207 protein-coding genes, 1 tRNA gene, 2 pseudogenes and 1 riboswitch (2 of these 211 running past the window's edge) are annotated in these 229,137 nt (G+C 63.6%); of the genes and pseudogenes, 143 read left to right on the forward strand and 67 right to left on the reverse strand.

Translation table 11 applies throughout. From position 1 onward, the window contains the following. Positions 1–90 carry the end of a hypothetical protein gene (locus V6M87_RS00235; RefSeq protein WP_332847708.1) on the forward strand. Its footprint begins 162 nt before the window's first position, so only the last 90 of its 252 coding nucleotides appear in the window; its start codon lies beyond the left edge, outside the window; it ends in the stop codon at positions 88–90. Here V6M87_RS00235 and V6M87_RS00240 read toward each other — a convergent pair. Further along, positions 73–708, reverse strand: a complete 636-nt coding sequence (locus tag V6M87_RS00240) for an SDR family NAD(P)-dependent oxidoreductase (RefSeq protein WP_332847709.1) — start codon at positions 706–708, stop codon at positions 73–75. The genes V6M87_RS00235 and V6M87_RS00240 overlap by 18 nt on opposite strands. Between V6M87_RS00240 and V6M87_RS00245 the strand changes: the two genes are divergently transcribed. Together V6M87_RS00245 and V6M87_RS00250 are read left to right on the forward strand one after the other, a co-directional pair. Next, positions 605–1,396: a LysR family transcriptional regulator gene (locus tag V6M87_RS00245; RefSeq protein ID WP_332847710.1), complete on the forward strand. Its 792-nt coding sequence runs from the start codon at positions 605–607 to the stop codon at positions 1,394–1,396. The genes V6M87_RS00240 and V6M87_RS00245 overlap by 104 nt on opposite strands. 25 nt (positions 1,397–1,421) lie before the next feature. Further along, positions 1,422–1,544: a hypothetical protein gene (locus V6M87_RS00250; protein WP_332847711.1), complete on the forward strand. Its 123-nt coding sequence runs from the start codon at positions 1,422–1,424 to the stop codon at positions 1,542–1,544. A 28-nt stretch (positions 1,545–1,572) separates the two neighbouring features. Here the strand turns inward: V6M87_RS00250 and V6M87_RS00255 are convergent, their stop codons facing one another. The 10 genes from V6M87_RS00255 to V6M87_RS00300 all read right to left on the reverse strand — a co-directional run bounded on the left by V6M87_RS00255 (position 1,573) and on the right by V6M87_RS00300 (position 11,000). Beyond that, positions 1,573–1,995, reverse strand: coding sequence for a RidA family protein (locus tag V6M87_RS00255; protein ID WP_442920537.1), 423 nt, complete (start codon positions 1,993–1,995; stop codon positions 1,573–1,575). Next, positions 1,955–3,103, reverse strand: coding sequence for a DSD1 family PLP-dependent enzyme (locus V6M87_RS00260; protein WP_332847712.1), 1,149 nt, complete (start codon positions 3,101–3,103; stop codon positions 1,955–1,957). The genes V6M87_RS00255 and V6M87_RS00260 overlap by 41 nt, the downstream gene beginning before the upstream one ends. Before the next feature lie 147 nt (positions 3,104–3,250). Beyond that, a complete protein-coding gene (locus tag V6M87_RS00265; protein WP_332847713.1) occupies positions 3,251–4,156 on the reverse strand; it encodes a LysR family transcriptional regulator in 906 nt (301 codons plus the stop codon). A 304-nt stretch (positions 4,157–4,460) separates the two neighbouring features. Further along, a complete protein-coding gene (locus V6M87_RS00270) occupies positions 4,461–4,802 on the reverse strand; it encodes a DUF2004 domain-containing protein (protein ID WP_332847714.1) in 342 nt (113 codons plus the stop codon). Positions 4,803–5,281: 479 nt separating this feature from the next. Beyond that, positions 5,282–5,461, reverse strand: a complete 180-nt coding sequence (locus V6M87_RS00275) for a hypothetical protein (RefSeq protein WP_332847715.1) — start codon at positions 5,459–5,461, stop codon at positions 5,282–5,284. Positions 5,462–5,489: 28 nt separating this feature from the next. Continuing rightward, entirely contained in the window at positions 5,490–6,338 is an 849-nt protein-coding gene (locus V6M87_RS00280; protein WP_332847716.1) for a DMT family transporter, read from the reverse strand. A 4-nt stretch (positions 6,339–6,342) separates the two neighbouring features. Beyond that, complete coding sequence (locus V6M87_RS00285; protein WP_332847717.1) at positions 6,343–7,299, reverse strand: hypothetical protein; 957 nt, start codon at positions 7,297–7,299, stop codon at positions 6,343–6,345. Between the two features lie 115 nt (positions 7,300–7,414). After that, positions 7,415–8,686, reverse strand: a complete 1,272-nt coding sequence (locus tag V6M87_RS00290) for an acetamidase/formamidase family protein (RefSeq protein WP_332847718.1) — start codon at positions 8,684–8,686, stop codon at positions 7,415–7,417. A gap of 56 nt (positions 8,687–8,742) precedes the next feature. Next, positions 8,743–9,093: a hypothetical protein gene (locus tag V6M87_RS00295; RefSeq protein ID WP_332847719.1), complete on the reverse strand. Its 351-nt coding sequence runs from the start codon at positions 9,091–9,093 to the stop codon at positions 8,743–8,745. 14 nt (positions 9,094–9,107) lie between these two features. Further along, positions 9,108–11,000: a M61 family metallopeptidase gene (locus tag V6M87_RS00300; RefSeq protein ID WP_332847720.1), complete on the reverse strand. Its 1,893-nt coding sequence runs from the start codon at positions 10,998–11,000 to the stop codon at positions 9,108–9,110. 232 nt (positions 11,001–11,232) lie between these two features. Between V6M87_RS00300 and V6M87_RS00305 the strand changes: the two genes are divergently transcribed. The 4 genes from V6M87_RS00305 to V6M87_RS00320 all read left to right on the forward strand — a co-directional run bounded on the left by V6M87_RS00305 (position 11,233) and on the right by V6M87_RS00320 (position 15,397). Next, positions 11,233–11,688, forward strand: a complete 456-nt coding sequence (locus tag V6M87_RS00305; protein ID WP_332847721.1) for an Hsp20 family protein — start codon at positions 11,233–11,235, stop codon at positions 11,686–11,688. Positions 11,689–11,860: 172 nt separating this feature from the next. Further along, a complete protein-coding gene (locus tag V6M87_RS00310) occupies positions 11,861–13,387 on the forward strand; it encodes a Do family serine endopeptidase (protein WP_332847722.1) in 1,527 nt (508 codons plus the stop codon). 13 nt (positions 13,388–13,400) lie between these two features. Next, entirely contained in the window at positions 13,401–14,060 is a 660-nt protein-coding gene (locus V6M87_RS00315; RefSeq protein ID WP_332847723.1) for a response regulator transcription factor, read from the forward strand. Further along, positions 14,057–15,397, forward strand: a complete 1,341-nt coding sequence (locus V6M87_RS00320) for an ATP-binding protein (RefSeq protein ID WP_332847724.1) — start codon at positions 14,057–14,059, stop codon at positions 15,395–15,397. The genes V6M87_RS00315 and V6M87_RS00320 overlap by 4 nt, the downstream gene beginning before the upstream one ends. 106 nt (positions 15,398–15,503) lie before the next feature. Here V6M87_RS00320 and V6M87_RS00325 read toward each other — a convergent pair whose 3' ends face one another. Then, the gene (locus V6M87_RS00325) at positions 15,504–17,807 is read right to left on the reverse strand and encodes a TonB-dependent receptor plug domain-containing protein (protein ID WP_332847982.1); all 2,304 of its coding nucleotides are present in this window, start codon (positions 17,805–17,807) and stop codon (positions 15,504–15,506) included. Positions 17,808–18,241: 434 nt separating this feature from the next. Here V6M87_RS00325 and V6M87_RS00330 point away from each other — a divergent pair, with 434 nt between their 5' ends. Next, complete coding sequence (locus V6M87_RS00330) at positions 18,242–19,843, forward strand: right-handed parallel beta-helix repeat-containing protein (protein ID WP_332847725.1); 1,602 nt, start codon at positions 18,242–18,244, stop codon at positions 19,841–19,843. A gap of 136 nt (positions 19,844–19,979) precedes the next feature. After that, positions 19,980–23,162 (forward strand): error-prone DNA polymerase, encoded by a 3,183-nt coding sequence (locus tag V6M87_RS00335; protein ID WP_332847726.1) that lies wholly within the window; start codon positions 19,980–19,982, stop codon positions 23,160–23,162. A gap of 36 nt (positions 23,163–23,198) precedes the next feature. On the opposite strand, the gene V6M87_RS27215 is transcribed toward V6M87_RS00335, so the two are convergent. From V6M87_RS27215 to V6M87_RS00355, 5 genes are all read right to left on the reverse strand, one after another. Continuing rightward, complete coding sequence (locus tag V6M87_RS27215) at positions 23,199–23,282, reverse strand: hypothetical protein (RefSeq protein ID WP_442920540.1); 84 nt, start codon at positions 23,280–23,282, stop codon at positions 23,199–23,201. 63 nt (positions 23,283–23,345) lie between these two features. Continuing rightward, positions 23,346–25,157, reverse strand: coding sequence for a methyl-accepting chemotaxis protein (locus V6M87_RS00340; protein ID WP_332847727.1), 1,812 nt, complete (start codon positions 25,155–25,157; stop codon positions 23,346–23,348). Between the two features lie 171 nt (positions 25,158–25,328). Then, the gene (locus V6M87_RS00345; protein ID WP_332847728.1) at positions 25,329–25,730 is read right to left on the reverse strand and encodes a PRC-barrel domain-containing protein; all 402 of its coding nucleotides are present in this window, start codon (positions 25,728–25,730) and stop codon (positions 25,329–25,331) included. 85 nt (positions 25,731–25,815) lie between these two features. Then, positions 25,816–26,868, reverse strand: coding sequence for a M48 family metallopeptidase (locus tag V6M87_RS00350; protein WP_332847729.1), 1,053 nt, complete (start codon positions 26,866–26,868; stop codon positions 25,816–25,818). Next, entirely contained in the window at positions 26,869–27,984 is a 1,116-nt protein-coding gene (locus V6M87_RS00355; protein WP_332847730.1) for a YjgN family protein, read from the reverse strand. Between the two features lie 278 nt (positions 27,985–28,262). Here V6M87_RS00355 and V6M87_RS00360 point away from each other — a divergent pair, with 278 nt between their 5' ends. The 3 genes from V6M87_RS00360 (at position 28,263) to ftsB (V6M87_RS00370) (ending at position 31,767) form a co-directional block, all read left to right on the forward strand. After that, positions 28,263–29,942 carry a CTP synthase gene (locus V6M87_RS00360; protein WP_332847731.1) on the forward strand — a complete coding sequence of 560 codons (1,680 nt, stop codon included), beginning with the start codon at positions 28,263–28,265 and terminating at the stop codon, positions 29,940–29,942. A 136-nt stretch (positions 29,943–30,078) separates the two neighbouring features. Continuing rightward, positions 30,079–31,362: a phosphopyruvate hydratase gene (gene eno, locus V6M87_RS00365; protein ID WP_332847732.1), complete on the forward strand. Its 1,284-nt coding sequence runs from the start codon at positions 30,079–30,081 to the stop codon at positions 31,360–31,362. Positions 31,363–31,419: 57 nt separating this feature from the next. Next, a complete protein-coding gene (gene ftsB / locus V6M87_RS00370; RefSeq protein ID WP_332847733.1) occupies positions 31,420–31,767 on the forward strand; it encodes a cell division protein FtsB in 348 nt (115 codons plus the stop codon). A 127-nt stretch (positions 31,768–31,894) separates the two neighbouring features. Here ftsB (V6M87_RS00370) and V6M87_RS00375 read toward each other — a convergent pair whose 3' ends face one another. Further along, on the reverse strand, positions 31,895–33,430 hold the full coding sequence (locus tag V6M87_RS00375) for a methyl-accepting chemotaxis protein (protein WP_332847734.1): 1,536 nt from the start codon (positions 33,428–33,430) through the stop codon (positions 31,895–31,897). Positions 33,431–33,704: 274 nt separating this feature from the next. Between V6M87_RS00375 and ftsB (V6M87_RS00380) the strand changes: the two are divergent. The 3 genes and pseudogenes from ftsB (V6M87_RS00380) to V6M87_RS00390 all read left to right on the forward strand — a co-directional run bounded on the left by ftsB (V6M87_RS00380) (position 33,705) and on the right by V6M87_RS00390 (position 35,346). Continuing rightward, a pseudogene (ftsB, locus tag V6M87_RS00380) lies at positions 33,705–34,050 on the forward strand (cell division protein FtsB). Between the two features lie 96 nt (positions 34,051–34,146). Further along, complete coding sequence (locus V6M87_RS00385) at positions 34,147–34,851, forward strand: hypothetical protein (RefSeq protein ID WP_332847735.1); 705 nt, start codon at positions 34,147–34,149, stop codon at positions 34,849–34,851. Between the two features lie 12 nt (positions 34,852–34,863). Then, positions 34,864–35,346: a hypothetical protein gene (locus V6M87_RS00390; RefSeq protein WP_332847736.1), complete on the forward strand. Its 483-nt coding sequence runs from the start codon at positions 34,864–34,866 to the stop codon at positions 35,344–35,346. A gap of 77 nt (positions 35,347–35,423) precedes the next feature. Here the strand turns inward: V6M87_RS00390 and hslO are convergent, their stop codons facing one another. Together hslO and V6M87_RS00400 are read right to left on the reverse strand one after the other, a co-directional pair. Beyond that, the gene (gene hslO / locus V6M87_RS00395; protein WP_332847737.1) at positions 35,424–36,407 is read right to left on the reverse strand and encodes an Hsp33 family molecular chaperone HslO; all 984 of its coding nucleotides are present in this window, start codon (positions 36,405–36,407) and stop codon (positions 35,424–35,426) included. Positions 36,408–36,411: 4 nt separating this feature from the next. Continuing rightward, entirely contained in the window at positions 36,412–36,936 is a 525-nt protein-coding gene (locus V6M87_RS00400) for a gamma carbonic anhydrase family protein (protein WP_332847738.1), read from the reverse strand. Positions 36,937–37,066: 130 nt separating this feature from the next. Here V6M87_RS00400 and V6M87_RS00405 point away from each other — a divergent pair, with 130 nt between their 5' ends. From V6M87_RS00405 to bamC, 9 genes are all read left to right on the forward strand, one after another. Continuing rightward, on the forward strand, positions 37,067–37,951 hold the full coding sequence (locus V6M87_RS00405) for an alpha/beta fold hydrolase (protein WP_332847739.1): 885 nt from the start codon (positions 37,067–37,069) through the stop codon (positions 37,949–37,951). Between the two features lie 72 nt (positions 37,952–38,023). Continuing rightward, entirely contained in the window at positions 38,024–38,857 is an 834-nt protein-coding gene (locus tag V6M87_RS00410) for a 3',5'-nucleoside bisphosphate phosphatase (protein ID WP_332847983.1), read from the forward strand. A 213-nt stretch (positions 38,858–39,070) separates the two neighbouring features. Continuing rightward, positions 39,071–39,958, forward strand: a complete 888-nt coding sequence (htpX, locus tag V6M87_RS00415) for a protease HtpX (RefSeq protein ID WP_332847740.1) — start codon at positions 39,071–39,073, stop codon at positions 39,956–39,958. Continuing rightward, complete coding sequence (locus tag V6M87_RS00420; RefSeq protein WP_332847741.1) at positions 39,955–40,578, forward strand: L-threonylcarbamoyladenylate synthase; 624 nt, start codon at positions 39,955–39,957, stop codon at positions 40,576–40,578. Before htpX ends, V6M87_RS00420 begins: the two co-directional genes overlap by 4 nt. A 21-nt stretch (positions 40,579–40,599) precedes the next feature. Further along, on the forward strand, positions 40,600–41,253 hold the full coding sequence (locus V6M87_RS00425) for a site-2 protease family protein (protein WP_332847742.1): 654 nt from the start codon (positions 40,600–40,602) through the stop codon (positions 41,251–41,253). Positions 41,254–41,257: 4 nt separating this feature from the next. Continuing rightward, a complete protein-coding gene (locus V6M87_RS00430; RefSeq protein WP_332847743.1) occupies positions 41,258–42,460 on the forward strand; it encodes a tryptophan--tRNA ligase in 1,203 nt (400 codons plus the stop codon). Beyond that, positions 42,457–43,014 (forward strand): class I SAM-dependent methyltransferase, encoded by a 558-nt coding sequence (locus V6M87_RS00435; protein WP_332847744.1) that lies wholly within the window; start codon positions 42,457–42,459, stop codon positions 43,012–43,014. The genes V6M87_RS00430 and V6M87_RS00435 overlap by 4 nt, the downstream gene beginning before the upstream one ends. Positions 43,015–43,101: 87 nt before the next feature. Then, complete coding sequence (gene dapA / locus V6M87_RS00440) at positions 43,102–43,986, forward strand: 4-hydroxy-tetrahydrodipicolinate synthase (protein ID WP_332847745.1); 885 nt, start codon at positions 43,102–43,104, stop codon at positions 43,984–43,986. Positions 43,987–44,008: 22 nt separating this feature from the next. Continuing rightward, positions 44,009–45,163, forward strand: a complete 1,155-nt coding sequence (gene bamC, locus V6M87_RS00445; protein ID WP_332847746.1) for an outer membrane protein assembly factor BamC — start codon at positions 44,009–44,011, stop codon at positions 45,161–45,163. A gap of 249 nt (positions 45,164–45,412) precedes the next feature. On the opposite strand, the gene V6M87_RS00450 is transcribed toward bamC, so the two are convergent. The 3 genes from V6M87_RS00450 to V6M87_RS00460 all read right to left on the reverse strand — a co-directional run bounded on the left by V6M87_RS00450 (position 45,413) and on the right by V6M87_RS00460 (position 47,575). Further along, complete coding sequence (locus tag V6M87_RS00450) at positions 45,413–45,673, reverse strand: hypothetical protein (protein ID WP_332847747.1); 261 nt, start codon at positions 45,671–45,673, stop codon at positions 45,413–45,415. Between the two features lie 288 nt (positions 45,674–45,961). Then, positions 45,962–46,441 carry a DUF7931 domain-containing protein gene (locus tag V6M87_RS00455; protein ID WP_332847748.1) on the reverse strand — a complete coding sequence of 160 codons (480 nt, stop codon included), beginning with the start codon at positions 46,439–46,441 and terminating at the stop codon, positions 45,962–45,964. A gap of 12 nt (positions 46,442–46,453) precedes the next feature. Continuing rightward, entirely contained in the window at positions 46,454–47,575 is a 1,122-nt protein-coding gene (locus V6M87_RS00460) for a cupin domain-containing protein (RefSeq protein ID WP_332847749.1), read from the reverse strand. Between the two features lie 79 nt (positions 47,576–47,654). Between V6M87_RS00460 and V6M87_RS00465 the strand changes: the two genes are divergently transcribed. Continuing rightward, positions 47,655–48,215 (forward strand): FKBP-type peptidyl-prolyl cis-trans isomerase, encoded by a 561-nt coding sequence (locus tag V6M87_RS00465; protein WP_332847750.1) that lies wholly within the window; start codon positions 47,655–47,657, stop codon positions 48,213–48,215. Positions 48,216–48,261: 46 nt separating this feature from the next. On the opposite strand, the gene V6M87_RS00470 is transcribed toward V6M87_RS00465, so the two are convergent. From V6M87_RS00470 to V6M87_RS00480, 3 genes are read right to left on the reverse strand one after another with little or no spacing between them, the layout of a single operon-like run. Then, positions 48,262–49,179, reverse strand: a complete 918-nt coding sequence (locus V6M87_RS00470) for a hypothetical protein (RefSeq protein ID WP_332847751.1) — start codon at positions 49,177–49,179, stop codon at positions 48,262–48,264. Between the two features lie 11 nt (positions 49,180–49,190). Beyond that, complete coding sequence (mutS, locus tag V6M87_RS00475; protein ID WP_332847752.1) at positions 49,191–51,848, reverse strand: DNA mismatch repair protein MutS; 2,658 nt, start codon at positions 51,846–51,848, stop codon at positions 49,191–49,193. 51 nt (positions 51,849–51,899) lie between these two features. Then, on the reverse strand, positions 51,900–52,529 hold the full coding sequence (locus V6M87_RS00480) for a hypothetical protein (RefSeq protein WP_332847753.1): 630 nt from the start codon (positions 52,527–52,529) through the stop codon (positions 51,900–51,902). Positions 52,530–52,633: 104 nt separating this feature from the next. Here V6M87_RS00480 and V6M87_RS00485 point away from each other — a divergent pair, with 104 nt between their 5' ends. From V6M87_RS00485 to V6M87_RS00495, 3 genes are all read left to right on the forward strand, one after another. Next, the gene (locus tag V6M87_RS00485; RefSeq protein WP_332847754.1) at positions 52,634–53,188 is read left to right on the forward strand and encodes a DUF2939 domain-containing protein; all 555 of its coding nucleotides are present in this window, start codon (positions 52,634–52,636) and stop codon (positions 53,186–53,188) included. Positions 53,189–53,322: 134 nt separating this feature from the next. After that, a complete protein-coding gene (locus tag V6M87_RS00490) occupies positions 53,323–54,426 on the forward strand; it encodes an epoxide hydrolase family protein (protein WP_332847755.1) in 1,104 nt (367 codons plus the stop codon). 347 nt (positions 54,427–54,773) lie between these two features. After that, positions 54,774–55,403 (forward strand): PEP-CTERM sorting domain-containing protein, encoded by a 630-nt coding sequence (locus V6M87_RS00495; RefSeq protein WP_332847756.1) that lies wholly within the window; start codon positions 54,774–54,776, stop codon positions 55,401–55,403. Positions 55,404–55,481: 78 nt separating this feature from the next. Here the strand turns inward: V6M87_RS00495 and V6M87_RS00500 are convergent, their stop codons facing one another. After that, positions 55,482–55,883, reverse strand: a complete 402-nt coding sequence (locus V6M87_RS00500) for a RidA family protein (protein WP_332847757.1) — start codon at positions 55,881–55,883, stop codon at positions 55,482–55,484. A gap of 117 nt (positions 55,884–56,000) precedes the next feature. Between V6M87_RS00500 and V6M87_RS00505 the strand changes: the two genes are divergently transcribed. The 7 genes and pseudogenes from V6M87_RS00505 (at position 56,001) to V6M87_RS00535 (ending at position 67,291) form a co-directional block, all read left to right on the forward strand. Then, positions 56,001–56,912, forward strand: a complete 912-nt coding sequence (locus tag V6M87_RS00505) for a LysR family transcriptional regulator (RefSeq protein WP_332847758.1) — start codon at positions 56,001–56,003, stop codon at positions 56,910–56,912. 111 nt (positions 56,913–57,023) lie between these two features. Continuing rightward, positions 57,024–58,391 (forward strand): cystathionine beta-synthase, encoded by a 1,368-nt coding sequence (locus V6M87_RS00510; RefSeq protein WP_332847759.1) that lies wholly within the window; start codon positions 57,024–57,026, stop codon positions 58,389–58,391. Beyond that, on the forward strand, positions 58,388–59,572 hold the full coding sequence (locus tag V6M87_RS00515; protein WP_332847760.1) for a trans-sulfuration enzyme family protein: 1,185 nt from the start codon (positions 58,388–58,390) through the stop codon (positions 59,570–59,572). The genes V6M87_RS00510 and V6M87_RS00515 overlap by 4 nt, the downstream gene beginning before the upstream one ends. 264 nt (positions 59,573–59,836) lie before the next feature. Next, the gene (mqo, locus tag V6M87_RS00520; protein ID WP_332847761.1) at positions 59,837–61,471 is read left to right on the forward strand and encodes a malate dehydrogenase (quinone); all 1,635 of its coding nucleotides are present in this window, start codon (positions 59,837–59,839) and stop codon (positions 61,469–61,471) included. A gap of 299 nt (positions 61,472–61,770) precedes the next feature. Beyond that, positions 61,771–62,694, forward strand: a complete 924-nt coding sequence (gene epsC, locus V6M87_RS00525) for a serine O-acetyltransferase EpsC (RefSeq protein ID WP_332847762.1) — start codon at positions 61,771–61,773, stop codon at positions 62,692–62,694. Between the two features lie 7 nt (positions 62,695–62,701). Beyond that, positions 62,702–64,015: pseudogene (locus V6M87_RS00530) on the forward strand (family 2A encapsulin nanocompartment cargo protein cysteine desulfurase); the annotation flags it as partial. A gap of 219 nt (positions 64,016–64,234) precedes the next feature. After that, positions 64,235–67,291, forward strand: a complete 3,057-nt coding sequence (locus tag V6M87_RS00535; RefSeq protein WP_332847764.1) for a diguanylate cyclase domain-containing protein — start codon at positions 64,235–64,237, stop codon at positions 67,289–67,291. Here V6M87_RS00535 and V6M87_RS00540 read toward each other — a convergent pair. The 5 genes from V6M87_RS00540 to V6M87_RS00560 all read right to left on the reverse strand — a co-directional run bounded on the left by V6M87_RS00540 (position 67,288) and on the right by V6M87_RS00560 (position 73,323). Beyond that, positions 67,288–68,604 carry a DUF2325 domain-containing protein gene (locus V6M87_RS00540; protein ID WP_332847765.1) on the reverse strand — a complete coding sequence of 439 codons (1,317 nt, stop codon included), beginning with the start codon at positions 68,602–68,604 and terminating at the stop codon, positions 67,288–67,290. The genes V6M87_RS00535 and V6M87_RS00540 overlap by 4 nt on opposite strands. Positions 68,605–68,706: 102 nt before the next feature. After that, positions 68,707–69,807 carry an NAD(P)-dependent alcohol dehydrogenase gene (locus V6M87_RS00545; protein ID WP_332847766.1) on the reverse strand — a complete coding sequence of 367 codons (1,101 nt, stop codon included), beginning with the start codon at positions 69,805–69,807 and terminating at the stop codon, positions 68,707–68,709. Between the two features lie 74 nt (positions 69,808–69,881). Next, positions 69,882–70,214: a hypothetical protein gene (locus tag V6M87_RS00550; protein WP_332847767.1), complete on the reverse strand. Its 333-nt coding sequence runs from the start codon at positions 70,212–70,214 to the stop codon at positions 69,882–69,884. 113 nt (positions 70,215–70,327) lie between these two features. Then, the gene (locus tag V6M87_RS00555) at positions 70,328–73,078 is read right to left on the reverse strand and encodes a beta-glucosidase (RefSeq protein WP_332847768.1); all 2,751 of its coding nucleotides are present in this window, start codon (positions 73,076–73,078) and stop codon (positions 70,328–70,330) included. Next, positions 73,078–73,323: a hypothetical protein gene (locus tag V6M87_RS00560; RefSeq protein WP_332847769.1), complete on the reverse strand. Its 246-nt coding sequence runs from the start codon at positions 73,321–73,323 to the stop codon at positions 73,078–73,080. Before V6M87_RS00560 ends, V6M87_RS00555 begins: the two co-directional genes overlap by 1 nt. Before the next feature lie 154 nt (positions 73,324–73,477). On the opposite strand from V6M87_RS00560, the gene V6M87_RS00565 reads away from it, so the two are divergent. Beyond that, entirely contained in the window at positions 73,478–74,383 is a 906-nt protein-coding gene (locus V6M87_RS00565) for a LysR family transcriptional regulator (RefSeq protein WP_332847770.1), read from the forward strand. Here the strand turns inward: V6M87_RS00565 and arsH are convergent. The 5 genes from arsH to V6M87_RS00590 all read right to left on the reverse strand — a co-directional run bounded on the left by arsH (position 74,380) and on the right by V6M87_RS00590 (position 77,636). Then, a complete protein-coding gene (gene arsH, locus V6M87_RS00570; protein ID WP_332847771.1) occupies positions 74,380–75,087 on the reverse strand; it encodes an arsenical resistance protein ArsH in 708 nt (235 codons plus the stop codon). The two genes, V6M87_RS00565 and arsH, sit on opposite strands and share 4 nt — an antisense overlap. Continuing rightward, the gene (arsC, locus tag V6M87_RS00575) at positions 75,084–75,437 is read right to left on the reverse strand and encodes an arsenate reductase (glutaredoxin) (protein ID WP_332847772.1); all 354 of its coding nucleotides are present in this window, start codon (positions 75,435–75,437) and stop codon (positions 75,084–75,086) included. The genes arsH and arsC overlap by 4 nt, the downstream gene beginning before the upstream one ends. A 12-nt stretch (positions 75,438–75,449) precedes the next feature. Then, positions 75,450–76,730, reverse strand: a complete 1,281-nt coding sequence (locus tag V6M87_RS00580) for an arsenic transporter (protein WP_332847773.1) — start codon at positions 76,728–76,730, stop codon at positions 75,450–75,452. After that, positions 76,724–77,020: an ArsR/SmtB family transcription factor gene (locus V6M87_RS00585; RefSeq protein WP_332847774.1), complete on the reverse strand. Its 297-nt coding sequence runs from the start codon at positions 77,018–77,020 to the stop codon at positions 76,724–76,726. Before V6M87_RS00585 ends, V6M87_RS00580 begins: the two co-directional genes overlap by 7 nt. Before the next feature lie 124 nt (positions 77,021–77,144). Then, positions 77,145–77,636, reverse strand: a complete 492-nt coding sequence (locus V6M87_RS00590; RefSeq protein ID WP_332847775.1) for a MarR family winged helix-turn-helix transcriptional regulator — start codon at positions 77,634–77,636, stop codon at positions 77,145–77,147. A 2-nt stretch (positions 77,637–77,638) separates the two neighbouring features. Between V6M87_RS00590 and V6M87_RS00595 the strand changes: the two genes are divergently transcribed. Then, positions 77,639–78,976, forward strand: a complete 1,338-nt coding sequence (locus V6M87_RS00595; RefSeq protein WP_332847776.1) for a chloride channel protein — start codon at positions 77,639–77,641, stop codon at positions 78,974–78,976. Here V6M87_RS00595 and V6M87_RS00600 read toward each other — a convergent pair. Then, entirely contained in the window at positions 78,962–79,873 is a 912-nt protein-coding gene (locus tag V6M87_RS00600; RefSeq protein WP_332847777.1) for a LysR family transcriptional regulator, read from the reverse strand. The genes V6M87_RS00595 and V6M87_RS00600 overlap by 15 nt on opposite strands. Before the next feature lie 142 nt (positions 79,874–80,015). On the opposite strand from V6M87_RS00600, the gene V6M87_RS00605 reads away from it, so the two are divergent. The 8 genes from V6M87_RS00605 (at position 80,016) to cysM (ending at position 90,331) form a co-directional block, all read left to right on the forward strand. Beyond that, complete coding sequence (locus V6M87_RS00605; RefSeq protein ID WP_332847778.1) at positions 80,016–80,216, forward strand: hypothetical protein; 201 nt, start codon at positions 80,016–80,018, stop codon at positions 80,214–80,216. After that, on the forward strand, positions 80,209–81,084 hold the full coding sequence (locus V6M87_RS00610) for an alpha/beta hydrolase (protein WP_332847779.1): 876 nt from the start codon (positions 80,209–80,211) through the stop codon (positions 81,082–81,084). Before V6M87_RS00605 ends, V6M87_RS00610 begins: the two co-directional genes overlap by 8 nt. A 164-nt stretch (positions 81,085–81,248) precedes the next feature. Next, positions 81,249–82,454 (forward strand): efflux RND transporter periplasmic adaptor subunit, encoded by a 1,206-nt coding sequence (locus V6M87_RS00615; RefSeq protein WP_332847780.1) that lies wholly within the window; start codon positions 81,249–81,251, stop codon positions 82,452–82,454. A gap of 14 nt (positions 82,455–82,468) precedes the next feature. Further along, positions 82,469–85,675 carry an efflux RND transporter permease subunit gene (locus V6M87_RS00620; protein WP_332847781.1) on the forward strand — a complete coding sequence of 1,069 codons (3,207 nt, stop codon included), beginning with the start codon at positions 82,469–82,471 and terminating at the stop codon, positions 85,673–85,675. Further along, positions 85,675–87,147 (forward strand): efflux transporter outer membrane subunit, encoded by a 1,473-nt coding sequence (locus V6M87_RS00625; protein ID WP_332847782.1) that lies wholly within the window; start codon positions 85,675–85,677, stop codon positions 87,145–87,147. The genes V6M87_RS00620 and V6M87_RS00625 overlap by 1 nt, the downstream gene beginning before the upstream one ends. Before the next feature lie 244 nt (positions 87,148–87,391). Beyond that, the gene (locus V6M87_RS00630) at positions 87,392–87,784 is read left to right on the forward strand and encodes a ComEA family DNA-binding protein (protein WP_332847783.1); all 393 of its coding nucleotides are present in this window, start codon (positions 87,392–87,394) and stop codon (positions 87,782–87,784) included. Positions 87,785–87,937: 153 nt separating this feature from the next. Then, on the forward strand, positions 87,938–89,338 hold the full coding sequence (locus V6M87_RS00635; protein ID WP_332847784.1) for a M28 family metallopeptidase: 1,401 nt from the start codon (positions 87,938–87,940) through the stop codon (positions 89,336–89,338). A 90-nt stretch (positions 89,339–89,428) separates the two neighbouring features. After that, positions 89,429–90,331, forward strand: a complete 903-nt coding sequence (cysM, locus tag V6M87_RS00640) for a cysteine synthase CysM (RefSeq protein WP_332847785.1) — start codon at positions 89,429–89,431, stop codon at positions 90,329–90,331. A 147-nt stretch (positions 90,332–90,478) separates the two neighbouring features. Here cysM and V6M87_RS00645 read toward each other — a convergent pair whose 3' ends face one another. From V6M87_RS00645 to V6M87_RS00665, 5 genes are all read right to left on the reverse strand, one after another. Then, a complete protein-coding gene (locus V6M87_RS00645) occupies positions 90,479–90,805 on the reverse strand; it encodes a hypothetical protein (RefSeq protein ID WP_332847984.1) in 327 nt (108 codons plus the stop codon). 421 nt (positions 90,806–91,226) lie between these two features. Further along, complete coding sequence (gene mltB / locus V6M87_RS00650; RefSeq protein WP_332847786.1) at positions 91,227–92,375, reverse strand: lytic murein transglycosylase B; 1,149 nt, start codon at positions 92,373–92,375, stop codon at positions 91,227–91,229. Further along, complete coding sequence (locus tag V6M87_RS00655; protein ID WP_332847787.1) at positions 92,366–94,384, reverse strand: transglutaminase TgpA family protein; 2,019 nt, start codon at positions 94,382–94,384, stop codon at positions 92,366–92,368. Before V6M87_RS00655 ends, mltB begins: the two co-directional genes overlap by 10 nt. A 10-nt stretch (positions 94,385–94,394) precedes the next feature. Continuing rightward, complete coding sequence (locus V6M87_RS00660; RefSeq protein ID WP_332847788.1) at positions 94,395–95,408, reverse strand: DUF58 domain-containing protein; 1,014 nt, start codon at positions 95,406–95,408, stop codon at positions 94,395–94,397. Positions 95,409–95,416: 8 nt separating this feature from the next. Continuing rightward, complete coding sequence (locus V6M87_RS00665; protein ID WP_332847789.1) at positions 95,417–96,337, reverse strand: AAA family ATPase; 921 nt, start codon at positions 96,335–96,337, stop codon at positions 95,417–95,419. Positions 96,338–96,492: 155 nt separating this feature from the next. Between V6M87_RS00665 and V6M87_RS00670 the strand changes: the two genes are divergently transcribed. The 3 genes from V6M87_RS00670 (at position 96,493) to V6M87_RS00680 (ending at position 99,813) form a co-directional block, all read left to right on the forward strand. Further along, positions 96,493–97,425: a histone deacetylase family protein gene (locus V6M87_RS00670; RefSeq protein WP_332847790.1), complete on the forward strand. Its 933-nt coding sequence runs from the start codon at positions 96,493–96,495 to the stop codon at positions 97,423–97,425. Between the two features lie 164 nt (positions 97,426–97,589). Then, entirely contained in the window at positions 97,590–98,831 is a 1,242-nt protein-coding gene (locus V6M87_RS00675; protein ID WP_332847791.1) for a choice-of-anchor X domain-containing protein, read from the forward strand. Between the two features lie 100 nt (positions 98,832–98,931). Beyond that, complete coding sequence (locus V6M87_RS00680) at positions 98,932–99,813, forward strand: hypothetical protein (protein WP_332847792.1); 882 nt, start codon at positions 98,932–98,934, stop codon at positions 99,811–99,813. 50 nt (positions 99,814–99,863) lie between these two features. Here V6M87_RS00680 and V6M87_RS00685 read toward each other — a convergent pair whose 3' ends face one another. Beyond that, a complete protein-coding gene (locus V6M87_RS00685) occupies positions 99,864–100,097 on the reverse strand; it encodes a hypothetical protein (protein WP_332847793.1) in 234 nt (77 codons plus the stop codon). Positions 100,098–100,282: 185 nt separating this feature from the next. On the opposite strand from V6M87_RS00685, the gene ylqF reads away from it, so the two are divergent. Continuing rightward, the gene (ylqF, locus tag V6M87_RS00690; protein WP_332847794.1) at positions 100,283–101,230 is read left to right on the forward strand and encodes a ribosome biogenesis GTPase YlqF; all 948 of its coding nucleotides are present in this window, start codon (positions 100,283–100,285) and stop codon (positions 101,228–101,230) included. A gap of 9 nt (positions 101,231–101,239) precedes the next feature. Here ylqF and V6M87_RS00695 read toward each other — a convergent pair whose 3' ends face one another. From V6M87_RS00695 to V6M87_RS00705, 3 genes are all read right to left on the reverse strand, one after another. Further along, positions 101,240–102,055 carry a DODA-type extradiol aromatic ring-opening family dioxygenase gene (locus V6M87_RS00695; protein ID WP_332847795.1) on the reverse strand — a complete coding sequence of 272 codons (816 nt, stop codon included), beginning with the start codon at positions 102,053–102,055 and terminating at the stop codon, positions 101,240–101,242. 64 nt (positions 102,056–102,119) lie between these two features. Continuing rightward, complete coding sequence (locus V6M87_RS00700; protein WP_332847796.1) at positions 102,120–103,019, reverse strand: hypothetical protein; 900 nt, start codon at positions 103,017–103,019, stop codon at positions 102,120–102,122. Further along, positions 103,019–105,268, reverse strand: coding sequence for a M1 family metallopeptidase (locus V6M87_RS00705; RefSeq protein WP_332847797.1), 2,250 nt, complete (start codon positions 105,266–105,268; stop codon positions 103,019–103,021). The genes V6M87_RS00700 and V6M87_RS00705 overlap by 1 nt, the downstream gene beginning before the upstream one ends. A gap of 475 nt (positions 105,269–105,743) precedes the next feature. Continuing rightward, positions 105,744–105,924: riboswitch (cobalamin riboswitch) on the forward strand. A gap of 74 nt (positions 105,925–105,998) precedes the next feature. Between V6M87_RS00705 and V6M87_RS00710 the strand changes: the two genes are divergently transcribed. The 3 genes from V6M87_RS00710 to V6M87_RS00720 all read left to right on the forward strand — a co-directional run bounded on the left by V6M87_RS00710 (position 105,999) and on the right by V6M87_RS00720 (position 109,066). Then, complete coding sequence (locus V6M87_RS00710) at positions 105,999–107,978, forward strand: TonB-dependent receptor (protein ID WP_332847798.1); 1,980 nt, start codon at positions 105,999–106,001, stop codon at positions 107,976–107,978. A 99-nt stretch (positions 107,979–108,077) separates the two neighbouring features. Further along, complete coding sequence (locus V6M87_RS00715; protein WP_332847799.1) at positions 108,078–108,749, forward strand: thiol:disulfide interchange protein DsbA/DsbL; 672 nt, start codon at positions 108,078–108,080, stop codon at positions 108,747–108,749. Next, complete coding sequence (locus V6M87_RS00720) at positions 108,746–109,066, forward strand: hypothetical protein (RefSeq protein ID WP_332847800.1); 321 nt, start codon at positions 108,746–108,748, stop codon at positions 109,064–109,066. The genes V6M87_RS00715 and V6M87_RS00720 overlap by 4 nt, the downstream gene beginning before the upstream one ends. Here the strand turns inward: V6M87_RS00720 and V6M87_RS00725 are convergent. Then, positions 109,056–110,390, reverse strand: a complete 1,335-nt coding sequence (locus tag V6M87_RS00725) for an ATP-binding protein (protein WP_332847801.1) — start codon at positions 110,388–110,390, stop codon at positions 109,056–109,058. The two genes, V6M87_RS00720 and V6M87_RS00725, sit on opposite strands and share 11 nt — an antisense overlap. 212 nt (positions 110,391–110,602) lie before the next feature. Here V6M87_RS00725 and V6M87_RS00730 point away from each other — a divergent pair, with 212 nt between their 5' ends. Both V6M87_RS00730 and V6M87_RS00735 read left to right on the forward strand, forming a co-directional pair. Continuing rightward, positions 110,603–111,490, forward strand: a complete 888-nt coding sequence (locus V6M87_RS00730; protein WP_332847802.1) for a MipA/OmpV family protein — start codon at positions 110,603–110,605, stop codon at positions 111,488–111,490. Position 111,491: 1 nt separating this feature from the next. After that, positions 111,492–112,181 carry a hypothetical protein gene (locus tag V6M87_RS00735; RefSeq protein ID WP_332847803.1) on the forward strand — a complete coding sequence of 230 codons (690 nt, stop codon included), beginning with the start codon at positions 111,492–111,494 and terminating at the stop codon, positions 112,179–112,181. Here the strand turns inward: V6M87_RS00735 and V6M87_RS00740 are convergent. The 4 genes from V6M87_RS00740 to V6M87_RS00755 all read right to left on the reverse strand — a co-directional run bounded on the left by V6M87_RS00740 (position 112,178) and on the right by V6M87_RS00755 (position 115,422). Beyond that, positions 112,178–112,894 (reverse strand): response regulator, encoded by a 717-nt coding sequence (locus tag V6M87_RS00740; RefSeq protein ID WP_442920538.1) that lies wholly within the window; start codon positions 112,892–112,894, stop codon positions 112,178–112,180. The genes V6M87_RS00735 and V6M87_RS00740 overlap by 4 nt on opposite strands. Before the next feature lie 64 nt (positions 112,895–112,958). Continuing rightward, positions 112,959–113,534, reverse strand: coding sequence for a superoxide dismutase (locus V6M87_RS00745; protein ID WP_332847804.1), 576 nt, complete (start codon positions 113,532–113,534; stop codon positions 112,959–112,961). 81 nt (positions 113,535–113,615) lie between these two features. After that, positions 113,616–114,956: an exodeoxyribonuclease VII large subunit gene (xseA, locus tag V6M87_RS00750; protein ID WP_332847805.1), complete on the reverse strand. Its 1,341-nt coding sequence runs from the start codon at positions 114,954–114,956 to the stop codon at positions 113,616–113,618. A gap of 178 nt (positions 114,957–115,134) precedes the next feature. Further along, entirely contained in the window at positions 115,135–115,422 is a 288-nt protein-coding gene (locus tag V6M87_RS00755) for a hypothetical protein (protein ID WP_332847806.1), read from the reverse strand. A gap of 324 nt (positions 115,423–115,746) precedes the next feature. Between V6M87_RS00755 and V6M87_RS00760 the strand changes: the two genes are divergently transcribed. The 7 genes from V6M87_RS00760 to V6M87_RS00790 all read left to right on the forward strand — a co-directional run bounded on the left by V6M87_RS00760 (position 115,747) and on the right by V6M87_RS00790 (position 121,895). Next, positions 115,747–116,352, forward strand: a complete 606-nt coding sequence (locus V6M87_RS00760) for a MotA/TolQ/ExbB proton channel family protein (RefSeq protein ID WP_332847807.1) — start codon at positions 115,747–115,749, stop codon at positions 116,350–116,352. Beyond that, positions 116,352–116,789 (forward strand): ExbD/TolR family protein, encoded by a 438-nt coding sequence (locus tag V6M87_RS00765; protein WP_332847986.1) that lies wholly within the window; start codon positions 116,352–116,354, stop codon positions 116,787–116,789. The genes V6M87_RS00760 and V6M87_RS00765 overlap by 1 nt, the downstream gene beginning before the upstream one ends. A 40-nt stretch (positions 116,790–116,829) precedes the next feature. Continuing rightward, a complete protein-coding gene (lpxK, locus tag V6M87_RS00770; protein ID WP_332847808.1) occupies positions 116,830–117,858 on the forward strand; it encodes a tetraacyldisaccharide 4'-kinase in 1,029 nt (342 codons plus the stop codon). Then, the gene (locus V6M87_RS00775) at positions 117,839–118,009 is read left to right on the forward strand and encodes a Trm112 family protein (RefSeq protein WP_332847809.1); all 171 of its coding nucleotides are present in this window, start codon (positions 117,839–117,841) and stop codon (positions 118,007–118,009) included. The genes lpxK and V6M87_RS00775 overlap by 20 nt, the downstream gene beginning before the upstream one ends. Positions 118,010–118,019: 10 nt before the next feature. Then, on the forward strand, positions 118,020–118,775 hold the full coding sequence (gene kdsB / locus V6M87_RS00780; RefSeq protein WP_332847810.1) for a 3-deoxy-manno-octulosonate cytidylyltransferase: 756 nt from the start codon (positions 118,020–118,022) through the stop codon (positions 118,773–118,775). Positions 118,776–118,960: 185 nt separating this feature from the next. Continuing rightward, a complete protein-coding gene (adk, locus tag V6M87_RS00785; RefSeq protein ID WP_332847811.1) occupies positions 118,961–119,617 on the forward strand; it encodes an adenylate kinase in 657 nt (218 codons plus the stop codon). 163 nt (positions 119,618–119,780) lie between these two features. After that, positions 119,781–121,895 carry a sodium-translocating pyrophosphatase gene (locus V6M87_RS00790; protein WP_332847812.1) on the forward strand — a complete coding sequence of 705 codons (2,115 nt, stop codon included), beginning with the start codon at positions 119,781–119,783 and terminating at the stop codon, positions 121,893–121,895. Here V6M87_RS00790 and V6M87_RS00795 read toward each other — a convergent pair. After that, the gene (locus tag V6M87_RS00795; protein WP_332847813.1) at positions 121,873–122,391 is read right to left on the reverse strand and encodes a DsbA family protein; all 519 of its coding nucleotides are present in this window, start codon (positions 122,389–122,391) and stop codon (positions 121,873–121,875) included. The two genes, V6M87_RS00790 and V6M87_RS00795, sit on opposite strands and share 23 nt — an antisense overlap. A gap of 151 nt (positions 122,392–122,542) precedes the next feature. On the opposite strand from V6M87_RS00795, the gene V6M87_RS00800 reads away from it, so the two are divergent. Both V6M87_RS00800 and V6M87_RS00805 read left to right on the forward strand, forming a co-directional pair. Next, complete coding sequence (locus V6M87_RS00800) at positions 122,543–122,761, forward strand: FitA-like ribbon-helix-helix domain-containing protein (protein ID WP_332847814.1); 219 nt, start codon at positions 122,543–122,545, stop codon at positions 122,759–122,761. Positions 122,762–122,764: 3 nt separating this feature from the next. Then, positions 122,765–123,202 (forward strand): type II toxin-antitoxin system VapC family toxin, encoded by a 438-nt coding sequence (locus V6M87_RS00805; RefSeq protein ID WP_332847815.1) that lies wholly within the window; start codon positions 122,765–122,767, stop codon positions 123,200–123,202. 4 nt (positions 123,203–123,206) lie between these two features. On the opposite strand, the gene V6M87_RS00810 is transcribed toward V6M87_RS00805, so the two are convergent. Next, a complete protein-coding gene (locus V6M87_RS00810) occupies positions 123,207–124,511 on the reverse strand; it encodes an acetyl-CoA hydrolase/transferase family protein (protein ID WP_332847816.1) in 1,305 nt (434 codons plus the stop codon). A gap of 110 nt (positions 124,512–124,621) precedes the next feature. Between V6M87_RS00810 and V6M87_RS00815 the strand changes: the two genes are divergently transcribed. From V6M87_RS00815 to V6M87_RS00840, 6 genes are all read left to right on the forward strand, one after another. After that, a complete protein-coding gene (locus V6M87_RS00815) occupies positions 124,622–125,032 on the forward strand; it encodes a hypothetical protein (protein ID WP_332847817.1) in 411 nt (136 codons plus the stop codon). A gap of 89 nt (positions 125,033–125,121) precedes the next feature. Next, a complete protein-coding gene (locus V6M87_RS00820; protein ID WP_332847818.1) occupies positions 125,122–125,880 on the forward strand; it encodes a 3-hydroxyacyl-CoA dehydrogenase in 759 nt (252 codons plus the stop codon). An 81-nt stretch (positions 125,881–125,961) separates the two neighbouring features. After that, positions 125,962–130,386 (forward strand): hybrid sensor histidine kinase/response regulator, encoded by a 4,425-nt coding sequence (locus V6M87_RS00825; RefSeq protein ID WP_332847819.1) that lies wholly within the window; start codon positions 125,962–125,964, stop codon positions 130,384–130,386. Beyond that, positions 130,370–131,095, forward strand: a complete 726-nt coding sequence (locus V6M87_RS00830; RefSeq protein WP_332847820.1) for a response regulator — start codon at positions 130,370–130,372, stop codon at positions 131,093–131,095. The genes V6M87_RS00825 and V6M87_RS00830 overlap by 17 nt, the downstream gene beginning before the upstream one ends. Before the next feature lie 10 nt (positions 131,096–131,105). After that, positions 131,106–132,716, forward strand: coding sequence for an AMP-binding protein (locus V6M87_RS00835; protein ID WP_332847821.1), 1,611 nt, complete (start codon positions 131,106–131,108; stop codon positions 132,714–132,716). A 7-nt stretch (positions 132,717–132,723) separates the two neighbouring features. Then, entirely contained in the window at positions 132,724–133,236 is a 513-nt protein-coding gene (locus tag V6M87_RS00840; RefSeq protein ID WP_332847822.1) for a MarR family winged helix-turn-helix transcriptional regulator, read from the forward strand. A 24-nt stretch (positions 133,237–133,260) separates the two neighbouring features. Here the strand turns inward: V6M87_RS00840 and V6M87_RS00845 are convergent. Then, positions 133,261–133,335, reverse strand: a tRNA-Arg gene (locus V6M87_RS00845). A 179-nt stretch (positions 133,336–133,514) separates the two neighbouring features. Here V6M87_RS00845 and V6M87_RS00850 point away from each other — a divergent pair. The 28 genes from V6M87_RS00850 to epsA all read left to right on the forward strand — a co-directional run bounded on the left by V6M87_RS00850 (position 133,515) and on the right by epsA (position 169,494). Then, the gene (locus V6M87_RS00850) at positions 133,515–135,416 is read left to right on the forward strand and encodes an ATP-binding cassette domain-containing protein (RefSeq protein ID WP_332847823.1); all 1,902 of its coding nucleotides are present in this window, start codon (positions 133,515–133,517) and stop codon (positions 135,414–135,416) included. Positions 135,417–135,419: 3 nt separating this feature from the next. After that, a complete protein-coding gene (locus tag V6M87_RS00855; RefSeq protein ID WP_332847824.1) occupies positions 135,420–136,085 on the forward strand; it encodes a CAAX prenyl protease-related protein in 666 nt (221 codons plus the stop codon). 39 nt (positions 136,086–136,124) lie between these two features. Beyond that, a complete protein-coding gene (gene epsL / locus V6M87_RS00860; protein ID WP_332847825.1) occupies positions 136,125–137,327 on the forward strand; it encodes an XrtB/PEP-CTERM-associated polysaccharide biosynthesis outer membrane protein EpsL in 1,203 nt (400 codons plus the stop codon). 11 nt (positions 137,328–137,338) lie between these two features. Next, the gene (locus V6M87_RS00865) at positions 137,339–138,733 is read left to right on the forward strand and encodes an undecaprenyl-phosphate glucose phosphotransferase (RefSeq protein WP_332847826.1); all 1,395 of its coding nucleotides are present in this window, start codon (positions 137,339–137,341) and stop codon (positions 138,731–138,733) included. 147 nt (positions 138,734–138,880) lie between these two features. After that, entirely contained in the window at positions 138,881–139,861 is a 981-nt protein-coding gene (gene fcl / locus V6M87_RS00870; RefSeq protein WP_332847827.1) for a GDP-L-fucose synthase, read from the forward strand. Continuing rightward, a complete protein-coding gene (locus V6M87_RS00875) occupies positions 139,855–140,799 on the forward strand; it encodes an EpsD family peptidyl-prolyl cis-trans isomerase (RefSeq protein WP_332847828.1) in 945 nt (314 codons plus the stop codon). Before fcl ends, V6M87_RS00875 begins: the two co-directional genes overlap by 7 nt. A gap of 11 nt (positions 140,800–140,810) precedes the next feature. Then, complete coding sequence (gene epsE / locus V6M87_RS00880) at positions 140,811–141,599, forward strand: polysaccharide export protein EpsE (protein WP_332847829.1); 789 nt, start codon at positions 140,811–140,813, stop codon at positions 141,597–141,599. Between the two features lie 20 nt (positions 141,600–141,619). Further along, positions 141,620–143,023, forward strand: coding sequence for a chain length determinant protein EpsF (gene epsF / locus V6M87_RS00885; RefSeq protein ID WP_332847830.1), 1,404 nt, complete (start codon positions 141,620–141,622; stop codon positions 143,021–143,023). Positions 143,024–143,035: 12 nt separating this feature from the next. Further along, positions 143,036–143,968, forward strand: coding sequence for a chain length determinant protein tyrosine kinase EpsG (locus V6M87_RS00890; protein WP_332847831.1), 933 nt, complete (start codon positions 143,036–143,038; stop codon positions 143,966–143,968). Then, positions 143,965–144,873 carry an exosortase B gene (gene xrtB / locus V6M87_RS00895; RefSeq protein WP_332847832.1) on the forward strand — a complete coding sequence of 303 codons (909 nt, stop codon included), beginning with the start codon at positions 143,965–143,967 and terminating at the stop codon, positions 144,871–144,873. The genes V6M87_RS00890 and xrtB overlap by 4 nt, the downstream gene beginning before the upstream one ends. Next, positions 144,870–145,559: an exosortase-associated protein EpsI, B-type gene (gene epsI, locus V6M87_RS00900; protein ID WP_332847833.1), complete on the forward strand. Its 690-nt coding sequence runs from the start codon at positions 144,870–144,872 to the stop codon at positions 145,557–145,559. Before xrtB ends, epsI begins: the two co-directional genes overlap by 4 nt. Positions 145,560–145,564: 5 nt before the next feature. Beyond that, complete coding sequence (locus V6M87_RS00905) at positions 145,565–147,088, forward strand: O-antigen ligase family protein (protein ID WP_332847834.1); 1,524 nt, start codon at positions 145,565–145,567, stop codon at positions 147,086–147,088. Next, a complete protein-coding gene (locus V6M87_RS00910) occupies positions 147,085–148,626 on the forward strand; it encodes an oligosaccharide flippase family protein (protein WP_332847835.1) in 1,542 nt (513 codons plus the stop codon). The genes V6M87_RS00905 and V6M87_RS00910 overlap by 4 nt, the downstream gene beginning before the upstream one ends. Then, complete coding sequence (locus V6M87_RS00915; protein WP_332847836.1) at positions 148,623–149,822, forward strand: glycosyltransferase family 4 protein; 1,200 nt, start codon at positions 148,623–148,625, stop codon at positions 149,820–149,822. The genes V6M87_RS00910 and V6M87_RS00915 overlap by 4 nt, the downstream gene beginning before the upstream one ends. Then, positions 149,812–150,609, forward strand: coding sequence for a glycosyltransferase family 2 protein (locus V6M87_RS00920; RefSeq protein ID WP_332847837.1), 798 nt, complete (start codon positions 149,812–149,814; stop codon positions 150,607–150,609). The genes V6M87_RS00915 and V6M87_RS00920 overlap by 11 nt, the downstream gene beginning before the upstream one ends. Before the next feature lie 194 nt (positions 150,610–150,803). Then, the gene (locus V6M87_RS00925; protein WP_332847838.1) at positions 150,804–153,044 is read left to right on the forward strand and encodes a heparinase II/III domain-containing protein; all 2,241 of its coding nucleotides are present in this window, start codon (positions 150,804–150,806) and stop codon (positions 153,042–153,044) included. A 67-nt stretch (positions 153,045–153,111) separates the two neighbouring features. Then, entirely contained in the window at positions 153,112–154,302 is a 1,191-nt protein-coding gene (locus tag V6M87_RS00930) for a glycosyltransferase (protein WP_332847839.1), read from the forward strand. A 2-nt stretch (positions 154,303–154,304) separates the two neighbouring features. Beyond that, complete coding sequence (locus V6M87_RS00935) at positions 154,305–156,551, forward strand: glycosyltransferase (RefSeq protein ID WP_332847840.1); 2,247 nt, start codon at positions 154,305–154,307, stop codon at positions 156,549–156,551. After that, positions 156,548–158,302: a heparinase II/III family protein gene (locus V6M87_RS00940; RefSeq protein ID WP_332847841.1), complete on the forward strand. Its 1,755-nt coding sequence runs from the start codon at positions 156,548–156,550 to the stop codon at positions 158,300–158,302. The genes V6M87_RS00935 and V6M87_RS00940 overlap by 4 nt, the downstream gene beginning before the upstream one ends. 19 nt (positions 158,303–158,321) lie before the next feature. Beyond that, the gene (gene wecB, locus V6M87_RS00945; protein WP_332847842.1) at positions 158,322–159,422 is read left to right on the forward strand and encodes a non-hydrolyzing UDP-N-acetylglucosamine 2-epimerase; all 1,101 of its coding nucleotides are present in this window, start codon (positions 158,322–158,324) and stop codon (positions 159,420–159,422) included. Further along, positions 159,419–160,180: a WecB/TagA/CpsF family glycosyltransferase gene (locus V6M87_RS00950; protein ID WP_332847843.1), complete on the forward strand. Its 762-nt coding sequence runs from the start codon at positions 159,419–159,421 to the stop codon at positions 160,178–160,180. The genes wecB and V6M87_RS00950 overlap by 4 nt, the downstream gene beginning before the upstream one ends. 17 nt (positions 160,181–160,197) lie before the next feature. Then, positions 160,198–161,196 carry a UDP-glucose 4-epimerase GalE gene (gene galE, locus V6M87_RS00955; protein ID WP_332847844.1) on the forward strand — a complete coding sequence of 333 codons (999 nt, stop codon included), beginning with the start codon at positions 160,198–160,200 and terminating at the stop codon, positions 161,194–161,196. Positions 161,197–161,208: 12 nt separating this feature from the next. Continuing rightward, on the forward strand, positions 161,209–162,351 hold the full coding sequence (locus V6M87_RS00960; RefSeq protein WP_332847845.1) for an NDP-sugar synthase: 1,143 nt from the start codon (positions 161,209–161,211) through the stop codon (positions 162,349–162,351). 20 nt (positions 162,352–162,371) lie between these two features. Then, positions 162,372–163,790, forward strand: a complete 1,419-nt coding sequence (locus tag V6M87_RS00965) for a mannose-1-phosphate guanylyltransferase/mannose-6-phosphate isomerase (RefSeq protein WP_332847846.1) — start codon at positions 162,372–162,374, stop codon at positions 163,788–163,790. A 396-nt stretch (positions 163,791–164,186) separates the two neighbouring features. Then, complete coding sequence (locus tag V6M87_RS00970; RefSeq protein ID WP_332847847.1) at positions 164,187–167,147, forward strand: ExeM/NucH family extracellular endonuclease; 2,961 nt, start codon at positions 164,187–164,189, stop codon at positions 167,145–167,147. Between the two features lie 9 nt (positions 167,148–167,156). After that, positions 167,157–167,756, forward strand: a complete 600-nt coding sequence (locus tag V6M87_RS00975; RefSeq protein WP_332847848.1) for an NF038129 family PEP-CTERM protein — start codon at positions 167,157–167,159, stop codon at positions 167,754–167,756. A 262-nt stretch (positions 167,757–168,018) separates the two neighbouring features. Beyond that, positions 168,019–168,714 carry a winged helix-turn-helix domain-containing protein gene (locus V6M87_RS00980; RefSeq protein WP_332847849.1) on the forward strand — a complete coding sequence of 232 codons (696 nt, stop codon included), beginning with the start codon at positions 168,019–168,021 and terminating at the stop codon, positions 168,712–168,714. Positions 168,715–168,726: 12 nt separating this feature from the next. Continuing rightward, positions 168,727–169,494 carry an XrtB/PEP-CTERM-associated transcriptional regulator EpsA gene (gene epsA, locus V6M87_RS00985; RefSeq protein WP_332847850.1) on the forward strand — a complete coding sequence of 256 codons (768 nt, stop codon included), beginning with the start codon at positions 168,727–168,729 and terminating at the stop codon, positions 169,492–169,494. Here the strand turns inward: epsA and V6M87_RS00990 are convergent. Then, the gene (locus V6M87_RS00990; protein ID WP_332847851.1) at positions 169,491–169,724 is read right to left on the reverse strand and encodes a hypothetical protein; all 234 of its coding nucleotides are present in this window, start codon (positions 169,722–169,724) and stop codon (positions 169,491–169,493) included. The genes epsA and V6M87_RS00990 overlap by 4 nt on opposite strands. Before the next feature lie 197 nt (positions 169,725–169,921). Between V6M87_RS00990 and V6M87_RS00995 the strand changes: the two genes are divergently transcribed. Continuing rightward, positions 169,922–170,335, forward strand: coding sequence for a hypothetical protein (locus V6M87_RS00995; protein WP_332847852.1), 414 nt, complete (start codon positions 169,922–169,924; stop codon positions 170,333–170,335). Between the two features lie 103 nt (positions 170,336–170,438). Here the strand turns inward: V6M87_RS00995 and V6M87_RS01000 are convergent, their stop codons facing one another. Then, positions 170,439–173,591 (reverse strand): S8 family serine peptidase, encoded by a 3,153-nt coding sequence (locus V6M87_RS01000; RefSeq protein ID WP_332847853.1) that lies wholly within the window; start codon positions 173,589–173,591, stop codon positions 170,439–170,441. Between the two features lie 49 nt (positions 173,592–173,640). Beyond that, positions 173,641–174,372 (reverse strand): NF038120 family PEP-CTERM protein, encoded by a 732-nt coding sequence (locus tag V6M87_RS01005; RefSeq protein ID WP_332847854.1) that lies wholly within the window; start codon positions 174,370–174,372, stop codon positions 173,641–173,643. Positions 174,373–174,840: 468 nt separating this feature from the next. Between V6M87_RS01005 and gspG the strand changes: the two genes are divergently transcribed. From gspG to V6M87_RS01060, 11 genes are read left to right on the forward strand one after another with little or no spacing between them, the layout of a single operon-like run. Further along, complete coding sequence (gspG, locus tag V6M87_RS01010) at positions 174,841–175,296, forward strand: type II secretion system major pseudopilin GspG (RefSeq protein ID WP_332847855.1); 456 nt, start codon at positions 174,841–174,843, stop codon at positions 175,294–175,296. Positions 175,297–175,331: 35 nt separating this feature from the next. Continuing rightward, positions 175,332–176,516: a type II secretion system F family protein gene (locus tag V6M87_RS01015; RefSeq protein ID WP_332847856.1), complete on the forward strand. Its 1,185-nt coding sequence runs from the start codon at positions 175,332–175,334 to the stop codon at positions 176,514–176,516. Next, positions 176,513–178,195 carry a GspE/PulE family protein gene (locus V6M87_RS01020; protein ID WP_332847987.1) on the forward strand — a complete coding sequence of 561 codons (1,683 nt, stop codon included), beginning with the start codon at positions 176,513–176,515 and terminating at the stop codon, positions 178,193–178,195. Before V6M87_RS01015 ends, V6M87_RS01020 begins: the two co-directional genes overlap by 4 nt. After that, entirely contained in the window at positions 178,188–179,003 is an 816-nt protein-coding gene (locus V6M87_RS01025; protein WP_332847857.1) for a hypothetical protein, read from the forward strand. Before V6M87_RS01020 ends, V6M87_RS01025 begins: the two co-directional genes overlap by 8 nt. Beyond that, positions 179,000–179,551: a PilN domain-containing protein gene (locus V6M87_RS01030; RefSeq protein ID WP_332847858.1), complete on the forward strand. Its 552-nt coding sequence runs from the start codon at positions 179,000–179,002 to the stop codon at positions 179,549–179,551. The genes V6M87_RS01025 and V6M87_RS01030 overlap by 4 nt, the downstream gene beginning before the upstream one ends. After that, on the forward strand, positions 179,548–180,123 hold the full coding sequence (locus V6M87_RS01035) for a hypothetical protein (RefSeq protein WP_332847859.1): 576 nt from the start codon (positions 179,548–179,550) through the stop codon (positions 180,121–180,123). Before V6M87_RS01030 ends, V6M87_RS01035 begins: the two co-directional genes overlap by 4 nt. After that, a complete protein-coding gene (locus V6M87_RS01040; protein ID WP_332847860.1) occupies positions 180,120–180,647 on the forward strand; it encodes a hypothetical protein in 528 nt (175 codons plus the stop codon). Before V6M87_RS01035 ends, V6M87_RS01040 begins: the two co-directional genes overlap by 4 nt. Then, positions 180,647–182,683, forward strand: coding sequence for a secretin N-terminal domain-containing protein (locus V6M87_RS01045; RefSeq protein WP_332847861.1), 2,037 nt, complete (start codon positions 180,647–180,649; stop codon positions 182,681–182,683). The genes V6M87_RS01040 and V6M87_RS01045 overlap by 1 nt, the downstream gene beginning before the upstream one ends. Then, complete coding sequence (locus V6M87_RS01050; RefSeq protein ID WP_332847862.1) at positions 182,683–183,153, forward strand: type II secretion system protein; 471 nt, start codon at positions 182,683–182,685, stop codon at positions 183,151–183,153. Before V6M87_RS01045 ends, V6M87_RS01050 begins: the two co-directional genes overlap by 1 nt. Continuing rightward, a complete protein-coding gene (locus V6M87_RS01055; protein ID WP_332847863.1) occupies positions 183,147–183,524 on the forward strand; it encodes a type II secretion system protein in 378 nt (125 codons plus the stop codon). Before V6M87_RS01050 ends, V6M87_RS01055 begins: the two co-directional genes overlap by 7 nt. Positions 183,525–183,526: 2 nt before the next feature. Further along, positions 183,527–184,171 (forward strand): type II secretion system protein, encoded by a 645-nt coding sequence (locus V6M87_RS01060; protein ID WP_332847864.1) that lies wholly within the window; start codon positions 183,527–183,529, stop codon positions 184,169–184,171. Here the strand turns inward: V6M87_RS01060 and murJ are convergent, their stop codons facing one another. Next, complete coding sequence (gene murJ / locus V6M87_RS01065; protein ID WP_332847865.1) at positions 184,172–185,716, reverse strand: murein biosynthesis integral membrane protein MurJ; 1,545 nt, start codon at positions 185,714–185,716, stop codon at positions 184,172–184,174. 352 nt (positions 185,717–186,068) lie between these two features. On the opposite strand from murJ, the gene rpsT reads away from it, so the two are divergent. Together rpsT and V6M87_RS01075 are read left to right on the forward strand one after the other, a co-directional pair. Next, positions 186,069–186,335, forward strand: coding sequence for a 30S ribosomal protein S20 (gene rpsT, locus V6M87_RS01070; RefSeq protein ID WP_332847866.1), 267 nt, complete (start codon positions 186,069–186,071; stop codon positions 186,333–186,335). 194 nt (positions 186,336–186,529) lie between these two features. After that, positions 186,530–188,761: an NADP-dependent isocitrate dehydrogenase gene (locus V6M87_RS01075; protein WP_332847867.1), complete on the forward strand. Its 2,232-nt coding sequence runs from the start codon at positions 186,530–186,532 to the stop codon at positions 188,759–188,761. A 52-nt stretch (positions 188,762–188,813) separates the two neighbouring features. Here V6M87_RS01075 and V6M87_RS01080 read toward each other — a convergent pair whose 3' ends face one another. Then, complete coding sequence (locus tag V6M87_RS01080) at positions 188,814–189,371, reverse strand: pseudouridine synthase (RefSeq protein ID WP_332847868.1); 558 nt, start codon at positions 189,369–189,371, stop codon at positions 188,814–188,816. A gap of 83 nt (positions 189,372–189,454) precedes the next feature. Between V6M87_RS01080 and icd the strand changes: the two genes are divergently transcribed. After that, positions 189,455–190,708, forward strand: a complete 1,254-nt coding sequence (icd, locus tag V6M87_RS01085; protein ID WP_332847869.1) for an NADP-dependent isocitrate dehydrogenase — start codon at positions 189,455–189,457, stop codon at positions 190,706–190,708. Positions 190,709–190,771: 63 nt separating this feature from the next. On the opposite strand, the gene V6M87_RS01090 is transcribed toward icd, so the two are convergent. Then, the gene (locus V6M87_RS01090; RefSeq protein ID WP_332847988.1) at positions 190,772–190,975 is read right to left on the reverse strand and encodes a cold-shock protein; all 204 of its coding nucleotides are present in this window, start codon (positions 190,973–190,975) and stop codon (positions 190,772–190,774) included. A 322-nt stretch (positions 190,976–191,297) separates the two neighbouring features. Between V6M87_RS01090 and clpS the strand changes: the two genes are divergently transcribed. Continuing rightward, the gene (gene clpS, locus V6M87_RS01095) at positions 191,298–191,600 is read left to right on the forward strand and encodes an ATP-dependent Clp protease adapter ClpS (RefSeq protein WP_332847870.1); all 303 of its coding nucleotides are present in this window, start codon (positions 191,298–191,300) and stop codon (positions 191,598–191,600) included. Beyond that, positions 191,597–193,897 carry an ATP-dependent Clp protease ATP-binding subunit ClpA gene (gene clpA / locus V6M87_RS01100; RefSeq protein ID WP_332847871.1) on the forward strand — a complete coding sequence of 767 codons (2,301 nt, stop codon included), beginning with the start codon at positions 191,597–191,599 and terminating at the stop codon, positions 193,895–193,897. The genes clpS and clpA overlap by 4 nt, the downstream gene beginning before the upstream one ends. A 31-nt stretch (positions 193,898–193,928) precedes the next feature. Here clpA and V6M87_RS01105 read toward each other — a convergent pair whose 3' ends face one another. Further along, positions 193,929–194,831 (reverse strand): LysR family transcriptional regulator, encoded by a 903-nt coding sequence (locus tag V6M87_RS01105; protein ID WP_332847872.1) that lies wholly within the window; start codon positions 194,829–194,831, stop codon positions 193,929–193,931. A 108-nt stretch (positions 194,832–194,939) separates the two neighbouring features. Here V6M87_RS01105 and V6M87_RS01110 point away from each other — a divergent pair, with 108 nt between their 5' ends. After that, positions 194,940–196,145, forward strand: coding sequence for an SGNH/GDSL hydrolase family protein (locus V6M87_RS01110; RefSeq protein ID WP_332847873.1), 1,206 nt, complete (start codon positions 194,940–194,942; stop codon positions 196,143–196,145). 54 nt (positions 196,146–196,199) lie between these two features. Further along, positions 196,200–197,819, forward strand: a complete 1,620-nt coding sequence (locus tag V6M87_RS01115; RefSeq protein ID WP_332847874.1) for a methyl-accepting chemotaxis protein — start codon at positions 196,200–196,202, stop codon at positions 197,817–197,819. On the opposite strand, the gene V6M87_RS01120 is transcribed toward V6M87_RS01115, so the two are convergent. Next, positions 197,820–198,581, reverse strand: a complete 762-nt coding sequence (locus V6M87_RS01120) for a PP2C family protein-serine/threonine phosphatase (protein ID WP_332847875.1) — start codon at positions 198,579–198,581, stop codon at positions 197,820–197,822. 175 nt (positions 198,582–198,756) lie between these two features. On the opposite strand from V6M87_RS01120, the gene V6M87_RS01125 reads away from it, so the two are divergent. After that, positions 198,757–198,957, forward strand: coding sequence for a YdcH family protein (locus tag V6M87_RS01125; protein ID WP_332847876.1), 201 nt, complete (start codon positions 198,757–198,759; stop codon positions 198,955–198,957). Positions 198,958–198,986: 29 nt separating this feature from the next. Further along, positions 198,987–201,008, forward strand: coding sequence for an ATP-dependent DNA helicase (locus tag V6M87_RS01130; protein WP_332847877.1), 2,022 nt, complete (start codon positions 198,987–198,989; stop codon positions 201,006–201,008). Here V6M87_RS01130 and V6M87_RS01135 read toward each other — a convergent pair. Continuing rightward, positions 200,992–201,972, reverse strand: a complete 981-nt coding sequence (locus V6M87_RS01135) for an NADPH:quinone oxidoreductase family protein (RefSeq protein WP_332847878.1) — start codon at positions 201,970–201,972, stop codon at positions 200,992–200,994. The genes V6M87_RS01130 and V6M87_RS01135 overlap by 17 nt on opposite strands. 173 nt (positions 201,973–202,145) lie before the next feature. Here V6M87_RS01135 and V6M87_RS01140 point away from each other — a divergent pair, with 173 nt between their 5' ends. The 7 genes from V6M87_RS01140 to rlmD all read left to right on the forward strand — a co-directional run bounded on the left by V6M87_RS01140 (position 202,146) and on the right by rlmD (position 209,409). Next, positions 202,146–202,754 carry a toll/interleukin-1 receptor domain-containing protein gene (locus V6M87_RS01140; protein WP_332847879.1) on the forward strand — a complete coding sequence of 203 codons (609 nt, stop codon included), beginning with the start codon at positions 202,146–202,148 and terminating at the stop codon, positions 202,752–202,754. A 22-nt stretch (positions 202,755–202,776) separates the two neighbouring features. After that, on the forward strand, positions 202,777–204,258 hold the full coding sequence (locus tag V6M87_RS01145) for a hypothetical protein (RefSeq protein WP_332847880.1): 1,482 nt from the start codon (positions 202,777–202,779) through the stop codon (positions 204,256–204,258). A gap of 84 nt (positions 204,259–204,342) precedes the next feature. Beyond that, on the forward strand, positions 204,343–205,101 hold the full coding sequence (gene surE / locus V6M87_RS01150) for a 5'/3'-nucleotidase SurE (RefSeq protein ID WP_332847881.1): 759 nt from the start codon (positions 204,343–204,345) through the stop codon (positions 205,099–205,101). Further along, a complete protein-coding gene (locus V6M87_RS01155; RefSeq protein WP_332847882.1) occupies positions 205,098–206,033 on the forward strand; it encodes a protein-L-isoaspartate(D-aspartate) O-methyltransferase in 936 nt (311 codons plus the stop codon). Before surE ends, V6M87_RS01155 begins: the two co-directional genes overlap by 4 nt. A 70-nt stretch (positions 206,034–206,103) precedes the next feature. Next, positions 206,104–207,000, forward strand: coding sequence for a peptidoglycan DD-metalloendopeptidase family protein (locus V6M87_RS01160; protein ID WP_332847883.1), 897 nt, complete (start codon positions 206,104–206,106; stop codon positions 206,998–207,000). 9 nt (positions 207,001–207,009) lie between these two features. Further along, positions 207,010–208,026 carry an RNA polymerase sigma factor RpoS gene (rpoS, locus tag V6M87_RS01165; RefSeq protein WP_332847884.1) on the forward strand — a complete coding sequence of 339 codons (1,017 nt, stop codon included), beginning with the start codon at positions 207,010–207,012 and terminating at the stop codon, positions 208,024–208,026. 39 nt (positions 208,027–208,065) lie between these two features. After that, positions 208,066–209,409: a 23S rRNA (uracil(1939)-C(5))-methyltransferase RlmD gene (gene rlmD / locus V6M87_RS01170; protein WP_332847885.1), complete on the forward strand. Its 1,344-nt coding sequence runs from the start codon at positions 208,066–208,068 to the stop codon at positions 209,407–209,409. 160 nt (positions 209,410–209,569) lie between these two features. Here rlmD and V6M87_RS01175 read toward each other — a convergent pair whose 3' ends face one another. Beyond that, positions 209,570–210,250 carry a Bax inhibitor-1/YccA family protein gene (locus V6M87_RS01175; RefSeq protein ID WP_332847886.1) on the reverse strand — a complete coding sequence of 227 codons (681 nt, stop codon included), beginning with the start codon at positions 210,248–210,250 and terminating at the stop codon, positions 209,570–209,572. Positions 210,251–210,448: 198 nt separating this feature from the next. Here V6M87_RS01175 and ndk point away from each other — a divergent pair, with 198 nt between their 5' ends. The 13 genes from ndk (at position 210,449) to hflC (ending at position 223,668) form a co-directional block, all read left to right on the forward strand. After that, a complete protein-coding gene (gene ndk, locus V6M87_RS01180; RefSeq protein WP_332847989.1) occupies positions 210,449–210,862 on the forward strand; it encodes a nucleoside-diphosphate kinase in 414 nt (137 codons plus the stop codon). 78 nt (positions 210,863–210,940) lie between these two features. Beyond that, entirely contained in the window at positions 210,941–212,110 is a 1,170-nt protein-coding gene (gene rlmN, locus V6M87_RS01185; RefSeq protein WP_332847887.1) for a 23S rRNA (adenine(2503)-C(2))-methyltransferase RlmN, read from the forward strand. Then, complete coding sequence (gene pilW, locus V6M87_RS01190) at positions 212,107–212,910, forward strand: type IV pilus biogenesis/stability protein PilW (protein ID WP_332847888.1); 804 nt, start codon at positions 212,107–212,109, stop codon at positions 212,908–212,910. The genes rlmN and pilW overlap by 4 nt, the downstream gene beginning before the upstream one ends. A 7-nt stretch (positions 212,911–212,917) precedes the next feature. Continuing rightward, a complete protein-coding gene (locus V6M87_RS01195) occupies positions 212,918–213,811 on the forward strand; it encodes a helix-turn-helix domain-containing protein (protein WP_332847889.1) in 894 nt (297 codons plus the stop codon). A gap of 14 nt (positions 213,812–213,825) precedes the next feature. Continuing rightward, on the forward strand, positions 213,826–215,097 hold the full coding sequence (gene ispG / locus V6M87_RS01200; RefSeq protein WP_332847890.1) for a flavodoxin-dependent (E)-4-hydroxy-3-methylbut-2-enyl-diphosphate synthase: 1,272 nt from the start codon (positions 213,826–213,828) through the stop codon (positions 215,095–215,097). Between the two features lie 147 nt (positions 215,098–215,244). Beyond that, complete coding sequence (gene hisS, locus V6M87_RS01205) at positions 215,245–216,585, forward strand: histidine--tRNA ligase (RefSeq protein WP_332847891.1); 1,341 nt, start codon at positions 215,245–215,247, stop codon at positions 216,583–216,585. Between the two features lie 45 nt (positions 216,586–216,630). Further along, positions 216,631–217,287, forward strand: coding sequence for a YfgM family protein (locus V6M87_RS01210; RefSeq protein ID WP_332847892.1), 657 nt, complete (start codon positions 216,631–216,633; stop codon positions 217,285–217,287). A 39-nt stretch (positions 217,288–217,326) separates the two neighbouring features. Beyond that, a complete protein-coding gene (gene bamB / locus V6M87_RS01215; protein ID WP_332847893.1) occupies positions 217,327–218,490 on the forward strand; it encodes an outer membrane protein assembly factor BamB in 1,164 nt (387 codons plus the stop codon). Between the two features lie 10 nt (positions 218,491–218,500). Continuing rightward, positions 218,501–219,850, forward strand: a complete 1,350-nt coding sequence (der, locus tag V6M87_RS01220) for a ribosome biogenesis GTPase Der (protein ID WP_332847894.1) — start codon at positions 218,501–218,503, stop codon at positions 219,848–219,850. Positions 219,851–220,016: 166 nt separating this feature from the next. Next, positions 220,017–220,253 carry an RNA chaperone Hfq gene (hfq, locus tag V6M87_RS01225; RefSeq protein WP_026354376.1) on the forward strand — a complete coding sequence of 79 codons (237 nt, stop codon included), beginning with the start codon at positions 220,017–220,019 and terminating at the stop codon, positions 220,251–220,253. Between the two features lie 44 nt (positions 220,254–220,297). Continuing rightward, entirely contained in the window at positions 220,298–221,476 is a 1,179-nt protein-coding gene (gene hflX / locus V6M87_RS01230; protein WP_332847990.1) for a GTPase HflX, read from the forward strand. A 9-nt stretch (positions 221,477–221,485) separates the two neighbouring features. After that, positions 221,486–222,793 (forward strand): FtsH protease activity modulator HflK, encoded by a 1,308-nt coding sequence (gene hflK / locus V6M87_RS01235; RefSeq protein ID WP_332847895.1) that lies wholly within the window; start codon positions 221,486–221,488, stop codon positions 222,791–222,793. Beyond that, positions 222,793–223,668, forward strand: a complete 876-nt coding sequence (gene hflC / locus V6M87_RS01240; protein WP_332847896.1) for a protease modulator HflC — start codon at positions 222,793–222,795, stop codon at positions 223,666–223,668. The genes hflK and hflC overlap by 1 nt, the downstream gene beginning before the upstream one ends. A 75-nt stretch (positions 223,669–223,743) precedes the next feature. Here the strand turns inward: hflC and V6M87_RS01245 are convergent, their stop codons facing one another. Then, positions 223,744–224,280 carry a hypothetical protein gene (locus tag V6M87_RS01245; RefSeq protein WP_332847897.1) on the reverse strand — a complete coding sequence of 179 codons (537 nt, stop codon included), beginning with the start codon at positions 224,278–224,280 and terminating at the stop codon, positions 223,744–223,746. Beyond that, positions 224,277–224,726 (reverse strand): hypothetical protein, encoded by a 450-nt coding sequence (locus tag V6M87_RS01250; RefSeq protein ID WP_332847898.1) that lies wholly within the window; start codon positions 224,724–224,726, stop codon positions 224,277–224,279. Before V6M87_RS01250 ends, V6M87_RS01245 begins: the two co-directional genes overlap by 4 nt. Positions 224,727–224,947: 221 nt before the next feature. Here V6M87_RS01250 and V6M87_RS01255 point away from each other — a divergent pair, with 221 nt between their 5' ends. The 5 genes from V6M87_RS01255 to V6M87_RS01275 all read left to right on the forward strand — a co-directional run. Further along, positions 224,948–226,102 (forward strand): ATP phosphoribosyltransferase regulatory subunit, encoded by a 1,155-nt coding sequence (locus tag V6M87_RS01255; protein WP_332847899.1) that lies wholly within the window; start codon positions 224,948–224,950, stop codon positions 226,100–226,102. A gap of 4 nt (positions 226,103–226,106) precedes the next feature. Beyond that, positions 226,107–227,426, forward strand: coding sequence for an adenylosuccinate synthase (locus V6M87_RS01260; RefSeq protein ID WP_332847900.1), 1,320 nt, complete (start codon positions 226,107–226,109; stop codon positions 227,424–227,426). A gap of 11 nt (positions 227,427–227,437) precedes the next feature. Continuing rightward, positions 227,438–227,977 carry a phosphoribosyltransferase gene (locus V6M87_RS01265; RefSeq protein WP_332847901.1) on the forward strand — a complete coding sequence of 180 codons (540 nt, stop codon included), beginning with the start codon at positions 227,438–227,440 and terminating at the stop codon, positions 227,975–227,977. 88 nt (positions 227,978–228,065) lie between these two features. Further along, a complete protein-coding gene (locus tag V6M87_RS01270) occupies positions 228,066–228,662 on the forward strand; it encodes a MarC family protein (protein ID WP_332847902.1) in 597 nt (198 codons plus the stop codon). A gap of 35 nt (positions 228,663–228,697) precedes the next feature. Next, on the forward strand, positions 228,698–229,137 hold the 5' end (the start) of the coding sequence (locus tag V6M87_RS01275) for a hypothetical protein (protein ID WP_332847903.1). It continues 550 nt past the right edge of the window; the window shows 440 of its 990 coding nt (coding positions 1–440); its start codon is at positions 228,698–228,700; its stop codon lies beyond the right edge, outside the window.

Here is a 229,137-nt window from a genome sequence, read left to right on the forward strand (position 1 = left end):
TGGTCGAACCGGCTGCAAAACACCCTGCGCGGTCGCCGCAAGAGCGGTGTTGCACCGCTCCCGATGCCCTTATTACCAGGGTACTTCTGAACCGGCATGTTCAAACTTGCCGCTTCGACTATTCGGCGGCAACATTGCCAAATCAACGATGGTGTTTACGCCTTCTTCCACAGACAGTTCGGCATATTCGGTGCCGAGCTCAGTGCGAACCCATCCAGGATAGGCACTGTTGACCTGGATACCCAACGGCTGACCCAGCTCCGCGAGGTGGGTGGTCAGCGCATTCAGTGCCGCTTTGCTAGCATCATAAGCAAACGGTTTAACGCCGACCAACGGACCACTCGGATCGGCGTGGTAGGTGTTTGAGCCCATCCGGCTGCTTACATTGACCACGTTGGCATGCCCGGATTTGACCAGCAGCGGCCAGAGCGCCTGGGTCAGGGCGACCGTCCCGAAAAAGTTGGTTTCAAACGTACGCTTCAGGGTGGCGGCGTCAATCGTGATGGTGGTGTTGCTCACCCAGCCACCATCGAGCATGATGGCGGCGTTGTTTACCAGGACGTCCAATGATCCATGACGTGCCTCGATACCTTTCACCGCAGCAGTGATCGAAGCTGGATTGTCCAGATCCAGCGCGATCAACTCGCCGTGGTCTCCTTTTTCCTGTATTTCCGCAAAGACCGGAATCGCGAAGTCGGCCGTCAGCAAGCAGCTTGCAGCGCTGGAAAGACGCTTGCAGGTTCGCTTGTTTGAGCGCAACGGGCGCCGGATGATGCTGACCCAGGAAGGCAAGTCATTGTTCGCCCGCGCAGAATCCATCCTTGCCGATCTTGGCCAATTGGTCGAGGACATGCAGGACCAAAAGACCCAGGTCCGGGGCACTGTCCGACTGGCCGCCTCGCCGGAATTCGGCGCGCTGCTGTCTGAACACTTTATTCCGCAGGTGCTGGCGCGCTACCCGGAACTGAAAATTTCCATGTCGCTGGAATATGCCTTCGACGACCTGCATGATCGCGCGATCGACCTCGCATTCCGGCTCGGTGCGGTGCGCGATGAGCGGCTGGTGGTACGCCACCTGGGCGATCTCGCGCGCGTGCTCGTTTGCAGTGCCGCTTACCTGCAAATGCATACTATCGGCGAGGTAGGCGAACTGGCGGCGGCTGACGCCGTGCTGTTTTTGCACGATGGCCCGGAACCTGGCTGGACCTTGCAATCAACCGACCCTGCCCAGGAAAACTGCGAGGTCAAGCTGCGTGGCCGATTCGCAGTACAGGGCCTCAGCGCCGCCGCGCGGGCCGCCATCGGCAGCCTGGGCGTTGCACAGATCTATTGCCCGGAAAATAGCAGGGCCCTGCTGGGCAAGCGATCGCTGCGCGGCCCAGACAGCTCGAGATAATCAAACCCAGATTGTGACCGCGGAAATGAGCGTCAACATCATGCACATGCAGGTCGGGATCGACTGCGCGCCGTTCATTCCGCTGAAGGCGACGAACAGTTCAGGGCCGGAAAGGATTGCTGGCGTCGATCCGGGTCAAGGCGCTTGAATAAACTGTCTTGACGGATGGCTCTACTTCACTGTTTACCAGCATGGTTCACAGCCGTTGCTTCGATTTCGATTTTCAATCCGAAATGCAAGGGCCCGGTTGGAATGATTGCGCGCGCCGGTCGCGTCTCTCCGGCCCAGGCACCGTAGATTTCATTGAACCGGGGCCAGTTTTCGATATCGTCGAGGTAGACGCGAATCTGCACCAGTTGCGCAATACCGACGCCCGCGGCCGCCAGCGCGTGCTGGACATTGGACAGCACCTGCCTGGCCTGCTCGTCGAAATCGGCTTGGACCAGTTTCTCTCCGGTAGCGGTAATTGGCAACTGGCCCGAAACGAACACAAAACCGTTTGCGACGACGACATGGCTGTAGTGGCCGCCCGGAGGCGCGAGGGCGCTTGCCTTGCATTCACCATCCATGAAAGCGTCTCCAGACAGAAAGGTCCCCATGCTCTGACAGCGCATGGTATGCCGGGAATTGCGCGCCCGTTGCACAGGCATGATTCGGCAGGATCCTGAGCTTCGTTCCGATCGGGAACAGCGTCAGCATGTCGTGCGTCGGCGCTGGCGCCGCTGCCGGCAGATCTGCCCGCGAGACGATCCCATGTTCCTGGTTTGCGCCGCTCACGATATAGCCGGGAAGCGGAACGCCGTCCACGGTACACACCTGCCCGTAGCCAAAATCATGCGCCTGTTTCGACGTGCCACGGTCGCGGCTCATTGCCATCCAGCCTGCGTCGACGATCACCCATCCTCTGTCGGCCTGATGTCCGATGACGGTGGTAACGACGCTCAAGGCAATCTCGTCGAACGTGCACACCCCTACGTTATGCATGACCAGGTCGAATAGCACATAGACGCCGGCCCGCACTTCGGTCACGCCATCGAGCTTGCGTGCCGCCAGGGCTGTGGGCGTCGAACCGACGCTGACACCCGGGCAAGCTATCCCGACAGCGCGCAGCCGCTGTGCCGCGCGCACACATCCGGCCCGCTCCTGCTCGGCCAGCGCCACCAGCGCGTCCGGCGTATCGAGTTCGTAGCTGGAGCCGGCGTGTGTCATGACACCGCCTACCTCGATGCCGGCTTGCCGAAGGATATTGGCGACTTCAAGCAGCGTGTCTTCGTCCGGTTTGATGCCGGACCGGTGGCCGTCTGTGTCCACCTCGATCCAGATCTCGAACGCCACCTGCTCGGCTCTAGAAAATTCTGCGACGGCGGTGGCGGCGTACGGATTGTCCACCACCAGCTTGAGCTTGCAGCCCGCCCGTTTCAGCTTCGCTGCCCGCGGCAATTTGGTGGGGTCGATGCCGACCGCGTAGAGAATATCCACGACGCCTGCAGCGAAAAATTCTTCCGCTTCTTTTAACGTCGATACTGTAATGCCGACTGCGCCGGCCGCGATCTGGGCACGCACGACGTCAATGCATTTGGTGGTTTTGACGTGGGGGCGAAAGTGTACGCCAAGTGCGCGCATGCGTGCCTGCATGCTGGCGATATTGCGCGTCATCTTCGCCACATCGATAACCGCGGCAGGCGTGTCGAGTTGGTCAAGTGTCATGGTGGCATGTTCCAAGGCAGGGGCCCTTTCAATATCGAAGTCATCAAGTGAATCGATTATAGGGGGTACAGCGCCCCGCAGTGGTTAAGCCAAATTCACTCTTAGATTCAATAAAACTGAATCATCGGAATGGCGGACGCGGGCGGATTACGTGCGCCATGGTGGTGTCGGCTTGAACCTGCCTTGCAAAAATTCCATGAAATGGCGGGTCCGTGCCGGCAGGCCGGTACGGTTGTGGGTCAGCGCGATGACGTCGGCGTCCGGCGTTTTCCACGTTGGCAGGAGCCTGATCAGTCGACCCGAGCGCAGGTCGTCGGCAACATCCCATTCGGAACGCAGAATCACGCCCTGTCCCTCGCACGCCCATTGCCGAATCACGTCGCCATCGTTGCAACTCAGGCTGGAGGCAACGCGCATGCTGCGGCGCGTTTTTCCTTTGCTGAAAGTCCAGAGCGAGACGTCTTCGTTATTTTCCGCCAGCACAATACAGGGTAGATGTGCGAGGTCGGCTGGGCTCGCCGGCATGCCGAAGCGCTTGATGAGCGATGGCGCCGCGCAGACGAAGCGGGCATTGGGGGCAATCGAAAACCCGACCAGGTTGGATGTTTGCAACTCACCGATATGCACGACGATGTCGAAGCGATCCACTGTTTCGATCATCGGCGTGTCCGATAGTGTCAATGCGACCGTGATATGGGGATGCTGCTGCTGGAAAGCAGTCACGGCCGGCGCCACATACCGGCGCCCGAAGCCGAGCGGCGCATTGATTTTCAAGGTGCCGACCAGGCCGCTGCTGCGTTCGTGCAGATCCTCGAACAGCGTGTCGAATTGTTGCAGCAGTCCGCGGCCACGCTGGCACAACAACAGCCCCTCTTCGGTAAAGCGCAGCTTGCGCGCGGTGCGGTCAAGCAGGCGGATCGCCAGATTTTTTTCCAGATGCTGCAAGCGTTGCGTCACAGCGGACGGTGACACGCCCAGCTTGCGCGATGCCGCAGCAAGACTGCCGCTGTCCTGGATCGTGAGGAGAAACCGTATATCGCTCGATTCTGTCATATCGATTGCTGGTTGGGAAGAAATGCCAATACTAAGCTGCGGTACGCGGGTCGGCGTCGCGACAGGCCGTTGGCAGCATCTTCATGCCCGAACTGGTCACACCGGCCAACATGGTAAACGCCACGGTGCCGCCGGCTTCAAGCCTTACTGTGCGTACCTCATTGCCACATCAGTCATGACGAGAGCCGTCTGTCGACGTGAGCGTGATCTCGTTTGCAGTTAGCGTGTCTTGTAGCGCGTGGCCTCGCACGAAACCGCAACTAGTTCGAAAAAATCGTCAGACACAACGGCGGCCAACGTTCGGCTAACTCTCCATCGACACGTCCGATACGTCGCCCTTGGCATCGAAACGCACGCTGACAACATAGGCGGTCACGTCACCCGGCAGCGTGAAATCGAAAACATCCATGCCGTCCTCGGTATCGCTGCTCCAGTGCGACTTCAATTGCAGCATGGCCAGCACGCGGGCGCCGTCCGGCTGGTCGACACCGGCATGTGCGCGCCAATATGCGCCATCGAGTTCTTCCAGATGGTGTTCGATGAAACAATCGATACTATCTTCGCCGGCTGGCGTCCCGAACGCGCGTTCGATGGCGGTGCGTGCAGCGCTCTCGCGCCGCTTGATTTCGTCAGTGTTTGCTGCCACGGTGAACCCCTTCCTTGTACGATGTGAATGATTTTTCAGCCCGGAGGCTGACACAAGCTGTCACTGATTATAGTTGCTAAATTGCATTACGTCCTTTGCCGAAAAAGCAGTACGACAGCAGTAGAAAATCCCCCGTTCGCTGGCGAGTATGTTTTATACTATTTAGTTCAAAGCCGGACCGTACCTGTGATCGAGCAATGCTGATCTCAACCAGCACAACGGGATCTTTTTCGCAACGAAGAAACAGGTCAAAAACCGCGGCATTCCACCGGGTCGATTCCTTGAAGAAGAACTGGTCGCATGGGGCAAGCCGGCGCCCGACGCGATCTTTGCGACCAATCCCGCCAACGGTGTCTACGCCAGCATGGCCGGCGTGCTCGGCCCCTGGACCGGTCCGGCCCCGCGCCGCGCGGCCATGCAGGCGGCGATGTGGGTGCTGGCCGGCTTCGAATCGTCGTGGCACCGGAAGGCCGGCGTCGTCAGCGCCAGCGGCAGGTCGAAATTTTCAGGACGCGATGCAACAGGACCACATGCTGGCCATGGACCACATCGCCCGCCTGCTGCGCGTGACAGTCAACGCCAACGATCCCGTCAAACGCCACGAAACCGATGAATGCTTGAGCCGCTCCGCAGTGGCGCAATTTCAGGCGCTGCGCCAAGCAGGCGGGAGTTGCCTGCCTGCAGCCGTCAAGCTTCCTGCAGCGCCAGGCAGATGGCGCCAACCGCAATCACCAGGCATGCCAGCCAGGTCTTGCTGCTGACCGATTCGCGCAGGCCCACGCGCGCGATCAGCACGGCAAAGACGACGCTGGTTTCGCGCAGCGCCGAGACGGCGCCCATTGGCGCGGCCTGCATCGCCCAGATCACGATGCCATACGCGAGCACCGAGATCAGGCCGCCGACGCATGCCGTCCTGGCCGACGACCACGACGCTTGCGTCAGCATGTGCATGGCGCCGCGGCCGCGCGTGACCAGAAACACCGGCACCATCAGCCAGTAAGCGGCAAACATCCACGGCGTGTACGCCAGCGGGCGGCCGTCCGACCAGCGCACGCCCAGTCCATCGACCACGGTGTAGAGCGCAATCACGGCGCCCGTCGTCAACGCCGCGAGCGCGCTCTTGCGCGAGACCTTGCCGCGCTGGACCGCGAGCACGATGATGCCGCTGGACACCATGACGACGCCGGCCACGCGTAGCGGCGTAATCGTTTCCTGTACGGTAAGCAGGGCGCCGAGCGTGACCAGCAGTGGCGACGTGCCGCGCGCAATCGGATACGCACGCGAAAAATCGCCGATCCGGTACGACCACACCAGGCAGCAGTTGTAGACGATATGGATCAGGCCCGACGCGATGATGCAGGGCCACGCCGCCGCAGTGGGAGCGGGCGCGCCCAGCACGATGCACAGCGTGGCGATGGCGGCGATTGCCATGCTCATCCAGGTCATGGCCAGGAAACGGTCGCGCGTGCCATGCAGCAGCGCATTCCAGCTTGCGTGCAACAGTGCCGCAAACAGCACCAGCAGATTGACCGTCACGGCATCACGGCGTCGCTGCCACGCTCACGCTGGCACGGCGCAATGCCTGCACGGTCTCGACCACCAGCCGGTGCGCCGCGCCGCAATCAAGCGCGGCCAGCGCATGGATGTCGCGCGTCTTGCCGAGTTCACGCGCGACCAGGTAACCCAGGTAGTAACCGCGCCGCGGCGGCAGATCTGAATCATCCTTGCTAGTTGAAAAGAGCGGACCGTAGAGGGCTTCGTCGCCGTCGTCCAGCACGCGCGCCAGCTGCGCCCACGCCGCCGGCAACTGGGTCTTGGTCAGCGCCAGCGACCCGGCGGGAAAGTCGAGCAGCATCTCCTGCTCGGTGGCACGCGGATTGAGCACCTGCGACACATGCACCGCCAGGCCTTCCCGCCACAAGGGCTGCCACATCCCCGCTTGCGGACATTCGACGGACGCCAGCCGGTGGTAGGTATGGAACAGCTCATGATGAAACAGTGCACCTTGATCGTGGCCGGTATGCAGGCGCGTCATCATGTCGGCGCCAAACACCACGACGGGGACGCCCGCGAACTCGCGCGTGCCGCCATCCATTTCTCCCAGCGAATGCAGGAAATAAGTGGGGATCGGCACAAAATCCGGGAAGGCCGCCTGAAAGCTGGCGCTGTAACGCGGCAGGTCGGCGTCGAATTGCGTCACTGTCGCCAGATACGCGGCGCGTTGCGGGCCGAACTCTTCCAGCGCCTGCGCAATGCGCGCATCCTGCCCGGCCTGCGTGCGCTTGCCCTGGTAACGCGCAATGCCATAAAACGCTGGAAAACCGAGCGCCACCGTTTGCTTGAAGCGGCTTACACGCTCAGCGGACGGCAGGCCTTGCGTGGCGTCCCAGACGTCGACGAAGTCCCGTGCCAGGCTGGTGACCTGGAACGGCGGCGCGGCCGCCATGCTGGACAAGGACAGGCTGGCGGCGCATAGAAACAAGACAAGTGGTTTCATTGTTCTTTTACTAAAAGAAACAAGACTATGCCAAGTACTGAAATTTGGCAATTTTTTATCCGTATTTCTGGCCCCCAATGGGGGCCTATTTGTCGCTGGTGCGAGGCACTACGCGCTAGCGCGCGAGCAGGCGCTTGTCCAGCTTTGCGGCCACGCCGACGCTGCGCCCTGCCAGGTTCGCTACCGAATAGCGCACTGCGCTGCCCAGCACGATCGCAGCTTCCGACAGCGTCAGGCCATAGTCTTGCTGCAGCCACTGCACCATGCCCGCCGTGGCGCTGCGCAGGGCATCGTCGAGCGAGCCGGCCTGGCCCAGCGTCATGATCTGGGTGGGTGACGCCACGCGCGGCATGCCGATGGCTTTTCCCTTCACCAGTTCGACCGAAAACGTGACATCCATCGACGTTTCGAGCGCATATTGCGAGGTTTCGCCGTCACCCTGGAGGGCATGGGCGTCGCCCAGGTACAGCAGGGCGCCGGGCTGCTGCACCGGCAGGTACACCGTGTTGCCTTCAATGACTTCGTTGAAATCCATATTGCCGCCCGTGCGGCCGGTGTCGCCGGTCGACATGGGCGGGCCGTCCTGGGGCGCCAGCGCCAGGCCGCCGAGCATCGGGCGCACCGGGATGCGCAGCTGGCGCAGATTCGGGCCGGCCTGTTCGGGCCAGGCCAGGCCCTGCGCCAGATCGAGTTTCCAGCGCACCGGTTTGCCCAGCGCCGTCGCGTTGGCCGCAACGCCGGTCGATTGCGCGCGCCCGACCAGGGCGTCGAGGCTGTCGGCGTAGTTGCGGTTCAGGCGCAGGCGGCGCAACTGGATGACCAGCGTGTCGCCCGCTTGCGCGCCCATCACGTAAAACGGTCCGGTCTGAGGATTGCCGTACAGGGCGCGCGTGACGCCCTTGTCATCGACGCCGCCGGAATCGACGGTGCTGGTGTGGACGCTGTCGCCGGGCCAGATCGTCAGCACGGGCGCGCGGGTAGCGCTAAATTCGTTTGCATAATCGGTGGGAACGAATTCGTGCAGTTGCGCCTGGCCTGACATGCGCTCGGGCAGGCGGCGCGCACTGAACGCATGGCGCGCGCGGGCGGCGCTGTTGTTGGTGTCCGGGAAGTCCGCACTGCCTTGCATCGCCGCGCCATCGACGCGCCCCTGGTAGGCGTACTGATTGCCTTGCTGGTCGACGACGGCGAAGGCGATGTCGGTGCCGCTGCGCGTGCCGGTCAGGCGGTCGCCGTCGAGCGTGCCGGAGAGCTGGCCGGCATGCTCGTCGAGGGACATCGTCATCGACGATGGATTGCCCCAGCGATTGACGGTGAGCAGCCAGTGTTCCGCCGCGTGGGCGGAGAACGACATGGCGAACAAGCCGAACAGGAAGTAGTTGCGCATTGGTGGCCCATCAAAAAAAAGCCCGGAGAACCGGGCTTTGGCTGCATTGCTGAAAATTACTCGTCGTCGAACTCTTCGGCGAGATTCTTCCATCCTTTGCTTTTGGCAAACGGCGCAAACTCCTCCGGTGCCTCCAGCACGATCAATTTACGCTCTTGCAGTCCGGGATCGCTCGGGCCGAAATCGGGCCCCTTGTAGCCCAGCTTGCGCAACTGGTCGATGACGGCTTTGGCCAGGACAGTGTCCTTGTACAGGCCGCCATCGACCGGTGCTGCAAAATCCACGTACACATCAATAATCCCGTAACCCTCGTCGAAAATGCGGATGCCTTTGACGTCGTGGGAACGGCCGGTGCTGTCGCTGGCCTTGAACGGTCCACTCAGCTGGATATCGGTATCGGTAGTCATGGCGCTAGCTTAACTTATTTCTTCGCTTGCAGGATGGGCTCGAGGCGGTCGCGCGTGCCCGGGATGCGTTCCAGGTGCGGGTATCGCAGGCCGCCATGGTAGTCCAGCGCAACCGTGCGGAACACATTGCCTTTTTTAACCAGCAGCGTGACCGGCGCCGTGCCTGTTTTCGCTTCCTTGACGGCGGCTTTTAACAGCTCCGGTTTCCAGGCGCGGTTGTTGACCGCCACGATGCTGGTGTTGGCGGCCAGGCCGGCCTGGAAGCCGACGCCGTCCCAGGTCACGCTGGTGATGGCGCCATCGGCCTTGACGGCAAAGCCGAGCGAGTAGCTGAAGTCGGTGGTCTTGTTGCGCTCATCGGCACTTTTCGAGGCGTCGCTCGGGGTGTCGGTGTAGACCAGTTTCCAGCCGGCGCGCGCCAGGCCGTCGAGCGGGGCGTTGGGCGCGATGTCTTCCACGCGGGTGCGCAGAAAACTGGCCCAGTCGTATGGCTGCACTTGATTGAGGGCGGCGACGACGTCCTCGAACGTGTAGTGGGCCGGGGTAAAACTGCCATCGTTGACGCTGTAGAAGGCTTTGGCAAAATCGTCCAGCGAACGGCGCTCGTTGGACAGCTCGCGGATGCGGGTGTCGACGTCCAGCCAGATCAGGCTGCCTTCGCTGTAATAATCTTCGCTGCGCTGCCAGTTGCCCCAGCCTAGCGGGCGGCGGCCGTTGATGATCGGGTCGTTGACCGTGTCCTGCACGGCGCGCCATGAGCGGCCGCGCACATTGTCGAAGCGCGCCGCGGTGGCCGCGAGCAGGTCGCGCGTTGCGCTCGGGGAAATCAGGCCGGAACGGGCGGCCAGCACGTCGCCCCAGTATTGGGTCTGGCCTTCGTAGACCCACAGCAGGCTGTTTTGCAGCGGCGTGTTCAGGTTCGGTACGTCCTGGCCGGCCGGGCGCCGGAACTTGCCGTTCCACGAGTGCGTGTATTCGTGCGGCAGCAGGCCGCGGCCCGCTTCGTTCTTTTTCCAGTCGATGAAGTAACCCGGCTTCACGCCGTTTTCGCTGGACTGGTGGTGCTCGCGGCCGATGCCGCCGAATTCGTCCGAGATGGCGAACAGGAAGTCGTAATGCTGGTAGTGCTGCGAACCGTACAGTTTGAGCGCTTGCTGGACCATGGCGCGGTGCAGGCCGATTTGCTCGGGCGTCGCTTCCAGCTGGTCGGCGCTGTCGGCGACGATGTTGAGCATCACCGGCACTTTCGCGCCGGGATTGAGGTCGATGCGCTTGAAGTAGCGGCCGGCGAACAGGGGCGAGTCGATCAGTGTGTCCAGGTCGAGCGGCTTGAAGCGGATGTTGGCGCCATCCTGTTTATCAGTTTCCAGCGCGGTGCCGAATTGCCAGCCGGCGGGCAGCACCAGGTTCGGCTGCACGGTAATGCGGCGGCTGTTGTAGCCGGCCGGGTACAAGGTCATCGAGGCCCACTGCACGCCGAGGATGTCGTCCGTCATGGTGATGCGGCCCTGGGCAGTGTCGAGCGGCGACAGGTACTGGTATTCGGCCTCCAGCGTGGTCGCGCCGGCCGGGATAGCCATGTGAAACGCGAACACGTCGACCGGGTCGCGCGTCCACACCACCGGCTTGCCGCCGGCCGACAGTTTCAGGCCGGCCAGCTGGGTCAGCGGACCGCTGGGACCGTGGTTGCCCGGCAGCCATTGCGGGTACAGCAGCGTGAGCGGACCGGCTTGCACGGGGATGCTCATGCGCACGCGGAAAATCTGCTGGCGCAGGTCGGTGGCGTCGACGTTCAGGACGATGGTGCCGGGGTAGGGCGCAGCGCCAACCGCGGGCACGGCGGCCTGGGAGGTGCTGGAAAAAAGTGCGGCAAAGGCGAGGGCAAGGGCGCTACGGCGTACAAACATGGAAGCAGTCATCGTCGAATTCTGTGGTGTGGGCAAGAGTAATCGAACGAGTTTAGCACGCAGCCATGGGGGCGAATGTGTCGGTTTGTAGTGCAAAGAAAGTTCGTTTTTTTAGCCTCAAAACCGTGTTTTGTCAGCCTTGAATTCGCTGGCGCCGGCATTAGATTGGATTCAACGGATGCTCCACGGAGGTCCGTCAATCTATCGCTTAACTCACTCAAGGATATTTATCATGCGTACGACTTATGACCTCACCCCCCTGTATCGTTCCGCCATCGGTTTCGACCGCCTGGCCAGTCTGCTCGAGCAACGCGCCGATGCGCAGCCGAGCTACCCACCGTACAACATTGAACTTGTCAGCGAAGACAAGTATCGCATCGTGATGGCGATCGCCGGTTTCGACCGTTCTGAAGTGGAGATCGTCGCCGAGCGCGATTCGCTGCAGGTCACCGGCCGCAAGCAGAAGGACGAAACCCAGCGCACCTTCCTGCACCGCGGAATTGCCGCACGCGACTTTGAACAGCGCTTTCAGCTGGCCAACCACGTCAAGGTCACCACGGCCTCGTTCGACAACGGCATGCTGACCATCGACCTGGTGCGTGAAGTGCCGGAAGCACTCAAGCCACGCCGCATCGTCATCGACGGTGGCGAGAATGTGCAGGCGCTGGAGCAGCGCCAGGCTGCCTGAGCCGGTAAACTGAAGTGAGAAGGGCGCCCGTGGTTGGGGCGCCTTTTTTGTATCTGCGCGGTGGCTGAAAAACTGTTGTTGCGCCACCACCTGGCGCAACCATTAAGCAGGTTTTAAGAAGCACAGCGCAAGATACCTTCATCGAATCCCCCTTTCCATCAGGAGTACAACAATGGCTAACGTAGTTCACGGTATCACGGCAAAAGGCTTGACGGTTGCCCTGTGCGCGGCAGGCGTCATCGGCGGCGCTGTTGGTGCGATCGCGGTCAATCATAACAATGCCGTATCGGCCGAAACCGTGGTGCGGGCAGCGCCTGTCGCCCCGACCACCACGCCGCCGGCGACCACCGTCGCCCCGGGTACGCAGCAACCCATGGCGCTGCCCGACTTTACCCAGATCGTCGCCCACAATGGCCCGGCCGTCGTGAATATCCGCGTGGTCGGCACCAGCCGTGCCGGCGCCAATGTGCGTGCGCCGAACGGCCAGGAGCTGGACGAAGACGATCCATTTTTTGAATTTTTCCGTCGCTTTCAAGGCCCGCAGAATCCCCGCGGCCAGCAAGGGACACCCGTTTTTGGCGCTGGTTCCGGATTCATCATGAGCCCGGACGGCGTCATCCTTACCAACGCCCACGTGGTGCGCGACGCGAACGAGGTCACTGTGAAGTTGCAGGACCGCCGCGAATTCAAAGCCAAGGTACTCGGATCCGATCCGAAGACCGACGTGGCCGTTCTCAAGATCGAGGCCAAAAACCTGCCCGTGGTCGCGGTCGGCAATTCCAAGGCGCTCGCCGTGGGTGAATGGGTGCTGGCCATCGGTTCGCCGTATGGCCTCGACAGCACTGTCACCGCAGGCGTGGTCAGCGCCAAGGGCCGCTCGCTCGGTGATGACGGCGTGCCGTTCATCCAGACCGACGTGGCCGTCAACCCTGGTAACTCGGGTGGGCCGCTGTTCAACACGCGTGGCGAAGTGGTGGGCATCAACTCGCAAATCTACAGCCAGACCGGCGGTTACCAGGGCTTGTCGTTCGCGATCCCGATCGACGTCGCCGCCCGCATCAAGGACCAGATCGTCGCCACCGGCAAGGTGCAGCATGCCAAGCTGGGCGTGATGGTGCAGGAAGTAAACCAGGGTTTTGCTGACTCGTTCAAACTTGAATCGCCGGAAGGTGCGCTGGTGCTGAACGTGGAGAAGAATGGCGCCGCCGACAAGGCCGGCCTGAAGCCAGGCGACGTGGTACGCAAGGCAAATGGCCAGACGATCGTCTCGTCCAACGATCTGCCGGCAATGCTCTCGACCGCCAAACCGGGCGACAAGGTCGCGCTCGACGTCTGGCGTGAAGGCAAGATCGTGCGCTTCAATGCTGTCCTGGGCAACGCCAGCGACAAGGCGGCGCCGAGCGAAAAAGCCAGCGTGGCCGACGTCAACAACAGCGCCAAGCTGGGCCTGGCCCTGCGTCCGCTCGACGCGATGGAACGGCGCCAGTCCGGCATTGCATCCGGTCTGGTGATCGAGGATGCCGGCGGTGCGGCGGCAACGGCCGGGGTGCAGCCGGGCGATGTGCTGCTGTCGGTGAATGGCCGCGCCGTGACCACGGTCGAGCAGGTCCGCGAGATGGTGGGCAAGGCCGGCAAATCGGTGGCCTTGCTGATCCAGCGCGGAGGTGACAGAATCTTTATCCCGGTGCGGATCGGTTAAACAAAGGAACACAATGCGCCTGCTGCTGGTGGAAGACGACACGATGATCGGCGAAGTGGTGCTCGACCTGCTCAGGGCCGAGCACTACGCGGTGGACTGGGTCAAGGACGGCGAAATGGCCGACACGGCGCTGCTGCAATCGCAGCACTACGACCTGGTGCTGCTCGACCTGGGCCTGCCCCGTAAAGATGGCCTCGACGTGCTGCGCGCCATGCGCGCGCGCAAGGACCGCACCCCGGTCCTGATTGCCACCGCGCGCGACTCGGTGGCGCAGCGCATCGCCGGGCTGGACGCGGGCGCCGACGATTACGTCCTGAAACCCTACGACCTCGACGAACTGCTGGCGCGCCTGCGCGCCTTGCTGCGCCGTGCGGCCGGGCGCGCCGAGCCGATCTTCGAATACAAGAACATCTCGATCAACCCGGCCACGCGCGAAGTGCTGGTCGATGGCGCGTCGGTGTCGCTGTCGGCGCGCGAATGGGCGGTGCTGGAGGCGCTGGTGGCGCGGCCTGGCGCCGTGCTGTCGCGTCCCCAGCTGGAAGAAAAATTGTATAGCTGGCGCGATGAAGTGAGCAGCAATGCGGTGGAAGTCTATATCCACGGCCTGCGCAAAAAGCTCGGCAGCGACCTGATTCAAAACGTGCGCGGCGTGGGCTACATGGTGCCGAAGTGAGAGTCAGGGTCACGCACTCGCTGCGCGGCCGCCTGCTGTGGTTCCTGCTGGCGGCCATCACGATTGCCGCCGTGGCGCAGTCGACCATCGCCTACCGCACCGCGCTGCACGACGCCGACCAGATCTTCGACTATTACATGCAGCAGATGGCGCTGTCGCTGCGTTCGACCACGCCCCTCACGGCCGCCAATGCCCCGGTCGATACCAGTACGCCCATCGATCCCGGTAACGACGACCTGGTGGTGCAAGTCTGGTCGCCCGATGGCGTGCGCATGTTCCGCAGCGTTTCGCGGGCCCTGCTGCCGCAGCGCGCGGTGCTGGGCTTTTCCAACGTGAAGGCGAACGGCACCACCTACCGCGTGTTCTCAATCCAGGCCAATAATCAAACCCTGCAGGTGGCGCAGGACATGGCGGTGCGGCGCAATATGGCCGGCAGCCTGGCCCTGCGCACGCTCGCGCCGATTGCGGTGATGATGCCGATCCTGATGCTGGTGGTGTGGTGGGTGGTCAGCGATTCGCTGAAGCCGGTCGCGCGCGTGAGGAAGCAGGTGGCCTCGCGCCAGGCCGACGACCTGTCGCCGGTGTCGGAAGCGCGCCTGCCGGACGAGGTGCGCCCGTTGGTGCAGGAACTCAATTTGCTGTTCGGGCGCGTGCGCACGGCGTTCGACGCGCAGCAGAATTTTGTTGCCGACGCCGCGCATGAATTGCGCACGCCGCTGGCGGCGCTGAAACTCCAGGTCCTGAGCCTGGAGCGGGCTGACGGCATTGATGCGCGCAAGGTCGCCATGGGCCGCATCACGGCCGGCATCGAGCGCGCCACGCGCCTGGTGGAACAATTGCTGGTGCTGGCGCGCCAGGAAGCCGGGGCCTCCGAAGGCGCGGCGCCGGCGCCGGTCGACCTGGCCGATCTCGCGCGCCGCACCGTCGGTGAGATGGTGGGCGTGGCGCAGGCCAAGGGAGTCGATCTGGGCGTGCAGCATGCCGATGAAGCGCGCGTGCTGGGGCAGGGCAGTGCGCTGTCGATTTTGATGCGCAACCTGGTCGATAACGCGGTCAAGTATACGCCGGCCGGCGGCACCGTCGACGTTGCGGTGCATGTCGCCAACGGTGCGGCGGTGCTGACGGTGGAAGACAGCGGGCCGGGGATTGCGGCCGAGGAGCGCGAGCGCGTGTTCGACCGCTTCTATCGGATTGCCGGCAGCGAAGCGGCCGGCAGCGGGCTGGGGCTGGCGATCATTCGGGCGATCGCGGAGCGGCATGGGGCGAAGCTGGCGCTCGATGCGTCGGAGAGATTAGGCGGGCTGCTCGTGCGCGTCACATTCCCCACTTCGGTCTAAATGGTATGGGCCCTCGCCTGCGCGAGGGTGACGTTTTAAGGCCAACACATTAAAAACCGTCACCCCGGCGCAGGCCGGGGCCCATACCACGCTTGCAACGCTGCGGTCAGAACCGATGCCAAACCCGCGCAAAATACGCCGCGCCGTTCAGGCCAAACTGCACGCTGTCATATTTAAAGCCATTGTCCGTCTCGTTCGCATCCTGCACCGTTGGCTTGACGTTGAAGATATTCGTCCCGCCGACTGTCAGTTTGGTCTTCTCCGAAAACGCCCACGTAAAACTCAGGTCAGCCGAGGTTTTCGCTTCGTAGTGCGCATTCGGTACCGGTGAACCGGAGAACGTGCCCAGCGTTTGCGGGCCGAAGTGGATGATCTTGAAATCCGTCTCCAGCTGCCCCTGGGTGTAATCGAAACCCAGCGTGGCCTTGCGGCGCGGGCCGCCCTGCTCGATGAACAGGCGCTCGCGCTCGGACAGCAGCACGTCTTCGAAGCCGGCCAGTGCGCTCGGTGCATGCACACCGGTGACCTCGGTCTTGCTGAAGTTCAGCGCCAGAAAGGTCGTCAGCTTGCCGGCGCCGAGATTGGCGCGATTCGATGCAGTCAGATCCAGGCCCTGCGTGCGGGTGTCGATCGAGTTGACGAAAAACTGGGCCTGGCCCACGCCCAGCGCCTGCAGGGTGGCGCCCAGCGCCGGGTAGTTGTCGGCATCAAAACGGCCCGACAGCACGATGCGGTCGTCGATATTGATGCGGTACAGGTCGGCCGTCACGGAGGTCGACGGGACCGGGTTCCAGGTGCCGCCGAACGTCAAACTTTTCGACTTCTCTTCCTTCAAAGGCGGGATGCCGGCAGCCGCGGCGACCTTGCCGCCATTTGGCGCCAGCACCACATCGAGTGGCACGCCGCTGACGAAATCCGTGAAGGTCGAGGAAAAATACACCTGCTGCAGCGACGGCGCGCGAAAGCCCGTGCTGGCCGAGCCGCGCACCAGGAAGGCTGGATTGAGGCGGTAGGCCGCGGCGATCTTGCCGGTGGTGGTGGAGCCGAAATCGGAGTAGCGCTCGTAGCGCACGGCCGTCTGCACCTTCAGGCGCTCGGTGACGTCGGTCTCGAGGTCGATGTAGGCCGCGGTGCTGTGGCGGCTGCGGTCGGTGGCGTCGCCGGGCTGGAAGCCGGGGAAGCCCTGGCTGCCGGCGTTGCCGCCCACGCCTACGCCGTCGGCGTCGATGTAGGAACCGGGCACGCCGGAAAAGATCTGGTAATTCTCGTTGCGGTACTCGAAGCCGAAGGCGGCGTTCATGCCATTGAGGATGCCGTCATAAAAGCGGCTGAAGTCGGCGTTGGTGGTCAGCTGGCGGAAGGCGAAACCGCCGGCATTGAAGCTGTTGGCGCTGACGCCGCGCCCGCCGTTCAGCAAATCTGCATTCGCGATGGAAGCGTTGAGCGTGTTCGCGATGGTGTAATCCATGCGGTTGTAGCCGTAGGTCTGCGACAGGTCGGTGTTCCAGCCGGCGATCAGGGTGCGGTAGCCGACGGTGGCGTAGCGGTCTTCGATGTCGCCGTTGATGAAGGGGACAAAACCGTTCGGGTACATGGCGGCCGCATTGCGCGACGGGATATCGTCGGAACCGAGGCCGCCGCGCGCAAACGCGGCAGACGACGCATCGCGCTGCTGCACGCCTGCCGTCCCATAGAGCTTGCCGGGCCCGACATTCCATTCGCCATTCAGGTACAGGGTCTGGTTCTTGGCCTTGGTGTCGCCGATGATACGCGGATTGCCTTCTTCGGCGCGGTTCGAGCGGCCCCGGTCGAGGTATTCGCCGGTGATGCCGACCACGCCGTCGCCCACCGCCACGCCGCAGTACGCCGAGGCCAGGTAGTTGTTGCCATCGTGTTGCGTGTACTGGCCGGCGCCGAGCACCGCTTCGCAGCCCAGGCTTTTTTTCAATTCGATGTTGATCACGCCGGCGATGGCGTCCGAGCCGTACTGGGCGGCGGCGCCGTCACGCAGTACCTGCACGTTTTTGATAGCCAGCAGCGGGATCGCGTTCATGTCGGTGCCGGTGTTGCCGCGGTTGCGTGCACCGAACAGGTTGACCAGCGCGGTGGTGTGACGGCGCTTGCCGTTGACCAGTACCAGCGTCTGGTCCGAACCGAGGCCGCGCAGGGCGGCCGAGTCGACCAGGTCGGCCCCGTCGGCGCCGGTCTGGCGCGTGGAATTGAACGACGGCGAGATGTAGGTCAGCGTCTGGGCCAGGTCGAACTGGCCGCCTTGCTCGGCCGCGCGGCCCATCGGGATGATGTCGACCGGGACCGGGGTCTCGGTGGCGGAGGTGTTGCCGGTGCGGCGCGAACCAACCACCGTCACGCTCGGTACGTCGGCGGATGCGCTGGTACCGGCCTGGGCCATGGTAACGGCAGGCAGCGCGGTGGCGCCGTACAAGGCGAGCAGGATGGCCTGACGCAAGAGAGGAGTTGCTTGGTTCACGCGATGGACTCCGAATGGCAAAGAAACGATAGTACGCATCTGTGGCCCGTGCACCAAATTGGACGTTGTGAGAACGCAACGTTTAAATAATATTGCTTTTTTTTCTATGCAAAAAAGCATCAGTTTTGGTGTGATCACGATGTCGTTATGGCATTCTGCAAAAATTCTTTTTCGAATGATTGATCACAAGAAAATCAGTGCCCATGGGCGTCCTGGCGCGAGTGCCTGCTCACATTCACTATTTTGTTACATCTGCTTACACCCGGGAAGCAAGAAACGCCTTAGATTCGGAACATAGGTTTCCACTAAGTAATTTTCTTGACAAGACTTTTTGACCCCTCATCTACCGGATCCCCATGACGACTATCCACTCCCGGCACACAGGTGCCGCTGCCATACTGGCCATGCTGTTCGCCGCCCCCGCTTTCCCGGCCACGCTCGCCGTCGGCCCCGGCAAAACTTATGCCGCGCCGTGCGCCGCGATCGCACAATCGGCCCCCAACGATGTGATCGAGATCACCGGTGGCGTCACGTATTCCGGCAACGTCTGCGCCATCAACACCAGCAACCTGACGATCCGCGGCGTGAATGGCCGCCCGCGCATCGATGCCGCCGGCGCCAACGCGCAAGGCAAGGGAACCTGGGTTGTCACAGGCAATAACGTCACCATCGAAAACGTCGAAATGCTGGGCGCCCGGGTGCCTGACCAGAACGGCGCCGCCCTGCGCCTGGAAGGCACCCACTTCACGCTGCGCGGCAGTTTTATCCATGACAATGAAAACGGCATCCTGAGCGGCGCCAATACCGCCAGCAATATCCTCATTGAAAACAACGAGTTCGGCCACAACGGGTACGGCACCGGTTACACCCACAATGTGTACATCGGCAACGTGGCGAGCCTGACGTTCCGTGCAAATTACTCGCACGATGCCAACGTCGGCCACAACCTCAAGTCGCGCGCCCGGGTCAACACGGTTGCCTACAACCGCTTTTCGAGCACCCCCGACGGGCAAACCGGCAGCACCGCCCGCGGCAAGCCGAGCTATGAGATCGATTTGCCGAACGCCGGCACCGGCTACGTGATCGGCAATGTCATCGAGCAACCGGCGGGCAATTCCAACCCGAACATGCTGGCCTACGGGGAAGAGGGCGCCAGCAATCCGGCCCAGGATTTGTATGTGGTCAACAATACCTTCCTCAACGACGATCCCAACAGCGGCACCTTCGTCATGGTCGGTACCGGTGTGACCAGGCCCGTCCTGATACAAAACAATATTTTTGCCGGCACCGGCACCCTGAGCAATCAAGCCGGGGCGCTCGAGCGCACCAATTTCCGTTCCATCGCTCCCGGTTTTGTCGACCGCGCCGGCTACGACCTGCACCCGAGCGCGAATGTCCTGGTGATCGATGCAGGGTCGGCGCCCGGCCTGGCGGCGAGCGGCCTGTCACTGGCCCCGGTGGCGCAGTACAAGCATGTCGCCGCCGGTGAAACGCGGACCGCGTCCGGCGCCTTCGATATCGGTGCCTATGAAGCCAGCGCCGCGCCCGCGGCCGGCGGCGGCTGGACCAGCTGCGCCGTCGAAGGCGGCACCTGCAGCTTCAGCGGTACTGCCCAGGTGCGTTATGGCGCCAATAATGTGTATGCGACGCGCACGGCCAGCGGATCGATCGCTTGCACCAACGCCGTGTTCGGCGACCCGATCCAGAACGTCGCGAAGACCTGCCAGTACGCGGCCACTGCAGCGACGCCGACCCCGCCCGCCGTCGAGACGTGGACGCCCTGCGCTGCCGAAGGCGCAAGCTGCGCGTTCAGCGGCACGCGCACGGTGCGTTACGGCGCCGTGGGTGTGTACGTTGCGCGCGTGGCCACCGCTTCCACCCCATGCACCAACGCCGTCTTCGGCGACCCGGTGCTGGGCACCGCCAAGTCTTGCTCCTACTCCAGCATCACGCGTTAAAAGGGCGGCGCCCCGGCCGGTCCGGCGCAAGGAAAGACGCACACACCAGTTCGCTTTTTGACGGGGCGATCGTGTACACTGTGTTTTTATACAGTACTTTCATTGCCCGGATTCATCCCAGCATGTATGCGCCGCCATGTCGTCCTCTTCGCCAACCCAGCAGAACCTGCCCGACTACGCCGAGCTGTTCTGCCTGTCCAACTTCACCTTCCTGCAGGGCGCGTCGCACGCCGAGGAACTGGTGGCGCGCGCCGTCCAGCTTGGTTATGCGGCGCTGGCGCTGACCGATGAATGTTCGCTGGCCGGCGTGGTGCGCGCGCATGCCGAAGCGAAAAAGGCGGCGCTGCCGCTGCTGATCGGCGCCCATTTCCACCTGACCCGGCGCGACGGCACCCACTCGCTGTCGCTGATCCTGCTGGCGCAAAACCGCAATGGTTATGGCAACCTGGCCGAGCTGATCACCCTGGGGCGTACCCGCACCACCAAGGGCACCTATCTGCTCACGCCGGCCGATTTCGACACGGCGGCACCCGGCTTTGAACATCTGCAGGGCATGCCCGATTGCCTGGCGATTTTGCTGCCAGCCTATCCCGGCCACGACGCGGCCGACCTCGACCGCCTGCATGCCCAGGCCGCCTGGATGGCCAGCACCTTTCCCGGCCGCAGCTGGCTGGGCCTGAACCTGCTGCACCGGGCGCACGACGACGGCCACCGCGCCACCATCGACGAGGTTGGCTGGCAGCACGGCTTGCCCATCGTGGCACTCGGCCACGTCACCATGCACGTGCGCTCGCGTAAACCCCTGCAGGACACCTTGAGCGCCGTGCGGCTGGGTAAGCCCGTGGGCGAATGCGGCTATGGCCTGGCGCAAAATGCCGAGCAGCATTTGCGCTCGCGGATGCGCCTGGCCAATCTGTATGCGCCGCAAGCGCTGGCCGAAACGCTGCGCATCGCCAGCCTGTGCACCTTTTCGCTCGATCAATTGCGTTACGAATACCCCAACGAAGTCGTGCCGCCCGGGCACACGGCCTCATCGTTCCTGCGCAGCGAAACGTATATCGGTGCGCACCGCCGCTTCAAGGACGGGATTCCGGCCAAGGTGCAGGGCCAGGTCGAGCACGAGCTGGCACTCATTGCCGAGATGGGCTACGAACACTATTTTTTGACGGTGTACGACATCGTCCGCTTCGCCCGCTCGCAGCACATCCTGTGCCAGGGACGCGGCTCGGCAGCCAACTCGGCGGTCTGCTACTGCCTCGGCATCACCGAGGTCGACCCGGCCCAGTCGGAACTGCTGTTCGAACGGTTTATTTCGCGCGAGCGCAACGAGCCGCCCGACATCGACGTCGATTTTGAACACCAGCGCCGCGAAGAAGTGATCCAGTACATCTACACCAGGTACGGGCGCACGCGCGCGGCCCTCGCGGCCGTGGTGATCAGCTACCGCCCGAAAAGCGCGCTGCGCGACAGCGGACGGGCGCTGGGCATCGATCTTGGCATCGTCGAGAAAGTGGCGAAGACCCATCACTGGTTCGACGGCAAGGCCGATTTATTAAATCGCCTGGCCGAAGCGGGGCTCGATCCGGCCTCGCCCCAGGCGCAGCAATGGGCGACCCTGGCGCAGCAATTGCTCAACTTCCCGCGCCACCTGTCGCAGCACCCGGGCGGCTTCGTTATCGCGCAGGGCAAATTGTCGCGCCTGGTGCCGATCGAAAACGCCAGCATGGCCGAGCGCAGCGTCATCCAGTGGGACAAGAACGACCTGGAAGAACTGGGCCTGATGAAAGTCGACGTGCTGGCGCTGGGCATGCTGTCGATGCTGCGGCGCGGCCTGGAGCTGGTCAGCCAACGGCGCGGCGATTTGTTCGAAATGCAGGATATTCCGCCCGACGACAAGGCCACCTACGACATGATTTGCGCGGCCGACACGGTGGGCGTGTTCCAGATCGAATCGCGCGCGCAGATGAGCATGCTGCCGCGCATGTTGCCACGCAAATTCTACGATCTCGTCATCGAAGTGGCGGTGGTGCGCCCGGGACCGATCCAGGGCGGCATGGTGCATCCGTATTTGCGGCGCCGCCAGGGCCTCGAGCCGGTGCTGTATCCCAGCGATGAAATGAAGCAGGCGCTGGGACGCACGCTGGGCGTGCCGATTTTCCAGGAGCAGGTGATGCAGGTGGCCATTCTCGGCGCCGGTTTCACGCCGGGCGAGGCCGATCAGCTGCGCCGTGCCATGGCCGCCTGGAAGAGAAAAGGCGGCCTCGAACACTATTACAACCGTATCGTCAGCGGCATGATCGAACGCGGCTACACGCTGGAATTCGCCGAAGCGATTTTCAGCCAGATCCAGGGCTTCGGCGAATACGGCTTTCCGGAATCGCACGCGGCCAGTTTTGCGCTGCTCGCCTACGCCAGTTCCTGGCTCAAACGGCACGAGCCGGGCGCATTTTTATGCGCACTATTAAATAGTCAACCGATGGGGTTCTACAGCCCGTCGCAGCTGGTGCAGGATGCGCAGCGCCATGGCATCGAGGTGCGCCCGGTCGACATCACGATCAGCACCTGGGATTCCACGCTGGAAGAACGGCCCGGCGATCCGGCCGGACAGCCCCAGCCGGCGGTGCGCCTGGGGCTGTCGCTGCAGCGAGGGATGAGCCGCGAAGCCGTGGCCCGCATCGAGGATGCGCGCGCCATTCGCCCGTTCGACAGCGTGGCCGACCTGGCCCGCCGCGCCCACCTCGACCGCGCCGACCTGCAGGTGCTGGCCGGCGCGAATGCGCTGGTGTCCCTGGCCGGCAACCGCCGCGAAGCGTTGTGGCAGGCAGTTGGCGCCGTGCCCGACAAGGATTTGCTGCGCCCCACCACGGTGGATGAAGACATGCCAGCCCTGGCGGCGCCATCCGAAGGCGACGACATCGTCGGCGACTACCGCGCGCAGGGCCTCACGCTGGGCCGCCACCCGCTCGCGCTGCTGCGCAAGCAATTGCTCGACCGGCGCTTCATGCCGGCCTCGACCTTGTACGACTACCAGGATGGCCAACTCGCGCGCGCGTGCGGGCTGGTCACCGTGCGCCAGCGGCCCGGCACGGCCAAGGGGGTGCTGTTCCTGACGCTCGAAGACGAGACCGGGAATGTGAACGTGATCGTGTGGAAGTCGCTGGTGGAGCAGCAGAGGAAGGAGGTGCTGGGTGCGCCCTTGCTGGGCGTGTACGGCATCTGGCAGCGCCAGGGCGAGGTGCGCCACCTGGTGGCCAAGCGGCTGGTGGACATGTCGGCGCTGCTGGGGCGGCTGGATACGCATAGCCGCGATTTTTGCTGACTGCAGCAGCGCACCGGGGTGCGCCGCTGCGTGACATCAGAAAATCAGCTTGAGGACACCTGTGACCGTCAGCAAGCCGATGATAAAGATAGCGATAATGATCCACATCAAGATTTTCATGCATTTCCCCTAAGTAAATTTAAGGGGAAGAATAGCATAGTTGCTAAAAAGACAGCGATTCGATTAGAACTCTTCCCACTCGTCGGCTGCCGCCGCGGTCGCACGCGGCTCGCGCTTGACGGCCGGAGCAGCCGCAGGCTTGGCCCGGACTGGCGCCGGCGCCGCCACAGGCTTGGCACGTGCTGGCGCTGCCGCCACTGGCTTGGGCCGTACCGGCGCTGCCGACGCCGACGCCTGCGCTGGCTCCACGCGCGCGGCCGGCCTGGTCAGCCGCGCCAGCGGTTTTTTCACGACCGCTGCCGGCCGCGCCACCGGTGCGGCGAGCCTGTCATCGAGCTTGAACACACTGACCACTTCTGCCAGTTTCGCCGCCTGCTCCTGCATCGACGCCGCTGCGGCGGCCGATTCTTCCACCAGCGCCGCGTTGCGCTGGGTTGCTTCATCCATCTGGCCGATGGCCTGGTTGACCTGCGCGATGCCGCCCGACTGCTCCTGGCTGGCGGTGGTGATTTCGCCCATGATGTCGGTCACGCGGCGAATGCTGGTGACCACTTCTTCCATCGTCGCGCCGGCGCGGTCGACCAGCCTGGTGCCGGTTTCAACCTGCTCGACCGAGGCGCCGATCAATTCCTTGATTTCCTTCGCCGCGGCAGCCGAGCGCTGCGCCAGGGTGCGCACTTCGGAGGCGACGACCGCGAAACCGCGTCCCTGTTCTCCGGCACGGGCAGCTTCCACGGCCGCATTCAGGGCCAGGATATTGGTCTGGAAGGCGATGCCGTCGATGACCGCGATGATGTCGACAATCTTGCGCGACGCTTCATTGATGGCGCCCATCGTGTCGATCACCTGGCTGACCACCGCGCCGCCTTGTACCGCCACTTCGGAGGCGGTAATCGACAGCGTGTTGGCCTGGCGCGCATTCTCGGCATTGTTGTGCACGGTGGTGGTCAGTTCTTCCATCGACGCGGCGGTTTCTTCCAGCGCGCTGGCCTGCTGCTCGGTACGGCCGGACAGGTCCATATTGCCGGCGCTGATTTCGCGCGACGCGGTGGCGATGGTATCGGTCCCGCCGCGCACTTCGGTGACGATCGCCGTCAGGCTGTCGTTCATCAGGCTCAGGGAGCGCAGCAGGGCGCCGGTTTCGTCCTGGCCCGATGCGTCAATTTTTTGCGACAGGTCGCCGGCGGCCACCGTTTCTGCCACGCGCACGGCGGTGCGGATCGGCCGCACGATACCGGCGGTAAGGCGCAGGCAAAAGACCCCGCCCAGCAGGACCGTGGCGAGCGTCAGCAAGCTGATAAGGCGAATACTGCCATTCGACGCCGCTTCGATCGCGGCGGCGGCGGCATCGATGCTGGCATGCTGCATGCCAACCAGTTCGTGTATCGATTCCTGGTAGGCGTGGGACGTGGGCAGAAATTCCTTGTCGAGGACACGGGCTGCTTCCTCCGCATCGCCGCCGGCTTTGGCCTTGACGGCTGCATCGCGCAGTCGAAAAAACTCCTTGCGTTGCACCAGGATTTTGTCGAACAGTTGTTTCTCTGGTCCAACAACGATGAGCGGCTCTATCTTCTCGAGCAGTTCGCCCGATTCGCGCGTGGTCAGCGCTGTGTCATCCTTGAAAAACGCGCCGAGCGAAGGATCGCTGCTCTTGGCGATGGCTGCAGTGCGGCGCACGGCGCCATAGATGCGCGTATACCACTCGACGATCAGGCGTTCTTTGGCCAGCGACTGGCTCATGACAATTTTGGTATCGCGCGAAATGAGTTGGAGTTGCCAGACACCGGTGCCGGCGATGAACACGGTCAAGGCCAGTACCAGGGCAAAGCCTGTGGCAAGTCGTTTGCCGATGGTGAGGTTGGAGAAAAAACCCATGCGTGCTACTCCAGAAACAAGATGTTGAACCGCGAAGGGATTCATCATACATTCCGTGTGGCAACGATTGTATTATCTGGTTATTTTAAATTTAAAAAGTCGCACCGCGGCAACAAACGCGGCTGATCAGGGCAGTCCGCCTTGCCGTTGGCAAGGCGGCATCGTGCGGGATTAGTTATTGCTGGTGCCGTAATAACCATGAATCTGGTCCGACCATTGTTGATCAGCCATGTTCGGCCAGTTGTCGGTGTCGAAACCTGGCGCGTTTTCCACGCGCTCTTGCGGCATGTCGAGCGTGAAGCGGTGGTTGGCGGTGTCGAGTTTGAGGGCCTTGAACGGCACCGCAAACAGCTTCTGGCCGATGGTGAGCACACCGCCGCTGGACATGACGGCATACGCGACCTGGCCGGTGCGCATGTCGAGCATGAATTCCTTGATTTCGCCGAGGTGTTCGTTTTGCAGGTTGTGCACGTGGTCGCCGATGAGCGTGTCGGCGCCCATCAATTCAGGACCTGGACCCTTGTGGTCTTTTTTGGCATACATGCCGAAGGTGTCGCGATCTTGGTAGGACATGGTGAACTCCTTGAATGGGGAAAAACCCAAGCATGGACCTGATCCGCCACCGGGTCTGTTCGGACGCGCACATAGGTCGAGTGCATCAGCGTGCGTCCGCCGCGCGCAAGCGTGCCGCGCGCGCGCCCGAATCCGGATGACTGGACAAGTAGCCGGTGGCGCTGTCGAACCAGCCAGCCTCGCGCTGCGCGCTGTTTTTGCCGTGGTCCATAACCAGGAACAGGTCGGCCAGCGGCGCCAGCGGCAGGTGATGCGTCTGCAGCACGGCCATGGCGTAGGCATCGGCCTCGGTTTCCATCGCGCGTGAATGGCGCGCGCCCAGCAGCACAGCTGGGGCGCCTGCCGCCACTGCACTGAAATCGCCAAACAGAAACGCCGCAAACGCGGTGGTCAGCGAACCTCGTACCACCGAGCGCATGCTGTGGCGGCCCTCGATGTGGCCGATTTCATGGGCCAGTACGCCGGCCAGAGCAGCCGCCTGGACGGGGCCGAAAGCATCTTCATCGCCGAGGATCAGCGCCACCATGGCGTCGTTGAGCACTACGCTGCCGTCGGGCAGGGCCAATGCGTTCGGGCCGAACGGGGCCGGCATGGTGCGCAGCAGCAGTGTCATCGGCATGCGCGGCTGCGCGGGCTGCACGGCTTGCCACACCTGCCGGATCTGGTCCTGTTGGGCCGGCGTGATGGCCGACGGCTTGAACAAGCCTTGCCGGGTGAAGGCGTCGCGGGTGAGTTTACCGATGCGCACATCGGCACTGTCCGGCAACAGCGCCGTCAGGGCGCCGGCGGCCGCTGGTAATCCCCACATGGCGCTGGCGCCAATCAGCGCCACCAGCGCAACAAACGCGCCCAGCGCGACGCGCCAATGGCCTTGCCAGCGCACCACCAGCGACGCGCGCTGGCCGACCAGCGCGGCCAGCGCCGGGTAGTCGGTCGCGTCGACTTCGCAGTGGGCGCCATCGTCGAAATAAACCATGCCCGCGGCGTGCGCAAACGGCTCGGTCAGGCGCAGCTGCGCCAGTGGGTAGGTGGCATTGATCTGTGTGCCAAGCACCGCCAGGCAGTCGTCGCTGCGGGTGAGCGTTACCGCGTGGCGGCGCGCGCTGCGTCCATCGCCGTAGTGGGCGGGAATGGTCATCTACAAAGCGAAATCGATACCGAGGAAATCGGCCGCGCCATCGCCTGCCGCATTCACATCGGCGCCTTTGCCGGCGCTTTCCAGGGCATCGATATCGACGCTGGACGTGATGTGCAGGTGGGCCAGGATGTAACGCTGGGTGCGCACTGCGGCAAACGGGCGGAACAGGCCGATCGTCAATATCGTCAGGATGGTATTGACTGCATGCAGCTTGAACAGGCCGCCGAATGTCATGTCGGACGCGATGGCCACACCTGGGAAGCTGGTGTGCGACCAGACCAGGTTGCCGATGCGTGCCTGCATGTAGGGGAACAGCGACAACAGCGCAGCATAGGCAAGCACTGCCAGCCCGATCAGGACGAAAGGTGCAATCGCGCCTCGCGACCCCAGCTTGGCGAGCACGGGCAGGGCCACAGCCGCCACGATGCCGAGCGCGATCATGATCCCGAAGGCGATCAGATAAGGCGGCCAGAAGCGGCGCGTTTTGAGTGTGTAAATTGAATCGACCCCACCGAACCGGATATGCGCGTGCTGATACCGCTTGACGGCAGCATGCATCACCGGCCAGGCCAGGTACAGCAAGCCGAACAGGGCGAGCCATGGCGACGGCGCGTGCGCCGGTCCCCCGGCCGCCATGGCGCCGGCAACGCCGGGCAACATGAATACCAGCATCGGCGGAATGAAGGTGGCATACGCTTCCTGCGTGGTACCGGTGAACCCGAAGCGCAGGCCGCGCCAGCTGGTGTTGTGCAGCCGGAAGCGCAGGGCGCCGCGCAGAAGCATTGGCAGGACCAGCAGCAGCGCGCCTACCACGACCAGGCCGGCGCTGATCGAAAAGCCGAAGGCATACTGGTAGCCAGTGACCAGCAGCAGGGCCAGGATGCGGCCCTTCAGGATGGCCATTGGCTTGCCGTGGAAATCGAAGGCGGCGCCGTCCAGGGTGGTATTCCGGTCGAAGTATTGCAGGCGCCGCACCTTGGCCCAGGCGGAATAGATGCCGAAGGTGATGATGGTCAGCAGCAGGTTGACGATCCAGATGCGGAAATATTCGGCGCCATTTCCCGTGAAAGTCAGTGCCAGGGGGCGCGCTTGCGCCGGCGGAGCGTCCAGGGACACGTTATAGGTCTCAAGCATTCGATGCAGTCTGTCGAAAGAACGGTACACTCCGGGCGGGAGCGGCGCGCTGTTGATGTTGCTATTTAGTAATTCTAGCGTGTGGTGGCCGTGTTGACTGGTAAATTTGTAAATGTTGTAATTTAGGCACATCAGACGGTATTCGTGCAGGAAAAGCTTGCAAAGTGATGGGGAGGGGAAAATCTCGCCAGCCTCGAAAATGGGGCATGTTTAGGGTATAATCTCAATTTCCCGCATGTGCCATTCGGCACCATCTGCAAATGACCAAATTTGTCTTCGTCACCGGCGGCGTCGTGTCTTCCCTGGGTAAAGGGATCGCGGCCGCTTCTCTCGCTGCGATTCTCGAATCGCGCGGTCTTAAAGTCACCATGCTGAAACTGGATCCGTACATCAACGTCGATCCGGGCACCATGAGTCCGATGCAGCACGGTGAAGTGTTCGTCACCGATGATGGCGCAGAGACCGACCTCGACCTTGGCCACTACGAGCGCTTCATCAGCACCCGCATGAAAAAGGTGAACAATTTCACCACCGGCCAGATCTACGAATCCGTGATCCGCAAGGAACGCCGCGGCGAGTATCTCGGCAAGACCGTGCAGGTGATTCCGCACATTACCAATGAAATCCAGGATTACATCCACCGCGGCGCCGAAGGCTACGACGTGGCGCTGGTCGAAATCGGCGGCACCGTCGGCGATATCGAATCGCTGCCGTTCCTGGAAGCGGCGCGCCAGCTGTCGTTGCGCATGGGCCGCAAGTCGGCCGCGTTCGTGCACCTGACGCTGGTGCCGTTCATCGCCTCGGCCGGCGAACTGAAAACCAAGCCGACCCAGCACAGCGCGCAAAAACTGCGCGAGATCGGCATTTCGCCGAACGCCTTGCTGTGCCGCGCCGACCGCCCGATTCCGGACGACGAGCGCGCCAAAATTTCGCTGTTTTCGAACGTCGAAATGAACGCCGTCATCTCGGTGTGGGACGTCGACACCATCTATAAAGTGCCGCAGGTGCTGCACGATCAGGGCCTCGACACCATCATCTGCGAAGCGCTCGGCATCGAAGCACCGCCGGCCGACCTGTCGATGTGGACCAAACTCATCCACACGCTGGAACACCCGAAACACGAAGTGACCATCGGCATGGTCGGCAAATACGTCGAGCTGATCGAATCGTATAAATCGCTCACCGAAGCGCTGCGCCACGCTGGCATTCACACCGAAAGCCGCGTCAACATCGAGTACATCGACTCGGAAGAGATCGAAGCGACCGGTTGCGCCAACCTGGCAAAATACGACGCCATCCTGGTGCCGGGCGGCTTCGGCAAGCGCGGCGTGGAAGGCAAAATCATGGCGGCGCGCTATGCCCGTGAACAGAAGATCCCGTACCTGGGTATCTGCCTGGGCATGCAGGTAGCACTGATCGAGTACGCCCGCCACATGGCCGGCCTGCCGAACGCCAATTCCACCGAGTTCGATCCGGACACCGACCAGCCGGTCGTGGCCCTCATCAACGAGTGGCAGAACCACGACGGTAAAGTGGAACTGCGCGACGCCAATTCCGACCTGGGCGGCACCATGCGCCTGGGCGCGCAAACCTGCGCCGTCAATCCGGGCACGCTGGCCGCCGAAATTTACGGCAGCGTGGTCACCGAGCGCCATCGTCACCGCTATGAAGCGAACAACCATTACCTGCAGCGCGTCGAAGACGCCGGCCTGGTGGTCGCCGCCCGTACGCCAAACGAAAACCTCTGCGAAATCATGGAACTGCCGCGTAGCGTGCACCCTTGGTACATGGGTGTGCAGTACCATCCTGAATTCAAGTCGACGCCGCGGGCCGGTCATCCGCTGTTTATCGCGTTTATCCAGGCAGCACTGGCGCACCAGTCGGCCAGCACCAACCCTGCTTTCGATCCGGATGCCGTCATCGAGCCTTATTCGGTATGAACCTCAGTGTGAGCCCCGCTTGAACAAAACGAACTAAACCGTTTGCGCGCCGCGTCCCTTGTTGCAAGGGCCGCGGCGCGTTTGCGATGTGCAGCATCACTGCAACGATTTTTTTATTGATTCGGAGACTAAAAACATGAGTGCTATCGTAGACATTATCGGCCGCGAAATTCTTGACTCGCGCGGCAATCCAACCGTCGAATGCGACGTGCTGCTCGAATCGGGCGTGATGGGCCGTGCGGCTGTGCCGTCGGGCGCGTCGACCGGTTCGCGCGAAGCCATGGAGCTGCGCGACGGCGATCCAAAGCGTTATTTCGGCAAGGGCGTGCTGCAAGCCTGCGAAAACATCAACACCGAAATCTCCGAAGCCATCATGGGCCTGGACGCGAACGAGCAAGCTTTCCTCGACCGCACCCTGATCGACCTCGATGGCACCGAAAACAAATCGCGCCTGGGCGCCAACGCCATCCTGGCCGTGTCGATGGCCGTCGCCAAGGCCGCCGCTGAAGAAGCCGGCCTGCCGCTGTACCGTTATTTCGGCGGCTCCGGCGCGATGCAGATGCCAGTCCCGATGATGAACGTGATCAATGGCGGCGCCCACGCCGACAACAACCTGGATATCCAGGAATTCATGATCATCCCGGTCGGCGCACCGAGCTTCAAGGAAGCCGTGCGTTACGGCGCCGAAGTGTTCCACACGCTGAAAAAGATCCTGCACTCGAAAGGCCTGGCCACCTCGGTCGGCGACGAAGGCGGTTTCGCACCGAACGTGGCCAACCATGAAGAAGCCATCAAGCTGATCATGCAAGCGATCGAAGAAGCGGGCTATGAAGCCGGCACCCAGATCGCCATCGGGCTCGACTGCGCCGCCAGCGAATTTTACAAAGACGGCAAGTACGAACTGGGCGCCGAGGGCATGAGCCTGACCGCGGAACAGTTCACCAACCTGCTGGCCACCTGGTGCGACAAGTACCCGATCATCTCGATCGAAGATGCAATGGCCGAAGGCGACTGGGACGGCTGGGCCACGCTGACCGGCGCGCTGGGCAAAAAAGTGCAACTGGTGGGCGACGACCTGTACGTCACCAACACCAAGATTTTGAAAGAGGGCATCCAGAAGGGCATCGCCAACTCGATCCTCATCAAGATCAACCAGATCGGCACCCTGACCGAGACCTTCGCCGCCATCGAAATGGCCAAGCGCGCCGGCTACACGGCCGTCATCTCGCACCGTTCGGGCGAGACCGAGGACTCGACCATCGCCGACATCGCGGTGGGCATGAACGCGTTGCAGATCAAGACCGGCTCGATGTCGCGTTCGGACCGCATGGCCAAGTACAACCAGTTGCTGCGCATCGAGGAAGACCTGGGCGACATCGCCAGCTATCCTGGCCGCGACGCGTTTTACAATCTGAAGTAATCAGCAACACCGGCGTGCAGCCGTTCTGGTTGCACGCCGTTTCTTTGAAACGCCAGCATGCGCCTCATTACCCTCGCCCTCGCAGCTTTGCTGCTGATGATTCAATATCCGCTGTGGATAGGGAAGAATGGCTGGCTGCGCGTGTCCGACCTGGAAACCCAGCTCGACGCCAGCCGCCGCAAGACATTGGACATGAAGGCGCGCAACGACAAGCTCGGCTCGGAAGTGCGCGATTTGAAAGAGGGCACGGGCGCGGTCGAAGAACGGGCGCGCTACGAACTCGGGATGATCAAGCAGAACGAAATCTTCGTGCAGGTGCTGCGCAAGGATGAGCAGCCGAAGGTGTCGATGACGCCGTTGCCGGCGCCGCCGCCGGTCAAGAACGACAAAAAACCGAAGCAGTAAGACCGTTTATCGTGCGAATTTCCTTTTGCCTCTCAGGCAGGACGGGCGGCAGCGCCGCACACCTGTGAGACAACAAAAAATGGCCCAGAGCATCCCGGGCCATTTTTTTCGTGTCCTGCTCAATAGATCAGGCAGCAACCCTGAACACTTCCACCTGCCCCGACAACTGCTGCGCCCGCTGATGCATCGACTCCGCCGCCGCCGCTGCCTGCTCGACCAGCGCGGCATTTTGCTGCGTCAAATCGTCGATCTGTTTTACGGCCTGGTTGATTTCGTTGACGCTGACAGCTTGCGTCTCGCTGGCCAGTGAAATGCGTTCGATCAGCGCGCTGACGCCAGAGACGCTCAGCACCAGTTCTTCCATCGTTTTGCCCGACTGTTCGACCAGCGCACTGCCGTCGTTGATCTTGCCGACCGACGTCTGGATCAGCGCCTTCACTTCACGCGCCGCGGTGGTGCAGCGCTGCGCCAGATTGCGCACTTCGGACGCGACAACGGCAAAACCGCGGCCCTGTTCGCCGGCACGGGCCGCTTCCACGGCGGCGTTCAGCGCCAGGATATTGGTCTGGAAGGCGATGCTGTCGATTACCCCGATGACGTCGACGATGCGGTTCGACGCCTCGTTGATTTCACCCATGGTGTGGGTGACACGGCCGACGATGGCGCCGCCGCGGCCGGCGATCTCCGATGCTTCGGCGGCCCGGTGATTGGCTTCCTTGGCGTCGAGGGCGTTGCGACCCACGGCGTCGGTCAACTGGACCATTGTCGCGACGGTTTGCTCCAGCGAGCTGGCCTGCGATTCGGTGCGGGCCGACAGGTCCTGGTTGCCGCTGGCGATTTCCTGGCTGGTGTGCGAAATTTCCGAGGCGCCGGAGCGGACGCCACCGACGATGCCGACCAGGCCTTCACGCATATTGCCCAGTGAGACGATGAGCGCGCCGATTTCGTCTTTCGACGCTGTCGGCAAGTCGGCCGTCAGGTCGCCGGTGGCAACCGCTTCGGCGAATCCCGATGCTTTTTCGAGCGGTTCGACGATGCCACGGGTGACGTGGTAGCCGAGGATGGTGCCGAGCAGCACGGCTAGGGCGGCGATCACATACATCAGGGTGCGGGAGGTGGCGGTGACGACGTCGACGTGCTTGCTGGCGGCCGCCAGCTGACCATCGATGCGGTTGATGACGGTGTCGAGTTCGGCGACGATACGGCGGCGCAGCGGACTGCATTCTTCGACCAGGAACTTGCCGAATTCTTTCATCTGGTTGGCGTCGCGGAAGGTGCGCGGCTTCTTCAGGGCTCCGGCCATCGTCTGCAAATCCCGGTTGGCGAGATCGAAGTCCTGCGTCCCACTCAGCACGGGCGTCAACTTGTCGAGCCGGTTCAAGACGATGGCCGATTGCTGGTCCAGCATATTCAGTTCGCGCTCAGCATCTTCTTTTGTTTCGTAGATGTACGCATTGCGCGCAGCGATGCCGGTCTGGTCGAGCGCTTCGCGTAGTTCGTAAAGGGGCGCGAGCTGCGTCGTGCGGATGAGGCGTTCCGCATCCACTACTGCTGTTACTTCGCCCATGCGATAAATGGCAAAGGCCGTCAACGCCAGGGTCAGGAGAACAAGTGCGCCGAAGGCGAAGGCGAGGCGTGCGCCGATTTTGTATGTGCTGGACATGGTCGTTGAACCTGGTTGGTCGCGATTCAACAATGGTAGCGTCCATTCGGCAAATTCAGTAATTCTTTCTGGAAAGGTCGTAAGCCTTGTTGCCGTGATGAGACATTTACTAGGAGAAACGAGCCAGTCAAGCCTATCTTCCAGGAGCATACATACCGCACTGGTCGAGCGCCGATGCATGCTGGCGTTCATAAACCGCAAAGTCAGACACTGGTACGGGTTTTGTAGCAGGTTTCGGTAAAAACGCGCGCGATAAAAACCCCGTGGGCGCAGCATGCGCCTCATTACCCTCGCCTCGCAGCTTTGCTGCTGATGATTCAATATCCGCTGTGGATAGGGAAAAATGGCTGATGTGCGTCTCCGACCTGGAAACCCAGCCCGACGCCAGCCGCCGCAAGACACTGGACATGAAGGCGCGCAACGACAAGCTCGGCTCGGAAGTGCGCGATTTGAAAGAGGGCACGGGCGCGGTCGAAGAACGGGCGCGCTACGAACTCGGGAAGATCAAGCAGAACGAAATCTTCGTGCAGGTCCTGCGCAAGGATGAGCAGCCCAAGGTGTCGATGACGCCGTTGCCGGTGCCGCCGCCAGTCAAGAGCGACAAAAAACCAAAGCCTTAAGCCGATTCGTTCGTCGCATCGTTGAGATCGCGTAATCGCACATTTTCGAACTTCGCTAGTTTGGGTCATTTCCGTCACTTTTTACAAGGGATAGCGATGACCCAGATGCCAAAAACAGATAGCCAGATCGATTTTGAAAACGCCATCAAGGCGCTGGAGGCGCAAGCCGCCAACCTTGGTGCGCATCTGACAATTGATTCCGCCGCACGCCAGGCTTACACGCGCGAGATTGCAACCATGGCTGATGGCCTGCGCCGCGATGCCGTCAGTGGAAAAATTACCTGGGCGCAGGCAGCACAGCAAGCGCAAGAGACACGCAATCTCGTCATGGAAGCGATCAGATTGCGCAGCACACCAGTCGGTCGTTCCTTCGCTCAAAAATTGAAGCCGACGGGATTTTCATTAAATGAACTCATCGCGAAGCAGGCCGGGAAAATGTACGGCAAGTCAGTCATTTTTTCGAGACTGACCCTTACCCAGAAAAACAAAATCTATGCCGCGGTTGTTGCTGCGGCCGGACGATCAAATGTAAAAGTGAGCGCTGCACTGGCCCGGATGGCATTTTCCGGGCGAAGTCTGCTGATCCTGTCGCTCGGGATTTCGACGTACACCATTGCGACTTCCACCGATAAAGTTGCTGCTGCAAAAAAGGAAGCGCTTGTGACCGGCAGTAGTGTCGCTGGAGGAATCGCCGGCGGGGCACTTGCGGGTCTTGCCTGCGGGCCAGGTGCACCTGTCTGTGTAACGGTCGGAGCATTCGTGGGCGGCGCGCTGGCCGCGTACAGTGCTGGATTTCTCTGATCGCGTTGCAGCATGATGCTTCTCTCACCATCCGATTTTTCCCTGCGCCTGTTGCGTCAGCCGTCAAATGACACCACAGCTTCAGGTGAGCTGATCATCAAAGGCAAGCCCAGCGGAAAAATGATCGACTGTGCAGTGCTGGAGGCGGCGCTCGAATGGAACGGCATGATACTGGCGTTTTTTACGGATGGTGTTCCATACGAAGAGTTTTTGCAGATGGTTTTGTTCGACCAAAAACTTGCGGTGGTCGACTCTGCCCGATTGGGCGCCACGTACTCGACCGGTGTATTTTCCGACCTTGTGCTATGCCCCCCGGACGAGGTGCGCTTTCGCTTTATTGGTGGCATTACATGGACGCTGCAGCTGATGGACCGGCCACGCTTTGTGCTGCCCTTTGTTTCGGATCCGACTGGCGTGTCGCGCCCGTTTGGCTTTGTTCGCCGTTTCAAGGTGATCGGAACGCCATTGCCGGATACCGGCATGTCGCCCGGATAAAAAGGTGGCGCGGCCCCACAACCGCTGCGCCCGCTGCTGCATCGACCCGGGCGCTGCCCGCTAGGGGCTAGCCTCAGTTAGTGCTTGCTGTCACTGGCCGGCAGCAAGGTCGCCACCGGCGCCTCCACCGCAAACAGCTGCGCGCAGTCGACCTTGTCGAAGTCGTAATGCTTGCCGCAGAAATCGCAGTTGATGCCGAGGTGTCCGAGGTCAGTCAGCGCATCTTCCACTTCCGCCTCGCCCAGCATTTTCAGCATATTCCCGACCTTTTCGCGTGTGCAGCTGCAGTGGAAGGCCGGGTGGGCCGGGTCGAATACGCGGATCGTCTCTTCCCAGAACAGGCGCTGCATCAGCGTGTTGATGTCGGTGCTCAGCAACTCTTCCTGTTTCAGGGTCGACGCCAGCATGACGGCGCGGTTCCAGGTTTCCAGGTCGTCTTCTTCGCTCGATTGTTCGACCTGGTCATCCTTGCCGCTGTGACGCGGCAATTTCTGCAATAACAGGCCGCGCGAAATACCGTCGTTCGCGCCCAGCCACAGGCGCGTGTCCATCTGCTCGGAACGCAGCATGTAGTTTTCGATGACGGTCGCCATGTTCTCGCCGTCGAGCGGCACGATGCCCTGGTAGGGTTGCTGGCCCGGCATCTTGTCCTGCGGGTCGAGCGTGATGACGAAGCGGCCTTTGCCATTCTGGTTGAGCAGGTCGATCAGCGTGGCGTTGTCATCGATGACGACGTCTTCCGCCAGCTTCGCGGTGGCGCGCATTTTGAGGTTGGCGTCGCATTCGACCACCATCAGGCGCACTGGCCCGTCGCCATGAATCTGCATGATGATCGCGCCGTTAAATTTCAGGTTGGCCGAGAGCAGGGCGGCCGCGGCCACCATTTCGCCCAGCACCGTGCGTACCGCTGGCGGGTAATTGTGGCGGTTCTGGATTTCGCGCCAGGTGTCGGAAATTTCGACCAGCTCGCCGCGCACGGCGGCATTGTCGAAAATAAATTTCTGCAGGGTATCGGTACTGACCGGGGTCAGCGTAATACTTTCATGGGTGTCGTTGCTCATCGGTTTATCCTATTTTTTTGAGTTGAGTCTTGAACAGCTGGCCACGCGCAACATAGCTGGCGGCGTTGCCTTGCAAGCGCTGAATATCTTCTGCGCCAAGCGTGCGCACCACCTTGGCCGGGGCGCCGACGATCAGCGAGTAATCGGGAAATTCCTTGTTCTCCGTGACCAGCGCGCCGGCGCCGACCAGGCAACCTTTGCCGATCTTTGCGCCATTCAGGATCACGGCCTGGATGCCGATCAGCGACCCGTCGCCAATCGTGCAGCCGTGCAGCATGGCCTGGTGGCCAATCGTGACGCCTTCACCGATCGTCATCGGATAGCCGAGGTCGGTGTGCATCACGGTGCCTTCCTGGACGTTGCTGTTGGCGCCGATGGTGATGCGTTCGTTGTCGCCGCGAATCGTCACGCCATCCCACACCGATACGTTCTCCGCCAAAGTGACCTTGCCGATCAGGTTGGCGGAATCGGCCACGTACGCCGTTGCGGCAATGCTTGGAGCGTGTTCGCCCAACTGGTAAATGGCCATGGAGATCTCGCTGGAAAGGAATGAGGGGAAGATGCTATTTTACGCTTCGGGGAAAGATGGGGCTGCTCAGGCAAATATCAATGTCTCGCGTATAATTGCACGGTCGTTCTTTTTTACTCCAGGATCCGCCATGACGCCTTCCCGTACCGAATTTCTGACCGTCCGCGGCCTGCGCACCCACGTGCGCCACTGGGGCCGCGCGGGCGCACCCAAGCTGTTCATGGTGCATGGCTGGATGGACGTGGGGGCGTCGTTCCAGTTCGTCGTCGATTGCCTGCAAGGCGACTGGCACGTCATCGCACCCGACTGGCGCGGCTTCGGCCTGACCGAACGTATCCAGGGCGACACCTACTGGTTCCCCGATTACCTGGCCGACCTCGAGGTATTGCTCGACCACTACGCGCCGGGCGAAGCGGTCAATCTGCTCGGGCACAGCATGGGCGGCAATATCGCCAGCCTGTATGCGGGCGTGCGGCCCGAACGCATCCGCGCGCTGATCAACCTGGAAGGGTTCGGCCTGCCGGCCAGCAAACCGGAACAGGCGCCGCGCCGTTTTGCCAAGTGGCTAGACGAACTGAAGGAGCCGGCCACGATGCGCGGCTATGCCGACCTCGGTGCGGTGGCAGCGCGCCTGCGCAAGACCAATCCGCGCCTGCCGCCCGAGCGCGCGGCTTTCCTGGCGCAGCACTGGTCGGCGCAGAACGCCGCCGGCGAGTGGGAAATCCTGGGCGATCCGGCGCACAAGCGCAGCGGCCCGCTGCTCTACCAGGCCGAGGAAATCCTGGCCTGCTGGCGCCAGATCACCGCGCCGGTGCTGTGGGTGGAGGCGGACGACACCAATATGTGGCAGTGGATGGGGCCGAAAGAGCAGGCGCGCATCGAAGTCGATCGGCGCCTGGGACAGCTGCAACACGTCACCGCGCGCATGATGCCGGACGCGGGGCACATGCTGCATCACGACCAGCCGCAGTTGCTGGCCGAGATGATTGAGTCTTTCTTGCGTAACGTTGTGTGAAGCGCACATGCGTTCGCGTCTGGGAGTAGCCTGCCGTACAATGAAGCTTCCCTCACTGAAGCGCTTGGATCCATATTGAAAGTCGACCTGCACTGCCATTCCAACGTTTCCGACGGCGTCCTGACGCCCGCCGGGGTGGCGGCGTATGCGCACCAGGCCGGTGTCGACGTCTGGGCCCTGACCGACCACGACGAGATCGGCGGCGTTGCCGCTGCGCGCGTTGCGGCAACCGGCCTGGGCATGCGCTTTGTCGCCGGCGTGGAAATTTCCATCACCTGGGCCAACCAGACCGTCCACATTGTCGGCCTGCAGATCGACGAAACCAATGCGGCATTGAAGGCCGGGCTGGCGGCCACGCGCGCCGGACGCGATGCGCGCGGGCGCGAGATCGCGGCCCAGCTGGAAGCGGCCGGCTACCCGGGCGCCTACGAGGGCGCGCTGGCATACGTCGGCAACCCCGACCTGATGTCGCGCACCCACTTTGCCCGTTACCTGGTGGCGTCAGGCGCCTGCGCAAATACCAGCGAGGTGTTCCGCAAGTTCCTCACCGAAGGCAAGCCGGGCTATGTGCCGCACCGCTGGGCTTCCCTGACCGAAGCAGTGGGCTGGATTCGCGCCGCCGGCGGGATTGCGGTGGTGGCGCATCCGGGTCGCTACAACTTCAGCCCGGTGGCCGAAGCGGCGTTGCTCGACGAATTCAAGCAGCTCGGCGGCACTGCCATCGAAGTGGTGACCGGCAGCCACACGCCGGACCAGTACGCCATCTACGCCGAGGTCGCGAAGCGCAACGGCTTCCTGGCCTCGCGCGGCACTGACTTCCATGCGCCGGGCGAAGCGCGCGTCGAGTTCGACAAGCTGCCGCCTTTGCCGGCTGGCGTGACGCCGGTTTGGCACGATTGGTATTAAACTACCAACTGCATCAGCACGTCATCCCCGCGAAGGCGGGGACCCATAGCACGCTCCAGAAATCGCAAACATCAGTACTTCGTTGGCGTGTTATAGGCCCCGGCCTGCGCCGGGGTGACGGTTTTGAAAGCGCGGGTTAAGCGTGCGCTAACTTGAATTTGCCGCGCAAAGCTTTATCTAACCCGTATTTCCAACTATGTTTACCAGGCGCCCATGAAACGCATCGTGCTGTTCCTTGCCACCAACCTTGCCGTTGTGCTGGTGTTGTCCATCGTATTGAACCTGCTCGGCGTCGGCCGCGGCGGCGTGAGTGCGGGCGGCATCAATATTGGCCAGTTGCTGGTGTTCTCGGTGGTGGTCGGTTTCACCGGTTCCTTTATTTCGCTGTTGATGAGTAAGCCGATGGCCAAATGGTCGACCGGCGCAACCGTCATCACCCAGCCCGGCAATTCCACCGAGCAGTGGCTGCTGGCCACCGTGCGCCAGTTGTCAGAGCGCGCCGGTATCAACATGCCCGAGGTGGCCGTGTACGACGGCGAGCCGAACGCATTTGCCACCGGCGCCTTTAAAAATTCCGCGCTGGTCGCCGTCTCGACCGGCCTGCTGGAAAGCATGAACCGTGAGGAAGTCGAAGCGGTGCTGGGCCACGAAATTGCCCACGTTGCGAATGGCGACATGGTCACGCTTACCCTGATCCAGGGCGTGGTGAATACCTTCGTCGTGTTCCTGGCGCGCGTGGTTGGCTTCTTCGTCGACAAGGTACTCCTGCGCAACGGATCCGATCGCGGCCCCGGCATCGGCTATATGGTCACCGTGTTCGTCTGCGAAATCGTGTTCGGCCTGGTCGCCTCGATCATCGTGGCCTGGTTTTCACGCCAGCGGGAATTTCGCGCCGACGCCGGTTCGGCCAAATTGCTGGGCAATGCAGGACCAATGCAACGCGCCCTCGCGCGCCTGGGTGGTCTGGCTCCCGGCGCTTTGCCGGGCAGTATGGCGGCATCCGGCATTTCGGCCGGTCCCGGTGGCTGGGGTGCGCTGTTTTCCACGCACCCGCCCATGCAGGAACGCATTGCCGCCTTGCAGGCCCTGGATCGCCAATGAGCCAGTTCTTCCAGATTCATCCCGACAATCCCCAGATACGTCTGATCAAGCAAGCGGTGCAGATTATTCAGTCGGGCGGCATCGTCGCCATCCCGACCGACTCGGCCTACGCGCTGGTCTGCCAGTTGGACGACAAGAATGCCGTGGAGCGCCTGCGTCGCATCCGTGGTGTCGATGACAAGCACCACCTGACCTTGCTGTGCCGCGACCTGTCCGAGATCGCGCTGTACGCGCGCGTCGACAACGCCCAGTACCGCCTGCTGAAAGCGACCACGCCAGGCCCGTACACGGTGATCCTGGAAGCGACGCGCGAATTGCCGCGCCGCCTGTCGCACCCGTCCCGTAAAACCATCGGCCTGCGGGTGCCGGAAAACACCATCACGCAGGCGCTGCTGGCCGAGTTGGGTGCGCCGCTGATCGGCACCACCTTGCAGCTGCCCGGTGACGAAGAGATCCTGTCCGATCCGGACGAAGTGCGCACGCGCCTGGAGAAACTGATCGAGCTGGTGATCGACGGTGGTGCCGGTACGCTCGAGCCGACCACCGTGATCGACCTGACCGGTCCGGAACCGGTGCTGGTGCGGGAGGGCAGGGGCGATCCGGCGGCCTTCGGTTTGTGATGCCTGTTAAAATCTGCCCCCATGGATGAAACGATACGCACGATTGCAGTCTATGCACTGCCGGTTATTTTTGCGATAACCCTGCACGAAGCTGCCCACGCCTACGTGGCGAAATACTTTGGCGATAACACGGCCTACGCGGCCGGCCGCATGACGCTCAATCCGCTGGTCCACATCGACCTGTTCGGCACGATCATCATTCCGACCGCGCTGTACCTGACCACTGGCTTTGTGTTCGGCTACGCCAAGCCGGTACCGATCGATTTCAATCGTCTGAAAAACCCCAAGCGTGACATGGCCTGGGTGGCACTGGCCGGCCCTGGCGCGAATTTCATCATGGCGCTGATGTGGTTGATCGTCGCCATCCTGCTGACGTTTTTCGAGGTCGACGAGGCCTTCCCGCACCGCGTGGCGCACGCCGGCGTGCTGGCCAATGTGCTCATGTTCGCATTCAACCTGATCCCGATTCCGCCACTCGACGGCGGCCGCATCGCGGTCAGCCTGTTGCCCAACAAGCTGGCCTATAAATACGCGCAGATCGAACCGTATGGCTTCTTCATCGTGCTGGCACTGCTGTACTTCCAGGTGCTGAACTTCTGGGTCGGGCCAATGATGTTGCTCGCCAACGGCGCGCTGAATGTGCTGGCCACGCCGCTCACTTTCCTGATTCGCTAAGCTTATGTATCCCGACCGTGTCGTTTCAGGCATGCGCCCCACCGGCGCCATGCACCTTGGCCACTATCACGGCGCCCTGAAAAGCTGGATCACCATGCAATCGGAGCAGCCGTGCCTGTTTTTTGTGGCCGACTGGCACGCGCTGACCACGCACTACGACGACCCGTCGATCATCGTGAAAAGCAGCTGGGACATGATTGTCGACTGGCTGGCCGCCGGCATCGACCCGTCCCAGGCGACCATCTTCATCCAGTCGCGCGTGCCCGAACACGCGGAGTTGCACCTGCTGCTGTCGATGGCCACGCCACTCGGCTGGCTCGAGCGCGTGCCGACCTATAAAGACCAGATCGAGAACCTGGCCAACCGCGACCTGTCGACCTACGGCTTTCTCGGCTACCCGCTGCTGCAGGCGGCCGACGTGCTGATCTACCGCGCCAGCGAAGTGCCGGTGGGCGAAGACCAGGTGCCGCATATCGAAATGATGCGCGAAATAGCGCGCCGCTTCAATCACCTGTACGGCAAGGAAAAGGGCTTCGAAGAAAAGGCGCTGGATGCCGTCAAGAAGCTGGGCAGCAAGCGCGCCAAGCTGTACATGGAACTGCGCACCGGCTACCAGCAAGATGGTCACGACGAGGCGCTGGAGCAGGCGCGCGCCATGCTCAACGACGCCGGCAGCCTGTCGAACATCGACCGCGAGCGCCTGTTCGGCTACCTGGAGGGCAGCCGCAAGCTGATCCTGGTCGAGCCGCAAGTCAAGCTGAGCACGTCCTCGCGCCTGCCCGGCCTCGATGGTCGCAAGATGTCCAAGAGTTACGCCAACGCGATCGGCCTGCGCGAAGACCCCGAGACGGTCACCAAAAAAATCCGCACCATGCCGACCGATCCGGCGCGCGTGCGCCGTACCGACCCGGGCGACCCGAGAAAGTGCCCGGTGTGGCAGCTGCACGAGGTGTACACCAGCGAAGCGGTGAAGGACTGGGTCGTAAAAGGCTGCACCTCGGCCGGCATCGGCTGCATTGAGTGCAAACAGCCGGTGATCGACGAGGTATTGGCCGAACAGCAGCCGATGCATGAACGCGCGCAGCAATACCTGGACGATCCCTCGCTGGTGCGCGCCATCGTCGCCGACGGCTGCGACGTGGCCCGCAAACTGGCCCAGGAAACCATGCGCGATGTGCGCGAAGCCATGGGCCTCGATTACACGTGAGCGACGCTTCGTCTACCGTTCCTTCTCCCTGGGTTGCGCGCTGGCTGAAGCTGGCGCCAGGCGGCGAGGTACTCGATCTCGCGTGCGGGCGTGGGCGTCACGCGCGTCTGGGCGCGGCGCTGGGCCATCCCGTGCTGGCAGTCGACCGCGATCCGCTGGCGCTGCTGGAAGCGGCCGGTCCCGGCATCACGACCCACTGCGTCGATTTGGAAGAGGAGGGCGCCGTATGGCCGTTTGCGCCGGGGCGCTTTGCCGCAATCGTCGTCACCAACTACCTGCACCGGCCCTTGTTCGGTCACCTGGCCAGCGCCGTGCAGCCTGGCGGCCTGCTCATTTACGAGACCTTCGCACTGGGCAATGCAGCATTCGGCAAGCCATCGAATCCCGCCTTCCTGCTCGCGCCCGGCGAACTGCAGGACATGGCGCGCACGCACGGCCTGCACGTGCTGGCCTATCAAGACGGCGTGATCCACAAGACGCGCACGGCGCGCGTGCAGCGCATCGTCGCCGCTGCGCCTGGTTTCGACCTTTCCAGCATGCCGCTCGACTTGTAAAAGTCACGCTAATCCCGGCCCAAATGACCCATCCGGCCGGCCTATCCGCTACAATCAGGCTTTACTTAACGGCACGATCGATAGAATATGATTAAGGGCAGCATAGTAGCAATCGTCACCCCGATGCACGAAGATGGCAGTCTGGATAAGGACGGCCTGAAAAAACTGATCGACTGGCATATCGCCGAAGGCACCGACGCCATTGTGATCGTCGGTACCACCGGCGAATCGGCCACCGTCAGCGTCGATGAACACTGCGAACTGATTCGCCTGGCCGTTGAGCATTGTGCCGGCCGTATTCCGGTGATCGCCGGCGCGGGCGCCAATTCGACCGCAGAAGCCATCCGCCTGACCCGCTTCGCCAAGGAAGCCGGGGCCGACGCGACGCTGCAGGTCGTGCCGTACTACAACCGTCCGACGCAAGAGGGCATGTTCCGCCACTTTTCAAGCATCGCCGAAGCGGTCGACCTGCCGATCATCCTCTACAACGTGCCGGGCCGTACCGTGGCCGACATGTCGAACGAGACCATCGTGCGTTTGTCGGCCGTGCCGAACATCGTCGGCGTGAAAGACGCGACCGGCAATATCGGCCGCGGCATTGCGCTCTTGAAGGACGTGCCAAAGTCGTTTGCCGTGTATTCGGGCGACGATCCGACCGCAATGGCGCTGATGTTCTGCGGCGGCGCCGGGAATATCTCGGTGACCGCCAACGTGGCGCCGCGCGCCATGCACGAATTGTGCGAAGCGGCCATGGCGGGCGACATTGCCCGTGCCGTTGCCATCAACAACAGCCTGCTCGATTTGCATGCCAAGCTGTTTGTCGAGCCGAACCCGGTGCCGGTGAAATGGGCGCTGGCCGAGATGGGCATGATGCCTGCCGGCCTGCGCCTGCCGCTCGCGCCCCTGTCCGCACCTTTCCACGCTACCGTCCGCGATGCCCTGCGCGACGCCGGTATTTTGTCCCAGCCGTAAGCTGAAACCTATAAGACACCACATGACTATTCGCAAGACAACCACCCTGGTTTCTCCTTCCGCCACCGCGCGCGTCCTGGCACTGACCACCCTGGCGTTCAGCCTGGGTGCCTGCAGCATGCTGGGCATCGGTTCCAATAAAGTCGATTACAAGGCATCGAAACGCACCGCGCCACTGGACGTGCCGCCGGACTTGACCCAACTGGAAAAAGACGGTCGTTACGCCGTGCCTGACAGCCGCGGCATCGCCACCGCATCCGGCATGAACAAGGGCGGCAACCAGGCTGCCGTCGCCGGCCCTGGCGCAGCAGAAGTCATCGGCCCGGTCTCGACCGATGCGGTGCGCGTGGAGCGTTCGGGTAATCAGAAGTGGCTGGTCGTGAAGCGCACGCCCGAGCAGCTCTGGCCCGAGATCAAGAAATTCTGGGAAGACAGCGGCTTCGAAATTGCGCAAGATTCGCCCACCACCGGCATCATGGAAACGGCGTGGAACGAAGACCGCTCGAAGATCCCGCAAGACTTCATTCGCCGCACCATCGGCCGCGTGTTCGATTCGGCCTATTCGACGGGCGAGCGCGACAAATTCCGCACGCGCCTCGAGCGCCTGCCGGACGGCTCGACCGAAGTCTGGATCAGCCATCGCGGCGCCGAAGAAGTGATGGTCGGCGCAACCAAGGAATCGTCCACCTGGACCTCGCGTCCGAACGATCCTGCGCTGGAATCGGCCTTCCTGTCGCGCCTGGTCTCCACGCTGACCGGCGCCACCGACACCAAGCCGGCCGAAGCCGCCGTGGCCGGCGCCACGCCAATCGCGCTGCACGCCAAACTGGTGGGTGACAAGGTCGAAGTGGACGAAGGTTTCGATCGCGCCTGGCGCCGTGTCGGCCTGGCGCTGGACCGGGTTGGCTTTACTGTTGAAGACCGTGACCGCGTGCAGGGCATTTATTTTGTGCGCTACATCGATCCGGATGCCGTCGACAAGAAAGGCTTCTTCGGCAAGCTGTTCAGCTTTGGCGATTCGGACAAGGCCAAGGAAGCCCAGCGCTACCGCATCCTGGTCAAGGCGCCACAGGGCGGCTCGACCAGCGACGTGACGGTGCAAAGCAATGACGGTAAAGCGGAAGCGTCGCCAACTGCCACGAAGATTCTGGGCTTGCTGGCGAACGAGCTGAAGTAATAACCTGACACGTAAAAAAACCGGCTCAGGCCGGTTTTTTTTATGCGTCATCCCGACGACAACCGGGATCCATGCTGAATCAATAGCACCATGCTCTCGAAGTAGCATGGATCCCGGTTTTCACCGGCATGACGAGGTTCCGGATAACGACGAATGACATTATCTCCGCGCACCAGATTCAGAACCACGAGACGTAAAAAAACCGGCCCTGAGGCCGGCTTTCAATCGATCGGCAGAAGCCGATTGATATTACTTAGCTGGGGTAGCAGCAGCAGCCGACGAAGCAGCGTCAGCAGCCGACGAGGCAGCCGAAGCAGCGCTCGAAGCAGCAGCAGCAGCAGCGTCAGCAGCTGGAGCAGCTGCTGGCGTTTCAACTACTGGAGCTGGTGCAACAGCAGCAGCTGGAGCAGCGTCAACTACTGGAGCTGGGGTCACGGTGGTTTCTTCTTTTTTGCTGCATGCGGTCAGAGCAACAGCCATCAGGGAGATGATCAGCAGGGATTTTTTCATGGTTTTTCCTTAATTAATTCAAGAGTAAGAACAGCATTGTTGCGATGAATAATTACCGGTAATTATCGCTCGTTAGGACATTCTCGTAGAGCTTCCATGAATCATAGATGCCTGAGAGACAAGAACCTTCCTAACCCGATATTATAGCCAAATTTACTGTTTCGCAATAGGAAGAGGATGTCAACTTGTAAGTATTTTATACAAGAACAACGTTCACTTTGTAACAAGGTGTAAATCGACGTCCAGGACATTCGGCCGAGGCAATTCTCCACCGGGAATTCCGCGCCATTATAATCCAGTCGTTGTCGGATGCAGCGTCGGCCTGGATTCGTCCCAGATCGCGCCGAACCGTTCCTTGCAGATATCGGCGGCGCCAGGCACCCCGAAGGCTGCTTCGCCGCGCGCATGGTCGCTGTGAAAGCGCCGTACCACGTCGACCCCATCGGCGATGCAGAACGAGTCGGTCAATGGTTGCAGCGAGCGGCTGGTGAGGCGGCATTCGACCTGGTGGCCCAGGTCGCGCAGCAGGCGCATGAAGCGCGGACAGGCCTGCTCGAGATGCGTGCTGCGGTGCATGGCCAGGCGCAGTTGGCCGCCATGGCGTAAAAAGTCGCGCAGGATACCGTCCACCTCTGACGTGCCCAGCCCGAACAGGGCGAAATCAGGATCGAACAGGTCGAGCGAGCGCTGCGCGCGCGCTATGCAGGCGTGTAGCTGCAGGGCGAAGTCGCTGCGCGAACTGAACGGGATTACCTGTGCGTCGTCCATGCTTCCTCCAGATCAGATCAGTTCCAGCCAGCCATCCTGATACCACGTGTAGAGCGCATCGTTGACGTCATCCGATGCATCGACCAGTGCGGCGCCATCGAGCGCGCGCTGGTTGGCGAGCACGTCCAGCACGGCCTTGTCCTGCTTGCCGACGGCAAACGACTCGCCATTGATGAACACGTGTTCGCCGCGGTACAGCATCAGGCTCTTGAGCGACAGCTTGACGCCGCGCTTGGAAGCCATCATCAGGAAGCGTCCCATGGTCAGCGGTTTCGCCGGCCCTGTAAAGAACACATTGTGTTTTGGCTCGGACAGATGTTCGCCCATGAAGATGGTGATGTCTTCTTCGGTGAAGCGCACTTTGTTCAGCTCAGCGGTCAGGCTGGCCAACATGGCTTTCGGAATCTCGGCCGGGTTTTTTGCGGGCGTCAGGTCAGCGTCGGCGTAACGACCGGGCAGGTCGATCGAATCGGCCATGAATTGCAGGAACGCTTCGCCCAGTTCCTGGTACGTCGGCGAGCGGAAGCCGATCGAATAGGTCATGCAATCGCCGATCGCCACGCCGTCGTGCGCATACTGCGGTGGCAGGTACAGCATGTCGCCCGGCTCCAGCACGAATTCGTCTTCGGCGACGAAGTTGCTGAGGATCTTCAATGGCAAGCCTTCGATGATCGCCAGATCCTTCTGCGCGCTGATGCGCCAGCGGCGCTGGCCATGCGCCTGCAGCAGGAACACGTCGTAGGAATCGAAGTGCGGACCGACACCGCCGCCGTCGGTCGCAAAGCTGATCATCAGGTCGTCCAGGCGCGTGTCGGAGACGAAGCGGAACTGGCGCAGCAGCGCATCGGCGCGCGCGTCTTCCAGGTTCACGCCTTGCACCAGCATGGTCCAGGGGCCGTTGTCGCGACCCGGCAGCTGTTCCAGCGGGCCGAGCTGCATGTCGAATTCGCCGTCCACTTGCGTGACCAGGCGCGATTCGACATGGTTCTGGCGCGCCATGGCGCTCAACTGCTCAAGGGTCAGCAGGGGCGTGAAGCCAGGGATGGCCTGGCGGATGAGAAGGGGCTTTTTGTGCCAGTAGTCGCGCAGGAATTCTGCGGCGCTGATGTTGCCGAGGAGCGGAAGTTTTTTCATGCGCCATTATAACCATCTGCGCCGGGCTGAAAACAGGCCGCAGGGGTATAATCTCGGCCTGACTATGAAAGGAAGCACGATGAAAATTGCCAAGGATACGGTCGTCACAGTGAACTACAAACTGTCCGATGCTCAGAACAACCTGATCGAAGACGGCAGCCAGCCAATGGTGTACTTGCACGGCGGCTACGAGAATACCCTGCCAAAAATCGAAGAAGAACTCGACGGCAAAGAAGTCGGCTATGAGAATGTCATCCAGATCGAACCGGACGATGCGTTCGGCGACTACGATCCAGCCCTCGTCAAGGTCGAGCCGCGCAACCGCTTGCCCGAGCCGCTGGAAGTGGGCATGCAGTTCGAAGGCATGCCCGATGGCGCCACGCCGGACGACGAAGCGCTGATCTTCACGGTCACCGATATCGCCGACGACAAGGTTGTCCTCGACGGCAATCACCCGCTGGCCGGCATGGCCCTGCGCTTCGAGCTGTCGGTCGTTGAAGTACGCGCCGCCACCGATGAAGAAATCCAGCACGGCCACGTGCATGGCGCCCATGGCCACCATCCGCATGGCGACGAGCATGACGACGAAGGCGACGACAGCGAAGCGGGCGACCACTTCCGCAGCCAGCCACTGCATTAAATAGTCATCAAAACCGCGGCGCTTGCCGCGGTTTTATTGTGTGCTGTTACTTCGCGGGGTCGTGCAGCGTGAACAGCTGTTTCGCGCCGGGATGCACAGCCACCTCGACCGACACGCCGTCAATGCTGACGTGACCCAGGTTGCCGTGCCACTCGATCACGGGCGTGGCCTTTGGATGCGCCGCGCTGTCGACCAGCAGTACCTTCCCCTTGAATTTCTGTGCCAGCGTGACGAGCTGCTTCCTTGTCTCGGCAAAGCCGTCGCGCCCCTGCGGATCGCGGCGCAGCAGCGCGCGCAGCCCGGTCGGCTCCAGGGTCACCTTCGCATCACCTTCCGAGAACAGCACGATCGCCTCCACCTTGTCGGTGCGCGCCAGCGAGAACAGGCGATTGAGCCAGAAACGGTTGGCCACCAGCCGGTCTTCAAACTCGTTGTTGCGGCCCGCCTCCGGCAAAAAATGGTTGTTATTGGCGGGCAGGTTGATGGTGGCGTACAGCACCTTGCCGATTTCCCAGTGTCCGTTCTCGGCGTAGCTGCGAAAGCGCGGGCTGGTCGACAGGCGCGTGACCGGCAGCGTGTTCTGCCCGAGCGAACGCGGCTCGCCGAAAAACAGTTCGCGCATGCGGTTCAGGCGCTCGATCGGATTGCGCTTGCCGGCGCTGTTCTTGCACTCGGTCCAGTCGCTGCCGGCCGGCGCCACGATCATCGGGCGCTTCGCTTCGTCGATCAGGTCGCGCCGCTCTTCATACAGCCTGTCGCTGCAGCCTTCCTTCTCGCCCTTGATGCCGGTGACGACAACAAAGGCGAGCGATTTTTCCGCGCTGTCGGCCAGCGCCTGGCGCAGCTGCTTTTCGCCGCCGCGGTTGAAACTGTGGCCGATGATGCCGAAGCGGTGGCCGTCATCAGCCTTTGCAGCATGGGCGGGGGGCGCGCTGGCGAGTGCCAGCGCGAGGGATATGGCCAAGCGGCGCTGCATCACGTGGCCAGGCGCTTGAGCTGGTACAAGTGCTCCAGCGCTTCACGCGGTGTGAGTGCATCCGGATCGATGTCGGCCAGTGCGTCGAGCAGTTCGCTCGATGCCTGCACCGTCTCCAGCGGTGCGTCGTCTTCTTCGACGCAGGGCAGGGCGAACAGGTCGCGCTGCGGCGTGGTGTCGAGTGCCTGCGCTTCGAGGCGCGCCAGGTGCTTGCGCGCGGCCTTGATGACCGGCTGCGGCACGCCGGCCAGTTGCGCCACCTGCAAACCATAGCTTTGCGAGGCCGGGCCGCTTTGCACCGCATGCAGGAACACGATGCTGTCCTTGTGCTCGACCGCCGACAGGTGCACGTTCGACGCGGTTGGGTGGCTCTCGGGCAGCTGGGTCAATTCAAAGTAGTGGGTCGCGAACAGGGTGAAACTGCGCGAGACGTCGATCAGGTGGCGCGCGATGGCCCACGCCAGCGCCAGGCCGTCGAAGGTCGAGGTGCCACGGCCCACTTCGTCCATCAGCACCAGCGAATGCTCGGTGGCACCATTGAGGATCGCGGCCGATTCGGTCATCTCCACCATGAAGGTCGAGCGCCCGCCGGCCAGGTCGTCGGTGGCGCCGATGCGGGTGAAGATGCGATCGATCGGGCCGATGGTGGCGCTGGCGGCCGGCACGTAGCTGCCGATGTAGGCCAGCAGCGTGATCAGCGCGACCTGGCGCATGAAGGTCGATTTACCGCCCATGTTGGGGCCGGTAATGAGCAGGAGGCGGCGTTCGTGATTGAGCAGGCAGTCGTTGGCGATGAAGCGTTCGATCTGGTTTTCCACTACCGGGTGGCGCCCTTCGACGATCGACAGGCACGGGTCAGGCACCAGCTGCGGCGCGCACCAGTTGTTGGCCAGCGCGTGGCGCGCCAGCGCTACCAGCGTGTCGATCTGCGCCAGCGCCTGGGCGATGGCCTGCAGTGCCGCGATGTGCGGGGCCAGGTCGCCGATCAGCTGCTCGTACAACAGTTTTTCGCGCACCAGCGCCTTGTCCTGCGCCGACAGGGCCTTGTCTTCAAAGGCCTTCAGCTCCGGCGTGATGTAGCGCTCGGCGTTTTTCAGGGTCTGGCGGCGCCGGTAATCGTCCGGCACTTTATCGGTCTGGCCGTGCGTGACTTCGATGTAGAAGCCGTGCACGCGGTTAAATTCCACGCGCAGGTTGGCGATACCGGTGCGCGCGCGCTCGCGCGTTTCCAGGTCGACCAGGTAGGCGCCGGCGTTTTCAGACAGACCGCGCAACTCGTCGAGTTCGGCGTCGAAGCCGGGCGCGAATACGCCGCCGTCGCGCACCATCGCGGCCGGCTCGGGCAGCACGGCGCGGGTCAGCAAATCGAGGCACGCGTCTGGTGTGGCCAGGTTGGCGTGGATGTCACGCAGCAGCGCGGTGTCGCCCGCCACGAAGCAGCGCGCCACCTGTTCACGCATGGCAGGCAGTTGTTTCAGGCCGTCGCGCAGGGCGGCCAGGTCGCGCGGGCGCGCTGACAGCAGCGCGATGCGCGTGGTGATGCGTTCGATGTCGGGCACTTGCGCCAGCGTCGTCGAGAGCGCGCCGGCCGCGTCAAACTGGATCAGTGCCGCGATCGAAGCGTGGCGCGCGCGCGCGATTTCCTGGTCACGCCGCGCGTGGTGCAGCCAGTGGCGCAGCAGGCGCGAACCCATCGCGGTGCGGCAGCCGTCGAGCAAGGAGAACAAGGTCGGCGACTCCTGGCCGCGGATGGTTTCGGTCAGCTCCAGGTTGCGCCGGGTGGCGGCGTCGAGGCCGATGAATTCATTTTCCGCTTCGAGGGACAGGCTGTTCACGTGCTGCAGGCCGCGACCCTGGGTCGACTGGGCGTAGCGCAGCAGCGCGCCGGCCGCGCCGAACGCGGCGCCCAGGCCGTCGGCGCCGAAGCCGGTCAGCGTCGCCACGGCCAGCTGGTCGAGCAGCGCCTTGTGACCGCCGACGACGTCGAAGTGCCAGTCGGGTACGCGTTGCGTGTGCACCGAGGCGCTGTCGTCGAACAGGTCGTCGGTCGCGTTGGCGCGCAAAATCTCGGCCGGCGCGATGCGTTCGAGTTCCTGCTGCAAGCGCGTGCCGACGGTGCGCGCATCGCCCGAAAACTCCATCAGTTTCAAGGCGCCCGAGGCCAGCGACAGCCAGGCCAGGCCGGTGGTAACCACCTTGCGCGAACTGACCATGTGCACGGCCAGCAGCGGGCGCTCGGCCTTTTCCGGCAGCAGGTCGGCATCGGTCAGGGTGCCGGGCGTGACGACGCGCAGTACCTTGCGTTCGACCGGTCCCTTGCTGGTGGCCGGGTCGCCGATCTGTTCGCAAATCGCGCACGACTCGCCCAGTTTCACCAGTTTTGCGAGGTAGGGATCGAGCGAGTGGAACGGGATACCGCACATTTTGATCGGGTTGCCGTTCTGCGCGCCGCGCGCCGTCAGCGTGATGCCGAGGATGCGCGCGGCTTTTTCAGCATCGTCGTGAAACAGCTCGTAGAAGTCGCCCATGCGGTAGAACACCAGCATGGTCGGATACTCTGCCTTGATGCGCAGGTACTGCTGCATCATTGGCGTGACTTTTTCGGGCGGGCTGCTTTTGGCTGCGGCGGCGTTGATTTCGGAAGGTACGGTGGTCATGGCGTCTTTGTCGGGGCGGCTGCGGCGATGGCGCAGCGGGAACCCGGCATTTTACCGCGTTCGATCGCTGTTCTGCGACCCGGGCGAAGGCAATGCGTGCGCCATGCAGCCGCTCAATGCGCTGATGAAGCGGCCCCGCAAGGCGTCGTAATCTGCCTGGGAGGCGTACTCGCGCACTGCAGGCGCCTGGTTCAGGATGTAGGCGGTAGCGACCGTGCCTGTCGCCGGGTCGAACAATTCGTAAAAACTGATCACGTTGGGCGTGCCGATGGCCGGGTTGTTCAAGCCGACAACTTCGATGCCGTCCTGCTCGCTGCGCTCGGTGTGCATGCCGTTGCTGGCGGCCACCATCCGGTCCATCTGCAGCAGGATCGCGGCACGGTCAGCGTCGAATGTGCCCGGGGCCGAGCGTTCGATTTTCAGGTTGACCAGCGGCTCCATACTCTGGCGGTGGATCATCATCCGGTAGCCGTCGGCCAGCGACACCCGCAGCGGGCCCTTGGCCGTCTCGACCGCGCGCGATGTCACACTGGCGGGCAGGCGGTCGGTGCTCACGGCGCGAAATTCGGTACCGGTGAAGCAGCGCGTCAGGCCGTGCAGCGGGTCGGCGCTGCGGTCCTGGGCGTGGCCGGTGGTAGCGGCCAGCAGCAAGGCCAGGCCGATCATGTGTGCTGTGTTCATCGACATCTTTCGTGGTATGTGCGGGAAAATTACTTTCGGTATATTAAGCCTGAACCAAGCCTGCGGCTGTAGAGTGAAGCTTCCACTCCATTCGGAAAGACAACATGATCCGTCGCAAAGGCAAACCGGCGCTGGCCGCCCTCGTCGTGGCCAGCGCCGCCGTGGCCGCTTACTGGTACTGGTCGCCGTTTCTGGCATTGCGGGCCATGCAGAGCGCAGCCCGGGAACAGGACGCGCCAAGCTTCAATGCGCATGTCGACTATCCCAAATTGCGCGCCAGCCTGAAACAGCAGCTCGCCTTGTTGGTGGGCGAGAAGATCGCGCCGGACAAACCGCTGGCGGCGTTTGGCGCGATGATGGGCGCGGCATTGGCCGACCAGCTGGTCGATGCGATGGTGCGGCCTGAAACCGTCATGCGCGCCATGCAGAGTGGCCGGTTCGGACATCAGGATGGCGCGCCCGATGCATCCCGTGCACAGAACGTCCAGGACCCGCAGCCGAAGTGGGATTGGGTGCGCGTGGGAAGCGACAAGCTGGTCGCTTATCGGCAGGATGGCAGCGCGGAAGGCGGCGGTAAAAAAGTGGAGGTCGTGTTTGAGCGCAGCGGCTTTGCCAACTGGAAGCTCACCGCCTTGCGGCTGCCGTCGTTACAGCGCTGACGCCGTCGCGTCGGACCACGTCATCCGCGCATGCGCACGGAAACCGGACCTGCGCCTCGGGTGGCCACTTGATGGCATGATGCGCATGCCAGGCGGTGCATTTTTTGTGGGCGGCGGCACGATAAGGGACGCAAGTGAACATCACGACATGGGACGCACCATTCAACCAAGGCTTCGCAGCCGACCTCTTGCTGCGCCTGCGCCAGGTGCGCTGGAGCGACGCGATTACCGATGACTGGCAACAGGGCACGGCGCCGCAACCGTTGCGCGCGCTGGTCGATTACTGGCTGGAGCAGTACGACTGGTCGCGCGCCGCCACGCGCATCAACGCGTTGCCGCACTATCGCGCCTCGGTTGATGGCGTTGACCTGCATTTCCTGCATTTCAAAGGCGCCGGCGCGGCGCGGCCAGCCTTGCTGCTGACGAATGGCTGGCCGTCCAGTTTTGTCGAATACACCAGGCTGGCCCCGCTGCTGGCGGACTTCGACGTGGTCATGCCGTCCCATCCCGGCTATGGTTACTCCAGCCGCCCCACGGCACCGGGCCAGGCTGGCAGCGTGGCGCTGTTCCATCGCCTGATGACCGAGGGATTGAACTATACGAACTATATCGTTTCCGGCACGGACATCGGCGCCGGTGTCGCCACGCGCATGGCGCTGGCGTATCCGGACGCGGTACGCGGCCTGCACATTGCCGCGGTGGTCGATCCGCCGCTGGACGATAGCGCGCCGCCGCTGACGGACCAAGAGCGCGCCTACCAGAAGCAGGTGCAGACGTGGAGCGCCGACGAGGGCGCCTACCTGCACCTGCAGGCGACCCGGCCGCAGACGGTGGCGTATGCGCTCAATGATTCACCGGTAGGTCTGGCCAGCTGGATCCTCGAGAAATTCCGCTACTGGAGCGATGCCGGCCCTGACCTCTGGGACGTGTTTCCGCTCGATATGCTGTTAGATAACATCAATATCTACTGGTCGACGCAAACCATCGGCTCGTCGATGCGCCTGTACCATGAGTCGCGCCACTTGCGCGCGCCGCTGGTGGCAGGCGACCGCGTCGTGGTGCCCACTGCGGTGTGCATGTGGCCCCGAGACCTGGTCACCGCACCCGCATCCTGGGCCCGGCGGTTTTACAATCTGCAACGTTACACCGTGCAGCCGCGTGGCGGGCATTTCCCCGCCTGGGAGCAGCCGGCGTTGTATGCGGCCGACCTGCGCGCGTTTGCGGCGATGCTGTCCTGAAAGCCTGCCGGGCTTGAAGCTTTCGCTTAGTGAAGCGTGATGTTTTTTATCGTGGAATCAGGGATTTCCGTCAATCGAGCCGCACTGGCTGTTTTCGTCGTGCGGCACATCTATCCCATCCGGCACTTTTTTGCGGTCCGCAGATTCATGCCGGCCACATGCTGTCGGCAAATCTTACACTGCGCGTGAAAAAAGCTGCATCGACGCAGGACGGCGGATGGTAACTCTTTGTTATCGAACGATGTTTATTTTCTGGCATCAAAATTGCTCCGGCATTCAACCGGATTTGAACATCCAATTCCTGTCTGTCCACCCAAAGTAGCGCTCGCTCATGACGAAAGTACCAAATGAAAAAAATACTGTATTTCATCCTGTTCTCAGCCACTGTCGCAGCCGCCAATCTGGCGCAGGCAACGCCTTCCTTGTCGTTCCTGGTCAGCGGCGACACCTTCAATACGACATTCTCGTTCACGAATACCTCGACTGACGGCGCGAAGATCGAACGTTTTGTGCTGGATTTGTCGACCATCACGGCTGGCGGACCTTATTGTTTCGATACAGTCGATGGCGGACCGTGCAATCCCGATCCACAGTCGGCTACCCCGTTTTCTGCTGCAAATGGGACGAATTTGACGACCGGTTTTACAGGCCCGGCCGTGGTGGCAGACGGCGCCTCCGTGCTCGACCTTCATTTCAGCGATTTCAATGTCGGTGAATCCTTCCAGTGGAAGATCGATGTCGACTCGCTAGTCCAGTCGTCGATTTATGGCAACGACCTGATCGGCGCGACGGTGATGGCCTATTTCTCCAACGGCCTGACCGCTGTCGGTGCGCTGTATGGCGTAGACGGCGATCCGCAAGCTGCTGCACTGTCCATCGATGCCGTCGTACCGACCACCCATGTTCCTGAACCGGGCACACTGGCCCTGTTTGGCCTGGCTGGCGCTGCATTGTTGTATCGCCGCAAGCAAAAGTAAGCAGCGTTTATCGCGCTATCTGCACCAATCCATCCTGACGTCGATCCACCATGCAGGCCCGGATTGGGGCGCACGAACTTAGCCTGCAGCGTCCGGCATTCGCGCGATGACCTTGATTTCGAACTGGAAGCCATACAGCCACGTCACGCCGATCCCGGTCAACGTGGGGTAGGGCGCGCCGCCCCAGTATTCCTGCGCGACGCCCCAGATTTGTTCAAACTGGCGCGCCGGGTCGATCATGAAGACGGTCACATCGACGACGTCGGAGAACGAGGCGCCGGCGGCCAGCAGGATGGCGTTCAGGTTGGCGAAGGCGAGGCGGACCTGGGCCGCCAGCTCCGGCTCGGGCGAGCCGTCAGCGCGGCTGCCGACCTGGCCGGAGACAAACAAAAATCCGTTCGAGACGATGGCGGGCGAATAGCGGTTCTTTTCATACAGCGCCTGGCGGCCGGCGGGGAAGACGACTTGACGGTTTGACATGGTGAGCTCCTGTGGTGTGAACGATGCAGCCACTGTACTGGCGTGCCATTCGTAGATAAACAGGCTGGCTTGTCCATCATTGTTTGTACAATGCAAACAATTGACTGGGGAGGCAGGATGGATCGTTTCGACGCAATGCAGGCGTTCGCGCGCGTGGTGGAGGCCGGCAGTTTTACCAGGGCGGCGCAAACCCTGCACATGAGTAAAACCACGGTGACCCAGCTGGTGCATCAGTTGGAAGCTCGCCTGCGCGTGCGGCTGCTCAACCGCACCACGCGCAAGGTGAACCTCACCGCCGACGGCGCCATCTATTACGAGCGCGTGCTGCGCCTGCTGGCCGACATGGACGACGCCGAGAGCAGCTTGTCGAGCGCGTCGGCGCTGCCGTCGGGGCGCTTGCGGGTCGATGTCCCCAGTCCCCTGGCGCGCCTGGTCCTGATCCCGGCGCTGCCGGCGTTTCATGCGCGCTATCCTGATATCCAGATCGACATGGGCGTTTCCGACCGCACCGTGGACGTGATCGGCGAACAGGTCGATTGCGTCATCCGTGGCGGCGAAATGACGGACTTGTCGCTCAAGGCGCGCCGGATCGCAGAAATGCAAATGGGCGTCTACGCCGCCCCCGGCTACCTCGCGCGCGCAGGCTGGCCCGCGCATCCGCGCGACGTGGCAGGTCCCGACCACCGCATCGTCGGCTTTCGCGGGGCGAGCAGCGGCAAGTTGCTGGCGTGTTCCATGCACCGCGCTGGCGAGACGGTCGAGGTGCAGGGCCGCTACGTCCTGGCGGTTGACGACGGCAATGCCTACCTCGAAGCGGGCGTCGCCGGCCTCGGCATACTGTGGCTGCTCGATTACATGGTCAGCGCGCAGGTCGCGCGCGGTGAGCTGGTGCGCCTGTTCGACGACTGGCAGATGGCGCCGATGCCGCTGACGATTGCGTATTCCCCCAACCGGCATGTCAGCGCCAGGCTGCGGGTGTTCATGGATTGGGTGACTGAACTGATGGTGCTGCATGGTCCGATGAGTTGACCCGATCTGCATGGTGCATGCAGGGCATAAGCAAGTTCAGAAATCTTCCTTCACTTCGCCTATGCTGAAGAATATGATCCGCCCGCGTCATTCGCCGAAGGAGACATGCACATGCCCACCCCCGCATTATTTTCACTGATCGGCAACACGCCGCTGGTCGAACTGACCCGGTTCGATACAGGCCTCTGCCAGCTGTTCGTGAAACTCGAATCGCAAAACCCTGGCGGCTCCATCAAGGACCGCATCGGCGTGTCCATCATCGAAGCGGCCGAACGCGACGGGCGCCTGCAGCCGGGCGGCACCATCGTCGAAGCGACCGCCGGCAACACTGGCCTCGGGCTGGCGCTGGTCGGCCGCCTGAAAGGCTATCGCGTGCTGCTGGTGGTGCCCGACAAAATGTCGCTCGAAAAAGTCCTGCATTTGAAAGCGCTGGGCGCCGAGGTGCGCACCACGCGCTCGGACGTGGGCAAGGGCCATCCCGAGTACTACCAGGATCTCGCGGCGCGCCTGGCGCAGGAGACGCCCGGTGCGTTTTTCGCCGACCAGTTCAACAATCCCGCCAACCCACAGGCCCACGAAACCGGCACCGGCCCGGAAATCTGGGCGCAAACCGGGCATGCCGTGGACGCCATCGTGGTCGGTGTCGGCTCGTCCGGCACGCTCACCGGCCTGACCCGTTATTTTCGCGCCGTGGCGCCGCATGTCGACTTCGTGCTGGCCGACCCCAAGGGCTCGATTCTGGCCGAATATATTCAAACCGGCCATGTATCGGACACCAGCGGATCGTGGGCAGTGGAAGGCATCGGCGAAGATTTCATTCCCGCGATTGCCGACCTGACAGGCGTACGCTGCGCCTACACCATCACCGACCAGGAAAGCTTCGACAGTGCGCGCGCCCTGCTGCGCGCCGAAGGCATTCTCGGTGGTTCGTCCACCGGCACCCTGCTGGCCGCGGCGCTGCGCTATTGCCGCGAGCAGACCTCGCCCAAGCGCGTCGTGACCTTCGTCTGCGACACCGGCACCCGCTACCTGTCCAAGGTCTACAACGACGGCTGGATGGTCGACCAGGGCCTGCTGCAACGCACAGCCACGCATGACCTGCGCGACCTGATCGGGCGCCGCTACGACAAAGGGGAGGTGGTCAGTGTCGCACCCGGCGATAGCCTGCTGGTCGCCTTCAACCGCATGCGCGCCGCCGATCTGGCCCAATTGCCGGTGATCGAAGACGGTGTCCTGGTCGGCATCATCGATGAATCGGATTTGCTGCTGGCCGTGCAGGCCGACGCCGCCCAGTTCACCACCCTGGTCGGCGCCACCATGACCACGCGCCTGGAAATTCTGCATCCCGAGGCAGGGTTGGCGGCCCTGCGCGCCACGTTCGACCGCGGCCTGACGGCGGTGGTGGCCGACGGCGCCACCTTCCACGGCCTGATCACCCGCTTCGACCTTCTCAACCATTTGCGCAGGACACTCTCGTGACCAACGACTCGACGAAACCCGCTACCAAACTTGCCACGCGCGTAATCCACGCCGGGCAGGCGCCAGACCCCACCACCGGGGCCATCATGCCGCCGATTTACGCAACCTCGACCTACGTCCAGCAAAGCCCGGGCGTACACAAAGGTTTTGATTATGGCCGCTCGCACAATCCCACCCGCTTCGCGCTGGAGCGCTGCGTGGCCGACCTTGAAGGCGGGGCGCAGGCGTTCGCCTTTGCGTCCGGCCTGGCCGCCATTGCCACGGTGCTGGAATTGCTCGACGCCGGTTCACATATCGTCGCCGGCGACGATATGTACGGCGGCACCTACCGCCTGTTCGAGCGCGTACGCCGCCGCAGCGCCGGTCTCGATGTCAGCTACGCCGACCTGACCAATCCCGAAAACCTGCTGGCCACACTGCGCCCGGAAACGCGCATGGTGTGGGTCGAAACGCCCACCAACCCAATGCTCAAACTGGCCGATTTACAGGCGATTGCCGCCATCTGCCGCGCGCGCGGCATCATCGCCGTGGCCGACAACACCTTTGCCAGCCCGCTGGTGCAGCGGCCCCTCGAACACGGCTTCGACATCGTGGTCCACTCGATGACCAAGTACCTCAACGGACACTCGGACATCATCGGCGGCATCGCCATCGTTGGCGACCAGCCGCACCAGGCGGCGTGGGCCGCGCAACTGGGGTTTCTGCAAAATTCAGTGGGTGCCATCGCCGGTCCGTTCGACAGTTTCCTCGCGCTGCGCGGCATCAAGACGCTGGCCATCCGCATGCAGCGCCACAGCGCCAGCGCGCTCATTCTCGCGCAGTGGCTCGAACAGCAGCCCGAAGTGCGCACCGTGTTTTATCCCGGGCTGGCGTCGCACCCGCAGCACGCGCTGGCGCAGCGCCAGATGGACAGCTTCGGCGGCATCATTTCGATTGACCTGGACACCGACCTGGCCGGCGCGCGCCGCTTCCTGGAACGCTGCGCCATCTTCGCGCTGGCCGAAAGCCTGGGCGGCGTTGAGAGCCTGATCGAGCATCCGGCCCTGATGACGCACGCGTCGATTCCGGCCGAACAGCGCGCGCGCCTGGGCATTGGCGATGGCCTGATCCGCCTGTCGGTCGGGATCGAGGACGTCGACGATCTGCGCGCCGATTTGCGCCGCGCTCTGGACGCCATTTAAGGGCACGAAAATCGTCTGCGTAATATTACGCAGACGCCTCCGCTTGAATACGGAGAAGGGCCTTTTTGGGCCGGGTTAGCGCTGAAATCGGCTATGTTTGGGCTATACTCGCCCGTCCATGTCCATGACAATTCCGCCTGGAAGCGATCTGGATGCCATCGAAAGTGACTGACCTGCCTGACCTTCAACGTCAGTGCGGCCACGCTTTGCAACCCCGATTTTTGCACGTCAGCACCAGCGCAATTTTCCTCACTCCCTACTCGCATGCGTACCTCGCTTATCCTCGTCCCGTTGTGCCTCGCCCTTGCTTCCTGCACCAAGAACCCGGCGCCTACCAGCGCGCCGCCTGTCGACGTCGTGCTGATCGGCGCCGGCGTCATGAGCGCCACCCTCGGCACCATGCTCAAGGAACTCGATCCCGCCCTCACCGTCACGATGTTCGAACGCATGGATTCAGTGTCGGCCGAAAGCTCGGATGCGATGAACAATGCCGGCACCGGCCACTCCGGTTTCGCCGAGTTGAACTACACGCCGGAAACCCCGGATGGCGGCATCGATACGCACAAGGCGGTCGACATCAACGAACAGTTCGAGATTTCGAAGCAGTTCTGGGCCTACCAGGTTCAGAAGCAATATCTGGGCGCGCCGCAGACGTTCATCAACAATGTGCCGCACATGAGTTTTGTCTGGGGCGCCGAGAACATCGCCTACCTGCACAAGCGTTACGACGCCCTGCAAAAGGAAAACCTGTTCAAGGGCATGGTCTACACCGAAGACAATGAACAGTTGCGCAAGTGGATACCGCTGGTGATGAACGGCCGCGATCCGAAGCAGAAGGTGGCCGCCACCCGCATGGAACTGGGCACCGACGTCAATTTCGGCGCACTGACCCGCAGCATGGTCACGCACCTGACCGGCACCCATGGCATGACGCTCAATTTGCGCACGCAGGTGGAAGACATCAAACGTGGTGACAAGGGCCTGTGGAACGTGACGGTCAAGGACCTGGCCGATGGCCAGAAACGCACCGTGCAGGCGAAGTTCGTCTTCATCGGCGCCGGCGGCGGCGCACTGCCGCTGCTGGAAAAGACCGGCATCCCGGAAGCCAAAGGCTACGGCGGCGTGCCGGTCGGCGGCCAATGGCTGGTGACCAACAACCAGGCGCTGATCGACGCGCATGCAGCCAAAGTGTACGGCAAGGCGTCGGTCGGTTCGCCGCCGATGTCGGTGCCGCACCTGGACACCCGCATCATCGACGGCAAGAAAGCCCTGCTGTTCGGCCCGTTCGCCACCTTCTCGACCAAGTTCCTGAAAAACGGTTCGTGGATCGACATGCCGGCCTCGATCGGCACCGGCAACGTCAAGCCGATGCTGGGCGCTGGCGTGGATAACATCCCGCTGACCAAATACCTGATCCAGCAAGTGATGAACACGCCGGAAGAACGCCTGGCCACGCTGCGCGAGTACCTGCCGCAGGCGAAGCTGGAAGACTGGACCCTGGTCAACGCCGGCCAGCGCGTGCAGATCGTCAAGGATGACCCGAAAAAGGGCGGCATCCTGCAATTCGGTACCGAAGTGGTGGCGTCCGCCGATGGCAGCGTCACCGCGCTGCTGGGCGCATCGCCAGGCGCCTCGACCGCCGCGCCGATCATGCTCAAAGTGCTTCAGGCCTCGGCCTTCCGCGATCAGCTGAAAACCTCGGCATGGCGGGCGAAGATGAAGGAAATGGTGCCGTCGTATGGCCGCAAGCTGAACGGCGACCCGGCGTTCGCCAACCAGATCCGCCAGCAAAGCAGCGCGGTGCTGGGTTTAAAGACGCTGGTGCTTGATGTTCCGCCGGCCGTTGCCGCTTCCGCGCCGAGCGCGCCGGCAGTGCCGCACGCCGTCGCAGCCAGGTAAGCAATCCAGCAAACCGATAAAGGTATGCGCAAATAGTCTTTTTCATTTTTGGTGCAGCGCGCCATAATTGAACTGTCTCCTCACCCGGTCTTTCCAAGGACGTGGGATTCAAGCCCGCCACTGCTGCGGGCTTTTTTTCGCTCTGCGTTTTACGTGCCAGCGCATATCTGTTTTCCATCTTCGGTAAGATGGTTTCATTCGTTTGCATCGAAACTGATCAACCGTATAGTCGTACTGGAACAGCGACGCGTTTTTCGTCACCGCGCCAGTGCCGTGACCAATTCACTCAAGGAACCGTTGTGGCTACTTTTGATATTGCAGGTATCGTCCAATCGCTCCACCAGGCGCGCCAGGTATGGCGTACTTCCCAGGGCCGCAGCGGCGAGTCGGGCGGGCGCGAATTCCCGTCGCGCGACGCGCTCGCCAACATCGTCGAGAGCCTGAAAGGCGTGCTGTTCCCGATGCGCCTCGGTCCCCTCGACCTGCGCCTGGAAAGCGAAGATTTTCACGTGGCGCACGCGCTCGATGCGGCGCTGCATGCGCTGCTCAAGCAGGTGCGGCGCGAACAGAAATACAAGGCGGCGCCGGATCCGGTCGACGGCGGCGCCGCCAGCGAGGCCGCTCTGGCCGCCGTGCGCACCTTCGCCAGCGCGCTGCCCACCATCCGCACGCTGCTCGACAGCGACGTGCTGGCTGCCTACCAGGGCGACCCGGCCGCGCGCAGTGTCGACGAAGTGCTGCTGTGCTATCCGGGCGTGCTGGCGATGATTCATTACCGCCTGGCGCACCAGCTGTATTTGCTCGACCTGCCGCTATTGGCGCGCATCGTGGCCGAACTGGCGCACGCCGCCACCGGCATCGACATCCACCCGGGCGCCACCATCGGCGCGGGCTTTTTCATCGACCACGGGACCGGGGTCGTGATTGGCGAGACGGCCGTCATCGGCGAACGCGTGCGGGTCTACCAGGCCGTCACGCTTGGCGCCAAGCGCTTCCCGGTCGACGCCGAAGGCCAGCTGCAAAAAGGTCTGCCGCGCCATCCGGTGGTGCAGGACGACGTGGTCATTTACGCCGGCGCCACCATCCTCGGACGCATCACGATCGGCAAGGGCGCCGTCATCGGCGGCAATGTCTGGGTGACCCAGGATGTGCCGGCCGGTGGCCGCATCGCGCAGGCGGAGTCGCGTACCGGTGCGTCGGCGAATGGCATGGGGGCCGCATGAACACGATTTTTATTTACTCAATAGAACAGGAATCACGATGTTGGAAACCCTGGCGCCAGGCCGTGTAGACCTCGACCAACCCGCATTCGACGTCGCCGCCGTCCGCCGCGATTTCCCTATCCTGGCCGAACGTGTCAACGGCCACGCGCTGGCCTGGTTCGACAACGGATCGACCACTCACAAGCCGCAGGTGGTGATCGACCGCCTGCAGCGCTACTACAGTTCTGAAAACTCGAACATCCACCGCGCCGCGCATGCGCTGGCGGCGCGCGCGACCGACGCCTACGAAGGCGCGCGCGAGCAGGTGCGGCAGTTCATCCATGCGCCCGAGGCTGCCGAGGTCATCTTCCAGCGCGGCGCCACCGAAGCGATTAACCTGGTCGCGCGCAGCTGGGGCGGCCAGCACGTGGGCGCGGGCGATGAAATCATCGTCTCGCACTTGGAGCACCACGCCAACATCGTCCCCTGGCAGCAGCTGGCGGCAGCCAAAGGCGCGATCCTGCGCGTGATTCCCGTCGACGACAGTGGCCAGCTTGAACTCGACGCCTATCGCAAGCTGCTCAATCATCGCACGAAAATCGTCGCCGTCACGCAGGTGTCGAACGTGCTCGGCACCGTCACCCCGGTCAAGCGGATCGTCGCGCTGGCCCATGCAGCGGGCGCGAAGGTGCTGGTCGACGGCGCCCAGGCCGTGTCGCACCTGCGCGTGGACGTGCAGGACCTCGATGCCGACTTTTACGTTTTCTCCGGCCACAAGGTGTTCGGCCCGACCGGCATCGGCGTGTTGTGGGGCAAACGCGCTGTGCTCGACGCCATGCCGCCGATCCAGTTTGGCGGCAACATGATCGCCGACGTGACGTTCGAAAAAACCGCGTTCCAGGCCATCCCCAACAAGTTTGAAGCGGGCACCGGCAATATCGCCGACGCCGTCGGCCTGGGCGCAGCACTGGCCTACGTCAGCCGCATCGGCATCGAGAACATCGGCCGCTACGAACACGCTTTGCTGGACTACGTCACCGCGCGCCTGCGCGACATCGACGGCGTGCGCCTGATCGGCACTGCTGCCGACAAGGCCAGCGTGGTGTCGTTCACGCTGGACGGTTACACCACGCAAGACGTTGGCCACGCGCTCAATGAAGAGGGCATCGCCGTGCGCACGGGGCACCATTGTGCGCAGCCGATCCTGCGCAGGTTCGGCGTCGAAACCACGGTGCGTGCGTCGCTCGCGTTCTACAACACCTTCGATGAGATCGATCGGCTGGCCAGCGCCGTTGCGCATCTGGCGCGGCAGCGTCAGGCGGCAGCGACCACGATGCGATAAATTCAGTGGTGCGACTATCCACCGGGCGGACAATCCCGGCTTGTAGCCGCAACACGTTCGCCCTTATAGTGTCCTTGCGAAACGCGATTGTAAATCCGCAAGGTTACTTTATCGGTGGTACGTATGGTATCTATTGGTGATATGGCGTGGTGCAGCAAGTGCGCGCTGCGCGTGGCGGAGTATTTTGCCGCGCGAGGTTTGCGCGCCGGCAGGTGGCGCATGTGGCTGTGCTGGGCCATGCTGCCTGGGCTGGTGCATGCCGCTGCAGGGGCGCCGCCGGCCGCGGATCCGTGGTCGGCGCTGGGCGAGCCAGTGTTCAAATCCTACAGCGAGCGCGTCGTTGCGAATACCGTCACTCTGGCCCAGGACAAAGACGGATTTGTCTGGATGGGTACCAAAAGGGGCCTGGTGCGGTGGGACGGTTATACGTTCAAACGCTACGTTGCCGATGCCGCGACCACAGGCGCGCTGCCGGATTCGTATGTGCTATGCCTGCATAACGATCCGCTTGGCCGCCTCTGGATCGGCACGGGCGCCGGGGGCCTGGCGCGCTACGATGCCACCCAGGATAAATTTGTCACCTACGGCGCCGCGCAGGCTGGGCAGGTGAAAGGCACGGTGGCTGCGCTTGCCGACGATAACAAGGCCGGATTGTGGATCGGTACCGGCAATGGACTCGATCATCTCGATGCCGATGGCAAGATCAGCACCGTGCCGATTCCGGCGCTACTGACCGGCGCCAACGGGAGCGGCGGCATCAGTGCACTGCAGAGCGACGCCGACGGCACGTTGTGGATCGGCACCCGCCTCGGCGTCTGGCGCAGGGCGCCCGGCAGCGCGAATTTTGTGCAGCTGGCACTGCCCGTGCGTGCTGGCGTCGCGGCCGCCACGCGTTTGTATCGCGACAGCGGTGGGCGCACCTGGATCGGGACCGCGATGCACGGCGCCTTTGTGGTCGCCCCCGGCGCCAACCAAGGCGTGCCGGTCGTCGAGAGCGGCGCGGCGCCGATCCTGGCGCAGCAGCGTATCACTGCCATCGTCGAAGCAGAACCGGGCCAGGTCTGGCTGGGCACCGAGGGCGGCGGCATTTTGATGGTCGATGCGCGCACCGGCGCCACCCGGCGCGCGCGTCACCGCATCGATGCACCGGCCAGCCTGCCCGAAGACGACGCCATGGCGCTGTTGCGTGAGCGCAGTGGCGTGGTCCTGGTGGCGGGCATGCGCGCGCTCAGCCTGCATGACCCGCGCCAGCGCGCCGTGCTGTCGCTGTTGACGGAGAACGGCGGCACCAGCATCAAGACCGTCACGGCCATGCCCGACGGCCGCGTGTGGATGGGTGCGAACAGTGGCGGCATCACGGTGCTCGATCCGGCAACCGGCGCGGTGACACCTTTGGCGCGCTCTGGCCGGGACGCCGCCGCCGCCGCGCTCGCAGACAGCCGGGTTCTGGAACTGGTGCGCGGGCCCGACGACAAAGTCTGGATCGGGACCAGGCGTGGCCTGTTCCGCAGCAGCGTGGATGGGCAGTTCATCGAACGCATCACCATACCGGGGCGCGATGCATCGTCGCAGGTGTGGGTGATGGCGTTCATTGGCCCCACCCTGTGGATGGGTGGCCCGGACGGGCTCTGGGCGCTCGATTCGCGCGGGTCCGGCCCGGATGGCGTGCTGCGCGTGCTGCGGCACGAGACCATCACACTGGGCGACACCAGGGTCACCGCCATTGTGCGTGGCGCTGGCAGCGCGTTGTGGGTCGGCACCCGGACCGGGCTGGTGCGCCTGGACACGGTGACCGGCGCGACGACGGCCATGACAGGCGGCGCGGACAACCCGGGTCTGCTGCCATCAGGCTACGTGTCATCGCTGTTGTTCGACCGCCGCGGCCGCTTGTGGGTGACCGTGTATGGTAGCGGCATTGGACTGCTCGAATCAGGCGACGTGGCCGGGCGCCATCGGTTTCGCCACTTCGGACTCAAGGAAGGGCTGCCTGATATCGGCGTCAACAAGCTGCTCGAAGACGGCGCCGGGCTGCTGTGGGCCAGTACCGACGATGGCCTGGTATTGATCGACCCCGTGACGCTGGCAGTGCGCACCTTGCAACAGTCGCAGGGCGTGCGTGTGCTTGAGCATTGGACCAACTCGGGCGCTGTCACCGGCACGGGCGAGCTGCTGTTCGGTGGCCAGGCTGGTTTGACGGTCGTGCGGCCGGCCATGTACAAGGATTCCCATTACAGTGCACCGCTGGTGGTCAGCGAGATTCGCGTGGGCCACAAAGCGTTGCCGGCAGGGCCATTCAACCAGGCCACCGGTGCGGCGGCGCCGGTGCTGCAGGCCGGGCAGGGGAATGTATGGGTCGAATTTTCAGCGCTCGATTACGCGGCGCCGGAACGCAACCGCTATGCCTACCGCTTGCAGGGATACGACGCCGACTGGATCAAGGCCGATGCCAGCTACCGCCGTGCCAATTACGACAAGCTGCCGCCCGGCGACTACAAGCTGATGCTGCGCGGTTCGAACGGCGACGGCGCCTGGTCGGCGCCGCGCGTGCTGGCGCTGCAAGTGACACCGCTGTGGTATCAGACCATCTGGTGGAAGATCCTGGTGGGCCTGGCTGGCGTGGGGCTGATCTTCGGCCTGGTGCAAGGCCGTACGGCGTTTTTGCGCCGCCATCGGGCCAAGCTGGAGGGCCTGGTGGCCGAGCAGACGGCTGAACTGCGCGCGATCCAGCAACAGCTGGAACAACTGGCGTATGCCGACCCCTTGACCAGCCTGCCAAACCGGCGCCTGTTCAACGATGAACTGCAAAGCCGGGTGGCGCTGGCCGTCCGCCTTGGCAATCCGTTTGCACTGCTGCTTATCGACCTGGACCATTTCAAGGAAGTCAACGACACCATCGGTCACGATGCCGGTGACGCCCTGCTGGTGGAAGTGGCGCAGCGCCTGTGCACGGCGGTGCGCGACGCCGACCGTGTGGCGCGGCTCGGCGGCGACGAATTTGCGGTGTTGCTGTCGAATGTCAGCGGCCACCATGGAATCGAAATCGCTTGCCAGCGCATCGTCGACAGCCTGGCCTTGCCGGTGCCGTTCAAATCGCATACCTTGCAGGTCAGCGCCAGTATCGGTGTGGCCCTGTGTCCTGGCCATGCAAGTTCGGCCAACAACCTGTACAAATCTGCGGACGTGGCTTTGTACGCGGCGAAACGCTGCGGGCGCAACACCTGGCGCTGGTATGCGGGCGTCGGTGAAACAGCCGACGAAGCGCTCAAGCTCGACTAGTCGTTTGGCGGCGCTTGCACCAGCGCGTCGGTCGCCAGGCGCTGCATCAGCGCGACAAAACTGGCCACACTGGCGCTTCTGATCGGGTGGCACGCAATCCCGCGCCGCGCGCACGCCTGCCTGGCCACGTGCATGGCGTTGTGGCTGATGCAGTCGATCGGGAACACCACCATCTGCGCGCGCGGCAGCATGGTGGCCAATAAACCGTGGCGGTCTTCGATGCCACCGTCGTGCACCAGCAATTCGCCGCCGGCCGTTGCCACCATCTTGCACAGGCGCTCCGCGCAGCCGGGACGCCCGCCCACGTACAGCACGCATTTGCCGTCCAGCGGCGGCAGCGCCGATTTGCCGGTATCGGCGCCACAGGTATTGTCTTCGAACGCCTGTTCGAGTGCGGCCAGCTCCATGCGCGCGGTTTCAAGTTCGTCGCGGGTGGCGTGAAAATCGGCTTGCAGTGCATCGTGGCGGGCCTGCTGCGCGAGCAGCTTCTGGTCCGACTCTTGCCGGCGTGCCGCATGCAGCGACAGCTTGTCTTCGCGCTCCTGCAGCGCCGCGCGCAGCTGCGCCATCTCCAGCACCAGTTGTGCGGGCGCGGCGTCGCTGTCGCGCCGGCTTTGCAGCTGGCGCGCCAGCGCGGCCTGTTCGACCAGCGTAGCCGCATGCTGCGCGTTGACCGTGTTCAGGCGTGCCTGCAGCGCGGCATTGGCTTGTTTCAGACGCACGGTCTCTTCTTCCAGCGCGGCGACGCGACGGATGTCAGCACGGTTGGCGGCACCGACCAGGTGCGACAGCATGTGCACTTCGCCGAACGCCTGCGAGCGCAGCAGGAAAGTGCTTTCCGGGTGCGTCATCAAGGCCCAGTACGCGCCGGGGACGTCGCCCTGCGCCAGCGCTTCCTGCCACAAGGTTTTCAGCGCTTGCTCGTGCGGCGCGCTGCGGAATTTTTTGATGGTCAGCGCGTGGCGCGCGTCGAGTGCCTTGTTCAACTCCTTGGCGACGATGCCGCCGCCGGTCGACAGGTTGACGGCCGTGTGGTGAATTTCGACATCGGTGGCGTGCTTGCCAGATAGCTGCGGCACGTAACGGCCGATCAGCTTGCGCAGTTCGGTGGTGGACAGGCAGGTGCCGACGATCGAACAGTGGATGTTCGCATCGAGCTCGGCCAGGCGCGCGCGCCGGGCCGGCGCGGCCACCGTGCTGACGCGCGGGCCGGACGGGCAGCAGTCCTTCTCGCACAGCACCGGCTGGCGGGTGCCGAAAATGGGGTGGATGGTGGTCTGGGGTGCGGCGGCAGGCGGGAACAAAATCGACATGTAAAATCCTGAATGCGAATCATTATCAATCAGGATAGTCCGGATCGGCTTGTTCCGCAATCAATTTCACCGTCGTGTCGCCGGAACCGGCAGGACGGCTGATCAGAACTCGCTGAACGCCGTGTCCTCTTTCAGGGTCGCCATATCGATCACATAGCGGAAGCGCACGTCGCCATCGATGACCTTCTTGTACGCGTCATTGATCTGCTGGATCGGGATGATCTGGATATCCGGTCCGATCTGGTGGGCGGCGCAGAAGTCCAGCACTTCCTGGGTATCTGCAATACTGCCGATCAGCGAGCCGGCCACGCTCTTGCGGTGGAACGCCACTTCCTGGTTGTTGACCGGCTCGAGCAGCTCCAGCGCACCGACCACGACCAATGTCTTGTCGCGTTTGAGCAGCGCGACGAAGGGGTTGACGTCATGCTTTTCCGGCACCGTCGAGAGGATGAAGTCGAATGTGCCTTTCAAGGCCTTGAGCGCATCCTTGTCGGTTTCCAGCACGCCCTGCACGCCAATCCGGGTGGCTTGTTCGAGCTTTTCTTCGGTGCGCGTGAACACCGTCACCTGCGCACCCATGGCCTTGGCAATCTTCGCCGCCATGTTGCCCAGGCCGCCGAAGCCCAGGATGCCAACCTTGTCACCGGCCTTCACGCCCCAGTGTTTCATCGGCGAATAGGTGGTCACGCCAGCACACAGGATCGGCGCGGCCACTTCGGGAGCCAGGCTGGCCGGAATCTTCAACACGTAATGTTCGTCGACCACCAGCACGTCCGAGTAGCCGCCGTAGGTGTTCGTGCGGCCATAGGTATTCTCGGTGCCGGCTGCCGATGGCACCATCGGACCGTTGTAGGTTGCCAGCGCGCCGTTCGGGCCTTCGCAATAATTTTCTTCGCCGTGGCCGCATGGCTCGCATTGACGGCAGCTGTCGATCAGGCAACCCACACCGACGATGTCGCCGACCGCATGTTTGCTGACGTGGGCGCCGACTTTCGTGACGCGCCCGACTGCTTCGTGGCCCGGCACGCACGGGTAGACCGTGTTCGACCATTCGTTCTTGGCCTGGTGGATGTCCGAGTGGCAAACGCCGCAGTACAGGACGGCGATTTCGACCTCATGCGCGCCAGCTTCCTTGCGCTCGAAGGCATAAGCTTTCAGGCCGGTGAAGGAATGTTTGGTGCCGTAACCTTTAACTGCAATCATTGAATGACTCCGTCATAGTTGAATGGATATAGCGGGGGCGATGAAAAACCCGCGCGTGGCGGGTTCGTCACAGCTTAGTGCCGGGCTTTCATTTCATCGGCGATCTCATCGCCGCCGCCCTGGTTTTCACCCAGTTCGGCGTCGTTGCTGCCTTCAGCGTTCTGATCGACTGCGTCAGACTGAGCGCGCGCCGCTGACGGCGGCTGCCCCAGGGCGCCGCCGACGCCCGGATCGGCTGCGGCGCCGGTCGACTTGATGGCGCCTGCCGAGGGCGGCGCGTTGTAGTCGGGCGTCTGCAGCACTTCTTCACCGACGACTTTATCGTCATCGCTGTGCGCGTGCGGGTTGGCTGGGTGGGAGGGAAGGGCTTGCTGGCCTGCCAGCTGGATATCTTGGTCGATCGTCATGGTTACTCCTGGTTAGATCGCTTTATGATAGCGAACTTACAAGAATGACGAACTTGTGTTGCCGTGCGCACAAAAAAACCCGCCGCAGCGGGTTTTCAAGGTGCAGCAACCGTTCAATACTTCATGCTTTCCGGGACTTGTACCGCCTGGCGCACCGGCAGCGGCAACGGGTTCGACGCATTGGTCGATAACTTCTGCGCCACGCTTGCCTTGAGCACCTGCTTCAAGGGCAGCGCGTCCGACGCGCCGCCCACGCGGATCGTGTAGCTGGCCTTGTCGACGTTGAACGTGTCGGTGTTCTGCACATAGTAGGACAGCGAACGGGCATCGATCGGAATCGTCACGCGTTTGCTTGCGCCGGCTTTCAGGAAGACCTTGGCAAAGCCTTTCAGCTCTTTTTCCGGACGGTCGACCTTGGATGTGACCGCCGGGCTCACGTACAACTGGGCCACTTCGAAGCCGTCCACGGCGCCGCTGTTGGTCAGCGTGAAGCTGGCCTCGATGGTTTCGGCGCCGGCCAGCGTGTTCGACGACAGCGTCATGTCGCTGTAGGTGTAGCTGGTGTAGGACAGGCCAAAACCGAACGGGAACAAGGGTTTGGTGTTCGATTTATCGAAGCCGCGGTAGCCGGTGTAGATGCCTTCCGAGTACGTCATTTCCAGCTTGGCCCTGGTCGGCGCCGCGCCGAACAGGCCTGCCGGCTGGTAGGCCGCGACGCTGTTGTAGCTGGCGTAGCTCGGGTAGTCGCTCTCGTTTTTGGCGATGGTGACCGGCAGCTTGCCCGACGGATTCACCTTGCCGTAAATGATTTCAGCTTCGGCCTGGCCGGCGTACTGACCGGCGTACCAGGCTTGCAGGATGGCGCCGGCACGGCTGGCGAAGGGACGCAGGTTCGACGGCCCGCCGCCGTGTGCAATCACGATGGTGTTCGGGTTGGTTTTCGCCACGCTGGCCACCATCTCGGCCTGGTATTCCGGCAGGTCGAACTCGCGGTCGAAGCCTTCGCCTTCGTATTCGGCATTCACGCCGACGGCGACGACGACGGCATCGTACTGCGCCAGGTCGGCTGGCGCCGCCAGCGCCGCCCAGCTCATCTGGATACCCTGGATGCTGCCCAGGACCGGGAAGAAGAAGGTGCCGAGGCGGGCATATTCCATCTTGACGGTGTAGTACTTGTCAGCCTTCAGTTTCGCGGTCTTGCCGAAGCGGCTGGGTGCATTGACCACGTCGCCGGACAGCGCCAGGCCGTCGAAATCGACGACCAGTTTGCCATCGACCCAGACTTTATAAGCGCCATCGGCACGCACCTTGAAGACCTGTTCGCCGTCTACGGTGGGCTTGATGGTGCCGCTGAAGCGGGCCGAGAACGCACCCAGATTCGGCGCGAAGCCGTCGACCCGGGTGGTACCGTTGTTGGTGATGTTCATGCCCGAGAGCCAGTTGAACGCCACGCCTGGCTCGGTACGGGTAAGGACCGGGGTGCCGGCCAGCGTCGTGTTGTCGAAGTACTCGGCCTTCAGGCCGGCTTCCGGCGCGCTGTTGCCACTGGCAGCGCCCTGGTACCAGCTCGACTCGGCGGCATTCAGGGACAAGGCCGGGATATACACGATGTTGGCCGGGTCGACGTTGAGCTGCTGCAGGCCGGCCATCGTGGTGACGTACTGGCTCGGTGGCGACCAGGCGGTGCCGAACGGCGAACCTGGCAATTGCATGGCGATGTCGCCGATCACGGCGATCTTCGCATTCGTGGCCAGCGGCAGCACGTGGCGCGAGGCGCTCGACGCGTCAGCGTTCTTGAGCAGCACGATGCCTTCACGGGCTATGGCCAGGGAAGCGGCGGCGCCGTAGCTGCGATCGAGTTCGCCGCCTGGTGTGAGGCCCTTGTCGAAGCCGTAGCTGACCATGGCGCGCAGGTTGCGGCGCACTTTGTCGTCCAGCACGTTCATCGTCAGCTGGTTGCTGTACAGGTAGTTCCAGATGTTCGCCTGGGTGAACTGCAAGCCGCTCGGCATGTCCAGGTCGGTGCCGGCCCAGGCGCCTTTCTGGCCATTGTGGATGGCGTTGAAGTCGGACATCACGAAGCCGCGGTAGCCCCATTCGCCCTTGAGCACTTCGGTGATCAGGTGATGGTTTTCGCAGGCGTATTCGGCGTTGACCTTGTTGAAGCCGCACATGATCGAGGCGACGTTCGCGTTCTTGACCACGGACTCGAAGCCCGGCAGGTAGATTTCGCGCAGGGTGCGCTCGTCGACCTTGACGTTGATCAGCTGGCGATTGGCTTCCTGCTCGTTGGCCACGTAATGCTTGGCCGACGCCTGGATGCCTTGCGCCTGGACTGCGTTGACGACGGCCGGCCCCAGCACGGCGCCCAGGAACGGATCTTCACCGGACAGGTGTTCAGCGGCGCGGCCGTTGTACGGCGAGCGGTACATGTTCAGGCCGGGCGTGAGCATCTGCTGAGCGCCAGCCTGGCGCGTTTCGTAGGCGATGGCCAGGCCGAATTGTTTGGCGCGGTTGATCGACCAGGTGGCGGCCAGCGCCGACGGCGACGGGAACTGGGCGCCGAAGGTGGCGCTGTTCTTGTTGATGCCCATCGACGAATCGTAGGCGACGGTGCCGGGCAAACCCTGCGCTTGCTGCAGCGGCAGCATGCGGCCGTCGTCGACACGGATGAATTCGATCTTCTCCGCGGTGCTCATATTGTCGATCATGGCGCCGACGCGCGCGTCGACGTCGTTGCCGACCATGGGCGTCGCGCGCGGCGTGACGTCATAGGCGGAGGCGACGGCCATGGCGCCAAGCGTCAGGACCAAAACGCTGGTCCGGGCCAGGGTGGTACGGGATGGGGCAAAGGCGTACGTCATTATTTTGTCGCTCCTGGCGAATCGGTTTCATCGATGATCAGTTCGAGCGGGGCGCTGGGTGCGGCAACCGGGGCCGGGGTGTCGTTGCGCAGTGACTGTGCCAGGGCCTTCTGTTTTTCCTGCACATCCTGGCGGATGGCTTTTTCCTTTAGTACGGCGGCGTTGTCGGTGGTCTGGGCCAGGGCAGCCTGGGACAGCAGGGCGCCGAGGCCGAGCACGATTGCCTTGCGTAAATATAACGTCATGGGATGTCCTATAATTTGCGGGCGTGAGATTGCGAACGTTGTTTTATGTTAACTTTATTGTAAGCATTCTATGCGTGGGGCATGATGCGTGGACGCCAGATGGCAGACAGCTGCTATCCTGAAAACCGATAGCTGCCTGAAATGGAAGAGGGAAATGCGCTTCAACCGGCTTGATTTGAACCTGCTCGTCGCGCTCGATGCGCTGCTCGACGAAAAGAAAACCACGGCCGCAGCGCAGCGCCTGTCAGTCAGTCAGTCGGCCATTTCCGGCATGCTGGCGCGGCTGCGCGTGTACTTCGAAGACGATTTATTGGTGCAGGTGGGGCGCCAGATGGAACTGACGCCGCTGGGTCGCGACCTGGCCGACCCGGTGCGCCAGCTGATTTTGCAGATCCAGGCGACCGTGGCGATCCGGCCCGCGCTGTCGATTGCCACCGAACGGCGCAACTTCAAAATCACGGTGTCGGACTATACCGTGCCGATCCTGATAGCCCCGCTGGTGCGGCGCTTGCAGGCACTGGCGCCCTGCATCACCATCACGCTGCTGCCGCAAATCGAAAACACGGGGCTGGCATTGCGCCGGGGCGAAACCGACCTGACCATCGTCCCGGACGGGTACCTCGATGCGGACCATCCGCACCTGCTGCTGTTTGAAGACAGTTACAGCTGCGTGGTCTGGGACGGCAACACCGAGGTGGGCGCCACGCTGGACCTGGCGACGTTCGCGCGCTGCGGGCATGTCGCGCCGCACCTCGGCCGCCCGGGCGCCCCCACCGTGGCCGAGCGCCATCTGGCCGCCAGCGGTGTCACGCGCAGCATCGCCGTGACCACGCACGATTTCACCTCCCAGGCCACGCTGGTGGTGGGCACCCAATTGATCACGACCATGCAAACCCGCCTGGCGCACGACAGCGCGGCGCGCCTGCCGCTGCGCGTGCTGGCGGTGCCGGTGGCCATGCCGACGCTGCGCGTGTGCATGCAGTGGCATGACTACCAGAGCGCCGATCCGGCGCACCGGTGGTTGCGCGAGCAGCTGGTGGCGGTGGCGCAGCCAGCTTAAATGCGGGCGATCGCCGCGTCGATCGCTTTGGCGTGGGTGGCCTTGCGCTCGCTGTAACGGTCGGTCAGATAGTCGCTGCGCCCACGCATCAGCAGCGTCATCTTGAACAGCTCCTCCATCACATCGACCACGCGGTCGTAATAGCCGGACGGGCGCATGCGGCCCTGTTCATCGAATTCCTTGTAGGCCATCGGCACCGACGACTGGTTCGGAATCGTAAACATGCGCATCCAGCGTCCCAGCAGGCGCAGCGTGTTGACCACATTGAACGACTGCGACCCGCCGCACACCTGCATCACCGCCAGCGTCCGGCCCTGGCTCGGGCGCAGTGCTCCCTGCTCGAGCGGGATCCAGTCGATCTGGTTTTTCATGACGGCCGTGATGGCGCCGTGCCGCTCCGGGCTGCACCAGACCTGGCCCTCGGACCACAGCGACAGCGCGCGCAGTTCCACCACTTTCGGATGGTCCTCGGTCACGCTGCCGGCCATCGGCAAATCCATCGGGTCGAAGATTTTTACTTCGGCGCCGAAGTGTTCCAGGATGCGCGCCGCTTCCTCGGTCAGGAAGCGGCTGAACGAGCGTTCGCGCAGGGAGCCATACAACAGCAGGATGCGCGGCGGGTGGTCGAAGCCGGGTGCTTCGGCGAGGAGCGCGGGCGTCGGCAGCGGCAACTGTGCGCCATCGACGTTGGGCAGCTCAATCATGGGGCCGCCGGCAGCAGAGCCAGCACGGTTTCGGACGGACGGCACAGGCGCACCGTGTCGCCGATGACCACCAGCGGGCGGTTGATCAGGATCGGGTGCGCCAGCATGGCCTCGACCAGCGCGTCGTCCGACGCGCCGGCCAAACCCAGCTCGTCGTAGATGGCCTGCTTTTCGCGCACGATGGCGCGCACCGGCAGGCCGGACCGGGCGATCAGGTCCAGCAGCGTGGCGCGATCGGGCGGCGTTTTCAGGTATTCGATGATGGTCGGCTCAATGCCGGCTTCGCGAATGAACGCCAGGGTGTTCCTCGACGTGCCGCAGGCGGGGTTATGGTAGATGGTGACGTTCATGGAGCATCCTTATCAAGAGAGGCGCAGGGCAAGGGCGGCGAGCGTGAGCAGCAGCACCGGGAGCGTCAGCACAATGCCGACGCGGAAGTAGTAAGACCAGGAAATGCGGATATCGTTTGCGGCCAGCACGTGCAGCCACAGCAGCGTTGCCAGGCTGCCGATCGGCGTGATTTTCGGCCCCAGGTCGCTGCCGATGACGTTCGCGTACACCATCGCCTCGCGCACAGCGCCATGCGTCGTGGTGGCGTCGATCGACAGTGCGCCGATCAATACAGTCGGCAGGTTGTTCATCACCGACGACAGCGCGGCCGTCAACAGGCCGGTGCCCATGGCCGCGCCCCAGACGCCGTATTGCGCGCACCAGTCCAGCGCCTGGGTGACGTACCCGGTCAGGCCGGCATTGCGCAGGCCGTAGACGACCAGGTACATCCCGAGCGAAAAGATCACGATCTGCCACGGCGCGTCGGCCATCACCTGGCGCACGGCGATGCGGTGCCCGCGCGCCGCCGCCAGCAGCAGCAGGACGGCGCCGACGGCTGCCACCGCGCTGATCGGCACGCCGAGCGGCTCGATCCAGAAGAAGCCGACCAGCAGCAGCGCCAGTACGCCGAAGCCGGTATAAAAGGTGGGCGCGTCGTGGATGGCCACGCGCGGATCGCGCAACTGGGCCAGCTCGTAGGTGGGCGGCAGGTCGCGCCCAAAGTACCAGAGCAGCACGCCCAGCGTGGCCAGCACCGCCACCACGTTGACCGGCGCCATTACGGCCGCGTAGCGGGCGAAGCTGATTTTAAAATAGTCGGCCGAGACGATGTTGACCAGGTTCGACACCACCAGCGGCAGGCTGGCGGTGTCGGCGATGAAGCCGGCCGCCATCACGTAGGCCAGCGTGGCTTTCGCCGAAAATTTCAATTCGCGCAGCATGGCGATCACGATCGGCGTGAGGATCAGCGCCGCACCGTCATTGGCAAAAATTGCCGAAACCACCGCGCCGAATAACACTAGCAGCACGAACAGGCGGGTGCCATGGCCGCCACCCCAGCGCGCCACATGCAGCGCGGCCCACTCGAACAGGCCGGCCTTGTCGAGCAGCAGGCTGATGACGATCAGCGCGACGAAGGTGCCGGTGGCGTTCCAGATGATGTGCCAGACCACCGGGATGTCGGCCAGCGAGATGACGCCGGCCAGCAGCGCGACGCCGGCGCCGGCGGCGGCGCTCCAGCCGATGCCCAGCCCGCGCGGCTGCCAGATCACCAGGGTAAGGGTGACGGCGAAGATGAGGAAAGCGATCAGCATGCGGCACCGCCGCAGCAGTTTGCAGTCAAAAAACCGACCAGGTCCTGCATCGTCTCGTACTGCGCCGCATACGTGATGAAGCGCCCGTTCGGGGTGGCGCGAATCAGCCCGGCGTGCACCAGTTCCTTCAGGTGAAAGGAGAGGGAGGACGGCGGCAGCCCGAGCGTGGTGGCGATGTCGCTGGCGTTCATGCCGCCGCCGGGACCGGCCTGCACCAGCAGGCGAAACACGGCCAGGCGCGATTCCTGGGCCAGGGCGGCCAGGGCCGCAATGGCCAGCGGGGTATCCATATGATGCTCCAAAGTCGTAATTTGATTCGATTGTACTGGAAACGTGGAATTCTTAAAGTGAGGTCGTGCGAATAGTATTTGTACAAACATAGTATGATGCACGACGGTGTTTACAGCGTGCGCTTCACAGTTCGGCTAGCGGGACATTGCCGGCCTCGGCGTCGGCACCGAGCAATGTGATCAGTCGCCCCAGGTCGGTCTGCAATCGGGCCAGCGTGGCCGCATCGAGTTCACCCAGGGCGTCCGGCAGCACGCCGGCGAACGGGCCGGGCGCCTTGGTCAGTACGGCGGCGCCGGCGTCCTGCAGGTGCAGCGCGACGGTGCGCCGATCCGGCCCGTCGCGGGTGGCGGCCACCAGGTCGCGCCCGAGCAGGGCGCGCACCAGGTTGCTGGCGGTTGACTGCTTGATGTCGAGCGTGCGCGCCAGTTCCTTGACGCCGATGCCGGGCCGCTCGCGGATGACGGACAGCGCCCAGACCTGGGCGCCGCCCACGCCGGCGGCCTGCTCGACGTGGCGGAAATGGGTTTTGACGGCGTTGAAGACGACGCGGAACTGGCGCAGCACATGGGCCGGTGTAGCGTTGGCAATGGATGGTTTGATGGATGACGGAGACATAAGTGGATCATAGCGGAAACGGCGCGGGGCATAACATCGAAACGGCGCTGCGCCGCGAGGTCTCCGACTGGCGCTTGTGGTGGATGCGCGGCGTCGTCGTGCTCGCTGCGGTGGTGGCCGGCCTGACCATCTCGGGATTTACCTGGCTGGCCGAGCGCGCCCTCGCGCTGTTTTTCATCGGGCACACATGGAACTGGTGGGCGCCGCTGATCTGGACGCCGCTATGCACCGCGGCCATCGTCTGGTGCACGCGCCGCATCGCCCCCGGCGCGGCCGGCTCGGGCATCCCGCAAGTGATGGCCGTGCTCGACCCCGCGATGCCGCCGGAGCGCGTCGGCCGCCTGGTTTCGCTGCGCATCTCGGCCGCGAAAATCGCGCTCACCTCCTGGGGCATGCTGGCCGGGCTTTCTCTGGGCCGCGAAGGCCCGTCGGTGCAGATCGCCGCCGGCATCCTGCTGCAAGCCAAACGATTCATGCCGGCACGCGCCACCATCAGCCCCCACAGCCTGCTGGTGGCCGGCGGCGCGGCCGGTATTGCCGCCGCCTTCAACACGCCGCTGGCCGGGGTCATGTTCGCCATCGAAGAACTGGCACGCCGGCCCGAGCAACGCAGCAGTGGCCTGATCATCGCGGCCATCGTCATGGCCGGCGTGATCGCCGTCTCGGTGCACGGCAATGGCACCTACTTCGGCATCATCCACGGCGTCGCCATCGATACCCGTTTGCTGCTGCCGGGTGTGATGGTGGCGCTGTCTGCCGGCGCCGCCGGCGGGCTGTTTTCGCGCCTGCTGCTGGCGTCCCTGAACGGCACCGGCATGGATGCCTTCAGCCGCTTGCGCCTGGCGCGTCCGGTCCTGTTCGCGGGGGTGTGCGGCATGCTGGTCGCTGTCATCGGCGTGGTCAGCAACGGCGCCACCTTCGGCAGCGGCTACGCCTCGACCCGCACGATGGTCGATGGCGCGGCCGGCATCCCGCCGATCTATGCGCTATTAAAATTCCTGGCCACGTGGCTGACCACCTGGTCGGGTGCGCCGGCCGGTATCTTCGCGCCCTCGCTGGCCATTGGCGCGGCGATCGGCAACGACATCGCCATGCTGATGGCGCACACCCAGGTGCCGGCGCTGATCGCGCTGGGCATGGTGGGCTTTCTGGCGGCCGTCACGCAGGCGCCGCTGACGTCGTTCATCATCGTCATGGAAATGGTTGACGGCCACGCGATGGTGCTTAGCTTGATGGCTTGCGCGCTGGTGGCCACCGTGATCGCCCGCATCATCAGCCCGCCTCTGTATCCGGGTCTCGCGGCCTTGCAGCTACCCCGGGTCAGCTCAGCCAAGGCGTAGGCCGGGGGTATCGGCGAACAGGTCGGCCACCCACTCGACGAACACGCGCACCTTGGCCGACAGGTGCCGGTTCTGCGGGTAGACCACATTGATCGGCAGCGGCGACGTGACCCAGTCCGACATCAGTGCCACCAGCGCGCCGTTGGCGATGTGGCGGTCGACCGCGTAGCTCGGCGCCTGCAGGATGCCCAGACCGGCCAGTCCGGCGCGCATGTAGGCCACCGAATCGTTCACCGCCAGGTTCGACGGCGTGCCGGTGACGATGGTCTCCTCGCCGCGCACGAAATCCCATTCGAAGATCTTGCCGGTCTTGGACGAGAAATAATTGATGCAGAAGTGCCCCGCCAGGTCGTTCGGATGCAGTGGCGGGTTGCGCGTGGCAAGGTACGCGGGCGCCGCGCAGGTAATGAATTGCAGCACGCCGATGCGGCGCGCGACCAAATTCGAATCGGGCAGGATGCCGCCGCGGATGGCGCAGTCGACGCCTTCTTCCACCAGGTCGACCGGGCGGTCGCCGCAACCGAGTTCCAGCGCGATATCGGGATAGCGCGTAAAAAAGTCGGGCAGGGCGGGGATGATGATGTCGGCGGCAATCGCGGTGGAACAATCGACGCGCAGGCGCCCGCGCGGGCTGGCGCGGTTGGTCGACAGGGACTCTTCCGCTTCGCGCACGTCTGACAGGATTTGCAGGCAGCGTTCATAATAGGCGGCGCCGTCGGACGTCACACTGACGTTGCGCGTGGTGCGGTGCAGCAATTTCACCGACAGCGATTTTTCCAGCGCCGCCACCATGGTCGACACCGACGCTTTCGGTAACTGCATCAGGTCGGCAGCGCGTGTAAAACCGCCTGCATCGACCACCTGCACGAACACTTCCATTGCCAGCAATTTATTCATTTGTTCTCTCATTGTTCATGGATCTGAACAATCAATTCGTCGATACCATCTTTATCATAGCCGGTAACCCGTATAAAGTGGCATCACTGGACCAAAAGGTTCAGCCAGCGAGCCGGGACGGCACAGACGAAGGAGCAGGATCATGCGTACTACACATTTCATTCTTACTGTCGGGGCCCTGGCGCTCAGTCTCACGATGATGACGGGCATGGTCCACTCCACGCAATTCCAGCAGGCCGCGGCCGTCGAGACGAGCGGTTTTGATGCACTTGCACATGACCTGTTTGCGCATGGATTCCTGAACGCAGCTGCCAAGCCGGCGGGTGGAGTGCACGGTGAATAAGCCGGTCGGCGTGCCTGAACCGGTGATCCGCACGCTTGACGTGCAGGGTGCCGAAGGCCCGCTGGTGGCGCGCCTGTACAGCCTGGACGCAAGCAAGACGAAGAAGGACAGCCTGCTGGTGTTTTTTCACGCGGGTGGTTTTGTGGGCGGCGACCTCGATCAAGCCGACACCTTCCTGCGCCACCTCACCACCACCACCAGCGCCAACCAGCTGGTGCTGGCGTCGTGCTACACGCTGGCCACCAAAAAGCCGTTTCCGGCTGCCGTGGAAGATGCGCACGCCGTGCTCGCCTGGGTTCGCAAGAACAAGGCCAAGCTGGGCTGGAGCGGCAAGCGCCTGGTGGTAGCCGGCATCGAAGCGGGCGCCAACCTGGCCGCGGTGGCCAGCCTGATGGCGCGCGACCGCGGCGGCCCGGTCATCGACGGGCAGATCCTGATCATGCCGATGCTCGATCCGGGCCTGACCACCTGTTCGATGCGGGACGTGAAACTGGACGACGGCATGGTCAAAGTGGCCGATACATGCGCCGCCAGCTATCGCGGTTACCTGCCGAATGGCGCCGACCGCGCCCACCCGTATGCGTCGCCGCTGCGTTCTTCGCGGCTGCGCAACCTGCCGCAGGCATTGATCCTGTCGGCCGAAGACGACCCATTGCGTGACGAGGCTGAACAATACGCCGCCAAATTGTCCGCAGCGGGCGTCTCCACCACGCTGCGCCGGCTTGCCCCGGCCCAGTTGCAGGAGCCGGACGCGCGCAATGAATGTGCGTGCCAGTACCTGGTACTCGACGAAATCGTGCGCTTTCTGAGCGCCTTCGATCATGCTGCAACCCCTGTGAATGTGACCATGGACGTTCCTCCCTCCTGATCTGATTTACTGACTTACCCTTTGCTGGTCGGCGCGCTTGCGTAGCGCGACGGCCACTCCATTGCCCGCGTATTCGTGTCCCTGGCCCTATGCCGGGGCGGGCCCCGTATTGCCGAAATTTTGCTTCCACCCTCAGATCGTTTAAAACAAAAAAGGATTCGTCCATGACTACCACTTCACATTTCCGTCTATCGATTCGTCCGCTGGTTGCGGCGCTTGGCGTCGCGGGCCTGGCTGCTTTCAGCCTGGCCGGCTGTGGACCATCCAATAGCCAGGCTGCACCCCAGGCGGCGGCGCCCGCGGGCCCGCCGGTCACGGCGTCGGCCGTGGTCGAACGCAGCGTCGACGAAACCCAGGAATTTTCCGGTCGCCTGGAAGCGGTGGAACGGGTCGACATCCGCGCCCGCGTCGGCGGCTTCATCACCTCGGTGAACTTCAAGCCGGGCAGCCTGGTGAACAAGGGCGACGTCCTGTTCGTGATCGACACCCGCCCGTTCCAGGCCGAAGCCAACCGCGCTGAATCGGCCGCCGTGTCGGCGCGCTCGAAAGCCGATCTGGCCCGTCTCGAACTGGCGCGCTCCGAAAAGCTGGTGGCCGACAAGGCCATCGCCCAGCGTGAACTCGATACTGCGGCATCGAACCTGAAGCAGCTCGATGCCGACGCCAAGGCCGCGCAAGCATCGCTGGAAACGGCGCGTCTGAACCTGGCCTACACCAAAGTCACCGCGCCGATTTCGGGCCGTGTCTCGAAGGCCGAAATCACGGCCGGCAACCTGGTCGACGCGAGCGCGATCCTCACCACCGTCATCTCGACCAAAAACATCTACGCCACCTTCGACGGTGACGAGGCTACCTACCTGCGCGTGTCGAAGCAGGCGCACGCCGGCCAGCCGGTTGCCGTGAACGTCGGCCTGGTGGGTGAAGAAGGTTTCCCGCACGAGGGCAAACTCGAATTCGTCGACAACCAGTTAGATGCCCGCACCGGCAGCGTGCGCATGCGTGCGACCTTCGAAAACACGGACGGCAGCATGGCCCCAGGCCTGTTCGCGCGCGTGCAGATCAGCGGCGGCAAGCCGGCCAACGCCTTGCTCATTACTGACCGCGCCGTCGGCACCGACCAGAGTCGCAAGTTCGTGTACGTCGTTGACAAGGATGGCAAGGCCGAGTACCGCGCCGTTACGCTCGGCCCTGTCGTCGATGGCCTGCGCGTGGTGCGCAGCGGCTTGAAGGCCGGCGAAAAAATCGTCGTGAATGGCTTGCAACGCGTGCGTCCGGGTGCCCCGATCACGGCGCAAACCGTGCCGATGGTGGCCAGTCTGACCGGCCCGGCCAAAGACGGCGCCAAAATCGCCATGGCCGACACTAAGTAAGAAGGAACAATAAAATGAATATTTCACGCTTTTTCGTCGACAAGCCCATTTTCGCGGCTGTCCTGTCCGTCATCGTGTTCGTGGCAGGTCTGATTTCGATCTTCCAGCTGCCGATCTCGGAATACCCCGAAGTGGTGCCGCCGTCGATCGTCGTGCGCGCCCAGTATCCGGGCGCCGATCCAAAAATTATCTCTGAAACAGTCGCCACGCCGATCGAACAGGAGATCATCGGGGTCGAAGGCATGCTTTACATGACCTCGCAAAACACCTCGGATGGCGCCTTGCAGCTGACCGTCACCTTCAAGATCGGCACCAACGTCGAGCAGGCCGAAACGGCCGTGCAGAACCGCGTCCAGCGCGCGCTGCCACGCTTGCCGGAAGAAGTGCGCCAGATCGGCGTGACCACGGTGAAAAGCTCGCCGAACATCACCATGGTGGTCCACCTGAATTCGCCGGACGGCCGTTACGACGACCTGTACCTGCGTAACTACGCCACCCTGAACGTCAAGGACCAGCTGGCGCGCATCGCCGGCATGGGTGATGTGCAGGTGTTTGGCTCGGGTGACTACTCGATGCGCGTCTGGCTCGATCCGCAGAAAGTCGCGGGCCGCAACCTGACCGCCGGCGATGTCGTCGCCGCCATCCGCGAACAGAACGTGCAGGTCGCAGCCGGTGTCGTTGGCCAGGGTCCGGCGAAGGATGCCGACTTCCAGCTGACCGTCAAAACCCAGGGCCGCCTGACCACAGTCGAAGAGTTCGGCGAGATCGTCGTCAAGACCAGCGCCGACGGCGCAACGACCTTGCTCAAAGACGTGGCGCGCATGGAAATGGGTTCGAATTCTTACGCCTTGCGTTCGCTGCTCAATAACAAACGGGCGGTGGCGCTGCCGCTGTTCCAGTCGCCGTCCGCGAATGCGCTGCAACTGTCGACCGACGTGCGCGCCAAGATGGCCGAGCTGTCGAAAGACTTCCCGCAGGGGATGGAATACAGCATCGTGTACGACCCGACGCTGTTCGTGCGCGAGTCGATCGATTCGGTCATCCACACGCTGATCGAAGCGATCGTTCTGGTGGCACTGGTCGTCATCGTGTTCCTGCAAACCTGGCGCGCATCGGTCATTCCGCTGCTGGCCGTGCCGGTGTCGGTGGTCGGTACCTTTGCCGTGATGCTGATGTTTGGCTTCTCGATCAATACGCTCTCGCTGTTCGGCCTCGTGCTGGCCATCGGTATCGTCGTCGATGACGCGATCGTGGTAGTGGAAAACGTCGAACGCAATATCGAGAATGGCTTGAATCCCCATGATGCGACCGTGCAGGCCATGAAAGAAGTGTCTGGTCCGATCATCGCAATCGCCCTGGTGCTGTGCGCCGTGTTCGTGCCGATTGCCTTTGTCTCGGGTCTTACCGGCCAGTTTTATCGCCAGTTCGCGCTGACCATCGCCATTTCGACCGTGATCTCGGCCTTCCTGTCGCTGACCCTCGCGCCAGCCCTGTCGGCAGTGTTGCTGCAGCCGCATGGCGCCAAGAAGGACCGTTTGACGCGCGGCATGGATTTCCTGTTCGGCCGCTTCTTCAAAGGCTTCAACAAGTTCTTCAACCGCTCGTCGCACAAGTACGAAGCAGGTGTGCAGGGCGTCATCAAGCGCAAGAGCGCCTCCCTCGGTGTGTATGCGCTGCTGGTCATCGCCGCCGTTTTCGTGTTCAAGGCCGTGCCGCCGGGCTTCGTGCCGGCGCAGGACAAGGGCTACCTGATCGGCTTCGCCCAGCTGCCTGACGCCGCGTCGCTCGACCGCAGCGAAGCGGTGATCCGCAAGATGTCGGACATCGCCCGCGAGATTCCGGGTGTGGATTCGGCCATCGCGTTTCCTGGCCTGTCGATCAACGGCTTCACCAATGCGCCGAACGCGGGCATCGCCTTCATCAGCCTGAAGCCCTCGTCGGAGCGCCATGGCGCTGCGCAGAGCGCGGAAGGTATTTCCGCCGAAATCAACAAGCGCATGGGCGTCATCGAAGATGCGTTCGTGATGGTGCTGTCGCCGCCGCCGGTGAATGGCCTCGGCACCACCGGTGGCTTCAAGATGATGATCGAGGACCGCGGCAACCTGGGCTACGATGAACTGAACAAGGCCGTGCAAGCGTTCATGGGCAAGGCCGCCACCGACAAGCGCCTGATGGGCGTGTTCTCGGGCTACCAGATCAACGTGCCGCAGCTGTTCGCCGACGTGAATCGCGTGAAAGCCAAGCAGCTCGGCGTGCCGCTCTCGGAGATCAACCAGGCCTTGCAGATTAACCTGGGTTCCCTGTACGTGAACGACTTCAACCAGTTTGGCCGTACCTATCAGGTGCGCGTGCAGGCCGATGCGCCGTTCCGCTCGCAGCGCGAGCAGATCGCCCAGCTGAAAGTGCGTAACGACAAGGGCGAGATGATTCCACTGTCGTCGCTCATGACGATCAAGGATACCTACGGCCCGGACCGCGTCCAGCGCTACAACAACTATGTCGCCGCCGAGATGAACGGCGGCCCGGCTCCCGGTGTCTCGTCGGGCCAGGCCCAGGCTGCGATGGAAGAAATCGCGCGCGAAGTGCTGCCGAAGGGGATCTCGTATGAGTGGACCGACCTGACCTACCAGGACATCTTGTCCGGGAATACGATGATTTATGTGTTCCCGCTGTGCGTGCTGCTAGTGTTCCTGGTACTCGCCGCCCAGTACGAAAGCTGGACGCTGCCGCTGGCCGTGATCCTGATCGTGCCGATGTCGATCCTGTGCGCACTGGTCGGCGTGAAGCTGACCGGAGGCGACAACAATGTCTTCACGCAGATCGCGCTGTTCGTGCTGGTGGGATTGGCCTCAAAAAATGCCATTCTGATCGTGGAATTCGCGGTCGACCTGGAAAAAGCCGGCCGCACGATCATCGAAGCCGCGCTGGAGGCTTGCCGCCTGCGTCTGCGTCCGATCCTGATGACCTCGATCGCGTTCATCATGGGCGTGCTGCCGCTGGTGTTCTCGCACGGCGCCGGCGCCGAGATGCGCCATGCGATGGGCGTCGCGGTGTTTGCCGGGATGCTGGGCGTAACGCTGTTCGGCCTGTTCATGACGCCGCTGTTCTATGTTTTGCTGCGCACGCTGGCCAAGAAATTTGAAAAGAAACCCCATGTTGTCGCAACTGCCCCCGCGGTCCATGTCGTCGGCGCGCCTGTGCAGCCGGAAGGAGTCAAGTAATGAAACCCATGTTTAATCTGAGCATGATGATGGCGGCGCTGGTGCTGGCCGGCTGCAGCATGGCGCCGGTATTGAAGGCGCCCGATGTCGCCGTACCCGTCGCCTTCAAGGAAGCGGGCACGCCGCTGCAGGCGGCCGACGGCAGCAGCTGGCAAGTGGCCCAGCCGGCCGAAGCGCAGCCGCGCGGGCAGTGGTGGCTGGTCTTTAACGATTCAGCCTTGACCACGCTGGTGGAAGAAGCCACGGGCGCCAACGCCAGCCTGGCAGCCGCCGCAGCGCGGGTGCACCAGGCGCGCGCCATCGCCGGCATCGCCCAGGCGCAGCGCAGTATCAAGGTCGACGCCGGCGTCGGCGCCCAGCGCGGCCGTGCCAGCACCACCTCGCTGGGTCTGCCGGATGGCGCCAGCGTCCCGGTCGGCAATGCCTTCCAGGCGCAGCTGTCGGCCAGTTATGAGGTCGATCTGTTTGGCCGGGTCGCCAACAACGTGAATGCGGCGCAGGCCGATGCCGCGGCTTCCGAGGCGACCTGGCGCTCGGTGCTGCTGGCGCTGCAAGCGGACGTGGCGCAGAACTACTTCCGCCTGCGCGCCACCGACGCCGAACTGGCGACGCTGGCGAAGAATGTCGACCTGCGCTTGCAGAGCGTGAAGGTCAACCAGAGCCGCTTCGACAATGGCGACATCGGCGAATTCGACCTGGTGCGCGCCAAGTCGGAACTGGCCACGGCGCGGGCCGAGGAACTGGCATTGGCGCGCCAGCGCGCCAACCTGGAACATGCGCTGGCGGTGCTGCTGGGCCGTCCGGCCGCGCAGTTTGCGGCGCTGGCCAACCCGCTGCTGGCCGATGCACTGCCGGCCATCCCGGCCGGCATGCCATCGACCTTGCTGCAGCGCCGTCCCGACGTCGCTGCCGCCCAGCGTGCGCTGGTTGCGGCGAATGCACGGATCGGCGAAGCACGCGCCGCGATGTTCCCGGCACTGAATCTGTCGGCCCAGGGTGGCGGGGCGTCGAGCGCGCTGTCGAACATGCTGCAGTGGAGCAGCCGCTCGTGGTTGCTGGGGGCGTTGATGTCGCTGCCGGTGATCGACGGCGGCCGCAACAGGAACAACGTGACGCGCAGCCAGGCCGTGCTGGAAGAATCGGTGGCGAACTACCGCCAGAACGTGCTGGTGGCGTTCTCGGAAGTGGAAGACAACCTGGCCGGCCTGCGCATCCTGGCCAGCCAGGCCGAGCAGGTCGAGGCGGGCGTGGTATTTGCGCGCCGCTCGGCCGACCTGGCGCAAAAGCTGTACGATGCCGGCCGCTCCAGCTACCTCGACTTGCTCGACGCCCAGCGCAACCTGTCGCTGGTCGAACGCAACGCGGCCCAGCTGCGCGGCGAGCGCGCCGTCACCACCGTCGCCCTGATCCGCGCCTTGGGCGGCGACTGGGGCAACGACCAGCCGCTCCCGCAAACAATTGCCCAACAATGAGGGTCAGAGTCGAATTGTTTTGCAATAGCTTCTACGCAACGCGGTCAAATGATGCATAAGGAAAATTGCTCAATAATTTGACTCTGACCCCAATTTTCGAGCAATGGTTGTGAGGAAATAATGGGGACGGGGCGTGGGTTTGCGGTGGCGCAAGGGGGGCTGTCAACCGTTGCTGGGGCCGAACGTTAACGCGACCATGGATGGCAACCGCTGTCCAGCCTCGTTTATTATTGGAGATGACCTCATGATCAAGAAACTGCTGCTCGCAATCGCAACGATGGTGGCCACGATGGGCTTCGCATTCGCCCAGGTCGATGTCAACAAGGCCGATGCGCCGGCGCTCGATGGCGTCAAGGGTGTGGGGCCGAAGATGTCGAAAGCCATCCTCGACGAGCGCGCCAAGGGGGAGTTCAAGGACTGGGCCGACTTCGAAAAGCGCGTCAAGGGCGTCGGTGAGAAAAGCTCGGCAAAACTGTCCGCCGCCGGCCTGCAAGTGAACGGCAAGTCGAAAGATGGCGCGCCAATGACGTCCAAGCCAGCCGATGCCAAGGCAGCCAAGACCGCACCGGCCGCAGCGGCCGCCAAGCCCACCACGGCCGCCAAACCGGCTGACGCGAAAAAACCGGCCACGATGTAAGCATCGCCCCGTCACGATCGAACCCCGCAGTGTATTGCGGGGTTTTTTTTCGTCCACGGCGGCGCGACATGGAACTTTTTTCTGGCACGAACTTCACCCAGGCGATGGCGCGTGCGAAGATAGCCAGATTGTTCAGTTGACCTCGAGGAATTCATGCGTTCTGCTCGTCTCTCCCAGCACTTCCGTACCACGCTGCTCGCCAGCCTCGTGGCCGCTTCTGTGTGCGCGCCGCTGGCCCGCGCCGTAGCGCCTGCGGGACCCGATACCACCCGCCACCAGGCGCAGGTCGATAAGCTGGTCAAGCAAATTTCGCCGCAACGCATCGAAGGTTACATCCGCAAGCTGGTCAGCTTCCAGACCCGCCACACCATGTCCGATACCACGTCCGAGACGACCGGCATCGGCGCCGCGCGGCGCTGGATCAAGAGTGAGCTGGAACGCTGCGGCGCCGGCGCCAATGGCCGCCTGCAAGTGACGTTCGATTCGCACATCGCGCCGATCTCCGCGCGCATTTCGACGCCGACTGAAATTGTCAACGTCGTCGCTACCTTGCCCGGCACGCAGGCCGCCTCGACAGAACGCCTGTACGTCGTCAGCGGCCACTACGATTCGCGCAATACCGACATCATGGATGCGACCGGCTACGCGCCGGGTGCCAACGACGACGCTTCCGGCACCGCCGCCGTGATGGAAATGGCGTGCGTGATGGCCCGTGAACAGTTCGATGCAACGCTGGTCTTCATGGCCGTCGCCGCCGAAGAGCAGGGCTTGCTGGGCGCCGCCCACTGGGCCGAACTGGCGAAGCAAAAAAACCTGAACGTGGCCGGCATGTTCACCAACGACATCATCGGCAGCTCGCGCGCCGACAATGGCCGCGTCGACAACACGCAGGTGCGCCTGTTCGCCGAAAGCCTGCCCAATACCAAGGAAATGAGCGAGGCCAACCGCACTTTGCTGGCCACCGGCGGCGAGAACGATTCGATCTCGCGCAACCTGGCCCGCCACGTCAAGGACGTGGGCGAGCGGTATGTGCCGAAATTCAAGGTCAACGTCATTCAGCGGCGCGACCGCTACCTGCGCGGCGGCGACCACATGCCTTTCCTGGAACGCGGTTACGCGGCCCTGCGCTTCACGGAACCGAACGAAGACTTCAATCACCAGCACCAGAACGTGCGCCTTGAGAATGGTGTCAAGATAGGCGACCTGATCGAATACAACGATTTTGATTACATCGCCAAAGTTGCGCGCGTCAACACCGCCGCGCTGGCCACGCTGGCGCTGGCGCCCGCTGCACCGCAGCAGGTGAAAATGCTGACAGCCAAGCTGGAAAACGATTCCACACTGACCTGGCAAGCCAACGCCGAACCCGACCTGGCCGGCTACCGCATCGTCTGGCGCGACACCACGGCGGCGAAATGGGAAGGCTCGCAGTACGTCGGTAACGTCACCCAGGCCACGCTCAAACTGTCGAAGGACAATTATTTCTTCGGCGTGCAGGCGATCGACAAGGACGGCAACGCCAGCGTGGCGAGCTATCCTTCACCGCAGCGCTGACCAGTCGGGACGGATGCCGGATGGCCCCATACGCCGCCGGCCGTCCCGGTTTAAAATGGCCCTTTACTCAAGATCAGCAAGAGAGCACCCATGGCATATTCGACCATCGAAGACACGATCGGCAACACCCCGCTGGTGCAGCTCATGCGCCTGCCCGGTCCCGACATTGCGGCCCGCAACAACATCATCCTCGGCAAGATGGAAGGCAATAACCCGGCCGGTTCGGTAAAAGACCGCGCCGCACTGTCGATGTTGCGCGGCGCCGCGCAGCGCGGCCAGATCAAGCCGGGCGACACGCTCATCGAAGCGACCAGCGGCAACACAGGGATTGCGTTGGCGATGGCTGCCGCCATTCTCGGCTACAAGATGGTGTTGTTGATGCCGGAGAATTTGTCGATCGAGCGCCAGCAGAGCATGGCGGCCTACGGCGCACAGATCATCCTGACACCGCGCACCGGCGGCATGGAGTACGCCCGCGACATGGCCGAACAAATGCAGCGCGACGGCCAGGGCATCATCCTCGACCAGTTCGCCAACCAGGACAACCCGCGTGCGCACTATGAGTCCACCGGCCCCGAAATCTGGCGCGATACCAACGGTGGCGTCACCCACTTCATCAGCGCGATGGGCACGACTGGCACCATCATGGGCGTGTCGCATTATTTGAAAGAGCAGAACGAGGCCATCCGCATCATCGGCGCGCAGCCGGAAGAAGGGTCGCAAATTCCCGGCATCCGCAAATGGCCGGAAGCGTACATGCCGAAAATTTTCGACAAGGCACGCGTCGATCAGGTTGAAAGCGTGAGCCAGGCCGCATCCGAACAGATGGCGCGCCGGATGGCGGCGGAAGAGGGGATTTTTTGCGGTATTTCGGCCGCCGGCGCCTGCGAAATCGCGCTGCGCGTGGCCCGCACAGTGGAGAACGCGACAATCGTGTTCATCGTCTGCGACCGCGGCGACCGTTACCTTTCGACGGGCGTCTTCCCCGCATAAAACGTGACGCAATGGCAAAAGCGCGCCGTCCCGCAAGGGACCGGCGCGCTTTTTACGTCGCAGTTCTTCTAAAAATCATCTGGCTCTGCCAGTGATTTTCAGGTCGAGCCTTTCCAAACAAAAGTAGGTTTCTACTTTTGTTTGAATTTACGCGGCTTCGCCTTCTTTTGGCTTGAACTGTTTGTCGCTGATGCGGAACTTGTTGCGGCGGTCGCCCATCAAGTAACGCAGGTCGCGGATCGACAGGTCGCTCACTTCGTGCATGCGGATCAGCAGCGAAGCGCCGACTGGGAGGCGGTGGTGACGAATCTTCGAAATTACTGGAGGAGCAACTTCCAAAGCACGCGACAGCGCTGCGTCGTTCTTCAGGCGCAGGTTCTCGATCAAGGTGTCGAGCAGGCGATTTGGGTTGTACTGCAGCAGTTCATCGGACTCCGAATCGCTGTTCATATCAATGCCGACTTGGTTTGTCATGATGTCTTTCATTCCTATTGTGGGTTGCGGATCGCTTGAAGCGTTCGATTCCGTACTACTTTCGCAAATATATACTCAATTGTACAACTAATCTGAATTTAGTACTGGTGAGCAATTCAGAATATGTCAACAGCTGATTCTTGTTGGCTACCCGCAACATAGCCTGAGTGCAATTCTCGCACATTCTCACAAAAAAATATTGTTGTTTATAATCACACTCAGCATATTACCCTCAACTTCAAGTCGCTCGGGAGTGTAATATTTGGTACTTTATAGCAACTAATCGAGGGGTATCGGGAATCCGTCATTCTCATGAAGCCGCATACCCCGTAGGGTATGCCAATATTTTCAGCTAAACTGCATGAAATTGTAAAAATTGAACGTTACAAAAATTTACAAAATGATTACTGTAGAACAAGCTCTAGTTTCCACGCGTCAAGCGCACCGCGCGACCAAGGTCGATCACTGACATGGCGTAGAAGTAACTACGATTGTAATTCGTAATAGCATAAAAATTATCGGAAGCGACCCAATATTCGGTCGCGTCGGCGCCGTTCTGCAGGTCCACCAGTCCATACAGGCGTCCAGGCGGCAGCGTGACGGCTGTATTGACGCCGGCAGCGCTGAGCTCGTCGGGACGGTAGTGCGGTGTCAGGCCCTTGCCCAGCAGGCTCTCCCAGTCCCGGCTGGGCGCCACCTGCGCGGCGAACACGGCCGGCCCAGTGTCCTCGCGCTTCCAGCCATGTACTACCAAGAAATTGGCGACGCTGCCGATCGCATCGGCCACCGAACCGCGCAAGTCCACACGGCCGTCGTTGTCGAAGTCGACGCCCCATTTCAGAATGCTGCCTGGCATGAACTGGGGCAGACCCACCGCGCCGGCAAAGGAGCCGAGCAAGGAAAACGGATCGATCCCGGCATGCTGCGCGAGCAAGAGCGTGTTTTCCAGCTCACCACGGAAGAAGGCCATGCGGGCAACGCGGTTGGGCGCCTCCGGATACGCAAACGCCAGCGTGGTGAGGGTATCGATGACGCGGAACTTGCCGGTGTCACGCCCGAACACGGTTTCCACGCCGATGATGCCGACCAGGATTTCAGCCGGTACGCCATAGATTTGCTCGGCGCGTGCCAGCAAGCCGGCGTTCTCGTTCCAGAAGCGCACGCCGGCATTGATGCGGATTGGCTCGATGAAGCGGCTGCTGTAGAGCTGCCAGTTCTTCGGTTTTCCCGGCGGGGCCGGCTTCACCAGTTGCACGGCCGTCTCCAGCAGGCGCGCCTGACCGAACAGGGTGTCGAGTTCAGCGCGGTTGAAGCCGTGTTTCGCCACCATCTCTTCTTCGAATTGCTGCACCGCGCTCCACGCGCTGAAGTTGACCGCTTCGGCATCCGGCGCGAGCGCAGCGGCCGGTTTGGCTTTGGCGGTTTTTTTCGCGCTCGCTTTGGCCTTGGCCTTGGCCAAAACCTTGGTCGCTTTCGGGTGTTTTTCGGGGGCAGCGCCGGCGGGGGCCGCCAGCGCAGCGGCCAGCAAGGCCAGCGCAGCGAGCAGGGAACGGGAACGAATCAACGGCATTGGGCAAGAAGGCTTTTCATGGTGGCTGGCAGGTCGGGCGCTGGCGCCGCGGGCCCGTAGCGATAAGCACTGTAGCAGCGCAGGAATTGGGCGATGGCAATGTGGCGCGCCGGTTCGAGGTTGGCGCGGGCCAGGCGCGCTGCGTACGCGGTCGGGCCCTCGTCAGGCTGGCGCGCATGGCCCAGCTGGCCGAGGCGCTGGCATAGGGCCGAGTATAGCGCATCGATCGGATCGCGCCGGCGCCGCACGCGCAGCTTGTGCGCACCCCACAGCAACAGCAGCGACACGGCAAGCACGGCCAGGCTGCGCCAGTTCGATACGCCTTCCATGAGTGCGCCCACCACGCTGCTCTGGCGTTCAGGCGTGTAGTTGAGCACCCACTGGTTCCAGCCATTGTTCACTGCGCTCAGGTGATAGCGCAGCTGTGCCAGCACACCGTTACGGTCGCGCGAAAAGTCGATCAGGCCGCCCAGGCCTTCGATGCCGAATGGCGGACGGGGCGGAATGGCACTGGACAGGCTGCGCCGGATGCGCTCGGGCGCCACTGCGGCGGTCGGGTCGACCCGCACCCAGCCGCGCGCACCGAGCCAGACTTCGGCCCAGGCATGGGCATCGGACTGGCGCACCGTCATGAAGCCGTCGACCGGATTGATGTCGCCGCCCTGGTAGCCGGTGACCACGCGCGCGGGCACGCCCGCCGCGCGCATCAGGACCACGAAGGCGCTCGAATAATGCTCGCAAAAGCCGGCGCGGGTTTGCAACAGAAATTCGTCGACCGGGTTGGCGCCGAGCAGGGGTGGCTCAAGGGTGTAGACGAACGATTCGCTGCGAAAACGCTGCAGCACGGCGTTGACGCGCTGCGCCGGATCGCCCTGCGCCGCGAGGGCGGCGCCCATGGCCAGCGTGCGCGGGTTGCGTCCGGCCGGTAATTGCAGCCAGCGCGCGGCGTCCGGCAACTCGGCGCCGCCCTGCAAGGTGTACTGCACGCTGGACTCGGCGTCGTAGCGCAGGCGCAGGTCCACCGGCGCCTGCGCCGACAATTCGAATTCCGGCGACATGCGCGCCACGTTCGAGTCCAGCTCGGGCACGCGGCGCGGCAGGTCCAGCACGTACAGCCAGCGCGTGCTGAGCGGTTCGAGCGTGACGTCATAGCGCAGGGCTGGTCCGCTCGCCACCAGGCCCGGTGGCATGGATGTCTGCGGCCTGCTGCGCTCGCGCGAGCGGGTCCAGGTGCGGCCATCGAATGCCCCCAGCACGATGGCGCGCCAGTACAGCTGCGCCTGTTCGGGCGCGGGGTCGGTAAAGTGGGCGCGGAAAACCACAGCTTCCGATTGCGCCAGACTGGAGAACTTGCCCGGTGTCATATCGGCCGAGAGCCCGGTGCGGCCACTGTTGGCATCCGATGGCAAGCCCCACAGTGGCCCCTGGATGCGCGGGAACGCGATGAACAGGAACAGCGCCAGCGGTGCGGCCAGCCCGATGATGCTGGCGGCAGTGCGCACGCGCCGGCGCAGCGGCGGCACACTGCCGGTGTACTGGAACGTCAATTGGGTGGTGACCAGCGCCAGCACGCCGAGCGCGATCATCACGCCCATGCCGATACTTTGCGAGTAGAAAAAATTGGTGAGCGCCAGGAAGAAGCACAGGAACACCACCACGAACAGGTCGCGCCGCGCATGCATTTCCAGCATTTTGAAGGCGACCAGCATCACCAGCATGGCCACGCCGGGGTCTTTGCCGAGGATGGTCTGATACGTTTGCAGCACGCCCAGCATGGCGGCGCCCGCCAGCGGCAGCAATAGTGTCGACGACGGCATGCGGCGCCCACCCAGGGTGATCAGCGCGCGCCAGGCCAGCGTGGTCAGGCACAGCAGCGAAACCCAGATCGGCAAGTGCAGGCTGTGCGGCGCCAGCACCAGCAGGGTGCTGCCGAGCAGCAGCAGGGTGTCGGCCTTGTCGCGCGACATCACGCGGTAACCGCGCAAGCGCGCCCGGAGCGGCGCAATCATGGTGTTTGCCTCATGCGGGTGTCCGGCGCCGGTCGGCCGGCAGGGAAAATTGCGCCAGTGCGCGCAGGCAGGCCGCCTGGTGCGCCGGGCCGGCAGCGGCATCGAGCGCGAAGGCGCCCAGCCGGAACGCGTAGGGCAGGCCGGCGCGCTCGGCTTCCAGTACCCAGCGTGTCATGCGCGCCAGACGCAATTCCAGGTCGAGCGAAAAGGGTAGTTGCTGGAAGTCGAGCACGACGTCATGGCGCGCGCCGCCTTCAAAATGCTTGGTGGCCAGCGTGCCGCCCAGTTCCGGGTCGAGCCGGGCGATCTGGCGCCACGCCATGTGGCGCATCGGGTCGCCGGGCTGATAATTGCGGATGCCGGCAAAATCATCCTGGCCGGGTCCGCCGGCGGCTTGCCCGCCGGGCCGGCCAGCCATCGGCAGCGGCGTGGCCAGTGCTTCCGGCGTAGGGTAGACGATTGCCTGCGCATCGGGTTCCCAGTAACTCCAGGCCGTGAACAGGCCGAGCGGATAGCGGGTCACCAAACGCACGCGCGGCGCGCCCAGCAAGCCGCGCGTCGGCGCGGCAACGGCCAGTTGCACGCTGCCGCTCGCACCGGCCGCGACGTCGACGGTGTGGCGCGCGCCTTGCGCACGGCGCGCGCCGCTGGCGGGAAAGTCGATGCACAGCGCGAAGCGGTCACGCCGGGTGCGGTTGATGATCAGCAGTTCGAAGCGCGCTTCCTCTCCGGCGAACACGTCCGGCACGCGCGCGCTTTTCAGGTGCAGGTGGGCCAGGTTGCGATAGGTGAGGAGCATGTCGACCACGCCGATGGACGCGGCCATGAAGGTCAGTCCGAACCCGAGACCCAGGCTGTAATTGATCGAGCCGGTCAGCAGCACGAACACCAGCAGCCCAAACGCGACGCCGGCCTTGTTCGGCAGGATAAACACGCGGCTGCGGTGCAGGAAAACTTCGCCCGCTTCGAGCTTGCCAAGCCGAAACATCCAGGCGTGCAAGCGCAGCGTCAGACGGGCTGCCATGGCTGCCCTCAGACCGCTACCGATTGCTGCAACTGGAGCAGCAAGTCGCGGCTGGCCAGGGCGGCGCCGTGGGCCGATTTAAGCGGGCGCAGGCGGTGCGCGCACACGGGTGCGAGCAGGGCCTGGATATCTTCCGGGATCACGTGATCGCGTCCTTCCAGGGCGGCCCAGGCGCGCCCCGCATTGAGCAGCGCAATCGCCGCGCGTGGCGACAGGCCTTCGGCGAACAGCCCGTTTTCTCGCGACGCACGCGCCAGTGCCTGGACATAGTCGACCAGTTTGGCGGACGCATGGATCGCGCGCAGGGCCAGCTGGGCCTCGGCCAGTTCGCTCGGCTGCATCGCGGCCGGCAGGGTCTTGAGCATGCTGCGCCGGTCTTCCCCCATCAACAGGGCGCGCTCGGCAGCCGCGTCCGGATAGCCCAGCGAGAGGCACATCAAAAAGCGGTCGAGCTGCGATTCGGGCAGCGGGAAGGTGCCGACCTGGTGCGTGGGATTCTGGGTGGCGATCACGAAAAAAGGCGTCGGCAGCGCGCGCGTGGCGCCGTCGCTGGTCACTTGCCGTTCTTCCATCGCTTCCAGCAGACCCGACTGGGTTTTCGGGGTGGCGCGGTTGATTTCGTCGGCCAGCAGCACTTGCGTGAAGATCGGCCCGGGATGGAACACGAAGGCGCCGGTTTCACGTTCGTAGATCGAAATCCCGGCCACGTCGGCCGGCAGCAGATCGCTGGTAAACTGGACGCGGTTGAACTGCAGCCCCAGCGACAAGGCCAGCGCGTGGGCCAGCGTGGTCTTGCCGACGCCGGGGACGTCTTCGATCAACAGGTGGCCGTTGGCCAGCAGGCAGGTCAGGGCCAGCCTGACTTGCTGTTCCTTGCCGATCACAACCTGGTTGACCTGGCGGGCGACGGCGTGCATTTTTTTGAACATGGCGGCTCTTAGTCGTAACGTATCAAGGGGCAAAGGTGGTGCACCGCGTGGTAAATTGACACTTCCTTGCCACTGCGGCGCCGGCACTCTCGTCGATTCTATGCGAGAACGCTACTTGCAGTGCAACAATTGTATTCACGTTTGAGCGCAGCAATATGCCTACTGCCATTTACCGCCATCCCGACTGTGCCCGTCACGACATGGGCGACTGGCATCCCGAATCGCCCAGCCGCCTGCAGGCCATCGACGACCAGTTAATCCGCGCCCGCATCGACGATCTGATCGAAGCGCGCCGGGCGCCGCCGGCCAGCGTGGAAGCCATCCTGCGCAACCATAGCGAAACGGCGCTGGCGCTGGTGCGCGACCACCTGCCGGCGGACGGCGCCGAGCCGTATCCGATCGATGGCGACACCTTGCTCTGTGCCCACAGTTACGCCGCTGCGCTGGCCGCCGCCGGCGCCGCCATTGCCGCCACCGATGCCGTGCTGGCCGGCGAACTCGATAATGCGTTCTGCGCGATTCGCCCACCCGGCCACCATGCGCGCCCGGGCGAGCCGATGGGTTTTTGCCTGTTCAATAATGTGGCAGTGGCAGCGCGCCATGCGATGGCCGTGCACGGGCTCGAGCGCATCGCCATCGTCGACTTCGACGTCCACCACGGCAATGGCACCGCCGAATCGTTTCGCGACGATGCGCGCGTGCTGATGGCCAGCTTTTATCAGCATCCCTTGTTTCCGTACACCGAGCCGGAACCACTCTCCGCCACCCATGTCAACGTGCCGGTGGCGGCCGGCAGTGGCGGCGAGGTGGTGCGCGCGCTGGTCGAGGAGCACTGGCTGCCGGCGCTGCACGCGCACCGGCCGCAAATGATTTTCGTGTCGGCCGGTTTCGACGCCCACCGCGACGACGAATTGGGCGGCATGAAGCTGGTCGAAGCCGACTACGCCTGGCTGACGCACCGGATCATGGACGTCGCGCGCGAGCATGCGGGCGGGCGCATCGTCAGCTGTCTCGAAGGCGGCTACGAGTTGTCGGCACTGGGTCGCAGCGTGGTGGCGCACGTCAAGGCGCTGGCCGATATCGACTGATTCTCGCCACAGATTTGCCGGGTCGGTCGTCATAAATTGACACCGAAATCGCCTTTGCGTAGATTTGAACGCAGCCCGTCCTCGATGGTGGGCGTTCAAAACACCAGGGAGACAGCAAATGCATCGGTTCCCCCGCATCGCCGTGCGCTCGGCCGTGGTCAGTCGTGCCACCTGAGCCGGCGAAGAAGGGACTGGGGCGGCGCCTGCTGCCCGTGGCGCTGGTGATGGTGCTGCTGCTGGTGCTGCTGGCGGCCTGGTACCGCGAGCGCCAGCCGGATGCGCCGGCAGTGGCGGTAGTTGCCCTATCGACCGGGCCCACGCGTCCCCTGTTCGGCAATATCGACGCGCCCGCCGCGACCTCGCCGGCGCCCGCGCCGGCGCGCCGGCAACTGCTCGAGCACTACCAGCTGGCGGAACGCACGCTGTGCAGTTACGAGCAGGCCAGCCAGTATCCGGTCGGCGCGCGGCCGATGGCGCAGAATGCCGACCAGGCCTATCCGAACCTGCCCGTCACCGAAGCCAATCCGATGCGGCTCGATGGCGGCGCGACCGACAGTGGCGTGCTGTTGCAAACCTCGCAGTCGCGCGTGCACATGGCCTCCGGCGAAGTGGTGGCGTTCACAATGCGCGCGGTCGATCCGGACGGCGCCACGCTGCCGCTGGTGATTACGCGCGCGCTGGCGGCCGGCATCAACTACGGCCCCACGCGCGCAAACGCCCAGGTGGCGCTGGCGTTCGCGGACGATGGCGTGGGCGCCGATCCGGTCGCCGGCGACGGCGCTTTCGCGGCGGTGCTGGCGCCCGCGCAAACAGGCCTGGCCAGCTTCGACGGCACCATCCGCACCCGCGTGGCCTACAGCGTGAATGGCAAGAACGGCAGCGTGGCGTTCGACGTGATCTATTCACCGCTGCTGCCGGCCGTGTGGACCGGCGCCGTGCGCGAGGCGCGCGAAAACGGTTCGCTGAACTTTTACCTGAAGGCCGAGGTGCGTGTGGCCGGTCGCTACATCGTCAGCGGGCGCGTCGACGATGCGCAAGGGCGCCCGTTTGCGCTGCTCACCTTCAACGACGTGCTGCCGAGCGGGCCGAACGAGGTGCGCCTGTCCGCGTTCGGTAAACTCCTGCGCGACGGCGAACCGGCGCTGCCCTTGACGCTGCGCGACGTCGACGGCTACCTGCTGCGCGAAAACGCGGACCCGGACCGGGCGCTGATGCCGCGCCTGGAAGGCAGGGTCGCGACCAGCCGCAGCTATCCCTTGACCGGTTTTTCCGACGCCCCGTTCGATGGCGAAGAGCGCAGGCGCTACCTCACCGAATTGGGCAAGGATGTCCGGCTGGCGCGCGCTGCCTTGTTGCGCGACGATCCGGACGGGGCCGTGCCAGCCTCCGCCTGCACGCCGCGCTGAAGGATGTTCAGTATCGTTCTGCCCACGTTGCGCGCGTGCCGGTTGACGCCGCGGCCGCAAGCTCGCTAGAGTCGATCCATGACTTGTCGGGGAGGCGGCGATGCGATCCTGGATAAAGAACTTTTTTTTGCTGTGCCTGCTGGCGTGGAGCGCGCTGGCCGGCGCCACCAACTACAGCCTGTGGGTGAACGGCCGCACCGGGGGCGGGGTGGTCGGCAACTACGCCAGTTTCAATTATTTTGGGCCGGCCACTGTCGCGGCGGGCGTCAATAAAATATCGGCCAACTGGGACGGGCGCAGCAGCATCGCGTCGCAAAGCGGCGTCCTGCGCAATGCGCTCGACTGCTTTTGCACGGGCGCCAACTGGTGTTACATCGCCACGCACAGCGCCGGCGATTTGCTGGTCGGGTACACGCTGGCGCAGTACGGCGGCAGCACGCGCAGCGTGACGGCGGCGGTGGCCAACGGCGCCGGGGTGTGCGCGGCGGCGCCTGGTGGCGCGCAGCAAACCGGCTGGAACATCAAGTGGGTGCGTTCGGCGGCAGGGTCGGCCGGCGGCAGCGAACTGGCCGATGCGGGCGCCTGGGCCATCTCCGAGCCGCTGGTGCAGGACCAGCGCGTGGCCACCGCGCGCGCCATGTACAACCACAACGACACCCACAATGTCTGGTTCTACATGTATGCCGGTGCGCGTGGCACCCTGTATTCCTTCCTGTTGCCCGGGCAGGACGACGAGGTCATCGCTTACCACAGCGCGGGCGGCGTGGCCGGCAGCGCGGGCGGCGCCTACTGCAATCCGTCCGACTGGTTCTGCAACGACCTTACCGTGGGGCCGGGCCCGAACCAGGGTGGCAGGCCGAAGTGGGCTTTTCACGACGTGGTGCTGCGCGACGATGGGGAGCGCTACCGCCACTACACGGGCGGCAACTGGGACGGGATCACGGCCCCGATGCGGCGTGACATGGAACTGTTTGCGCAGTAGCAGGGCAGGGCGGGCATTGTTTTCGTGCTGTCAGCTGAACGCTGTCTGCCTTAGCCGGCGTTTGCGCGCGCCCGTTTTTGCTCGGCCGTCAGGCGGCGGCCGACGACGTTCACCACTGGCATCGGCATCGGCGCCATCGCATCGGCAGGCCCAACCGTGACTGGCGCTGCCAGGTCGGCAACCGTCGCGCGCTGGCCGGGTGCACCCGGCTGCAGCGCGAACGTCGCGCACAGCAGGCCGAAGGCCAGCATCAATACCACTTCCATATGTTTGAGTAATTGCATGTCGGTCTCCTGGCTCGCGTCCACGGCGGACGCGAGCCCAGTCTGCCCGGGCTGTGCCGGGTGGAAATTGTTGTAGATCAAGTCCAGCGTGAGGCGAGCGGGCGGTACTGTTTGGCGGTTTTTTGCCAGTGTTACCTGCCAGCCATCGTAAAATAGCGCCTGACCGAAGATGAAGAGAGCACAGCATGTCGATACAATGGTACCCAGGCCACATGAACGCCGCCAAGAAAAAGGCGGCCGAACAGATGGAGAACACCGACCTGGTGATCGAGGTGCTCGACGCGCGCCTGCCTGAAGCGAGCTGCAATCCGATGGTGGAAGAGTTGCGGCTGTTCCGCCAGCGGCCCTGCCTGAAAATCCTGAACAAGGTCGACCTGGCCGATCCGGTCGCCACCGCCGCGTGGAGCGACTGGTACAACGCGCAGGAAGGCGTCACCGCGTATCCGATGACGACCAAAAAGCCGGCTGACGTGGCGCGCATTCCCGACCTGTGCCTGTCGCTGGCGCCGCACCGCGGTGTGCCCACAAAACCGCTGCGCATCATGATCATGGGCATTCCCAACGTCGGCAAATCGACCTTGATGAATGCGCTGCTGAAGAAAAAAGTGGCCAAGGTGGGCGATGAGCCGGCCGTCACCAAGATCCAGCAAAAACTGTATCTCGGCAAGAACATCATCCTGGTCGACACGCCCGGCATGCTGTGGCCAAAGATTGCGCTGGCCAGCGATGGGCTGATGCTTGCCGCCAGCCACGCGGTCGGCTCGAATGCGCTGATCGAAGAAGAAGTGGCCGTGTTCCTGGCCGAGGTCTTGCTGGAACAGTATCCGCACCTGCTGGTCGCGCGCTATGGCTTCAATCTCGACGGCATGGACGCCATCGCGGTGGTCGAAGGCGTGGCCGCACGGCGCGGTTATCGCATCAAGGGCGGCGACCTGGATTTTGAAAAAGGCGCCCACACCTTCCTGCAGGATTACCGCACCGGCACGCTGGGACGCATCAGCCTCGAGACGCCCGTGTCACGCGCAGCCCGCCTGGCACAGCACGATGTCGACATGGCGGAAAAGGCCCGCATCGCGGCCGAAAAAGCCGCCATCAAGGCGGCCAACTCCGCCCGCGGCAAGCGCGGCACGTAAATTCGCTTACTACGCCGCAGCGGCGCCGAACCGGAAACTCGACACCGCTAAACTGCCGAAAAAATCATCCTCGTGATACACGCTGGTCGCCGCCTCGTGTTCGGCCGCGCCGGCCGCCACCATCAGCGGCACCAGGTGGTCTTCGCGTGGATGCGCCACGCGCGCGGACGGTGCTGCGCTCCAGTGCAATAACGCTTGCTGGCGCTGGTCCGGCGTCAAATCGACCATCGTGTGCTGCAGCCACGCATCGAAGGCGTGCGATGCCGCGCGGCCCTGCGGCCCGAACGCGCGCAGGTTGTGGTACGACAGTCCGCTGCCGATGATGAGAATGCCTTCGTCGCGCAGCGGCGCCAGCGCGCGCCCGATCGCCATGTGCGCCTGCGGATCGTAGTCGTCGCGGATGGACAGCTGCACCACCGGCATGTCGGCGTCCGGATAAATCGGGTACAGCATCGAGAAGGTGCCGTGATCGAAACCGCGCGCGGCGTCGAGCTTGACGGGGTGGCCGGCTGCTGCAATCAGTTGCGCCACGCGCGCCGCCAGCGCCGGATCGCCTGGCGCAGGGTATTGGATTTGGTAGGTGTGGGCGGGAAAACCGCCGTAGTCGTAGATCATGCCGGGCGCGGCGCCTGAGGACACCATGAATTCCTGGCCTTCCCAGTGGCTGGTGATGACCAGCACCGCTTTCGGGCGCACGCCGATCTGGCGCCTGATGTCGACCAGCGACTGTTCCAGCTTGTCGTACGCAGCGCCGACATGGTCCTTCATGAAGGGCCACGGACCGCCGCCGTGGGAAACGAAATAGGTAGGCAGGCGAGGGGACATGGGTGCTCCGGCATCAAGTGAAAACTGATGATAGCGGATCGCCCGTCGCGCTGCCGGTGAGCGCTTATTTTCTGATCAGCGCGATCAGCGCAAACAGGCGCGCGCTGCGCATCCAGGCCACGGCCATCACGGCCAGCTGCGTCAAGGCCAGCGCGGCAAAAAACGACCAGCCTTCGACCGGCGCCACGCGGATGCGCACCAGCGCCACCAGGCCGGCCAGCACCAGGCCGACCAACGAGAGCGCCACGTAAGTGCCGAGCGTCGCCAGCGGCCGGCGCAGCACCAGCATCAGGCCTTCGCCCCAGGCGCGCACGGCCGAGGTCTTGCGCCGGTCCGCCGCCAGCACGGCGCGGCCCGCATCGACCGTGGCGTGCGCCAGCACCAGCAAGACGGCCATGACGATGGTGCCGGCCAGGCCGGCGTTGTGCGCGGTCGACTCGAGCACGGCATTTTCGCCCAGCCTGCGCAAAGGCTCGGCCGCCACACTGCCCAGCGCAAAGGCCGCACCCAGCGGCACGATGGACCAGAGGAGCGTGCGCAGCAAGCGTCCGTATTCCAGCATGCCGCCGCTTAGCAGACCGCGCAGACCCAGGCGCACCGGCGCGCGCGCGGCGCTGACGGTCATGCCGGTCAGCAGGGGCGAGAGCAGCAGCGTCAGGACCACTGCCGACAGGGCCCCGTTGCCAACCGCTGTGTTGTAGCGCTTGTAGACTTGCATCAGGTCGGACAGCGCCGTCATGTCGAGCGCGCGCGCCAGCGTGCTGGCGTGGATGGACTGGTCGAGGCTGTCGCCCAGCATTTGCCAGATGGGCAAGGTGGCGGCGAAGGTCGGCAGCAACAGGAGTACTGCCCACAACAGCAGCAAGCGCCATTGCAGCGCGTTGCATGCCGCTGTGCCGATGACACCCAATATGCCTGGGGTGGTGGCCGTGGCAGCAGGCCTGGTGTGCAGAATGGTGGGCATCAGGCGGTCGCAATCAGGGACAGGAGAAACTGGACGATGGCGCCAAAGTCGCTGGCCCAGCGGCGTGCTGCGCGCGGGTCGGCGTCGATCGCGCGCGCGTCGTCGAGCTTGTTGACGTCGAGATAGTGCAGGCGCTCTGGATCGAGCTGGGCCGAGACTGCGCGCACCGGTTTGGTCCAGTGGAAGGTGTGCCAGTCTTCGTCCGCGCGCCAGGCCACCGTCTCGCTGCTGCCATCGGCAAATTTGACCAGCAGCGTTTGCGGCACCGGCGCGCCGGCGCGGCGCAGCGTGACCGTGGTCAAATAAGGGAAGGGGCCGCTACCATCGCTGGCCTTTGGATGCTTCTTGCGCCATGCCGCACGGGCCGCATCGATGTGCTGGACCAGCTTGGTGGCGCCGAGTTCACGCCAGCTGCCGTGGGTCTCCGTGGTGCCGGCCAGTGGCAGCGATTCGATGCTGGAAAAGTCGGCGATGCGGTCGTCGATGCGGCGCACGTTGTAGAGCTGCTGGTCGAACATCGCGTTGACCACGGCCGGCTGGCCGCTGACATCGATGATGGTGTCGCGCAAATCGGCCAGGCTCGGATGGCGGAACTTCCAGCGCCGGTAATATTCCTTGAACGCGCGCTCCATCACGTCGTGGCCCAACTGCGCTTCCAGGTCGCGCATGGCGGTGGCCGTGCGCGTGTAGACCGGGCCGATGCCTTGCAGGCGGTGGTGCGCGTTTTCGCCGGGCGCGTCGGCCGGCTGGTCGCGCGGCGTGTCCCAACGCTCCGCGTCGAACACCGTGAAACGCGGGGCGAAGCCGGCCGCTTTCAGCAGGGGCGTGGTGGCGACGATGTCCTGCTTGCGCGCGCGCAGCATGCGCGCGTCCCAGAAATCGTTCATGCCTTCGTCGAGCAGGGGCTCCTCGAATTCGTTCGAGGCCAGGATGCCGTAAAAATAGCCGTGGCCGAATTCGTGGATCGTTACCGCGTCGAGCAGGTGGGCGTTGAGCGTGCCGGGCGTGGTGTCGGCGTAGGCTTCGGTGGTGAAGAAGGTCGGGTATTCCATGCCGCCGGCTTCTTCCGCATTGAACGGCGGGACCACGATGGTGACGGTGCGGTAGGGGTAAGGCCCCAGCGTGCGCGAAAAATACGTCAGCGCGTCCTGCGCTGCCTTCAGGGCCGGCGCGGCGCTGGCCTGGTATTCGGGTGGATACAGGACGGTCAGGGTGACGGGCGGACTGCCGGGACCGGTCCAGCTACCGACCAGCGGTGGCGCCGTGCGGGTGTCGGCGGTCCAGGCGAAATCGTGGACGTCGTCCTGCACATAGCGATGGGTCAGCAGGCCGGGTTTTGACGCCGCCGGCTTGCCTTGGGCGACGCCGGTGGCGCCCACGACGTAGTTGTCGGGCAGGGTGAGGGTGACGTCATAGCTGCCGAAGTCGGCGTAGAACTCCGAGTCGAGGTGAAATTCATGGGCGTTCCAGCGCGGCGCGGTGGCCCCGCGCTCACCCGGCAACTCCAGCACGGCGATTTTCGGGAACCATTGCGCCACCAGGTGGAAGGTCTTGAAGTAGCCGGTGCGGGCGACCACGCGCGGCAGCTGGGTCTGGAAATCGATGTCGAGCACGGTGCTGGCGCCGGGCGCCACCGGAGCAGGCAAATCGAGCTTGAGCACGGTGTGGTCGCGCGGGTTGCCGCCGTCGGGCTGCACGAACGACCAGCTCGCCCTGGCGCCGGACTGCAGAACGGAGCGCAGCGCGATATGGCCCCACTCGCCGTCCCGGATTTCCGCGCCCGATGGAAAGCTGCGTCCGGTCAACCGTTTTTCGGTAAAAAAAGTCGTGTCATTGCTCTCGAACGCATTCATATACATGTGCATATAAACACTGCGCACCGGCACCGCGCTGCGGTTGCGCCAGGTGAGCTGCTCCTTGCCGTCGATCACGTGCTTGATTGGATCGAGGGTGGCCGCGATCCGGTAACTGGCGACACGGTCCGACAAGGTCACCTCGTTCCCGGTACGCACGCCGCCCCAGGCGCCGGGCGCTGAGGCGACGCGCACCGCTGACGCATCGCCCGCGGCCAGCGCAATGCCGGCATCGACCTGCGTGCTTGGCTGCTCGATCGGTGTCACGTGCACGTTCGCGCCAGCGGTGGCGCCCACCTGCGCCCGCGCCAGCAGCGTGGCCCCGCCGATACCCGCCACCAGCACCGCCGCCGCGACCACCCCGCGCCACTGCGCGCGCGAAACTTGAACTGCCATGCCTGCACCCCTTCGACCTGATCCGATCATTTTCGATCGCATCACTATATCGACCCATTTAGCAAAACGCCAACTTTACCAATCGAACCGCCACCGCATGCAGTCAAAAGACTGCCCCCAAGCTATTGCAAAACAATGAGGGTCAGTGTCAAATTATTGAGCAATTGATCACATTACTGCTGAGGCAGCATGAGCAAGCCTTGGTGAAGTGCCGAGAATCAATTGGCAAACAATTTGACACTGACCCTATTTTTTGGGTTTGAGCTATGGGGCAATGGCGGAGCAATGAGGGTCAGTGTCGAATTATTGAGCAATTGATCGCATTAATGCTGAGGCTGCTTGAGCAAGCTTCGGAGATGTGCCGATAATCAATTGGCAAACAATTTGACACTGACCCTAATTTTTGGGTTTGAGCTCTGGGGCAATTGTGCTGATGGGATGACTGGGAGTGCGGTGGGGCGGGGCGCTATTCGGCTTATAATGGCGCCGTTCTGGTGCCTGTTCGCGCCCACGCGCGTTCGGCTCATTGGGAAAATGACCGGGAAACACGAGGAGGCGCCGCACCACCGCGCGCTCCGATTGTGCTGCCCCCGCAACGGTGGACAAGCGTTTTTGTGCTTGCGAGCCCGGATACCGGCCAGACAGGTGGAAGCGCGCGACTGCGCCTTCCTTTTCTATCAAGCTTGCGGGGACGCCGGCTTGATCAGCTTATTTTTCGAGTTTTCCCACCATGACCCAAGCAGTTTCCGCGCGCTTTGCCGCGCCTTGCCGCCCGCTGTTGCTGGCCGCGTCCGTTTTCCTGTCGTTTGCCGCCGCCGCCTCCGCGCAGCAAACAGATGTCCCTTCCGTACTGGTCAGTGGTTCCCGCTTTGCCAGCGAGCCGACCCTGGCGCCGATCGGCGCCACCGTCATCACTGCCGCCGAGATCCGCAACGCCGGCGCCACCGACGTCAATCAGGCTATCCGCAAGATCGGCGGCGTATTCGGGCGCCAGAGCCTCGATTCCTCGCCCGACTTCGCGCTCGACCTGCGCGGCTTCGGTACCAACAGCAGCCAGAACCTGGTGATCATGGTCGACGGCGTGCGCCTGAGCGAAAATGAACAGGCCAGCGCCGTGCTGTCGACGATCCAGATCGACACCGTCGAGCGCATCGAAATCACCCGCGGCGGCAGCAGCGTGCTGTACGGCGACGGCGCCACCGGCGGCGTGATTCAAATTGTCACCAAACGCGGCGCAACAGGTGCCAACAGCACCGGCACGCACGGCTCCGTGTTCGCGCAAGGCGGCCAGTTTGCCGAAAAAACCCTGCGCGCCAACCTGACCCACGGGTTCGACCGCTTCGTGTTTGACGCCAGCTACGGCCGCAACAGCAGCGACGGCTACCGCAGCAACAGCCGCTTCGACCAGCGCACCCTGGGCGCCGGCCTGCTCTGGAACTTCGAGGGCGGGCGCGCCGGCATCCGCGTCGACAGCGCGCGCCAGGATTCGGGCTTGCCCGGTTCGCTGTCGCTGGCGCAGTTCAACGCCAATCCGCGCCAGAGCTTCAAGCCCGACGACGCTGGCGCGCTCGATACCGACCGCTACACCGCCTTCGTCGAAAAGCGTGTCGGCGACGTTGAACTGGCGGCCGAGTTGTCGCAGCGCGAACGCAGCGTGCAGTCGCACTACGACTTCGGCGGCGGTTTCGTCTCCGACGCCACCTACAACAGCCACCAGACCCAGTTCTCGCCGCGCCTGCGTTACGTGTCGCAGCCGTACGGCCTGCGCAACGAAGTGGTCACCGGCATCGACCTGATCCGCTGGACGCGCGACACCACGGCCGATTTCTCGCTGGCCGCTGCGCGCCAGGATTCCAAAGCCTTCTACATGCGCGATGAACTGCGTTTCGACGCCGCCCACGACGGCCGCCTGGCCATCGGCGTGCGCCACGAAACTTTCGACAAGGATTACGCCGACAGCCTCGGCGTGGCCGCGCCGGAAAGTCGCAGCCAGGCGCAGAACGCCTGGGACATCCAGGGCAGTTACAAGCTGCTGCCGCAGTTGGCCCTGCACGCCAAGGCCGGCCAGAGCTACCGCGTGGCCAACGTCGACGAGAACAGCTATCGCGCCTCAAACGACATCCTCAAGGGCCAGGTCTCGCACGACCTCGAACTGGGCCTGACGCTGGGCCAGCCAGCACGCCAGCTGGCCGCGCGCCTGTTCCGCCACAAGCTCACCAATGAAATCTTCTTCGATCCAACCATCGGCTTCGGCATCAATACCAACCTGGATCCGACCCGGCGCCAGGGCTTCGAGCTCGATGGACAGATCGACCTCATCGCCCACCTGCGCGCCAGCGCCCATTTCCAGCATGTCAACGCCAGCTTCACCGAAGGCCCCAACGCCGGCCGCGCCATGGTGCTGGTGCCGAAGAACGTGCTCTCGGCGCGCCTGGCCTGGCTGGGCCAGCATCAATCGGCCGACATCGGCGCGCAGTGGGTCGACCAGCAGCGTTACGGCGACGATTTCAGCAACGCCTGCAGCGCACGGATTGGCGGCTACACGACCTTCGACGCCCGTTACGCCCGTACCTTCGGCCCATGGGAACTGGCCGTCACGGGCGCCAACCTGGCCGATCGGCAGTACTACAGCAATGCGTTTTCCTGCCGCGGCGGCATCTACCCGAGCGACGGTCGCCAGCTGAAACTGTCGGTCCGTTACGACTTTTAATTTGCTGAAGTAAAACTTAAAGCGGTCGCGCGATGCATGGGATTCCCGCAAATAATGGTAATCTCGCGATCGTTTGCTCACCCGTTCACAAGGATGTTTATGCGTAACCTGCGTTTTGCCCTCGCTGCTGCCACTCTCGCTCTGGGCGTGGCCGCCAGCCCCGCCTTTGCCTCGGTGACCGCACCGGTCTCCGGCGTCGAGTACACGACCCTGGCCGCGCCGCAAGCGGTCCCGGCCGGCAAGAAGGTCGAAGTGATCGAATTCTTCATGTATCACTGCCCCCATTGCAATGCCCTGGAACCACAGCTGTCGGAATGGGTCAAAAAGCAGGGAGACAACATCGTCCTCAAGCGCGTGCATTTCCCGTCCACCGGCCCCAACGATCCGGAAGCGCATTTGTACCTGACCCTGGAAGCGATGGGCAAGTTGCCGGAGTTTCACGCCAGGGTGTTCCGCGCGGTACACGTCGAACGCGTGCGCTTGAATTCGGATGAAGCGGTCCTGAACTGGGCTGTCAAAAGCGGCCTGGATCGGGCCAAATTTCTCGACGCATGGAATTCGTTTGGCGTCCAGACCAAGATGAAACGCCTGGGCGCCATGATTACGGCCTACAAAGTGGAATTCGCACCGGTGCTCATTATCGACGGCAAATACATGACGGCGCCATCGCTGGTCGCCGCCAGCGACAAGACGCGCGATGAGCAGCAACTGTTCCGTTCTACCTTGCAAGTGGCCGACTTTTTGGTGGCGAAGGCAGCCAAGACAAAATGAGCGACAAGGAAGGCAAAGTCCTGAAGATCTACGACGGTTCGCGCGCACGCGACGAGGACCTGTACGACCTCACGTGGGTGAACCAGGCCGCCTGGACGATGTCCGTCGTGTTCGCCGGCGTCATCGTCTGGCTGTGCATCGCCCTGGTGCATGCCGAGAACCAACGCTTCGCGCTGGTCAGCGGGAAGTGCGCCGATCCGGTGTTCCGAGGTTCGTTCGACCAGAAGTGCCTGGCGCTGGTGCATTCGCGCGACCATTGGTGGGAACATCTCTGGTACGGCGTCACCCACGTGACGTCAAAACCGCCTAAGCAATAAGCCGTATCACCATCCTGGCGCCGTTCAACGCGCCATCCTCGACGTGCAAGCTGCCCCCGTGCAGCTGCACGGCTTTGCGGGCAATCGCCAGCCCCAGGCCGAAGCCACCCGTGGCGCGGTCGCGGCTGCGGTCGAGCCGGTAGAAAGGCGCGAACACCTGTTCGCGTTCAGCGACCGGAATCCCCGGTCCGTCATCTTCCACAGAAATCTCCACGCCCTCGCGCGTGCGCAGCGCGCGCAGCAGCACGCGCGCGTCGGCGTAGCGCTGCGCATTGCCAAGCAGGTTGGCGAGCGCGCGGCCCAACAGGCGCGGATCGACCGCGAGCGTTCCCAGGTCCGCGCCCAGCTCGACGCTAATGCTCACCATCGACCCGGGCGAGGGCGCCAGCGCCGCCACGCAGGCGCGCAGCAGCGGCTCCAGGTCGACCGGCTCGCGCTGCAATGCATGCTCGCTGTCGAGCCGCGTCATGGCCAGCAATTCGCTCACCAGCGCGTTCAGTTCCTCGACATCCCCGGCCATGGCCTGGACCCGCTTGTGCAGCGCCGGGTCGGCGCTGGCGTCTTCCAGCAGCTGCAGGCCGAACGCCAGGCGCGCAATGGGCGTGCGCAGTTCATGCGACACCGAATGGAGCAGCGCCGTTTGCGCCGTCAACAAGCTGTCGATGCGCCCGGCCATGGCGTGCATGCGCTCGGCCAGCGGCAGCATGCTGCTGGAGGCGGGCATGCGCGCCCGCGCCGTCAAATTGCCGGCGCCGAATGCGTCAGCGACCCGCCCCAGCGCCTGCACGCCCTGCCAGTGGCGGCGCGACCACACGCCGATCGGCACCAGCAACACCAGCGCGACAATCAGGAAGCGCAGCGCTTCCATCTGCAGCGCCACGGCCACGTCGATCGGCAGCTCGCGCGCGCGCACCACCTCGGCCTCGCTGCCGACGTAGCGCGCACCGTCGAGGTCGACGCGGCGCAGGAACGATTTGCCGGCCAGGTCGAACACGACCTCACCGCGCGCCAGCGCGGCCGCTTGCGCGGCGGGCAGCGTGGCGCCGGCAGTGTTGAGTGGAATCAGGTCGTAGTGGGAGCCGGCCACCTCGCGCACCGTGTTCAGGCGGGCCAGCCATTCGTCGCGCGGCGCCTTGTCGACAAATTGTTCGAGCAGGAAAATTTGCGCCGTCGCCTGGCGCCGCGCCAGGTCCTCGACCGGGTCGCCGAACACGCGCGTCATGGCCACGTACACGATCGCACTGGCAGCGGCCACGGACAGCAGTACCGGAACGAAAAAACGCAGGAATACGCGCAAGAAAGCGGGGGAAGGGGAACGCGCCATGGCTCGCATTGTATCTGTTTCACACGCGCTACAAATTGAAGACAAATGCCGGACAAAGGCGCGCTGGCACCTTTGCGAGCAGCAATTTATGATGCAAGGGATCAGCGCTCGTCCGTTTGCTTACGGGCTGTGTCGGAGCGCTGGGTTGGTTTTACCTTGCCCGTTGTGCCGCGCCGTAGAATGCAGCCTTCTTGAATTGTCCCGGTCGTCCAATGCGCACACTGTCCACGGTTGCCCTGTTTCCCGTCTTCGCCCTGGCTGTTGCCGGAGCCGGTGCGCAAATGCCTGCGCCGAATCCCATGCCTGACGGCAGCAGCGACATGTATGCAGGCCTCGGCCTGCTGTCGGCGCCGCGCTACGCCGGTGCCGACCAGCGCCGCACGCGTCCGCTGCCGGTGCTGCAGGGCCAATGGAGCAACGGTGTGTTCGTCTCGGGCATGAGCGCGGGGCTGCACCTGTCGGCGCGCCCGCTGCTGGAATACGGCCCGCTCGTTTCCCTGCATCCGGGCCGCGACGATGGTGGCAACGGCGCCAGCGCGATCGGCATCCAGCGCCTGTCCGGTGAGGGCAACCTGCCTCGCCTGACGACCGAGCTGGTGCAATACAACGCCACGGTACTGGCCTTGGGCAACCGCCTGAACGGCTTGCCGGCGATCGCGCGCCGGCTGCAAGGCGGCGGCTTCGCGAATGTGTACCTGGCGCCCGCGCTGCGCCTGACCTCGCGCGCACTGTACGGCGCCGGCAACGATCATCGCGGCGCCACCTTCCAGGTCGGCATCCAGGCGCTGAATCTGGCGCCGCTGCCCCATCACAGCCTGACCGTCGAGGCAGAGGTGAGCATGGCCAACCGCTACTACAACCAGGCATTTTTCGGCATCGACAACGAGCAGTCCGTCAGCAGCGGCCATCCGTTGTACCAGGCGCAAGGCGGCTGGCGCGACGCCCGCATCGGCGCGCGCTGGAACTGGACGCTGACGCCTTCGTGGCTGCTGGTGTCGGGGCTGGACGTCACGCGTCAGCTCGGCACCACGCGCACCAGTCCGCTGGTTACCCGGAACACCGGCGTGTCGGTCTCGACCGCGCTGGCCTTGCGCTTCTGACATGGTCGCACGCCGCCTTTTCGCCCCCACTGCAGCGCTGGCGCTGGCGCTGGTGATGCTGCAGTGCCTTCCCGCGCACGCGCAGGGCAGCGATTGGGTGGCATACCGCGATGCCTACCGGGCCATGGTGGTGTTCGAGAAATACGGCGGGCCGAAGTCGCTGCTGCAACAGCAGTTGCAGCTGGTGCCGCGCAACCCGGTTGCCGATCGTGCGGGTGTGCAATTGATGGTGCTGGGCAAAACCAGCCAGGGCCATTTCCCGCTCGACGCCACGCTGCGCACGGTCTTTCCGCTGGCTCGCGCCGCCTACGACGAGAACGCGACCTTGCAACTGAGCCGGCCGCTGGGCCCGTTCACGGTGCGCCCGCAAGTGTCTCTGACGCTGCGTCCGGATAATTTGTACGACACTGAACAATTGCGCAGCGGCTGCGAGCAGGCGCTGGCCTATGCGCGCCAGCTGGCGCTGTTTGGCGCGCGCAATTGCGTCGGCGTGCGCTTCGTGTTCAGCAAAGGCAGCGCGGTCGCTTCGGTCATGCTTGCCGGCGCGCGGCTGCCGTCCGCGCCGGGCATGCCGTTCGCGGGCGATGGCGACGCCAGCTTTCCTGTGGTCACCTACCGCTTCGCTGGGACCGAGCGGATGCCACTGGTGACCGCCAGCATGCCGCTGGCGATCACGCCGTTATTCGATTAGTGCCAGGCCGACGGCGAGAATAAATAGCCTTCGCCCCAGACGGTTTTGATCTTGCTCGCATCGGCGTCGTCGAAGCGCCGGCGCAGCTTGGAGATCGCGTTGTCGATGCTGCGGTCGAGGCCGTCGAATTCGATATTCCGCATTTTCTTGAGCAAGGCGTCGCGCGACAGCACCTGTCCGCTGGACTCCACCAGCACCAGCAGCAGCTTGTATTCGGTATTGCTCAGCACGCACTCCTGGCCGCGCCAGACCACGCTGCGGTCGGCCGTGACGATGCGCAGCGCGCCGAACACATACACCGGCGGCCCGTCAGGCGCCGCCAGCGCCGCCGCTTCCACCTGGACTGGCAGCGCGGCCTGACGGCGCCGCGCCAGCGCGCGCAGGCGCGCCAGCAGCACGCGCGGCTGCACCGGCTTGTTGACGAAGTCGTCGGCGCCCTGTTCGAGGCCGGAGACTTCATCGTAGGAATCTTCGCGCGCGGTCAGGATTAAAATCGGCACATCGGAGACGGCGCGCAGCTGGCGGCAGACCACCATGCCGTCGGTACCGGGCAGCATCAGGTCGAGCACCACCAGTTCGGGCTGGCTGGCCTGGAACCGCGCCAGCGCCTCATCACCACGGGTGACCAGTTCGACCTCGAACTCGTAGCCATTCAGATATTCCATCACGAGCGCGGCAAGCCGGGCATCGTCTTCCACCAACATGACGCGCATTTCTTCTCCTCACAACTAAAAACGGCCCGCAAGCAGCGGGCCGTCATCACAGAACTGGCGCGAATTACGCCAGATTGCTGTTCACAAAGTTCCAGTTCACCAGGTTCCAGAAACCTTCGACGAACTTCGGACGGGCATTGCGGTAGTCGATGTAGTAAGCGTGCTCCCAGACGTCACAGGTCAGCAGTGGCTTGTCGGTGCCGGTCAGCGGGGTGCCGGCATTCGACGTGTTCACGATGTCGACGCCGCCGTCTTTTTGCACCAGCCAGGTCCAGCCGGAACCGAAGTTGCCGACGCACGACTTCTGGAATTCTTCCTTGAATTTGTCGAACGAACCCCATTTGGCGTTGATGGCGTCAGCCACCGCACCGGTTGGCGCGCCGCCGGCGTTTGGCGCCATGCAATTCCAGAAGAAGGTGTGGTTCCAGACCTGGGCGGAATTGTTGAAGATGCCGCCGGACGATTTCTTGATGATTTCTTCCAGGGACAGGTTCTCGAACTCGGTACCCTTGATCAGGTTGTTCAGATTGGTCACATAGGCTTGGTGGTGCTTGCCGTAGTGGTATTCCAGCGTTTCAGCGGACATGTGTGGCTGAAGAGCGTCTTTTGCGTACGGCAGTGGCGGCAGAGTATGTTCCATGTCTTGTTCCTTGTTTGGTTGGAAAGCAGCCGGTATTGTAAATCGTATGCGCGCCGGTTGCACTTTCGGCTAGTGAATTCGTCAAGCGAGCGGGGTTTGTACGCTCGATACGCCAATCTCGGCGCTGCCCTCGGCCAGGCGCACCTGCAGTTTTTTGCGCGCGCGGATGTCGCCCGGGTTGCGCAGCACCCGGCCAGCCGCATCGCTGACGATCGCGTAGCCGCGCTCGAGCGTGCGCTGCGGGTTGAGCAGCTCGAGTTGCGCGGCAAGGGCGCCGAGTGCCTCGCAGCGCGCGCGCAGTCCGTTGTGGAAGCTGGCGCCCAGGTGGCGGCCTTCCGAGCCGACCTGCGCGCGCAAGGCGCGCACGTCGGGGCGGTGACGCGTCCAGCGCTGGCGCAACTGGGCCAGCACCAGGCCGTGCCGGTTCACGGGCGCGCGCACGGCGTGCGTCAGCGCGGTCGACAGCGCCAGTAGCTTCAAACGCTGGTGGCCGATCCGGGCCGACGGACTCTGCAGGCGGCGGCTGGCATTGTCCAGGCTCTGGTTTGCTTCCGACAGCGTGCGGCGCATGGCGCGGCGCAGGTCAATCGCATCGGCTTGCAGCGACCCCAGCCAGTCGGCGCGCGGCGTGGCGGCCAGTTCGGCGGCGGCGGTGGGTGTGGCGGCGCGCACGTCGGCGACGAAGTCGGCAATCGTGAAATCGGTCTCGTGGCCGACCCCGGCAATCACCGGGATGCTGCTGGCGGCAATCGCGCGCGCCACCACTTCTTCATTGAACGACCACAAATCTTCGATCGAGCCGCCGCCGCGGCAGACCAGCAACACGTCCACCTCGGCGCGGCGCGATGCGGTGGCGATGGCGTCGGCGATCTTGTCGGCCGCGAACTGGCCCTGCACCGGCGCCGGATACAGCACCACGCGCACGTGCGGCGCGCGCCGCCGCAGGGCCGTCAGTATGTCGCGCAGGGCGGCCGCCTGCAGGCTGGTGACGACACCGACGCTGCGCACGAACATCGGCAGCGCGCGTTTGCGGTCCTGATCGAACCAGCCCTGCGCGGCCAGCTTTTCTTTCAGGCGCAGGAAGGCTTCATATAACTGTCCCACGCCGGCGCGGCGCATCGCCTCGACATTGATCTGGTAGTCGCCACGCGCGCCGTACAGGGTGACCAGCGCACGCACCTCGACCTTGTCGCCTTCGCGCGGCGTGAAGCCGGCGTACTGGGCGCGGCCGCGGAACATGACGGCGCGCACCTGGGCGGCGTCGTCCTTCAGGGTGAAATACCAGTGGCCGGAGGCGGCACGGGTGAAGTTCGAGATTTCACCGCTGATCCAGGTGAGAGGGAAGCTGCGCTCGAGCAGGCGCGCCACTTGCGCATTGAGGGCGGTGACAGTGATGACGGCGGGGTCGTCGGGTAGCAGCATGGTGTTGTTCAAATGGGTCGAAGTTGTGCAGCAATCCGTCATCTTAATGCCTGGCTCAAGAGAATGCGCTAAACGCTTGATTCAAAAGGTTTTTCAGCGCTGCGTGCTTTTCAGGCAGGGCCAAAAAACCCTTATGAATCAAGTACTTCGGGAATACCCGTACGGATAGCCCACAAAGTTATCCACAAATTCCGTGCAAAACTTTGACGCGGAAACCGGCGCAGGCGCTGCTTAATTGTAAAGCAGCAACTGCTTTCCTTATTAAAATCAAGGACTTAAGGAAGCGTCGAGGTGCTTGCGCACATTGTTGTCCACAGAAGGTGTGCAGAAGCGCAGAATTGGGGCGCGGCTGTGGAAAACTGCCCGCCGCCGACGAAATTTGTGCGAAAAATCCCACATATAGGCGGGAAAAGGGCAGCTTGCCACAAAATGCATCAGCACAACTTTTCCCTTTGTATTCAATCATTTAGGGTAGTGCAAAAGAGCTTGCGCACAATCTTGTCCACAAATTATGTGCAGAAATGTTTAAATGGGATCGAGGCTGATTCGCGGAAAATCTGCCTGTTTTTTGTGCGTAGTATAAAAGTGCTTTATTTTCAATGGCTTAGATGGTGCCGTTTGCGCTTGCTCACATACTTGTCCACAGAATGTGTTTGCAACCCTGGGACAAGTTTGTGTGCATAAGTAACAGAGTAGAACTGGACTTGCCGCAATCGTGCCGACACGTTACATTGCGGCATTCGTTGTTCCTTTTTAGTCCCATCTGGTTGGTTTATTTCAGGAGTTCGTTTTGCTCGCTATTCTTCAAGCTGCAGGCTGGCCGATCTGGTTGTTGCTGATCGCCTCGATCGTTGCGCTTGCGCTCATCATTGAGCGCCTGATTTATCTGCGTCGCGCCAAGTTGTTGCCGCCACCCTTGCTGGACCAGGTGATCCAGGTATATCGCAGCAACAAGGTCACCCCGGACGTCATCAACAAGCTGGAAGCGAACTCGCCTCTGGGTACCGTCCTTGCCGCCGCCTTGCGTAACGTCAACGCACCGCGTGAACTGATGAAGGAATCGATCGAAGAAGCGGGCCGCGGCGTGGCCCACAACCTCGAACGCTTCCTGAACACCCTGGGCACGATTGCCTCGCTGGCGCCGCTGATGGGCCTGTTCGGCACCGTGGTCGGCATGATCGAGATTTTTGGCGCGCAGAATGCCACCGGCACTAACCCGGCGCAGCTGGCCCACGGTATTTCGGTGGCGCTGTATAACACCGGCTTCGGTCTGATCATCGCCATGCCGGCGCTGGCGTTCTACCGCCACTTCCGCGGCCTGGTCGACAGCTTTATTGTTGACATGGAATCGCAGGCCGTGAAATTCGTGGACGTGGTGCACGGGGCGCGCAAATGATGGATTTCAGGCGCGGGCGCCAGCGCGAAGAGCCGGAGATCAATCTGATCCCGTTCATCGACGTGCTGCTGGTGGTGCTGATCTTCCTGATGGTCACCACCACCTACAGCAAGTTCACCGAGCTGCAAATCACCTTGCCGACCGCCGACGCCGCGAAGGCCATCGACAAACCGTTTGAAATCAACGTGACGGTCGACGCCAAGGGCAACTACACGGTCAACAACGAGCCGGTGGCGTTCCACACGGTGGCCGGTCTGGCTGACGACCTCAAGAAGGCCGCCAGCAGTGGCGGCCAGCCGGCCGGCGCCTCGCCCGTGGTGATCGTCAATGCCGACCAGTTCGCGATGCACCAGATGGTCATCAACGTGCTGGAAGCGGCACGCGTGGCCGGCTACGACAAGCTCACCTTCGCCGCGCAAACCGGCGGCAAAAAGTAACCGTAGAGTAACTCCAGGCGCCCCGGGCGCCTGTTTTTTTATGTCGAACACCTCCCTCGAAACCATGTTCACACGCGCCTGGCTGCGCCGCGGGCCGCTGGCCTGTGCGCTGTATCCGGTCTCGCTGCTGTTTCGCGCCCTGGCGTCCCTGCGCGCGCGCCTGTACCGCAGCGGCGTGCTGGCGTCCACGCGCCTGCCGGTGCCGGTCATCGTGGTCGGCAATATTTTTATTGGCGGCACCGGCAAGACGCCGCTGACAATCTGGCTCGCCGAAGCGTTGCGCGCTGCCGGTTTCAGGCCCGGCATCATCTCGCGCGGGCATGGCGGAAAAGGCGCGCTGCCGCGCGAAGTGACGCCGGACGCCGCGGCCAGCGAGGTCGGCGACGAGCCCCTGTTGATCGCGCGCCGCACGGCTTGCCCGGTGGTGGTAGGGCGGGTGCGGGCCGACGCCGGCCGCGCCTTGCTGGCGGCCCATCCGGAAGTCGACGTCCTCATCACCGACGACGGCCTGCAGCATTACGCCCTCCAGCGCGACATCGAACTGGTGCTGTTCGACGGCCGCGGCGTCGGCAATGGCTGGACCTTGCCGGCCGGCCCCCTGCGCGAGCCGCCTTCGCGCCGGCGCGATTTCAACATCGTCAACACAGCGGTGCTGGATGCGGCGCTGAGCAAGGCTGTCGGCACCGCGCCGTTCCAGATGCAGTTGCGCGGCGGGTATGCCGAGCAATTGGTCAGCGGCGAGCGGGTCGAGCTGGGCGCGCTGGCCGGTCGGCGCCTGGTGGCCGCGGCCGGGATCGGCAACCCGGGCCGTTTTTTTGCCATGCTGAAAGCGGCCGGCCTGGCCTTCATCGAACTGCCTTTGCCTGACCACCACGACTTCCGCGACGACCCCTTTGCAGGGCTGGAAACGGACGTGATCCTGATCACCGAGAAGGATGCAGTAAAATGTGGGCAAATTGAAAACCTGAAAAACGATCCGCGCCTGTGGGTCGTCCCGGTGACGGCGCACATCGATCCTGCGCTGGCCGAACAAATTGTGGAGAAATGTCGTGGATGCTCGCCTGCTTGATATCCTGGTCTGCCCGTCGTGCAAGGGACCGCTTGAATTTGACAAGAAAGCCCAGGAGCTGATCTGCCGCGCCGACCGCCTTGCGTTCCCTGTGCGTGACGGCATTCCGATCATGTGGGTCGACCAGGCCCGCAAAATCGTCCCGGTGTAACGGTGTGAGCTTGAACAAGTTTATCGTCATCATCCCGGCGCGGCTGGCGTCGACCCGTCTGCCCAACAAGCCGCTGGCCGACCTGGGCGGCAAGCCAATGGTGGTGCGCGTGGCCGAGCGCGCGGCGCTCTCTGGCGCGGCGCGCATCGTGGTTGCCACCGATCACCCCGACATTGCGGCCGCCTGCACGGCGCACGGCGTGGAAGTGTGCATGACACGCGCCGATCACCCGTCCGGCACCGACCGCATCGCCGAGGTGGCGCTGGCGCTGGGCCTGGCGGCGGACGCCGTGATCGTCAACCTGCAGGGCGACGAACCGCTGATCGACCCCAGCCTGCTGGCGGCGTGCGCGGCGCGCATCTCGGCCACCGTGCCGATGGCCACCTGTGCCCATCCGATCACGGATGCGGCCGACCTGTTCAATCCGAACGTGGTGAAAGTGGTGTTGAATGGTGCCGGCAATGCGCTGTACTTTTCGCGCGCCGCCATTCCATGGCACCGCGATGGTTTCTCTGCCAGCCAGGCCGCTTTGCCGGCCGATTACGTGCCGCTGCGCCATATCGGTTTGTATGCATACAGCAACGCTTTCCTGCAAACGTACCCGACACTTTCCCCTGCGCCGATCGAGTCCATCGAGGCACTGGAGCAATTGCGGGTCCTCTGGCACGGGGTGCCCATTGCGGTGCATCTGACCGACAGCGCACCAGCAGCGGGCGTCGATACGCCCGCCGACCTGGCCCGGGTGCGACTTTTTTACACGTCTTGATCCGGTCGGCAAGTTATTACCGGAAAGTCTGCGCTAAATCAATTAATAGATGGCAACGCTCCATCCGGTGGCATTTTTGACTGCATTTGTGTTAAGTTTCGTACCAAGCTAGTCAGATATGCACCATGCGCGGTCTGTTATCAAAGAATCTATTCATCTTCAAAAATTGTTTTTAGGAACTCTTCATGCGTCTCATTTTGTTAGGAGCGCCAGGGGCCGGTAAAGGCACCCAGGCTAATTTCATCAAAGAAAAATTCAATATTCCCCAGATCTCGACCGGCGACATGCTGCGCGCTGCGATCAAGGCGGGCACCGAACTGGGCCTGGCTGCCAAGCAGGTGATGGATGCCGGCGGTCTGGTGTCGGACGACATCATGATTGGCCTGGTCAAAGACCGCCTGCAGGACGCCGACTGCGCCAATGGCTATCTGTTCGACGGCTTCCCGCGCACCATCGCGCAGGCTGACGCCATGAAGGAAAGCGGCATCAATATTGATTACGTACTGGAAATCGACGTGCCGGATGCATCGATCGTCGAGCGCATGAGCGGCCGTTGCAGCCACCCGGGTTCGGGCCGCGTGTACCACACCAAATTCAATCCGCCCAAGGTCGACATGGTCGACGACATCACCGGCGAGCCGCTGGTGCAGCGCGACGACGACAAGGCCGAAACGGTCATGAAGCGCCTGGCCGTGTACCACAACCAGACCGAAGTGCTGCTGGGCTACTACGCCAAGTGGGCCGAATCGGGCCTGCCAGGTGCACCGAAATACCGCAAGATCACCGGCATCGGGCCAGTCGAGCAAGTGCGCGATGCCGCCTTCGCGGCGCTGTCGGCTTAACTCAACACTGCGGACCTTCGGGTCCGTTCTTTTTCAGGCCCGTCATACCTGTTTCCAGTTCCACGTTGTTGCATCCGCAGTACGCAGTCGGTCAGGGCATCTTTATCAGATGGTCGTTCGAAGTGTGTTTGTGTCGCTCAATCATAAGAACCAGGGGACGTGTATGGACTTTGCCGCATCCAATCTTCTCATCTTCACCTTAGCCTGCGGCGTGCTCGCCGTGGTGTATGGCTTGTGGTCGCGCAGCTGGATCCTGCGCCAGGATCCCGGCAGCGGGCGCATGCAGGAAATCGCGCAGGCCATCGAAGTGGGTGCCGGCGCCTACCTCGCGCGCCAGTACCGCACCATTGCCATCGTCGGCGTGGTCTTGCTGGTCGCCATTTTCTTTTTCCTCGATCCGTACACCGCGCTCGGCTTTGCGATCGGCAGCGTGCTCTCCGGCGCCTGCGGCTTCATCGGCATGGGCGTCTCGGTGCGCGCCAATGTCCGCACCGCCCAGGCCGCCACCAGGGGCCTGGATGCGGCGCTGAACATCGCCTTCAAGGGTGGCGCCATTACCGGCATGCTGGTGGTGGGACTCGGCCTGCTGGGCGTGACGCTGTTCTACTGGCTGCTGATCGGGCGCGCCGGCGTCACCAATCACGACGTCATCACGCCCCTGATTGGCCTCGCGTTCGGGGCCTCGCTGATTTCGATTTTTGCGCGTCTGGGCGGCGGCATCTTTACCAAGGGCGCCGACGTTGGCGCCGACCTGGTGGGTAAAGTGGAAGCCGGCATCCCCGAAGACGACCCGCGCAACCCGGCCGTGATTGCCGACAACGTGGGCGACAACGTGGGCGACTGCGCCGGCATGGCGGCCGACCTGTTCGAAACCTATGTCGTCACCCTGATCGCCACCATGCTGCTCGGCGCACTGGTGATCGGCGACGCTGTCGCGCAAGCCATCCTGTATCCGCTGCTGCTGGGGGCGGTGTCGATCATCGCCTCGATCGTCGGCTGCTCGATGGTCAAGGCGAAACCTGGCAAGAAAATCATGGCGGCGCTGTACACCGGGCTGTGGTGGGCCGCGATCCTGTCGCTGCTCGGCTTTGCGGTGGTGACCTGGCTGGTCTGGGTCGACCCGGCCATGCGCGTGCGCATGATGGGCTGCACGGCGGTCGGCATCGTGCTCACCGGCCTGATGGTCTACATCACCGAATACTACACAGGCACCGATTTCAAGCCGGTGCGCCATATCGCCGAAGCCTCGACCACGGGGCATGGCACCAACATCATCGCCGGGCTCGGCGTGTCAATGAAGTCGACCGCCTACCCGGTGCTGGCGGTGTGCGCCGCCATCCTGATTTCCTATGAGCTGGCCGGCCTGTACGGCATTGCGATCGCCGCCACCGCGATGCTGTCGATGGCCGGGATCATCGTCGCGCTCGACGCCTACGGGCCGATCACCGACAACGCCGGCGGCATCGCCGAAATGGCCGGCATGCCCGAATCGGTGCGTGCCATTACCGATCCGCTCGATGCAGTGGGCAATACCACCAAGGCTGTCACCAAGGGTTACGCCATCGGCTCGGCCGGGCTGGCGGCACTGGTCCTGTTTGCCGATTATACGCACGCACTCGAAACGGCTGGCAACACGGTCGTGTTCGAGCTGGCCGACCCGATGGTGATTGTCGGCCTGTTCATCGGCGGCCTGATTCCTTATTTGTTCGGGGCGATGGCGATGGAAGCGGTGGGGCGCGCGGCCGGCGCCGTGGTGGTGGAAGTGCGGCGCCAGTTCCGCGACATCAAGGGCATCATGGATGGCAGCGCCAAGCCCGAGTATGACAAGGCGGTCGACATGCTCACTGCCTCGGCGATCCGCGAAATGATCCTGCCGTCGCTGTTGCCGGTGGCGGTGCCGGTGGCGGTGGGCCTGCTGCTGGGGCCGGCTGCGCTGGGCGGCATGCTGATGGGCGCCATTGTCACCGGCCTGTTCGTGGCCATCTCGATGACCACCGGTGGCGGCGCCTGGGACAATGCCAAGAAATACATCGAGGATGGCAACTTCGGCGGCAAGGGCTCGGACAGCCACAAGGCCGCCGTGACGGGCGACACGGTGGGCGACCCGTATAAAGACACTGCCGGGCCGGCCATCAACCCCCTGATCAAGATCATCAACATCGTGGCGCTGCTGCTGGTGCCACTGCTGCCGGTGGGTGGCTACCTGGCCGTCAAGGCGCCACTGCAGCAGGTGGTCACCGCAACGCCGGCGCCGGTCATTTCTCCAGCGCCGCGTTGATGGCCTGTTCCAGCGACTGCACGTCCGAGTCGCCCTCGAACTGCACGCCGTTGATATAAAAGGTTGGCGTGCCCCGCACGCCGCAGTGGCGCGCCTCGGCGGCGTCGCTGGCCACTATCTGCGCGTACTTGCCGCTTTGTAAATCATCCTCGAATCTGTCACCATCCAGGCCGATGTCCTGCGCCATCGCCTGGAATGCCTGGTCGGACAAATCGTCCTGGCCGGCGAACAGGGCGTCGTGCATTTCCCAGAATTTTCCTTGCGCCCCTGCGGCTTCAGCCGCTTCGGCCGCCGGCGTGGCGTCAGGATGCATGCCGTCCAGCGGCATGTGGCGGTACACCAGGCGCACATCATCGCCATATTGCGGCAACAGGCTGGTCAATGCTTCGTGGGCGCGCGCGCAAAATGGGCATTCGAAATCGCCGTATTCGATCAAGGTAATTGCGGCGCTGTCGGCGCCCTTGATATGGTCGTTTTTGGTGACGGTGGCTGGCATGATGGTCCTTGGATTGGTTGGTATATTGTCATCATTGCACGCGATTGCTCATCATCCCCGCGCGTTTCCGGAAGTCATGATCCGGTGGCTTGCGTTGCCGATCAAAGCGGGGTAGACTGATTTGATAGCATTGATATCAAAGGAGGAAGGCATGGCGCAACTACTCGTACGGGAACTGGAAGACGACGTCGCCGCTGGCCTTCGCACCCTGGCCGCTGCCAACAAGCGCAGCGCGGAAGAGGAGCACCGGGCAGCCTTGCGCGCGCACGTGCGCGATCACCTTACCGGCCCGAAAAAACGCAGCTTCACCGAGGTGCTGGCAGCCATGCCGTACTTCGACGACGATCCCGCCGACCTGTTCGAGGTGTAAACGGTGTACCTGCTCGATACGAACGTGGTGTCGGAATTTCGCAAACGGGAGCAAGCAAATCCGGGCGTCATCGATTTCTTTGCGCGCGCCCAGCCCGACCAGCTATACCTGTGCGTTCAGGTCGTGGGCGAAATCCAGGCCGGCATCGAAAAGCTGCGCCAGGCCGGCAGCAGCACCAAAGTCGCGCTGTACCAGGCCTGGCTGGAGGGGGGATTGCTGCTGAACTATTCCCAGCGCATCCTGCCGTTCGATACCGAGGCGGCGCGCATGTGGGGCACGCTCAACGCCGGTGTCCAGAAGGATCCGCACACGTCCGACCGGCAGATGGCTGCCATTGCCTTGCTGCGCCCCGGCATGACCATGGTCACGCGCGACACCGCCAGCCCCGGCTTCCTGTCCGCCCGGCGCTACGGCCTGGCACTGCTCAATCCATTTACCTGAAACCTTAAAAAACGCACATCTTGTTGGCTTCCGCACGCAACCAGCCGCGATAATCGGGATGGGCAATGGCGATCAGTTCCTGCGCGCGCTGCTTGGCCGACTTGCCGCGCAATTGCGCCACCCCATATTCAGTGACCACGTAATTCACGTCGTTCTTGCTGGTGGTGGCGTGGGTGCCGGACGTGAGGGCCGGCACGATGCGCGAAATGGTGCCGTCCTTGGCGGTCGATGGCAACACGATGAACGCTTTGCCGCCCCGTGAGCGGTTGGCGGCGCGCACGAAATCGACCTGGCCGCCGGTGCCGGAATAGGGCAGGTGGGCGATGCTTTCGCTGCCGCACTGGCCCAGCAAATCGATCTGCAAGGTGGCGTTGATGGCCATCAGATTGTCGTTCTGGCTGGCGATGTACGGGTCGTTGGTGAAGTTCGACGGGTGCATTTCCAGCATCGGATTGTTGTGCATGAAGCGGTACAGCTTGTTTGAACCGAGTGCGAAGGTCGCCACCATTTTGCCCGGCAAGAGGGTCTTTTTGCGGTTCGTGACGGCGCCGCTTTCGACCAGCGTCAGGATGCCGTCGCCGATCATCTCGGTGTGGATACCCAGGTCGTTCTTGCTGGTCAATTGCATGACCACTGCATCCGGGATGCCGCCATAGCCGATCTGCAAGGTGGCGCCATCGTCGATCATGTCGGCCACATACTTGCCGATCGCTTCCTGCACCGGGCCGATGGTCGGCAAGCCCACTTCCAGCAGCGCGTCGGTGCTTTCGACCAGCGCCGTCACCTGGGAAATGTGGACGTGACACTGGCCGTGCGCAAACGGCACGTTCGGGTTGACTTCCAGCACCACCGCGCGCGCGCGGGTAATGGCAGCCATGGTGTAGTCGGTGCCCAGGCTGATGGCAAAATAACCCTGCTCGTTCATGCTTGATGCCATGGCGAACACCACGTCGGCCGGCATCAGGCCCCGTTCGATCATGGTTGGCAGTTCGGAAAAATAATTCGGGATGAAGTCGCACCAGCCCCCCTGGCCGCTGGCGCGCGAGGCGCCGCCAAAAAACAGCGCCGCATGGCGCACGTGGTGGGCCGTGGCCTGGTCGAAGTAGCCGAATTTGCGCAGCGCCAGGATCTGCGCCACCCGCACCCCCTGAAAGCGCTGGCGCTCATCGGACAAGGCCGTCAGCAGGGCAGGCGGCTCGCCCACGCCGGTAGGCACGATGATCATGTCGCCGTCGCGCACATGGGCGAGCGCGGCGCTGGCGCTGCAGGTTTTATCCAGGTATTGCCGGGCGGGTGGGGCTGCATGCATGGAGGTCTCCGTTTATCGTTTTACGTTATCGATCCATACTACCGCACGCGCGCGCCGTCATCCGGGCCTTCTCGCGATAATGGTTGTTCACTTTTTTCAAGCACACGCCCATGCTGCTTATCTATTTGTCCGCCTTGCTGTTTGCCATGCCCGCCGCCCAGGTGCAGACCGACGCGGGCCAGTCACTCACGCCGGCGCAAAAGGCGAAGCTGGCGCCGCGCCGCCCCACCCGCCAGGTCGTCGGCTCGCCGCTGCCGACCGTCACCGACGGCTATCGGCCCACCCTGACGCCGCGCGAAGCCGCTTCGGGCACACCCGATCCGATCGGCACCTTGCCGGTCCACCCCACGCCCACCGGCGTCACCCCGCTGGCGCCGCTGCCGGTGCCGCTCGGCAGTTGCAGCGCCGGCGGCTGCACCGGGGCCGACGGCGTGCGCTACAACACCGGCGCGGCCGGCGTGGCGGTCGACCCGACCGGCCGCACCTGCCACACAGTCGGCACCACCGTGAACTGTTTTTGATCGCAGTCGCGCCAAAAAGTCGCTACAATCGCGCTGCTTGACGTTAACGTAAACGTCACCATCCGACCAGCGAACTTTGAGGAAATGCCATGCAAATCGAACAGAATGTATTCATCGTCACCGGCGGCGCATCGGGCCTGGGCGCCGCCACCGCGCGCATGTTATCTAGCGCGGGCGCGACCGTCGTCATCGCCGACGTGCAAGTCGAGGCCGGCACCACGCTGGCGGCCGAGTTGCGCGGGCAGTTCGTCCAATGTGACGTGACCTCGGAAGCCGACGGCATGGCGGTCATCGCCGCGGCCACCCAACTCGGCGCCTTGCGCGGCCTGGTCAACTGTGCCGGCGTCGCACCGGCCATCAAAACGGTCGGCAAGGACGGCCCGCACCCGCTGGCGGCGTTCCAGCGCGCGGTCGACATCAACCTGGTTGGTACCTTCAATATGGCGCGCCTGGCCGCCGACGCGATGGGCAAGCTGGAAGCGGCCGACTCGGGCGAACGCGGCATCATCATCAACACCGCGTCGGTGGCGGCCTACGATGGCCAGATCGGCCAGGCCGCTTACGGCGCCTCGAAAGCGGCCGTGGTCGGGTTGACCTTGCCGATGGCGCGCGACCTGGCGCGCAGCGGCATCCGGGTGATGACCATCGCCCCGGGCATTTTCGAAACCCCCATGCTGATGGGCATGCCGCAGGAAGTGCGCGACGCCCTCGGCAAGATGGTGCCGTTCCCGCCGCGCCTCGGTTTGCCTGCTGAGTATGCCCACCTGGTGCGCGCCATCATCGAAAATGTCATGCTCAACGGTGAAACCATCCGCCTCGACGGCGCCATCCGGATGCAGCCAAAGTAAGCGCCGCCTGCGGAATATTTGCGCCGCGGCGAGCCGGCTGCTACTCTTGCTGGATGTACATTAAACGAATATTGGTTCCTCATGCGCCACGCATTGTTGCGCATCATGCAGCGCCATGATGGCGCGCGCGGCCGCATGAGGCGCTGGCTCGGCTTTTTATTGCTGGCATGCCTGTTTTGCCAGGGCGTCGCCGGCGCCGCGCCGGCACGCACGCTGCGCTTCGAGCACCTGTCGGTGGAAGAAGGCCTGGCCCAGGAATCGGTGCTGGCCATCGCGCAGGATAACGATGGCTTCATGTGGCTGGGCACCCAGACCGGGCTGTCGCGCTTCGACGGCTACAAGGTCAAGGTCCACCGCAATGTGGTGGGCGATGCGCGCACCTTGATCAACAACTGGGTGCGCGTGCTGCACATGGACCGCAAGGGCCGCCTGTGGCTCGGCACCGACGGCGGCCTCGACCGGTATGACCCGGCCACCCAGAGCTTCATCCATTTTGCGCCCCAGGAAGCGGCGCGGCGCGGCAACGGTAACCGCCATGTGCGTGCGATCATCGACGACGGCAAGAACGGCTTGTGGCTGGCCACCGGCGACGGCCTGCAGCATTTCGACATGGACAGCGGCACCTTTGTCGTCTGGCACCACGAGGAACGGGCGCCGGACAGCCTGGCCGACGACCAGGTCAACGCGCTGGCGCTCGACGAAACCGGCCGCCTGTGGATTGGCACCACCTCCGGCCTGGACAGCCTGGCCGCCGGCGCCCAGACGTTCACGCACCACCGCGGCGGCGTCAGTGCCGGCGCGGTCACCGCGCTGCTGGCCGATGGCCGTGGCACCGTGTGGGTCGGCGGCGTGAACGGTCTGTCCAGCCGCGCCATCGACGGCAGTGGCACCCCGCGCGTGTATGGCGCAAGCGAGGGCCTGGCGAGCGGTGACATTACCACCCTGTATCGGGAAGCCGGCGGGCAGATGTGGGTGGGCAGCCAGGAACATGGCGTGTACCTGTGGGACGCGCAGCAGCAGCATTTCGAAAATTTCCCACATTACATCACCGACCCGCACAGCCTGGCGGACAACCGCGTCTCGGCCCTGTACCGCGACCGCGTCGGCACGTTCTGGGTCGGGACCTGGTATGCCGGGGTGTCGCGGGTGGACCTGGGCAGCGGCGGCTTTTCGCGCCTGGTGCGCCAGGCCGATTCGGTGAAGGCGCTGGCCGACAACAAGGTGCGTGCCATCCTCGGCGCCGGTGACGGCAAGTTGTGGCTGGGCACCAACAGTGGCCTGAACAGGTTCGATCCGGCCAGTGGCGAGGCCCAGGTCTACCGCCATGACCCGACCGATCCGAACAGCCTGGGCGACAGTTCGGCCACCGCGCTGGCGCGCGACCAGCAAGGCTTGCTGTGGGTGGGCGGGCGCACCGGCGTGACCAGTTTCGACCCCGTCACGCGGCGCTTCCGGCGCGTTTCGCTGGCGTACGGCGACAGCGAGGCAAACACGGTACGCGGCATGCTGGTCGACCGCTCCGGCATTCTCTGGATTACCACCCGGGGCGGCCTGCACCGGCTCGACCCGCGCACGCTGGCGGTCACCAGCTACCGCCACGACCCGGCCAAAAGCACCAGCCTGGCCGACAATATTGCGCGGCCCTTGCTGGAAGACCGCCAGGGCCGCCTGTGGATCGGCACCTTCGACGGGCTCGACCTGCTCGACCGGGCCAGCGGGCGCTTCCGCCATTTCCGCAACGACCCGAACGATCCGGGCAGCATCAGCCACGATGAGGTGCACCACTTGCTGGAGGACCGCAAGGGCAATCTGTGGGTCGGCACCGCGGTTGGCCTGAACCGGGTGCTGGTGGGCGCCGATGGCACGGTGCGCTTTGCGCGCTACACCTCGCGCGATGGCCTGGCCGACGATGCCGTCGCCGCCGTGCTGGAAGACCTCGACGGGCGCTTGTGGATCAGCAGCAGCAGCGGCCTGACGCGCTTCGAGCCGGACACCGGGCGCTGGCGTACCTACAGCGCCAGCGACGGCACCATCGAGGGCGCTTATTTCGACGGCTCGGCCTGGGTGGCGCCGGAAGGCACGCTGTATTTCGGTGGCTTCAACGGCATCACCGCCTTCAACCCGCGTGACATCCGCGACAACCTGGTCGCGCCGCGCGCCGTCATCACGGGCTTCCAGATTTTCAATGAAGCGGTCGACGTGGCCAAGCCGCAATTGCTCAACGGCCCCATCGAGAGCGCCAGCGCCATCACGCTGGGCGCGGCCGACTCCGTGTTTTCGCTCGAATTTTCCGCCTTGCACTACGCCGCGCCGCAGCGCAACCGCTTCGCCTACAAGCTCGAAGGCTTCGATCAGGACTGGGTCAGCACCACCGCCAATAAACGCTTTGCCACCTACACCAACCTCGATCCGGGCCGCTATGTATTCAAGGTGCGCGCCGCCAACAAGGACGGTATCTGGAGCGACAACGCGGCCACTCTGGCCATCACGATCCTGCCGCCGTTCTGGAAAACCTGGTGGTTCCGGCTGCTCGTTGCCATGCTGGCCGTGGGCGGCTTCTCCTGGTCGATGCGGGCCCGGGTCGACCGCCTGCGCCGCCAGAAGGACCGGCTCGAACGCCAGGTCAGCGCACGTACCCGCGAAATCGAACTGCAGAACCGCCAGCTCGAGCGCCAGACACTGGAACTGGTGGCGCAGGAAAGACGGGTGCGCCGGAATACCGACCAGCTGGCCCAGGCCAACCGGGCGCTGCAGGAAAACGAAGAACGCCTCAGCCTGGCCAAGGAAAAGGCGGAAGACGCCACGCGCCAGAAGTCGGAATTTTTGGCCAATATGAGCCACGAAATGCGCACGCCGCTGGCCGGCGTGATCGGCATGCTTGGCTTTGCGCTGCGCGACGCGCGCTTGGCCGGCGGCACGCGCGAACAGATCCTGCGCGGCCAGGCCAATGCCGAACTGCTGCTGGCGCTGATCAACGACCTGCTCGATTTTTCCAAGATCGAGGCGGGCAAGCTGACGCTGGAAAACATCGATTTCGACTTGCCGGCCACCATCGACCAGGTGGTGACCTTGTTCGGCGAGCAGGCCGCCGAGCGCAGTGTCGGCTTCGAAGTGCGCATGGCGGACGACTTGCCGCCCTTCGTGGTGGGCGACCCAACCCGGCTGCGCCAGGTGCTGGTGAATTTGGTCGGCAACGCCTTCAAATTTACCACCAGCGGCAGCGTCAGCCTGCGCATCGAGCGCAGCGACGACAACCCGCGTGCCTTGCCCGCCGGGCCGTTCTTTGCGGCGCGCGTCAACCTGATTCGCTTCACCGTGCACGACACCGGTATTGGCATCGCCACGGAAGCCTTGTCGCGCCTGTTCGGCAAGTTCGAACAGGCCGACAGCACCACCACGCGGCGCTACGGCGGCACCGGGCTGGGCCTGGCGATTTGCCGCCAGCTGGTCGAACTGATGGGCGGCGAAATCGGGGTCCAAAGCCTGGAAGGGGTCGGCAGCACGTTCAGCTTTGTGTTGCCCTTGCCTGACGGGGTGGCGCCGCCGGTCATGGAGGTGCCGCAACGGCTGGCCCACACGCACCGGCTGTCGGTGCTGTGCGCCGAGGATTTTCCGACCAACCAGATCATCATTCGCACCATGCTCGAAGAACTGGGCCACGAAGTCGACATCGCCGAAAACGGCGCGGTGGCGGTGGCGGCCTGCGCGCGCAAGCGCTACGACCTGATCCTGATGGACGGGCGCATGCCGGAAATGGACGGCGCCAGCGCCACCCGCCTGATCCGCGCCGGCGGCCCGCCCGGAGCGCCCGTGCGCGATCCGCACGTGATGATCGTGGCGCTCACCGCCAACGCCAGCGGCGAGGACCGCACGCGCTACCTGGCGGCAGGGATGGATGCGTTCATGGCCAAGCCGATCGCGGAAGAGGCCTTGCACCAGCAGGTCTGGCAGGCGATCCGGCGCCAGCTCGAGCGCGGATTCTCGCTTGCTACCCTGGTCAATGGCAATCTGGGCAAGCCGGTGCCCGAGGTGCCCAGCATGTCCCAGCTCGACGCCATGTTCGGCCTGTTCCCGGGTGCGGCGCCGGGCGACCTGCTGGCGCTGCCGGCCCCGCGCGCCGACTTGCGCCCGCATCCTGCCGAGCGCGCCGCCCTCGACGCCCGCCCCATGCCGGCGCCGCCCGTGCGCACGCCGGTGCCGTCGTCGTTGCAGGCGCGCCTGCGCGCCGCCTTCCACGCCGACTTGCCCTCGCGCCGCCTCGAGCTGGCGGCGGCCGTGGCGCAGCACGATGTCGAGGTGGCCGGGCGGGTGCTGCACGGGCTGCGCGGCAGTGCAGCCTATCTGCATGAGCCCACACTGCACACTATGTGCGCCGAAATGGAAACAGCAGCCGATAATGGCAACTGGGATACCGTGCATGCCGGCATGGCACGCCTGCTCACCATGCTCGACGCGTTTGCGCCGGCAGAAGACCCCACGGAGAAAGCAGATGGAACTGCGCCCTAAAATCTTGATCGTCGATGACGATGTCGTGGCCCGCATGATGTTGATGCACATGATCGATACCAGCGGCAATTTCGATATTGTCGAAGCCGAGGACGGTGAACAGGCCTGGCGCCTGCTGGTGGGGGGCAGCTTGCCGGCACTGTGCTTTTGCGATCTGCGCATGCCGCGCCTGTCCGGCACCGAACTGCTCACGCGCGTGCGCGCGGAAAGCCGGCTGGTGTCCTTGCCGTTCGTGCTGGTGTCGGCTGCGGCCGATGGTGAAACCGTGCAACGCGCCGCCGCGCTGGGCGCTGACGGCTACATCGTCAAGCCGTTCCAGACCGACCAGGTCGAAATGCACCTGGTCGCGCTGCGCGCGCGCACCAGCCCGGTCGACGAAGCACCGCGTGACACCTTGAAGCGGCTCGGCATCGACAGCGCGCGCCTGCCGCTCTACCTGAGCGGCCTGGAGCGGCAGTTGCGCGCGGCGGGACCGGCCATCGAACGCCTGCTCGACGGCCTCGACCAGGCCGAAGCGAAGCTGCGCCTGACCCGCTTGCGCGAAGGCTGCGCCACGCTGGGTCTGGCGACCGCCGCGGCCGCCTTGCAGTTGCTGGAAGGACCGGGCGTGCTGCTCGACGCCACCCGCGTCAACAATGTGCTCGATGAAGTGTTGTGCGATGTGCTGCATCAGGAGGAGCGCGCGCGCTGGCTGCCGGGTGCGGTATAGTCGGGGCACCATGAGCGCATCCGAGCCAATGTCGTTGCAGCCTTCCATCCACGTCGACGGGTTTGCGCGCGCGATGCTGCCCCCGACCGACCAGTGGCCGGCGCTGGTGTTCGATTTGCCTTCGCTGCACTACCCAAGCCGCTGCAACTGCGCCGCTGTTCTGGTCGACGGCGCGCTCGCCGCCGGCTGGGGCGCACGTACCGCGCTGATCTCGCCCGCGGCCCGCTGGACCTATGCGGAGCTGGCCGACCGGGTCGACCGCATCGCCCACGTTTTAATTGACGATCTACAACTGGTCACCGGCAACCGGGTGCTGGTGCACGGCCCCAACTGCCCGCTGACAGCGGCGTGCATCCTGGCCGTCATCAAGGCCGGGCTGGTTGCGGTGCCAACCATGCCGCTGCTGCGTGCGCGCGAACTGCAGGCGATTGTCGACAAGGCGCGCGTAAATGCGGTGCTGTGCGCGGCCGACCTGTGCGCCGAATTCGACGCCATGCCGGGCGGCCCGCCGGTGCTCGACTGCGGCGCCGGCCTGGCCGCGCTGATGGCGCGCCACGCGGCGCCGTTCTGCGCGGCCGACACGGCAGCCGACGATATTTGCCTGATCAGCTTTACGTCGGGCACCACCGGCGTGCCGAAAGGGACGATGCACTTTCAGCGCGACCTGCTGGCCATCTGCGACTGTTTCCCGGTGCACCTGTTGGCGTCGCAGCAGGACGACATCTTCATCGGCACGCCGCCGCTGGCGTTCACGTTTGGGCTGGGCGGCTTGCTGCTGTTTCCGCTGCGGGTCGGCGCCTGCGCGGTGCTGCTCGACCGGCCTGCGCCGGAAGCCTTGCTGGCTGGCGTCAAGCAGTACCGCGCCACGGTCTGCTTCACCGCGCCCACCTTTTATCGCCAGATGACGCCGCTGGCGGCGGGCATCGATTTGTCCAGCCTGACGCGCTGCGTGTCGGCCGGCGAAACGCTGCCGGCGGCCACGCGCACGGCCTGGCTGGAGGCCACCGGCCTGGCGCTCATCGACGGCATCGGCGCCACCGAAATGTTGCACATCTTTATCTCGGCGGCGGGCGCCGAGGTGCGCCCCGGCGCGACCGGCAAACCCATTCCCGGCTACCGCGCCTGCATTCTTGACGACGATGGCGTCCCGGTCGGGCCGGGCGTGGTGGGACGGCTGGCCGTGAAAGGGCCGACCGGTTGCCGTTACCTCGACGACGTGCGCCAGCTCGACTACGTCAGCGACGGCTGGAACATCACAGGCGATGCCTTCGAGATGGATGCCGACGGCTATTTTTATTACCGCGCGCGGCTGGACGACATGATCATCTCGGCAGGCTACAATATTGCTGGAGTGGAAGTTGAAGAGGTGCTGTTGCGCCATCCCGCCGTGCTCGAGTGCGCGGTGGTGGGACGGCTTGACGCGGATCGCGGCCAGATCGTCGAGGCCCACATCGTGCTGCGCGACGGCGCCGATGGCAGCGAGGACATGGTGCTGGCGCTGCAGGCCTTTGTGCGCCAGCAGATCGCGCCGTACAAGTACCCACGCGCCATTATTTTCGCGAAACAACTGCCGCGCACCGAAACCGGTAAACTACAGCGTTTCAAGTTACGCCGCCATTAAGGATGCCATGCCCGATATTCAACCAACGCCACAGGGCCCCGACGCTCCTCTCGATCTGGCCACGCGCTTGACGCAGGACCATCACCAGTCGCTCAAACTGTGGCTGCGCATGCTCTCGTGCACCATGCGCATCGAAAACGAAATCCGCAGCCGCCTGCGCGCCACCTTCGACATCACCTTGCCGCGCTTCGACCTGATGGCCCAGCTGGAACGCCACCCGGACGGCCTGCGCATGGGAGAGTTATCCAAGCGCATGATGGTCACCGGCGGCAATATCACCGGCATTACCGACCAGCTCGAGCGCGAACAGCTGGTGCTGCGCGTGACCGATCCGCACGACCGGCGCGCGTCGAGCGTGCAACTGACGCCGGCCGGACGCGCGGCATTCAACGCCATGGCGGCCGTGCACGAAGGCTGGATCGAAGAGTTGCTGCAAGATATAGCGACGGAAGACAAGGCGCAGCTGATCGTGCTGCTGGCGCGCATGAAGGACAAGCTCAACGACGCCACCTTCCGGTAAGCGCATTGATGGGATGTGGGGTGGTGGTATCGCCAGCGGGAATCGAACCCACATTTAAGTCTTAGGAGGACCTTGTACTATCCATTGTACGATGGCGACATGCGCGTCTGCGACACATGAGGCGGAATTATACAGGGGCAGCAGCAACACCTTCCCGATTTTCCAGCGCACATTTTCCAGCGATGGCCTGACAGTCGGTACAATGCACGCTTCATTCATTTTTCCGGACACAGCCCTTCCACCTGAAGTGCGCCGTTGTCGGACCCCGCACACAGAATATGGCTGTCATTTCCCTCTCGTCGGCGCAACTCGCGTTCGGCCACGTCGCGTTGCTCGATCACGCAGACTTTTCCCTCGAAACCACGGAGCGCGTCGGCCTGATCGGCCGCAACGGCACCGGCAAGTCGTCGCTGCTGAAAACCATCGCCGGCCGCTTCAAGCTCGACGATGGCCTGCTGGTCATGCAACAAGGCCTGAAAATCGCTTATGTCGAACAGGAACCGACGTTCGACCCGGCCATGTCGGTGTTCGCCGCTGTCGCCGCCGGCATGGGCGACCAGGCCGCGATGCTGACCGAATACGAAGCCTTGACCGGCCAGTTCGGCCAGGGCAATGACGACGCCATCATGGAGCGCATGCACGACCTGCAAGTCAAGCTCGACGCCTGTGACGGCTGGAGCATGGAAAACAAGGTCGCCACCACGCTCGACCGCCTCAGCCTGGCCGGCGAGTCATTGATGGGCACCTTGTCGGGCGGGATGCAGAAGCGCGTCGCACTGGCCGTCGCGCTGGTGTCGGCGCCCGATGTCCTGCTGCTCGATGAGCCAACCAACCACCTGGATTTCCGCTCGATCCTGTGGCTGGAAAGTTTATTGCGCGACTTCAAGGGCTCCGTCCTGTTCATTACCCACGATCGTAGTTTCCTCGACAACGTTGCCACCCGCATCATCGAACTCGACCGCGGCAAGCTGCTGTCATTCCCGGGCAACTTCACCACCTACCAGGGCCGTAAGGCCGAGTTGCTGGAAAACGAAGAAGTTGAGAATGCCAAGTTCGACAAGTTTTTGGCGCAGGAAGAGGTGTGGATCCGCAAGGGCGTCAAGGCGCGCCGCACCCGCGACGAAGGCCGTGTGCGGCGCCTGGAAGCGCTGCGCCTGTCGCGCGTGGCACGCCGTGACCAGCAGGGCCAGGTCAAGCTCGATGTGTCCACTGGCGACCGTTCCGGCAAGATCGTGGCGGACATGGAAAACGTGTCGAAAACGTATGGCGACAAGGTTATCGTCAGCGGTTTCACCGGCACCATCCTGCGCGGCGACAAAGTCGGCCTGATCGGCGCCAACGGCGCCGGCAAGACCACCTTGCTGAAAATGATCCTGGGCCTGGAAACGCCGGATACGGGTTCCGTGAAATTGGGCACCAAGCTGGAAGTGGCGTACTTCGACCAGATGCGCACCCAACTGAACGAAGAAGCGAACCTGATGGAAACCATCGCGCCAGGTTCCGACTGGATCGAAATCAATGGCCAGCGTCGCCACGTGATGACCTATCTGAACGACTTCCTGTTTGCGCCGGAACGCGCGCGCTCGCCGGTGAAATCCTTGTCCGGTGGCGAGCGCAACCGCCTGCTGCTGGCGCGCCTGTTCGCCAAGCCGGCCAACTGCCTGGTGCTCGATGAGCCGACCAACGACCTCGATATCGACACGCTCGAATTGCTGGAAGAACTGCTGGAAGACTACAAGGGCACCGTGTTCCTGGTCAGCCACGATCGTACCTTCCTCGACAACGTTGTCACGCAGGTGATCGTCGCCGAGGGCGAGGGCCAGTGGCGCGAATTCGTCGGCGGCTACACGGACTGGGAGCGCGTCAAGTCGATCGCCCCGACGCCGGTGGCGCCAAAGCCGGCTGCGCCAAAAGCCGTCGAGGCGGCGCCGGTTGCAGCCGCGAAAAAGGTCAAGCTCAGTTATAAGGAGCAGCGCGAACTGGACGAATTGCCAAAACAGATCGCCGCGCTGGAAGATGAGCAGACCGCCATCACGCTGCAACTCAATTCCCCGGATTTCTATAAAACCAATCCGGCCGATGCCAAGCGCATCAATGCGCGCTTCGCCGAACTCGACGACCTGTTGATGAAGGCACTGGAGCGTTGGGAAATCATCGAAGCACGTTCACGCGGCGAGTAAAGCGTGGGCTTCGAGAGGGCCAGTTGGGTACGCGTTCTGCCGTTTGCCGCCTACCTGGCGTTCTTCCTGGTGGGCGACGTGCTGGCGCGCCTCGGCGTCGATGCGGCCAGCCTGCGCTGGCTGTATGCGCTCAAGGTGGCCCTCGTGGCAGGGCTGCTGGCCCGCTTCTGGCGCGAGTACACGGAGTTGCAGGTCAAGGCGATGTCGGCCACGGTGGTGCTCACGGCACTGGCTGCCGGCGTTGCCGTGTTTTTCTTGTGGATTAATCTGCACGCCGACTGGATGGTCATCGGTGAATCGGCCGGGTTCGATCCACGCACGGCCGGCGCCATCGACTGGCCGCTGGTGGCGATCCGCATTGCCGGCGCCGCCCTGGTCGTGCCCGTCATGGAAGAATTGTTCTGGCGCTCGTTTGTGATGCGCTGGATCGACAAGCCGGATTTTTTGAGTCTTGATCCGGCGCAAGCGGGCCTGCGCGGATTTTGCATTTCCGTGCTGCTGTTCGGCTTTGAACACAATTTGTGGCTGGCCGGTATTGTTGCTGGCGTGGCTTACAGCGTGCTGTTCATGCGCCACCGCACAATCTGGTCACCCATCCTGGCCCATGCTGTGACGAATGGCATGCTCGGTGCCTGGGTGGTCATGACGGGAGCCTGGTCTTACTGGTGATCCCGGCGCCGGGCGCAACATTTTTTCGAAAGAAAAAACATGCGCGCGTCCCGGCTGTTTGGCTACTCACCATTGCTCCTGGCTCTCGCGGCCAGCGGCCTTGCGCGCGCCGCCGCCGACGACGGTTTGCAACTCAACGCCGGCCTCGGCTGGCAGCACGACGACAACCTGCTGCGCGTGCCCGACAACGATCCGGGCTACGATGGCCAGCGCGCCGACAGCTGGCGCCAGCTCGACCTTGGCGCCACCTTCGACCACCTGTATGGCCGCCAGCGCATCCAGGCCAGCGTGCAGCTGTCGCGCGTCAACTTCGATCACTTTTCCCAGCTCGATTACCACGGCAAGGACGCCCGCGCCACGTGGTTCTGGCAACTCGGCAGCCAGTTTGAAGGCAAGCTGGGCGCCACCTATGTCGAATTGCTGGCGCCGTACACCGACTTGCGCACCAGCGCGCGCAACCTGCGCGTTCAGCACAGCCATTTTTTCGACGGCGCCTGGCGCATGCACCCGCGCTGGCGCGCGCGCGTTGGCTACCAGGAAGACCGCTACAGCTATGAACTGACCAGCCAGCGCCCCAACAACCGGCGCGAGCAGGCGCTCGAAGCGGGCCTCGATTACCTGCCGCCGGGCGGCAGCGAAATCGGCGTCATGGTGCGCCGGCTCGAAGGCCGCTATGTATACCTGCGCCCGTTTGCGCTGGCGCTGGACGATTTCGCGCAGGATGAATACCGCGTCCGCGTGAACTGGCTGGCCAGCGCCAAAACCACGGTCAAGCTGCTGGCCGGCTGGACCGCGCGCACCCAGGACGCCTTCGGCCCGGGACGGGTCAGCGGCGTCACCGGGCGCTTGAGCGTGGCGTATGCGCCGACTGCCAAAACCAGCGTCGACGCTGCCATCTGGCGCGACTTCGCCCCGATCGAGAGCAGCGTCGTCAGTTACACGCTGAACCGCGGCGCCAGCGTTGCCGTCGGCTGGCAGGCCAGCGCCAAGGTGCGCGTCGACGCCAGCAGCGCGTTCGAGCAGCGCGACTACAGCGCGCGCAATGCCTTGCCGGCAGCGCTCGCCCGCATCGACCTCGACGATACCCTGCGCAGCACCGCCCTGAATCTGCGCTACACGCCTTCGCGCAAGGTGCAAATCGGTGTCAACTTGTCAAAACAGGTGCGCAGCGGCTCAAGGGCGCTGGGCATCGGCGCATTCAGCTCGACCAGCGTTGGCATCAACGCAGGTTTCGTGTTCTAAGTCGCAATCTGATGACGGTCAATGACCTTCCCCTGATAGCGTTTTTTCAGCGGGTCCTCGATCCGCTGACGATCATGGGCAGCCTGTACGGATGCTGCCACTTGTATGGCGAGCCGTTCAATGGCTACGCGCTGGTGTTGATGATTCTGGCGTTCTTTGTGTCGTCCGCCATCTACCAGCACATCGACCCCTATCGCGCCTGGCGCAGTGGCCGCATGCCCGCCTACTGCCGCGCCATCGTGGGCGGTTGGGGCCTCAGTTGCGGCGTCCTGCTGCTGCTCGGGCATGCCAGCGGCCTGGGCGATCTGTATGACGAACGTGTGATCCTGGCCTGGTTCGTGGCCACGCCGCTGCTGCTGCTGGCCAGTCACCTGGCCGTGCGTGCCTGGCGCGGCCTGAAACGCAGCCCGCAAGCGCGTGGCGCGCAGCTGCGCTCGGTGGTGGTGGTGGGCGTTAATGAAGTGGGGGTGAGATTTGCCGGCGTGTGCGAGCGCCAGGGCGATCTGCTGCTGCAGATGCGCGGCTATTTCGACGACCGCATCGACATGCGCCACGGCGCCTCCGCGCTCCACCCGGTGCTGGGGCGCATGGCTGAACTGGCGGCGTATGTACGAGAGCAACATATCAAAATGATTTTCATCAGCCAGCCGCTGTCGGCGCAGCCGCGCATCCGGCGCCTGATCGATGAACTGGAAGACACCACCGCCTCCGTGTATTTCCTGCCCGACGTCTACATCTTCGACCTGATGCAGGCCCGCTTCGACAATGTCGGCGGCATGCCGGTGATCGCCATTCGCGAGACGCCCTTTGTTGGCGTCAACAGCGCCGTGAAACGCATCAGCGACGTGGTGCTGGCGCTGCTGATTCTGGTGCTGGTGGCGCCGCTGATGCTGGCGGTGGCCATATGCGTGTGGGCCACGTCGCCCGGCCCGGTGATTTTCCGCCAGCGCCGCTACGGCTTGTATGGCGACGAAATCGTGGTCTACAAATTCCGCTCGATGACGGTGGTCGAGGATGGCGGCGTGGTGACCCAGGCACGCGCGCGCGATGCCCGCCTGACACCGATCGGCGCTTTCTTGCGGCGCACCTCGCTGGACGAATTGCCGCAGTTCTGGAACGTGCTGCAGGGACGCATGAGCATTGTCGGACCGCGCCCGCACGCGGTGGCGCACAACGAGCAATATCGCAAGCTGATCAAGGGCTACATGCTGCGCCATAAAGTCAAACCCGGCATCACCGGCTGGGCGCAAGTGAACGGGCTGCGTGGCGAAACGTCAACGCTCGACAAGATGCAGGCGCGCGTGCGCTACGACCTCGACTACCTGCGCAGCTGGTCCCTGTGGCTCGACCTGTGGATCATCGTCAAGACCATCAAAGTGGTAATCACCCAACAAAACGCGCACTGAGAAGTGCACGCGCGCACGTCCAGAGTGGAAGTTTGGCGCACACCGGAGCTGCATCAAACAAACGTGCTCCTGTTCTTCTACGATCAAACAGCACCCGCCGACGCCCGGTGCTTGCCAGTCGGCCAACTTCATCGTGGGAGTAGCTTGATGACCATGTCGCAACCCCGCATCTATGTCGCCGGCCATCGTGGCCTGGTCGGCTCGGCCATCGTGCGCACGCTGCGCGCGCGCGGCTACCAGCACATCGTCACGCGCGACCACGACGCGCTCGAACTGACCGAACAGGCGGCTGTGCGCCGTTTCTTCGACGAAGAGCGCATCGACCAGGTCTATCTCGCTGCCGCGAAGGTGGGCGGCATCCATGCCAACAATACCTATCCCGCCGAATTCATTTACGACAACCTGATGGTACAAGCCAACGTCGCGCACGAAGCGTGGCGCCATGGCGTCGACAAGCTGCTGTTCCTCGGTTCCTCGTGCATCTACCCGCGCCTGGCGCAGCAGCCCATCCGCGAGGAATACCTCATGAACGGCGCGCTGGAACCGACCAACGAACCGTATGCCGTGGCAAAAATTGCCGGCATCAAGCTGTGCGAGAGCTACAACCGCCAGTACCACACCGACTTCCGCAGCGTCATGCCGACCAACCTGTATGGCCCGGGTGACAATTACCACCCCGATAACAGCCACGTTATCCCGGCGCTGGTGCGGCGCTTCCACGAAGCCAGATGCAGCGGCGCCGCCCAGGTCGCGATCTGGGGCAGCGGCCAGCCGCGCCGCGAATTCCTGTATGTCGACGACATGGCGCAAGCCAGCGTGCACGTGATGGAATTGGCGCGCGCCGACTACGCCAGCCACACGGAACCCATGCATTCCCACATCAACGTCGGCAGCGGCACCGACATCACCATTGCCGAGGTCGCGCGCCTGATTGCCGAGGTGGTCGGCTATCAAGGCGCCATCACGTTCGACGCCAGCAAGCCCGATGGCACACCGCGCAAGCTGCTCGACGTGTCGAGGTTGACGGCGCTGGGCTGGCGCGCCAGCACGCCGCTGGCAGTTGGCTTGCGCTACGCCTACGGCGCTTTTCTCGCCAGCGCGCCGCAAACGGTGGAGGCGGCATGCTGAAGCGTCTTATTGTCGTACTCGCCAGTTTGCTGTGGCTGATCGCCTGTGGTCAGAAGCGGGCCGACGCGCCAGGCCAGGCGCTGGCCAGCGTCAACGGCGTCGAAATCACCGTCCTGCAACTCAATGACGAACTGGCCCGCGCCGGCGTCGGCGCCGCCAACGAGCAGGCGGCCAGCAAGCAGCTGTTGCAGGCCCTGATCGACCGCCAGTTGCTGCAGGCCGAAGCCGCGCGCGAAAAACTCGACCGCGATCCCAAAGTCATGCAGGCGATCGACCGCGCGCGTGCCTTGATCGTCGCGCAAGCCTGGCTGCAAAAGCGCGTCGGCAACCTGGCCCAGCCGACAACGCCCGACATCGACGCGTACTACCACGCGCACCCGCAGTTTTTCGGCAGCCGCAAGCAGTTCGCGATGGACCAGTTGCAACTGCCGGCAAGCGGTTTGACGGCCAACCTGAAACGGGTGGTCGACCATGCCAGCTCGCTCGATGACGTGACGACATGGCTCGTTGCGAACAAGGTGCCGGCCGGGCGCAGCCGTGTGACGCGCAGCACGGCCGACCTGGCGCCGGCACTGGCGACCAGGCTGCTGGCGATGCAGAAGGGCCAGGTGTTTGCGGTGCAGGAGGGCGAGCGGGCGCTGGTCATTGCCTTGCTCGATATTCAGGACGCGCCGGTGACGCTGGCGCTGGCGCGGCCGCAGATTGCCCAATTCCTGATGAAGCAACGGCAAAAGGAGGTGGCCAGTACGGAACTGGCGCGCTTGCGGGCCACCGCCAAAATCGACTACTTGAACAAGACGCTGGAACAGGGGCCCGCTTCAGGCACGCCGGCCGCCACCGCCAAGCCTGCTGCCGCGCCGGTCGCGGCCGCTGCCGCTGCCAATACCACCGCCACCACCAATGCCGCACTCGAGCGCGGCGTGGCCGGCCTGAAATAAGGAGCGCAAGCATGCTGCGATTACGACACTGGATGATGACCACCGCGTTGCTGCTGTCGGTGGGCGTGGCCGGCGCCGCCGAGGTGCTGCTCGGGCCGGGCGACGTGGTGCGCATCGGCATTTACGGCAGCCCCGACATGGGCGTCGAAACGCGCGTCAGCGAAGCAGGCACCATCACCTTTCCTTTGCTCGGGCAGGTCGGGGTGGGCGGGCTGGCCGTGGCCGCAGCGGAGCGCAAGATTGCCAACCTGCTGGAAAGCGGCGGCTTCCTGAAAAAACCGCAAGTGAACATGATCATCACCAACCTGGCCAGCCAGCAGGTGTCGGTGCTGGGGCAGGTCAATCGCCCCGGCCGCTATCCGGTCGAAGGGCGGCGCAAGGTGCTTGATCTACTGGCCATGGCGGGGGGCATCGGTGTCGACGGCGGCGACGTGGTCAGCCTGGTGCGTACGCGCAACGGCGTGGCGCAGCGCGATACGCTCGACGTGGTCGACATGGTGCGCAAGGGTGAATTGACGGGCGACATCGATGTGGCCGGCGGCGACGTCATTTATGTAGAGAGGGCGCCGCGCGCGTACATCGTGGGTGAAGTCCAGCGGCCCGGTCCGTTCCGGCTGGAACGCGCCATGACCGTCCAGCAGGCGCTGGCGGCCGGTGGCGGCCTGAGCCCTCGCGGCAGCCTGCGCGGGTTGCGCATCACGCGCCGCGATGCTGGCGGCCACAGCAGCACGATCGACGCGAGCATGAGCGACACGATCGAAGTCGACGACGTGATCACGGTACGCGAGAGCTGGTTCTGAGCCGGCACGAAGGAACGATGATGAATGCCCGTCAATTCTGGTTCATCCTGGTGGCGCGCCGCACGCTGATCCTCGGCGTGCTGGCGGCATCGGTACTGCTGACCCTGGCCGTCAACCTGGTGCAGCCGAGCTCTTACAAGGCCACGGCCTCGGTGCTGCTCAATTACAAGGGCGTCGACCCGGTCACCGGCGCCACCACGCCCGGCCAGCTGCTGCCCGGGTACATGGCGACCCAGATCGACATCATCGGCAGCAAACACGTCGCGCTGCGGGTCGTCGACAGCCTGAAGCTTGCCAGCAGCGCCGCCGTCAAGGACCAGTTTCTGTCTGCGGCCGAAGGCAAGGGTGATATCCGCGACTGGCTGGCCGATCTGCTGCGCAAAAAACTCGACATCCTGCCGTCGCGCGAAAGCAGCGTGGTCGACATCAGCTTTTCCGGCGCCGATCCGCAGTTTGCCGCCGTGGTTTCCAATGCCTTCGCCGAGGAGTACCAGCGCGCCAGTGTCGGCTTGAAAGTCGAGCCGATGAAAAAGACCTCGGCGTATTTCAACGAGCAAACCCGGCAGCTTCGCGACAACGTCGAAACTGCCCAGTCGCGCCTGTCGAAGTACCAGCAGGAAAAAGGCATCGTCAGCCTCGACAACAACCGCATCGATATCGAGCTGTCGCGCCTGAACGATCTGTCGGCGCAGCTGGTGGCGGCGCAAGCGGCCGTGATGGAGGCGTCGTCGCGCCAGCAGGTGGCCAGCGGCAGCACGGGCGCGTCGCCGGACGTCGCCAACAATGCCCTGATCCAGAGCCTGCGCATCAGCCTGGCGGCGGCGGAAGCGCGCTTTGCCGAAACGGCGCAGCGCCTCGCCCGCAACCATCCGCAGTACCAGTCGGCGCAGGCGGAGCTCACCCGCCTGCGCGACGAGCTGCGGGCGGCGATGACGACGGTGGCGCGCAGTGTCGGCAGCAACGCCGATGTGCTGCGCCAGCGCGAGCAGGCCTTGAAGGTGGCGCTGGCGCAGCAGCACACGCGGGTGCTTGAGCTCAATCGCACCCGCGATGAATTGGGTGTTCTCATCAAGGACCTCGACAGCGCCCAGCGCGCCTTCGATGCAGCCTCTGCGCGCGCATTCCAGACCCGCATCGAGGCCCAGTCCGAACAGTCCGACATCGCGATCCTCAATCCGGCCGTGGCGCCGCTCGAGCCGGCGGCGCCGCGCGTGCTGCTCAACAGCCTGGCGGCGTGCATCATCGGGACCGTGCTGGGCGTGACGGCGGCGCTGGCGCGCGAATTCCAGCACCGGCCGGTGCGCTCCAGCGACGACCTGCTGGCGCTGGACACGGTGCCGCTGTTGGGCACGATCAGCTGGCAAGCGGCGCCCCCGCCGCGCACGCTCAAAGCCCTGTTGCCAAAGCGCTTGCGCCTGACCTGAACGGAGCCCCCCATGCACCTACCTTTTCCTTCCACGCATGGCCCCGAGGACAACATGGCGTCAGCGGGCGGTGCGGCCTGTGCCGACCCGTTTGCGGACACCCGCATCGGGATCCTGCTGCAGCTGGCCGGCAAGCTGACGGCAGAGAACGCGGAGCGGGTGGCAAGAACGCAGCATGAACTCGGGTTGCGGTTCGGCGATGCCGCGATGCGCCTGGGACTGGTCAACCAGGAAGACATTGACACGATCGTCGCGCGCCAGTTCGCGTACCCGGTGGCGACCAGCGGCGCCAGTACGCTGTCGCCCCGCCTGGTGGCGGCATTTCATCCCGCCAGCCCGCAGGGCGACACGCTGCGCGCCATCCGCAGCCAGTTGCTGCTGCGCTGGTTCGGCGCCGGCCGGCACGCGCTGGCCATCAGCGGCGCCGGGACGGGCGACGCCGGCAGCTTACTGGCGGCCAACCTGGCACTGGTGTTTGCGCAGCTCGGTCAACGCACCTTGCTGGTCGACGCCAACCTGCGCAATGGCGTCCAGCATGCACTGTTCGGCATGCACGGACGCGGCGCACGGGCCGGCCGTGCGGCCGCGGGGCTGTCGGATCTGCTTGCAGGCCGCGCCGGGCACGATGCCATCGCGCCCGTGCCCGGCTTCGATGCGCTGGCGCTGCTGGGCGCCGGCACGGTGCCGCCCAACCCGCAGGAATTGCTCGAACGTGCCAGCTTCGGCAAGCTGCATGCGCAACTGGGTCAGCAATACGACGTGGTGCTATACGACGTTGCGCCCACAAGTTACGGTGCCGAAGCGCTGGCGGTCGCCGCCCACGCCGGTGCGGCCTTGCTGGTGGCGCAAAAGGACGTCACGCAGGTGGCGGCCCTGAAGCGCCTGGTGCAGCAGATGGCCGGCGCGCAGGTGGCCGTGATCGGTTCAGTGCTGGTGGAGGCATGATGCCGGACAATACCCAGGCGCTGGCGCTGCCGGTCTCCTTGCCCGCCCGGCTGCGTGCGGCGGCGGGGCAGTGGTGGCCGGTCTGGGCCGGACTGGCGCTGTTGTTCGTGCCGACCCTGGTCGATTTGCTGCACGGCGCCTGGGCCACCGAGGAGCAGGGCCACGGCCCGATCATCCTGGGTCTGGCGCTGTGGCTGCTCTGGCGCAAATGGCCGGCCGTCATGGCCGCGGCGCTGCCCGATGGCGCCACCCATGGCACGCCCGCTGCCGCCAGCATGCCCTTGCTGCTCGGTCTGATGCTGTACCTGCTCGGTCGTTCCCAGCACATCCTGATGTTCGAAATTGGCGCCATGCCCGTGTTGCTGGCGGCGCTGGTGTGGCTCGGCTTCGGTGGCGCGGCGCTGCGCGCGACCTGGTTCGCCTTCTTTTTCATGTTGTTCATGGTGCCGCTGCCGGGCGAACTGGTGGCAGTGTTGACCTTGCCGATGAAAATGGCGGTGTCGTACGCGACCGAAACGCTGCTCTTTGCGGCGGGCTATCCGATCAGCCGCGCAGGCGTCATTTTGCAGATCGGCCAATATCAGTTGCTGGTTGCCGACGCCTGTGCCGGCCTGCAGACTTTGCTGACGCTCGAGGCGCTCGGCCTGTTCTATCTGAACCTGAAACCGCATGCGTCGACGCTGCGCAATGTCGCGCTGGCCTTGCTGATCGTCCCGATTTCGTTCACCGCCAACGTGATCCGGGTGATCGTCCTGACCCTGATCACGTATCACGCAGGCGCGGCAGCCGGGCAGGGCTTCCTGCACGGCTTCGCCGGCATCGTCCTGTTCCTGACGGCACTCTGCCTGATCCTGGCGGCCGATTCCGTGCTGCAGTGGCACACTGGCCGGCGGGATGCCCCATGAAACGCCAGCTGCGCATCAACGTCATGGTGGGCGTGGCGATGGCGCTCACGGCCGTTGCCACGCGGGCGCTGACGCCCTCGGCCATGCTTGCCGACACGCGTGCCCGGTTCGACCTGGCCGCAGCGATTCCCACCCAGTTCGCCGGCTGGTCGATCGACACCACGATCGCGCCGGTGGCGCCCAACCCCGACAGCCAGGCGGCGCTGGACCGGATCTATGACCAGACCCTGGCGCGCACGTATGTCGACGCCAACGGCCAGCGCGTGATGCTGTCGATTGCCTACGGCGGCGACCAGAGCAAGGCATTGCAACTTCACCTGCCGGAGGTGTGTTACGTCGCGCAGGGTTTTCAGATCGTCCAGAAAGGCGAGGGCCTGCTGGCCACCGGCTTTGGCAGCTTGCCGGTCAGGCGCCTGGTCGCGCGCGCGGACATGCGCAACGAACCGATCACCTACTGGATCACCGTGGGTGACCAGGCCACCCGCGCCGGCTTCGCCCAAAAATTCCAGTTGCTGGCCTACGGCTTGTCCGGCCAGATTCCCGATGGGATGCTGGTCCGGGTCTCCACCATCGACACGGACGCCAGCGCCGCCTACCGCGTTCAGGATGGCTTTGCGGCCGCCTTGCTCGCTGCCCTGGCGCCGCAGTCACGCACGCGCCTGCTAGGCAAGCCAGCCGGGCGCTGACACCCATGGCCGATCTGTTGTCCTGGTTGTTTTTTTTCCTTCCCTTCATGGCGGTGGCAGCGATCGCCGTGCTGGCCGTGGTCGGCATCGGCGTGGGCGTGGTCTGTCCGCGCGTCCTCGCCTATCTTTATATGGCGATTTTTTTCGCGTTCAATTCGACCAGCTACGGCAGCCTGTCGCTGTTCGCGACCGGCGGCGTGTACAGCCGCGGTTCCGGGTTGCTGCTGTTCCCACTTGTGCTGTGGTGCGTGCTGGGCGCCTGGTGCTGCGCCCGCGCCAGCGCCGCTTTTGCCGGCCAGGCGCCGCCGGCGTGCACCCTGCGGCCGTGGTTCGGCGGCTGGCTGGTCTTGCTGGTGCTGCACGTGGGGGCCGCGCTGGCCAGCGGCGTGAAGGTGGCGGCGGCGCTGGCGCCCAGCGGCTTCACCAACATCGCCTGGATGGCGCCGCCGATTTTCTTGCTGTTGCTGACTTTTCGGACCCGTGCCCATGCCATCGAGCTGATGCGCTTCATCATGCTGGCCGGCCTGGCGCGCGCACTGTTCGGCCTGGTGCGCTGGGCGGCGCTCGGGGGCGACCCCAATAATGTGTATGCCAACCGCAACGCAATCCCCATCAAGCTGACGTTTTTCGACATCAACGACAGTTTGCTGTGCTGCCTGGCACTGACCATCGCGGTGCTGCACCTGGTCCGGCCCGGCGTCGGTGCCGCACCAAGCCCGCGCCCGGCCACGGCGTGGCTGGCGCTGGCGTGGTGCACCTTGCTGGCCACAAGCCTGTGCATCCTGCTGTCCTACCGCCGCACTGCGTGGATCGGGTTGGCACTGGCCGGCCTCGTGATCGCCTGGCGCTTTCCGTGGCGGCGCCGGCTGCAGTTGCTGGCGCTGGGCCTGCCGCCGCTGGCTCTCGCGATTGGCGTCCTGCTGGCCCGGCGTTTTGCCCAAAGCAGCCAGCAAGGTTTGAACCGTCTGGTGTACGACATGCAGTCGCGCCAGTTCGGCGCCGAGAGCGAACGGGTGCTGGAACTGAAGCTGGCGCTGGCCGACTTCCTGGCCCATCCGCTGACCGGTATCGGCGCCTGGGGCCGCTACGCCGGCTTCGAACACATTTCCTGGCAAGCCAACCCGGACGGTGGCCTGTTCGTCCACAGCGGCGTGCTTCACATTGCCCTCAAGGCTGGCTTGCCCGGGCTGGTTTTGCTGGCCGGCCTGGCCTGGGCGTGCATGCGCGCCAGCCGCGCGGCCCTGGCGCCCGATCCGACCGGCGTGACCGGCGTGACCGGCGACCGGCACGCGCGCGGCGCCTGCCTTGCACTGGCCAGCGCCGGGGTGGCCGGGCTCGCTTTCATGCTGCCGGACATCCTGGTTGGCACGCCGGTGCCGCAAGTGCGCACCACCCAGATGCTGGCCATCTGCATGGCCTTGCCGTTTATCGCCCTGCAGGCCGGGCGCACTGCGCGCCAGCCAGGGCGCGGCAGCGACACTGCCGCCTGCCGACCCGCGGCGCCGCTACCCGTGGCCGTGCCGCCATGAAACTGCAACTGGTCCGCAACGCCTGCGCCAACCTGCTGGGGGCGGCCATTCCCGCGGCCGTCGCGCTCGTGACGGTACCGCTGATCGTGCGCGGCCTGGGCGACGCCGGCTACGGTGTGTACGCGCTGATCACCGCCATCGTCGGCTATTTCGCCATCATCGACATCAACGTCACCGCCGGCTCCGTCAAGCACATCGCCGCGCACTGGGCGCACAGCGCGCACCGGCAGGAGGCGCAACAGCGCGAGGCAAACGAGGGCATCGCCCAGACTATCACCTTCGGCCTGCTGGTCTACAGCGCCCTCGGCGCGCTGGGCGGCCTGGCCGTGTGGATCAGCGCGCCGTGGCTGGTTCGCGAGGTGTTCAGCGTCCCGCCGACGCTCACCGCCAGCGCCACCGCGGCGCTGGCGCTGGCCGCGCCCGGCTTCCTGGTCGGCCAGCTGCAGTCCTACCTGGGCAGCGTGCCCCAATCGCTGCTGCGTTACGACAGTTCGGCACGGCTGGACGTGCTGTTCGGCAGCGTGGTGCCAGTCGCGACCGTGCTGGTGCTGATGCTCGGCGGGGGCCTGGTCGAGATCATCCTGCTGCGCCTGGTTGCCAGCAGCGTGCACTCGGTGCTGCTGTGGCGCACGATTACGCGCCTGTTACCCACCCTGCGCCTGCGCTGGCCGGCGCAGGCATTGCGGCGCAGCCTGCTGCATTTTTCCGCCTACGCTTGCCTGAACCGCTTCGCCGCCATGTCGTATGCCTATGCCGACAAGCTGATGATCGGCGCGCTGGTCGGGGTGGCCGGTCTGGCGGTGTATGCCGTGGCCAGCACACTGGCCAATCGCCTGCTCGGGCTGACCGGGCGTCTGGCCAGCGTGCTGTTTCCCGCCGCCAGCGCGCTGGCGGCCAGCAACGAGCTGCCCCGCCTGGTGCATATTTACCTGAAGGCGAGCCGCTTTCTCACCTACATCAACGGCGCCATGCTGCTGATGGTGGCCGTGTTCGCCGAACCGATCCTGCACTACTGGATGTCGGCCGACTTTGCCCGGCGCGGCGCCACCGTGCTGGCGCTGATGGCGCTGTCGCAGTTCATCGATGCATTGACGGCATTGCCCTCGCTGGTCAACGACGGCATGGGCCACCCGGGCGTGACGGGCGGTTTCGCGCTGGCGCGCGCGCTGCTGGGGTTGGTGACGGTCTACCTCGGCGTGCTGCTGGCCGGTATCGATGGCGCCGCCTGGGGCCACCTGGCCGCGTCGACCCTGATGACCACGCTGTTCCTGCGCTACGTCCACGGCCGCACGGTGCCCGTCAAACTGCGTGCGGTCGTCAGCGGCGCCTATCTGCCCTGCGCGCTGGGTTTGCTGGGGATCGCGCTCCTATCCACGCTGGCGCAAGCTGCTGCCGCCGGCCATCCCGGTGCGGTGCTGTGCATTGGCCTGATCACGTGCACGGCGCTGGCGTTGTACGGCGCCTTTGTCATTGCCGCGCCCGGCGACCGCGACCGCATCCGGTCGATGTTGCAAGCGAAGTTTGCGCGGGGCACATGAAAATCCTGATGGTGTCGGAAGATTTGCCGGGCCTGCAGCTTGGCGGCCTCGGCAAGCACGTCGTGACGCTGAGCAACGCCTTGCTGGCGCAGGGCCACACGGTCGACGTGCTGGGCCGCAGGGAAGGGGCGCCGGCCCGCTGCGGCTTGCACGGCCGCTTCATCGGCGCGATCGACCTCGCCCACCCGAACTGGAAAGAGTCGCAACTGGCATGCTTTAACCCCGTCAAGCGGCCGTGGTTCGCGCGCACGCTGGCCGCAACCATTCACCGTCACGCCGCCGGCTACGATGTGGTGCACTATCACGGCCACCTGCCGCTGGTGGGGGCGTACATCGCGCGCACTTGCCCGTTCGTGCAGACGCGCCACGACCAGGGCAGCGAGTGCCTCATCCACCTGCGCTTTCGCGACGCGCGCGTGTGCGATGCCCTCGATCCGCGCGCCTGCGCCGGCTGTATCGGCACCCATCCAGCGACCCATCCCGGTGCGCTGCGCCAGGCCATCTCGGCCGTCGCGGTGGACGCTTACCGCGACCGCACCGCGGCCGCTTTTTCGCGCCACAAAACCGTGTTCGTCTCCGACTTCCTGCGCCGCCGTTTTCAGCAAGCCCGGCCGGGCGCCGACCTGCGCCGCGCCCGCGTGATTCCGAATGTGGTCGAGATGGCGCGCCTGCCCACCCACGCCGCGCCTGAGGACGGCCACATCGTGCTGGCCGGGCGCATCGACACCGGCAAGGGGTTTGCCGAATTCCTGGCCGCGTCGCACCAGCGCATGCCGGCCGGCAGCCGCATCACCATCGTCGGCGACGGTCCCCAGCGCGCCGCGCTGGTGCAGCGCTACGCCAGCGCGCAGATTGCCTTCACCGGCTGGCAGGATTACGCCAGCACGGTCGCGCTGACGGCGCGGGCGCACTTGTGCATCGTGCCGTCGGTCTGCGAGGAAGCCTGCAGCACCACCGTCCTCGAAGCACTGGCCCTGGGGCGGCCCTGCCTGGCGCTGGACCGCGGCGGCACGCCCGAGCTGCTGCGCTACCAGCGCTACCCGGGCCAGTTGCAGCTGGCGCCGACCATGGCCGCGCTGGTGGGGGCGATTGCGCCCGCACTGGCCGCAGCGCCATCCCTCCCAGACACCAGCACGCCCTTCGGCGCCGACGTGCACCAGGTGCTGCCCCAACTACTGGATTTTTATGCCGCCTGAACCCCTGTTTTCGATCGTCACCTGCACCTGGAACAGCGCCGCGACCTTGCCGGCCACGCTGGCGTCCCTGCGCGCCCAGACCTGGCGCGACGTCGAGCATGTCTTTGTCGATGGCGGCTCGACCGACGCCACCCTGGCGCTGCTCAATGACTTCCGCGCCAACAAGCGGGTGCTGCACGACGTGCGCGGAGGCATCAGCCACGCCATGAATTGTGGCATTGCAGCGGCCAGCGGCACCTTCGTCGCCCACCTGCACGCCGACGATTATTACGCCGCCCCCGATGTGCTGGAACAGGTCGCCGCCGCGCTGCAGTCGAGCGGGCGCGACTGGCTGGTCGGCGAGATCGCCGTGCTCGCTGGCGAGGTCCTGTTGCCGCCGCGAGCGCGCCGCGCCTACAGCTACCATGCGCTGGCGTCGGGCCGCGCCTTCGTGCCGCATCCCGCTACCTTCGTGCGGCGCGGCCTGTTCGAACAGGTCGGTCTCTTCGATGAACAATTGCGCTACGCCATGGACATCGACTTGTGGCTGCGCCTGGCTGCGCGCACGCCGCCGGTGCTGCTGCAGCGCGTGCTGGCGGTGTTCCGCGACCACCCCGGCAGCGTCTCGTCGGCGAATAAATTGTTGGCGCGGCAGGAAGAGTGGCGCGTGCGGCGCCGCTACGCCGCGCAGGCGCCGCTGGCCTTCGCGCTCTACTGCCTGCGCTACCTGAAACGCACGCATGCCTTGCGCCAAAAAACGGTCTCGGAAGCCGTATTGTCAAAGCAGTCAGAGCATATCGACAACTGAGTTTCATGCCTGGAAACGATGGTCATTTCATTCAATATCTTTAAAATTTTGAACGTTGGATTTGCTGCATAATTTCAGCAAGATCCTTGATTAGTAAGGCTTTTTTTCTTTCGGGAAACTTGATTCGGGGTAACATTATTGTGTCTGTCGACGCACTGTTTCCAACCCCAAGCAATCTGTCTCTCGGAACTGTCATGATCAATATTTCTGCAAAAAGGGTGGCCCATGCCGCCGTCCTGTCGTCCCTGTTCTTATCGTTGCAGGCACATGCCGACTGGGCCCAGTCCACCGATCCGCTGATCATCCAGCCCGGTCCGGTCGATGCGCAAGTCCAGGCCCAGAATCCCCCCGGTTTTACGTGGGCGCGCCACCCGGACGGGCCGGCTTCCTACGAACTCGAGATCACCCCGGCCGGCGTCGGCACGCCAGTCCGCGTAACGGTCGAGCGCAACTGGTATTTGCCGCCCACCGCGATGGCCTTGGGCAGCTACAGCTGGCGCGTGCGGCCGACCGGCAGCACCGAATGGTCGACCCCGCGCACCTTCACGCTGACCACCCGCGCCACGGTCTTCGAAGTGCCGGACAACGCCACCTTGCGCGCGCGCATCCTGGCCAAGCCGCGGCCGCGCTCGCTGCCGTCGTCGTTCACGCCGTTTGCGACCTGGAGTACAGCCAAGAAATCCGATCTGGAAGCCTACAGCAGCCGCATGAGCAATGAAGTCAAGCTGCAGATGACGGCCTTGCCGATACTGAGCGACGCGCGCTGGCCCTTGCCGATGACCGGTCCCATGACGGCGCCCATGGCATCGCAGCAGACCGACGTGCGCCAGCGCATCAACGAAGCGAGCCGCCAATTGGAAGCGGCCGCCGTCATGTGGCGCCTGAAGGGTGATCCGGCAATGCTGGCCGAAGCGTTGAAGAAGGGCGACCAGCTGGCCGCGCTCAACCCGGCAGGTCCCACCAGCTACGTCAACCAGGACCAGGCCACGCGCCAGATCGCCTTTGGCCTGATCAAGGCGATCGATCTCCTGTCCGGCGACCTCGACGCCGTGCGCAAGGCACGCTGGCTGGCCAGTGTCAGGACCCGCGGCGCCGAAATCTTCAGCAACCTGGCCGGCGCCAATGGCCGCCTCGACCAGTATCCCTTCGATTCGCACGGCAACACCAGCCTGGTGTTCCTGGTGTTGATCTCGTCGCTGGCGCTGGGCGACATTCCGGACGCGCAAAAATGGTTCGATTTTTCGTTCCGCGCCTACGCCAATAACCCGTCGCCATGGAGCGGCCCGGAAGGCGGGTATGCGAATGGCACGGCCTATGCCGAATACGCGGCCGGCTACTTGCTGGCGCTGTGGGATCCGCTGTCGCAGGCCACCGGCGTGAATTTTTACGCCAAGCCGTGGGCGCTGGGCTTCCTCGATTTCGCCATCCAGTTCACCCCGCCCGGCGCGCGTGTCCACGTGTTCGGCGACGGTTCCGAAACCCGGCCCGACCCGCGTGTGTTCGATGCCTTTGCTTCGCGCATGGTGTCGCCGCGCGCCGCCTGGTATGTCAGCAAGCTGTCTGGCACGGAAGACGCCTTGTCCCTGCTGCAGGCGCCGTATCCGCTGCCGGTGGCTGGTACCCGGGTGCTGGCGCCGCCCGCCAATTCGGCCTACTACCCGAGCATCGGCTGGACCGCGATGCACAGCGATATCGCCTCCAGCAGCCGCACCTCGGTCTACTTCAAATCCAGCCCGTACGGCTCGTTCAACCACAGCCATGGCGACCAGAACGGCTTGCTGTTGTCGAGCGCCGGCCAGCCGCTACTGGTCAAGGCCGGCTGGTACGACTGGTACGGTTCGCCCCTGTGGACCGACTGGTACCACCAGACCAGGTCGCAAAATGCCATCACCTTCGACGGCGGCAAGGGCCAGCTGGTCGACGGCTACCGTGAGCAGCTGCAGCGTAACGGCCGTATCACCGCCTTTGCCGCGCCGGCCGCGTATGACTACGCCGAGGGCGACGCGACACCGTCCTATGGCGGCCAATTGACCAGCGCCAAGCGCCAGATCTGGTACCTGCATGCCGGCAACGCCGTGCTGGTGCGCGACCGCCTCGCCGCCACCGTGCCGCACACCTATGAATTCAACCTGCACACGCCCGCGCCCATGGTGCCGGAGGCGGCCGGCGCCATCAAGATGGACGTCAACGGCCAGTCGCTGTGCGTGCGCTCCCTGCGCGCCGACGCCAGCTTCGAAAAGCGCAGCGGCCCGGCGCCGAAAGCCGGCGTGGTGGAAGACCATGGCGCCTTCACCGTCAAAAACGACGGCAAGTCGGGCGCCGAATTCCTGATGCTGCTCGACGTCGGCTGCAAGCGTCCGCTTGTCAATATTGCCACCAGTTCGAACGGGGTACGCACGGTGACCATCGGCGCCGATTCGGTGCAGGTCAACTAGCTTGACCGATTCGGGGGCGCCGCCATGGCGCCCTCGCTAGCATGGGATTCCGAACCAGGGAGTCTCCATGCCGCGTCCCCTCTCCATACTCTGCATCCTGCGTGACCCGCTGCCGCCACGGCGGGCCGACGTCCTGACGCTGTTCGGCGTCGAACTGCCGCGCCACGGCATCCACACGGCGCTGGTCGGGCAGGGCGCCGGCAGCCCGCGGGAGGCCTGGCCCGGCGGTGCGCTGCACGTGGCCGGCGGCTTTGGCGGCGCCGCCAACAGCATGCTCGCGCCGCTGCGCGACAGCTGGGCCTTGCTGCGTGCCTGGCGCATCGCGCAACCCGACCTCATCCAGGTGCGCGACAAGATCCTGGTGGCCGTGCTGGCCCGCCTGCTGGCCGCGCTGCTGGGCATTCCCTTCGTGTACTGGATGTCGTTTCCCATCGTGGAAGGCTACGCGGTGCATGCGCGCGCGGGCGGGGTGCGCCTGGCCGCCTTGCACCGGCTGCGTGCCTGGGCCACGCGCATCCTGCTGTATCGCCTGGTGCTGCCGGGCGCAGATGGCGTGTTCGTCCAGAGTGCCGCCATGGCCGATGCGCTGGCCGCGCGCGGCGTGCCACGCCAGCGCCTCGCAGCCGTGCCGATGGGTGTCGACCTCGCGCTGGCCGCCAGCGTCACGCCGGCGCAGGATGCGCAACTCGATGGCCGCTGCGTCGTGGCGTATCTCGGCAGCGTGGCGCGCGCACGTGCATCGCTGTTCCTGCTCGAACTGGCCGCCGCGCTGCGGGAGGCCCGCCCGGACGTCCTGCTCGTCATTGCCGGCGATGCGCCGTCCCCGCACGAGGCCGCCTGGTTTCGCGCCGAGCTGTCCCGGCGCGCCCTGCATGGCCACGTGCTGTTCACGGGCTGGCTGCCGCAACGCCAGGCCCTGGGCTATGCCGCGCGTGCCGAGGTCGGCATTTCTCCCATTCCGCGCGGAGAATTGTTCGACGTGTCGTCGCCCACCAAACTGGTCGAATACCTGGCACTCGGCGTGCCGGCAGTGGCCAGCGACATTCCCGACCAGCGCTGGGTCCTCGCGCAAAGCGGGGGCGGGTACTGCGTGCCGATGACGGTGCCCGACTTCTGCGCCGCCATCGTCAGCTTGCTGGACGACCCCAGTCGGGCCGCTTGCGGCGCGCGCGGACAAGCCTGGGTGCGTGCTCACCGCAGCTACGACGTCATCGGGCGCGCCGTGGCGCTGCGCTACCGCAGCCTGCTGGCGGCGTAACCATGGCCTTCTGGTTCTCCCTGCGCGCCACGCTGCGCGGCCTGCTGCGCGAAGCCGTGCGCGGCGTGTGGGCGCGCTGGCTCGTCTATCCGCAACTGGTGGCCAACGAACGCGACAGCACCCGCCTGCAGATGGCCAATGCCCGGCGCCTGCGTGCGCTCGGCCTGGCACCCGCACCCGGCACGCCCCTGATCGACAAGGCCGCCGTGCGCGCCGCTCCCGCGCGCTTCGTGCGCCCGCGCCGCTGGGGCTCGCTGCTGCGCGCCACCATCCGCACCAGCGGCACCTCGGGCACGCCGCTGGCGCTCACCCAGTCGCTGTCCTGCGTGATCCGCGAAGAAGCCTTCGTATACCGCCAGCTGCGCTGGATCGGCTACCGCCATGGCCAGCGCCGTGCGTGGCTGCGCGGCGATATCGTTTGCGCAGCGCGCCCGCGCCAGGCCGTCTACTGGTGCCGCGACTGGGCCAGCAATATGCTGCTGCTGTCCTCGTATCACCTGGCCGACGCCACCATCGGCGCTTACATTGCCGCACTCGAACGGTTCGACCCGGTCGTGCTGCACGCCTACCCATCCTCGGTCGCGGCGCTGGCCGCCTGGCTCAACGCGCACGGCCGGCACTACCAGGGCCGTGCGCTGCGCGGCGTGATGACCTCGTCCGAAACCCTCGCGCCCGCCGTGCGCCATGCGATCCAGACCGCCTTTCGCGTGCCCGTGTTTGACTGGTACGGCCAGGCCGAACGGGTCGCCGCCATCGGCACCTGCGAGCATGGCCGCTACCATTTATTGAGCGACTACAGTGTCGTCGAAGTGCTGGCCGATGGCGAACTGGTTGGCACCAGCCTGAACAACAGCGCCATGGCGCTGGCGCGCTACCGCACCGGCGACACGGTCACACTGGGTGGCGGCGCCTGCCCCTGCGGCCGCATATTTCCTGTCGTCGACGCCATCGCGGGCCGGCAGGAGAACATCATCGTGTTGCCGGACGGGCGCCGCATCGGTCGCCTCGACCGCGTGTTCCAGGGTCAGCAGGATGCGCTGGTCGAAGGCCAGGTGGTGTACCGGGGCGATGGCCGGTTTACCTTGCGCGTGGTCACCTGCAAGCCGTTCGACGACTGCGCTTTGCTGGCGGCGTTCCGCCTGCGCGTGCCCGGCGTGGAAGTACAGGTCGCACACGTCGACGCGATTCCGCGTGGACCGAACGGCAAGTTCGCCTTCGTCACGACCGAGCCGGGCGGGCCTGTCCACGCGCCCGGCCGCGTGCTGATGTTCGGCACCGATCCGGCAGGGCGCGGCGGCATTGCCGCGACCGTCGCCAGCTGGCGCGCTGCGGCCTGGTTCGCGCGTGAAGGCGTGCGCTACGTGCCCAGCCACGTGGACGGCGCGCGCCGCGCCAAGCTGGCCGTGTTCATCGAGGCCGTTGTCACCTTGCTGCGGATGCGGCCGCGCATCGTCCACGTCCACGCGGCCTCGCACGCCAGCTTTTACCGCAAGGCGCTGCTGCTCGCGCTCGCCCGCGCGCGCGGGTGCCGCACCGTGTTCCACCTGCATGGGGGCGGCTTTGCGGCGTTCGCGGCAAGCCGGGTTGCGCTGGTGCGCCACACCTTGCTACGCTGCGATGCCGTGCTGGCGCTGTCAGCGCACTGGGCCGACTATGTGCGCACGCTGGCGCCGGGTGCGCCGGTCCACGTGCTGCCGAATGCCGTTGCCTTGCCGGCGCAGGCGCTGGACCGCGTGGAGCCCGGCCGGATCCTGTTCGTGGGACGCCTGGAAGCGGCCAAGGGTGTCGATGAGCTGAGCGAAGCCGCCGCCCGGCTGGCGCCGCGCTATCCGATGCTGCGCCTGGTGCTGGCTGGCAGCGGCGCGTACCAGCACAGTGCGGCGCACCTGGAGCTGGCTGGCTGGATCGATGCCGACCATCGCGCTGAACAATTGCAAAGGGCGGCGATCTTTTGCCTGCCGTCGCACGCCGAAGGCTTGCCGCTGGCGCTGCTCGAAGCGATGGCGGCCGGCAAGGCCATCGTCGCCAGCGCCGTGGGCGCGATCCCCGAGGCCCTGGCGCCCGACGCTGGCTTACTGGTGCCGCCGCGCGACGTCGATGCGCTCGCCGCGGCACTGGAGCAGCTGCTGGCCGACCCGCTTGCTGCCGCTGCGATGGGCGCGCGCGCGCGCAGCGTGGTCGCCGCGCGCTACGACAGCGGCCAGGTCGACGCCACGCTGTCTTCGCTGTACCGCGCGCTCGACCCATGACGCCGCGCTGGTTGCTCAACCGCCTGCGCTGCATGAGCGTGGCCGAAGTCGCGCACCGCGCTGGCCGGGCGCTGGCCCGGCCACGCTTGCACCCGCTGGCGCCGCATGCCGATGGCGTGGTGTTCGCCCGCAGCGGCGTACCGGACCTCGACGCGGCCGAACGCGCCGCGCTGCTATTGGAAGCGGCCAGTATCGACGCCGGCCGCGTGCCCTTGTTCGCGCGCCACACGGTGACGCTGGCGTCGCCCCCGGACTGGAACGCTGCACTCGACCGGGCCGATATCAAGTACACGTGGGAGCTGAACCGCCACCTGCACCTGGTGCGCCTGGCGCAAGCCTGGGCGCTGACTGGCGCCGAGCGCTGGCGCGCCAGCCTCAACGCCCAGTTGCGCAGCTGGCTAGCCCAGTGCCCGCCGACGACCGGACCGAACTGGACCAGCGGCCTGGAACTGGGCATTCGCCTGATCAACTGGAGTCTCATCTGGCAACTGCTGCACGGCCAGGTTGACGCCGCTGTGCAGGCGCCGTGGCTGGCCAGCATCCGTGCCCATTGCACGATGATTGCGGCGCGGCTGTCGCGCCATTCCTCGGCGAATAACCACCTGATCGGCGAACTGGCAGGCTTGTATGTGGCCGCCTGCACCTGGCCTTGCTGGCCCGAGTCGCGCGCCTGGCGCGCGCAGGCGCAGCGCGAGCTCGAAGAACAAATGCAGGTCCAGTTTCACGCCGACGGCGTGCACCGCGAACAAGCGTTTGCGTACCACGTTTTTTGCTGCGACTTCCTGTGGCTGGCCGGCTTGCTGGGCCAGGCCAGCGGCGCACCGTTTTCCAGCGCGTACTGGATGCGCCTGCAGCGCGCGCGGGATTTTACGCGCGCGGCCGCGCAGGTCGGCGCCAACGTCGGCGACGCCGACGATGGCTCTGTCTGGCGTCTGCAATCCGGACACGGTCGCGCAGGGGAGCCCTGGCTGCAGCACCTGTTTCCCGGCCCGCCGCCGCCCGTCGTGCCCGCACAGCCGGCCTGGGCCTGGCCAGACGCCGGCTACTACCTGTTCGGCACGCCGGGCCGGGTGCAGGGTATGGTCGACTGCGGCCCGCTCGGCTATCTCGGCATCGCCGCCCACGGCCACGCCGACGCGCTGTCGCTCACACTGCATATCGACAACCTGCCGGTTCTGGTCGATTCCGGCACCTACGCTTACTGGCGCGAAGCACGCTGGCGCGACTACTTTCGCGGCACGTCGGCGCACAACACGGTGCGGGTTGACGGCCTCGACCAGTCGGTGGGCGGCGGGCGCTTCCTGTGGCTGCGCAAGGCGCGCACCCGGGTCGATGTCGCACCGAGCTCGGCGACGGATTTTTTCGTGGCCGCCAGCCACGACGGCTACCTGCGCCTGCATGACCCGGTGCGGCACCAGCGCAGCATCCGCTTCGCCGACAACGCCCTGGTGGTACACGACCATATTCTGGGTCGGCGCGTGCATCGCAGCGAAATCTTCTGGCATTTCGCGCCTGACCTGGAGGTGCAACTGGCCGGCCAGGGCGTGCTGGTGCGCACCGCCCGGTACACACTGGCGCTCGAGGCCAGTTGCGGCACGCTGGAGCTGGTGCGGGGCGCCGACCATCCACCGCTGGGCTGGTACGCGACGGCCTACGATCTCAAGACGCCATGCACCGTGTTGAGAATCGTTAACGAATCGTCTGACGTGCGCGTCGAGTGCAGGATTACAATATCGTTCTTTGATAAATAGTCAACGCGAAAGCTTACCCATGCTGGTTTACCTGGTCGCCGGGGCCCGTCCCAATTTCATGAAAATCGCGCCCATCGTGCGCGCTTTCCAGGCCCAGCAGCAGCTGTCGTTCAAGATTATCCACACCGGCCAGCACTATGATCACGACATGAATGCCGTGTTCTTCGACGAGCTCGGCATTCCCGCGCCGGACCTGTTCATGGCCGCCGGCGGCGGCGGCCATGCCGAGCAGACCGGCAAGATCATGGTTGGCTTCGAAGCACTCTGCATCGCGGCGCGGCCCGCCGCGGTGCTGGTCGTGGGCGACGTCAATTCGACGCTGGCCTGTTCCATCGTGGCAAAAAAACTCGGCATTCCGGTCGCGCACGTGGAAGCGGGCCTGCGCAGCGGCGACATGAGCATGCCGGAAGAAATCAACCGCCTCGTCACCGACAGCATCACCGACTGGTTCTTCGTCACCGAGCCGTCGGGCGTGGCGCACCTGCGCCGCGAAGGCAAACCGGAGGCCAGCATCCATTACGTTGGCCACGTGATGGTCGACAATGTCCTGTTCCAGGCCAACAAGCTGGCGCACCTCGACACCAGCGCCTTCGAGGGCGCCGCCTTCAAACGTGCCCATCCGCGTTACGGCGTCGTCACGCTGCACCGCCCCAGCAACGTCGACGACCGGCATGCACTGGCCAGCGTGGCCGGTGCATTGCGCGACATTGCCGCCGACCTGCCGCTGATCTTCCCGGTGCACCCGCGCACGCGCGCCAAACTCGCGCAGTTCGGCATCGACCTCGGCCCGCATATCACGTTGGCCGGTCCGCAGGGCTATATGGCCTTCCTGAACCTGTGGAAAGACGCCGCGCTGGTGCTGACCGACTCCGGCGGCCTGCAGGAAGAAACCACGGCGCTGGGTGTGCCTTGCATCACCATGCGCACCACCACCGAACGCCCGGTGACGGTGGACGAAGGCTCAAACGTGCTGGCCGGCACCGACCCGGTCAAGATTGTCGCGGCCGCGCGCCAGGTCCTGCGCGGCGAGGGCAAGCAGGGCCGGCGTCCGCACTTGTGGGATGGCCACGCCGCCGAGCGCATCGTTGCCATCCTGGCGCGCACCCTCGGCGCCATATGAACGCACAAATTTTGCTGATGGGTTGTAAAATAGACAACCTCACGATGCAAGAGACGCTCGACAAGATTGCCGGTTTCATTCGGGAGCGCACGCCGCACCAGCATGTTGTCGTCAATGTCGACAAGCTGGTCAAGGCCAGCCGCAGTCCCGCGCTGCGCCGCATCATCAATGCGTGCGCGCTGGTGAACGTCGACGGCATGCCGGTGGTGTGGGCCTCGCGCCTGCTGGGCACGCCCTTGAAAGAGCGAGTTGCCGGTATCGACCTGTTCGATGCGCTCATGCGGCGCGCGGCAGAATCCGGTTGGCGCGTATTCTTGCTTGGTGCGCGCGAAGAAGTGGTGGCCGGCGTGGCGGCACACTACCAGAAACAATTGCCCAACCTCGCGATTTGTGGCTGGCGCAACGGCTATTGGCAGGGCCCGCAGGAAGAGGCGCAAGTGGCCGCGCAAGTGCGCGCCAGCCAGGCCGACCTGTTGTTTGTGGCGATCAGTTCGCCGCAGAAAGAGCAGTTCCTGGACCGCCACCAGGGCGCGATGCAGGTGCCGTTCGCCATGGGCGTCGGTGGTAGTTTCGACGTGGTGGTGGGCAAAGTGAAACGGGCGCCGCGCTGGATGCAGCGCGCTGGCCTGGAATGGTTTTACCGGTTTATGCAGGAGCCGCGCAGGATGTTCCGGCGTTATTTTCTTGAAGACACGGCCTTTTTCTGGCTGCTGCTCAAGGAACTGGCGCAGCGGGCAAAGGCGGCACGACAACGATGAATGGGAAAGTACGGAAAATGAAAATACTCGTTACAGGCGGCATGGGCTACATCGGTTCCCATACCTGCGTTGAATTGATGAAGGCCGGCCACGACGTGGTGGTGGTCGATAACCTGTCGAACGCCAACGCGGCGGTGCAGCAGCGCGTTGAACACATTGCCGGCCGGCCGCTCGTGTTCGCCCAGGTCGATGTGCGCGACCGTGCCGGCCTGGAAGCCGTGTTTGGCGCGCACCAGATCGACGCCGTGATCCACTTTGCCGGCCTGAAAGCCGTCGGCGAATCGGTCGAACAACCCTTGCGCTACTACGACAACAACGTCAATGGCAGCGTGATGCTGTTCGAGACGATGGCGAAATTCAATGTCAAGACCCTCGTGTTCAGCTCGTCGGCAACGGTGTACGGCGACCCGGCTTCGGTGCCGATTCTGGAGACCTTCCCGTTGTCGGCCACCAACCCGTACGGCCGCAGCAAGCTGATGGTCGAAGACATCCTGCGCGATCTGTCGAAAGCCGAACCGGACTGGCGCATTGCCCTGCTGCGCTACTTCAATCCAGTTGGCGCCCACGAAAGCGGCCTGATCGGCGAAGAGCCGAACGGCATCCCGAACAACCTTGTGCCGTATATCGCCCAGGTGGCCAATGGTCAGCGCGAAAAACTGTCGGTCTACGGCGGCGACTGGCCGACCCCGGACGGCACCGGCCTGCGCGACTATATCCACGTGGTCGACCTCGCCATCGGCCACGTCAAGACGCTGGCCAAGCTGGCCCAGGCGCCTGGCACGGTCACCTACAACCTCGGCACTGGACGCGGCAACAGCGTGCTCGAAATGGTGAAGGCGTTCGAAGCGGCCAGTGGCAAGGTGATTCCGTTCCAGGTGGTCGCGCGCCGGCCCGGCGACATCGCCAAGTGCTACGCCGACCCAGCCAGGGCCCGTGACGAACTCGGCTGGACTGCCGAGCGCAACATCGCCGAAATGTGCGCCGATTCCTGGCGCTACCAGACAACGCCAAAATAATAAGGGACGACAATGAAAGCAATGATTCTCGCGGCAGGGAAGGGCACCCGGGTGCGTCCTTTGACCTACGATGTGCCAAAACCGATGATTCCGCTGCTGGGCAAGCCGGTCATGGCCTACCTGGTCGAACACCTGGCCAAGCATGGCGTCGAACAGATCATGGTCAACGTCAGCTATCTGCACGAAAAAATCGAAGAATTCTTCGGCGAAGGGCATCAGTTCGGTGTCCAGATCGGCTACTCGTTCGAGGGCTACACCAAGGATGACGGCGAAGTGGTGCCGGAACCGATCGGCTCGGCCGGCGGCATGAAAAAAATCCAGGAATTCGGCGGCTTTTTCGACGAAACCACCATCGTGCTGTGCGGCGACGCGCTGATCGATCTCGATCTGGGCGCTGCGCTGGCCGAACACAAGGCCAAGGGCGCCATCGCGTCCGTGATCACGCGCGAAGTGCCGTGGGACAAAGTGTCGAGCTATGGCGTGGTCGTCACCGACGCTGACGGGCGCATCACGCAGTTCCAGGAAAAGCCGAGCCAGGAAGAAGCCAAATCGAACTTTATCAGTACCGGCATCTACATTTTCGAACCGGAAGCGATCGACCTGATTCCGGCCGGCGTGACGTTCGACATCGGCGCCGACCTGTTCCCGCTGCTGGCCGAGCGCGGCCTGCCGTTCTACGCCCAGAGCCGCCCGTTCAACTGGCTCGACATCGGCACCATGTCCGACTACTGGGAAGTGCTGCAGAGCGTGCTGACCGGCGAAGTGCAGCACATGCACGTGCCTGGCACCCAGGTGCGTCCGGGCGTCTGGACCGGGCTCAACACCAGCATTGACTGGGACGGCACCACCATCGAAGGCCCGGTGTACATCGGTTCGGGCGTGCGCATCGAGGCCGGCGTGACCATCACGGGACCGTGCTGGATCGGCCACGGCAGCCATATTTGCGAGGGCGCGGAAATTGTCAGAAGTGTACTTTTCGAGTACACCCGGGTACTACATGATGTAACATTGCAAGAGATGATCGTCTTCAAAGAATATAGTGTGGACCGCGCCGGGGAGATGAAACATGCTTCCGAATACAGTACCGGCGAGTGGCTCAATGCCCGCGACCGACGCCGTTCGCGCCGGGCCGAGGCCACCGAACCGCAACCGTAACCTCGTACAGAAAGTTTTTGATGAAAATTTATCCCGTCATCCTCTCCGGCGGCGCCGGCACCCGGTTGTGGCCGTTGTCGCGTGCGGTGATGCCCAAGCAGTTGTTGCCGCTGGTTTCGAACCGCACCATGTTGCAGGACACCGCCTTGCGGGTCGCCGGTGGCCCGGAGTTGATGGCGCCGCTGATTGTGTGCGGCAATGAACACCGCTTCATGGTGGCTGAGCAAATGCGTGAGATCAATGTCACGCCACTGGGTATCTTGCTCGAACCGGCCGGCCGCAACACGGCGCCTGCCGTGGCCGCGGCTGCCGCATTTCTGCTGGCGCTCGATCCGCAAGCGGTGATGCTGGTACTGCCGGCCGACCACGTCATCAAGAATGGCCCGGCCTTTACGGAAGCCATCGCGCGTGCTGCCGCACTAGTGGGCGAGGGCGCCCTGGCCACCTTCGGGATCGTGCCGCAGGGCCCGGAGACGGGCTATGGCTACATTCGCCGCGGCGCCGCCGTGGCTGGCACGGATACCGGCTACCAGGTCGAACGCTTCGTCGAAAAGCCGGACCGCGCGACCGCCGAATCGTTCCTGGCCGACGGCAATTATTATTGGAACAGCGGCATGTTCCTGTTCCGTGCCGACCGCTACCTGTCCGAACTGAAGGAATTTAATCCGGCCATGGCCCTGGCTGCCGAGTCGGCACTGGGCGCCAGTTACCGCGACCTCGATTTCTGCCGCCTCGACGAAAAAATCTGGAATGCCTGCCCGTCCGATTCGATCGATTACGCGGTCATGGAGCGCACCACGCACGCCGTGGTCGTCCCGGCCGACATCGGCTGGAGCGACGTCGGGTCGTGGTCGGCGCTGTGGGAAGTGCAGCAGGGCGACACTGATGGCAACGTGCTGCGCGGCGACGTGTATGTCGACGGCGTGAAAAACTCGCTGGTGCGTGCCGAGAGCCGCATCGTGGCCGTGGTCGGCCTGGACGATGTGGTGGTGGTTGAAACCAACGATGCCGTGCTGGTCGCGCACAAGGACCAGGTCCAGCGCGTCAAGCAGATCGTCGAACACCTGAAATCGCGCGAGCGTACCGAGCATTTGCACCACAGCAAGGTGTATCGTCCGTGGGGCCACTACGAGGGCATCGATTCAGGCGATCGTTTCCAGGTCAAGCGCATCACGGTGAAGCCGGGCGAAAAACTGTCGCTGCAAATGCACCATCACCGCGCCGAACACTGGGTGGTCGTCAGCGGGACGGCGCTGGTCACCTGTGGCGACAAGGCTACGTTGCTGAGCGAAAACGAGTCGACGTATATTCCTATCGGTATGACGCACCGCCTTGAAAATCCAGGCAAATTACCCCTGCACCTGATCGAAGTGCAATCTGGCAGTTACCTCGGCGAAGACGATATCGTCCGTTTCGAGGACATTTATAAACGTTCGTGACCTTCAAACAAAAGTGAACCCCTACTTTTGTTTGAAAAAGCGTAAGCCAAAAATCCCTGGCGGAGCCAGATGATTTTTGGAGGAAAAAGCGACGCTTAGAAGCACGCTGCCAACAATTTCGTCACATTCACGCGACCTTGTTGCGTGCACAGGCCAGTGCCCCCCCCCGTTCGCGGTAGGGTGGTGACTGGCCTTTTTTTTATCCTGATTTATGCAACGCGCATGTCGCCAAATTAAGACACATATCGGGAGATTCAGGGAATTAGTCCCTTTGGCCCAAGCGCCGTCATCATTTTGTCATTTGCTCAAAGTACTATCGTTTTTGCTAATAGCTCGTTACTTATTGCTAACAGATTTATCGACGGCTTCGACTACCCACCCTGACAGGATGATGCAATGACTTCCCTTTTTGATTCAATTCAATCACCCGGCCGCAAGACTGTGCTGGCCGCTTTCGTCGCTGCCATGTGCGCCAGCGCGACCGCTTTTGCCGCGCCAGGTAATGTTGTCATCAGCCAGGTCTATGGCGCAGGTGGCAATGCCGGCTCTACCTACGCGAGGGATTTCATTGAATTGTTCAACCGTAGCAATGCGCCGGTTAACCTGAACAACATGAGCGTGCAGTACCAATCGGCCGGTGGCGATGTTTGGTCTGCCACGGCGCTGGGTAACGTCACCTTGCAGCCGGGCCAGTACTTCCTGGTTGCCGAGAGCAATGCCACGGCGGGCGAAGGCGATGTGGTCGGGACCGTTCTCATGGGCGCCGCCGCCGGCAAGGTGGCCTTGGTCAATCAGAAGACGAAATTGCCTGATGGTAATGGTGGTGCGGCAGTGCTCGATCTGGTCGGCTATGGTAGCGCCACGCGCTACGAAGGTGCCGGGCCCACGCCAGCGCCATCGGGCACCAAGTCGGTCAGCCGCCTGGACGGCGGTTGCACCGACACCGACCAGAATGGCCTCGATTTTGTCGCCGGCCCGATTGCGCCGCGTCGTACCACCTCGCCGCTGAATGTCTGTACCAGCGCACCGGTCGCCGCGCCCATCGTGCTGGCCTGTCCGGTCTCGGTGGCGGCGCCCGCAGGCGCGGGTACCTCCGCCATCCTGCGCGCCAGCGATGCCGATTCGATCGTCAACGGCGTCACCAGTACCAGTACCAATCCGGGCATCACCCTGTCGGGCTTCGCGCCAGCGACGGCCGTCGGCGCCAGCGCCAGCGTCAACCTCGATGTCGCCGCCAGCCTGCCAACCGGTCTCTACAGCGTCACCGTCAACTTCACCAACGACGGCGGCCAGGCTGCCAGTTGCGTCATTCCCGTATCCGTGGCCGGCCAATTGACGATTCCGCAAATTCAGGGATCGGGCGCGACCAGTGCTTACGATAAGACCGCCCAGGTGACCCAGGGTGTCGTCACGAAAGTCATCAGCACCGGCTTCTTCCTGCAAGACCCGAAGGGCGATGGTGACCCGACGACCTCTGATGGCTTGTTTGTCTACACGAGCATGGCTGCCCCCAAATTGGGCGATCTGGTCCGTGTTTCCGGTACCATCACCGAATTCACCCCCGGCGGGGCACCGCGTAGTTTGACCGAAATGATCAATATTTCGGTTCCGACGGTGCTCAGTAGCGGCAATACTATCACCCCGGTCAACATCGACCTGACCAGCGACGACCTCAGTCGCTATGAAGGCATGCTGGTGCGCTTCACTACGCCGCTGACGATCAATGGCAATAACTATCTGTCGACCTTCGGCGAGCTGACGCTCTCGAGCGGCCGGCGTGAAGTGCCGACCAACCGCTATCCTGCCAACAGTGCCGAAGCGAAGGCGCTGGCCATTGCCAACGACAAGAATTTCATTGTGCTCGATGACGGCTTGCACGTCACGCCCGCGACCCTGCCTTTCCTGGCCACGGACGGCACCGTGCGCAGTGGCGACACCATCAGCGACCTTACCGGCGTGATGGACTTCGGCTCGATCGGCGGCAGCACTGGCTGGTACAAATTGCAGCCAACCGTGACCCCGGTCATTTCCCGCACCGAGCGTCTCGCTGCGCCAGTTCTGGCGGCCGGCAACGTCAAGGTGGCCAGCGCCAATGTGCTGAACTTCTTCACCACCTTCACCAATGGCGGCGACGCCTGGGGCAGGACGGGACAGGGTTGCGTCATCGGCTCGGCCGCACCAATTAACACGGCTTGCCGTGGCGCCGACAACATGGCCGAATTCGTGCGCCAGCGCGACAAGATCGTCAACGAACTGAAAGCGATCGACGCCGATGCGGTCGGCCTGATGGAAATCCAGAACAACGGCGATATTGCTGCAACTTACCTGGTCGAGCAGCTCAACCTGGCAATTGGCAGCAATGCCTACGCCGTCGTGCCGCAGCCGGCCGCGCTGGGCACCGACGCCATCCGCGTGGCCATGATCTACAAGCCAGCCAAGCTGACCCTGGTCGGCGCGGCACTGTCCGATGGCGACGTGATCAACAACCGTGCGCCCATGGCCGCGACCTTCAAGGCAGCCAACGGTGGCAAGTTTTCGGTGGTGGTCAACCACCTGAAATCGAAAGCGAGCTGCCCAAGTTCGGGCGCCGACGCCGACAAGCGTGACGGACAAGGATGCTATAACGCCAGCCGTCTCGCCCAGGCCACGCGCCTGGTCAGCTATTTCCTGCCGCAAGTCGTTGCCACCTCGGGCGACCCGGATGTGCTGGTCATCGGTGACCTCAACGCGCATGGCTTCGAAGACCCGATCAACTACCTGACCTCGCACGGCATGGTCAACGAGATCGAACGCCTGGTTCGCCCACGCACCCAGCCCTATTCGTATGTCTTCGACGCCGAAAGCGGTTACCTCGACCACGCGCTTGCATCCACCGCGCTCGACAGCCAGGTGGTCGATGTGACGGAATGGCACAACAACGCCGATGAACCGCCGGCGATCGACTACAACCTCGGCGACACCGCGGTGGACTACTACACCAACAACGCGTTCCGCGCGTCGGACCATGACCCGGTCGTCGTCAGCCTGAACCTCGCGCCGTCGTTCACCGATATCACGAGCAGCGTCAAGATCGCCCAGTCCGGCCTGGCACTGAACCGCGCCAACGGCAAGTATACCGGCACGGTGAAATTCACCAATACCAGCGCCGCAGCCCTGGCCGGTCCGCTGCACTTCCGCCTGGATAGCCTGAGCGCAGGCGTGACGCTCGACAACGCCAGCGGTAGCCAGAACGGCGCGCCCTACATCACGCTGCCGGGCGGCCTGGCCGTTGGCGCCAGCGTCACCGTCACCACCACCTTCAGCACTGCCAAACCTGGCATCGGCTATTACGCAAAACTGCTTAGCGGCACCTTCTAAGGAATCATCATGACGACTATTACTTCCCTGTTTTCGCGCCTTGTCCTGGCCTTGACCCTGGCTGGCGGCACCGGTGCGGCCATGGCCGTGCCAACCAGCTACCACGTCACGCTCGACACCCGTACGCTCTCTGGCGACGGCTACATCGACCTTGGCTTCGCTGGCTTACTTTATACGATCGGCGATGCCACAGCCGTGGTCAGCAATTTCAGCGGCGACGTGACCGGCATGACCAGCGTGATCGGTGGCGTCACCGGTGACCTCACCAGCACCGCGACCTTCGACGCCGCCGATTACGGCGACCTGGCGCAGTTGATTCACCTCGGTGGCGTGTTTGGTTTTGATGTCATGTTCGACTATGCCGCGACGGGCTCCGGCCTCACCTTTGCCATGAGCCTGTTCGATACCGATTTTGTCCACCTGCTCGACCCCGGTTTTCTGGCGACAATCGAGCTCACCCCTGGCATCGGTGGTACGTTTGCATTCGTTAGTCCATTCGCCACCGTCACGGCGCTGGACGCCGCCGCCGTTCCAGAACCGGGCCAATGGCTGCTGATGCTCACCGGCCTGCTGCTGCTCGCCGCCATGGCGCGCCGCCGCAACCGCTAAGCACGCACGGGCGGGCGCCAGCCCGTTGCACCTCACCAGACACACCCGGCCAGCGCGGCGGGTGTGTTTTTTTTCGCCACGCGGCGCCCGGTGCGCCACGGCGCGCACAGGGGAAGGTCGTCGATTTATACGAAGAAAGGATAGATAGCGAAAGAAAATCATATTTTGCAGATGGTCAGGCGTGCTGCATAGTCAACGTTCGGTTTTCCGGCTGACATTTCTTATCAAAACAGCCGCGCTTTTTTGTCCCAAGGATCACGCCATGTCCCTGCATGTTCTCGTTGTCGACAACCCGGCTGTGCAGCAGTTGATGGAATTGAACGCCGAATCGGCCCAGGTTTTGCTGGAGCAACAGTTGCCCGATATGCTGATGCTGGAATGGGATTTGCCGGGTCAGTCGGGCGTGGCGCTGATCCGGCGCCTGCGCGCGCGTTCGGCCACGCGCGATTTACCGATCATCATGCTGTCCGCGCGCGCGGGCGAGCCGGACAAGATCCTGGCGCTCGAATGCGGCGCCGATGATTACCTGACGAAACCGTTCGGGCCGCGCGAACTGCTCGCACGCATGCATGCCGTGTTGCGCCGGCGCGCACCCCGGACCAGCGAGCAGGGTGCGCAAGACACGGTGCAGATGGCCGGCTTGCGGCTCGACCCCGCTACCCAACGCGTCACGGCTGGCGCGCGCGAACTGGTGCTGGGTCCGATCGAATTTCGTTTGCTCAATTTCCTGATGCACCATCCGGAGCGCGTGCATAGCCGCGCGCAACTGATCGACAAGGTCTGGGGCAACCATGCCGTGCTCGAGGAACGCACGGTCGACGCCCACGTCGGCCGCCTGCGCAGCGCGCTGCAGCCGTCAGGCCACCAGGCGCACATCGAAACCGTGCGCGGCAGCGGCTACCGCTTCAAGGCGTGGGATGCGCATGCACGCGTGGCCTGGCACGGCGTGGCCGCATAAAGCCGGCGCACCGTGGACCAGGCCGTCATCCTCAGCCCACGCGAGCAGGAATACCTGCTGCGCGTGATCGAAGCCGGCGTGGCGGTGCGTGCCGCGCACGAATTTTTCTTGTGGACACAAGGCCAGTTGCAAGCGCTGCTGCCGCATCAGGCGCTGGTGTGCCTGCAGTTCGACGGTGACCAACTGGTGCGCCTGCACTGTGTACATACGATGGTGCTGGCGCCGCAGGTACTGGCGGCGCTGGAAGACCGGGCCGGCGGCCTGGCGCTGCGCATTGCGCGCCATTGCCGGGCGGCGCAACGGTTGCCGGTGATGCTCGACATCGGCGTGCGCGAGACCAGTGCGCTGGCGCCGTTCCAGGAAGAGTCGCGCCGGCTCGGATTCGACAATGTGCTGGTGCACGGCAGCGGCGCGGTGGCTGGCGGCGCCACCATGTTCGCCCTGTTCGGCATGCCGCAGCGGCCCGGGGCGCGCCATGCCTGGTTTTTTGAACTGGTGTTACCGCACCTGCACCTGGCGCTGCTGCGCCTGTCTGGCCTTGTGGAGAGGGCGCCAACCCGGGCGCCGGTCGAGGCGGCGCGTCCGCTGAGCGCACGCGAGACGGAAATCCTGCACTGGCTGGCGCAAGGGAAAAGCAATTTTGAAATCGGCTGCATCCTCGGCATCAGCGGCGCCACCGTCAAGAATCACCTGCAGCGGATTTACCGGGCGCTGGGCGTATCGAACCGCGCGCATGCGCTGGCGCGTGGCAGCGCGTTGCGGCTGCTCGAACTGCGTTAATGCACGGGCGCCGCATCGTTCAGTTGCGCTACGGCGGCTGCCAGCGCATCGCGGCGTGCGCTGTCGGCACGGAAGGTTTCGGCATTGCTGTCGATGATGCGCAGCCCCTGGCACGCTTGCGGTTCGCAGTCGGCGCTGGGCATGCGCGCCGTGTGGTCGGCTTGCAGCGCAGTCTGGTCAGCGCCGCCGCAGCCACTCAAGCCCGCCAGCATGCAGAGGATAGTAGACATGCAGAGCAGGCAGGGGAAGGTCAAAGTAGACATGATGGCTGGGGCAAACTGGCTGGGAGATGTTTCAGTCTAACCACTTATGTATCCATGGGGAAATTTCTCAGAGTCAATATTTACTGTTCCGTATGCGTGCTCCCACAACCTGTCTCAATTGAATCGTCCTTGACCTCAGCAAAGGCCGTGCTCATCATGGGTTCATGCGACCCTTTCCCTTCCTGATTTTCTTGGCATGCGCCGCCTGCCTTGCCTGTGCGGCCACGGTGCGCGCACCGGCCACACCCAAGCCCGTGCCGGCGCCAGCTGGTGACACGCTGGCACAGATCCGCGCTCTCATCGGCGCTGCCGCCTGCACCGATAGTACGCAATGCCATACGCTGGCAATCGGCGCGCGTCCGTGCGGCGGACCACAGGCATATCTGCCGTGGTCGAGCGCGCATACCGACGGTGCCGCCCTGGCCGTGCTGGGGGAACGTTTCAAGGCTGAACGGAAAGCGGCCATCGCAGCGTCCGGCGAATTGTCAACTTGTCAGTTTCTGCCTGATCCCGGGGCCATGTGCCGGGCCGGCACTTGCCAGCGCAATGCGCCGTCATCGACGCCGTCGGCCCAATGAGCCGCCGCCCCCGTTGACATGAAACGATGTTAAAAAAGCTGCGCTCCCTGGCGGGAGCGCAGCTTTGTTGTTGGGCGCGCCGCCGCAGCGGCCCGCACCTGGCTTACATGCCGCGGTCCTTGACGGAAGGACGTGCCTCAGGCTCCGGCACAGGTACGGCGCCGTCGGTTTCGACCTGGTATATGGTGGTAGCGCCAATCACGCCGCTGCTGTCTTTCAACTGCACCGCGCCGTAGTAACGCTTGCCCGCGGCCAGGCCAGACCAGCTGGTGCTGACCGTGGCGCTGCTGCCGGCGTACACCGTGCTTGGCACCAGCGCGCGGAAGCCGCCATTGCGGTCAGCGGTCGTGACGACAGCCGACGACAGGGCAAACGTGGTTTGCACTTGATTGGCCAGGCCGTAACCCTGCACACATACGCGGTAGCTGCCAGCGCCGGGCGACGCCAGCCGCACCACTTCGTTGCTGCCGCCATGGCCCGAGTAAGCCACCAGGTTGTCAGCGCTGTCGAGCACGGCCAGGTCGAGGTCATCGCTGCTGCCGCCCTCCGTATCGGCGTTGAACAGTTCGAAACTGGCCACGACGGTGCCGGCTGGGATCGCCACCGGCACCAGGCGCACGCCGGTGCCACCCGCGGCGCAGGCCAACCTGACCAGTTCGAGGGAGTCGAACGAACCGTCCGGCGCCTGGCTGACCGTGTAGGATGCCTTGCTTACTTCCTTCAGGCCACCGTAGGCGGCGCTCATCTTGCCGGAAAAGCCGGTCGTTACGCCCAGCGTCTTGGCGGCCGTGACCTGGTTGCTCTGGACCAGCGCCGGGGCCAGGACCGACGCGCCGGCACGCAGCGTCATCGGGCTGCGCACGGCGTGCACGCCGTCGTTCCAGGTCAGCGAACCATACTGCCACTGGTTCTGCACCACGTTTGCCTGGCGCGCCACCGTGACGGTGTACGACGCACTGGCGCCAGGGGCCAGGGTCAATCTGGCCGGTGCGACCGTCGCGGTAAAGCCGGCTGGTACCACCATGCGGGCGTTGTAGGTCGAGGCCGTATCGCTCACGTTGGTCACCTTGCGGGTGACGACCACGTTGCCCAGCACATTGCCGATGGTAATCGAAGGCAAGTTCAGGTTGTAGCCGGCGATGGTGCCCGCAGCCCCACCCGCGCATTCGGACGCCACGCCGGCGCCGCACATATAGCGCTTGTAGTCCGCCTGCAGGAGGTCGTAGACGAGGCCCGGATCGTTGGCGCGGTTCGGGTCGATGTGGCCGGCGCCCTGGCCAAATGGCAACTGGCCGCGCAGGTCGCCTTCCTCGGTGTCGGCGTAGGTGTCCGTGGCGCTGGTCATGAGTGCCGATTTGATCATCGCCGGCGACCAGCTCGGGTGCGCCTGTTTCAGCAAGGCGCCGACGCCGGCCACGTGGGGACTGGCCATCGAGGTGCCCTGGTAGGCTGCCCAGGCGGCGCCGGGGATCAGTGTCCCGTTAATAACGTTGGTACGCTGCTCGGGAGTCAGTTCCGGCGTGACGCCGGCGATGATGTCCACGCCAGGCGCTGCCAGATCGGGTTTCAGGACGTTCGGGTCATACTGGTTCGGCCCGCGCGACGAGAAGTCGGCGACGGTAGGCGCCGGGACAGGCGACACCCCGACGACGAAACGCGTGATCGACGCAGTGCCGGTTTGTGCGGCGGCGTAGGCGTTGATGGCGGCGCCATCGGCTGCCGTCACATGCACGGTTGGTACAGCGTGGACGTCGGACACCAGGCCGGCGCCGTTGTCGACCATGATCATCCCGACGCCACCGGCTTGCAACACCGCCAGCGACTTGTCGACGCGACCATTCCCGCCGCGCAGACAGGTGACGATCTTGCCTTGCACCTTGGCCGGGTCGAGCACGGCGAGGCCATTGTTCGCGTCGGCGCTGTAGCACAGGCTGACGCTGGTCGGATTGGCGCCTGCCACGCCGGCATCGACCGCGCGCACGATGGGGGAGGCCGGCAGCGGGTTCACGTTGAGCGAGGCGCCGGTGTAGCTGGCGCCGTTGCCGAGGAGGGCATTGGCCTGGAACTGGCGGCTGTGGGTCGATGCCGCCACCGTGGCGAGCCAGGGGCTGACGTGGGCGACGGCGTTGGCCGGACCGTCATTGCCGGCCGAGGCGGCGACGAACACGCCGGCGTTGGACGCGTGCAGGAAGGCCTGTTCGACCGGATCGGTGACGGTGCCGCCGCCAGAAATCGAGTAGTTGAGGACGTTTACGCCATCGACCACCGCCTTTTCAATGGCCGCGACGCTGTCACCGGTAAAGCAGCTGTTCTTGCCGCCGGTGGCGTCGGTGTTGTCGTTGTAGGTCCAGCAGATTTTGTACATGGCGATGCGCGCGCGCGGGGCCATGCCCGAGGCCTGGCCAAGGTCGATGCCGGCGACAATGGCGTCGGGACCATTGTTGCCCCCGGCCGTGGTCGAGGTGTGGGTGCCGTGGCCGCCATGGCCAACGGTGCCGCCGATCGAGTCGCGCGGCGAGCGGAATTCGGTCCAGTGGGTGGTCAGGGGCTGGCTCAGGTAGGTGGCGTCGAAATACTGTGCGCCGATCAGCTTGTTGTTGCAGTTGGCGCTGGTGAAGCCCTCGCCGGTCTGGCAAATCCCTTTCCAGGTCGCTGGCGGCGCGCCGTACACGAGCGTGCCGCTGGCGTCGAACGTCGGTTTGCCGTTGGCGTCGACGCGGTCGGCGTAGCCTGGGTTTTCCGGCCACGCGCCGCCGTCGAGGATGCCGATGACGATGTTTTCGCCGGCGCTGCCCTTGCCGCCGAGTTTGGCCCACAGCCCACCGGGCTGGTCGAGGCCAAGGAAATGCGGGGTGGCGGTGGTGACCATGTGGCGCGGGGTATCGGCGGTGACGGCGGCGACGTCGCTGCGGGCCTGCAGCGCGCGCACTTCATCGTCGGTCAGCATCGCCGCGAAGCCGTTCAGCACAACACTGTAGTTGTATGTAATCGGTGCACCGGCGATGGCGGCCTGTACCGTGGCTTGCTTGCCGCCCAGGTAATTGTTGTACAGCTGGACGTTGGCCGAGCCGAAATTGAGGCGGTTGCCGGTGACCGGCCTGGTCGCTGCCAGGCCGGCGATGCTGCCGTCGTAGGAAGCGATCGGCTTGTCGGCGAGCTGGATAATGTACGGGCGGCGCAGGCCGTCGGCATGGACTGCCAGCGTCATGCTGGACAGGGCAAACAGGACGGCGGCGGAAATTGTACGCAGTTTCATTTGGTGGGTTTTCCTGGTGTGTTCAGCGAAGGATCGACGAATTTCTTTCTTACGCCTTGCGGCGGCGCGCGGTGGCGGCCAGGCCGGCCAGGCCCAGGCCGAACAGCGCCAGGCTGGCCGGTTCCGGCACGACTGCCAGGGTCAGGTTGTCGAGACCGAATTGGCCGCGGTTCGAGTTGAAGGCGGTGCAGTTGCCGGCGCTATTGCAGGCGAAACCGAACATCTGTACTTCGATGAACAGCTGGTTGCCGAAGGCGGCCGAGGTGTTGAAATGGGTGAAATTGAAGCCGGTGTCGTCCGGGCCGCCCAGCGCATAGGTTTCCGACAGGACGCGGCCGTCGTTCAGGACGCCAAGGATGCGCAGCGCGCCGGACAAGGCAGGGAAATCGCCCAGGTCTCCCACCCCGCCGAGAAAGCTGGCATCGAAGGACTTGACCTGAAAGCGCACATTCGGATCGTAGGCGATCATGTCGATGAAGCTGTCGTTCAGGGCGCCGTAGTACGTCGTCGGATTATTTTGCGGGCAGGACATGTTGATGCACGCAGTGGGGTCGCTGCCATCGTAAAAATTTCCCACCAGGTCGTCCGGCGTGGAGTTCTGGGCGTTCGAGTAGAAACCCATCAGGAAGCCTTCGGTCAGGATGAGGTCCTGATTGGCGACCGGACCGAAGCCGCCCTCGAAGGTAATCGTGCTTGCTTGCGCCGACACAGCCATGGCGGTGGCAATGGCGCTGGCGCCAAGCAATCGAAGGAGGGGGCGAGCGAAGTGGGATGTGAGCATGAGGTCAGCCTTTTGGTGATTACGTTGTGCAGGACGCAGGGCATTTTTATAGAACTTGAGCTTACTCAAGTTGGCATTAAATATATCCTTGGAAATAACAAACAGGTAAATATTTTCAACATAAGAAATTTTGTTTTTTTGTAAATTAAATATAGAAAATTTTGTTTTTGCTGCGAAAACGCTGGTCTTGCAGCGACCGCGGCTTTGTATGAAATTTGCGACACGGCTACTTCCTGAGCGCGTGGCATCCATGCTGTCGCCTGTTTTTCAATCGCCAATTCATTTATTTCCATGTGGAAAATAACCCTGTAAATGCCTCACAAAGTTTGCAAAAAAGAAAAGTTGTCTTGTTATCGGCGGGCGTGGTAGCCTTGCACGCCAAAAATGTGAATTGCACGGCGCTGATCAAGCAGCGTTGGCATGCAGTTTCTAGAAGTGCTATCAGGAGTCGATCCGATGTACCTAGTAATGAAAACGGACCCGGGCAGCACGTTGCGCTCCCGCCAGCAGCATCCGCGCAAGCACGCAGGATTCACGCTGTTGGAACTGCTCGTCGTGATCGTCATCATCGGCTTGCTGGCCGCTTACGTCGGGCCGAAATATTTCGCCCAGCTGGGCAAGTCGGAAGTGACGATTGCCAAGGCCCAGATCGAGTCCTTTGAAAAATCGCTCGATACCTACCGGCTCGATGTCGGCCGCTATCCCACCACGGAAGAGGGCCTCGGCGCGCTGATGGCGGCGCCTGCCAGCGCGACGGCGAAGTGGAACGGTCCGTACCTGAAAAAAGGCATCCCGCCGGACCCGTGGGGGCATGCCTATATCTACCGTGCGCCGGGCAGCAAGGCCGAGTATGAAATCGTCTCGACCGGCAAGGATGGCCAGCCGGGCGGGGCCGGCGAAGATGCTGACATCAGCTCGCAATAAGCCTTTCCGCTTCTTGACGCTTTTCGGCTGATCCTATGCAGTACGCCGTTCGTACCCTCGCCCCCGATCTGTCGATCACCACGATGATGATCGACGCCAATGACGCCGGCGATGCCCGGCGCCAGGTGGAAGCGCGCGGCCTGTTCGTCAGCGCGGTCGAGCCGGCGCGTGCCGCCGGATTCCAGCGCAGCGGCGGCAAGCTGTCGCTTGTGCTGTTCAGCCAGGAATTGCTGGCGCTGCTCAACGCAGGCCTGGGCATCGTCGAGAGCCTGGAGGCGCTGCTGGAGAAGGAAGCCAATCCCGCCACCCGCGCCGTGCTCGAGCGCCTGCTCGGGGGCCTGCGCGAAGGCAAGCGCTTTTCCAGCGTGCTGGCCGAGCAGTCCGGCCTGTTTCCCCCTTTGTATATTGGCATCGTGCGCGCGGCCGAAGGCACCAGCGATTTGCCGCGCGCGCTGGCGCGCTTCATCGATTACCAGCGGCGCATCGACGTGGTGCGCGCCAAACTGGTCAGCGCGGCCATCTATCCCTCGATCCTGCTGCTGGTCGGCGGCGGCGTCTCGCTTTTTCTGATTACCTATGTGGTGCCGCGTTTCGCCGAGGTCTACCAGGGCGCGGGGCGCAACCTGCCGTGGATGTCGCAGATGATGCTCGGCTGGGGCCAGTTCGCCGGCGCGCATAGTCTCGCCCTGGGCCTGTCGATTGCCGCCACGCTGGCGGCGGCGTTGTTCGGCATCCGCCATCTGCTGCGCAGCGGTGGCATCGCGCGCCTGCTGGCGCGCGTGCCGGCCATCGGCGAACGGGTGCGCATCTATGAACTGTCGCGCCTGTACCTGACGCTGGGCATGCTCAGCGAAGGCGGCATCACCATCATCCACGCCATTGAAACGGTGCAGGCGATGGTGTCGCCGAGCGTGCGCGCCAACCTGGCCGCTGCGCGTGCGATGATCGAAGCGGGCCAGCCGCTGTCAGATGCGTTTGAAGCCAACGGCCTCACCACGCCGATTTCGCTGCGCATGCTGCGGGTGGGCGAGCGCACCGGCGACATGGGCCCGATGCTGACCCAGTCGGCCGCGTTCTACGACGGCGAAATCAGCCGCTGGATCGACAGATTTACCCGCACCTTCGAGCCGCTGCTGATGGCCGCCATCGGACTGGTCGTCGGCGCCATCGTGGTGCTGCTGTACATGCCAATTTTCGACCTTGCCGGAGACATGTCATAAATACCGTCGTCGACGCCTCCCTGCTCGCGCGTGCGCGTGCGCAGAGCCGCCTGTCCCAGCGTGGCCTGGTCACCGAACTGGAAGCCTTGTCCGGCCTCGACCCGCGTGCGCTGCTGCTTGGCCTTGCCGAACCGTTCGGGCTGGACGTGATGGAAACGGCCGCCATGTTCGACCAGAAGCCGGCGTTCGACCTGCTGCCGCTGGCGCAGGCCTTGTCGCGCTACTGCGTGCTGCTGCGCGGCGCCGACGACGTGGTCACCGGCGTGATCGCCGATCCGTTCGACCTTGATCTGCAAACCTGGTTATCCAGCCGTGCCGGCGCCACTGCGAGCGCACCGCTGCCGATCCGCCTGGCGCTGCAGTCGGACATCCAGGCGTATTTGTCGAAGCACGAAGAATCGGCGCGCGCCACCGACACGCTGGCGCCAGGTGTCGTCGATGCGCGTCGCGACGGCAAGACCGCGGCGGTGTTGTCGTTTGCGTCTGTGTCGGAAGCAGCCAGCCCCGCCGTCAAACTGGTCAACTCGACGCTGTACGATGCCTTGAAAGCGGGTGCGTCGGACATCCACCTGGAGAGCACCGCCGGCGGGCTGGCCGTCAAGTACCGCGTCGACGGCGTGCTCGATCACGCCACCACAGTCGGGGGTATCGAACTTGCCGAGCACATCGTCTCGCGCATCAAGGTGCTGGCCGAACTCGATATCGCCGAGCGGCGCATTCCGCAGGACGGCAGCTTCAGGGTCGAAGCGAACGGCCGCGAGATCGACCTGCGCGTGTCGATCATGCCGAGCATTCACGGCGAAGACGCCGTCATCCGTATCCTCGACAAGCGCGCCATGATCGAGGCCTACGGTTCGCTGACGCTCGAAGCGCTGGGCTTCGACGCGCCGTCGCTGGTGACCTTGCGCACGCTGGCGCAGGAAGCCTACGGCATGCTGCTGGTGACCGGCCCGACCGGGTCTGGAAAAACCACGACCCTGTATGCGGCGCTGACGGAAATCCACAACGGCCGCGAAAAGATCATCACCATCGAAGACCCGGTCGAGTACCAGCTGCCCGGCATCCTGCAAATCCCGGTCAACGAAAAAAAAGGCCTGACCTTCGCCAAAGGCCTGCGTTCGATCCTGCGCCACGACCCCGATAAAATCATGGTCGGCGAAATTCGCGACCGCGAAACGGCGGAGATTGCGGTGCAGTCGGCGCTGACCGGTCACCTGGTGCTCACCACCGTTCACGCAAATAATGTGTTCGACGTGTTCGGCCGCTTCACCCACATGGGCATCGACCCGTATGCCTTCGTCTCGGCGCTGAACGGCATCTGGGCCCAGCGCCTGATCCGCATGAACTGCCCGCGCTGCGCCGTGCAGTATGACCCGGACGAATTCGAACTGGCGTCGGCGCGCCTCGAGCGCGCCGCCGTCCACGATTACGTGTTCATGCGCGGCGCCGGCTGCGGCGATTGCCGCGGCACCGGTTACAAGGGCCGCAGGTCGATTGCCGAAATCCTCACGCTGAACGACGAGATCCGCGAGCTGATCGTCGACAAGCAGCCGATCCGGCAAATCAAGGCGGCCGCGTATGCCAACGGCACCCGCAGCCTGCGCCTGGCCGCGCTGGAACTGGTGAAACGCGGCGCCACCACAATCGAAGAAATCAAGCGGGTGACCTTGCATGCGTAGCTTGTATTCTGGATTTGGCAAGTCTCTCCGCCTCGGTCTCGGCACCGACGCGATCGCGCTGGTCGATGCGCAGCGCTGGCGCCGCGCGCCGGTTGACGTGCTGGCCGAAGCGTCGCTCGGTGCCAGCGGTCTCGATCACCTGGCCGTTGCGCTGCGCGCGATGCTGCAGGATGCCGATGTGGCAGGGCGCGCCTTGACCGTCATCGTCAGCGACGAACTGGCGCGCCTGTGGCAAGTCAGTCCGCCCGACGGCAGCGCGCGCATGGCCGACCTGGAAGGCGCCGCTGCGCTGCGTTTCCAGGCGCTGTATGGCGCCGCGCCGGTCGGCTGGCGCATCGGCGCCGACTGGAGCGTCAAGCGCCCGTTTCTCGCCGCCGGCCTGCCAGCGGCGCTGCTGGCGCTGCTGGAAGAAATCGCCGCCGAACAGTCACTGCGCCTGGTCGAAGTGACGCCGCAATTTGTCGCCGCATTTAATGGCGTGCGCGCGAAGCTGGCGGACGACGCCTGGTTCGGCGTGCTGCAGGCCGGCGTGTTGACCCTCGGCGTGCAGGCCGTGGCCGGCCACCTGGGCGCGGTGCGCGCGGTGGCCGTGCCGGCCGGCGCCGATGGCGCCTGGCTGGCCACCCACGTGACGCGCGAAGCGCTGCGCCTGGATGTACCGGCCCCCGGCCGCCTGCAGTTGTGCGGCGACGCGCCGTCGAACTGGCAAACGCAGGGCAAGCTGGCCTGCACGCTGTTCGACGCCGGCCGCAATGGCGCAGGCTGGTCGGCGCCGGTGCGCCTGGCCTGTAGCGGGAGCCGCGCATGAAACCTGTTCGCATCGATTTCGCACCGCCGTCATTGGCGCGTACCTGGTTCCACACGTCGCGTCCCGCGCGGGTTCTGGCGGGCGCCGCGCTGGTGCTGGCAGTGATCGCCGGCGTGCAGGCCTGGCAGCTTGCCGAACAGCGCCGTATCGACGCAGCGCAACTGGCGCGCGTGGCGCAGCGCCATGCCGTGCCGGTCGTGGCCGCGCCGGAAATGGCCAAAGTCACGGTCAGCCTGGCGCAGGCCGCCGCCGTGAATGCCGCCGTGCTGCAACTGAATTTGCCGTGGGGGGCGCTGCATGATGCGATTGGCGCCGCCACGCCAGCGAACGTTGCACTGCTGGCGCTGGAACCGGACGCGCGCAAGCACATGGTGCGCATCAGCGCCGAAGCAAAAGGCAGCGACGAGATGATCGCTTATGTCGAGGCGCTGCAGAAACAGGACTGGTTCACAACGGTGGCGTTGACCCACCACGAAACCAACGACGTCGATCCGAACAAGCCGATCCGCTTTCAGATCGACGCGCAGTGGGCGGGAGGGCTGCCATGAACCTGTCGGCCCTGTGGTTGCGCCTGCGCCTGGCCACGCGTTCAATTGGCCCGGTTGCCGGCAGTGCGCTGCTGGTATCGATTGCTGCGCTGGCGCTGCTGGCCTGGACCGCTGGCGCGCGCACGCAGGAAGCGCAGCAGCACGCAGCCGCGCTGGTGCGGGCGGCCACGCCGCCAGTTGCGCCGGTGGTGTCCGCGCAAGCCGCCGCCAACGATAACCTGGCCCTGTTCTACGCCACGCTGGGCGAGCGCCGCTATACCGAGCAGCAGATCAAAACTCTGTTCGGGATCGCCGAAAAAACCGGCATCTTACTGCGCCAGGGCGAGTACAAGGCGGCCTATGACCAGAACGGCAAGCTGCACACCTACCAGGTGACGTTGCCGGTGAAAGGCAGCTACCAGGCGGTGTGGCAATTTGCGATGCTGTCGCTGCGCGCGATCCCGTTTGCGGCGCTGGACGACATCGGTTTCAGGCGCGATGACATCGGCGCGGCCGGGGTCGATGCGCGCGTGCGGTTCACCTTGTATTTGGCCGACGACGGTGTGGGTAAAGTCGGGGAGGGCGCGCGATGAAACCACGCCATCTCGCCATGGGCGCCGCCCTGCTGGTCGCGGGCGGCCTGGTCGTCTTTGGCGACAACACGCCCGACGTGGCCGAACCGGTCGAACGGGCCGCGCGCGTGCCGGCCGCGGCCACCCGCGCGCCAACCATCAACGCTGGCGTCAAGGCGCATGTGGAACCGGTCATCCTGCGCCTGCTGCCGCGCGACGACGTGATGGGCGATTCCGATGGCAATGCCCTGTTCGCCAGCCAGAACTGGAATCCGCCGCCGCCACCGGCGCCGGTGCAGCCCGTGAACAACACGCCGCCACCAGCGCCGATGGCGCCGCCGCTGCCGTTCACGCTGATTGGCAAATCGGTCAGCGCCGGCGCCTACGAGGTGTATCTCGCGCGCGGGGAGCAGGTCTACCTGGTGCGCGACAAAATGACGATCGATGGCACCTACCGGGTCGACAAGATCGTCCCGCCCATGCTCACCCTGACGTACCTGCCGCTGAACCAGGTTCAGCAACTTAATATTGGAGTATTCGACTGATGGCATGTTTCCCGAATCGCCTGGCGATGGCGACCCTGGTGGCAGCCGCGCTGTCCGGCTGCGCCGGCTCGGCCGCCTACCGCGAAGGCACCGACCTGCTGTCGAAAAACGAGGTCGAACAAAGCCTGCTGAAATTCCAGCAGGCGGTCAATGAAGCGCCGGGCAATGCCGCCTACAAGGCCGCTTACCTGAACACGCGCGACAACAATGCCAACCGCCTGCTGTTGCAGGCCGACCGCGAGCTGGCCGACGGCAAGCCGGCAGCAGCGCAGCAAAACTTCATCCGTGTTCTCACCATCGACCCGGGCAACGAACGCGCCCGCTTCGGCATGCGCGCCATCGACGCCGACCGGCGCCAGGCTTCGCTGCTGGCCGAAGCTGCGGCCGCCACCGACAGGAAGGATTACGACACGGCCAAGGCGCGCCTGAACGCCATCCTGCTCGAGCGCCCGGGCCACGAAGATGCACGCCTGCTGCTCAATCAGGTCAACGAGATCAGCGCGCCGCCGACTGCTGAAACAGCGCTGACGGCGGCCTTCCGCACGCCGATCAGCCTGGAATTTCGCGACGCGCCCCTCAAGCAGATTTTTGAAGTCATCGCGCGCCATTCGGGTCTGAACTTCGTGTTCGACAAAGACGTCAAATCGGACCAGCGCACCTCGATCTTCCTGAAAAACACGACGGTCGAATCGGCGATCTATTTTCTGCTGGTGACCAACCAGCTCGAGCGCCAGGTCATGGACGGCAACACCGTGCTGATCTACCCGAACGTGGCCGCCAAGCTGAAGGAATACCAGGAGATGTCGGTGAAAACCTTCTTCCTGGCCAATGCCGACGCCAAGGCCATCGGTAACACGCTCAAAACCATCCTCAAGACGCGTGACGTGGTCGTCGATGAAAAGCTGAACCTGGTGATCGTGCGCGACAGCCCGGAAGCGATCAAGCTGGCCGCCCAACTGATCGCCGTGCAGGATGTGCCGGAAGCGGAAGTGATGCTCGACGTCGAAGTGCTGGAAATCACCCGCACGCGCGCGATGGACCTGGGCATCGCCTGGCCGACCACGCTGTCGTTCACGCCGCTCGCCAACGCGACTGGTGCGTTGACCATCAACCAAATCAGGGGCCTCAATGCCGACAGCATCGGCGTGGGCGGTGTCGCTGCCAGCATCACGGCCAACAAGGTCGACGGCGACACAAATACCCTCGCGCACCCGCGCATCCGCGTGCGCAACAAGGAAAAAGCCAAGGTCGTCATCGGTGACAAGGTGCCGAACATCACGTCCACGATTTCGTCCGGCGTGGGCGGGTTTTCCACCGAGTCGATCAACTATCTCGACGTCGGCCTGACGCTCAATGTCGAACCCACCATCTCGCTCAACAATGAAGTGGCGATCCGGATTTCGATGGAGGTATCGAACCTGATCGATACCATCACCAGCAAGAACGGCACCGTGGCCTACCGCATCGGCACGCGTTCGGCGTCGACGCTGCTGCAATTGAAAGATGGCGAGAACCAGGTGCTGGCCGGCCTGATCAACAACGAAGAGCGCGCCTCCGGGAGCAAGATTCCTGGCCTGGGTGAATTGCCGATCATCGGTCGCCTGTTCGGCGCCGGCCGCAACCAGAACGACCGTACCGAGATCGTGTTGTCGATCACGCCGCACCTGATCCGCAATGTGCAGCGGCCCCAGGCGGGGGCGTCCGAATTCAGCGCCGGCACCGAGGCGAGCTTCCGGCGCCGGCCCGACCTGAGCGCGCGCCCGAACGCCGTGCTGCCAGGCGGGGGCACGTCGCCCGGCGGCGCGGTTGGCCAGACCGGCTCGGTCGGTCCGGCGCGGCCCTACCAGGCGCCCGCCGTCGTGGGCCGCCCGGTGGCAGTGACGCCGGCCGTTGTGGTCAACCCGGCCCCGGCGCCGACGCCGCTGCCGGTGCTCCCAAGCAATCCGGTTACGCCGCCGGCCCAGCAGCCGCAGCCGCAAATCATCACCATCCCGGCACCCGTGACGACGCCTGCCACCGTCCCGCCGACACCGTAATGAAAGCGCGCGGCTTCACGCTGATCGAGTTGCTCGTTACCCTGGCGATCCTGGCCTTGCTGGGGACGCTGGTGGTGCCGGTGTTCGAGGTGACGCAGCAGCGCCGCCACGAGCAGGAGCTGCGCCGTTCGCTGCGTGAAATCCGCACGGCGATCGACGCCTACAAAAAGGCCAGCGACGAAGGCCGCATCGCCAAAACATTGGGCGCCACGGGTTACCCGCCGAAGCTGGAATTGCTGGCCGACGGCGTGGTCGATGCGCGCAGCCCAAAGAAAGCCAAGATTTTTTTCCTGCGCCGTTTGCCGCGCGATCCGTTCAACAACAGCGCCGACCTCGACGACGCCAAAACCTGGGGCAAGCGCAGTTACGCCAGCGAAGCGAACGAACCGCGCGAAGGCGACGATGTCTATGATGTGTACACCACGTCCCCTAAAATCGGCCTGAACGGCATTCCCTACAGCAAATGGTAAAACAAACACGCGGATTCACCCTGATCGAACTGCTGGTGGTGCTCGCCATTGTCGCCCTGTTGCTGACCCTGGCCGTGCCCCGTTTCTTCCCCAGCATCGACAGCGCCAAGGACACGATCCTGCTGGATAACCTGCGCAACACCCGCGCCGTCATCGACCAGTTCTACGCCGACACTGGCCGCTATCCCGATTCGCTCGAGCAGCTGGTCGAAAAGAAATACCTGCGCGCGCTGCCGGTCGATCCGGTCGCCGACAGCAATGCGACATGGATCCTGGTGGCGCCGGAAGACAGCACCAAGGGCGCGATCTATTCGATCCGCAGCGGCGCGCCCGGCAACGATCGCAGCGGCAAGCCTTACGCCGAGTGGTAGCCATGCGGCGCCAACAGGGCTTTACGTATCTCAGCCTGGTGATCCTGCTGGCCATCATGGGCCTGGTGGGCGCTGCGGCCCTGAAAGTCGAGTCCTTGCTGGCGCGCGCCGCCGCCGAACAGGAGTTGCTGGAGATCGGCGCCGCGTTCAGCGCCGCGCTCGACAGTTACGCCGCCGCCACGCCGCAGGGCAAGCCGACCCAGCCGCCGACCCTGCAGGATTTATTGAAGGACAACCGCTTTCCCACCATCCGGCGCCACCTGCGCAAGATCTTCGTCGACCCGATTTCGGGCAAGGCGGAGTGGGGCATCACGTATCTGGGTGACAAGACCGGCGTGATCGGCGTCTACAGCCTGGCGCAGGCGCAGCCCTTGAAGCTGGCCAATTTCGACCAGCGTTTCCAGAATTTCGAAAACAAGACCCATTACGCCGACTGGAAATTCACCGCCAACGGCCAGGGTGCGCTCGAGCGCGCCAGCGACATGACCGGCAAGCCGCCACTGACGCTGCCGGTCACGGCGCCGCCCGCGCCGCCCGCGCCGCCGCCGGTCCCGGAACCACCGGCGCCACCTGCCGCGGAGCCGGAACCGGTCGAACCGCCGGCCGAGCCGGAAGAGCCGGCGCCGGAGCAGGGCCGCGAAGGCTGATCAGCGTGCGCTGCGTTTGAAGTGTTTGAAGCGAAAGCCGAGCGCAAACAGCACCGCGAAATACGCCACCGCAGCCGCACCGATGATGCCGAACAGGGTACCAGCGCGCAAGAACGGCGTGACACGCAGCGCGGGCCAGTCGAACTGGTTCTGGGCCAACCACGCCACCGCGCCGAGTGCGCACGAGGCCATGACCAGTTTCACGAAGAACAGTGCCCAACCCGGCTGCGCGCGATAGATGCCGCGCTTGCGCAGACCGATGAACAGCAGCAGAGCATTCAGGCAGGCGCCCACGCCAATCGACAGCGCCAGGCCGGTCACGCCCAGCAGCGGCACAAAGACGAGATTGAGCAACTGGGTGGCGACGATCACGCCGGTGGCGATGCGCACCGGTGTACGCACGTTCTGTGTCGCATAAAACGCCGGCGCCAGCGTCTTGACCAGGATGATGCCGAGCAGGCCGGCGGCGTAGGCGGTCAGCGGAAGGCTGGAGGCGTGCACTGCCGCGGCGGTGAATTTGCCGTAGTTGAACAGGGTGGCGATGAGTGGCTCGGCCAGCACCGCCATGCCGACCGCGGCCGGCATGGCCAGTAAAAATGTCAGGCGCAGGCCCCAGTCCAGCAGGGACGAGTATTCGGTGGCGTCGCCCTCGGCATTCGCCTTGGACAGGCTGGGCAGCAGCACCGTACCCAGCGCCACGCCGAGTAAACCGATCGGGAACTCCATCAGGCGGTCGGCATATTGCAGCGCCGATACGCTGCCGGCAGCCAGGCTGGCGGCGATGCTGGTATTGATTAACAGGCTGATCTGCGCCGCCGCGACCGCGAACACGGCCGGGCCCATGCGCGCCAGCATGCGCCGCACCCCGGCGTCGTGCAGGCCGGAGAGGGGATTGAAGGAGAGCTTCGGCAGCATGCCGATTTTGACCAGCGCCGGCACCTGGATCGCCACTTGCAGAATGCCGCCGACGCAGACGCCCACCACCATCGCATACACGGGCTGGGCAAAATATTTTACGAGGAACAGTGCCGCCAGGATTTGCGAGACATTCAGCAGCACCGGTGCGAAGGCGGGAATCTTGAATTCACGCCAGGTATTGAGGATGCCGCCGGCCAGCGCCGCCATCGACATGCAAATGATGTATGGGAACATGATACGGGTCATCAGGACCGCATCGTCGAATGCTTCCGGCGCCAGGCCGCTGGCAATCAAGGCTAGCAAACCGGCGCTGCCGAGGATGCCGGCGATGGTCACCAGCAAGGTGGCCCAGACCAGCGAATTGGCGACATGGTCGACCAGGCTCTTGGTGGCCTGGTCGCCGTGCTGGGTTTTGTATTCGGCCAGAATCGGGACAAACGCTTGTGAGAACGCCCCTTCGGCAAACAGGCGGCGCAGCAGGTTGGGGATGCGGTAGGCGATGATGAAGGCATCGGTGTAGGCGGAGGCACCAAAGGCGCGCGCGAACAGGCTCTCGCGCAGCAGGCCGGTGATACGGGACAGCATGGTCATGCTGGAGATTGCTGCGACGGTTTTAAGCAGGTTCATGGGGCCGAATTATAGCGTGGCAAGCAAGTCAACAATAAGCGCATCGGCGGCCGTTTCGTTCACAGCCAACCTTCGAACCGTCATACCGGCGCAGGCCGGTACCCATGGTGAGCGTCTGGCATGGGTGGCCGTGTCGATACTGCGAACGCAGCATGGAAACCTCGCTTTGAATTTTGAATTGCCGGATACGCATTCCTCCGCTATAATCCTGGGCTGTACAGAATTCTGTTACGCAGACACTAATGTTTGGCAAGCACTGGTTTGACAGCAAGCTTATTTCGGAAAAATGAATGAGCGTGTTTGACGAACATGAATGTTTGCAAACGCAACTTGACCCGAACTAGGAAATTCCATGGCAAATACCGCACAAGCGCGCAAACGCGCTCGTCAAGCAGTTAAGCAAAACGCACAAAATTCGTCGCAGCGTTCCACCTTGCGTACCGCCATCAAGGCTGTCCGTAAAGCGATCCAGGCTGGCGACAAAGCAGCTGCTACCGCAATCTTCCAGACTTCGGTCTCGAAAATCGACAGCATCGCTGACAAGAAAATCATCCACAAGAACAAAGCTGCACGTCACAAGAGCCGCCTGGCCGCTGCCCTGAAGGCACTGTCGGCTTAATTGACGATCGTGCGCGCGACCCAGGTCGCGCAGGCAGAGTTAGTGCTTGGAAAAACCCGCCCGATCATCGATCCGGCGGGTTTTTTCGCTTCCCGTACCGATTCGTTTCGCCCAGCATGGGATAATGTGTAACAGAACGAATTTTCGAGTTTCAGACCTTGCGACAATGTTCGCAAACACCGAGGAAAACGCGCATGAGCAGTGATCAGACCATCATCTATACCCTGACCGACGAGGCGCCACTGTTGGCGACCCACGCCTTCTTGCCAGTCGTCTCCGCCTTCGCCAAGGCGGCCGGCGTGACCGTCGAGCCTAGCGATATTTCCGTTGCGGCCCGTATCCTGGCCAGCTTCCCTGAATTGTTGACGCCGGAGCAGCGCGTGCCGGATGCCCTGATCGACCTGGGCGCCAAGACACTCCAGCCAGAAACGAATATCATCAAATTGCCGAACATCAGCGCCTCGGTATCGCAGCTGGAAGCGGCCATCAAGGAACTGCAGGACAAGGGCTACCCGATTCCCGACTATCCCGCCGACGCCAAAACCGATGAAGAAAAAGCCCTGAAAGCCAAGTACGGCAAGTGCATCGGTTCGGCCGTGAACCCGGTCCTGCGCGAAGGTAACTCCGACCGCCGCGCGCCGCGCGCCGTCAAGGAATACGCCCGCAAGAACCCGCACTCGATGGCCAAATGGTCGCCGGCCTCGCGCACCCACGTGTCGCACATGACCGAAGGCGATTTTTATCACGGTGAGAAATCGCTGACCATCGCGGGCGCCCGCGATGTCAAGATGGAGCTGATTACCAAGAGTGGAAAAGCAATTGTCCTGAAGAACAAGGTGTCGCTGCTCGACAGCGAAGTCATCGACTCGATGTTCATGAGCCGCAAGTCGCTGCTCAAGTTCTACGAAGAGCAGATCGAAGACGCCAAAGAAACCGGCGTCATGTTTTCCCTGCACGTCAAGGCGACCATGATGAAGGTCTCGCACCCGATCGTGTTCGGCCACTGCGTGCGCATGTTCTACAAGGAAGCGTTCGAAAAACACGGCGCGCTGTTTGACAGCCTGGGCGTGAACGTCAACAACGGCATGGCCGACCTGTACAACAAGATCGACACGCTGCCGGTCTCGCAGCGCGACGAAATCATCCGTGATATCCACGCCTGCCAGGAACACCGTCCGGCGCTGGCCATGGTCGATTCGGCCAAGGGCATCACCAACTTCCATTCGCCGAACGACGTCATCGTCGACGCCTCGATGCCAGCCATGATCCGCGCCGGCGGCAAGATGTACGGCGCCGACGGCCGCCTGAAGGAAGTCAAGGCAGTCATCCCGGAAAGCACCTTTGCCCGCATCTATCAGGAAATCCTGAATTTCTGCAAATGGCATGGCGCGTTCGATCCGAAAACCATGGGCACCGTGCCGAACGTCGGCCTGATGGCGCAGCAAGCCGAAGAATACGGCTCGCACGATAAAACCTTCGAAATTCCGGAAGACGGCGTGGCCAACATCACCGACCTGGCCACCGGCGAAGTGCTGTTGTCGCAAAACGTCGAGCAGGGCGATATCTGGCGCATGTGCCAGGTCAAGGACGCGCCGATCCGCGACTGGGTCAAGCTGGCCGTCGCGCGCGCGCGCAACTCGGGTATGCCTGCCGTGTTCTGGCTTGACCCGTACCGTCCGCATGAGAATGAGCTGATCAAAAAGGTCCGGACCTACCTGAAGGACCACGACACGACCGGCCTGGACATCCAGATCATGTCGCAAGTGCGCGCCATGCGTTACACCTGCGAGCGCGTGATCCGCGGCCTGGACACCATCTCGGTGACCGGTAACATCCTGCGCGACTACCTGACCGACCTGTTCCCGATCATGGAACTGGGCACCTCCGCCAAGATGCTGTCGATCGTCCCGCTGATGGCCGGCGGCGGCATGTACGAAACGGGCGCCGGCGGTTCGGCCCCGAAACACGTGCAGCAGCTGGTTGAAGAAAACCACCTGCGCTGGGATTCGCTGGGCGAGTTCCTGGCGCTGGCGGTCTCGTTCGAAGACCTCGGCATCAAGACCGGCAACGCGAAAGCCAAAGTGCTGGCCAGGACGCTCGACGCCGCCACCGGCACGCTGCTGGACAACCGCAAATCGCCATCGCCGAAAACCGGCGAGCTCGACAACCGCGGCAGCCAGTTCTACCTGTCGATGTACTGGGCAATGGCGCTGGCCGCGCAAACCGACGATGCCGAGCTGGCAGCGTACTTTGCGCCGGTTGCCAAAGCGCTGACGGCGAATGAAGCGACCATCGTCGCCGAATTGTTGGCAGTGCAGGGCAAGCCGGTCGATATCGGCGGCTACTACAAACTGGACGAAGCCAAGGTCAGCGCAGCAATGCGTCCTAGTCCGACCTTCAACGCCACGATCGACGCACTGGTGTAACCCGCACCTGCTTGATCAAAACCCGCCTGGCCTGACGGTCTGGCGGGTTTTTTTATTTCTTGATCAATCCAGCCGACACCTGCACGAACTCGCCCGGCATCAATGGGTGCGTCGCCAGAGAAAATGGCCCGATGCTGCTGCGCACCAGGCGCAGCGTGGGCAGGCCGACGGCGGCCGTCATCCGGCGTACTTGCCGGTTCTTTCCTTCTTCCAGCGTGATGGCGATCCAGCTGGTTGGCTTGTCGGCGCGCGCGCGGATCGGCGGGTTGCGTGGCCATAGCCAGTCCGGCGCGGCGATCTGCACGGCACGGCATGGTTTCGTGATGAAGTCGCCGAGGTCAAGCGGGGCTTGCAAGCGCGTGAGCGCCGCGGCGTCGGGCACGCCATCGACCTGCACCAAATAGGTTTTCGCTTCCTTGTGATCAGGGTGGGCAATCTTGTGCTGCAGGCCACCATCGTCGGTAAGCAGCATCAGGCCTTCGCTATCGGCGTCGAGCCGACCGGCAGGATAGACGCCGGGAATGGTCACATAATCGGCCAGCGATTCACGACCTTCCTGCGGGGAAAACTGGCAGAGCACCTGGAAAGGTTTATTGAAAAGAATGAGCATAGACGCAACTTGTAATGTAGTCGGGCATAATAGTTCATCTGCAAAGCAGAGCATGACTTATACCGATTAATAAAGAGAGCGCGATGTATCAACATATCCAAGTGCCGGCGGACGGCCAGAAAATCACGGTCAATCCCGATTTGACGCTGACTGTACCAGACAACCCGATCATCCCTTACATCGAAGGCGACGGCACCGGTCGCGACATCACGCCGGTGATGCTGAAGGTGGTCGACGCCGCCGTCGCCAAGGCCTATGGCGGCGCGCGCAAGATCGGCTGGATGCAGATCTATGCCGGCCTGAAGGCCACCGAAGTCTACGGTCCCGACGTGTGGCTGCCGGAAGAAACCCTGGCCGTGTTGCGTGAATACATCATCTCGATCAAGGGCCCGCTGACCACGCCGGTGGGTGGCGGCATTCGTTCGCTCAACGTGGCGCTGCGTCAGCAGCTCGACCTGTATGCTTGTATCCGTCCGGTGCGTTATTTCGCCGGCGTGCCGTCGCCGTTGAAAGCGCCGGAGAAAACCGATATGGTGATCTTCCGTGAGAACTCGGAAGACATTTATGCCGGCATCGAATATGTGCAAGGCTCGCCGGAAGCGAAAAAACTGATCGATTTCCTGGTGCAAGAAATGGGCGTCACCAAGATCCGCTTTCCGCAAACCTCGGCGATCGGCATCAAGCCGGTGTCGGTGGAAGGCACCGAGCGCCTGGTGCGCAAGGCGATCCAGTACGCGATCGAGCATGACAAACCATCGGTGACCATTGTCCACAAGGGCAATATCATGAAGTACACCGAGGGCGGGTTCCGCGACTGGGGCTACGCGCTGGCGCAGAAGGAGTTCGGCGCCGTACTGATTGATGGCGGCCCATGGTGCAAGTTCAAGAATCCGAACACCGGGCGCGACATCGTCATCAAGGATTCGATCATGGACGCTTTTTTACAACAGATTTTGCTGCGCCCGGTTGAGTACAGCGTGATCGCCACCATGAATCTGAACGGCGACTATATTTCCGACGCCTTGTCGGCGCAGGTGGGCGGCATCGGCATTGCGCCGGGCGGCAACCTGTCCGACTCGATCGCGATGTTCGAGGCGACGCACGGCACCGCGCCCAAGTATGCTGGGAAGAATTACGTGAATCCGGGGTCCTTGATCCTGTCGGCGGAAATGATGCTGCGCCATCTGGGCTGGCTGGAGGCCGCCGACCTGATCATCGCATCGATGCAGAAGGCGATCGCATTGAAGCGGGTGACCTACGATTTTGCACGCATGATGGAAGACGCGACGCAGGTGTCGTGCTCGGGCTTTGGCGACGTGATGATCGAGAATATGTAAATCAGACGGACGAAAAAAAACCCTGCCGCAGCAAGGGTTTTTTGCTTGCGATCCGGGGAGGAATCAACCGCCCTGGATGTTCGATGCTTGCTTGCCTTTAGGACCTTGGGTGACTTCGAACGTCACTTTTTGACCTTCTTTGAGGGTCTTAAAACCGTTCATGTTGATTGCGGAAAAGTGCGCAAACAAATCTTCGCCGCCATCGTCTGGGGTGATGAAGCCAAAGCCTTTGGAATCATTGAACCACTTAACAGTACCTGTTGCCATAAAAAGAACTTTCAAATTAAATTCGAATCACACGAGCCATAAAGGCAAAGAAGCTTCCTGCCCTCTCAGCCTGCTCACTTCTTTATCAACAAGTACAAAAATACAAGTCGATTAGCCATTGTTGGTCTGAAAAGCAACGAAAGTCAAGCGCTTTTCAAATGCTGTTGCCGAATCATCCACAGCAGGGCAAAAACGACGCACTTGTTTTTCGCAATCGGAACGCCATCTGCGCTTGACTACGAAAAAGCGTAAGATGGAACCATATCGAACTGGCCTGATGTTTACGTAGGGCATCAGCAAATGAAAGCACTAGAATAGACGTATGGCAACTAAGCACGATACTGAAGAACTGCTGGAGCGGCAGGTAGTCAAGCCGCCGCCGCTGTACCAGGTGGCGCTGCTCAACGACGACTACACACCAATGGAATTTGTGGTGGCGGTGATCCAGGAGTATTTTAATAAGGATCGCGAGACGGCAACGCAGATCATGTTGTCGGTTCATCGCCACGGGAAAGGTGTGTGCGGCGTGTTTTCCAAAGATATAGCGTGTACCAAAGTGGAGTTTGTCTTAACGCATGCGCGCAAGGCGGGGCATCCCCTGCAGTGCGTGATGGAGGAAGTATGATTGCGCAGGAATTAGAAGTCTCTTTACACATGGCCTTCGTGGAAGCCCGCCAGGCACGGCATGAGTTCATTACCGTTGAACATTTGCTGCTCGCCTTGCTGGACAACCCATCGGCCGCTGAAGTCCTGCGTGCATGCGCGGTCAATATTGACGACTTGCGCAAGACTTTAACCAATTTTATCGGGGACAACACACCGACGGTGCCTGGCACCGGCGAAGTGGACACCCAACCGACACTCGGCTTTCAGCGCGTGATTCAACGCGCCATCATGCACGTGCAGTCCGCCTCGAATGGCAAGAAGGAAGTCACCGGCGCAAATGTGCTGGTCGCGATCTTCGGCGAGAAGGATTCGCACGCGGTCTACTACCTGCATCAGCAGGGCGTGACCCGCCTGGACGTGGTGAATTTCATTTCGCACGGCGTGCGCAAGGACCAGCAGGTCGATGCCCAGAAGGCATCGGAAGGCGTGGAAGAGCCGCAAGTCGAAGGGCAGGCCAAGGAAAGCCCGCTCGACCAGTTCACGCTCAACCTGAACAAGGCAGCTGCCGAAGGCAAGATCGATCCACTGATCGGTCGTGAAGAAGAGGTCGACCGTGTCATCCAGATCCTGTGCCGCCGCCGCAAGAACAACCCGCTGCTCGTCGGTGAAGCCGGCGTGGGTAAGACCGCCATCGCCGAAGGTCTGGCATGGCGCATCGTCCAGGAAGATGTCCCGGAAATCCTGCAGAACGCTGTCGTGTTCTCGCTGGACATGGGCGCCTTGCTGGCCGGTACCAAATACCGCGGCGACTTTGAGCAGCGCCTGAAGGCGGTTCTGAAGCAGTTGAAGGAAACGCCGCACGGTATCCTGTTCATCGACGAAATCCACACCATCATCGGTGCGGGTTCGGCCTCGGGCGGCACGCTGGACGCGTCCAATCTGCTCAAGCCGGCCCTGGCGAACGGCCAGCTCAAGTGCATCGGTGCGACCACGTTCACGGAATACCGTGGCGTGTTCGAAAAAGACCATGCCTTGTCGCGCCGCTTCCAGAAGGTCGACGTCAACGAGCCGACGGTCGAACAGACCATCCAGATTTTGCGTGGCCTGAAATCGCGCTTCGAAGAGCACCATGGCGTGAAGTATTCGTCGTCGGCGCTGTCGACGGCGGCCGAGCTGGCGGCACGTTTCATCAACGACCGTCATTTGCCCGACAAGGCGATCGACGTCATCGACGAAGCGGGTGCAGCGCAACGTATCCTGCCGAAGTCGAAGCAAAAGAAAACGATCGGCAAGACCGAGATCGAGGACATCATCGCGAAAATCGCGCGCATTCCTCCGCAAACGGTCAATCAGGACGACCGCAGCAAGCTGCAGACCATCGACCGCGATTTGCGCAACGTCGTATTCGGCCAGGAGCCGGCCATCGATGCGCTGTCGTCGGCCATCAAGATGGCGCGTGCCGGTCTCGGCAAGACTGACAAGCCGATTGGCTCGTTCCTGTTCTCGGGACCGACCGGTGTCGGCAAGACCGAGGTGGCCAAGCAACTGGCGTTCATCCTGGGCATCGAGCTGATTCGTTTCGATATGTCGGAGTACATGGAGCGTCACGCGGTATCGCGCCTGATCGGTGCGCCGCCGGGTTACGTCGGGTTCGACCAGGGCGGTTTGCTGACCGAAGCCATCACCAAGAAACCGCATGCGGTGCTGTTGCTGGACGAAATTGAAAAAGCCCACCCGGACATTTTCAACATCCTGCTGCAGGTGATGGACCACGGCACGCTGACCGACAACAACGGGCGCAAGGCCGACTTCCGCAACGTGATCATCATCATGACCACGAATGCTGGTGCGGAAAGCCTGACCAAGCGCTCGATGGGATTCACCGACAGCAAGGCTGCCGGCGACGAGATGGCCGACATCAAGCGCATGTTCACGCCGGAATTCCGCAACCGGATCGATGCGATCATCAGCTTCCGTGCGCTGGACGAAGAAATCATCCTGCGCGTGGTCGACAAGTTCCTCATGCAGCTGGAAGAACAGTTGCACGAGAAAAAAGTCGAGGCGATCTTCACCGAGAAGCTGCGCAAGTTCTTGTCGAAGAAGGGTTTCGATCCGCAGATGGGCGCGCGTCCGATGGCACGCCTCATCCAGGACATGATCCGCAAGGCGCTGGCCGACGAGCTGTTGTTTGGCCGCCTGGTCAACGGCGGGCGCATCACGGTCGACCTGAACGAGAAGGACGAAGTCGTACTGGAGTTCCCGGAGTCCGATCCGCTGCCGCCACCGGCGCCGGCAGAGACTGTCGAAATCGAGTAAGCACCCAAAAAACCCGGCAGCGCCGGGTTTTTTACATTTGAAACCCTTTCATCTCTGCCACGCTGCCGGCCATGAACTCGATGAACAAGGTGGTACGCAGCGGACGGTAGCGCCGCGATGGCATCAACAGTGACAGTTGCTGGTTTTCGCCGCGCCATGCCGGCAGCACGGTGACCAGGGCGCCGGATGCCAGCAAGTCTTCGACCAGCCAGACCGGACACAGCCCGATACCTGCACCGGCGGCCAGACTGTCGCGGATGGCGACCGCATTATTCACGCGAAACCGTCCGTTCGTTGCAACGGTGACCGTGCGTGAGCCCGCCGTCAGATCGACCAGGTCGCCACGCGGCGCCCAGGCAAAGCGGACATAGTCGTGTTCGGCCAATTGTTCAGGCTGCAACGGGGCGCCACGCGCCGCCAGGTAGGCCGGCGACGCCACCAGCAAGCGCGCCGATGTGCCCAGGCTGCGCGCCACGGCGGTGGGCGGCAGGATGCTGCCGAGACGCAGCGCTACGTCGACGCCTTGTTCCACCAGGTCGACGAAGTGGTCATTCAGAATTAACTCGAGCTGCACCTGTGGATAGCGCGCCAGGAATTGCTGCACCAGGGCGTTGAGGCGCAACTGGCCAAACGCGACCGGCGCATTCACGCGCAGCAGTCCGGCGGCCTGTTCCGTTGCGCCTTGCGCGGCGGCGACCGCCTGGCCGAATTCGGCCAGCACCAGCAGGGCGCGTGCATAGAAACGTTGACCGGGTTCGGTCAGCGTCAGTCCCGTCGTGCTGCGTTCGAGCAAGCGCACCCCGAGTTCGGCTTCGAGCCCGCGCAGCACCTTGCTGATGTGCGGTTGCTGGCTGCCTTCCTCGCGCGCAACGGCGCTCAAGCTGCGCAGTTCCACGGCGCGCACGAAATACCGCATGGCCCTGATCGTATCCATTGCTCACCCATTCCAAAATGGAATATAGGATAGTCGACTTTTCGCTCTACCTCATCAAATTGATTTGACCTACCTTGTCTGACTCCTCACCACTGAAGAACCGACATCATGTTTACTGCCGCCATCCTCTCCGCCGCGCTATGGCAAACCACCTGGTTTGCCGCGCCCCAGCCCACCTGGGACAGCACATTCGTCCTCCCCACCAATATCCCGGTCAGCCTGTCCAACCAGACCGTGCGCGAGGTCGTGCGCAGCAGCGTCGGTGGCAGGCAGGTGCGGGTACAGTTGTCGAATCGTTACGGCAGCACGCCCTTGACCATTGGCGCCGTCCGGATCGCGCTGGCGCGTGACGGCGGCCAGATCGACCCCGCGTCCGAGCGTGCGCTGACTTTCAATGGCAGCGCATCCGTCGTCGTCCCTGCCGGCGCGCCGGTCCTGAGCGACCCCATCGATTTCGTGCTCAAGCCGCTGACGCGCGTGGCGGTCAGCACCGACTTTCCCGCCCCCACGCCGGTGCACACCTTTCACTGGGGCGACCAGCAAACCGCGTATGTCACAAGCGGCAACGCACCCGCGCAGCACGTGAAGGGCCGTTTGTTTCTCACCAGTTTGCTGGTCGATGCCGGTCCGCAAGCGCACACCGTCATCGCCTTGGGCGATTCGATTACCGATGGCAATGGATCGACACCGGACGCCAACCGGCGCTGGCCCGACCTGCTCGCGCAACGCCTGGCGCCAAAGGGTGTGGCGGTGGTGAATGCGGGTATCTCCGGCGCGCGCCTGCTCGGCGACAAGATGGGCGCCAACGCACTGGCCCGCTTCGAGCAGGACGTGCTGGCCCAGCCCGGCGCCAAAACCGTGATTGTTTTATTGGGCATCAACGACATCGGCTGGCCCGGCAGCCCGTTCGCTCCCGGCGACCCCGCCGCCAGCGCAGATCAGCTCATTGCAGGCTACCGGCAATTGATCACCCTGGCCCGCACGCACCAGGTCCGCATCGTCGGCGCCACCTTGCCGCCGTTCGAAGGTGCGCTGGCCGGCACGCCGTTTGCCGGGCATTTCAGCACGCAAAAAGAGCGGGTGCGCATGGCTGTCAACCACTGGCTGCGCACGGCGGGCGCGTTCGATGCGGTGGTTGATTTCGATGCCGTGCTGCGCGACCCGGGCCATCCGGCGCGGCTCTTGCCAGCCTACGATTCGGGCGACCATTTGCATCCCGGCGATGCGGGCTATCAAGCCATGGCAGCCGTGTTTGAAGTGCAAAAATGTTCGGATGACAACAACATTATCACCAATTGTATTTCTTTTAGGTAATATTGACGTCACATTCACCCGGTACAGTGGCGCCATTCTGTTAATGGAACCGCCATGAAACTTTCTTTTCTACCCACCCGGACCCGCATTCTTGCCGCCTTCGGCCTGGTGATGCTGATCATCGCGCTGATCTCGGCAACGGCCGGGTGGCGCATGCAGGCAGCCGACAGCCTGACAACCGACCTGGTGGCCGACAAGCTGGTGCGCCAGCAACTCGCAAGCAGCCTGATCGGCGAAGCGCGGCTGGCCGGCTTGACCACAGTCGCCATCGCCCGCAGCGACAGTCTCGAGGTGGCCGACTATTTCCAGGCGCAGCTGGTACGCGGCGACCAGCAAGCGGCGCGCCTGATGCGCAGCCTGCTGGCCATGCCGCACCAGGCCGATGAAAGCCGCCTGATCGCGGCAGTCCAGGCGCAAGCGCTGGCGGCGACCAACGTGGGCAAAGAAATCATGAAGCAAAAGGACATGGGCCGCACGCAGGACGTGGAGACCATGCTGGCCAACCAGTTGCAGCCAGCGCAGGCGCGCCATGCCGCCGCCCTGCAAGCCTTGCTTGACCTGGAAACGCGCCAGGCGCAGCAACTGGCGAAGGCCTCGACCGCCGCGTCGCACGCCAGCCTGGCGCTGTTGCTGGGCCTGGGGCTGGCAGCGCTGGCGGTGAGCGTGCTGCTGGCCTGGCGCCTGACGCAGTCGATCGTGCCGCCGCTGCAGCAAGCCGTGGCGCTGGCGCAGCAAGTGGCCGCCGGCGACTTGCGCGCAAACATCACGCATGGTCGCAGCGATGAGATCGGCCAATTGTTCGACGCCTTGAACGGCATGACGCGCGCCGTGTCGGCCACGGTGGCGCAAGTACTCGAAGGCGCGCGCGCCATCGATGGCGCCTGCTCCCTGATTGCTCACGGCAACCTCGACCTGGCCGCGCGCAGCGAACGCACCGCCGGCACGCTGGAAGAAACCGCTGCCGCCATGGAAGAGCTGACCAGTTCGGTTCAGTACAACAACACCAGCACCAATGAAGCCGACCGCCTGGCACGCGCCACCTCGCAAGTGGCTGGCAAGGGTGGCCAGGCGGTTGCCGAAATGGTCGACAAGATGCTGGCCATCGGCCAGTCGGCCACGCGCATCGTTGATATCACCAGCATCATCGACGGCATTGCGTTCCAGACCAATATCCTGGCGCTGAACGCTGCCGTGGAAGCGGCGCGGGCAGGCGAGCAGGGCCGCGGCTTCGCCGTGGTGGCGTCCGAAGTGCGCAACCTGGCGCAACGTTCGGCCGCAGCCGCGCGCGAAATCAAGGCGGTGATCGCGGCGTCGAACCTGGAAATTGCAGCGGGCACGACGATGGCGCAGGCAGCCGGCGCCACCATGCAGGAAATCGTGCGCGGTGTCACGAGCGTATCGGAGATCCTGACGGCGATTAACATGGCCAGCACCGAGCAAGCCGCTGGTATCGCCGAAGTTGGGCAAGCGGTGGCCGATATGGACAGCGCCACGCAGCAAAATGCCGCATTGGTGCAACAGGGTGCCAGTGCCGCCGAGGCGATGCGCCTGCAGGCCGGTGAATTGACGGCGCTGGTGGCGACCTTTCAGCTGGCGTCAGCAGCAGCGGCGCCGCCGCAAGGACAAAAAAAGACCGCCCGTATGGCGGCCGTGGCCCAACTGCGCTTCGCCTGATCAGGGCGTTTCGCGCGCGACCAGCTTGATGATCGCCATCGAGCAATTGCCGCCTTTTTCCTGCGAGCGTTCGGCGGCCTTCTCGATCAGGCGTTCGGACGCTGCGCGCGGCGCTTTGCGATGCACCGCAGCGCCAAGTTCCTTGTCCGTAAAGAAATGCCAGAGGCCGTCGCTGCACAGCAAAAAACTGTCGCCGGGCGCCAGGTCGGTGTGGCGGCCCACCGTGACGAACGGTTCCTTGCGGCTATTGCCCAGCAAATTGATCAGCAATTTCGAATGGCGGTGGTTGCGTGCCGCCTCGATCGGCAGGCGGTCGGCCACCAGGCTGTCGATGTATTCGCCGTCGCCGCTGCGGCTGGCGCATTCTCCGCTGACAAAACGGTAGAGGCGCGAGTCGCCCACGTGGGCCCACACCGCTTCCCCGTGCGGGGAGATCAGCAGGCCGACGAAACTGGCATGCGCCTCGGTCTTCGCGGCAATCGCATTCATGCACATCACCATGTGCGCTTCGTGGACGATGTCGCGTAACACTTGTTCCATGCGGGGCAAGTCGGCGTGATCGCTGCCTTTATACAGGTCGAAAACTTGCTTGCCGGTGTGCAGCACTTGCTCGGCGCCGGACGTGCTGTTCAAGCCGTCGGACAATAAGGCCAGCACATAGCCAGGCGCGCGGGCACCCGTCATTAGCGCTACGCGGTCGTTTTGTTGCGGCTGGTTTCCGATATGTTGCGCGGTCCCCGCTTCGATCTTGAATTCACTCATAAAAACTGAAGCTTTCCCTTGCCTGTCACCAGTTCGATATTGGCGGTAACGTCGCTGTAGATTAAACTATGCACCAACATGCACGAATGTTGCAATACGCAAATCTTACATGGCCCGCATACCGAGCGCTTCCACGCTTGCTCATTCTTACAATTCTGTTTGGAACAGCCCCATCATGATCGAAGTGAACGATATCCAGCGCCGCCTGATTGAACTCGACGTGGAACATCGCGACCTGGACGCGGTCATCGACATGCTGATCCTCGATGGACACGCAGACCAGTTACAATTGCGCCGCCTCAAAAAGCGCAAGCTGCAACTGAAAGACCACATCACCTTGCTCAAGATGCAACTGGTGCCGGACGTGCCGGCGTGAACGCTGTTCGCTTCCACTGAAATGCCACTTTGACCGATTCCCTTCCTGACGCCAGCGCCCCAGTCGCAACCACCGACGCTGCCGCCCTGCCTGTGGGCAAGCACGATGCCGAGATCGACCGCCTGTTCGGCGCCGGCGGCCCGCTCGCGCCCGCCGTTGGCAGTTTTACGCCGCGCCGCTCGCAAACCGAGATGGCAAAGTCGGTCGCGTCCGCCATTGCCGGCCAGACCGTCCTGATGGCCGAAGCAGGTACTGGCACCGGCAAGACCTTCGCCTACCTGGTGCCGGCGCTGCTATGGGGCGGCAAGACCATCGTCTCGACCGGTACCAAAAACTTGCAGGATCAATTGTTTTCGCGCGACATTCCGACCGTACGCGCTGCGCTGCGTGCGCCGGTGTCGGTGGCCTTGCTCAAGGGCCGCTCGAATTACGTCTGCCACTACCACCTCGAGCGCACCTTGCAGAACGGCCGCCTGACCTCGCGCGATGACGTCGGCTACCTGCGCGAAATTTCCCGCTTCATCAAGATGACCAGTTCGGGCGACAAGGCCGAGCTGTCCAAAGTGCCGGAAAACGCGCCGATCTGGAACCTGGTCACCTCCACGCGCGACAGCTGCATGGGCGCCGAGTGCCAATACTATCAGGATTGCTTCGTCATGAAAGCGCGCCGCGAAGCGCAGCAGGCCGACGTGGTGGTGGTCAACCACCACCTGTTCTTTGCCGACGTGGCCTTGAAAGACACCGGCGTGGCCGAGCTGCTGCCATCGGCCAACACCATCATTTTCGATGAGGCGCACCAGCTGCCCGATACGGCGACCTTGTTCTTCGGCACCACCGTGTCGAGCTCGCAAGTGCTGGAATTGTGCCGCGACGTGCTGGCCGAAGGCCTGGCGCACGCGCGTGGCGGCCCCGACTGGGCCAAGGTCGTGATGGCAGTGGAAAAAGCGGCGCGCGATTTGCGCCTGACTTTTCCGCAGGACAGCATGCGCCTGGCACTGCCGCAAATTCCGACCAGTTCCGACTTTTTCCCGGCGCTGGAAAAGCTGCAGCTCGAACTCGACGGCATGATCGATACGCTGGAAGACCAGGCCGCGCGCGCCGAAACCATCGAGGCCTGCCGCGTGCGCGCGGTCGACCTGGCCGCGGCCTATAAAGCCTGGAAGCCCGACCCGAAAGGCAAAGTGGCCGCCGGCGAAGAAGCGGTGTTGTGGGTGGAAGCCTTTTCGTCGTCGGTGCAGCTGCACAAGACGCCGCTGTCGATCGCGCCGATTTTTTCCAACCAGCGCGAAGGCACGCCGCGCAGCTGGATTTTTACCTCCGCCACCCTGGCCGTGAAAAGCGATTTTAAACATTTCTCGAACCAGATGGGCCTGACGGGCGAGCCGGCCATGACGTGGCCGAGCCCGTTCGACTACGAACAGCAAGGCTTGCTGTACGTGCCGAACGGTTTGCCGGAGCCGAACTCGATGGGCTACACGGATGCGGTGATCGATGTCGCCTTGCCGGTCATCGAAGCAGCCGGCGGGCGCACCTTTTTCCTGTGCACCACCATTCGCGCGGTAAAACATGTGTCCGAGCGTTTGCGGCGCGAATTCGCCGACCGCGGCCTCGACTATCCCTTGTTCGTGCAGGGCGAGCGCGGCCGCACGGAGTTGCTCGACAATTTCCGCAGCGCGGGAAACGGCGTGCTGGTCGGCAGCCAGAGTTTCTGGGAAGGCGTCGACGTGCGCGGCGATGCATTGTCGCTGGTCATCATCGACAAGCTGCCATTTTCGCCGCCCGACGATCCGGTGCTGGCCGCGCGCATCGAAGTGATGGAAAAGCAGGGCATGAATGGCTTCATGCACCACCAGCTGCCGGAAACCATCATCAACCTGAAACAGGGCGCCGGCCGCCTGATCCGCGACGAAACGGATCGCGGCGTGCTGATGATCTGCGATCCGCGCCTGATTTCCAAGCCGTACGGCAAGCGCATCTGGCAAAGCTTGCCGCCGTTCAAACGCACCCGCCTCGAAGCGGACGTGATTGCTTTTTTCAAGCCTGCGGAATGATCACGACCTTGCCGGTGACCTTGCGCGCCGCCATGTCATTGAGCGCCTGCGCCGTCTGCGCCAACGGATAACGTGCCGAAATGCGCGGCCGGATCGTGCCTTTCGCCAGCCAGTCCAGCAGCTGACGCATGCCGGCCAGGTTGGCCTTCGGTTCGCGCCGGGCAAATTCGCCCCAGAACACGCCGACCACCGACGCACCTTTTAGCAGCATCAGGTTGAATGGCAGCGCCGGGATGGCGCCGTTGGCAAACCCGACGACCAAATAGCGCCCGCCCCAGGCAATCGAGCGGAATGCCGGTTCGGCGTAGTCGCCGCCGACCGGGTCGTAAATCACGTCCGGGCCCTTGCCGCCCGTGGCGGCCTTGATCGCTTCCCTTAAATCTTCGGTGCTGTAGTTGATGCACACGTCAGCGCCATGCTCGCGGCACACGGCAAGTTTTTCGGCGCTGGACGCCGCGGCAATCACCCGTGCCCCCAGCGCCTTGCCGATCTCGATCGCCGCCAGGCCCACGCCGCCGGCTGCGCCCAGTACCAGCATGGTTTCGCCCGCCTGCAACGCGGCGCGATCGACCACTGCGTGATACGAGGTGCCGTAGGTGAGCGTGATGGCGGCCGCAGTATCGAAGTCCATGCCCGGCGGCATCGGCATCAGCATGCTGGCCGGCACCACGGCCTGTTCGGCAAACGCGCCCTGGCGCGTGAAGGCAATCACCTTGTTACCAGTCTTGTAGCCGGCGACGCCTTCACCGACGGCGCGGATCACGCCGGAAAACTCGTTGCCGGGCGTGAACGGCAGCTCGGGCTTGAACTGGTATTTCCCCTGGACCGTCAGGACATCGGGAAAATTCACGCCGGCCGCCTTGACGTCGACGACGACCTCACCGGGGCCGGCGACCAGATCGGACACTTCCTCTACGACGAGATCATCGGGCGGGCCCCACGCTTTGCAGACGACTGCTTTCATTTCTGTCTCCTCGTTAATTTTATTAAACCGTTGGTAAGTAATTATGCCCCAAGGCCCCGCCCGGCTGTGCGTCCGCAAAATGGCGCGTGTTTTGCTTGGCTACAGTCGAAAAGATGCGCATGGCACGGTTACCGTAATCGTTCTGCGATGCATGTCAATACAGGGGGAGAGCGATGGCGATCCGCTACGGTTGTTTCTTCAGTTATGCCCACGGTAAACATGAACTGATGCAGCGTTTCAAGGCCGCCCTGGTGGATGCGCTGCGCTGCTACCTGGAACCGCATTTCGACAACGAGGAAGAGCTGTTCGTCGACACCGAACAGCTGGGGGGCGGCGGCGACCTCGACCTCAAAATTGCACGCGCGATGTGCGAAAGCGTCTGCATGATTCTGATCTACACGCCGAAATACGAAGCGCATGCCTACACGCGGCGCGAGTATGCAGCCATGCAATTGATCGAACAGGAGCGCAGCGCCTGGTACACCATGCCCAGCAACCTGATCATTCCCGTGATCATGACGCAGCACCCGGAACATTTGCCGCCGCAAATTGCCAGCGCGCGCATGTACGTGGACTTTTCGCACTTTACGATGGCCACCACCGACCTCAAATCGAATCCGGAATTTCTGCCGCACATCGACAAGATCGTGAAACGCATTGCCACGCATTATCAGCTGCAGAAAAAGTTCACGCCGCCGGGCCACGACTGCAACCAATTCGTGCTCCCTGCTGTCCCACCACCGTGGCGCGCGACTGCGTCGCTGAATTTTCCGCGCATCTGACCCACCTGACAAAAGGAGAACCATGGACATGCCTAGCATCACGCCAGGTGCCGCGACCGGCGCGGGCGAGCTGACCACGTTTTATGCGTACGACAGCGGCGCGGCGCGCAGCCTGGTGCTGTCGAATATGGCCTGGCTGCTGGCCGGTCCGCGGCACGGCAGCCAGCCGGTGCTGATGATCGACTGGGACCTGGAAGCGCCCGGCCTGCATCACTTGTTCGGCAATGCCGGCGAGCGTCCCGGCTTGCTGGAATTGTTTACCGCCTGCCGCGACCAGCTGGCGGCCATGCCGCAGGACGGCGCGGATGCGCAGGCGAGGGCGCAGCAAATACTGGCCACCCACGACTGGCGCGACTACGTCGAGCGGGTCGATACCAGCCGCCCCCTGTACCTGTTGCGCGCCGGCCGCATCGACGCCAGCTACGGCGAACGCGCCGCGCGGCTCGACTGGGATGCCCTGTTTCTCGCCTGTCCACCCCTGCTGCTACATTGGCGCGTCCAGTTGGCCGCAGCGTTCCGCCACGTGTTCATCGATGCCCGCTGCGGCCGTTCGGCAGCGGTCAGCGTCTGCACCAGCTTGTTGCCCGATAAAATCGTCGGCCTGTTCACGCCATCCAGACGCAGCCTGGACGGCTTGTGCGGGGTGGTCGAGCGCGCCATCGCCTACCGCGTCACCCACGAGGAGGCCCAGCGGCCCTTGCTGCTGTACCCGCTGCCGTGCATGTCCACCCGCAGCGATGGCGCCTGGCCCCAGGCCTGGCGGCGTGTTTGCCGCGCCGCAGCGGCGCAGGTATCTGCGTCCAGCGCTGCGCAGCTTCCGGGTTATCAGCAGGAGCTCGAGTCATTGATGGAAGCGAGCTATGGCCGCACCCACCTGTCGCTGGAAAGCTATTTCGACAAAATACAGTTGGCGCCGCTCGATGCCGGCGACATCCCCGCGAGCGGTGCCGACGCCGACCGCCTGGCCACCGGGCGCACGCTGCTGGCCTTGCTCGACTGGTTTGCCGACGGCTATTTCCCATGGCAATCCCATGCCGAATTGATGCTGCTGCGCACCATCGTCGCGACCCTGGCTGTGGACCAGTCCCACGATGTGCACAAGCTGCTCGGGCGCTTTTCCGAGGCGTATGCGGGGGCGGGGCGCTATGCCGGCAGGGACGCGCCGGTGCAGTTTCCCGCCCTGCGCTCGCTGGCGCATGCCGTGCTGTCGGTGCCGGCGCCGCGCGTGGCCGATGCCGTCACCCACCAGCTCGATCATCTGCAACAACTGGTCGACCGGCAGGCGCTGTCCGAGGCGCGGCCCGTGGCCGACCGGCTGCGCGACCTGGTGCTGTGTCCGGCTGTGGCGCACGCCTTGCGCCGGCGCGGTGCGGCGCTGATCAAGCTGGTGTATCGCCACGACAACGATACCGACGCCTTGCTGGCCTTCACGCAGGATGAACTGGCGTCGCTGGAACAGGTACTGAACGAGGCGGTGGCCGGGCACCCGCTCGCAACGACGTGAAGTCAAGTGAATCTTGGTAACCTCTTGCTACAAATAAAGTTTGCCAGGTGCGCTAGGTGGGGTTGCTTCGGTTAAAATCGGCGCATGCGTATCCTCATTAGTAACGACGACGGTTATCTTGCACCAGGCCTCGCGGCGCTGGCGGATGCGCTCGCGTCGGTGGCGGAGATTACCGTGGTGGCGCCGGATGGCAACCGCTCCGGCGCATCGAACTCTCTGACACTCGACCGGCCGCTGTCGGTGCAGCGTGCGGCGAACGGTTTTTATGTCGTCAACGGCACGCCCAGCGACTGCGTTCACATCGCCATGACGGCCTTGCTCGCTACGCCGCCCGATCTGGTCGTGTCCGGCATCAACAACGGCCAGAACATGGGTGATGACACGCTCTATTCCGGCACCGTCGCCGCCGCCACCGAAGGCTATTTGTTCGGCATCCCGGCGATTGCTTTTTCGCAGGTCGATCCGGACTGGGCGCACGTCGACGCGGCTGGCCGGGTTGCGCGCGACATCGTGCTGCGCCACGCCGCCATGCTTGACGCGCCCTACCTGCTCAACGTGAATATTCCCAACCTGCCCTACGAGCAGATGGGCGCCTTCGTCGCCACCCGCCTCGGCAAGCGCCACCAGTCCGAACCGGTTGTGCGCATGCTCGACCCGCGCGGGCGCGAGATTTTCTGGATCGGTGGGGGGGGGGCGCCGGGCGCCCGGCGCGATGGCGGCGACGGCACCGATTTCCACGCGACCGCACAGGGCAGGGTGTCGATCACGCCGCTGCAGGTCGACCTGACCCACAAGCCGCAGTTGGCGCTGCTGCAGCAGGGGTTGGCGGGGTGGAACAAATGAGCGAAAAACGCAGCACCTTCCCCTTGCCCCTGTCGTCGGTGACCGGTCCGGCGCGCAAGGGCGTGGCGCCGGCCCCGGTGGCCACGCCGCAGACGGCCACGCGCAATGCCGCGCACCAGGCCTTCGTGCCGCCGGCCCAGCCGGCGTCGCCGCGCCAGCCCGGCTACGCCCCGCCCGGCAAGGTACAGCAGCACAAGCTGGTGTCGCCACACGAACGGCGCCAGCTGGAAAATCAGCATGAGCGCGCCGGCCAGGAGCGCCGCCAGCAGGAACGCGCGGCGCAGGACCGTCCCGACATGATGGTGTCCGATGCGGTGCGGCGCGCCATGGTCGCCCGGGTCGAGCGCCAGGGTGTGCGCGACCGGGCGGTGCTGGCAGCCATGCAGGCGGTGCCGCGCCACATGTTCCTGGAGCCGGCCATGTCGGCCCAGGCCTACGTCGACGCTTCGCTGCCGATTGGCCACAACCAGACCATTTCGCAGCCCTACATCGTGGCGCGCATGATCGAGGCGATGCAGGCGGGCCGGCCGCTTGGGCGCGTGCTCGAAATCGGCACCGGCTGCGGCTACCAGGCGGCGGTGCTGGCCTGTGTCGCGCAGGAGGTGTATTCGATCGAGCGCCTCAAGCCCTTGCACGAGCTGGCCAAGACTAATTTGCGGCCGCTGCGGATCCCAAACCTGCGCTTGCACTACGGAGATGGTATGCTTGGGCTGCCGCAGGTGGCGCCATTTGACGGCATTATCCTGGCGGCCGCCGGCATCGAAGTGCCGCGCGCCCTGCTGGAACAGCTGGCCATCGGCGCCCGGCTGGTCGCCCCCGTGGGTGGCCAGCAGCAGCATTTGCAGCGGATTACCCGCATCGGCGAAAAAGAGTGGACCAGCGAAACGCTGGAAGCCTGCCATTTCGTGCCACTGCGCCCAGGCATCGCCTGAGCCGCCGGGTGACCACCCCGGCGTGCGCACGGGTTCGTAAGGGGTTCGCCCGTAACATGACAAGATGAGAATGAATCCAATACCCCGTTTAATCCTGCTGACCCTGACCATTGGCTTGTTGTCTGCCTGCCAGACATCACCCCGCAAGGGGCCCGTCGTCGTCGACCGCTCGATCGGCGCCTCTTCCTCCAATTATCGTCCCGTCACCCCGCCGCCGGTCGTCATTGAAGAGATCCGCGGCGACGCAAAGGGCAGCTACACCGTGCGGCGCGGCGACACGCTGCTGCGCATCGCCCTCGACCATGGCCAGAACTACCGCGACCTGGTGGCATGGAACAGCCTGACCGACGCCAATGACATCAAGGTCGGCCAGGTGTTGCGCGTGGCGCCGGCCAGCGCGCCGGGCGAGCGCCCAGCCACCGGTGTGACCACCTCGGCCATCAGCATGCCCCCGAGCGATACGCGCTCGACGACGGCGCCCGCGGCACCCAAAAAACCGCTTCCGGTGGCGCCGCCACGCGTGGTCGATGCCCGTCCGGCCGAGGGCGCCCTGGCGCCTGCCGTGCCGAGCGTGGCCGCACCGGCGCTGTCCGACGAAGACAAGGTGTCCTGGATGTGGCCGTCGGAAGGCAAGATCATCGGCACGTTTGAAGAAGGCAAGAACAAGGGCATCGACATCGCAGGCAAGCTGGGCCAGCGCGTGCTGGCCGCCAGCGGCGGAAAAGTTATGTATGCTGGCTCGGGCATCCGCGGATATGGTAATCTGGTGATCGTCAAACACAGCAACAACGTGCTGTCGGCATATGCCCACAACCGTGCCATCGTGGTCAAGGAAGGCGATCCTGTCGTCAAGGGTCAGACCATCGCGGAGATGGGCAATTCGGACGCCGACAGCGTCAAACTGCACTTTGAAATTCGCCAGCAGGGCAAACCGGTCGACCCGTCCAGGTTCCTGCCCAGCCGATAGAGGGAATCGATGACGCATCCGCCGAACGCAATGGACGACGACGCCGATGCAGACGTTTCCGGTGACGCGGACGATCTGCTGGCAGCTGCGCTCGATGCGGAGGACGATGTCCCTGTGCCCGAAGTGGCGGTGCCGCTCGACACCGTCGACGAACTCAAAAAAGTGCTGGCGGCCGAGCTCTCGACCGACACCACCCAGCACTACCTGAACCAGATCGGCACCCGCCCGCTGCTCACCGCCCCCCAGGAAGTCCATTTCGCCACGCTGGCCAAGGCGGGCGATTTCCCCGCCCGCCAGACCATGATCGAACACAACCTGCGCCTGGTCGTGTCGATCGCCAAGCACTACATCAATCGCGGCGTGGTTCTGCTCGACATGATCGAAGAGGGCAACCTCGGCCTGATGCGCGCCATCGACAAGTTCGAGCCGGAGCGCGGGTTCCGTTTTTCCACCTACGCCACCTGGTGGATCCGCCAGAGCATCGAGCGCGCCATCATGAACCAGGCCCGCACCGTGCGCCTGCCGGTGCACATGGTGCGCGAACTGAACCAGATCCTGCGTGCCAAATACCACCTCGAGTCCCAGCACAATGCCGGCCCGGGCGCCGGCAAGGACGCCAGCGTGGAAGATATCGCCCACCTGGTCGGCCGGCCGGTGGAGGAAGTGCAGGACATCCTGGCCCTGTCCGAACACGCCAGCTCGCTCGATGCCCCGCTCGACAACGATCCCTCGTCCAGCCTGATGGACATGTTGCCCGGCGAATCGGCCGACGGCCCCGACGTGCGCGCCGAGCACAGCGAAATGACGGTGCTGGTGCGCGACTGGCTCACGCGCCTGCCCGACAAGCAGCGCATCGTCGTCATGCGCCGTTTTGGCCTCGACAACGACGACCCGGCCACGCTTGAAACGCTGGCCGAGGAGATGGGTGTCACGCGCGAGCGCGTGCGCCAGATCCAGCAGGAAGCCCTCATCAAGCTCAAGCGGGCCATGGCCGCCCGTGGCGTGGTGCGCGATTCCTTGTTATGATGCGCGCGGGCTGAGCCAGCCCAGCCACTTCCACGAGCCATGCCAGACACCTTCATCACCATCAAAACTCTCGATATGGACGCCAGAGGCGTCGGCCACCTTGTCAATGAGGATGGCAGCCAGGGCAAGGTGATTTTCGTCGAAGGCGCCTTGCCGGGCGAGCGCGTCAGTTTCCTCAGCTTCAAGAAAAAGAAGAACTGGGAAGCCGGGCGCATGACCGGCATGCGCGGCCAGGCGTCCTCCATGCGCGTGACACCCAGGTGCCGCCATTTCGATGTCTGCGGCGGCTGCTCGATGCAGCACCTCGACCCATCGGCGCAGGTTGCAATGAAGCAGCGCGTACTGGAAGACAATCTGGCCCACATCGGCAAGGTGCGTGCCGAGAACATCATGCGGCCGATGTACGGTCCGACCTGGGATTACCGCTACCGCGCGCGCCTGTCGGTGCGCCACGTAGCGAAAAAAGAGACGGTCCTGGTCGGTTTCCACGAGCGCGCATCCAGCTTCGTGGCCGACATCGTCACCTGCGAAATCCTGCCCGACCACGTGGCCGCCATGCTGGTGCCGCTGCGCGAACTGATCGTCATGCTGTCGATCTACGACCAGCTGCCGCAAATCGAAGTGGCCATCGGCGAAGGCCTGACGGTGCTGGCGGCGCGCATCATGGCGCCGTTGACGGCTGCTGACGCCGTCCTGATGCGGGCCTTCGCCGACCGCTGGAATATCCAGTGGTGGTTGCAGACCAAGGGGCCGGAGACGGCGGTGCCGTACTACCCGATCGGCCCCGAGCTGTACTACACGCTGCCGGAATTCGGCATCAAGATGCCGTTCAAGCCGGTCGATTTCACCCAGGTGAACCACCACATCAATCGCGTGCTGGTGGGCAAGGCACTGCGCTTGCTGGACGTGCAGCCGGATGATCGCGTGGCCGACCTGTTCTGCGGCCTCGGCAATTTTACCTTGCCGCTGGCGACTCAGGCGCGCGAAGTGGTGGGGATCGAAGGCAGTTCGGCGCTCACGTCGCGCGCCCTGGACAATGCAAAAGCGAACGGTCTGTCCGAGAAAACCAGCTTCCAGACGCGCAATTTGTTCGAGGTGACGGCCGGGCACCTGGTTGCGCTGGGCCGTTTTGACCGCATGCTGATCGACCCGCCGCGCGATGGCGCGGTGGCGCTGGCAGAGGCACTGGCAGCCTTGTCCACCAGTCACCCGGACCTGATGCCGAAGCGCATCGTGTATGTGTCGTGCAGCCCGTCGACGCTGGCGCGCGATGCCGATATCCTGGTGCACCAGGCCGGCTACGTGCTGAAGAAGGCGGGGGTGGTGAATATGTTCCCGCATACCTCGCACGTGGAGTCGATTGCGGTGTTCGACCTGCCGTAATCTCAAGACCGTCCTCCCGGCGCACGCCGGGATCCATACTGAATCAACAGCACCTTTCTGCATGCTCGGTATGGGCACCGGCGTTCGCCGGTGTGACGGTTTTCAGGTCGCCCATAAAAAAACCGCCCGAAGGCGGTTTTTCTTTTGGTGCAGCCTGGAATCAATCGCGGCTGCCACCCAAGCCCAGCAGGGACAGCAAGCTGGTGAAAATATTGTACACATCCAGGTAAATCGACAGCGTCGCGCGGATGTAGTTGGTTTCGCCACCGTTGATGATGCGCTGCACATCGAACAGGATGAAGGCCGAGAAAATCCCGATTGCCAGCACCGAAATGACGATCGACAGCGCTGACATGCCCAGGAAGATATTGGCGATGGAGGCCAGGACCAGCACCACCAGGCCGGCCATCAGCCAGCTGCCCATGGCCGAGAAATCGCGCTTGCTGGTGGTGGCGATGCTGGCCATGACGGCAAACACGCAGGCGGTGCCGCCGAACGCGGTCATGATCAGGCTGCCACCGTTGCTGTAGCCGAGCGTGTGCCGCAGCAAAGGCGTGAGCATCAGGCCCATGAAGAACGTGAAGCCCAGCAGCACGGCCACGCCGGCTGCCGAATCCTTGGTTTTTTCGATGGCGAAGATGAAGCCGAAGGCAATCGCCATGAAGACGATGAAGCCCATGCCGCCGGATAACATCGGCAGTTTCAGCGACACGCCGATGAACGCACCGAGCACCGTCGGAATCATCGACAGCGCCAGCAGCCAGTAAGTATTGCGCAGAACGCGGTGGCGCACGGCCTGGGTCGAGCCCAGGTCATAAGTTTGTTGCAATGACGGGATCATGGTGCCTCCAGTGGGTGAAAGTGTAAAAAATAGCGTGAAACGCGTCGCCACAGAATACCATGCTGTCAAAAATGCGTACAGACGGCCTGGCGACCCTCCCATCGCAATCTGGGCCGGGGAGGGGATGTATGGTAAAATCCAAGGTTGATTGAGTTACTAAGTTCTCGATTTAAACCTTTCTTTTTATTGGAGTTTTACATGGCAATCGAACGCACCCTGTCGATCATCAAACCTGATGCAGTGGCAAAAAATGTCATCGGTCAAATCTACAGCCGTTTTGAAGGCGCTGGCCTGAAGATCGTTGCAGCCCGCATGACCCAACTGTCGCGCGAACAAGCTGAAGGTTTCTACGCTGCCCACAAAGAGCGCGGCTTCTTCAAAGACCTGGTCGACTTCATGGTTTCCGGTCCTGTCATGATTCAAGCCCTGGAAGGCGAAAACGCCGTCCTGGCCCACCGTGACCTGATGGGCGCCACCGATCCGAAAAAAGCAGAAAAAGGCACCATCCGCGCCGATTTCGCCGATTCGATCGATGCCAACGCTGTCCACGGTTCGGACGGTGTCGAAGCAGCCAAAGAAGAAATCGCTTACTTCTTCCCAGAAGCCAAGTAATTTTCAAGTAGTCAGCACGACCCCGCCGTTCCCTGCTGCGCCTCGCGCGCGGGAACGGCTCATCACGGAAAACAGAACATGACGACTCTCACCAACTTGCTGGACTTCGATCCCGCGCAACTGGTCGCTTACTGCGGCGAGTTGGGTGAGAAGCCGTTTCGCGCCAAGCAACTGCAGCGCTGGATTCACCAGTTTGGCGCGTCCGACTTCGACGCCATGACCGATCTGGCCAAGTCCCTGCGCGATAAGCTGAAGACCCGCGCCGAAATCCGCTCGCCGGGCATCATCAGCGACAACACCTCCACTGACGGCACCCGCAAGTGGCTGGTCGACGTGGGCAATGGCAATGCGGTCGAAACAGTGTTCATCCCGGAAGAAAACCGCGGCACGCTGTGCATCTCCACGCAAGCGGGCTGCGCCGTCAATTGCCGCTTCTGCTCCACCGGCAAGCAAGGTTTTAATCGCAACCTCACGGTGGCGGAAATTATCGGCCAGTTGTGGATGGCCGAATTCGAACTGCGCCGTACCAAGGGCATCGAGCCCGGCCCGAAAGGCGAACGCCAGATCACCAACGTGGTGATGATGGGCATGGGCGAGCCGCTGCTGAACTTCGAGCCGACCGTCACTGCACTCAAACTCATGCTCGACGATAACGCCTACGGCCTATCGCGTCGTCGCGTCACGCTGTCGACGTCGGGCGTGGTCCCGATGATGGACAAGCTGTCGCAAGAAGTGCCGGTGGCGCTGGCGGTCTCATTGCACGCGTCGAACGATGCGCTGCGCGATAGTCTCATCCCTCTGAACAAGAAATACCCGCTGCGCGAACTGATGGCGGCGTGCAAGCGCTACCTGGCATTTGCCCCGCGCGACTTTATTACCTTTGAATACTGCATGCTCGACGGCGTCAACGACAGCGACGAACATGCGCGTGAATTGCTGGCACTGGTCAACGACCCGGTCGTGGGCGTGTCGTGCAAATTCAATCTGATCCCCTTCAATCCTTTTCCGGAATCCGGCCTGCTGCGCTCGAAAAATCCGCGCATCAAGTCGTTCGCCCAGGTGCTGATGGATGGCGGCCTGGTTACTACCGTGCGCAAAACGCGCGGCGACGATATCGATGCTGCATGCGGCCAGCTCGCTGGCGAAGTGCAGGATCGCACCAAGGTGGTACAGCGCATGGAAAAGATGGCGGAATATCAGCAAAAATTTGGCGCCAACTTTGGCAAGATCGTGGAGATCCGTTCTTGAAGGCCGCCCTTGCGGTGGTCCTGGCCTCGCTGGTGCTGGGCGCTTGTGCCAGCAAAGGCGGCATGGGCGACGGTGGCAGCACGCGCGAGCTGAAGACGGCGTCCGACCAGTCGGCGCAGGAAAAGCGCGCCACCATCCGCATGCAGCTGGCGATCGGCTACTACCAGGACGCCAAATACGAAGTTGCCCTCGATGAAATCAAGCAGGCGATTGCCGCCAATCCCGACTCGGCCGACGCCTACGGCGTGCGCGCCCTGATTTACACGGCGATGAACGAAACCACGCTGGCAGACGAAAATTACCAGCGCGCCTTGCGGTTGGCGCCGAATAACCCGGACCTGGCCAACAACTACGGCTCGTTCCTGTGCGCGTCCGGCGCCCGGCCGGCCCAGGCGATGACGTATTTCGACCTGGCCCTGAAAAACCGCATGTACGCCACGCCGATTTCCGCGCTGGTCAATGCGGGCAATTGCAGCCTCAAGACCAAACAATATGCAACGGCCGAGAAGTATTTCACGGAAGCGTTGCGCTACGATCCTGACCTGGCCCAGTCGAACGCCGGACTGAGCCGGGCTTACTTCGAGCGGCACGATTACAAACGTGCCGGTTTTTACATTAACCGCCTGACGACGACGTCGAAACTCGACGCGTTGTCGGCCGAAACGCTGTGGCTGGCGATCAGGGTGGCGCGCAAGCTTGGCGAGCGCACCCTGGAAGCAAGCCTGACCGGGCAGTTGCAACGGCGTTTCCCTGGATCGCCCGAAAATACGGCCCTCCAGCGCGGTGCTTTTGATGAGTGAGGCGACTATGAATGCAGACCGCGCAGACTTGCCGGCCACGCCGGATCCAAGCAGCATCCCCGGCCAGACCCTGGCTGCCCAGCGCGAAGCGATGGGCTGGACCGTTGAACAGGTAGCCGACCAGCTGAAACTAGCCGTGCGCCAGGTGGTGGCCCTGGAAGCAGGCGATTACGCTTCCTTGCCGAGCCCGGCCGTAACGCGCGGCTTCGTGCGCGCGTACGCGAAAATCGTGAAACTCGATCCGGTGCCGCTGGTGGCCCTGATCGACCTTGGCGCGACCGGTCCGAACACCGGCAGCGCGCCGCGGCGCGAGCGCCCGGCGGCGTTTTCGGAAGTGCGCTTCCCGAGCCACGGCAAGCGCAGCACGCTGCCGCTGGGCATGATCGCTGCGGCGGTCGTGGCTGTGCTGGTGGTGGCCGGTGTCGCCTATAAATTCGGCGCGCTGCCGGGCATGCATCACACGCCGGCAGCAGTGGCCACCGCGCCGGTGGCGGCCACGACCATGGCGCCGCTGACCATGGCGCCCGAGCTGCCGGGCACCGCGGTGCCGCTCATTTCGGTGCCGCCGCAAGCATCCACCAACAACACCGTGGTCACGGGCGTGACCACGCAGGGCGTGAGCGCACCGGCGCCTGTCGTTGCTGCCGCGCCGGCACCGGGCGGCAACGCCCTGGTCATCATCGTCAAGGAAGACTCGTGGCTGCAAGTGCGCAAGGTCAGCGGCGGCAAGCCCCTGATCGCGCGCCTGGTCAAGGGCGGCAGCACCGAGACCTTCGATGTCACCGAGCCGGTAACGGTGGTGGTGGGCAAGCCGGATGCCGTCGGTGTGACCTTGCGCGGCGAAACGGTGGCACTGCCCCTGACGCCAGGTAAAACTTTTTCGCGCGTAGCGCTGAAGTAATTTTAAAAAACGCCATGACATTTTCAAACGAAGCCATTCCTTCCGGTTCCAGCATCCGTCGCCAGAGCCGCCGCGTGCTGGTCCAGAACGGCGCGCGCCAGGTGTGGGTGGGCGGTGACGCCCCGATCGTGATCCAGTCGATGACCAACACCGATACTGCCGACGTGATCGGCACAGCCATTCAGGTCAAGGAGCTGGCCCGCGCCGGTTCCGAGATGGTGCGCATCACGGTCAACAATGCCGAAGCTGCCGCCGCCGTCCCCTTGATCCGCGAGCAGCTCGACCGCATGGAAGTCGACGTGCCGCTGGTCGGCGATTTCCATTACAACGGCCACACTTTGCTGCGCGACTTCCCGGAGTGCGCGCGCACGCTGTCGAAATACCGTATCAACCCGGGCAACGTGGGGCAGGGCGCGAAACGCGACAGCCAGTTCGCGCAAATGATCGAAATTGCGGCCCAGTACGACAAGCCGGTGCGCATCGGCGTGAACTGGGGTTCGCTCGACCAGTCGCTGCTGGCACGCATCATGGACGAAAACGCCGCGCGCGCCTTGCCGTGGACGGCGCAGGCGGTGATGTACGAAGCCTTGATTACGTCGGCCATCGAAAACGCCGTGCGCGCCGAAGAAATTGGCCTGGCGCGCGACAAAATCATTTTGTCGTGCAAGGTCTCGGGCGTGCAGGACCTGATCGCCGTGTACCGCGAGCTGGCGCGCCGCTGCGACTATCCGCTGCACCTCGGTCTCACGGAAGCGGGCATGGGCAGCAAGGGCATCGTCGCCTCGACGGCGGCCTTGTCCGTGCTGCTGCAGGAAGGCATCGGCGACACCATCCGCATTTCATTGACGCCCGAGCCGGGTGGCGACCGCACGAAGGAAGTCATCGTCGGCCAGGAAATTTTGCAGACCATGGGACTGCGCAAGTTCACTCCGATGGTGATTGCCTGCCCAGGTTGCGGCCGCACCACCTCGACCACGTTCCAGGAACTGGCCGACAACATTCAAACGTATCTGCGTGAATCGATGCCGGAGTGGAAGAAGTCGTATCCGGGTGTCGAGGGCATGAACGTGGCCGTGATGGGTTGCATCGTCAACGGGCCGGGCGAGTCGAAGCACGCGAATATTGGCATCAGTTTGCCGGGTACCGGCGAATCGCCGGCGGCGCCGGTGTTTGTCGACGGGCAGAAGGTGGTTACGCTGCGCGGCGAAAAGATTGTTGAAGAGTTCCAGGCGATTGTGCTGGAATATGTACAGAGAAAATATGGGCGGGAGACGGTGCAGGGGTAGTTCGCCTCTATTCATGCGTGCTATGGGTCCTCGCCTCCGCGGGGATGACGGTTTTAAAGCCAACGCTCTCAAGATCGTCATCCCGGCGCAGGCCGGGATCCATACCCCGCCACCTTGCACCGCCCCAGCATCAAAGAAACGAATCACATGTCCAAACAAGAAAAAATCCTGGCCGTCAAAGGCATGAACGACATCCTCCCGGCCGACGCGCCGCTGTGGGAGTTGTTCGAAAACACCGCCGAGTCGATCCTGAAAAGCTACGGCTACCAGAAAATCGTCACGCCGATCCTGGAAGAGACGGGTCTGTTCGCGCGCGCCATCGGCGCCGTGACCGACATCGTCGAAAAGGAAATGTACTCGTTCACCGATTCGATGAACGGCGACCTGCTCACGCTGCGTCCTGAAGGCACGGCCGGCGTGGTGCGCGCGGTGCTGGAACATAATCTGGTCTACGATGGCCCGAAACGCCTGTGGTACAAGGGCCCGATGTTCCGCCACGAGCGTCCGCAGCGCGGCCGCTATCGCCAGTTCTTCCAGTTTGGCGCTGAAGCGGTCGGTTTTGCCGGTCCGGACATCGATGCCGAAATGATCATGCTGTGCCGCCGCATGTGGGACGACCTGGGCCTCGACGAAGTGCGCCTAGAACTCAATTCGATCGGCAACGCCGAAGAGCGCCTGCGCCACCGTGCCGACCTGATCGCCCACTTCGAAGCCAACATCGACACGCTCGATGCCGAAGCCAAGCGCCGCCTGCACACCAATCCGCTGCGCATTCTCGACACCAAGAATCCGGCCATGCAGGAACTGGTCAACAATGCACCGAAACTGCTTGATTACCTGGAAGCCGAATCGCTGGCCCACTTCGAAGGCGTCAAGCGCATCCTCGACCATAACAATGTGCAGTACACGGTCAACCCGCGCCTGGTACGCGGCATCGATTACTACAACCGCACCGTGTTCGAATGGGTCACCGACAAACTGGGCGCGCAAGGCACCATCTGCGCGGGCGGGCGCTACGATCCGCTGATCGAAATGTTCGGCGGCAAAGCGACGCCGGGCGTCGGTTTTGCGATGGGCATCGAGCGCATCATCGAGTTGATGAAGTCGGGCGGCGAGATGGCCACGCCGAACCAGTGCGACGTGTATATGGTCCACCAGGGCGAGGCCGCGCAGATGCAGGCTTTCGTGCTGGCCGAGCGGATTCGCGATGCCGGCCTTGACGTTGTGTTACATTGCGCGACCCCGACTGGCGCTGGCAGCTTCAAGAGCCAGATGAAAAAAGCCGACGGCTCGGGCGCCGCCTTTGCCGTGATTATTGGCGAAGACGAGATGGCGAATGCGACTGCGGCCGTGAAGCCGATGCGTGAAATGGGCGCAGAGCAAGCCGTTGTGCCGTTCGACGACGTCGTCGATTACCTGGTCGACCAGATCACCGGCGGCGGTGGCGGGCATGATCACGGCGACCACACGCATTGCACGCATCATTGATCTACGCGTAAACTTTTTATACTATTAACCTCATTCACTGAAGCCATGGCATACGATCTCGAAGAACAAGAGCAGTTAGCATCCCTGAAGGCCTTCTGGGCCAAGTATGGCAATGTATTGTCGTGGGTGGTGATTGCTGCGCTGGCGTCCTATGCCGGCTACAACTACTGGAACGCACACGTGCGCGCCCAGTCGACCGAAGCGTCGGGCCTGTACGACGAACTGCTGGTCTCGGTGGCAGCCAAGGATAACGTCAAGGCACAGCGCATCACGACCGACATCAAGGACAAATACGGCAGCACCGCGTACGCCGAAATGGCCGCCATGGGCGCCGCCAAAACGGCGTTCGATGCGAACGACCTGAAAACCGCCAAAGTGCAGCTGCAATGGGTGATCGACCACGGCGACGATGCCTACCAGGCCATCGCGCGCCTGCGCCTGGCTGGCGTGCTGCTGGACGAAAAAGCCTACGACGAGGCCCTGAAACTGGTCGCTGCCGTGAGCGCGCCGCAATACGCGGGTCTGGCCGCCGACCGCAAGGGCGACATCCTGGCTGCGCAAAACAAGCTCGCTGATGCCCGCACCGCTTACCTGGCCGCCTTGAGCGCGATGGACAAGCGTGACCCGGGTCGCCAGTTGGTGGCCTTCAAACTCGAATCGATCGGTGGCACGGCCCCGGTCGAGACCGCGCCAGCGGCTTAAGCCCAATATCTCCTGAATCAAGAACAAGGTGACAAGAATATGCGTATGACCCGGAAGCTCGTTGGCGTTGGCATGATGGCTGTTTTGACTGGCTTGACCGGTTGCTCGACCTTGAGCTCGCTGAACCCGTTCGCGTCGAAATCGAAAGCGAACCTGCCGGCGCCGCTGGTGGAACTGAAAGGCACGATGGCGGTTCGCACCGCCTGGAAGCTCGACATCGGCAAAGCCAAGGATTACGTGTTCTCGCCTGCGCTGGCTGGCAACACCGTCATCGTGGCAGCCAATGACGGCGCCATCGCGCGCGTCGAAGCGGCCACCGGCAAAGTGCTCTGGCGCATCAAGGCCGACATCAAGCTGACCGCTGGCGTCGGCACCGACGGCAACGTGATCGTGGTCGGTGGCGAGAAGGGCATGCTGCTGTGCTTTGACATGGACGGCAAGCTGCTGTGGAAGATGCAGCTGTCGAGCGAGATCCTGTCGTCGCCGGTCGTCGCCGAAGGCCTGGTCGTCGCGCGCACGATCGACAACCGGATCGTGGCGTATGACGTCGCCACGGCGGACAAGAAATGGACCGTGCAGCGCGTCGCGCCGCCGTTGACGCTGCGCGTGGCGCCAGGCCTGGTGGTAGCGGGCAAGGACGTGATCGTGGCCCAGCCAGCCGGCAAGGTTGCATCATTGATCGTCGCCAACGGCGCGCCGCGCTGGGAAATCGAAGTCGGCGTGGCCAGAGGCGCGACCGAACTGGAACGTGTCACCGACATCGGCGGCACGCCGGTGATTTTCGAAAGCGATGTGTGCGCCGTGTCCTACCAGGGCCGCGCAGGTTGTTTCGATGTCACCACCGGCAGCGCGAAGTGGACCAAGGATCTGTCGTCGGAAGTCGGCGTCTCGGTCGACCAGCGCTTCGTTTTTGCCGCCGACGATAAGGGCGCACTGACGGCGTTCAACCGTGAAGGCGGCGCCAGCGCCTGGAAGAACGACAAATTGAGCTATCGCCGTTTGTCGACGCCCCTGTCGTACGGCCGCTTCGTTGCGGTTGGCGACTACCAGGGCTATATTCACTTCCTGTCGCGCGAAGATGGCAGTTTCCTCGCGCGCATGGCTACCGATGGCAGCGCAGTGACCTCGACCCCGCTGATCGCGGGTTCGAACCTGATTTTTCAAACACAAAATGGAACGGTGACCGCAATCGCGGTCGAGTAAAAAACATAGCATGAAGCCGGTAATCGCACTCGTAGGGCGTCCCAATGTCGGGAAATCGACCCTTTTCAACCGCCTGACCCGCTCGCGTGACGCGCTGGTGGCGGACATGCCCGGCCTGACGCGGGACCGCCACTATGGCGAGGGCCGCATTGGTGAACGGCCTTTCCTCGTCATCGACACGGGCGGCTTCGAGCCGGTCGCGAAAGAAGGCATCATGCATGAAATGGCGCTGCAAACGCGCCAGGCCATCGCAGAAGCAGACATCGTCATCTTCATCGTCGACGGCCGCCAGGGTTTGACGCCGCACGACAAGACCGTCACGGACTTCCTGCGCAAGTCGGGCCGCAAGTGCATGCTGGTGGTCAACAAGGCCGAGGGCATGAAGTACACCTCGGTCGTGGCCGAATTCTACGAACTCGGCATGGGCGACCCGTACGTCATTTCGGCCGCGCACGGCGACGGCGTGGTCGACCTGGTCGACGAATCGCTGGACCTGGCATTTGCCCAGCGTCCGGACGAGCCGGCAGAGCTGGAAAAGCCGGATCGCGGCGTCAAAATCGCCATCGTCGGCCGCCCGAACGTGGGCAAGTCGACGCTGGTGAATACGCTCATCGGCGAGCAGCGCGTGATTGCCTTCGATATGCCGGGCACCACCCGTGACTCGATCGAAGTGCCGTTCGAACGCGACGGCAAGCACTACACGCTGATCGACACGGCCGGTATCCGCCGCCGCGGCAAGGTGTTTGAAGCCATCGAGAAATTCTCGGTCGTCAAAACGCTGCAGTCGATTTCGGAAGCCAACGTGGTCATTCTGCTGCTCGATGCGCAGCAGGATATCTCCGAGCAAGACGCCCACATCGCCGGCTTCATCCTGGAATCGGGCCGCGCGCTGGTGGTAGCCGTGAACAAGTGGGACGGCCTGCGCAGCGATGAGCGCGACGAGATCAAGATCGACCTCGACCGCAAACTCGACTTCCTCTCGTTCGCTCAGACCCACTTTATTTCGGCATTGAAGGCAACCAATATTGCGCCGATGCTGAAATCGGTCGATGCCGCGTATGCTGCCGCCACCGCCGACCTGTCGACGCCGCGTTTGACGCGTGCACTGATCGAAGCGGTGGAAAAGCAGGAGCCGCGCCGCAAGGGTTCGATTCGTCCGAAGATGCGCTATGCCCACCAGGGTGGCCAGAATCCGCCGATCATCGTCATCCACGGCAACTCGCTCGATGCAGTCAGCGAGCCGTACAAGCGCTTCCTGGAAAAGCATTTCCGCGACACCTTCAACCTGGTCGGTACGCCCCTGCGCATTGAATTCCGGGGCGGCAAGAACCCGTATGCACGGGCGCCGTCGAAAGGCTAGCAAAACGACAGGCCCGGCTAAAACTGTTACAGTGGCAGGATCAACTGTGCGTGTGTTTAGTCGGGCTGTAAGAATTATTGCAAATTCTTGCGCTGGCCATGCTTGCACCCTTGAATAAACGGCGAACCGCCCCATCTCGAATCTACAACAACATCACGGAGCTGTTATGAGCAACAAAGGGCAACTGTTACAAGACCCATTCCTGAACGCCTTGCGCAAGGAGCACGTACCCGTTTCGATCTACCTGGTCAACGGTATCAAGCTGCAGGGCCACATCGAATCTTTCGATCAATACGTGGTTCTGCTGCGTAATACGGTTACGCAAATGGTGTACAAGCACGCCATTTCAACGGTCGTTCCTGCGCGCGCTGTCAACCTCAACCTCGACTCCGAAGCTGAGTGAGGCTGATGGCGGGCTCAGCTGATTCTGCGACCGGTACCGACCTCCTGCGCGCCGCCCTGGTCGGCATCGACTTAGGGGCTGGCGACTTCAATGCCAGCCTCGAAGAACTCGGCTTGCTGGCGCGTTCCGCCGGGGTCAACCCGATCACCACCATTACTGCCAAGCGCAGCAGCCCTGACGCTGCGTACTTTGCCGGCAGCGGCAAGGTCGACGAAATCGGTCAGGCCTGTGCCGACCTTGGTATCGAGATCGTGATTTTCAATCATGCACTCTCGCCAGCCCAGCAGCGCAACCTGGAAAAACGTCTCCAGGTTCGCGTCCTCGACCGCACCAGCCTGATCCTCGATATTTTTGCCCAGCGTGCCAAAAGCCACGAGGGTAAATTGCAGGTCGAGCTGGCGCAACTGCAGCACCTGGCCACGCGCCTGATCCGCGGATGGACTCACCTGGAACGGCAAAAGGGCGGTATTGGCCTGCGCGGTCCCGGTGAAACCCAGCTCGAGACCGACCGCCGCCTGATTGGCGAACGCGTCAAGGCGCTGCGGGCCCGCCTGGCCAAGCTGCGCAAGCAGCATGAAACCCAGCGCCGTGCGCGCGGCCGTAACAGCACGTTTTCCGTCTCGCTGGTGGGTTACACCAACGCCGGCAAGTCGACCCTGTTCAATGCCATGACCAAGGCCGGCGTCTACGTTGCCAACCAGTTGTTCGCCACGCTCGACACCACCAGCCGCCGTTTGTACCTCGGTGAAGAAGTCGGCAGTGTGATCATCTCCGACACGGTCGGGTTTGTCAGGGAATTGCCGCACCAATTGGTCGCCGCCTTCCGTGCCACGCTGGAGGAGACCATACACGCCGATCTGCTGCTGCACGTCGTCGACGGCTCGTCGCCGGTGCGCATGGAGCAGATCGAGCAGGTCAACGAGGTGCTGCGCGAGATCGGCGCCGACCATATTCCGCAAATTTTAGTATGGAACAAGATCGATGCAGCAGGCCTGGAGCCGGCGGTCGAACGTGACGAATATACTAAAATCAGCCGCGTTTTTATCAGCGCCCAGAGTGGTGCCGGACTCGACTTATTGCGCGAAGCAATCGTCGAATCAGCGCGCGCCGCGCCTGCCCGCGCCCACCTGTTCGATCAGCAGGACAGCATCGATGACGACGAAGCGATCGATCTCGATCTGGATGAGCACGCATCAACCCCCACCTCCACCCTTGCCGAATAACGCCAGCCTATGCTCGTTTCCCTTCTCAAACGCTTCGGCCTCAAGCTGTCGCTCAATGACCCGCGCTGGGGCCACAAGCCCGAGTCCGATGCCAAGGCCCAGGAAGGCCGCCGCCCCGGCGAAGGCCCGCCCGACCTCGACCAGATGTGGCGCGACTTCAACGCGCGCCTGAACCGTCTGTTCGGGCCGCGTAACAACAATAACGGCAACGATCCGACGCCGCCTGGCGGCCCACGTCCCGACGCACGCGGTGCTGGTGTCATCGCCGGAGCCGCTGCGGCGGTGATCCTGCTGATCTGGCTGGCCAGTGGCGCCTTCATCGTGCAGGAAGGGCAGGTTGCCGTGGTGACCACCTTCGGCAAGAATCCACAAAAGACGGCGGCCGGTTTTAACTGGCGCTGGCCGGCGCCGATCCAGTCGCACGAAATCGTCAATGTGTCGACCGTGCGTACTGCCGAAGTGGGCTATCGCAACAATGTGCGCAACAAGCAGCCGCGCGAAGCGCTCATGCTCACCGACGACGAAAACATTGTCGACATCCAGTTTGCGGTGCAGTACACCCTGAAGGATCCGGTGGCCTGGGCCTTCAACAACAGCGAGCCGGAAGAAACCGTGCACCAGGTTGCCGAAACGGCGATCCGCGAAGTGGTCGGTAAAAGCAAAATGGATTCGGTCCTGTACGAAGGCCGCGAGAAAGTCGCGATCGACGTGCACGGCATGATGCAGAAAATCGTCGACAGCTATGGCCTGGGTGTGTTGATCACCAACGTGACGATGCAGGGCGTGCAGCCGCCGGAACAGGTGCAGGGCGCGTTCAACGACGCCGTTGCCGCCGGTCAGGACAGTGCCAAGGCGCGCAACGAAGGCGAAGCGTATGCCAACAACGTGATTCCATCGGCGCGCGGTCGCGCCTTCCGCCTGATGCAGGATGCCGAAGCCTACCGTTCGCAAGTGGTTGAAAACGCCACCGGTAACGCATCGCGCTTTACCTCGGTGGTGACGGAATACCAGAAAGCCCCGGCCATCACGCGCGACCGCATGTACATCGACACCATGCAGCAGATTTTCGCTAGTACCAGTAAAGTGATGCTGGACGCGAAGACGGGCAATAACATGGTCTATCTGCCGCTCGACAAACTGCTGGCGCAAGCTGCGGCCAGCGACGCGAAGATCGGCACCACGACCACCACCACGACCCAGGTCGTGCCGAACACCCCAGCGGCCGCTGTGCCAACGGAAACCATGCAAACCATTGAAACCGTCCGTCAGCGCGACCCGCGCAGCCGCGATAACGGTCGTGACCGGGAGAGCCGCTAATGAATCGTGTTGTCTACTGGCTGGTCTCGGGCTTCATCGCCCTGATGCTGATCTCGTCGATGGTGTTTGTCGTCGACCAGCGCCGCTTCGCCCTGGTGTTCGCTTTGGGTGAAGTCAAGGACGTCATCGCGACGCCGGGTCTGCACTTCAAACTGCCGCCGCCGTTCCAGAATGTGGTCTACCTCGACAAGCGCATCCTGACCCTCGATACGCCTGACGCCGACCGTTTTATTACGGCCGAGAAGAAGAACATCCTGGTCGACGCATTCGTCAAATGGCGCATCGTCAATCCGAAACTGTATTACGTCAGCTTCACCGGCGACGCCTCGCGTGCGAAAGACCGCATGTCGCAGATCGTCAAGGCGGCGCTGAACGACGAGATCACCAAGCGCACCGTGCGTGAAGTGATTTCGGGCGAACGCGCCAAGGTGATGGAAGCGGTGCGCGTGAAGGTTGCCAACGATGCGGCCCAGATCGGCGTGCAGATCGTTGACGTGCGACTGAAGCGCGTCGACTACATTGAGCAGATCAACAATTCGGTATACGAACGGATGAAGGCCGAGCGCACCCGCGTGGCCAATGAACTGCGTTCGACCGGTGCTGCCGAATCCGAAAAAATCCGCGCCGATGCGGACCGTCAGCGCACCGTGATTCTGGCCGAAGCATTCCGCGATGCCGAGAAGATCAAGGGCGAGGGCGATGCCAAAGCGTCGCAGATCTACTCGGAAGCGTTTGGCAAGAATCCGGAGTTCTACAAGTTCTATCGTTCGCTCGAAGCGTACCGCAATACCTTCAACAAGCAGAGCGATGTGATGGTGCTCGATTCGAACTCGGAGTTTTTCAAGTACTTCAAGAATCCGGGCGCAGGCAAGTAAGCCAGCTAGCGCGAATGATGCAACAAGATCAGGCCTCTTCGGAGGCCTGTTTTTTTAGGCCGCAGCAAGCTGTCTTTACTCGGAAATTGCGTTGCTGATGCCGTAAGCATGCGGCCGCGATCGTGCAACCGCCAGCCTGGCCTGGTCTGCCGAGGCAATCCATTTTTTACTTTGCGCGTACTCGAGAAAAGCCTGGGTGGAGAGCAGCGTGCACGATTTCACGAACATTGCTTTGTTGGCGATAAACCAATGGTCTTCGAACAGGATCACGGGATGGGAAGGGGGGCTGGCCATCTGCAGTTCGATCAGCAAGCTTTGTATTGAAAGCTCGCCAAGGTTTGGGGGCGTTTGATAGCCGGGGTCGGTCGCCCTGCGCGCGGCGATGCCGATGCCGACTTGGGTCGGGTAAGTTGTGATGTTCGGCGCATGCTGGTTGTAGTGCGCCAGCAGTGACTGCGCCTCAATCGACGCATCGGCGCGCTTGCCCCGGTTGATCGTCTCGTCGCGCACGACATCGGTAATGCCGACCTTGAAGTGCGCGAGAAGATGCAGCAAATTGCCTGCTGCCAGAGAGAATAGCGGCCCGGAATCAGGTATCAGCAAGCGGCTCATGCAGTGGCAGGGCGGCTTCTTGCGATGCGTGTTTTGACCGGCTTCGTCTCTGCCTCAATCAGGCAATCCTCCAGCGCGTTCCGCGCTTCTTTCAATTGCTTCTTCACGAAATCATCAGGCAAGCGCGGCAGTGGCAGATTTTTATCTGCCAGCAAATGGAACACGTGGCCTGCATCGGGCAGGTCGAGCTTGCGCGCGGCATCCATGATTGACATGGTCCCCATGCTGACAGCGAGGAGCGTGCTGGTGGTGGGGTCGAGCGCTGGCAAGTGATCCTGCTCTTCCCTGCCAAGCGACGCAAACAACGCCGACACAAGCTTGTTGAGCGAGCCGCCATGCCGGGCGACGTACGCCCTGGCCCTGGCCAGATCACCTTCATCGACTTCGAAACCAATTTTTGCTTTGCCCATGAAGCGCTCCCTCGATTTGATTTGCCCAATGATCATGGGGTTTTTTCGGCGTAAAGTCAAATATGGCCGTGGCCCGGCCATCCGGCTGCGAAGCGCGCTGCGCGAGCCAGCCGCAAGCACATTGCCGCGTCGAAAGGGGCACTGTGCTGACATTCCTGTCCTGCCTGACAGCATTTTCGGGTAAAATTGTCAGTTCGGCGCCGACTTTTTGAACGCACCGTGCTGATCTTCCACAACTTATCGTACCGCTTTTGCTCATGCCAAATTGGCTCTTGCCTGAAAACATCGCCGACGTCTTGCCCTCCGAGGCGCGCAAGATCGAGGAGTTGCGTCGACTGATGCTCGACAACTTCCGTCTGTACGGCTACGAACTGGTGATGCCGCCGCTGCTCGAGTATGTCGAGTCGCTGCTGGCCGGCGCCGGCTCGGACACTGACCTGCGCACCTTCAAGGTCGTCGACCAGCTGTCCGGTCGCCTGCTCGGCCTGCGCGCCGACATGACGACCCAGGTGGCCCGTATCGACGCCCACCTGCTCAACCGCAACAGCGTCACGCGCCTGTGCTATGCCGGCAGCGTGCTGCACACCCGTCCCTCGGGTCTGCACGCCACGCGCGAACCGCTGCAGATTGGCGCCGAGATCTACGGCCACGCCGGCCTGGAAGCCGACGGCGAAATCCAGGAACTGGCGCTGGCGTCGCTGGCCCTGGCCGGTTTCGATGATGTGCGCCTGGACCTGTCGCACGTCGGCATCCTGCGCGCGCTGCTCGATGCCGATGCTGCGGCCAAAAAAGACGAAGCGGCGCTGTATGCGCTGCTGCGCGCCAAGGACACGCCGGGCCTGGACGAATTGACGGTCCACTACGCGCCGGCCACGCGCGCCGCCCTGATGGCGCTGCCTATGCTGTACGGCGACATCGACGTGCTGGGCCGCGCCCGCGAGGTGCTGCCTTCATCGCCCGGCATCACGCGCGCGCTGGCCGAACTGGCCGCGCTGGCGGCTTCCGCCATCGGCCGCGCCGAGGTCGCCATCGACCTGGCCGACCTGCGCGGCTACCAATACGAAAGCGGTGCGATGTTCGCGCTGTACGTGCCGGGCCTGCCGAATGCGGTGGCACGCGGCGGGCGTTACGATCACGTCGGCGAAGCCTTCGGCCGGGCCCGTCCCGCCACCGGCTTTTCGCTCGACCTGCGCGAACTGGCGCGGCTGCTGCCGACGGCAGAGCGCAAGCACTCCATCCGCGCACCCTGGGGCAATGCCCCCGAGCTGCGCGAAAAAATTGCCGCCTTGCGTCAAGCAGGCGAAGTTGTGATCCAGTCCATGCCGGGTCACGACAACGAGCAGGACGAGTTCGAGTGCGATCGTGTACTCGTCCTCGACAATAGCAACTGGATTCTCAAAAACTTAGGTTAGCAAGATGTCAAAGAAAAACGTGGCAAAGAATGTCGTCGTCATCGGTACCCAATGGGGCGATGAAGGCAAAGGTAAAATCGTCGACTGGTTGACCGATCACGCCGCTGGCGTGGTGCGTTTCCAGGGTGGTCACAATGCGGGCCATACGCTGGTCATCAAGGGCCAGAAAACGGCGCTGCAACTGATCCCGTCGGGCATCATGCGCGATGGCGTCAAGTGCTACATCGGTAACGGTGTGGTCGTGTCCGTGCCGGACGTCCTGCGCGAAATCGACAAGCTGGCGGCCATCAACGTGGAAGTGGTCTCGCGTTTGATGATCTCGGAAGCCTGTCCTGCGATTCTGCCGTACCACGTCGCCATCGACGTCGCCCGCGAGAAAGCCCGCGGCGCCTTTAAAATCGGCACGACGGGTAAAGGCATCGGCCCGACCTATGAAGACAAAGTGGCACGTCGCGCGATCCGTATCGCCGACATGTTGAACGAAGAGCGTTTCGGCGAAAAACTGCGCGAAAACCTCGACTACCATAACTTCGTGTTGACCCAGTACCTGAAAACCGACGCGGTCGACTATCAGAAAACATTCGACGATGCGATGGCCATTGTGCCGCGCCTGAAACCAATGGTGGGCGACGTGTCGTCGGCCCTGTACGCCGCGTTCAACGCCGGCGGCAATCTGCTGTTCGAAGGCGCGCAGGGCTCCCTGCTCGACGTCGACCACGGCACCTATCCGTACGTGACGTCGTCGAACTGCGTGGCTGGCAATGCCGCCGCCGGTACCGGCGTCGGCCCGAACATGCTGCATTACATCCTGGGCATCACCAAGGCTTACACGACGCGCGTCGGCTCCGGCCCGTTCCCGTCCGAACTGCCAACCGATGCGGGCGTGGGCGAGCACCTGTCGCGCGTCGGCCATGAATTCGGCACCGTGACGGGCCGCGCCCGCCGCTGCGGCTGGTTCGACGCCGCGCTGCTGCGCCGCTCGGTGCAGATCAATGGCGTGTCGGGCATGTGCCTGACCAAGCTGGACGTGCTCGACGGCCTGGAAACGCTGCGCCTGTGCACCGGCTACAAGATCGATGGCCGCGAAGTGAACATCTTCCCGGTCGGCGCCGAGGATGCCGCACGCTGCGAGCCAGTCTACGAAGAAATGCCGGGTTGGAAAGAGTCGACCGTGGGCGCCAAGTCGCTGGCCGAGCTGCCAGCGACCGCACGCGCCTACATCAAGCGCATCGAAGAACTGGTCGGCGTGCCGGTCGACATGGTTTCCACCGGTCCTGACCGCGAAGAAACCATCGTCCTGCGCCACCCATTTGCAGCGGAATAAGGGAGATGACCATGACGACACCTCCATCGACCGATAAAGACCTCTGGGTTTCCTGGGACGAATACCACCGCATGATCGAGCGCCTGGCGCTCAAGGTCTACGAATCGGGCTGGAAATTCGACCAGGTGCTGTGCCTGGCGCGCGGCGGCGTGCGCCCGGGCGACGTGTTCTCGCGCATTTTCGATGTGCCGCTGGCGATCCTGTCGACCAGCTCGTACCGCGAAGATGGCGGCACCAAGCAGAGCGACCTCGACATCGCCAAGTACATGACCATGACACGCGGCCCGCTGGCTGGCCGCGTGCTGCTGGTCGACGACCTGGCCGACTCGGGCGTGACCTTGCAAAAGGTCAGCGCTCACCTGACAGAAAATTTCAAGGAAGTCACCGAAGTGAAATCCGCTGTCATCTGGGTCAAAGGCACGTCGGCCTACCGTCCTGATTATTACCTGGATGATCTGCCGCACAATCCGTGGATCCACCAGCCGTTTGAAGACTACGATGGCTTGCGTCCGCACCAGTTGGCGGCATGGATGAAAAAGTTCGAGAAGTAATGTTAAAAGCCGCAGATTCTGCGGCTTTTTCGTTTTTGATGCCGCAGTTTTGATATTTCCTCACGGATCTTTCCGCTACCATGGCGGTATGACCCAAAGCTTCTTCCAGACCTTCATTCTCCTGCTGCTCGTTACCGACCCGTTCGGCAACGTGCCCCTGTTCGTCGCGGCATTGAAAGATGTGCCGCCCAAGCGCCGGCCGCGCATCGTGGTGCGCGAGTGCGCGATTGCGTTCATCCTGCTGCTGGTGTTCATGTTCTTCGGGCGCCATTTCCTGGCGGCCCTGCAATTGTCCGAAGTCTCGCTGCGCATCGGTGGCGGCGTGATCCTGTTGATGATTGCGATCCGCATGGTGTTCCCGCATCCCGATGGCGTGCTGGGCCACAGCGAGCACGGCGAGCCGTTCATCGTGCCGCTGGCCATTCCCGCCCTGGCCGGCCCGTCGGCGCTGGCGACCGTGCTGCTGTTTTCCTCGGACAGCATGAACGACGTGATGATTCACGTGGCGGCGCTGGGGGCGGTGGGCGTGGTCTGGCTGGCGGTGTTCCTGGGCGCGGAGAAATTGCAGAATGCGCTCGGGCCGCAGGTCATGACGGCCTTTGAGCGCTTGATGGGCTTGATTTTGACGGCGATGTCGGTGGAGATGCTGCTCAGTGGCGTACGGGAGTTCGTCAAGACGCTGTAGATCTGCCATCCGTTTCACCCACAACAGGACACCATATGCAGACGCTCATTGCCCTTGCCCGCTTTTTGTTTGTGTTGATGTTCGCCATGAGCGCTGCAGGCCTGGCCGGTGCCGCAGAAATATGCCAGCCGTCCAGTCCTGGCTATTTCCACAAATATTGGTCCGGCAAAATCGACGGTAAATATGCAGTCAAGATGGAACTCACCTGCCGGGATGGCACCTTGCAGGGTAATTACTTTTACGTTAACAAGGGTGTGCGGATCAATTTGACGGGGCGGGTCGGACCGGCCGGGACCATGGCACTGGAGGAAAATGCGTGGGGTAACATGCCAAGTACCGGCAGCTTTGCCGGTACGCTTGGCGCGAATCATGTGGACGGCATGTGGACGGCGGCAGATGGCAAACGGTCCTTGCCCTTCGCTGCCGGGCAGACTTCCGAAATCCATCTAGGAACCCGGCGCGAGATTGTCGGTGC

Origin of the sequence: Massilia sp. S19_KUP03_FR1 (assembly GCF_036688685.1) — a bacterium.
Taxonomy (GTDB): Bacteria; Pseudomonadota; Gammaproteobacteria; order Burkholderiales; family Burkholderiaceae_D; genus JALYUM01.

What these genes read in the sequence shown, in the direction of transcription:
- V6M87_RS00250 (WP_332847711.1), top strand. Translation starts at nt 1,422, where the DNA reads ATGAGCGTCAACATCATGCACATGCAGGTCGGGATCGACTGCGCGCCG.
- V6M87_RS00255 (WP_442920537.1), bottom strand. Translation starts at nt 1,995, where the DNA reads ATGGGGACCTTTCTGTCTGGAGACGCTTTCATGGATGGTGAATGCAAG.
- V6M87_RS00260 (WP_332847712.1), bottom strand. Translation starts at nt 3,103, where the DNA reads ATGACACTTGACCAACTCGACACGCCTGCCGCGGTTATCGATGTGGCG.
- V6M87_RS00265 (WP_332847713.1), bottom strand. Translation starts at nt 4,156, where the DNA reads ATGACAGAATCGAGCGATATACGGTTTCTCCTCACGATCCAGGACAGC.
- V6M87_RS00285 (WP_332847717.1), bottom strand. Translation starts at nt 7,299, where the DNA reads ATGAAACCACTTGTCTTGTTTCTATGCGCCGCCAGCCTGTCCTTGTCC.
- V6M87_RS00290 (WP_332847718.1), bottom strand. Translation starts at nt 8,686, where the DNA reads ATGCGCAACTACTTCCTGTTCGGCTTGTTCGCCATGTCGTTCTCCGCC.
- V6M87_RS00295 (WP_332847719.1), bottom strand. Translation starts at nt 9,093, where the DNA reads ATGACTACCGATACCGATATCCAGCTGAGTGGACCGTTCAAGGCCAGC.
- V6M87_RS00300 (WP_332847720.1), bottom strand. Translation starts at nt 11,000, where the DNA reads ATGTTTGTACGCCGTAGCGCCCTTGCCCTCGCCTTTGCCGCACTTTTT.
- V6M87_RS00305 (WP_332847721.1), top strand. Translation starts at nt 11,233, where the DNA reads ATGCGTACGACTTATGACCTCACCCCCCTGTATCGTTCCGCCATCGGT.
- V6M87_RS00310 (WP_332847722.1), top strand. Translation starts at nt 11,861, where the DNA reads ATGGCTAACGTAGTTCACGGTATCACGGCAAAAGGCTTGACGGTTGCC.
- V6M87_RS00315 (WP_332847723.1), top strand. Translation starts at nt 13,401, where the DNA reads ATGCGCCTGCTGCTGGTGGAAGACGACACGATGATCGGCGAAGTGGTG.
- V6M87_RS00325 (WP_332847982.1), bottom strand. Translation starts at nt 17,807, where the DNA reads ATGGCCCAGGCCGGTACCAGCGCATCCGCCGACGTACCGAGCGTGACG.
- V6M87_RS00330 (WP_332847725.1), top strand. Translation starts at nt 18,242, where the DNA reads ATGACGACTATCCACTCCCGGCACACAGGTGCCGCTGCCATACTGGCC.
- V6M87_RS00335 (WP_332847726.1), top strand. Translation starts at nt 19,980, where the DNA reads ATGTCGTCCTCTTCGCCAACCCAGCAGAACCTGCCCGACTACGCCGAG.
- V6M87_RS27215 (WP_442920540.1), bottom strand. Translation starts at nt 23,282, where the DNA reads ATGAAAATCTTGATGTGGATCATTATCGCTATCTTTATCATCGGCTTG.
- V6M87_RS00340 (WP_332847727.1), bottom strand. Translation starts at nt 25,157, where the DNA reads ATGGGTTTTTTCTCCAACCTCACCATCGGCAAACGACTTGCCACAGGC.
- V6M87_RS00345 (WP_332847728.1), bottom strand. Translation starts at nt 25,730, where the DNA reads ATGTCCTACCAAGATCGCGACACCTTCGGCATGTATGCCAAAAAAGAC.
- V6M87_RS00350 (WP_332847729.1), bottom strand. Translation starts at nt 26,868, where the DNA reads ATGACCATTCCCGCCCACTACGGCGATGGACGCAGCGCGCGCCGCCAC.
- V6M87_RS00360 (WP_332847731.1), top strand. Translation starts at nt 28,263, where the DNA reads ATGACCAAATTTGTCTTCGTCACCGGCGGCGTCGTGTCTTCCCTGGGT.
- eno (WP_332847732.1), top strand. Translation starts at nt 30,079, where the DNA reads ATGAGTGCTATCGTAGACATTATCGGCCGCGAAATTCTTGACTCGCGC.
- ftsB (WP_332847733.1), top strand. Translation starts at nt 31,420, where the DNA reads ATGCGCCTCATTACCCTCGCCCTCGCAGCTTTGCTGCTGATGATTCAA.
- V6M87_RS00375 (WP_332847734.1), bottom strand. Translation starts at nt 33,430, where the DNA reads ATGTCCAGCACATACAAAATCGGCGCACGCCTCGCCTTCGCCTTCGGC.
- V6M87_RS00385 (WP_332847735.1), top strand. Translation starts at nt 34,147, where the DNA reads ATGACCCAGATGCCAAAAACAGATAGCCAGATCGATTTTGAAAACGCC.
- V6M87_RS00390 (WP_332847736.1), top strand. Translation starts at nt 34,864, where the DNA reads ATGATGCTTCTCTCACCATCCGATTTTTCCCTGCGCCTGTTGCGTCAG.
- hslO (WP_332847737.1), bottom strand. Translation starts at nt 36,407, where the DNA reads ATGAGCAACGACACCCATGAAAGTATTACGCTGACCCCGGTCAGTACC.
- V6M87_RS00400 (WP_332847738.1), bottom strand. Translation starts at nt 36,936, where the DNA reads ATGGCCATTTACCAGTTGGGCGAACACGCTCCAAGCATTGCCGCAACG.
- V6M87_RS00405 (WP_332847739.1), top strand. Translation starts at nt 37,067, where the DNA reads ATGACGCCTTCCCGTACCGAATTTCTGACCGTCCGCGGCCTGCGCACC.
- htpX (WP_332847740.1), top strand. Translation starts at nt 39,071, where the DNA reads ATGAAACGCATCGTGCTGTTCCTTGCCACCAACCTTGCCGTTGTGCTG.
- V6M87_RS00420 (WP_332847741.1), top strand. Translation starts at nt 39,955, where the DNA reads ATGAGCCAGTTCTTCCAGATTCATCCCGACAATCCCCAGATACGTCTG.
- V6M87_RS00425 (WP_332847742.1), top strand. Translation starts at nt 40,600, where the DNA reads ATGGATGAAACGATACGCACGATTGCAGTCTATGCACTGCCGGTTATT.
- V6M87_RS00430 (WP_332847743.1), top strand. Translation starts at nt 41,258, where the DNA reads ATGTATCCCGACCGTGTCGTTTCAGGCATGCGCCCCACCGGCGCCATG.
- dapA (WP_332847745.1), top strand. Translation starts at nt 43,102, where the DNA reads ATGATTAAGGGCAGCATAGTAGCAATCGTCACCCCGATGCACGAAGAT.
- bamC (WP_332847746.1), top strand. Translation starts at nt 44,009, where the DNA reads ATGACTATTCGCAAGACAACCACCCTGGTTTCTCCTTCCGCCACCGCG.
- V6M87_RS00450 (WP_332847747.1), bottom strand. Translation starts at nt 45,673, where the DNA reads ATGAAAAAATCCCTGCTGATCATCTCCCTGATGGCTGTTGCTCTGACC.
- V6M87_RS00455 (WP_332847748.1), bottom strand. Translation starts at nt 46,441, where the DNA reads ATGGACGACGCACAGGTAATCCCGTTCAGTTCGCGCAGCGACTTCGCC.
- V6M87_RS00460 (WP_332847749.1), bottom strand. Translation starts at nt 47,575, where the DNA reads ATGAAAAAACTTCCGCTCCTCGGCAACATCAGCGCCGCAGAATTCCTG.
- V6M87_RS00465 (WP_332847750.1), top strand. Translation starts at nt 47,655, where the DNA reads ATGAAAATTGCCAAGGATACGGTCGTCACAGTGAACTACAAACTGTCC.
- mutS (WP_332847752.1), bottom strand. Translation starts at nt 51,848, where the DNA reads ATGACCACCGTACCTTCCGAAATCAACGCCGCCGCAGCCAAAAGCAGC.
- V6M87_RS00480 (WP_332847753.1), bottom strand. Translation starts at nt 52,529, where the DNA reads ATGAACACAGCACACATGATCGGCCTGGCCTTGCTGCTGGCCGCTACC.
- V6M87_RS00485 (WP_332847754.1), top strand. Translation starts at nt 52,634, where the DNA reads ATGATCCGTCGCAAAGGCAAACCGGCGCTGGCCGCCCTCGTCGTGGCC.
- V6M87_RS00495 (WP_332847756.1), top strand. Translation starts at nt 54,774, where the DNA reads ATGAAAAAAATACTGTATTTCATCCTGTTCTCAGCCACTGTCGCAGCC.
- V6M87_RS00500 (WP_332847757.1), bottom strand. Translation starts at nt 55,883, where the DNA reads ATGTCAAACCGTCAAGTCGTCTTCCCCGCCGGCCGCCAGGCGCTGTAT.
- V6M87_RS00505 (WP_332847758.1), top strand. Translation starts at nt 56,001, where the DNA reads ATGGATCGTTTCGACGCAATGCAGGCGTTCGCGCGCGTGGTGGAGGCC.
- V6M87_RS00510 (WP_332847759.1), top strand. Translation starts at nt 57,024, where the DNA reads ATGCCCACCCCCGCATTATTTTCACTGATCGGCAACACGCCGCTGGTC.
- mqo (WP_332847761.1), top strand. Translation starts at nt 59,837, where the DNA reads ATGCGTACCTCGCTTATCCTCGTCCCGTTGTGCCTCGCCCTTGCTTCC.
- V6M87_RS00535 (WP_332847764.1), top strand. Translation starts at nt 64,235, where the DNA reads ATGTGGCTGTGCTGGGCCATGCTGCCTGGGCTGGTGCATGCCGCTGCA.
- V6M87_RS00540 (WP_332847765.1), bottom strand. Translation starts at nt 68,604, where the DNA reads ATGTCGATTTTGTTCCCGCCTGCCGCCGCACCCCAGACCACCATCCAC.
- V6M87_RS00545 (WP_332847766.1), bottom strand. Translation starts at nt 69,807, where the DNA reads ATGATTGCAGTTAAAGGTTACGGCACCAAACATTCCTTCACCGGCCTG.
- V6M87_RS00550 (WP_332847767.1), bottom strand. Translation starts at nt 70,214, where the DNA reads ATGACGATCGACCAAGATATCCAGCTGGCAGGCCAGCAAGCCCTTCCC.
- V6M87_RS00555 (WP_332847768.1), bottom strand. Translation starts at nt 73,078, where the DNA reads ATGACGTACGCCTTTGCCCCATCCCGTACCACCCTGGCCCGGACCAGC.
- V6M87_RS00560 (WP_332847769.1), bottom strand. Translation starts at nt 73,323, where the DNA reads ATGACGTTATATTTACGCAAGGCAATCGTGCTCGGCCTCGGCGCCCTG.
- V6M87_RS00565 (WP_332847770.1), top strand. Translation starts at nt 73,478, where the DNA reads ATGCGCTTCAACCGGCTTGATTTGAACCTGCTCGTCGCGCTCGATGCG.
- arsH (WP_332847771.1), bottom strand. Translation starts at nt 75,087, where the DNA reads ATGATTGAGCTGCCCAACGTCGATGGCGCACAGTTGCCGCTGCCGACG.
- arsC (WP_332847772.1), bottom strand. Translation starts at nt 75,437, where the DNA reads ATGAACGTCACCATCTACCATAACCCCGCCTGCGGCACGTCGAGGAAC.
- V6M87_RS00580 (WP_332847773.1), bottom strand. Translation starts at nt 76,730, where the DNA reads ATGCTGATCGCTTTCCTCATCTTCGCCGTCACCCTTACCCTGGTGATC.
- V6M87_RS00585 (WP_332847774.1), bottom strand. Translation starts at nt 77,020, where the DNA reads ATGGATACCCCGCTGGCCATTGCGGCCCTGGCCGCCCTGGCCCAGGAA.
- V6M87_RS00590 (WP_332847775.1), bottom strand. Translation starts at nt 77,636, where the DNA reads ATGTCTCCGTCATCCATCAAACCATCCATTGCCAACGCTACACCGGCC.
- V6M87_RS00600 (WP_332847777.1), bottom strand. Translation starts at nt 79,873, where the DNA reads ATGAATAAATTGCTGGCAATGGAAGTGTTCGTGCAGGTGGTCGATGCA.
- V6M87_RS00605 (WP_332847778.1), top strand. Translation starts at nt 80,016, where the DNA reads ATGCGTACTACACATTTCATTCTTACTGTCGGGGCCCTGGCGCTCAGT.
- V6M87_RS00615 (WP_332847780.1), top strand. Translation starts at nt 81,249, where the DNA reads ATGACTACCACTTCACATTTCCGTCTATCGATTCGTCCGCTGGTTGCG.
- V6M87_RS00620 (WP_332847781.1), top strand. Translation starts at nt 82,469, where the DNA reads ATGAATATTTCACGCTTTTTCGTCGACAAGCCCATTTTCGCGGCTGTC.
- V6M87_RS00625 (WP_332847782.1), top strand. Translation starts at nt 85,675, where the DNA reads ATGAAACCCATGTTTAATCTGAGCATGATGATGGCGGCGCTGGTGCTG.
- V6M87_RS00630 (WP_332847783.1), top strand. Translation starts at nt 87,392, where the DNA reads ATGATCAAGAAACTGCTGCTCGCAATCGCAACGATGGTGGCCACGATG.
- V6M87_RS00635 (WP_332847784.1), top strand. Translation starts at nt 87,938, where the DNA reads ATGCGTTCTGCTCGTCTCTCCCAGCACTTCCGTACCACGCTGCTCGCC.
- cysM (WP_332847785.1), top strand. Translation starts at nt 89,429, where the DNA reads ATGGCATATTCGACCATCGAAGACACGATCGGCAACACCCCGCTGGTG.
- V6M87_RS00645 (WP_332847984.1), bottom strand. Translation starts at nt 90,805, where the DNA reads ATGACAAACCAAGTCGGCATTGATATGAACAGCGATTCGGAGTCCGAT.
- mltB (WP_332847786.1), bottom strand. Translation starts at nt 92,375, where the DNA reads ATGCCGTTGATTCGTTCCCGTTCCCTGCTCGCTGCGCTGGCCTTGCTG.
- V6M87_RS00655 (WP_332847787.1), bottom strand. Translation starts at nt 94,384, where the DNA reads ATGATTGCGCCGCTCCGGGCGCGCTTGCGCGGTTACCGCGTGATGTCG.
- V6M87_RS00660 (WP_332847788.1), bottom strand. Translation starts at nt 95,408, where the DNA reads ATGGCAGCCCGTCTGACGCTGCGCTTGCACGCCTGGATGTTTCGGCTT.
- V6M87_RS00665 (WP_332847789.1), bottom strand. Translation starts at nt 96,337, where the DNA reads ATGTTCAAAAAAATGCACGCCGTCGCCCGCCAGGTCAACCAGGTTGTG.
- V6M87_RS00670 (WP_332847790.1), top strand. Translation starts at nt 96,493, where the DNA reads ATGCCTACTGCCATTTACCGCCATCCCGACTGTGCCCGTCACGACATG.
- V6M87_RS00680 (WP_332847792.1), top strand. Translation starts at nt 98,932, where the DNA reads ATGCGATCCTGGATAAAGAACTTTTTTTTGCTGTGCCTGCTGGCGTGG.
- V6M87_RS00685 (WP_332847793.1), bottom strand. Translation starts at nt 100,097, where the DNA reads ATGCAATTACTCAAACATATGGAAGTGGTATTGATGCTGGCCTTCGGC.
- ylqF (WP_332847794.1), top strand. Translation starts at nt 100,283, where the DNA reads ATGTCGATACAATGGTACCCAGGCCACATGAACGCCGCCAAGAAAAAG.
- V6M87_RS00695 (WP_332847795.1), bottom strand. Translation starts at nt 102,055, where the DNA reads ATGTCCCCTCGCCTGCCTACCTATTTCGTTTCCCACGGCGGCGGTCCG.
- V6M87_RS00700 (WP_332847796.1), bottom strand. Translation starts at nt 103,019, where the DNA reads ATGCCCACCATTCTGCACACCAGGCCTGCTGCCACGGCCACCACCCCA.
- V6M87_RS00705 (WP_332847797.1), bottom strand. Translation starts at nt 105,268, where the DNA reads ATGGCAGTTCAAGTTTCGCGCGCGCAGTGGCGCGGGGTGGTCGCGGCG.
- V6M87_RS00710 (WP_332847798.1), top strand. Translation starts at nt 105,999, where the DNA reads ATGACCCAAGCAGTTTCCGCGCGCTTTGCCGCGCCTTGCCGCCCGCTG.
- V6M87_RS00715 (WP_332847799.1), top strand. Translation starts at nt 108,078, where the DNA reads ATGCGTAACCTGCGTTTTGCCCTCGCTGCTGCCACTCTCGCTCTGGGC.
- V6M87_RS00720 (WP_332847800.1), top strand. Translation starts at nt 108,746, where the DNA reads ATGAGCGACAAGGAAGGCAAAGTCCTGAAGATCTACGACGGTTCGCGC.
- V6M87_RS00725 (WP_332847801.1), bottom strand. Translation starts at nt 110,390, where the DNA reads ATGGCGCGTTCCCCTTCCCCCGCTTTCTTGCGCGTATTCCTGCGTTTT.
- V6M87_RS00730 (WP_332847802.1), top strand. Translation starts at nt 110,603, where the DNA reads ATGCGCACACTGTCCACGGTTGCCCTGTTTCCCGTCTTCGCCCTGGCT.
- V6M87_RS00735 (WP_332847803.1), top strand. Translation starts at nt 111,492, where the DNA reads ATGGTCGCACGCCGCCTTTTCGCCCCCACTGCAGCGCTGGCGCTGGCG.
- V6M87_RS00740 (WP_442920538.1), bottom strand. Translation starts at nt 112,894, where the DNA reads ATGCGCGTCATGTTGGTGGAAGACGATGCCCGGCTTGCCGCGCTCGTG.
- V6M87_RS00745 (WP_332847804.1), bottom strand. Translation starts at nt 113,534, where the DNA reads ATGGAACATACTCTGCCGCCACTGCCGTACGCAAAAGACGCTCTTCAG.
- xseA (WP_332847805.1), bottom strand. Translation starts at nt 114,956, where the DNA reads ATGCTGCTACCCGACGACCCCGCCGTCATCACTGTCACCGCCCTCAAT.
- V6M87_RS00755 (WP_332847806.1), bottom strand. Translation starts at nt 115,422, where the DNA reads ATGATTGAATACAAAGGGAAAAGTTGTGCTGATGCATTTTGTGGCAAG.
- V6M87_RS00765 (WP_332847986.1), top strand. Translation starts at nt 116,352, where the DNA reads ATGGATTTCAGGCGCGGGCGCCAGCGCGAAGAGCCGGAGATCAATCTG.
- lpxK (WP_332847808.1), top strand. Translation starts at nt 116,830, where the DNA reads ATGTCGAACACCTCCCTCGAAACCATGTTCACACGCGCCTGGCTGCGC.
- adk (WP_332847811.1), top strand. Translation starts at nt 118,961, where the DNA reads ATGCGTCTCATTTTGTTAGGAGCGCCAGGGGCCGGTAAAGGCACCCAG.
- V6M87_RS00790 (WP_332847812.1), top strand. Translation starts at nt 119,781, where the DNA reads ATGGACTTTGCCGCATCCAATCTTCTCATCTTCACCTTAGCCTGCGGC.
- V6M87_RS00795 (WP_332847813.1), bottom strand. Translation starts at nt 122,391, where the DNA reads ATGCCAGCCACCGTCACCAAAAACGACCATATCAAGGGCGCCGACAGC.
- V6M87_RS00800 (WP_332847814.1), top strand. Translation starts at nt 122,543, where the DNA reads ATGGCGCAACTACTCGTACGGGAACTGGAAGACGACGTCGCCGCTGGC.
- V6M87_RS00810 (WP_332847816.1), bottom strand. Translation starts at nt 124,511, where the DNA reads ATGCATGCAGCCCCACCCGCCCGGCAATACCTGGATAAAACCTGCAGC.
- V6M87_RS00815 (WP_332847817.1), top strand. Translation starts at nt 124,622, where the DNA reads ATGCTGCTTATCTATTTGTCCGCCTTGCTGTTTGCCATGCCCGCCGCC.
- V6M87_RS00820 (WP_332847818.1), top strand. Translation starts at nt 125,122, where the DNA reads ATGCAAATCGAACAGAATGTATTCATCGTCACCGGCGGCGCATCGGGC.
- V6M87_RS00825 (WP_332847819.1), top strand. Translation starts at nt 125,962, where the DNA reads ATGCGCCACGCATTGTTGCGCATCATGCAGCGCCATGATGGCGCGCGC.
- V6M87_RS00830 (WP_332847820.1), top strand. Translation starts at nt 130,370, where the DNA reads ATGGAACTGCGCCCTAAAATCTTGATCGTCGATGACGATGTCGTGGCC.
- V6M87_RS00835 (WP_332847821.1), top strand. Translation starts at nt 131,106, where the DNA reads ATGAGCGCATCCGAGCCAATGTCGTTGCAGCCTTCCATCCACGTCGAC.
- V6M87_RS00840 (WP_332847822.1), top strand. Translation starts at nt 132,724, where the DNA reads ATGCCCGATATTCAACCAACGCCACAGGGCCCCGACGCTCCTCTCGAT.
- V6M87_RS00850 (WP_332847823.1), top strand. Translation starts at nt 133,515, where the DNA reads ATGGCTGTCATTTCCCTCTCGTCGGCGCAACTCGCGTTCGGCCACGTC.
- epsL (WP_332847825.1), top strand. Translation starts at nt 136,125, where the DNA reads ATGCGCGCGTCCCGGCTGTTTGGCTACTCACCATTGCTCCTGGCTCTC.
- V6M87_RS00865 (WP_332847826.1), top strand. Translation starts at nt 137,339, where the DNA reads ATGACGGTCAATGACCTTCCCCTGATAGCGTTTTTTCAGCGGGTCCTC.
- fcl (WP_332847827.1), top strand. Translation starts at nt 138,881, where the DNA reads ATGACCATGTCGCAACCCCGCATCTATGTCGCCGGCCATCGTGGCCTG.
- V6M87_RS00875 (WP_332847828.1), top strand. Translation starts at nt 139,855, where the DNA reads ATGCTGAAGCGTCTTATTGTCGTACTCGCCAGTTTGCTGTGGCTGATC.
- epsE (WP_332847829.1), top strand. Translation starts at nt 140,811, where the DNA reads ATGCTGCGATTACGACACTGGATGATGACCACCGCGTTGCTGCTGTCG.
- epsF (WP_332847830.1), top strand. Translation starts at nt 141,620, where the DNA reads ATGAATGCCCGTCAATTCTGGTTCATCCTGGTGGCGCGCCGCACGCTG.
- V6M87_RS00890 (WP_332847831.1), top strand. Translation starts at nt 143,036, where the DNA reads ATGCACCTACCTTTTCCTTCCACGCATGGCCCCGAGGACAACATGGCG.
- xrtB (WP_332847832.1), top strand. Translation starts at nt 143,965, where the DNA reads ATGATGCCGGACAATACCCAGGCGCTGGCGCTGCCGGTCTCCTTGCCC.
- epsI (WP_332847833.1), top strand. Translation starts at nt 144,870, where the DNA reads ATGAAACGCCAGCTGCGCATCAACGTCATGGTGGGCGTGGCGATGGCG.
- V6M87_RS00905 (WP_332847834.1), top strand. Translation starts at nt 145,565, where the DNA reads ATGGCCGATCTGTTGTCCTGGTTGTTTTTTTTCCTTCCCTTCATGGCG.
- V6M87_RS00910 (WP_332847835.1), top strand. Translation starts at nt 147,085, where the DNA reads ATGAAACTGCAACTGGTCCGCAACGCCTGCGCCAACCTGCTGGGGGCG.
- V6M87_RS00915 (WP_332847836.1), top strand. Translation starts at nt 148,623, where the DNA reads ATGAAAATCCTGATGGTGTCGGAAGATTTGCCGGGCCTGCAGCTTGGC.
- V6M87_RS00920 (WP_332847837.1), top strand. Translation starts at nt 149,812, where the DNA reads ATGCCGCCTGAACCCCTGTTTTCGATCGTCACCTGCACCTGGAACAGC.
- V6M87_RS00925 (WP_332847838.1), top strand. Translation starts at nt 150,804, where the DNA reads ATGATCAATATTTCTGCAAAAAGGGTGGCCCATGCCGCCGTCCTGTCG.
- V6M87_RS00930 (WP_332847839.1), top strand. Translation starts at nt 153,112, where the DNA reads ATGCCGCGTCCCCTCTCCATACTCTGCATCCTGCGTGACCCGCTGCCG.
- V6M87_RS00935 (WP_332847840.1), top strand. Translation starts at nt 154,305, where the DNA reads ATGGCCTTCTGGTTCTCCCTGCGCGCCACGCTGCGCGGCCTGCTGCGC.
- V6M87_RS00940 (WP_332847841.1), top strand. Translation starts at nt 156,548, where the DNA reads ATGACGCCGCGCTGGTTGCTCAACCGCCTGCGCTGCATGAGCGTGGCC.
- wecB (WP_332847842.1), top strand. Translation starts at nt 158,322, where the DNA reads ATGCTGGTTTACCTGGTCGCCGGGGCCCGTCCCAATTTCATGAAAATC.
- V6M87_RS00950 (WP_332847843.1), top strand. Translation starts at nt 159,419, where the DNA reads ATGAACGCACAAATTTTGCTGATGGGTTGTAAAATAGACAACCTCACG.
- galE (WP_332847844.1), top strand. Translation starts at nt 160,198, where the DNA reads ATGAAAATACTCGTTACAGGCGGCATGGGCTACATCGGTTCCCATACC.
- V6M87_RS00960 (WP_332847845.1), top strand. Translation starts at nt 161,209, where the DNA reads ATGAAAGCAATGATTCTCGCGGCAGGGAAGGGCACCCGGGTGCGTCCT.
- V6M87_RS00965 (WP_332847846.1), top strand. Translation starts at nt 162,372, where the DNA reads ATGAAAATTTATCCCGTCATCCTCTCCGGCGGCGCCGGCACCCGGTTG.
- V6M87_RS00970 (WP_332847847.1), top strand. Translation starts at nt 164,187, where the DNA reads ATGACTTCCCTTTTTGATTCAATTCAATCACCCGGCCGCAAGACTGTG.
- V6M87_RS00975 (WP_332847848.1), top strand. Translation starts at nt 167,157, where the DNA reads ATGACGACTATTACTTCCCTGTTTTCGCGCCTTGTCCTGGCCTTGACC.
- V6M87_RS00980 (WP_332847849.1), top strand. Translation starts at nt 168,019, where the DNA reads ATGTCCCTGCATGTTCTCGTTGTCGACAACCCGGCTGTGCAGCAGTTG.
- V6M87_RS00990 (WP_332847851.1), bottom strand. Translation starts at nt 169,724, where the DNA reads ATGTCTACTATCCTCTGCATGCTGGCGGGCTTGAGTGGCTGCGGCGGC.
- V6M87_RS00995 (WP_332847852.1), top strand. Translation starts at nt 169,922, where the DNA reads ATGCGACCCTTTCCCTTCCTGATTTTCTTGGCATGCGCCGCCTGCCTT.
- V6M87_RS01000 (WP_332847853.1), bottom strand. Translation starts at nt 173,591, where the DNA reads ATGAAACTGCGTACAATTTCCGCCGCCGTCCTGTTTGCCCTGTCCAGC.
- V6M87_RS01005 (WP_332847854.1), bottom strand. Translation starts at nt 174,372, where the DNA reads ATGCTCACATCCCACTTCGCTCGCCCCCTCCTTCGATTGCTTGGCGCC.
- gspG (WP_332847855.1), top strand. Translation starts at nt 174,841, where the DNA reads ATGAAAACGGACCCGGGCAGCACGTTGCGCTCCCGCCAGCAGCATCCG.
- V6M87_RS01015 (WP_332847856.1), top strand. Translation starts at nt 175,332, where the DNA reads ATGCAGTACGCCGTTCGTACCCTCGCCCCCGATCTGTCGATCACCACG.
- V6M87_RS01025 (WP_332847857.1), top strand. Translation starts at nt 178,188, where the DNA reads ATGCGTAGCTTGTATTCTGGATTTGGCAAGTCTCTCCGCCTCGGTCTC.
- V6M87_RS01030 (WP_332847858.1), top strand. Translation starts at nt 179,000, where the DNA reads ATGAAACCTGTTCGCATCGATTTCGCACCGCCGTCATTGGCGCGTACC.
- V6M87_RS01035 (WP_332847859.1), top strand. Translation starts at nt 179,548, where the DNA reads ATGAACCTGTCGGCCCTGTGGTTGCGCCTGCGCCTGGCCACGCGTTCA.
- V6M87_RS01040 (WP_332847860.1), top strand. Translation starts at nt 180,120, where the DNA reads ATGAAACCACGCCATCTCGCCATGGGCGCCGCCCTGCTGGTCGCGGGC.
- V6M87_RS01045 (WP_332847861.1), top strand. Translation starts at nt 180,647, where the DNA reads ATGGCATGTTTCCCGAATCGCCTGGCGATGGCGACCCTGGTGGCAGCC.
- V6M87_RS01050 (WP_332847862.1), top strand. Translation starts at nt 182,683, where the DNA reads ATGAAAGCGCGCGGCTTCACGCTGATCGAGTTGCTCGTTACCCTGGCG.
- V6M87_RS01055 (WP_332847863.1), top strand. Translation starts at nt 183,147, where the DNA reads ATGGTAAAACAAACACGCGGATTCACCCTGATCGAACTGCTGGTGGTG.
- V6M87_RS01060 (WP_332847864.1), top strand. Translation starts at nt 183,527, where the DNA reads ATGCGGCGCCAACAGGGCTTTACGTATCTCAGCCTGGTGATCCTGCTG.
- murJ (WP_332847865.1), bottom strand. Translation starts at nt 185,716, where the DNA reads ATGAACCTGCTTAAAACCGTCGCAGCAATCTCCAGCATGACCATGCTG.
- rpsT (WP_332847866.1), top strand. Translation starts at nt 186,069, where the DNA reads ATGGCAAATACCGCACAAGCGCGCAAACGCGCTCGTCAAGCAGTTAAG.
- V6M87_RS01075 (WP_332847867.1), top strand. Translation starts at nt 186,530, where the DNA reads ATGAGCAGTGATCAGACCATCATCTATACCCTGACCGACGAGGCGCCA.
- V6M87_RS01080 (WP_332847868.1), bottom strand. Translation starts at nt 189,371, where the DNA reads ATGCTCATTCTTTTCAATAAACCTTTCCAGGTGCTCTGCCAGTTTTCC.
- icd (WP_332847869.1), top strand. Translation starts at nt 189,455, where the DNA reads ATGTATCAACATATCCAAGTGCCGGCGGACGGCCAGAAAATCACGGTC.
- V6M87_RS01090 (WP_332847988.1), bottom strand. Translation starts at nt 190,975, where the DNA reads ATGGCAACAGGTACTGTTAAGTGGTTCAATGATTCCAAAGGCTTTGGC.
- clpS (WP_332847870.1), top strand. Translation starts at nt 191,298, where the DNA reads ATGGCAACTAAGCACGATACTGAAGAACTGCTGGAGCGGCAGGTAGTC.
- clpA (WP_332847871.1), top strand. Translation starts at nt 191,597, where the DNA reads ATGATTGCGCAGGAATTAGAAGTCTCTTTACACATGGCCTTCGTGGAA.
- V6M87_RS01105 (WP_332847872.1), bottom strand. Translation starts at nt 194,831, where the DNA reads ATGGATACGATCAGGGCCATGCGGTATTTCGTGCGCGCCGTGGAACTG.
- V6M87_RS01110 (WP_332847873.1), top strand. Translation starts at nt 194,940, where the DNA reads ATGTTTACTGCCGCCATCCTCTCCGCCGCGCTATGGCAAACCACCTGG.
- V6M87_RS01115 (WP_332847874.1), top strand. Translation starts at nt 196,200, where the DNA reads ATGAAACTTTCTTTTCTACCCACCCGGACCCGCATTCTTGCCGCCTTC.
- V6M87_RS01120 (WP_332847875.1), bottom strand. Translation starts at nt 198,581, where the DNA reads ATGAGTGAATTCAAGATCGAAGCGGGGACCGCGCAACATATCGGAAAC.
- V6M87_RS01125 (WP_332847876.1), top strand. Translation starts at nt 198,757, where the DNA reads ATGATCGAAGTGAACGATATCCAGCGCCGCCTGATTGAACTCGACGTG.
- V6M87_RS01135 (WP_332847878.1), bottom strand. Translation starts at nt 201,972, where the DNA reads ATGAAAGCAGTCGTCTGCAAAGCGTGGGGCCCGCCCGATGATCTCGTC.
- V6M87_RS01140 (WP_332847879.1), top strand. Translation starts at nt 202,146, where the DNA reads ATGGCGATCCGCTACGGTTGTTTCTTCAGTTATGCCCACGGTAAACAT.
- V6M87_RS01145 (WP_332847880.1), top strand. Translation starts at nt 202,777, where the DNA reads ATGGACATGCCTAGCATCACGCCAGGTGCCGCGACCGGCGCGGGCGAG.
- surE (WP_332847881.1), top strand. Translation starts at nt 204,343, where the DNA reads ATGCGTATCCTCATTAGTAACGACGACGGTTATCTTGCACCAGGCCTC.
- V6M87_RS01155 (WP_332847882.1), top strand. Translation starts at nt 205,098, where the DNA reads ATGAGCGAAAAACGCAGCACCTTCCCCTTGCCCCTGTCGTCGGTGACC.
- V6M87_RS01160 (WP_332847883.1), top strand. Translation starts at nt 206,104, where the DNA reads ATGAATCCAATACCCCGTTTAATCCTGCTGACCCTGACCATTGGCTTG.
- rpoS (WP_332847884.1), top strand. Translation starts at nt 207,010, where the DNA reads ATGACGCATCCGCCGAACGCAATGGACGACGACGCCGATGCAGACGTT.
- rlmD (WP_332847885.1), top strand. Translation starts at nt 208,066, where the DNA reads ATGCCAGACACCTTCATCACCATCAAAACTCTCGATATGGACGCCAGA.
- V6M87_RS01175 (WP_332847886.1), bottom strand. Translation starts at nt 210,250, where the DNA reads ATGATCCCGTCATTGCAACAAACTTATGACCTGGGCTCGACCCAGGCC.
- ndk (WP_332847989.1), top strand. Translation starts at nt 210,449, where the DNA reads ATGGCAATCGAACGCACCCTGTCGATCATCAAACCTGATGCAGTGGCA.
- rlmN (WP_332847887.1), top strand. Translation starts at nt 210,941, where the DNA reads ATGACGACTCTCACCAACTTGCTGGACTTCGATCCCGCGCAACTGGTC.
- V6M87_RS01195 (WP_332847889.1), top strand. Translation starts at nt 212,918, where the DNA reads ATGAATGCAGACCGCGCAGACTTGCCGGCCACGCCGGATCCAAGCAGC.
- ispG (WP_332847890.1), top strand. Translation starts at nt 213,826, where the DNA reads ATGACATTTTCAAACGAAGCCATTCCTTCCGGTTCCAGCATCCGTCGC.
- hisS (WP_332847891.1), top strand. Translation starts at nt 215,245, where the DNA reads ATGTCCAAACAAGAAAAAATCCTGGCCGTCAAAGGCATGAACGACATC.
- V6M87_RS01210 (WP_332847892.1), top strand. Translation starts at nt 216,631, where the DNA reads ATGGCATACGATCTCGAAGAACAAGAGCAGTTAGCATCCCTGAAGGCC.
- bamB (WP_332847893.1), top strand. Translation starts at nt 217,327, where the DNA reads ATGCGTATGACCCGGAAGCTCGTTGGCGTTGGCATGATGGCTGTTTTG.
- der (WP_332847894.1), top strand. Translation starts at nt 218,501, where the DNA reads ATGAAGCCGGTAATCGCACTCGTAGGGCGTCCCAATGTCGGGAAATCG.
- hfq (WP_026354376.1), top strand. Translation starts at nt 220,017, where the DNA reads ATGAGCAACAAAGGGCAACTGTTACAAGACCCATTCCTGAACGCCTTG.
- hflK (WP_332847895.1), top strand. Translation starts at nt 221,486, where the DNA reads ATGCTCGTTTCCCTTCTCAAACGCTTCGGCCTCAAGCTGTCGCTCAAT.
- hflC (WP_332847896.1), top strand. Translation starts at nt 222,793, where the DNA reads ATGAATCGTGTTGTCTACTGGCTGGTCTCGGGCTTCATCGCCCTGATG.
- V6M87_RS01245 (WP_332847897.1), bottom strand. Translation starts at nt 224,280, where the DNA reads ATGAGCCGCTTGCTGATACCTGATTCCGGGCCGCTATTCTCTCTGGCA.
- V6M87_RS01250 (WP_332847898.1), bottom strand. Translation starts at nt 224,726, where the DNA reads ATGATCATTGGGCAAATCAAATCGAGGGAGCGCTTCATGGGCAAAGCA.
- V6M87_RS01255 (WP_332847899.1), top strand. Translation starts at nt 224,948, where the DNA reads ATGCCAAATTGGCTCTTGCCTGAAAACATCGCCGACGTCTTGCCCTCC.
- V6M87_RS01260 (WP_332847900.1), top strand. Translation starts at nt 226,107, where the DNA reads ATGTCAAAGAAAAACGTGGCAAAGAATGTCGTCGTCATCGGTACCCAA.
- V6M87_RS01265 (WP_332847901.1), top strand. Translation starts at nt 227,438, where the DNA reads ATGACGACACCTCCATCGACCGATAAAGACCTCTGGGTTTCCTGGGAC.
- V6M87_RS01270 (WP_332847902.1), top strand. Translation starts at nt 228,066, where the DNA reads ATGACCCAAAGCTTCTTCCAGACCTTCATTCTCCTGCTGCTCGTTACC.